The organism is Streptomyces sp. NPDC032126 (assembly GCF_055580085.1).
In genome coordinates this window covers 504,138-729,775 of the sequence record NZ_JBVIMA010000003.1, presented here as the reverse complement: position 1 = coordinate 729,775, position 225,638 = coordinate 504,138, and the positions used below count along the sequence as shown (strand labels likewise).

The following is a 225,638-nucleotide window of genomic DNA, read 5'->3' as shown; positions in this document are numbered from 1 at the left end:
GGGCACGAAGCACGGCTGGATCTCCGAGGACGACGAGGGTTCCCGCCAGACGCGCCCGTACAAGGGCTCGTGCATCTTCCAGAACCGCCCCGGGTTCGCCGGCGGCGCGGGCTGCTCGCTTCACATCCTCGCCCTCAAGGAGGGCCGCGAGCCCCTGGAGACCAAGCCGGACGTCTGCTGGCAGCTGCCGATCCGGCGGACGTACGACTGGATCGACCGGCCCGACGACACGCGCGTGCTCCAGGTGTCGATCGGCGAGTACGACCGCCGCGGCTGGGGCCCGGGCGGCCACGACCTGCACTGGTGGTGCACCTCGGCGACCTCGGCGCACGGCGCGGGCGACCCGGTGTACGTCTCCTACCGCCCGGAGCTGACCGAGCTGATGGGCAAGGCCGGTTACGACCGTCTGGTCGAGCTGTGCGAGGAGCGCCTGGCGTCGCAGTTGCCCCTGCTGGCCCCGCACCCGGCGGACCCGGTCAACGGCTGATCCAGAGTGATCCAGGGGGCCTCCCTCGCCCGGCCCCGCGCGCCGTTACGACGACGGCCCGGACGGGTTCTGGCCGGGATCCCCGCCGTCGCCGGGCGGGGTCGACGGGTCCCCCGGGGCGGGAGGGGACGACTCGCCGGACGTGGGCTGCGGGTCGGGCGACGACGGTGGATCGCTCTGCGGGGGATCGGTGGGCGCGGAGTCGGTCGGTGTCGGGTCCGGGTCGGGCGACGCCGGCGGGGATCCGGGACCGCCGGGGCCGGGGTCCGAGGGGTCCGGGTCGCCCGGGACGGGCGCGGTGCCGTATCCGGCGATCGACACGAGCGAGCCCGCCGGAGCGATCGCCACGCGCGCGTTCCAGTACCCGGCGGGTTCGCGCAGCGGGTCGACGTACACCTTGAGGGTCACCGACTCGCCGGGCGCGAGGGTGCCCGTGGAACGGCTCAGGTAGAGCCAGGCGGCGCCGGTGGTCGCGGACCAGTGGACGGGACCGCCGCCGTCCTTCGCCGCGGTCAGGGTGATCAGCGTGGTGTCGCCGCTGCTCCCGGCGGTCACCGTGAGCCGCCCGGCGCCCTTGCCGCCCGCGCCGATGACGCTGATGACCTCCACGGACACGTCCGCCCCGTGGCCGCCGTCGAGGCCCGCGCCGGGGCGCGTACTGGCGTTCCCGGCGTTCTCGTAGCCGCCCGCCGCCTCTCCGTCGAGGCCGTCGGGGCCCCGCGCCTCGCTGGCGCTGGCGGCGCGGCCGTCGACGCCGTCGGCGGTCGGGGTGCCTCGGTAGGCGGCCCACACGGCGAGGACGGGCGCGGCGACGACGGTGGCGACGACGGTCGTCGTGACGGCACGCGCGCGCAGGCGGTCCCGGCGGGCCGCGCGGTCCTTCGGGTCCATCGGGAAGCCGCGCCGGTCGAAGCGGGGCGTGGCGGCCCCCCGCGCGCGGGGGACGTGCGCCATGGCGGCGTGCAGGGCCGCGCGGGGGGCTTCCAGGACGGGCAGCTCGGCGGGTGTGACCGTGTCGCCGGGCCACCGGCCGGGGACGGCGCGCTCGGCGGCGCGGCGGCAGCGCGGGCAGTCGTCGACGTGCCGGACGAGCTCGCGGCGCAGGGCGGCGCTGAGCACCAGCTGCTGATCTCCGGTGAGGCGGGCCACGCCGGGACAGCCGCCGGTCTCGACGACGGCGAGCGCCGCGCGCGTGCGCTCGACCTCGCAGGCGGCGGAGGCGAGGAGTTCGCGGGCGGCGGCGAGGTCCATGCCGAGGACGGCGGCGACCTCGTGGGCGGCGAGCCGGTGGCGCACGGCGAGTTCGAGCGCCTCGCGCTGCTCCGGGGTGGTGCCGGCCGCCTCCGGCCAGGCGAGCAGGGCGAGTTCGCGGCGGCGCCGCTCCCGGGTCTCCTCGGAGACGGGCGGGGCGGCGGGCTGCGGGGCGGACGGGCGGTGGGTGCCGGGGCGGCCGGCCGCGTGCGTGCCCTGACGTTTCTGCTTGGCCTCGGCCAGCTTGCGCAGGCACGCCCAGCGGGCCAGCGCGTACAGCCAGGCCCTGCGCTCCCCGCCGGCCTCGGGGACACGCTGTCCCCGCCTCTCGGCGAGCGCGAGGACGTCCCCCAGCGCGGTGGTGGCCGCGTCGTGGTCGCACAGCACCGACAGGCAGTAGGTGAACAGGCCGTCCAGGTAGGGCTCGTAGCGTGCGGGCGGGCGCTGGGCCAGCGTGCGCGCCGCGGCGCGATCGCGCGCCTCCCGTTGCGCCCGGTGTGCGCCGGTCGTGCGGGTCGAGGTCTCCGGACTGCTGCTCATCACCCGTGCGACCGTAGGCGGCCCGGAACGGCCTCCTCCCGCGCCTTGAGCCGTTTTCCTCCGTACGGGTGAAACGATCCCTCATATGGGCACGGGAACCTCTCGTTCCGGGGCTCGTTCGGGGCGGGTGTGACCGATTTGCGGCGGGTGCTGACGGTTTGGGGCGGGTGGGGCGCGGCGCGGCCGCGAGCGGCGCACAGGACGGTGTCCGTCCACAGCCGCGCCGCGTTGTCAGACCCGCCGGTTACGGTTTCCCCATGGCTGCCCGTACCAAGACCACCAAGGACCGGCCCTCCTACCGCTGCACGGAATGCGGCTGGCAGACGGCCAAGTGGCTCGGCCGCTGCCCCGAATGCCAGGCATGGGGCACGGTCGAGGAGTACGGCGCGCCGGCGGTCCGTACGACGGCGCCCGGCCGCGTCACCTCCTCCGCCCTGCCCATCGGCCAGGTCGACGGTCGCCGCGCCACCGCCCGCTCCACCGGCGTGCCGGAGCTGGACCGCGTCCTGGGCGGCGGCCTCGTCCCCGGCGCCGTCGTGCTGCTCGCGGGCGAACCCGGCGTCGGCAAGTCCACCCTCCTGCTGGACGTGGCGGCCAAGTCAGCGAGCGACGAGCACCGCACGCTCTATGTGACGGGCGAGGAGTCCGCGAGCCAGGTCCGGCTGCGCGCCGACCGCATCGGCGCCCTCGACGACCACCTGTATCTGGCCGCCGAGACCGATCTCGCGGCCGTTCTCGGCCATTTGGACGCCGTGAAGCCGTCGCTGCTGATCCTCGACTCGGTGCAGACGGTCGCCTCCCCGGAGATCGACGGCGCGCCCGGCGGCATGGCCCAGGTCCGCGAGGTGGCGGGCGCCCTGATCCGCGCCTCCAAGGAGCGCGGGATGTCCACGCTCCTCGTGGGCCACGTCACCAAGGACGGCGCGATCGCCGGCCCGCGCCTGCTGGAGCACCTCGTCGACGTCGTCCTGCACTTCGAGGGCGACCGGCACGCGCGCCTGCGCCTCGTGCGCGGCGTCAAGAACCGCTACGGCGCGACGGACGAGGTCGGCTGCTTCGAACTGCACGACGAGGGCATCACGGGCCTCGCCGACCCGAGCGGCCTCTTCCTGACCCGACGTGACGAACCGGTCCCCGGCACCTGCCTGACGGTCACGCTGGAGGGCCGCCGTCCCCTGGTCGCCGAGGTGCAGGCGCTCACCGTCGATTCGCAGATCCCGTCCCCGCGCCGTACGACCTCCGGCCTGGAGACCTCGCGCGTGTCCATGATGCTGGCCGTCCTGGAGCAGCGCGGCCGCATCAGCGCGCTCGGCAAGCGGGACATCTACTCGGCGACGGTCGGCGGGGTGAAGCTCTCGGAGCCCGCCGCCGACCTCGCGATCGCGCTCGCGCTGGCCTCCGCCGCGAGCGACACTCCGCTGCCCAAGAACCTCGTCGCGATCGGCGAGGTGGGCCTCGCGGGCGAGGTCAGACGGGTGACGGGCGTGCAGCGCCGGCTCGCGGAGGCGCACCGCCTGGGCTTCACGCACGCCCTCGTGCCGGGCGATCCGGGCAGGGTCCCGGCCGGTATGAAGGTGCTGGAAGTCGCCGACATAGGGGACGCCCTGCGGGTCCTGCCGCGGTCGCGTCGCCGAGAGGCCCCACAGGAGGCGGAGGACCGCCGGTAGACTTTGCCCTGGTCTCGCCCGTCCGTACGAACCGAGTGCGCGAAACGGGAGCACCCCAGAACCTGCGACCGGAGGAGTGCAGTGGCAGCCAACGACCGGGCAGCGGCTCCCGGAAAGTCCGGTGGGAGTGCCGGTTCCGATGGCCTGATGCGCGCCTCGCTGAGCGCCGTGGCACCCGGCACAGCCCTGCGGGACGGCCTTGAGCGCGTCCTGCGCGGCAACACCGGCGGTCTCATCGTGCTGGGCTCCGACAAGACCGTCGAGGCGATGTGCACGGGCGGCTTCGTGCTGGACGTGGAGTTCTCCGCGACCCGGCTGCGCGAGCTGTGCAAGCTGGACGGCGGCATCGTTGTCTCCTCGGACCTGTCGAAGATCCTGCGCGCGGGCGTGCAGCTGGTGCCGGACCCGACGATCCCCACGGAGGAGACGGGCACCCGGCACCGTACGGCGGACCGGGTCTCCAAGCAGGTCGGCTTCCCGGTCGTCTCGGTCTCCCAGTCGATGCGGCTGATCGCCCTGTACGTCGACGGCCAGCGCCGGGTCCTGGAGGACTCGGCGGCGATCCTGTCCCGCGCGAACCAGGCGCTGGCGACCCTGGAGCGCTACAAGCTCCGCCTGGACGAGGTCGCGGGAACGCTGTCCGCGCTGGAGATCGAGGACCTGGTGACGGTCCGCGACGTGTCGGCGGTCGCACAGCGTCTGGAGATGGTCCGCCGGATCGCCACCGAGATCGCCGAGTACGTGGTGGAGCTGGGCACGGACGGACGCCTCCTCGCCCTCCAGCTCGACGAGCTGATCGCGGGCGTGGAGCCGGAGCGCGAGCTGGTCGTCCGGGACTACGTGCCCGAGCCGACGGCCAAGCGCTCCCGCACGGTCGACGAGGCCCTCTCCGAGCTCGACGCGCTCACGCACGCGGAGCTTCTCGAACTGTCCACGGTGGCCCGCGCGTTGGGCTACACCGGTTCCCCCGAGGCGCTCGACTCGGCGGTCTCCCCGCGCGGGTTCCGTCTGCTGGCCAAGGTGCCGCGCCTGCCCGGCGCGATCATCGACCGCCTGGTGGAGCACTTCGGCGGCCTCCAGAAGCTGCTCGCGGCCAGCGTGGACGACCTCCAGACGGTGGACGGCGTGGGCGAGGCCCGCGCCCGCAGCGTCCGCGAGGGCCTGTCCCGCCTGGCGGAGTCGTCGATCCTGGAGCGCTACGTCTAGGGCGGTCGCCCTCAGTCGTCCTCCAGGACGAATGACGTCTGGGTCTTGGTGAAGCCCGGTGCCTTGGCCTCCACCAGGTAGGTCGCGGCCTTGGCCACCCCCGCCGGAGGCGTCGCGCACTCCGGCGCGCTCGGCTTGCGGTCCCACTTCACGGTGTACGTGAAACCGCCCCCGGCCGGCACCCGGTACAGCAGGCTGCCGGAGACCTTGGGGCAGTCGGCCGACGACCAGTAGCTCTCGCTCGCCCCGGTCCGAGTGATCGTCAACACGGCGTTCTTCGGCCCGAGATCGATCTTGCAGTCGTTCGCGGAGCTGTTCTTCGCGACGAGTTGGAAGGTGGGCGTCTGATCGGGCGAGTACGTGTTGCGCACGCTGCGCAGGGTCAACGTCACCACGCTGGGCGTGCAGTTGGGCAGTGTCGTCCCCGCGGGCAGCGTCGTACCCGTACCGCCGCCCCCGGCCGATCCGTCGACGGAACCGGCGGAACCGGACGTGTCGCCGTTGCCGTCGTCGCCGCCACCGGCCTCACCGGACCCCGTACCGGCGGAACCGCCGCTGCCGCCGGTGTCCGCACCGGTCGACTCGTCGCGCCCGCCGGGGTGTTGACTGATCGCCGGCCCCGAGCCGGACGGCCCCGGGGTGATCGAGGAGGCGGGATTCTTGCCGTTGGCCCCGCCGGCGTTGTTCTTGCCGCCCCCGCCGCCCGGGCCCACGATCCACGCGATCAGCAGCGCCAACAGGGCGACCACGGACAGCAGTACGACCCTCCGTCGCCAGTAGATGGAGGAGGGAAGCGGCCCGACCGGATTGCGCAGAGATCCCACGGCGCAAACTGTACGAGAGATCGCGGCGTTCGCCGTCCCCACCCGCCGCCGGGATCGACAACTTTTCCGGATCATCATCCCGGCCCCGGCCTCCCCACTCCCCTCTTCCGTCCCGCGCCGCGGCCCGGTGATCGCGGTCGGTGACGGCCTCGGTGTCTCGCCCACGGACCGTGATCACACCCCGTTGTTCGCGATCGCGCCCTTGCAGCTCTGGCCAAGGGATCGGCGCGACGGGCGCTCCCACCCCGTCGGGTGACGGTACGCACGCATGCGCCCCCGTACATGGCAGGATCGGAAGGCCATGACTGCGCCCACGAAGCTCCCGCACAGCACCTCCGCCGACGCCGTCCCCGGCCCGGCCTCCGCCGAGGCGTCGTCCTCCGGCGCGCACCTGCACTCCCCCGTCATCGACTGGTTCCAGGAGAACGCCCGCGACCTGCCCTGGCGGCGCCCCGACGCGGGCGCGTGGGGCGTGATGGTCAGCGAGTTCATGCTCCAGCAGACACCGGTCAGCCGCGTCCTGCCGGTCTACGAGCAGTGGCTGGCCCGCTGGCCCCGCCCCGCCGACCTGGCCGCCGAGGCCCCCGGCGAGGCCGTACGCGCGTGGGGGCGGCTCGGCTACCCGCGCCGCGCCCTGCGGCTGCACGGCGCCGCGGTGGCCATAACGGAGCGGCACGGCGGCGACGTACCGTCGGACCACGCGCAGCTGCTGGCGCTGCCCGGCATCGGCGAGTACACGGCCGCGGCGGTCGCCTCCTTCGCGTACGGGCAGCGGCACGCGGTCCTCGACACCAATGTGCGCCGGGTCTTCGCGCGCGCGGTGACCGGTGTGCAGTACCCGCCGAACGCGACCACGGCCGCGGAGCGCAAGCTCGCCCGCGCGCTGCTGCCCGAGGAGGAGCGGACGGCCGCCCGCTGGGCCGCCGCCTCCATGGAGCTGGGCGCGCTGGTGTGCACGGCGAAGAACGAGACCTGTCACCGCTGCCCGATCGCCGCCCAGTGCGCGTGGCGGCTGGCCGGCAAGCCGGAGCACGAGGGGCCGCCGCGCAAGGGACAGACGTACGCGGGCACGGACCGTCAGGTGCGCGGCAAGCTGCTCGCCGTACTGCGCGACGCGCACGCGCCCGTGCCGCAGGCCGCGCTGGACCAGGTGTGGCACGAGCCGGTGCAGCGCGCCCGTGCGCTGGACGGTCTCGTCGCGGACGGTCTGGTGGAGCCGCTGCCGGGCGGGCTGTACCGACTGCCGCTCACCTGACACACCGTCACATCACAGAAATCGCCCCCACATCACAGGAACACGGCCCACTGTCACATTCACTCGGGGCCTCAAATCGCCCCATACCGGACTCAATCGGCTCACGCCCTTACCCCGTTCCGGCTTTCGTTACACAACCGACGGACAGCTGAGCGCTGGCCGCAGGCTGCCCCGCACAGCCCCGTGACAACTCCTCCGTAGCTTCTCTTCCGTGCCCAGCAGGGCCACAGACCACAGGCAGGACACCGGCACGGGGACGACGAGCCGGCACGGGGACTCACGGGGAATCGGAGGCGGTTGATCATGGCGCAGGGAGAGGTGCTCGAGTTCGAGGAGTACGTCCGCACCCGGCAGGACGCGCTGCTGCGCAGCGCCCGCCGCCTCGTTCCGGACCCGGTCGACGCGCAGGACCTGCTGCAGACCGCGCTGGCGCGGACGTACGGCCGCTGGGAGGGCATAGCGGACAAGCGGCTCGCCGACGCCTACCTGCGCCGCGTCATGATCAACACGCGGACCGAGTGGTGGCGCGCGCGGAAGCTGGAGGAGGTCCCGACCGAGCAGCTCCCGGACGCTCAGGTCGACGACTCCACCGAACAGCACGCGGACCGCGCTCTGTTGATGGACGCCATGAAGGTGCTCGCTCCGAAACAGCGCAGTGTCGTCGTGCTGCGACACTGGGAGCAGATGTCCACGGAGGAGACGGCCGCCGCCCTCGGCATGTCGGCCGGAACGGTCAAGAGCACGCTGCACCGGGCGCTCGCCCGGCTCCGCGAGGAGCTGGAGGCCCGCGATCTGGACGCACGCGCGCTGGAGCGTGAGGAGCGGGAGCGTTGCGCGGCGGCCTGACCGAGGCTGGGCCCACACCGGCCCGAGCGAGTGCGCAGGCGGCGTTCACGGCGGTGGTCGTGCTCGCCGCCCTCGCCCTTTTCGTTTCCGCGTGCGCCACCGGCGGCACCGGCACCCGTGACGAGGGACCGGCCCACGCCGACTCGGTCACCGGCGCCGGAGCGTCGGTCCCGGCCGCCCCCTTCAGCGCGCTCGACCGCGTGGACGCGGTACAGCTCGTCAAGGACGACCCCGAGGTCTCGGCCGAGGTCAAACGCGGGCTGAAGCCCTGCGTCGCCGACGACTACCCGGTCGACGTCTCCTACGGCAAACTGACCGGCGGTTCCGCCAACGACGTCGTCGTCAACGTGCTGACCTGCTCGGACGCCGTCGGCCTCGGTTCGTACGTCTACCGCGAGAAGAACGGCCGCTACGAGAACGTGTTCAAGTCCGAGGAACCCCCGGTCTACGCCGAGATAGACCGCGGCGACCTCGTGGTCACCAAACAGGTGTACGACAAGGGCGACCCGGTCTCCAGCCCGTCCGGGGAGAACGTGATCACCTATCGCTGGGCGGAGGCCGGCTTCATCCAGGAGTACACCTGGCACAACGACTACAGCAGTGTCGTCGGCGAGGACCAGACCCCGGCGCCCGAGGACGGCTGAGCATCGGCTTTCCTGTGAGCGGGGGAAGATTTTCCTGTGGGCGTGAACCGATCGGGCCACTCGGACCGATGAAGCGGTGAACGGACCACACGCTGCGGACGTCCCCGTGTAGGGGGGCGCGCGCAGCAGGCGCCCGCGCCGTACGACCGACACTGATCACTAGGACTGAGAGCACCGGGATGGCAGACCAGACCCACGTCCTGTTCGTCGAGGACGACGACGTCATCCGCGAGGCCACCCAGCTCGCCCTGGAGCGGGACGGCTTCGCGGTCACCGCCATGCCCGACGGTCTGTCGGGCCTGGAGGCGTTCCGGGCGAACCGGCCCGACATCGCCCTGCTGGACGTGATGGTGCCGGGGCTGGACGGGGTCAGCCTGTGCCGTCGCATCCGCGACGAGTCGACCGTACCGGTGATCATGCTCTCCGCGCGCGCCGACTCCATCGATGTCGTCCTGGGCCTGGAGGCCGGCGCCGACGACTATGTGACCAAGCCGTTCGACGGTGCCGTGCTGGTCGCCCGCATCCGCGCGGTGCTGCGCCGCTTCGGGCACGCGGGCGGCGGAGGCGGCGCCGAGCCCGACACCGCCGCCACGGGCGGGGTGCTGACCTTCGGCGATCTGGAGGTCGACACCGAGGGCATGGAGGTGCGCAGGTCCGGGCAGCCCGTGGCGCTGACGCCGACCGAGATGCGGCTGCTGCTGGAGTTCTCCTCGGCCCCGGGCACCGTGCTCTCCCGCGACAAGCTCCTGGAGCGGGTCTGGGACTACGGCTGGGGTGGCGACACCCGTGTCGTCGACGTCCATGTCCAGCGGCTGCGGACGAAGATCGGTCAGGACCGCATCGAGACGGTCCGCGGCTTCGGCTACAAACTGAAGGCCTGAGCGGGGCGGGGATATGCGGGGGATGATCAGGCATCTGGTTCCGGCCCGGGTGGAGCGCTCGGGCCTCCGCACCGGCCTGCGGTGGAAGCTCAGCGCGGCGATCGCGCTGGTCGGCGCCCTGGTGGCGATCGCGCTCAGCCTGGTCGTGCACAACGCGGCCCGGGTGTCCATGCTGGACAACGCGCGCGATCTGGCCGCCGAGCGGGTCTTCATCGCCCAGCGCAACTACGAGTCGTCCGGCCGGCCGAACTTCCCGAGCATCAAACTCGACGACCCGGCGCTGCCGGCGCAGCTGCGGGCCAAGGTCCAGGACGGCCGCCGGGCCACGTTCGTCTCCGACCGGGCGGGCGGGGTGCCGGACATATGGGCCGCCGTGCCGGTCAAGGACGGCCATGTGCTGTCGTTGCACACCGGCTTCACCGACCGCAGCATCAACATCCTCAAGGACCTCGACCAGGCGCTGGTGATCGGCTCCATCGCGGTCGTCCTCGGCGGCAGCGCGCTGGGCGTGCTCATCGGCGGTCAGCTGTCGCGCCGGCTGCGCAAGGCGGCGGCCGCGGCGAACCAGGTCGCCAACGGCGAGCCGGACGTCCGTGTGCGGGACGCGATCGGCGGGGTCGTGCGGGACGAGACCGACGACCTGGCCAGCGCGGTGGACGCCATGGCGGACGCCCTGCAACAGCGGCTGGACGCCGAGCGCCGGGTCACCGCCGACATCGCCCACGAGTTGCGCACGCCGGTGACCGGCCTGCTCACGGCGGCCGAGCTGCTGCCGCCCGGCCGACCCACCGAGCTGGTCCTTGACCGCGCGCAGGCGATGCGCACCCTCGTCGAGGACGTCCTGGAAGTGGCCCGCCTCGACGGCGCCTCCGAGCGGGCCGAGCTCCAGGACATCCTGCTGGGCGAGTTCGTCACCCGGCGGATCGCCGCGAAGGACCCGGAGGTCGAGGTGCGGGTGGTGCACGAGTCGGAGGTCACCACCGACCCGCGTCGGCTGGAGCGCGTCCTGTTCAACCTCCTGGCCAACGCCGCCCGGCACGGCAAGCCGCCGATCCAGGTCACCGTCGAGGGCAGGGTCATCCGGGTCCGCGACCACGGCCCCGGCTTCCCCGAGAACCTCCTCGCGGAGGGCCCGAGCCGCTTCCGCACGGGCAGCAGCGACCGCTCCGGCCACGGCCACGGCCTCGGCCTGACCATCGCCGCCGGCCAGGCCCGCGTCATGGGCGCCCGGCTGACCTTCCGCAACGTACGCCCCGCCGGGGCGCCGGACCACATACCGGCCGAGGGCGCGGTGGCCGTCCTCTGGCTCCCGGAGCACGCGCCTACGAACACGGGGAGCTATCCGATGCTGCCGTAGGGGGCGGCGGCCGTCTCCCGGCGAGTTCACGGAGTCGCCCAGTTGAAGATCCCGCCAGCCCGGAGGGGCCCGTACGCGGAAGGCCCCGTACGAGGAAGGCCCCCGGGCGGGGTTCCGCCGGGGGCCGACTCACTGCGGTCGCTGGGGGCGTACCGCTCAGACCGCCTCGACGACCGGGGCGTGGGCCACCGCGTCCTGGGGGTCGCCGTCCTGCTGGTCGCCGTCCGCCGCGTCGTCCTGCTTCGGCCCCGCCCCCTTGAGCGGCACCTCCTTGACGAACAGGGCCGCCACCAGCGCGCCCACGGCCACGATCGCGCCGAGGAGGAAGGCCGCGTGCGTGCCGTCGGAGACGGCGTACTGGTAGGCCTCCCGCGCCTGCTCCGGCAGCTTCGCCAGGCTCGCGGCGTCCAGCTGCGCGGACTGCTCGGTGATCTTCGAGCCCAGCGAACCGGCCCGCTCGGCCATGACGTCCTGGACGCGGTTGTTGAAGAGCGCGCCCATGATCGCGACACCGAAGGAGGAGCCGAGCGTACGGAAGAGGGTGGTCGAGGAGGAGGCGACGCCCATGTCCTTCATCTGGACGCTGTTCTGCGCGACCAGCATGGTGATCTGCATCAGGCAGCCCATGCCCAGACCGAGGACGGCCATGAAGACACCGGAGGTGAAGCGCGAGGTGCCGGTGTCCATCGTGGACAGCAGGTACAGCCCGACGATCAGCAGCACACCGCCGATGATCGGGAAGACCTTGTAGCGCCCGCTGTTGGTGGTGATCCGCCCGGCGACCATCGAGGTCACGAGCATCGCGCCGAGCATCGGCAGGAGCAGCAGCCCGGAGTTGGTCGCGGAGGCGCCCTGCACGGACTGCTGGTACAGCGGTAGGAAGAGGGTCGCGCCGAACATCACGAAGCCGGTGATGAAGCCGATGATCGACATGAGGGTGAAGTTGCGGCTGCGGAAGATGTGCAGCGGCACGACCGGCTCGGCGGCCTTGGTCTGCCAGAACACGAACCCGACGAGCGCGACCACACCGAGGAAGATCAGCTCCATGATCCGCGCGGAGCTCCAGGCGTACTCCGAGCCGCCCCAGGTGGTGACCAGCACGATCGAGGTGATGCCGACGGTGAGCAGGGCGGCGCCCAGGTAGTCGATGCGCGCCTCGGACCGCTTCTTCGGCAGGTGCAGCACGGCGCTGATCGCGGCGAGGGCGACGACGCCGAGCGGCAGGTTGATGTAGAAGGACCAGCGCCAGCCCCAGTTGTCGGTGATGGTGCCGCCGACCAGCGGGCCGCCGATCATCGCCAGCGCCATGACGCCGGCCATCATGCCCTGGTACTTGCCGCGCTCCCGGGGCGGGATCAGGTCGCCGATGATCGCCATGACGCCGACCATCAGACCGCCGGCGCCCAGGCCCTGCACGGCGCGGAAGCCGATCAGCTCGCCCATGTTCTGGGCCATGCCGCTGAGCGCGGAGCCGACCAGGAAGATCACGATGGACGTCATGAACGAGCCTTTGCGCCCGTACATGTCGCCGAGCTTGCCCCACAGCGGCGTGGCGGCGGCGGTCGCGAGGGTGTACGCGGTCACCACCCAGGAGAGGTGTTCGAGGCCGCCGAGTTCACCCACGATCGTCGGCATCGCCGTGCCCACGATCATGTTGTCGAGCATCGCCAGCATCATCGTGATCATGAGCGCGAGCAGCACGACGCGCACGCTCTTGGGTTGCTTGTCGGGTTCTTCCTCGACCATGTCCGTCGTCTGCGTGTCCGCCATCGTTCCCACTCCCCTGGGCCCCGCACCCCGGCGACTACTTACTTGCCGCCCGGCTAGTTCACTACACTGGGAAGGTAGACCCGCAACTAGCCGGGCGTCAAGTAAGTTCTTCGGGGGTGCGAGGATGGGTGGCACGATGGACGGCACCAGGCAGCAGCGCCGCGGCGACACCCGCCAGCGCATCCAGGACGTGGCACTCGAGCTCTTCGCCGAGCAGGGCTACGAGAAGACGTCGTTGCGTGAGATCGCCGAGCGTCTCGGCGTCACCAAGGCGGCGCTCTACTACCACTTCAAGACCAAGGAAGAGATCCTCGTCAGCATCTTCGACGATCTGACGCAGCCGATCCTCGACCTGATCGAGTGGGGCAGGGAGCAGCCGCACACACTGGAGGTCAAGCAGGAGATCGTCCGCCGTTACAGCGAGGTGCTGGAGGGCGCGGCCCCGCTGTTCCGCTTCATGCAGGAGAACCAGGCGACGGTGCGGGAGCTGCGCGTCGGCGAGACGTTCAAGGAACGCATGCAGGGACTGCGGGAGATCTTCGTCGACCCCGACGCGGACCTGATCGACCAGGTCCGCTGTGTCAGCGCGATCTTCACCCTGCACGCGGGCATGTTCTTCCTCCAGGATCTGGAGGCGGACCCCGAGAAGAAGCGCGAGGCGGTCATGAAGGTCGCCACGGACCTGGTCACCCAGGCACACCAGAACAGCCGGGACTGATCAGGGGGGGCGCAGGTCGGGTTTATGCAGGCCGGGGCGACCGCAGCTCGGGCCACCCCCGGCCAGGTCGGCCGCGACCAAGTCAGCCGCGGCTCACCGGGCGGCGAGTCAGCCGACCACGGCTCAGACCGTCACGCCCTTCGAGCGCAGGAAGGCGACGGGGTCGATCGCGGAACCGTAGTTCGGGGTCGTGCGGATCTCGAAGTGCAGGTGCGGGCCGCTGGAGTTGCCGGTGTTGCCGGAGCGGGCGATGGCCTGACCGGTCTTCACGATCTGACCGACCCTCACCTGGACCTTCGACAGGTGGGCGTACTGCGAGTACACGCCGTTGGAGTGCTTGATCACGATGGCGTTGCCGTAGGCGGAGCCGTCACCGGCGCCGTTGCCGCCGGCCTTGACGACCGTGCCGCCGTGCGCGGCCACGACCTTGGTGCCGCTCGGCACGGCGAAGTCCTGGCCGCTGTGCTTGTGCGACCACATGGTGCCGGACTGGGCGAAGGACGCGGACAGCGTGTACTTCTTCACCGGGTCGACCCAGCGGGCGGCCGAAGCGGCCTTGGCCGTGGTCGCCTTGGCGGTGGTCGCCGTGACGGCGGTCGCCTCGGCGGCGGACGCCATGCCGCCGCCCAGCACGACCGCGGCGGCACCCAGAGCGGCGGCGCCGACGGCCACGCGGGTGCGGAGCAGCGACGTACGGGAAGAGCGGTTCATGGCGCGGGACATCGAATACCTCGGGGGTTCGGGGACATGAGAACCACCCGGCACAGGGACTACGCCGGATGGGCTCACCCTTGGTACCCCCGGACCCCATCAGCACCCAAACGTGTGATCTACGACCGAAACTAGTACTTCACCGCAAAACTTAACGTCATACGACCTACGCCCCATCACGGATAAATCACCCCTGACGGCTAAATCACCCGCCAGGTTCGGGAGAGAAGTCCCTTTTTGGGGTGATCTCCCCCTCCACTAATCCCCCTAGTAAGTGACGTAGCTCCTGTGCGGCACATCACCGGCCGCACGGATCACCGGGCACCGCGATGTGACCCCGGCTACGCCGTCGCGCCACCCTCACGGCACAGCGCCACCCAACGCGCCCCCGCATCAATGTGACGCAGACCCCTAGCCACTTACCCTCCAGTAACCCTACGGTTCCTCCCGCGCCACCCTCACCGACGAGCATGCACGCGACAACGCAGCGTTGACGAAATGTGAGAGGAACCCCCACATGACCAACAGACGTGCCTGGCTGCGCAACGCCACGGTGACCGTCGTCTCCGCGGCCGCACTCGTCGCCGTGGCCGCCCCGGCCGACGCCGCCCCGGCCTCCGCGGCCGCCGCGAACGTCGACTACGCGACCTGGCAGCACGACTGCCAGACCGTCATGGACCAGGCGCTGCCGTACCTGAAGCAGCGCATCGCCGCCGCCAAGCCCGGTGAGAAGCAGGCGATCGTCTTCGACATCGACAACACCACCCTGGAGACCGACTTCGGCTTCAGCTACCCGCAGCCGGCCAACAAGCCGGTCCTGAACGTCGCCGAGTACGCCCAGGAGCACGGCGTCGACCTCTTCTTCGTCACCGCCCGCCCCGGCATCATCTACTGGCCCACCGAGTACAACCTCGAACACGACGGCTACGAGGTCTCCGGACTCTACGTCCGCGGCCTGTTCGACCTGTTCAAGGATGTCGCCGCCTACAAGACGGCCCAGCGCGTCGACATCGAGAACAAGGGCTACACGATCATCGCGAACATCGGCAACAGCGCCACCGACCTCTCGGGCGGCCACGCCGAGAAGACGTTCAAGCTGCCGGACTACGGCGGTCAGCTGTCCTGACCCGACCGCTGCCGCACGCCGGTCGGCTCCCCTGACCCGAGCGGTCGGCGCTCGATACCCTCACCCCTGTTGGCTCGGTCACGGGGGTGAGGCATGGAGCCGGTCGTACTCGGCGGAAAACTGGCGTCCAGCGCGATCGCACCGCTGGTGCGGAAGCTGTTCGTCACCGATGGACCCGGCGCGGGGCTGGTCGACAGGCCGGTGCGGCTGAGCGGGCTGGTGTCCTTCCGGGGGGAGAAACGCACCCTGGGCGACAAGGACGTCCACCGGCTCGCCGAACGACTCGTCGAACGGGCGATCGACTCGCCGGGAGAGGCGCCCTTCCCGGCCGACGAGCGGACCGCCGTGGCCGACGCCCTGGCCCGGCGCCTGCTCGCCCTCGGCGACCTGGACATGGACGACGTACAGGCCGTCCGCCTCGGCCACCGCGAGCTCGCCAAGAAGCTGACGTACGCCGGTCCCGGCACCAGCGTCCTCTCGGCCGACGCCTGCTACTTCCTGGACAACGCGACGGAATGGGCCTGCCTCCAGATCCTGGAGTTCTTCACCCGCCGTTCCTCCTTCGTCGCCCGCACCCTCGTCGAACAGACCCGCGCCCAGGCCGACCTGATCGCCCGTGTCGACGAGCTGATCACCCGGCTCCCCCGGCCCGACGCCCGCGACACCGCATTCGAACGCCGCTATCTGCCGTACGCCGCCCAACGGCACGACCACATCACCATCTACGGCATCGACCTGCGCGACTCCCCCGACCGCTGGCCCCTCGAAGTGGCCTACCTGAGCCTGGAGACGACCTACACAGAGGACCCGCCGATGGACGCGGTTCCGGGCGAGGCACGGGGCGCGTCGCCGGGTGAAGCACGGGACGCGTCGTCGGGTGCGCGGGGCGAGGAGGCGGGCGAGGCACGGGGCGATGGCCCGGGTGCGGCACGGCGCCGTACATCGGGTGCGGCGCCGGCCGGAGCCCTGGGTGACCTGCTGGGCGAGCGTTCGCTCGGCACCCCGGGTCGACTGCCCGCGGAGGAGGCGCTGCTGGCGCACGCGCGCGTGCTGCTGCGGGGCGAGGCGGGCTCCGGGAAGACGACCCTGGTGCAGTGGCTGGCGGTCACGGCGGCCCGTACGGGAGAACACGTCCCCTTCGTCCTCCCCCTGCGCACCCTCGTCCGCACCGGGGCCCTCCCGGCGCCCGCCGACTTCCTGACGGCCCTGAGCTGCCCGATGACCCCGCCGGAGGGCTGGGCCGAGCGCGTCCTCGCGACGGGCCGCGGGCTGATCCTGGTCGACGGCCTCGACGAGATCCCGGCCGCCGACCGCCACCGCACCCGCGACTGGCTGCGCGCCCTGCTCGCGGCCTACCCCGGCAACCGCTGGCTGTTGACGTCCCGCCCCACCGCCGTACGCCCCGACTGGCTCGCCCAGGAGGGCTTCCGCGAACTGGCGCTGGCCCCGATGCGCCGCTCCGAGGTCACCACGTTCGTACGCCGCTGGCACCGGGCGGCGCGCGCGCCGGAGTACGAGGGCCCGCTCCTGGACGCCCTGCGCACCAAGCGGGACCTGGCCCGGCTGGCCACCAACCCTCTGATGTGCGGCCTGATCTGCGCCCTGCACCGCGAGCGGCGCGGCTATCTCCCCACCGGCCGCAAGGAGTTGTACGACGCCGCCCTCACGATGCTGCTCGCCCGCCGCGACCGGGAGCGGGGCATGAGCGTCCCGGAGCTCGGCGAGGAAGCGCAGCTGGAACTGCTGCAACGTCTGGCGTACGCGCTGGTGCTGAGCGGCCGCACGGAGATGGAACTCGACGCGGCCGAGGCCATCGTGGACCGTTCTCTGCCGGCGATCGCCTCGGTGGCCGGCCAGGGCGACGCCCCCGCCGTCCTGCGGACGCTGCTGCTGCGGAGCGGCCTGCTGCGCCAACCCGCCGAGGGCGTGGTCGACTTCGTCCACCGCACGTTCCAGGACTACCTGGGCGCGCGCTACGCCGTCGAGGAGGGCCACCTCGACGTCCTGACCAGCAACGCCGGCGACACCCAGTGGGAGGACGTCATCCGCATGGCGATCGCCCACGCCCGCCCTCGCGAACGCGCCTGGGTGCTACGTCAGTTGCTGGCCGCGGACACGCCTCGGCTCACCCTGCTGGCGCTGGCCTGCCTGGAGCACGCGGCGGCCCTGGAGCCGGGGGTGCGGGCTGAGGTGGAGGCCCGGGCGGCCGCGCTGATCCCGCCGCGTACGACGGAGGACGCCCGCGCTCTGGCGGAGGCGGGACCGATCGTGCTGGAGCTGCTGCCGGGGCCGGAGGGGCTGACGGACGCCGAGGCCCATGGCGTCACGATCACCGCGTCCCTCCTCGGCACGGAGGAACCGGAGGGCGCCCTCGCGGTGCTGCGCCGGTTCCGGGAGCACCCGAGTCTCGGTGTGCGGCGGCAGTTGGTGGGGACGTGGGGGCGGTTCGACGCGGCGGAGTACGCGGCGGAGGTGCTGGATCATCTTGATCGGGACGATCTCCAACTGACCTGCGAGTCGGACGAGCAGCGAGCGGCGCTGAGGTCGATGCGGCCCTGGGACAGCCTGTCCTTCAAGGGTGCGTACCGGATCGAGGACATCCTGGCCGCCGTACCGGCCGCCGACGCGGTGACGGCTCTCGTCCTGCGGGACAATCCTCATGTCGGCGACCTCGGCGCCCTGTTGCCGTTCAGCTCCCTGCGGAAGCTGTGGCTGGACGAGTGTCCGCGGGCCGGTGGTGTCGAACGTCTCGCCGCGCTGCCGCTCGTCCTGGTCGGCTGCTCCGGCATCGCCGACATGACGGGCCTACGGTCCCTGAGGTCTCTCAGGACGATCACCGTGAGCCAGGAACTGCCGGGCGCCGACCTCACCGAGATCCTCCCGCTCGGCGCGCCGCTGGAGTTCGTCTTCTTCGGCGGTCACAGCACGGACAGCACGGGGCTGCGCGGGCTTCAGCGCTGGCCAGGTCTGAAGACGCTCAGCATCGGACCGCTGACCACGGAACTGACCGTCGCCGACTGGCAGGCGATCGCCGAACTGCCCGAACTGACCCACCTGTATCTGAACGCGCGGGTCATCCGGGACTTCCCGCAGTCCATCGAGGTGATGCCGCAACTGCCGGGCGTCGAGGCCCTGTGGGTCCCGGAGATGCACGGCGCCGAGGACCTCTCCCCGCTGGTGCCCCGACTGCCGGGCCTTCGATCCTTGATCGTCCCCGACCCGTCTCTGCGCGCCCGGTTCGAGGGCCTCTTCCCCGGCGTCGACGTGGTGCCGGACGTGAACTGAGACGCCGAAGGGGCCGGTGCCCGAAAGCACCGGCCCCTTCACGTGGCCCGTCGCCGGACGCTTACGCGTCCTTGCTCAGGTTCGGCCCGGCTCCGCCGGCCGCCTGCTCGATCGGCGGAACGTCCGGCAGCGCCGACTTCTCCTCACCCCGGAAGGTGAAGGTCTGGGTCTCGCCCTCGCCCTCGGTGTCCACGACCACGATCTGACCGGGGCGCACCTCGCCGAAGAGGATCTTCTCCGACAGCGTGTCCTCGATCTCGCGCTGGATCGTGCGGCGCAGCGGCCGCGCGCCCATCACCGGGTCGTAGCCCTTCTTGGACAGCAGCTCCTTGGCGGCCTGGGAGAGCTCGATGCCCATGTCCCGGTCCTTGAGGCGCTCGTCCACCTTGCTGATCATCAGGTCGACGATCCGCAGGATGTCCTGCTGCGTGAGCTGCGGGAAGACGACGACGTCGTCGACACGGTTGAGGAACTCGGGCCGGAAGTGCTGCTTGAGCTCGTCCGAGACCTTGTTCTTCATGCGCTCGTAGTTGCTCTTCGTGTCGCCCTGGGCGGCGAAGCCCAGGTTGAAGCCCTTGGAGATGTCCCGGGTGCCGAGGTTGGTCGTCATGATGATGACCGTGTTCTTGAAGTCCACGACCCGGCCCTGGGAGTCGGTCAGTCGACCGTCCTCCAGGATCTGCAGCAGCGAGTTGAAGATGTCCGGGTGGGCCTTCTCGACCTCGTCGAAGAGGACGACGGAGAACGGCTTGCGGCGGACCTTCTCGGTCAGCTGGCCGCCCTCCTCGTAGCCCACGTAGCCGGGGGGCGAACCGAAGAGACGCGACACCGTGTGCTTCTCGCTGAACTCCGACATGTCGAGGGAGATCAGCGCGTCCTCGTCACCGAAGAGGAACTCGGCGAGCGCCTTGGACAGCTCGGTCTTACCGACACCGGACGGACCGGCGAAGATGAACGAACCACCGGGACGCTTCGGGTCCTTCAGTCCGGCGCGCGTACGGCGGATCGCCTTCGACAGCGCCTTGACGGCGTCGTCCTGGCCGATGACCCGCTTGTGCAGCTCGTCCTCCATGCGGAGCAGACGGCTGGACTCCTCCTCGGTCAGCTTGAAGACCGGGATGCCGGTGGCCGTGGCAAGGACCTCGGCGATCAGCTCACCGTCGACCTCGGCGACGACGTCCATGTCGCCGGCCTTCCACTCCTTCTCCCGCTTGGCCTTGGCGGCCAGGAGCTGCTTCTCCTTGTCGCGCAGGGAGGCGGCCTTCTCGAAGTCCTGCGAGTCGATCGCGGACTCCTTGTCCCGGCGGACGGCGGCGATCTTCTCGTCGAACTCGCGCAGGTCCGGCGGAGCGGTCATCCGGCGGATGCGCATCCGGGAACCGGCCTCGTCGATCAGGTCGATCGCCTTGTCCGGCAGGAAGCGGTCCGAGATGTACCGGTCGGCCAGGGTGGCCGCCTGGACCAGCGCCTCGTCGGTGATGGAGACGCGGTGGTGCGCCTCGTACCGGTCGCGCAGGCCCTTGAGGATCTCGATCGTGTGCGGGAGGGACGGCTCCGCGACCTGGATGGGCTGGAAGCGCCGCTCCAGGGCCGCGTCCTTCTCCAGGTGCTTGCGGTACTCGTCGAGGGTCGTCGCACCGATGGTCTGCAGCTCACCGCGGGCCAGCATCGGCTTCAGGATCGAAGCGGCGTCGATGGCGCCCTCGGCGGCACCCGCACCGACCAGCGTGTGCAGCTCGTCGATGAACAGGATGATGTCGCCGCGGGTGCGGATCTCCTTGAGCACCTTCTTCAGGCGCTCCTCGAAGTCACCGCGGTAGCGGGAGCCGGCGACCAGGGCGCCGAGGTCGAGGGTGTAGAGGTGCTTGTCCTTGAGGGTCTCGGGCACCTCGCCCTTGACGATGGCCTGGGCAAGGCCCTCGACGACGGCGGTCTTGCCGACGCCGGGCTCACCGATCAGAACCGGGTTGTTCTTGGTACGGCGGGACAGCACCTGCATGACCCGCTCGATCTCCTTCTCGCGCCCGATGACCGGGTCGAGCTTGGACTCACGAGCGGCCTGGGTGAGGTTCCGGCCGAACTGGTCGAGGACCAGGGACGTCGAGGGGGTGCCCTCGGCAGGCCCGCCGGCGGTGGCGGTCTCCTTGCCCTGGTAGCCGGAGAGCAGCTGGATGACCTGCTGCCGCACCCGGTTGAGATCAGCGCCCAGCTTGACCAGGACCTGGGCGGCGACGCCCTCGCCCTCACGGATCAGGCCGAGCAGGATGTGCTCCGTGCCGATGTAGTTGTGGCCGAGCTGAAGGGCCTCGCGGAGCGACAGCTCCAGGACCTTCTTGGCACGGGGGGTGAAGGGGATGTGCCCGGACGGGGCCTGCTGGCCCTGGCCGATGATCTCCTCCACCTGCTGGCGGACCGCCTCGAGCGAAATCCCGAGGCTCTCAAGGGCCTTGGCGGCGACACCCTCACCCTCGTGGATCAGGCCCAGGAGGATGTGCTCGGTGCCGATGTAGTTGTGGTTGAGCATCCGGGCTTCTTCCTGAGCCAGGACGACAACCCGCCGCGCGCGGTCGGTGAACCTCTCGAACATCGTTAATCGCTCCTCAGAGCGGTCAGGCAGGTAGGGGAACTTCCCCTCCCTGTCCTTCCGCAGCTTAGTCCCGCAAGCGGGGACCGCTCATTCCAACTGCCGACACCGTCGATGGCCTCCTGACCCCGAACGCCGACATCTGCTCCAACCCGATGGTGCGAGACGATGTTCCCGCAGGCCAGGCAGTTACCCCAGTCGCCACTACGCCGATGGCGAACGTGAGACGGCCTTTCCCGCGCGTCGCCCCCTCCCACTAGGGATGTCTTACCCGCCCGCACGGACACTCCATGCCGGGCGCCCCGCTTCCCTCCGCTATGGGCGAACAACCTTGCGCCTCACCAGTCCCCCGTTCGAACACTCCCTGCACCCATGACGCCACCCAGCGTAACCCGGGGGGCCTCGCGAAGGTTGCAGTTGACATGCCAACGGACCCAGCCCGGACAGGCCCCGTCGAACCGTCCCGGGACGCCGACACCGTCGCTCCGCTCAGGACCGCAACCGTCACTCCGCTCACCACCGACCACCTCGTCCCGCTCCCCCGTCGGCCACTCACTCCTGACAGTCCCCGCACCCACGGCCACCGGAGCGGCTCCGTCGCCCCGGACCGCTGGTTGCGCGGCTGGTACGAGAACGAGCTGGGGTGGGAGACAGTGCCCGGGGAGCCGGTACGACTTTTCACCGGGCGGCGGTTCGACGTACTGGACGTGCCGGCCGAGGTGGGGCTCGCCGCGCTGGGGCGGCTGAGGCCGGGTTCGCCGGTCGCTCTGCGCGGGGACCGCGTGTGGCTGCTGGTGGCCGCGGGCGGCGCCGAGGAGGTGCCGGGCATCCTGGCGTGGCTGGAGTGGGGCACGCTGCCACTGGATCTCGTGACGATCGGCGCGGGCGGGACCGTCGAGGCCCCGCTGCTCCCCGGTGCGAGCGGCGCGGAAGCCGGTGCGAACACGGCTACGGCCGGTGCGAGCGGCGCGGGGGCAGATGTGCAGGGGGCCGCCGTATGGCTGCGGCCCCCCGTGGCCGGGCACGAGGTCGAAGCCTCGCTGCCGGCGATGCCGAGCCTGTCGGCGGTGCCGGCGCCCGGGGGCGGTGGGGGCGCCCCCGATCTCGTACGACTGGTGGACACGGTGGCGACGTGGTGTCACCGTGTCCGGCTGCGGCGCGCGTCCGCTCAGCCCATGGCCTTCTCGTAAGCCTCACGAATGGTCGCGGGAACACGGCCACGGTCATTGACCTCGTAACCGTTCTCCTTCGCCCACGCGCGGATCTGTGCGGTGTCCTGGCCGCCGCCGGAAGCGGCACGCGCCTTTCCACGCCCACCCGCGGCACGGCCTCCGGTACGACGACCGCCCTTCACATAGGGCTCGAGAAGCCCGCGAAGCTTGTCGGCATTGGAAGTCGTGAGATCGATCTCGTACGTCTTGCCGTCCAGCGCGAACGTCACCGTCTCGTCCGCCTCGCCGCCGTCGAGGTCGTCGACAAGAAGGACCTGAACCTTCTGTGCCACCGGATTTCCTTTCATCGATAACGTGAGGGCTGGGGGTCTGCGGCGTCCGCCGTTTCGCCGCCCCCTGTTATATGCAGTACTGCAGTACGTCGGAAAGCAAACCGCTTTTGCCGGAAAAACACAAACCCCTGGCAGAGGCCGACGACCCCGCCCCGGCCCGGAAACATGCGCGTTTCGGACGATCCCGACGCGACGATCACAGGTGCAGAAGCATCCGGCTGTTGCCCAAGGTGTTCGGTTTCACTCGTTCGAGTCCGAGGAACTCCGCGACGCCCTCGTCATAGGAACGCAGCAGCTCCGCGTAGACATCGGTGTCGACCGGCGTCTCACCGATCTCCACGAAGCCGTGCTTGCCGAAGAAGTCCACTTCGAAGGTCAGGCAGAAAACCCGCCGAACCCCGAGCCAGCGCGCGGTGTGCAGCAACTTCTCCAACAACTGATGGCCGACGCCCGCGCCCTTCAGGCCCGGCTTCACCGCGAGAGTGCGGACTTCCGCCAGGTCTTCCCACATCACGTGCAGCGCGCCGCAGCCGACGACCTCGGCGTTGTCGTCGCGTTCCGCCACCCAGAACTCCTGGATGTCCTCGTAAAGCGTCACCATCGCTTTGTCGAGCAGGATGCGCTCGCGGACGTACGCGTCAAGGAGACGACGCACGGCCGGGACATCGCTCGTCCGGGCCCGCCGGACGGTGATGGCATTAGCGGTGACTTCGGGACTCTCTGCTGACATGTGCGGACGCTATCGCCCATGCCCCTAGGGCGCCGAGCCGGGGTTCTCCGCGGCGGTCTCCCGGGCATCCGGTGGATCGGTGGATTCCGGCCCCTGCACGATCCGTACGGCATCCCGCAGCGCCTGTCGCTGTTCGTCGCTCATCATGCCGAAGAAGGCGACGAGAGCGGCGGCGGGGTTGTCGCTCTGCGACCAGGCGTCGTTCATCAGAGCGGCGGCGTAGGCGGCGCGGGTGGAGACCGCCTCATATCGATAGGCCCGGCCTTCCGCTTCGCGGCGCACCCAGCCCTTCTGATGGAGATTGTCCAAAACGGTCATCACCGTGGTGTAGGCGATGGACCGTTCCTGTTGAAGGTCTTCCAGGACTTCTCGAACGGTCACCGGGCGGTTCCACTTCCACACCCGCGTCATGACCGCGTCTTCGAGTTCTCCCAATGGGCGAGGCACAGCTCAGAACAATAGTGGGAGATCTCGCCAATGGCGTGCCGGACGGGCACTTACAACGTCAAACGGGAACAAAAAGGGCGTACGGCTCGGAAAGCGCGGGTACGCGCGCGTGGAGCCGTACGCCGAGAGCCGTACGTGGTGAGGCGGAGCCTCAGAGGTCGCCGTCGGCGGAGGAGGTCGCCTGACGGGCCCCCTCCGCACGCGCGAGTGCCGCGTCGACCGCGGCGTCCTCCTTGGCCTTGTTGGCCCCGCCCTGGGTCTTCACGATCACCCTGATCAGGCCGATGAAGAACACGGCCATGACGACGGGGGGCACGAGCGCGGAGACGTAGTCCATGGATCCAGGGTAGCCATGGAGGAATCGGACATCCGGGCGGGGTGACGAGCGCGGTATACGCCCTGGTGAGGGCCCGACCGGGGGACGCCCGGCCGGGCCGTGCCGGGCCCTGCCGTCAGCCGACGGCGAGCCGCCGCTGCTCCGGGTCGGCGGGCGGCGGTGTGGGCTTGCGGCGCGGGAAGACCTCACCGGGGGTGGGAACGGGCCGCCGGGCGGGGGGCGTGGAGGGTTCACCGGGCGCCGGCTCGCGACGGGGAGAAGGCCCGGGGGCGGGCGCGGAAGGCCCGGGGGCGGGCGCGGCCGGCTTCTCGGCGGGCTTCTTCTCCTTGCCCCGCTCGGACTCGCCGGCGTCCTCGCACCGGCCGCCGGGAAGCGGGATGAGCCGGCCCCGCGAGGCGGGAACGGCCGGGACGGACGGGGCGGTGCCCTGCCGTGGGGTGCGCCGGGCGAGACGCGCCCGCACGTCCTGCTCGGCGAGGATCTGGCAGCGGTCCAGGAGGGCGGCCGCCACCGGATTGCCGCGCAGCGCGCGCAGGGCGGCGAGGTCGTCCGGGACGGGACGGTAGCCCGCGCCCAGGACCTCCTCCAGAAGCGTCAGATAGCCGGCCGCGGTCCCCGGGAGGGCGGCGCGGTAGCGGGCGAGGTCGGTCACGAGAAAGGCCCGCAGCCGGGCGCCCTCGCGCATCGCCTCGTCGAGGGTCTCGGCAAGCCGGTGGCAGTCCTGGACGTCCTCGGCAGAGGCGGGGCCGGGGTGAAGGGCGAGGGCGAGAGCGCGGCGGAGCACACGCAGCTCCTCCACGCCGAACGCCATGCCGCCGCGGGATCCGTATGGCGTGGGCATGCGGCGACAGTACGCGCTAATCAGACAAATTCGACATAGACGCGGCGCGTGGCGCGCCCATTTCCACCGGTCAGCCCCACGGCCCTGCGGGGCTTGGGCGCCCCCTTCAGGCCTGACGGGTCACGGCGACGCGCCCGTCCGCGCCTCACATGCGTGCCACGTTCCGCTCGTACACCAGGCGCAGGCCGATCAGCGTGAGCCAGGGTTCGTGTTCATCGATCACCGACGACTCCCCCAGGACCATCGGCGCCAGCCCACCCGTCGCGATGACGGTCACCTCGTCGGGATCGTCCGCCAGCTCCCGCGCCATCCGCTGCACGACCCCGTCGACCTGTCCGGCGAAGCCGTACACGATGCCCGACTGCATCGCCTCGACCGTGTTCTTCCCGATCACGTGTCTCGGCCGCGCCACCTCGATCTTCCGCAGCTGCGCGCCCTTGACGCCCAGCGCCTCCACCGAGATCTCGATGCCGGGCGCGATGACCCCGCCGACGTACTCCCCGCGCGCGCTGACCGCGTCGAACGTCGTCGCCGTACCGAAGTCGACGACGATCGCCGGGCCGCCGTACAGCTCGACCGCCGCGACCGCGTTGATGATGCGGTCCGCGCCGACCTCCTTGGGGTTGTCGGTGAGGATCGGCACGCCGGTCTTCACCCCGGGCTCCACGAGAACGGCCGGCACGTCGCCGTAGTAGCGCCGCGTCACCTCACGCAGCTCGTGCAGCACCGACGGGACGGTCGCGCAGATCGCGATCCCGTCGATGCCGTCCCCCAGCTCCTCCCCGAGCAGCGGATGCATCCCCATCAGCCCCTGAAGGAGCACCGCCAGCTCGTCCGCCGTGCGGCGGGCGTCGGTCGAGATCCGCCAGTGCTCGACGATCTCCTCGCCGTCGAACAGCCCGAGCACGGTGTGCGTGTTGCCCACATCGATCGTCAGCAGCATGGCCGGATCCCGTTCCCTACTCCGCCGCTCGCAGATCCAGGCCGATGTCGAGGATCGGCGAGGAGTGCGTGAGGGCCCCCACGGCGAGGAAGTCGACGCCCGTGTCGGCGTACGCCTTGGCGTTGCCCAGGGTCAGCCGCCCCGACGCCTCCAGCAGCGCCCGCCCGCCGACGATCCCGACGGCCTCCGCGCACTCACCGGGCGTGAAGTTGTCCAGCAGGACCAGGTCCGCGCCCGCCTCGACGACCTCGCGCAGCTGGTGCAGGGTGTCGACCTCGACCTCGATCGGCACGTCCGGGAAGGTCTCCCGTACGGCCTTGAAGGCCTGGGCGACGCCCCCGGCGGCGACGACGTGGTTGTCCTTGACCAGCGCCGCGTCGGACAGCGACATGCGGTGGTTGACGCCGCCGCCGCAGCGCACCGCGAACTTCTCCAGCGAACGCAGCCCGGGCGTCGTCTTGCGGGTGTCCCGCACGCGTGCCTTGCTGCCCTCCAGGGCGTCCGCCCACGCGCGCGTGGCGGTCGCGATGCCGGACAGGCGGCACAGGATGTTGAGCGCGCTGCGCTCGGCGGTCAGCAGGTCACGCGTGCGCGTGGTGACCGACAGCAGCTTCTGCCCGGCCTCGACGCGCTCGCCGTCCTCGACGTGCCGCTCGACCTCGAACTCGTCCGTGCAGACGACCGAGACGACCGCCTCGGCGACCCTGAGGCCCGCGACGACGCCCGCCTCGCGCGCGACGAAGTCGGCGGTGGCGACGGCGTCCTCCGGGATGGTCGCGACGGTCGTCACGTCCACCCCGTGGTCCAGGTCCTCCTGGATGGCGACGTTGGCGATGTCCTCGACCTCGACGGGGTCGAGCCCGGCGTCGGCCAGGAGCTGCGCGAGCGCGGGGTCGAGCCCGCACTCCATGAATTCCTCGTCGACGTCCGCGTCGGCTCCGCAGCCGCAGCCGTCGCCGCAGCCGCCGCTCTGTGCGAGGGGAAGGTCGTTGCTCACTTCTGTCACTGCTCCTGGGGACGCTGGGTCGGGGGGAAGTCTGCGGTGTCCGTGGTGTGTACGGCCAGCGTCCGGTCGGGATTCAGCCGTACGACGATGTGCCGGCGCCAGCCCTCGTCGTCGCGCCCGGCGTGGTCCTCGCGCCAGTGGCAGCCGCGCGTCTCCTCGCGCAGCCGGGCGGCGGCGACCAGGACGCGGGCCACGCACAGCAGGTTGGTCGCCTCCCAGGTGTCGACGCCGGGCTCGGCGGTCTTGCCGTTCTCGTCGAGCGCGTCGCGCGCCTCGGTGTGCAGGCGCTGGAGCTGGTCGGCGGCCTTCTCCAGGGAGTCCGCCGAGCGCAGCACGCCCGCGCCGTCGGACATGATCCGCTGGATGAGGAACCGCGCCTCGGGCGCCAGCAGCGGGTGCGCGGGCGTCTCGGGGAAGGGGACGGGCTGCGGCACACGCGCGTGGAGGGAGTTCCCGGCGTTGCTCGCGACGATGTCGGCGGCGATGCGCTCGGCGTAGACGAGCCCCTCGAGGAGCGAGTTGGAGGCGAGCCGGTTCGCGCCGTGCACGCCGGTGCAGGCGACCTCGCCGCACGCGTACAGGCCCGGCACGGTCGTCCGGCCGCGGGAGTCGGTGCGCACGCCGCCGGAGGCGTAGTGGGCGGCCGGGGCGATCGGGATGGGCGCGTGGACCGGGTCGATGCCGTGGGCGCGGCAGGCGGCGAGGATCGTCGGGAAGCGGTGCTCCCACATCTCGGCGCCGAAGTGCCGGGCGTCGAGGAACATGTGCTCGGCGTCCTGCTCCAGCATGCGGCGCATGATGCCCTTGGCGACGATGTCCCGGGGCGCCAGCTCGGCCAGCTCGTGCTGTCCGACCATGAAGCGCACGCCGTCGGCGTCGATCAGGTGGGCGCCCTCGCCCCGCACGGCCTCGGAGACGAGCGGCTGCTGGCCCTCCGCGTCCGGGCCGAGGAACAGCACGGTCGGGTGGAACTGGACGAATTCGAGGTCGCTGACCTCCGCGCCCGCGCGCAGGGCGAGCGCCACGCCGTCGCCGGTCGACACGGACGGGTTGGTGGTCGCGGCGAACACCTGGCCCATGCCACCGGTCGCGAGGACCACCGCGGGGGCGTGCACGGCGCCCACGCCGTCGTGCTGGCCCTCGCCCATCACGTGCAGCGTCACGCCCGCGGTGCGGCCGTCGGCGTCCGTGAGCAGGTCCAGCACGAGCGCGTTCTCGATCGTGCGCAGCCCGCGCGCGCGTGCCGCCTCGACGAGCGCCCGGGAGACCTCCGCGCCGGTGGCGTCGCCGCCCGCGTGCACGATACGGCGGCGGTGGTGGCCTCCCTCGCGGGTGAGCTCCAGGCCGCCTTCCTCGGACTCGTCGAAGTGCGCGCCGGTGGCGATCAGCCGCCGTACGGCGCCGGGTCCCTCGGTGACGAGGAGCCGTACGGCCTCCTCGTCGCACAGGCCCGCGCCCGCGACCAGCGTGTCGTCCAGGTGCTGTTCGGGCGTGTCCCCCTCGCCGAGGGCCGCGGCGATGCCGCCCTGGGCCCAGCGGGTGGAGCCGTCGTCCAGGCGGGCCTTGGTGACGACGACGGTGCTCAGGCCGGCGGCCTGGCAGCGCAGGGCCGCGGTCAGACCGGCCACGCCGGAGCCGACGACGATCACGTCCGCGTCGATGGACCACCCGGGTGCGGGCGCGTGCAGTCGTATGCCTGTGCTGGTCACGAGGCGGCTCCGAAGGTGAGAGGGAGATTGTCGATCAGCCGGGTCGTGCCGACCCGGGCGGCGACGGCGAGGACGGCCTCGCCGGTGAAGTCGTCGCCGATCTCCGTGAAGTCCGACGGGTCGACGAGCGCGAGGTAGTCCAGCTTGAGCGGCGGCTCCATGCGCAGCGCCTCGTCCAGGACGAGACGGGCGGCCGCGCGGACGGCCGAGGCGGCGCCGGGTACGGCCTTGGCGACGGCGTGCGCGTCGGCGGCGGCGCGGGACTCCCCGATGGCGCTGAGCGCCTCGGCACGCGCGTGCGTGGCGGGTACCTCACGCGCGCGTGCGCGCAGCGCCTCCTGGGCGGCGTGCCGGTCGCGGCCGGCGAACAGCGCGCGCGAGAGGGCGAGCGCGGTGCGCCGCTCCGCGGTCGACAGGTACCGGTTGCGGCTGGACAGGGCGAGCCCGTCGTCCTCGCGCACGGTGGGTACGGCGACGATCTCGACGCCGAAGTTCAGATCGCGCACCATCCGGCGGATCAGGGCGAGCTGCTGGGCGTCCTTCTGGCCGAACAGGGCGGCGTCGGGCCGGGTGAGGTGCAGCAGCTTGGCGACGACGGTGAGCATGCCGTCGAAGTGCCCGGGGCGCGAGGCGCCCTCCAGGCGCTCCCCCATGGGGCCCGCGGAGATCCGCACCTGGGGCTCGCCGCCGGGGTAGACCTCGTCCACGGAGGGGGCGAACACGACGTCCGCGCCGGCCTGTTCGGCGATCTTGAGGTCGGCCTCCAGGGTGCGCGGGTAGCGGTCGAGGTCCTCGCCCTGGCCGAACTGCAGCGGATTGACGAACACGGTGACGACGACCTCGCCGTCCGGCCCGGCGAGTCCGCGCGCGGTGCGGATCAGCGTGGCGTGCCCCTCGTGCAGGGCGCCCATCGTCATCACGACGGCCCGGCGGCCGTCGCGCACGCGCGCGTGCAGTTCGGCGGCGGTGCGCAGCAGGGTGGTGGTCATCCGGCGGCTCCTTCGGTGCCGTGGGTGCCGTGCGCGAGTACCCCGAGGAGGTCCTCGGCGAGTTCCGGCTTGAGCAGGCCGTGCGCGAGCGCGCGGTCGGCGGTGGCGCGGGCCATCGCCAGATAGCCGGCGACGGTCTGCGGGGCGTGCCGGCGCAGCTCGGCGACGTGCGCGGCGACCGTGCCGGCGTCCCCGCGCGCGACGGGGCCGGTGAGCGCCGCGTCGCCGGAGCGCAGCGCGTTGTCCAGGGCGGCGCCCAGCAGGGGGCCGAGCATCCGGTCGGGCGCCTCGACGCCGGCCGCGCGCAGCAGCTCCATGGACTGGGCGACCAGCGTCACGAGGTGGTTGGCGCCGAGGGCGAGGGCCGCGTGGTAGAGCGGGCGGCTCTCCTCGGCGATCCACTCCGGCTCGCCGCCCATCTCGATCACGAGCGCCTCGGCGGCCAGGCGCAGCTCGTCGGGAGCGGTGACGCCGAAGGAGCAGCCGGCCAGCCGCTGGACGTCAACGGGCGTGCCGGTGAACGTCATCGCGGGGTGCAGCGCGAGCGGCAGCGCGCCCGCGCGCAGGGCGGGGTCGAGGACCTTCGCGCCGTACCGCCCGGAGGTGTGCACGAGCAGCTGGCCGGGGCGCACGGCGCCGGTCTCGGCGAGACCCTCGACGAGACCGGGCAGGGCGTCGTCGGGGACGGTCAGCAGGACGAGATCGGCGCGCTGGAGGACCTCGGCGGGCGGCACGAGCGGTACGTCGGGCAGCAGCAGGGCCGCCCGCCGCCGGGAGGCGTCGGAGACCCCGGAGACAGCCACCGGCCGGTGCCCGGCGAGCTGGAGGGACGCGGCGAGGGCGGGGCCCACACGGCCGGCGCCGACGACACCGACGGTGAGCCGCGCGGGGCGGTCCTTGGGATCTGGTTGTTGGCTTGTACTCACGCGAGGGCGGCCTTCCCGTTCCAGTCCGCTCTGGGTACCGGACGATTTCTCGTCATGTTAACGCGATCGGTTCGACGAGCGTCCGGCCATCCACAGGCTGTGGGTATCCGGGCGGCCGAAATGGCATGGCTCCCCGGCTCCGCGCGCGCCATGATCCAGGTCATGACCGATACGGCGGAACACACCCCACAGGAGTCCGGGCTACCGACGGACGAGGAGCGGCTCAAGCAGCGCAGACAGCGGCGCGGGAGCGCGCTCCGGAGCGCCCAGCGCGTCCTCGCGCGCCCCGGCTTCCAGGCGCCGCTGCGCGACCGCCTGGCGGTCCTCGACACCGCCGGCGAGGTGTACGACCTGGACGAGCCGGCGGACATCTACGGCAACGGCGTCGTCGAGGCCCTGGAGGACAAGGTCGCCGCCCTGCTCGGCAAGGAGGCGGCGGCCTTCTTCCCGACGGGCACCATGGCGCAGCAGGTCGCGCTGCGCTGCTGGGCCGCCCGCACCGGCGACCAGGGCGTCGCCCTGCACGGGCTGTCGCACCCCGAGATGCACGAACGCCATGCGTTCAGCCAGGTCAGCGGATTGCGCCCGATCCGGCTGACGAGCGAGCTCCGGCAGCCGACCGCCGACGAGGTGCGCGACGCCCCGGAGCCCTTCGGCGCGCTGATGGTCGAACTGCCCCTGAGGGACGCCGGTTTCCTGCTGCCGACCTGGGAGGAGCTCACCGGGCTCGTCGAGGCCGCGCGCGAACGCGACGCGGTGGTGCACTTCGACGGCGCGCGCCTGTGGGAGTGCACCGTCCACTTCGGCCGCCCCCTGGACGAGATCGCCGGCCTGGCCGACAGCGTCTACGTGTCGCTGTACAAGTCGCTCGCCGGCTTCGGCGGCGCGGTGCTCGCGGGCCCGAGGACGCTGGTGGAGGACGCCAAGACCTGGCGCCACCGCTACGGCGGGATGATCTTCCAGCAGTTCCCGACGGCGTTGGCGGCCCTGATCGGCCTGGAGCGCGAACTTCCGCGCCTGCCGGAGTACGTGCGCCACGCGCGCGTGGTCGCCGCCGCCCTGCGCGAGGGCCTCGCCGCCTCCGGAGTGCCCTGGTCGCGCGTCCACCCGGAGGTGCCGCACACCAACGAGTTCCAGGTGTGGCTGCCCTACGACGCCGACACGGTCGCCGACGCGGCGATCCGTACGGCCGAGGAGACCAAGACCATGCTGTTCTGCCGCCCCTGGGACGCCCCCGGACCGGGCCTCGCCATGACGGAGGTCGACGTACGCGCCCCCGCCCTGGAGTGGACCGACCAGGACGTGCGGGCGGCGGTCGCCGATTTCGTGGCCCGGCTCCAGGAGGAACTCGCGCGGCGGACGGGCGCGGAGGCCGACGCGCGGTAGAGACGGGGGCGCGGACGCCGACGGGCGCAGGGCGTCACAAAAGCCCACGGGCGTAAGGCCGGTGTCCGCCTCGATTGACGGGGCCCGTCAATCGAGGCGGGGTTGTCAGTGGCGGAGTGCACCATGGGGGCATGAGCGTGGTCATCGACGTCACGGAGCTGCGGCCGGAGCAGGTCGTCGTCGTGCCCTCCCCCCTGTCCGAGCTGGGTATGGCCCTGCACGCGCTCAGCGAGCCCGGCCACCACCCGGGGCTCCAGGGCTGGGCGACGGCGGTCTCCTCGCGCCTGGACCCCGGCCTCGCGGACCGCCTGTGCGAGGCGGACTTCCTGTGGCGCACGACGTTCTCGGACGTCTTCGCGCCCTTCGCGGGTCTCCCCGACCGCCAGGCGCGCCCGGGAGCGACGCTCGGCGAGGAACTGGACCTGCTCGACAAGCTCTCCGACGAGCAGTTCGTCCACGCGGCCCTGGAGTTCACCTGCCAGATCAGCTACGACAGCGGCGGACCGGGCGCGCTGGACGACGAGGACGTGCGCCGGCGCGCGCTCGAACTGGCCGCGGCGCGCGGCAGCGTGCAGGAGCAGTTCACCCGGCGGCTGCTGTCGGATCCACCGGCCGTGCGCGCGTGGTTCCGGCAGCTGGTGCGGGACTGCGACGAGGCGTTCTTCGCCGACATCTGGGCGCGCGTGCAACCCCAACTGGCCGCGGACGCCCGGCACAAGACCGAGCTGCTGCGCCGCAAGGGCCTGGCGGAGGCCCTGACCGCGATGTCCGGCGCCGTGACGCTGGACGAGACGGGCCGCACCATCACGGTCGACAAGCTCATCGAGGGCCGCAGCACCACGGGCGAGGGCGGCCTGGTCCTTGTCCCGACGAGCCTGGGCTGGCCGCACGTCCTGGTGCTGCACCGGCACGGATGGCAGCCCACGATCACGTATCCGGTCAGCGGCCCGGGCCCCCAGGCGCCGTCCGTCGAGCAGCTCACGCGCCGCCTGGAAGCGCTGGCGCACCCGGTGCGCATGCGCCTGTGCCGCCATCTGGCCCGCGCCCCGCACAGCACGAGCGAGCTGGCCGACGCGCACGGCATGTCGGCACCGGAGATATCCCGGCACCTGGGGGTGCTGAAGAAGGCCGGGCTGATCACCACCCGCCGCCGTGGCCGGTACGTCCTGCATCAGCTGGACCTGTCGGCGGTGGCCCGCCTGGGGAGCGACTTCATCGAGGGCGTCCTGCGCTGACCCGCGCGGAAGCCGCGCGGTCAGTCGAACCGGATGTGCCGGATGCCCACGCGCGCCTGCCGCAGCCGTGTGCGCAGCGCGCCCTCGGTGTTGGGCCGCAGGGTGAGGCCGGCGAGGACGGCGATGCGGTCGGCCGTCTTCGGGACGGTCGCGTGGTCCGTCCACAGGTGCTCGGCGAACTCCGGCTCGCGCAGCCGCTCCAGGCAGTGGTCGAGCTGCTCCACGGCCCAGCTCTCCCTGCGCAGCCCGGCGTTCTTCCCCGAGACGAACCGAAGGAGGTGCCCGAAGCCGCGTTCGCGCAGACGTCGCAGCACGGTCTCGCGTTCGGCGAGGAGCGTGAAGTGGCGCACGTCGTGGCCGAGTTCGCGCAGCCGGCCGACGGTCTCGTCGAAGTAGCCGGGATCGGTGACCGTCATCGGCGCGATCACCACCCCGTCGTGCCGGGTGAGCGCCAGGTCGAGGACCTCGACGACGCCCTGCCGCCAGGACACCAGGTCCTGGAAGTTCCCGCGCAGCTCCGGCGGCAGCATGCGGCGCAACCCGAAGCCGGGGTGTTCGGGGTCGCAGATCACGCTGCCGGGCAGCCGGCGCTGTATCTCGTGTGCGGTCTGTGTCTTGCCGCCCCCGAAGGGGCCGTTGATCCACAGGAGCATGCGCCGACCCTAGTGGTCGCGGGTCGCACGCGGGCCACGTTCCCCGGTGATCCGATCTGCGGCCACCGGCCCGGCCAAGGCGTCGTCGAGGCGTCGTAGGAGCGTCGAGGCGTCGTAGGAGCGCCGTCAGCCGTGGCCGCCGCCGGCCCGCACCAGCCCTGTCTCGTAGGCCAGGACCACCACCTGCACGCGGTCCCTGAGGCCCAGCTTGGTCAGGATGCGGCCCACGTGTGTCTTGACGGTCGCCTCGGAGAGCACCAGCAGGGCCGCGATCTCCCCGTTGGACAGTCCCTGCGCGACCAGCACCATGACCTCACGCTCGCGCTCGGTGAGCCGCTCCAGCTCCTTGTGCTGGGGTTCCTTGCCGGTGCTCGGCAGCATCGGCGCGAACCGGTCGAGCAGCCGGCGCGTGGTGGACGGGGCGACCACGGCGTCGCCGCTGTGCACGGACCGGATCGCGGCCAGGAGCTCGCCGGGCGGCACGTCCTTGAGCATGAAGCCGGACGCGCCCGCCTTCAGCGCGGAGAACGCGTACTCGTCGAGGTCGAAGGTGGTCAGGATCAGCACCTTCGGCGGATTCGGCTCGGCGCAGATCCGCCGGGTGGCCTCCACCCCGTCCAGCTTGGGCATGCGCACGTCCATCAGCACCACGTCGACCGCCGTCGCCCGCACCGTCTGAAGGGCCTCGACGCCGTCACCCGCCTCCGCGACGACCTCCATGTCCGGCTGGGCGGCGAGCACCATCCGGAACCCGGTGCGCAGCAGCACCTGGTCGTCGACGAGCATCACGCGGATCGTCATCGGGTCCTCTTCCGTGGGTCGTTGCGGTATAGGGGCGTGACAGGTGTCAACAGGGGCGCGCCGGTGTCAGTGCGCCGGTTTGAGCGGGAGCAGGGCGCTGATGCGGAATCCTCCGCCGGGGCGCGGCCCCGCGTCCAGGGTCCCGCCGACCATGCCGACCCGCTCGCGCATCCCGATCAGGCCGTGGCCCTGACCGTCGACGCCGCCCTCCTCGTACAGCTCGTGCGGGGCGCCCTTGCCGTCGTCCTCGACGAGCAGGCCGAGCCCGTCGTCGAAGTAGACCAGCCGCACGCTCGCGCCCGCGTTGGGCCCGCCGTGCTTGCGGGTGTTGGTCAGCGCCTCCTGCACGATGCGGTACGCGGTCAGCTCGACCCCGCTGGGCAGCGGGCGCGGGGTCCCCTCGATCTTGAAGTCGACGGGCAGGCCCGAGCCCCGGCACTGCTCGACGAGGTCCTCGATCTGCTCCACGTCGGGCTGCGGCACGTACTCCCCGCCCTCCCGATGCTCGCCGGTGCGCAGCACGCCCAGCAGGCGGCGCATCTCGGCGAGCGCCTGCCGGCCGGTGGACGAGATCGTCTCCAGCGCCTTCTTCGCCTGGTCGGGCGCCGCGTCGAGGACGTAGGCCGCGCCGTCGGCCTGCACCACCATCACGGACACGTTGTGCGCCACGACGTCGTGCAGCTCGCGCGCGATACGGGCGCGCTCGGCGGCGACCGCGACCTTCGCCTGCGCCTCGCGCTCCTTCTCCAGACGCGCGGCGCGCTCCTCCAGCTGCGCGAAGTACGCGCGCCGGGTGCGCATGGAGTCACCGAGCACCCAGGCGAGCGCGAACGGGACCGTCTGGAAGACGACGATCACGATGTTGCCCGCGATGCTGGCTTCCTCATGGGGCCAGCGCAGCTGCGCCAGTGACGCGGCGACGAGGCCCACCCCGAGCGCGAGCCGCGACGCCCAGCGCGCGCCGGACACCGCGACCGTGTAGACGATCACCAGCAGCGCGAAGTCGGCGACCGACGTCTGCACGTCGAGCACCAGCTGCACGCATCCCAGCGCGCCCGCCAGCAGCAGCATCGTCTCCGGCATGCGCCGGCGCAGCGCGATCACCAAGCACAGCAGCAGATAGACCGGGATGATCAACGCCGGCGCGTCGGTGCCCGTCGCCTCCTGGCGCGTCGCCTCCGCCATGAGCGAGATCCCGAAGAGGACGAGGGCCCAGAAGCCGTCGACCCCGGTCGGGTGCCTGCGGAGGAAGTCGTAGAGGCGCTGCACGTAACCCAGAGTAGGGAAGTGACCAGTGTGCAGGGGTCAACCGGAGGGCCGATCCGGGCCTCACGCGCGTACTCCCCAAGGTGGAGGCAGTGATCACCTGTGCGCCTAATCTGGCCCGATGGTGCGGGGGACGGCCGGGAGGAGAGAACAGGCGTGACGAACGAGGGCGGCGCGTGGCGCGGCTGGCGGGCGGCCGCACAGGACGCCCTGTACGGCCCGCACGGCTTCTACCGGCGTCCCGAGGGCCCGGCCGGGCACTTCCGTACGTCCGTCCACGCGTCGCCGCTCTTCGCCGAGGCCGTGGCCCGGCTGCTCTGCCGCGTCGACGAGGCGCTGGGTCGGCCGGACACACTGGACTTCGTCGACATGGCCGCGGGACGCGGCGAACTGGTCACCGGCGTCCTCGCCGCGCTCCCCGCCGAGGTCGCCGCCCGCACGCGCGCGTACGCCGTCGAACTCGCCGACCGCCCACCCGGCCTCCCCCGCCGCGTCACCTGGCTACCGGAGCCCCCGGCCGGGATCACCGGTCTGCTGTTCGCCAACGAGTGGCTGGACAACGTCCCCCTCGACATCGCCGAGGTCGCCCCCTCGGGCACCCCCCGCCTGGTCCTCGTCCGCGCCGACGGGGTGGAACGCCTCGGTGAGCCGGTCTCCGGCGCGGACGCCCAATGGCTGGCCCGCTGGTGGCCGGTTCCCTCCATCGAGGGAGCGCGCGCCGAGATCGGGCGCCACCGGGACGCGGCCTGGTCCGCGGCGGTGGCGCGCGTCACGCGCGGGCTCGCGGTCGCGGTGGACTACGCCCACACCACCGACACCCGCCCCCCGTTCGGCACCCTCACCGGCTTCCGAGACGGCCGCGAGACCCCTCCGGTACCGGACGGCTCATGCGACATCACGGCGCATGTGGCACTGGACGCGTGCGCGGAGGCGTGCGCCGCATCGCCCGCGCGCCTTCTCACGCAACGCGCCGCCCTGCGCGCCCTGCATCTCGCGGGCGCACGCCCCCCGCTCGCGCTGGCCTCCACCGACCCCACGGCCTACGTACGCGCCCTCGCCAAGGCGGGTGAGGCCGCCGAGCTCACCGCGGTGGGCGGCCTCGGCGACTTCGGCTGGCTGCTGTGCCCCGTGGGAATCCCCGATCCGCTGTCTGCGGATTCCGGAGCGGATTCCGGACCGGTGTGACCGGCCGCCCGGACCTACGTGCCGGACCGATGTGCCGAACCGATGTGCCGGACCTATTTGTCGATGTCGCCGACGACGAAGAACATCGAGCCGAGGATCGCCACCATGTCGGCGACCAGCGTGCCCGGCAGCAGTTCGGTGAGGGCCTGGATGTTGTTGTACGAGGCGGAGCGCAGCTTGAGGCGGTACGGGGTCTTCTCGCCCTTGCTGACCAGGTAGTAGCCGTTGATGCCGAGCGGGTTCTCGGTCCACGCGTACGTGTGCCCCTCGGGCGCCTTCAGCACCTTGGGGAGGCGCTGGTTGATCGGCCCCGGCTCCAGCTCGGCGAGGCGGTCCAGGCAGGCGTCGGCGAGGTCGAGGGCGTTGTGGGTCTGCTCCAGCAGGCACTCGAAGCGGGCGAGGCAGTCGCCCTCCTGCCGCGTGACGACCTTCAGCGTGTCCTGGAGCTCCCCGTAGGCGAGATACGGCTCGTCCCGGCGCAGGTCGAAGTCGACGCCCGAGGCGCGCGCGATGGGGCCGCTCACGCCGTACGCGTGCACGGCCTCCGGCGCGAGGACACCCACATCCCGCGTGCGCCCCCGGAAGATCTCGTTGCCCAGCACCAGGTCGTCGAAGACGTCCATGCGCGAGCGGACATCGGCGACGGCGGCACGCGCGCGGGAGGCCCAGCCGGCCGGCAGGTCCTCCTTGAGGCCGCCGACGCGGTTGAACATGTAGTGCATGCGCCCGCCGGAGACCTCCTCCATGACGTTCTGGAGGACCTCGCGCTCACGGAACGCGTAGAAGACCGGCGTGATGCCGCCGAGCTCCAGCGGGTACGAGCCGAGGAACATCAGGTGGTTGAGCACCCGGTTCAGCTCGGCGAGCAGCGTCCGGGTCCACACCGCGCGCGCGGGCACCTCCATGCCGAGCATGCGCTCCACGGCGAGGACCACGCCCAGCTCGTTGGAGAACGCCGACAGCCAGTCGTGGCGGTTGGCCAGCATGATGATCTGGCGGTAGTCGCGCGCCTCGAAGAGCTTCTCGGCACCCCGGTGCATGTAGCCGATCACGGGCTCCGCGCGCGTGATGCGCTCGCCGTCCAGCAGGAGCCGCAGCCGCAGCACGCCGTGCGTGGAGGGGTGCTGCGGTCCGATGTTGAGCACCATGTCGGTGCTCTCCGCGGCGCCGCCGATCCCGACCGTGGTCTCCGTCGTAGGAGTCATGGACACAGTCTCCCCTACGTACGCTGGCCGTATGGAGACGGGGAGCTCTGAAGACACGGGGGCGACGCGGGCAACGGGGGCGGCTGAGTCCGCGGGGACCGCGGAGGCCGAACCAACGGCGTGGAACGGTCTGCCGCCTGGCCTGCTGCGGATGCGGCGGCTGTTGCTGGTGGTGTGGCTGGGGACCGCCGCCCTCGGCATCGGACTGCTGCTGGGGCTGCTCGTCGGGCCGGTGTGGGCCGGCTTCGCGCTGCTGCCGTCGGCGGCGATCGCCTGGGGCTGGGTGCTGCTCGGCCGCAACTGGCGCTCCTGGCGGTACGCCGAGCGCGCTGACGACCTGCTGATCAGCCGGGGCGTGCTGTGGCGCGAGGAGACGGTCGTACCGTACGGGCGCATGCAGCTGGTGGAGGTCACGTCCGGGCCCGTCGAGCGCTGGTTCGGCCTGGCCGGCGTCCAGCTGCACACCGCCGCCGCGGCGACCGACGCGCGCATCCCGGGCCTCTCCCCGGCCGAGGCGGAACGGCTGCGCGACCGGCTCACCCGGCTCGGCGAGGCCCGATCGGCGGGTCTGTGACCGCGCCGGGCGTCGACGACGCCGTACGCCCCGGCGGTTCGGCCGTCCAGGAGCACCGGCTGCACCCCGTGACGCCGTTCCGGCGGGCGTGGGCGCCCGTCGCGGTGCTCGCCGGATGGGCCGTGCACGACCCGAACCAGGCGCAGGAGCAGCTGACCCGGGTGACCACCGGCACCCTGCTGCTCGCCCTCGCCGTGATCGTCCCGGCGGCGTCCCTGTACGGCTTCGTGAGCTGGTGGTTCACCCACTTCTCGGTGACCGACAGCGAACTGCGCATCCGTACCGGCCTGTTGTTCCGGCGCACCGCGCACATCCGGCTGGAGCGCATCCAGGCGATCGACGTCACCCAGCCGCTCCTCGCGCGCGTGGCGGGAGTGGCGAAGCTCCGGCTCGACGTGGTCGGCGCCGACAAGAAGGACGAACTGGCCTTCCTGGGCGAGGAGGAGGCGCGCGCCCTGCGCGCGGAACTGCTCGCGCGCGCGGCGGGCTTCGCGCCCGAGACGGCGCGCGAAGTCGGCGAGGCACCGGCGCACGAACTGCTGCGCGTGCCCCCTCGCGCGCTCGCCCTCTCCCTCGCGCTCACGGGCGCCACCTGGGGCGCTCTGGCCGCCGCCCTCGTCGTACCGCCGATCCTCTGGCTGGCCACCCACAGCCTGTGGACGGTCCTCGCCACGGGCCTGCCGCTGCTCGGCGCGGCGGGCGCGCGCAGCGCGGGCCGGTTCGTCGGCGAGTACGACTGGACGATCGGCGACTCCCCGGACGGGCTGCGCATCGACCACGGGCTGCTGGACCGCACGCACGAGACGGTGCCGCCGGGGCGCGTGCAGACCGTACGCGTCGTGCAGCCCGTGCTGTGGCGGCGACGCGACTGGGTGCGCGTGGAACTGGACGTGGCCGGCTCGGCCAATTCGCTGCTCGTCCCGGTCGCCCCGCGCGCGGCGGCCGAGGCCGTCATCGCGCGCGTCCTGCCGGGGGTGGCCGTACCGGCGGCCGCCGCGCTGTCGCGGCCTCCGCGCCGGGCCGGGCGGTGCGTTCCGCTCCGGTGGCGCGGCTACGGCATCGCGGTCACGGACACGGTGTTCGCCGCCCGGCACGGCCTGCTGCGCCGCGAGCTGGCCCTCGTACCGCACGCCAAGGTCCAGAGTGTGCGGCTCTCCCAGGGCCCCTGGCAGCGGCTGTGGCGCCTCGCCGACCTCCACGTGGACACGGGGGCCGGAAAGACCGTCACGGCCCGGCTGCGGGACGCCCGGGAGGCCGCGGAGTTGCTCAGGGGCCAGGCGGAACGGTCCCGGACGGGGCGCAGGGACGCACGGCCCGACCGCTGGATGACGGAGACCGCCTGATCGCGGTGCGGTCAGGCGGTCCGGGCGGCCGACGGGCCGGGGGTCAGGGCGGCTTCAGCCGGCTCACACGCTCAGGAGACGGCGCTGCGCAGTCCCTGGAGGTCGATCTGCTCGGTCTCGTCGTGCGCGGTCAGGTCGATCACCTGGCCGACCCCGCGCGCGTGCTCGTCGATCGGCTTGAACCCGGCCTCGGTCTCGGCCTTGTGCAGGGCGAGCGCCTCCTGCCCGACGACATCGGCGAGGTCCTCGTTCTGCACGGCCTCCAGGGCGTCGGGCGACGCGGGCGTCTTCGTTCCGAAGAAGTCGAACCCGCCCTCGGAGGTGGGCCGGCGCACCGGCTGCGTCGCCGGTACGACGGCCACGGCGGTCGGCACGGTGAAGTGCCCGGCGGGCCGCTGCACGGGGGCGGCGGGTCGGGGCACGATGTCGGTGGAGACGGCAGTGGTGACAGCGACCTGAGCGGAAAGCTCGGGCTCCATGTGACCCGGACCCTCCGCACGGCCGGCGGGCGGCCCTGCGGGCTCCACGGGGTCGGTGGCCTCCGCGTGCTCGACGGGCTCGTCCGAAGAAGCCGTCACAGCCGAAGTGTCACGCCGCTCGGCGTCCCCGGCGTCCCCGGTGTCTCCGGCTTCCGCGGCGTCATGGGCGTCTTGGGTGTCCTGGGCGTCCACGCCGCCTTCGGCACCGTCAGCGTCCTGAGTGGCCTCGGCCGCCTCAGCGCTGTCCGCGCCCCCTCTGCCCTCGCCGTCCGGGTGCGTGGCGGCCGCGCGCGTGTGCTCGTCGACCGCCTCGGACTGCCCCTCCGCCTCGTCCTCCTGCGCGGCCTCCGCCTCGCCGGAGCCGATACCTGAGCCGGTACCGGACTCGGCCACCGAAGCCGTCCGCCCGTCCGCGTCCTTCGCGACCTCGCTGTCGAGCCGGCTCAGCGCCACCTTGGCCCGCAGGAACAGCTGGGACCCCTCCGGCGAGAAGACCGCCGGCGTCTCCGGCTTCCCCTCGGCGTGGGTATCGGCATCGACGTCGGCACCGACCTCGACACCGACCTTGCCCTCGGCCTCGCCGCTCTCGTCCCGGGCCTCACGCGACGCGTCCGCCGGAGCGGGCGGCAGCTCTCGTACCGGGGCCGTGGTCTCTATCTCCAGCAGACGGCGGCCCTCCAGGGCGCTCGCCCGCTCGGTCTCCGCCGTGGCGTACCGGCGCAGCAGAGCCGCGTGCTCGTTGCGCAGGCCGGCCAGCTCCGCGCGCTTGGCGCGCAGCCGCTGCTCCAACTTGGCGCGCAGCTCGCGCGACTCCTCCAGATCCGTCTCCAGTTCGGCGACGCGTTCCTCGAAACGCCACTCGTCGCTCACCCGCGCGCGCGTGAGGTCGGCGACGTGCTTGCCGGCCTGCGTGTCCCAGCGGCGCATGACGGCCGCGCCGACGACCGCCGTGGCCGCCGCGATCGCGGCGACGACGCGCAGCACGGCGGTGTCCGAGAACACCCACGGGCCGAAAGCGCAGATGAGGGAGACGCCGGCGATCGCCGAAGGAGGCAGCATCCTGTGCAAGGGCGGTGAATGGCGGTGACGTCCACGTGGCATGGCCAGAAACTTACCGCGCGTAGGCGAGCGTTGGCGCCCCGCCCCGTAAAAAGACAGCCATCCCGCAGCCTTCAGGAGACATCGGAAATCACCTCCGCCGAAGAACCGCCACAGAGCCACCGAAGTACCGCCGGAGAGCCGCCCAAGAAGCGGCGAGGAGCCGGCGGAGAACCACGGGCGAATTCGACAAGAACCAAGATCATTTCTGGTCGGACCCTCCATGGAGGCGAAAGCGGGCGCCGCCACGCGCGCGTGACTCAGCCGCCCCCGAGCCGCCCGCTGATCCATTGCAGGGTCGGCGGGATCTCGCGGCGCCAGGTGTTGAAGTTGTGTCCGCCGCTGTCGAGGACGATCGACGAGATATGCGTCCGGCCGTTCGCCTTCACCTCGTCGATGAGCTTCAGCGTCGCCTTGTAGTTGGATTCCCCCACTTTGCTGCTGGTGACGAGCAGTGAGGTGGCGGGCGCCGGCATGTGCTTGATGAACCAATGCAGGTCGGCTTGATTGCGCAGCGTCTGGTTCCCGTGGAACAGATCGCCCGTGGTCGGGTCGGACGGCGCCTTGTAGTACGCCGACAGGCCCGCGGCCGCCGCGTAGACGTCCGGGTGGTGCATGGCGAGCTTCAGAGCGCAGTAGCCGCCCGTGGAGTCGCCGATGATGCCCCAACTGCCGGGCTTCTTGCCCACCCGGTAGTGGCTCGTCACGGCGTCGGGCAGGTCCTTCGCGAAGAATGTCTCGGTCTGCGGCCCGCCAGGGATGTCCACGCACTCCGTGTCGCGCGGCGGCGCGACCGTCGGTCTCAGCATCACCAGGATCATCGGCTGCATATGGCCGTCCTTGGCGAGGCTGCGCGCGGTGCGCGGGTAGTGCAGCTTGTCGACGAGCGCCTCGGCGGTACCGGGATACCCCGTAAGGACGACGGCCGCGGGGAACGTACGGGTGCGGTACTGGGGTTGGAAGTACTCCGGCGGGAGGTACACGTACGCCGGTGAGGTGATGTGCGACGTACCTCCCTGCAGGGCCACCTTCTCGATCTGCCCGGCGAGTTGCGGCCGGCCGCCGCCCGGCCCCTCGACCCGGCGCGTCTCGAGCACCTGGAGGGGCCCGCCGCCACCGCTCGCGTGGTCGACGACCACGCCCTGTTCGGTCTCCCTGCCGAGCAGGTCCGCCCAGCTGGCGTAGAACCCGAAGGCCTGGTTGGCGGCGAGGCCCACCGACGCGAAGAGCGTCAGCTGGGTGCCGAGCAACAGCCCGACCCGGCCGCCGACCGCCCGCCAGCTGCGGCGGGCGAGCCGCGGCCACAGCCACACCGTGCCGACGAAGAGCGATACCGCGAACAGCACCGCCAGCAGCAGCACTGTGTTGCTCGTGAGACCCATGGGGTGTTCCCGCCTGCGCTTCCCGTCCGGTTTTGCCGCACTGTCGTGCGAGCTTGTCCCGGACTTTCCTTGGCCTTTGAAGGAGCTTTGGGGAGACGAGTGAACCTCTCTCCCCGAGACACCGTCCTAGAGGGCGCAATGTCGCCGGATGCCCGGTCGGGCCCGGATTCAAAGATCTCTCGCGGAACTGTGGGATGCGATGTCTGTCAGGGAAGATGGCGAAATGTCGGGCGGGGTTCCGAACCGATCAAGCCGGGTGCGGAGTGTGCTGCGGGGTCCGCGACCCGAGTCCGTTCCCGTGTTCATCGGCAGGGCCTGTGCCCTCGTCGGCCTGCTGGACGTCGCCGCGGGCGTTTTCCCGCGGTTCCGGCACAGCCGTATGCACGCTCTCGCCGAGGTGCTGCCCGGCTCGTTCGGGCCGTTCGCGGCCGCGCTCTCGCTGAGCGCGGGCGTTCTGCTGCTGCTCCTCGCGCACGGCCTCAAGCGGGGCAAGCGACGGGCCTGGCGCGCCGCCGTCGCCCTGCTGCCGGCCGGCGCGGTCGCGCAGTTCATCTACCGGCACTCGATCATCGGCGCGCTGCTCTCGGTCGCGCTCCTGGTGCCGCTGCTGCGGCACCGCGACCAGTTCGCGGCGCTGCCCGACCCGCGCAGCCGCTGGCGCGCGCTCGCCAACTTCGTCCTCATGGGCGCCGCTTCCCTCGGGCTCGGACTGGTCATCGTCAACGCCCACCCCGGGACCCTGGTCGGCGACCCGAGCCTGGCCGACCGCATCACCCACGTGCTGTACGGCCTGTTCGGCTTCGAGGGACCGGTCGAGTACGACGGCAACACCTCGTGGACCGTGGCCTTCTCCCTGGGCGCCCTCGGCTGGATCACGGCGGTCACCACGATCTACCTCGCCTTCCGGCCCGAACACCCCGCCGCCCGCCTCACCGAGGAGGACGAGACACGCCTGCGTGCCCTCCTGGAGAAGCACGGCCGGCGTGACTCCCTCGGCCACTTCGCGCTGCGCCGCGACAAGGCCGTCGTGTTCTCCCCCAGCGGCAAGGCCGCGGTGACGTACCGCGTCGTCTCCGGCGTGATGCTCGCCAGCGGCGACCCCATCGGCGACGTCGAGGCCTGGCCGGGCGCCATCGAGCGGTTCATGGACGAGGCACGCGCGCACTCCTGGACGCCCGCCGTCATGGGCTGCTCGGAGACGGGCGGCGAGGTGTGGACCCGCGAGACCGGCCTGGACGCCCTCGAACTGGGCGACGAGGCGGTGGTGGACGTCGCGGATTTCTCCCTCGCCGGCCGCGCGATGCGCAACGTCCGGCAGATGGTCAAGCGCATCGAACGCGCCGGTTACGAAACCCGGGTCCGTCGTGTCCGTGACCTCGGCGAGACCGAGCTGGAACGCATCCGGCAGGCCGCCGAGGACTGGCGCGGCACCGACACCGAGCGCGGCTTCTCCATGGCGCTGGGCCGTATCGGCGACGCGACCGACGGCGACTGCCTCATCGCCACCGCGCACAAGGCCGACGCCGAACCGGGTCCGTACGGCGATCTGAAGGCGATCCTGCACTTCGTCCCCTGGGGCCCCGACGGCGCCTCCCTCGACCTGATGCGCCGCGACCGCTCGGCCGACCCCGGCATGAACGAGCTGCTGATCGTCGCCGCCCTCCAGGCCGCGCCGAAGTTCGGCATCGCGCGCGTGTCGCTGAACTTCGCGATGTTCCGCTCGGCTCTGGCACGCGGCGAGAAGATCGGCGCGGGACCGGTGCTGCGCGCCTGGCGCGGGCTCCTGGTGTTCCTCTCGCGCTGGTTCCAGATCGAGTCGCTGTACAAGTTCAACGCGAAGTTCCAGCCCCGCTGGGAGCCGCGGTTCGTCGTCTACCGCAACTCGGCCGACCTGCCCCGCATCGGCTTCGCCGCCATGCAGGCGGAGGGCTTCGTGAATCTCGCCCTGCCGCTGCCGCGCTTCCTGCGCCGGCGCAGGCAGGTCGCGCGCCCCTGCGCCCACACGCTGGCGGAGCACGACATGCGCGCCGCCTGACCGGATGGCGGGCCCACCCGAGACCGGCCCGAGCGGACGTCCTGCCCCCCTCCAGCCCTGGGGCGTCCGCTCGGGCCGCCGCGCTTTCGGCGCCCCGCCCGGGGCCTACGCTGAACATATGAGCAAGCAGAGCGGACGCGCGCGCGTCGTCGGCCTTCCGGAATGGGACCGCTGCGCGGTCATGGGCGTCGTCAACGTGACGCCCGACTCCTTCTCCGACGGCGGCCGCTGGTTCGACACGACGGCCGCCGTCAAGCACGGCCTCGCGCTGGTCGCCGAGGGCGCGGACCTCGTCGACGTCGGCGGCGAGTCCACCCGCCCAGGCGCCACCCGCGTCGACGAGGCGGAGGAACTGCGCCGGGTCATCCCCGTCGTGCGCGGCCTCGCCTCCGAGGGCGCCGTGGTCTCCGTCGACACCATGCGCGCCTCGGTCGCCGCGCAGTCCCTCGCGGCGGGCGCCGCCCTCGTCAACGACGTCAGCGGCGGCCTCGCCGACCCCGCGATGATCCCCGTCGTCGCGGCCGCCGGCGCGCCGTTCGTCGTCATGCACTGGCGCGGCTTCCTGGAAGGCGGCAACGTCAAGGGCGTCTACGACGACGTGGTCACCGAAGTCGTCGACGAACTGCGCGCGCGGGTGGACGCCGTCCTCGCCGGCGGCATCGCCCCCGACCGCATCGTCGTCGACCCGGGCCTCGGCTTCTCCAAGGACGCCGAACACGACCTCGCCCTCCTCGCCCACCTCGACCGCCTGCACACGCTCGGCCACCCCCTCCTGGTCGCCGCCTCCCGCAAGCGCTTCCTCGGCCGCGTCCTGGCCGGTCCCGACGCCGCCCCGCCCCCCGCGCGCGAGCGCGACGCCGCCACGGCCGCCGTCTCCGCCCTCGCCGCGCAGGCCGGCGCGTGGGCGGTCCGCGTCCACGAGGTCCACGCCACGGCGGACGCGGTGCGGGTCGCCCGGGCCGTGGAGGGAGCGCGGGCGGACGGCCATGCGCGGGGCACGGGTGAGTCGCGCGGGGCGCAAGGACGGAGTCACGCGCCGGGCGCTGGGCACGGGCGCGGGGCGCATGGCCGAGCTGAAGCGCCCGGCGCGGAGTCGGCGCGCGGGGCGCGGAACGAGCAGCCTGCGCCTGGCGTGGGCGATCACGACAGCGCCCCCTCCGTGGGTCGCGCGCCGTCCTCCGACGATGTGCACGGCGCAGAGGGAGACCGGTGAGCGCCCCCCACACCGACGTCGAGCAGGTCGAGGCCGCCAACACCGCCTTCTACGAGGCGATGGAGCGAGGCGACTTCGAGGCGCTGTCGTCGTTCTGGCTCACGCCGTCCGACCTGGGCGTCGACGAGGAGTACCACGACCCCGCCGACGCGGGCGTCGTCTCCTGCGTGCACCCCGGCTGGCCGGTGCTCACAGGTCGGGGCGAGGTACTGCGGTCGTACGCGCTGATCATGGCGAACACCGACTACATCCAGTTCATCCTGACCGACGTGCACGTCTCGGTCACCGGCGACACCGCCCTTGTGACCTGCACGGAGAACATCCTCAGCGGCGGCCCCGCGCCCGCGGCGGGCGAGGAGCTGGGTCCGCTGGTCGGTCAGCTGGTGGTCGCCACGAACGTGTTCCGCCGCACGGCGGGCGGCTGGAAGATCTGGTCGCACCACGCCTCCCCGGTCCTGGCCGAAAACGACGGTGACGAGGACGGCGAGACACCCGCCTGAGTGGGTAGACGCCCGGTGAAGCCCCCCGCAAGGACCAAGAAGTGGTTGGAATCACGAACCCGCGGGTAGGGGCGGCTACCGACCCGTGAGCCACCGGGTTCCCCAGGGGAAACGCGCGGTGAATCCTCCTGGACCCGGCACGGGCCGGCGCCCACGGCCCGGTCCTGTCAGTGCCCGCAGGTAGATTCGTTCGAGGCCGGAGTGCCGCCCGCACGCGGCGACGACCGGCCGACACCGACGATTGCAGGAGTGATTCGCGTGGATCGTGTCGCGCTGCGCGGCCTGAAGGCCCGCGGGTACCACGGAGTGTTCCCCAAGGAGCGCGAGGAGGGTCAGACCTTCATCGTGGACCTCGTCCTGGGCCTGGACACCCGTCCGGCCGCGGCCGACGACGACCTGGCGAAGACCGTGCACTACGGCATCGTGGCGGAGGAGGTCGTGGCCGTCGTGGAGGGCGAGCCGGTGAACCTCATCGAGACGCTCGCCGAGCGCATCGCCCAGGCCTGTCTGAAGCACGAGGGGGTGGAGGAGATCGAGGTGCGCGTCCACAAACCGGACGCGCCGATCACGGTCCCCTTCGACGACGTGACCGTCACGATCACCCGGAGCCGAGTATGACCGCGTCCTTCACGGGTGGTCCGAGCGACCCGACCGTGCAGCCCGTGCCCGCCTCCGTCGTTCGGCAGGTCGACGCCGCCGACACCACCCTCCACAACCCGAAGCGGGCCGTGATCTCCCTCGGCTCGAACCTGGGTAACCGCCTGGAGACCCTCCAGGGCGCCATCGACGCCCTGGAGGACACCCCGGGCGTGCGGGTGAAGGCCGTGTCGCCGGTGTACGAGACGGAGCCGTGGGGCGTGGCGCCCGGCAGCCAGCCGTCGTACTTCAACGCGGTCGTCGTCCTGAAGACCACGCTGCCCCCGTCCTCCCTCCTGGAGCGGGCGCACGCCGTCGAGGAGGCCTTCCACCGGGTGCGCGAGGAGCGCTGGGGCGCGCGCACGCTGGACGTCGACATCGTGGCCTACGCCGATGTCGTCTCCGACGACCCGCAGCTCACCCTGCCGCATCCGCGCGCGCACGAGCGGGCCTTCGTCCTCGCCCCCTGGTACGACGTGGAGCCCGGCGCCCTGCTCCCCGGTCGCGGCGCGGTCGCCGAGCTGCTCGACACGCTCACCCGGGACGGAGTGGCTCCCCGCAAGGACCTGGAACTCCGGCTGCCCGAGTAGTCGTTAAGGTCAACACGACCGCAAGTACGCCGGGCCCAGTCGGGGGAGCTGAAGGAACACCGTGAGAGAGCTGCGCATCAGGGTGCTGGCCGCCGTCTTCGTCGTGGCCGGGGTGCTGTCCTGGGCGGGCGCCCGCCTGTGGAACGCGGTGGGGACCCTCCCCAGCGTCCCCCTGGCCGCCCCCATCGTCCTGGCCCTGATCGCCGTAGTGCTCCTCGCCACGGCGCTCTCGCTCCGCGCCCGCCTCAAGGCCCAGCGCGAGCGCCGCCCGGGTGCCAAGGGCGTCGATCCGCTGATGGCGGCCCGCGCGGTCGTCTTCGGTCAGGCCAGCGCCCTGGTGGCGGCCCTCGTCGCCGGTATGTACGGCGGCACGGGGGTCTTTCTCCTGGAGTCCCTCGACATCCCGGCCCGTCGCGATCAGGCCATCTACGCCGGTTTCTCGGTCGTCGCGGGGATCGGTGTCATAGCGGCGGCCATCTTCCTGGAGCGGGTGTGCAAGCTCCCGGAGGACGACGACCGCAACTCGGGAGCCGCCTCACCGGCGTGACGTGCCCTGCGGTCAGCGCGCCATGATCAGGCTCATCGCCTCGTTGCGCGTGGCCGCGTCCCGCAGCTGCCCGCGCACCGCCGACGTGATCGTCTTGGCGCCGGGCTTGCGGATGCCCCGCATCGACATGCACATGTGCTCGCACTCGACGACCACGATGACCCCGCGCGGCTCCAGGATCTCCATCAGGGAGTCCGCGATCTGCGTGGTGAGACGTTCCTGCACCTGCGGCCGACGGGCGAAGACATCGACCAGCCGGGCCAGCTTCGACAGTCCCGTGATCTTGCCGCTGGTGGCCGGAATGTAGCCCACGTGTGCCACGCCCCGGAACGGCACCAGGTGGTGCTCACAGGTCGAGAACACCTCGATGTCCTTCACCAGCACCATCTCGTCGTGGCCCAGGTCGAAGGTGGTCGTCAGCACGTCCTCGGGCTTCTGCCACAGCCCCGCGAATATCTCCCGGTACGCCCGCGCCACGCGCCCCGGCGTCTCCTTCAAGCCCTCGCGGTCCGGGTCCTCACCGACCGCGATCAGGAGTTCGCGGACGGCGTTCTCGGCGCGCTTCTCGTCGAACTCGCCGATGATGCCCTCGCCGTCCAGCGTCACGGGGTCGGTCATTCTGCAGCCTCGTTCCTCGGTGTCCTGCCTGCACGGCCGAAAAATGCCGCGCCCCCCAGGCTAGAACCTGGGGGGCGCGGCATCCATTCCGGGCCTGGTGAGGCGGCCGGTTCAGCTCTCCGAGCGGTCGTCCGGGGCCGACTCCACCGCGGGGGCGGGGTCGACGACGGTGGACTTGGCCGTGCTGATCGCGGGCGTCGCGCCGTTGGCGCCGTTCGTCAGGGCGAGCTCCTTCGGGGAGAGCACCGGCGGACGGGTGGACGGCGTGCGCCGCGAGGAGCCGGTCCAGGCGGGCCGCGGCGGGCGCTTGACGATGGGGGCGAAGATCTCGGCGATCTCCTCCTTGCCCAGCGTCTCCTTCTCCAGCAGCTGGAGCACCAGGTTGTCGAGGACGTCGCGGTTCTCGACCAGGATCTCCCAGGCCTCGTTGTGCGCGTTCTCGATGAGCTTCTTGACTTCCTCGTCCACCAGGGCGGCGACCTCTTCCGAGTAGTCGCGCTGGTGGGCCATCTCCCGTCCGAGGAACGGCTCGGTGTTGTCGCCGCCGAACTTGATGGCGCCCAGACGCTCGGTCATGCCGTACTGGGTGACCATCGCGCGGGCCGTGGCCGTGGCCTTCTCGATGTCGTTCGCCGCGCCCGTGGTCGGGTCGTGGAAGACGAGCTCCTCGGCCGCCCGGCCGCCCAGCATGTAGGCGAGCTGGTCGAGCATCTCGTTGCGCGTGGTCGAGTACTTGTCCTCGTCCGGCAGCACCATCGTGTAGCCGAGGGCGCGGCCGCGCGACAGGATCGTGATCTTGTGGACCGGGTCGGAGTTCGGCGAGGCCGCCGCGACCAGGGCGTGACCGCCCTCGTGGTACGCGGTGATCTTCTTCTCCTTGTCCGACATGATCCGGGTCCGCTTCTGCGGGCCGGCGACCACACGGTCGATGGCCTCGTCGAGCATGCCGTTGTCGATGAGCTTCTTGTCGCTGCGGGCGGTGAGCAGCGCGGCCTCGTTGAGGACGTTGCTCAGGTCCGCGCCGGTGAAGCCCGGCGTACGGCGGGCGACCGCGGCGAGGTCGACGTCGGGCGCGACCGGCTTGCCCTTCTGGTGGACCTTGAGGATCTCCAGACGGCCCTGCAGGTCCGGCGGGTCGACGGCGATCTGCCGGTCGAAGCGGCCGGGACGCAGAAGCGCCGGGTCGAGGATGTCGGGCCGGTTCGTCGCGGCGATGAGGATCACGCCGCCCTTGACGTCGAAGCCGTCCATCTCGACGAGCAGCTGGTTCAGCGTCTGCTCGCGCTCGTCGTGACCGCCGCCGAGGCCGGCGCCGCGGTGGCGGCCGACCGCGTCGATCTCGTCGACGAAGACGATCGCCGGGGCGTTCGCCTTGGCCTGCTCGAACAGGTCACGGACACGGGAGGCACCGACACCGACGAACATCTCGACGAAGTCGGAACCCGAGATCGAGTAGAAGGGCACCCCGGCCTCGCCGGCGACGGCACGCGCGAGGAGCGTCTTGCCGGTACCGGGACGGCCGTAGAGGAGCACGCCCTTGGGGATCTTGGCGCCGACGGCCTGGAACTTCGCCGGCTCCTGGAGGAACTCCTTGATCTCCTGGAGCTCCTCGACGGCCTCGTCACAGCCCGCGACGTCGGAGAACGTCGTCTTCGGGGTGTCCTTGGTGATGAGCTTGGCCTTGGACTTGCCGAAGTTCATCACTCGGGAGCCGCCGCCCTGCATCTGATTCATCAGGAACAGGAACACGACGACGATGAGGACGAAGGGGAGCAGGGAGAGCAGGATCCCGACGAAGGCGTTCTGCTTCGTCGGCGAGACGGTGTAGCCGTCGGGGATCTGCTTGTCCTGGTACTTGGTCTGCAGCGTGTTGGCGATGGTCACGCCCTGGTCGCCGATGTAGCTCGCCTGGATCTTCGAGCTGCCCTCGACCTTTTCGCCGTCCTTCAGCGTGACCTTGATGGTCTGCTCGTCACCTGTGGTGAGCTTGGCCGACTCGACCTTGTTGTCGTTGATCGCTGCCACGACCTGGCCGGTGTCCACCGTCTTGTAGCCGCCGGACGAGCCGACGACCTGCATCAACACGACCACGGCAAGGACGGCCAGCACGATCCACATGACCGGCCCACGGAAGTATCGCTTCACGTCCATCCATACGGAGCGGTGCCGCCCCGTCCCTCCTGCCATAGTGAGTTTGATAAGACAGTTCTTCTGACGGTACCCCAGCATTGTGGCCCGAAGCCGCACGGTGGAGCTGGCAATGCCGTCTGCATGCTCCAACGGCGCGAAACCCGCTGGGGTTCCCGATCGTCTTACAAGACTGGCCCGTCCGGCTCAGTGTCCGGACGGGATGGCCCAGCCCCGGGAGACGCCGCTCGGCTCAGCCGCCGTAGACGTGGGGCGCGAGCGTACCGACGAACGGGAGGTTGCGGTACTTCTCGGCGTAGTCCAGACCGTAGCCGACGACGAACTCGTTGGGGATGTCGAAGCCGACCCACTCCACGTCGATGGCGACCTTCGCGGCGTCCGGCTTGCGCAGCAGGGTGCACACCTTCAGGGAGGCGGGCTCCCGGGAGCCGAGGTTGTTGATCAGCCACGACAGGGTCAGGCCGGAGTCGATGATGTCCTCGACGATGAGGACGTGCCTGCCCTTGATGTCGGTGTCGAGGTCCTTGAGGATCCGCACCACACCGGAGGACTGGGTGCCCGCGCCGTAGGAGGACACGGCCATCCAGTCCATGGTGACGGGCGTGGACAGCGCCCGGGCCAGGTCGGCCATGACCATCACCGCGCCCTTGAGAACGCCGACGATGAGCAGGTCCTTGCCCTCATACTCCGCGTCGATCTTCGCGGCCAGCTCGACCAGCTTCGCGTCGATCTCTTCCTTGGTGATGAGCACCTGCTTGAGGTCGGCACCCATGTCTTTCGCGTCCACCCGCATCACTTTCGGTCGTCCCACCGGCTGTCCGCCCCCGTCGGGGGTCGGGATTCAGCCTTGCCGAATCACCAGTCTGCCACCCTGGCGCTGAGCGACGACTTTGCCGGGGAGATTGATGGCTCCCTGACCGCGCCAGCCGGTGATCAGCCGGTCGATCTCCTCGATGTGACGGGCGAACAGGGAACCGGCCGGCGCGCCTGCCTCGATGACGGCGCGGCGCAGGATCCGGCGGCGTACGGCGGGCGGCAGGGCGTACAGCTTGGCGCACTCCAGGAGGCCCGCTGCGTCCCGCACGGTGGACTCGGCCTGGCTGGCCCAGGCGTCGAGGGCGTCGGCGTCGTCACGGGAGAGCTGGGCCGTACGGGCGAGGGCCTCGACGACGCCCTTGCCGAGGGCCTTCTCCAGAGCGGGCAGTCCCTCGTGGCGCAGGCGCGAGCGCGTGTAGGCGGGGTCGGCGTTGTGGGGGTCGTCCCAGACCGGCAGGGACTGGACCATGCAGGCCTTGCGGGCGGTCTGCCGGTCGAGCTGGAGGAAGGGGCGCCGGTAGCGGCCGTCGGCCCCCGAGACCGCGGCCATACCGGACAGGGAGCGGATGCCGGAGCCGCGGGCGAGGCCGAGCAGGACGGTCTCGGCCTGGTCGTCGCGGGTGTGGCCCAGGAGGATCGCGCTGGCGCCGTGGCGTTCGGCGGCCGCGTCGAGCGCCGCGTAGCGCGCGTCGCGGGCGGCGGCCTCGGGGCCGCCCTCACGGCCGACCGTGACCGCGGTGGCCTCCACGGGGTCCAGGCCGAGTTCGCGCAGGCGCAGGGCGACTTCTTCGGCGCGCAGGTCGGAGCCCGCCTGGAGGCCGTGGTCGACGGTGATGCCGCCGGCGCGGATGCCGAGCTTGGGAGCTTCGAAGGCGAGGGCGGAGGCGAGCGCCATGGAGTCGGCGCCACCGGAGCACGCCACGAGCACGAGCGGCGACGGCGGGCGCTCGTGCGGGAGGTCCTGGGAGGCGAGAGCCCCTGCGGAGGCCGGTACGGAGATCTGGGCCGAGGTCTGCGCCGGGGTCTGCGCCGAGATGAGGGCCGAGTGCTGGACCGAGATCCGCGCGGCGCGCTGTTCGGAGGACGACTCGGAAGACTGTCCGGAGATCTGCTCGGGGGTCTGCTGGGAGGTCTGTTCGGTGAGGAGGTCGTGGAGGACGCGGCGGACCGCCAGGCGTATCGCCGCGACCGCAGGATGGGGACCCATGTCCGGTTCCCTTCATGATGTTTTCGAGGGCGAGCCCGAGATCGGTCACTCAGAGTGTGTAGATGGTGACAGAACCGGGCCGTTCCCCGAGCATTGCACGCCTGCCCAGGGCTTACGGTCCCTCGGACGGGTGATTGGAGGCGCATTCGCCTGCCGACGGCCGAATCCGGTTCACGACCGTCCCGCCGCCCTCACGACTCGGCCTTGCGGTGCACCCGTGCGACCCAGTCCGCCGGTTTGGCGATCTCGGCCTTCGTGGGGAGCGTGTTGGGGGAGGTCCACACCCGGTTGAAGCCGTCCATGCCGACCTGGTCGACGACGGCCCGTACGAAGCGTTCGCCGTCGCGGTACTGGCGGAGCTTGGCGTCCAGGCCGAGCAGCTTGCGCAGGGCCATGTCCAGGCGGGAGGCGCCCCGCGCGCGGCGCTGCTGGAACTTCTCGCGGATCTCGGCGACGGTCGGTACGACCTCCGGTCCGACTCCGTCCATCACGAAGTCGGCGTGTCCCTCCAGGAGCGACATCACGGCGGTGAGACGGCCGAGGATCTCCCGCTGGGCCGGCGACTGCACCAGCTCGACCAGGGAGTGTCCGCCGTCGTCCTCCTCGCTCTCGGGGCGCCCGCCGGCGAGCGACTGGGCGGCCTCGCGGACCCGCTCCAGGAAGGTCATGGGGTCGACGTCGGTCTCCGCCAAGAACGACTGGATTTCGCCCTCCATGTGGTCGCGCAGCCAGGGCACGGCGGAGAACTGCGTGCGGTGCGTCTCCTCGTGCAGGCACACCCAGAGGCGGAAGTCGTGGGGCTCCACGTCGAGTTCGCGCTCCACGTGGACGATGTTCGGCGCAACCAGGAGGAGACGGCCGCCGCCGTTCTCCCCGGCGGGCAGATCGCGGGTGGCGGGGGCGAAGGTCTCGTACTGGCCGAGGACGCGGGAGGCCAGGAAGGACAGCAGCATGCCCAGCTCGACACCGGTGACCTTGCCGCCGACGGCGCCGAGGACCGCGCCGCCGGTCGTGTTGCCGCGCCGCTCCTGCATCTTGTCGAGCAGCGGCTTGAGGATCTCCCGGAAGCCGGCGACATTGGCCCGAACCCATCCGGGGCGGTCGACGACGAGGACCGGGGTGTCGTGGGTCTCGTCGGTGCCCATCCGGGTGAAGCCCCGGACGTGCTCCTCGGACGCCTTGGCGTGTCGGCGCAGCTCCGCGACGACGGCCCTCGCCTCGTCGCGGCTCACCTCGGGGCCCGGCCGTACGAGCCGGGTCGCGGTCGCCACCGCGAGATTCCAGTCGACCATCTCCGCACCACCGATGCTCGTCATGTGTCAACCGTACGTGAGCGCTGCCCCCAGGGGCAGGCCGCGCGGAACCCCGAGCGACGCCAATGCCTCTGCCTCACCACGCGTACGCGTACGCGTGGTGCACTCGCCGACCGCCACGCGTACGCGCGAGGCGCACGCGCGCGTGGGCGCGGCCGCTCATCGGCACCCGCAGGCCGCCAGGGCCGTCGCCGTCCGGTCCAGCGCCGACTGGGCCGCCGTGGAGCTGCTCGTGTCCGAGGCGAGGAAGGCGAAGGCCAGGAGGCGGCCGTCCGCGTCGACCACCGTGCCGGCCAGGGTGTTCACACCGGTCAGGGTGCCCGTCTTCGCTCGTACGATGCCGGCCGCGCCGTCGGCGTAGCGGCCGGACAGCGTGCCCGTGAAGCCGGCCACGGGAAGGCCGGTGAGGGCCGGGCGCAGCTCGGGGCGGGCCGGGTCGGCGGCCTTGACCAGGAGGGCGGTCAGAAGGCGCGCCGTCAGCCTGTCGTCGCGGTTGAGGCCGCTGCCGTCGTTGAAGTCGGCGCCGGCCAGTGGCAGTCCGAGCTTCTTCAGCTGGGCGCGCAGGGCCCGGCCGGCGCCCGCGAAGTCGGCGTGCTCGCCGGTGGCGAGGGCGGTCTGGCGGGCGAGGGCCTCGGCGATGTCGTTGTCGCTGTTGGTCAGCATCCGCTCGACCAGCGCGGACAGGGGCGGCGAGGAGACGGTGGCCAGGGTCTGAGCGCGGGCGGTGGCCTTGGAGGGGCCCGGTGACGTGGTCCTGATGCCCTGCGCGCGCAGGAAGTCCGCGAACTTGGTGGTCGCGTCCGCCGCGGGGTCGGCGACCCGTCCCACCGGGCCGCTCGTCGAGTCGTCCGTGCGCCCCTCGTCCGCGCTCAGGGAGGTGACGGGGGCCAGGTTGGGGTTGACCCCGATGGGGTGAAGCGGGGAGCCGGCGTACAGGGTGGTGTCGTAGGACAGGGTCACGGTCGTGATGCCGCGCTTCTTCAGCGCTGCCGCCGTCCCCGTCGCGAGGGTGCGCAGGCTCGCCCAGCCGTCCGCGTCCGCGCGCGCGGACAGCGTGGGGTCGCCGCCGCCGACCAGGACGAGCTCCTTGGTGTCGGGTTCGAGGGCGGCACGCGTGCTGATGCGGTGGTCGGGGCCCATCGCGGAGAGCGCGGCGACAGCGGTGGCGATCTTGGTCGTGGAGGCGGGCGTCAGGGCCTGGTCGGCGCCGGCGCCGTACAGGAGTTTGCCGCTGGTGACGTCGACGACCGCGGCGGTGTGCCGGCCACCGAGCGCCGGATCGCCCAGGAGGGGGCCCAGGACGGCCGTGAGGGCCGTGGGGTCGGGAAGGGTGCCGGGGGCCGCCTTCACGGCGCTGGTGGCGCCCGAGAGGCCCGTGAGGACGCCGGCGGCGCTGGGGGCGGGGCGCGGTCCCGGGGCGGCCGTGTCCGATGTGTCGGACGTACGGCCGTGATCTGCACCACCCGTGTGCCCGAGGGCGGTGGCCCGCTCGCGCTCGGCCGTACGCTGGCCGGTGGAGTCCCAGGGACCGGCGGCGGTGACCGCGCCGGCGGCCAGCGCCAGTCCGGCGGTGACCGCGCCCGCGGTGTACTGCCAGGTCCTGACGGCCTGCGGCCTCGTGATCCCCGCGAGGTGCGGCGTCGCGGCTCGCGTCACGCGCGCGAGGCGCGGTTTCGCGGCCCGTGCGAGCTGCGCGACCCGCGGCCCCACGGCTCCGCCCACGCGCGCCAGACGCGGTCGTACGGCGGCGGCGACCCGCACCACGTGCGGTCTCGCGGCCCGCCAAGGCCTCAGTTCTGGCACGACCACCAGCCCCTTTCGCGATCACACACCTGCGTGAGGGACACTTAATCACCCGAAGTATGCGCTGATCATGGAGGAGCCACCGGTGGAGTTCGACGTCACGATCGAGATCCCGAAGGGTTCGCGGAACAAGTACGAGGTGGACCACGAGACCGGTCGGATCCGCCTGGACCGTCGACTCTTCACCTCGACCGCCTACCCGACCGACTACGGCTTCGTCGAGAACACCCTCGGCGAGGACGGCGACCCGCTGGACGCGCTGGTCATCCTGGACGAGCCGACGTTCCCGGGCTGCCTCATCAAGTGCCGCGCCATCGGCATGTTCCGGATGACGGACGAGGCCGGCGGCGACGACAAGCTGCTGTGCGTCCCGGCGACGGACCCGCGCGTGGAGCACCTGCGCGACATCCACCACGTCTCCGAGTTCGACCGCCTGGAGATCCAGCACTTCTTCGAGGTCTACAAGGACCTGGAGCCCGGCAAGTCCGTCGAGGGCGCCGACTGGGTGGGCCGTACCGAGGCCGAGGCCGAGATCGAGCGGTCCTACAAGCGCTTCAAGGACCAGGGCGGCCACTGAGCCTGCCCGCGCCTGATGGCATGACAAGGGGCCGCACGCACACGCGTGCGGCCCCTGTCGCTGTCTGTGCGCATACTGAGGCCCCACGGAAGGTGTCGTTCAGGGAGCTTGCTCAGTGACGGAGGCGAAGGACCGCAAGCCGCAGTCGGACGAGGCGCACAGCGCCTTCGACGGGGAAGTCACCTCGGAATTCGCGATTCCGGCAGGGCTGGCCGTTCCCCGGCCCGGCGGCGACGAGTCGGAGACCACCTCGGAGTTCGCCGTCCCGGAGGGCCTGGCCGTTCCGCAGCCGCCCTCGGCCGCGCCGGAGGGATCGGCGTTCAGCCTTCCCAGCACCTACAGCGCCCGCAACGCCCCGGCCGCCTTCACCCCGCCCGATGGGATCCCGGCGGTCAGCCTGGCCAAGGACGTGCCCTGGCAGGACCGGATGCGCACCATGCTGCGCATGCCGGTCACCGAGCGGCCCGCTCCCGAACCGGTGCAGAAGGCGGAGGAGGGCGGTCCGGCCGTCCCGCGCGTGCTCGACCTCACCCTGCGCATCGGCGAGCTGCTCCTCGCCGGCGGCGAGGGCGCGGAGGACGTCGAGGCCGCGATGTTCGCGGTCTGCCGCTCGTACGGGCTGGACCGCTGCGAGCCGAACGTCACCTTCACCCTGTTGTCGATCTCCTACCAGCCGTCCCTGGTGGAGGACCCGGTCTCGGCGTCCCGCACGGTGCGCCGCCGGGGCACCGACTACACGCGTCTGGCGGCCGTCTACCGGCTCGTGGACGACGTCAGCGACCCGGAGACCCACATCTCCCTGGAGGAGGCCTACCGGCGCCTCGTGGAGATACGCCGCAACCGGCACCCGTACCCCACCTGGGTGCTGACCGCGGCGAGCGGGCTGCTCGCGGGCGCGGCCTCGGTGCTCGTCGGCGGTGACGCGGTGGTCTTCGTGGCGGCGGCGCTCGGCGCGATGCTGGGCGACCGGCTGGCGTGGCTGTGCGCGGGGCGCGGGCTGCCGGAGTTCTACCAGTTCCTGGTGGCCGCGATGCCGCCGGCCGCGATCGGGGTCGCGCTGACGCTCGCCCGGGTCGACGTGGGGGCCTCCGCGGTCATCACCGGCGGGCTGTTCGCCCTGCTGCCCGGGCGGGCGCTCGTGGCGGGCGTGCAGGACGGTCTGACGGGCTTCTACATCACCGCGGCCGCCCGCCTGCTGGAGGTCATGTACTTCTTCGTGGGCATCGTCGTCGGCGTGCTCGTGGTGCTCTATCTCGGGGTCAACCTGGGGGCCCACCTCAACCCCGACGCGGCGCTCGGTATCGCCGAACGGCCGCTGCTGCAGATCGGCGCGTCGATGCTGCTGTCGCTGACCTTCGCGGTGCTGCTCCAGCAGGAACGATCCACCGTGGTCGCGGTGACCCTCAGCGGAGGCGTCGCCTGGTCGGTGTACGGCGCCCTGCGCTACGCCGGCGACATGTCCCCCGTCGCCTCCACGGCCGCGGCCGCGGGCCTGGTGGGCCTGTTCGGCCAGCTGCTGGCCCGCTACCGCTTCGCGTCCGCGCTGCCGTACACCACGGCCGCGATCGGGCCCCTCCTGCCCGGTTCCGCGACCTACTTCGGGCTGCTGTCCATCGCGCAGAACGAGGTCGACAAGGGGTTTGCCTCGCTGACCAAGGCGGCGGCGCTGGCGATGGCCATCGCGATCGGGGTCAACCTCGGCTCGGAGATGTCCCGGATGTTCCTGCGCGTCTCGGTGGAGAAGCGGCGGGCCGCCAAGCGCACGCGCGGGTTCTGAGCGCCGACGGTCCCGCCGGCTCAGCCCTGGGGATAGCCGTTCTGCGAGTAGCCGTTCTGGTCGTACGGGTACTGGCCGTTGTTCTGCTGGTAGTAGCCGCCCTGCTGGGCGCCGTACGGCTGCTGCTGGGGGTACTGCTCGCCGTAGTACTGGTCCTGGTTCTGGTCGTAGCCCTGGTTGTCGTAGCCCTGGTTGTCGTACGGCTGCTGCGGGTGCTGGTGGTTCTGGGGGGCGGGGTCCGACGGGATGCGGCGCAGCTGGGTGGTGGCGTCGTCCATGACCTGGTGCGCCTGCTGCTGCGGTGGCTCGGGCCGGGCCCCCGGCGTCTCGGCCTGCGCGCGCTTCTTCTTCGACTTCTCGCGCAGGTACTCGATGATGATCGGCACCACCGACACCAGGACGATCAGGACGAGGATCGCCTCGACGTTCTTCTTGATGACGTCGATCTGGCCCAGCCAGTACCCCGCGAGGGTGACGCCCGTGCCCCAGGCCGCACCACCGATGATGTTGTACGTCAGGAACGTGCGGTACTTCATCCGGCCGGCGCCCGCCACGATCGGGGCGAAGGTGCGCACGATGGGCACGAAGCGGGCCAGCACGATGGCCTTGGGGCCGAACTTCTCCATGAACTCGTGCGCCTTCTCCAGGTTCTCCTGCTTGAAGAGCTTGGAGTTGGGGCGGCTGAAGAGCTTCGGGCCGAAGAACTTGCCGATCATGTAGCCCACTTGGTCGCCGATGACGGCGGCGAGCACGATCAGCAGGCACACCAGCCACAGGGGCTGGCTGATGAAGTCGCCCTCGGCCACGAACAGACCCGCGGTGAACAGCAGGGAGTCGCCCGGCAGGAAGGCGAAGAGACCGGACTCGGCGAAGACGATCAGCAGGATGCCGGGCAGACTGAAGGTCTCGATCAGATAGTCCGGGCTGAGCCACTCGGGGCCGAGCGCAAGCGTGGTCACGGGTCTGTGGCTCCTGCGGTGGGATGCGGGCGGGGGCGGGCGGCTCCAACGTATCAACGCAGCCGTCGCGCCCCAGGTTCCATGGGCGCTCCCAGGATGCACTGTGCGCCTGCCGGGACAAAGCTGTGGGCATGGGCATCGAGGACTTCGGCGGCGGCCAGGGGCCGCAGCCCGACGTATTGGTCGTCACCACGAACGACGTACCCGGATTCAAGGTGAAGGAGGTCATCGGCGAGGTCTTCGGACTGACCGTCCGCTCCCGGCACCTCGGCAGCCAGATCGGCGCCGGGCTGAAGTCGATGATCGGCGGTGAGCTCAAGGGGCTGACCAAGACCCTGGTGCAGACCCGCAACCAGGCCATGGAACGGCTCGTGGAGCAGGCACGCGCGCGTGGGGCGAACGCGGTCCTCATGTTCCGCTTCGACGTGACGGAGGCGGCGGACGTCGGCACCGAGGTGTGCGCCTACGGGACGGCGGTGGTCCTGGCCCGGGAGTGACACCGGGCCAGGCGCCTCACGCGGCGTGCCGGGCCGCGTTCGCGTCGATCGCCGCCTTGAGGTGCTCGGCCAGGCCCGGGCGCATGGCGTCGTAGAACGCCTTGAAGCGCTCGTCCGAGACGTACATCTCGGCCAGGCCCTGGTGCGTCTTCACATGGCACTCGAAGAACCACTTGGTGATGTGCTGCCGGTGTGCCTCGGCGAGGTCCATCGCCCGTCCGGAGGTGGGGGCGTCGCCGGCCTCCATGAGGGCGGCGTAGGACTCGCCCCAGGCGGCGACCTCGTCCTGGATCCGCTGCCAGTCGTCCTTGGTGTAGCGGGCGACACGGCGCTGCGACTCCTCATAGCTGTACGTGCCGCCCCAGCGGCGCTCCGCCTCCTCCGCGTACTGCTCGGGGTCCTTGTCCCCGAAGACCTCGAACTTCTCCTCGGGCGTGAGATTGATGCCCATCTTGCGTGCCTCCATGGCGTGCTCCACGGCCGCCGCCATCTTCCTCAGCTTCTCGATCCGGGCGGTCAGCAACTCGTGCTGGCGGCGCAGATGCGCGCGCGGATCCGCGTCCGGGTCGTCGAGCAGGACGGCGACCTCGTCGAGGGGGAAGCCGAGCTCCCGGTAGAACAGGATCTGCTGCAGCCGGTCGAGGTCGGCGTCGCTGTAGCGCCGGTGGCCCGCGTGGCTGCGTTCGCTCGGGACGAGCAGGCCGATGTCGTCGTAGTGGTGCAGGGTGCGCACCGTGACCGCGGCGAAGCCGGCGACTTGTCCGACGGAGTAGCCGTGCCCGGCGGCGCCCACGGTGTTGCCCCGTTCGGCGGAGCCGCCCTGTTCGGCGGAGTAGCTCACTTCCGCTCCCTTCTCGGTACGCACTCCACGATGGGTCCTCACGTCGCGTGAGGTGCAAGCCCGTTCCACACCGGACGCGGCGCCCGTTTTGCCCACTTATGGTGAGTTCGTGGCTCAAGACACCGCGCGCCAGGCATCCCCCGCTACGACGGCCCCGGCGCGCACGCTGCTGCTGTTGACCCTGCCCGCGCTGGTCGTGGGCATCGGAGCCAGCCTCCTCTTCCTCGCGGTGAGCGGACTCGCCGAGCAGTTGCAGGACGTGCTGTGGCAGAACCTGCCGGACGCACTGGGCGTGGGCCGGTACTCGGTGCTGTGGATGATGGTCATGCTCACCTCGACGGGCGTGGTGGTGGGTCTGGTGGTGTGGAAGGTGCCAGGTCACGCCGGGCCCGATCCGGCGACGATGAGCCTGAATGCCCCCGTCCTGCCGCCCGTCGTGCTGCCGGGGTTGCTGCTGGCGACCGCGCTGATGCTGGCGGGCGGACCGAGCCTGGGCCCGGAGAACCCCATCATCGCGGTGAACGTGGGCCTGACGTTCTGGCTGGGCAACCGGCTGCTGCCCCGGGCGCCGGGCGTCCTGTGGCCTGCTCTGGCGGAGGCGGCGACGATCGGCGCTCTGTTCGGGACACCCGTGGCCGCGGCGCTCGTGATCTCCGAGGCGCTGGCCGGGCGGCAGACGCGGGGGGCACTGTGGGACAACGTCTTCGCACCGCTCGCCGCGGCCGCCGCCGGCTCCATGACGGCCACCCTGCTGGCCCACCCGAGTCTCGATCTGCACCTGCCCCCCATGGGCAAACCCGGCTGGGACGATCTGCTGGCGGCATTGGTGATCGCGCCCGCGGCGGCGCTGCTGGGGCTGTGCGGCGCGTACCTGTTTCCGTACGTCCACGGCGCCTTCCAACGGCTGCGTCATCCGATGCTGATGCTTCCGGCGGGCGGGCTGATCCTGGGACTGCTGGGGGCGCTGGGCGGCCATCTGACGCTGTTCAAGGGGCTGGACGAGGTCGACCAGCTGGCTGCGGATCCGGACGGCTGGACGGCCGGGGAGTTCGCCACGATGACGGTCGTGAAACTGGCCGCCCTGGTCGTGTCCGCGTGCTGCGGATTCCGGGGCGGACGAATCTTCCCGGCGGTCTTCATCGGTACCGCGTTCGGCCTGATGGCCCATGCCCTCGTGCCCGACGTGCATCCGGCCGTGGGCGTGGCGACGGGCGTGCTGGGCGTCCTACTCGCCATCACCCGGCAGGGTTGGGTGAGCCTGTTCACGGCGGCCGTCCTCGTCGCCTCACCCACCCTCCTCGCCCTGCTGTGCTTCGCCTCCCTGCCGGCCTGGCTGGTGGTGACCGGACGGCCGCAGATGCAGGTGCGGGAGGACGGGACGGCGGTGCGGTGAGCGGAATGGGGCATTCGAGTGAATCCATGGATCCGTGAACCGATCGCGAACAGATCGCGAACCGATCGCGAGCTTTGAACCGATGAGGGAATAGGACCGGCACGGCGGGACACCAGACCGCAGCCCCACGTGTCCGGACCACCGCAGGCACGACAGGAAGCAGCCCGAGAAGCAACCGACCATCAGCACAGGCAGAACGCAGAGTTGGGAGACCCATCCATGCCCCTCCACCAAGGCCCCGCGAAGTCCGCCGAGCGCCCGCTGTCCGTGAATCCCATCTATGGAGAGGCGAATCCCGCCGCCGGCATGGTCGAGGCCCCGCCCAAGCACCGCATGCCCGACTCCCCCATGTCCCCGTCGACGGCGTATCAACTCGTCCACGACGAACTGATGCTGGACGGCAACTCCCGGCTGAATCTGGCCACGTTCGTCACGACCTGGATGGAGCCACAGGCCAGCGTGCTGATGGCCGAGTGCCGGGACAAGAACATGATCGACAAGGATGAGTATCCGCGCACCGCCGAGCTGGAGCGGCGCTGTGTGGCGATGCTCGCCGATCTGTGGCACGCGCCCGACCCGTCCACGGCGGTCGGCTGTTCCACCACGGGCTCCAGCGAGGCGTGCATGCTCGCCGGCCTGGCGTTGAAGCGGCGCTGGACGACCCGCAACGCCCACCGCTACCCCTCCGCCGACGCTCGCCCGAATCTCGTGATGGGCGTCAACGTCCAGGTCTGCTGGGAGAAGTTCTGCAATTTCTGGGAGGTCGAGGCCCGTCTGGTCCCCATGGAGGGCGACCGCTTCCACCTCGACCCCCAGGCCGCGGCCGAGCTGTGCGACGAGAACACGATCGGCGTCGTCGGCATCCTCGGCTCCACCTTCGACGGGTCCTACGAGCCGATCGCCGACCTGTGCGCGGCCCTCGACGACCTCCAGGAGCGCACCGGCCTCGACATCCCGGTGCATGTCGACGGAGCGTCCGGCGCCATGATCGCCCCCTTCGTCGACGAGGACCTGGTCTGGGACTTCCGCCTGCCGAGGGTTGCGTCCATCAACACCTCGGGGCACAAGTACGGGCTCGTGTATCCGGGCGTCGGCTGGGCCGTGTGGCGCGACAGGGAGGTACTGCCCGAGGAACTGGTCTTCCGGGTGAACTACCTGGGCGGTGACATGCCCACCTTCGCGCTCAACTTCTCCCGGCCGGGCGCCCAGGTCGTCGCGCAGTACTACACCCTGCTGCGGCTCGGCCGGGACGGCTTCCGGGCCGTGCAGCAGTCCACACGGAACGTGGCCCGGAGCGTCGCCGAACGCGTGGAGGCCCTCGGCGACTTCCGGCTCCTGACCCGGGGCGACGAGCTGCCGGTGTTCGCGTTCACGACGGCGCCCGATGTGACGGCGTACGACGTCTTCGACGTCTCACGGCGGTTGCGCGAGAGAGGCTGGCTGGTGCCGGCCTACACATTCCCGCCGAACCGGGAGGACCTGTCGGTACTGCGGGTCGTGTGCCGCAACGGCTTCTCGGCGGACCTCGCCGACCTGTTCGTGGACGACCTCACCCGTCTGCTTCCGGAGCTGCGCCGGCAGCCGCACCCGCTGACGGGGGACAAGGAGGCGGCCACGGGATTCCACCACTGAGAGGGTGAACGCCCCTGAGGGCGTGCACGCCCTCAGGGGAATGAACGCCGGGCACGGTCACCGCCCCAGGCGGGCGAACCTCCGCACCGCCAGCGGAAGGAACACCACGAGCAGTCCCCCCGACCATCCGACCGACGCCCACACATGGCCCGCGTCCACCCCGGTTCCGCCCAGCAGCTCGCGTGCGGCGGTGGCCGTCCTGGACAGGGGATTCCACTCGACGGCCGTGCCCAGCCAGGCGGGCATGGAGTCGGGAGTGGCGAAGGCGTTGGAGAGGAAGCCGACCGGCCACACCAGGATCTGGACGGCCTGGACCATCTCCGGCTTCCCCGCCACCAGCCCCAGATGGATGCCGATCCAGAGCATCGCGAAACGGAAGAGAAGGAGGAGACCCACGGCGCCCAGGAAGGCCCCGGGCCCACCCTCAGCCCGCCAACCGAGGAGATAGGCGACAGCCGTCATCAGGGCCAGCCCCAGCAGCGACTGAATCATGTCGGCGACCGCCCGGCCCACCAGTACGGCCCCGTCGGCCATCGGCAGCGAGCGGAAGCGGTCGATGACGCCCTTGTTGAGGTCCTGGGTGACGGCGAGCATCGTGCTCTCCAGGCCGAAGGCCATGGTGAGGGCGAGCATGCCGGGGACGAGGTAGTCGAGGTAGTCGCCCTCGACACCACGACCGCCGCCGATGAGATAGCCGAACATCAGCAGCAGCATCACGGAGAAGAGCAGTCCGACGACAACGCGGACCGGCTGACGGGCCCAGTGCGCGAGCTCACGCCGGGTCATGGTCCAGCAGTCGGTCAGGGCGTAGAGGGTGAGGGTGGAGGGGGTGTAGGTGCTCATACGGCCGTCTCCTTCTCGCCGCCGCCCCACACGCCCTGCTCACAGGCACCCTCGGCGCCCGGCCCCGTATCCAACTCCGCCGCGACACAAGCACCCTGTGCCTCGGGCCCCGCGTCCCTACCCCACCCCTCCCCCATCGCACCCTCACTCCGTCCCGTCAGTCGCAGGAACACCTCGTCCAGTGTCGGGCGGCGCAGGGCGATGTCCTCTGCCTCGATGGCGGCCTCGTGGAAGGCGTGTATGGCGGCGGAGAGGGCGGTCATGCGGTCGGTGACGGGGGCGCTGAGGAGGCGGCGGTCGGGGTCGACGGTGATGGTGTCCTTCGGTACCGGGAGCAGGGCCACCGCCGCACCGAGGTGGCCGGCGTCGCGCAGGACGATGTCGATGCGGTCGCCGCCGGTCAGGGCCTTCAGCTCGTCGGCCGTGCCGTCGGCGACGACCCGGCCGGCGTCGACGACCGAGATGCGGTCGGCGAGCTGATCGGCCTCCTCCAGGTACTGGGTGGTGAGCAGGACCGTCGTACCGCCGTCGACCAGGGACCGGACCGAGGACCAGACCTCGGCGCGGCCACGGGGGTCGAGGCCGGTGGTGGGTTCGTCGAGGAAGAGCACGAGGGGATCGGTGATGAGGGAGGTGGCGAGGTCGAGGCGGCGTCGCATGCCGCCGCTGTAGGCGCGGACCGGTTTGCTGCCGGTGTCGGTGAGGCCGAAGCGGTCCAGGAGTTCGTCGGCGCGCGCACGGGCGGGGCGGGCGCCCAGGTGGTGGAGGCGGCCGAACATCTCCAGGTTCTGGCGGCCGCTCAGTTCCTCGTCGAGGGCGGCGTGCTGGCCGAGGAGGCCGATGCGGCGGCGCACCGCACGGGCCTCGGTCACCACGTCGTGTCCGGCCACCTGGATCCGGCCCGCGTCCGGCCGCAGCAGGGTGGCCAGGATCCGGACGAGGGTCGTCTTGCCCGCGCCGTTGGGGCCGAGGATCCCGTGCACCGTGCCTCGCGTGACGGTGAGGTCCAGACCGTCCAGTGCCCACGTGCCGCCGCCCCCGCGACCACTCCGACCACCCTTCCCGCCGTACCGCTTGCGTGCTCCCTCGACGGTGATCGCCGCGTCCGCCACTGCCACTGTCGGCCACCCTTCGCTAGTCAAACTTGACTACCACCTCGAAAAGCTAACTCCCTCGACCTCATTGGTCAAACTTGATCAGCGATCGTCCCCGGGATGCCGCTCCCCCGTCGCGTAGGGGTTCTCCTGGTCCTCGGTGAGGATGCCGACGAAGGGTTCGCCCTCGTCGGCGAAGGTGTAGGCGCCGCTCTCGATGCGGCGGACGAGGCCCTGGGTCCACTCGGCCTCGGCGTCGGCCGTGTGGATCCAGAGGTTCATGATCTCCCCGATGTGCCCGAGTTGTTCGGGGCCGTCCTCGGGGACGTAGTGCTCGGTGACGGCCGAGCGCCATTCCTCGATCCGCCGGATCCGCTCCTTGAGCAGCGCCGTCGCCTCGTCGCGCGGCAGGTCGACCATGAAGCCGATGGCCGCCGACTTGATGTCCATCTTCTGGTCGTAGGAGACCAGCGACTCGCGCAGCAGCCGCAGGAACTCCTCGGTGCCGGCGTCCGTGATCTCGTACTCGACGCGGGGCGGGCCGCCGGCCGTGGACGGGGCGATCTCGTGCGCGTGCAGGAGTCCCTGCTTCGCCATCTGCTTCAGGGCGTGGTAGATCGAGCCGGGCTTGGCGTTGGACCACTCATGGGCGCCCCAGTATTCGAGGTCGTTGCGCACCTGGTAACCGTGGGCCCGCCCGTGCTGGCGGACGGCGCCCAGCACGAGGAGACGGATCGCTGACATGCGGTCCAGGTTATGAGTTTTGACTTCGGCCGCGCGGCGTGCCCTCGGGTTCAGGGGCGCGTGCGCCCTCGGGTTCGCTGATGCGCGCGCCCTCGGAGGCGGGGCTCGCGCCCTCCGACATGGGGCTCGTGCCTCAGCCTTGGGCCAGGTCGGCGAGTTCGAAGGCCGTCCTGCCGTCCAGGGACTCGCGGATGATGTCGGCGTGGCCGGCGTGCCGGGCGGTCTCGCGGATCAGGTGGAGGGCGAGCCAGCGCATCGAGACGCGCCCCTCCGGCGGGAACCAGGGCTGGTCGGGGAGCGCGAAGGTGTCGTCGAGGCTGGGCACCGAGCGGATGAACGCCTCCGTCTCGGCGGCGACCTTCTCCCAGTAGTCGAGCTGCGAGGCGACGCTCTCCCCGTCGACCAGGACGAAACACTCGTGCCAGTTCGACTGGTCGCGCTGGACGGCCGGGGGCTCGCCCTTGGCGAGGGCCACCCAGAACTGTTCGACCTCGGCCACATGCTTGACCAGGCCGGCGAGCGACAGTTCGCTGGCGCTGGGCCTGCTGACGGCCTGCTCGTCGGTCAGCCCGAGCACCGCCCGCCGGATGCCGCCGCGCTGCTCCGCCAGGAACGAGAGCAGGGCTCCGCGCTCGTCACCGTGCGCCTCCGCGGGAACGTGAGTGACCATGACCGACGCCTTTCGTCGAGATCGGTGGGGCTCTCCCCCCGACACAGACGACGTTAGGCGGCCTTTCGGTCAGATCCTGTCCTCAAGGGCGGACGACTCAGAACGGAAACCGGCTCCGCCCGTGCTGCACCGAGATCCACTTCAGAGTGGTGAAGGCGTCCAGGGTGGTCTCGCCGTTCAGCCGACCGATCCCCGAGTGCTTCTCGCCGCCGAAGGGGACCAGCGGCTCGTCGTGGATCGTGCCGTCGTTGACGTGGAACATCCCGGTGTCGACGCGCTTGGCGAAGGCCACGCCCCGCTCCACGTCGGCGGTGTGGACGGCGCCGCTGAGTCCGTAGGGCGTGTCGTTGACGATGCGGATGGCCTCCTCCTCGCCGTCGAAGGGGACGAGGAGGGCGACGGGGCCGAAGATCTCCTTGTGCAGGAGGGCCGAGTCGGCGGGCACGTCGGTGAGCACGGACGGCTCGACCAGGTTGTCGGTGGTCGAGCCGCGCACCAGCACCGTGGCGCCCTCCGCCACCGCCTGGTCGACGGCGGCCGAGACGGCGTTGGCCTGGAGGGAGTTGATCACCGGGCCGATCACCGTCTGCGGATCGCTCGGGTCGCCGGTCTTCAGCGTCCTGACCTTGGCGACGAACTTCTCGGTGAACTCGTCGGCCACCGTCCGGTCCACCAGCACCCGGTTCGCGGCCATACAGACCTGGCCCTGGTCGACGTATCTGCTGAAGACGGCCGCGTCCACGGCGTAGTCGATGTCGGCGTCGTCGAGGACCACCAGCGCGCTGTTGCCGCCGAGTTCGAGGACGGTCCGCTTGAGCTGGGCCGCGCAGACGGTCGCGATGTGGCGGCCGACCTTGTCGGAGCCGGTGAAGGAGATGACCTTGGGCACCGGGTGCTCGATGAAGGCGTCGCCTATCTCGGCTATGTCGGTCAGGACGACGTTCAGCAGGCCGGTCGGCAGGCCGGCGTCCTCGAAGAGCTTGGCGATGAGGGTGCCGCCGACGATCGGGGTGTCCTGGTGCGGCTTGAGGACGACGCCGTTGCCGAGGGCGAGCGCGGAGGCGACCGGCTTGATCGACAGCAGGAAGGGGAAGTTGAAGGGGCTGATCACCCCGACGACACCGACCGGCTCACGGTAGAGCCGGTTCTCCTTGCCCTCGATCGGCGAGGGCAGCAGCCGCCCCTCGGAGCGCAGCGTCAACTGGGCGGCCTCGCGCAGGAATTCCTTGGCCAGACCGATCTCGAAGCCGGCCTTGAGATGCGTGCCGCCGAGCTCGGCGATGATGGCCTCGGTGATCTCCGGCTCGCGCTCCTCGACCAGCCGCAGGGCGCGCTCGAAGATGTCGCGCCGGGTGTAGGGGTTGGTCGCCGCCCAGGTGCGCTGGGCGCGCTGGGCCGCGCGGTAGGCCTGGTCGACCTCGTCGATGGTGGCGATGGTGATCGAGGCGAGCTTGGTGCCGTCGTACGGGTTGACGTCGATGATGTCCCAGCAGCCCGTACCGGGCCGCCACTCACCGTCGATGTACTGCAGGGCCAGGTCCGTGAAGCAGGACGACATGCGATCCCTCAATCCCTTGCCGTCGGAGCGCTCGCGCTCTGATCACACGTCATCGTACTTACGTTTTACGTCAGTTGGCGTGCACGTCTCAGAAACGCACCGGTAAGCAAAGGCGAATCGAGGGTTATCCCTATGAGGCGTCGGCCGGCCTTCTACGACAGTTGCAGCAGCCCGCGCAGCAGGTCCCGGCTCTCGTCCGGCCCCGGGCTGTCCTGCTGGAGTTCCTTGAGCGCCTGCTCGTACTGGGTGACGTCCTCGCGCTTGTCCAGGTACAGCGCGCTGGTGAGCTGTTCCAGATAGACGACGTCCGAGAGGTCGGACTCGGGGAAGCTGAGGATCGTGAAGGCGCCGGACTCGCCGGAGTGGCCGCCGAGGCTGAACGGCACGACCTGCAGTCGTACGTTGGGGCGCTCGGAGATCTCGATCAGATGCTGGAGCTGACCGCGCATCACCTCGCGGTCGCCGTAGGGGCGACGCAGCGCGGCCTCGTCGAGGACGATGTGGACGTCGGGCGCGTTCTCGGAGACGAGGTACTTCTGGCGCTCCAGGCGCAGCGCCACGCGCCGGTCGATGTCGGCCGCGCCGGCGCCCTTCATGCCCCGGCTGACGACGGCGTGCGCGTACGCCTCGGTCTGGAGCAGGCCGTGCACGAACTGCACCTCGTAGGCGCGGATCAGTGAGGCCGCGCCCTCCAGGCCCACATAAGTGGGGAACCAGCTCGGCAGGACGTCGGAGTAGCTGTGCCACCACCCGGCCACGTTGGCCTCGCGGGCGAGTCCGACGAGCGCGGCGCGCTCCTGCTCGTCCGTGATCCCGTACAGCGTCAGCAGGTCTTCCACATCGCGTGTTTTGAAGCTCACCCGGCCCAGCTCCATCCGGCTGATCTTCGACTCGGAGGCGCGGATGGAGTACCCCGCGGCCTCACGCGTGATGCCCCGTGACTCACGCAGTCGCCTGAGTTGCGAGCCGAGCAGCATGCGTCGCACCACCGATCCGGGCTCTCCCGCGCTCACGTTCGCCAGCCTCCCCAACCGTCTTCAGGGGCCGAAGTCTGCCACTAAAACACTCCGAGCAGTACTCACCCGATTACAGAGATGGAAAGAAGCCATTGGCAAGGCGTAGACCTCTGCAAGGAGAGGGTCGAAAGAGTGCAAAGAGAAGGCGCTGAACGGCGAGAAGATGGCGGAAAAAATGGCCAAGAAGCGGTACGGGCAGGTCCAATTCGGTCACGTGCACGTGCATCTGCCCTTGCATCTGCTGTACGCATCCGAAACCATGGTCCCGCGCCACCGCTGCATCGCAACGACCGCGAATCCCGGGAGTGCCTCGCATGGGGACGAATGGATCGACCATGCTCGAGCCGTTACGGCAGGGCCTTCCGCCGCTGGATCCCGCGGCCGTGTCCAACGCCGCCTCCTGTGCCCTGCCCGCCCGCTTCGAAGCGGTGCGCGAAGCCCGGCAGTTCACCCGCAGAACCCTCGGCCAGTGGGACGTCGGTGATCGCTTCGACGACATCTGTCTGGTCGTCTCCGAGCTCGTCACCAACGCCCTGCGGCACGGACTGGCGGCCGGCGACGTCGGCGTCGCGGGCGAGCAGAACCCGCCCGTGCGGCTGCACTTGATGCGGTGGACCGAGCGGCTGGTGTGCGCGGTGCGCGACCCCAGTCATGACAGCCCCGTCGCGGGCGAGGCGGACGACTTCTCGGCGGAGTCGGGCCGGGGCCTGTTCCTCGTCGACTCCTTCGCCGACGGCTGGGGCTGGCATCCGCTGGCCGGCACGCTCGGCGGCAAGGTGGTCTGGGCGCTGTTCCGGCTGTCCACCGCCGCCGAATGACGAGACGCGGCGCCGCCCCGCGCCGCGTTTCTACGCGCGTCACCACCGCTTTCGCAGCCTACGTACGGTTTCCCGGCGACGGTGTGGTCCTCAGCCCGCGATCAGGTGATCGAACTCGCCGTCCTTGACGCCGAGCAGCATCGCCTCGATCTCGGCGCGTGTGTAGACCAGCGCGGGACCGTCCGGGAAGCGCGAGTTGCGCACCGCCACGTCACCGCCCGGCAGCCGGGCGAACTCCACGCACGAACCCTGCGAGTTGCTGTGCCTGCTCTTCTGCCAGGCAACCCCGTGCAGCTGTGTGGCCGTCATGCCGTTGTACACGTCGCGTCCCCCGTCAACGTCGTGGTCCACAGGTCGCTCCCTGATGGTGCACTGGCTGGTGTGGCCATTGGTGCGGTGGTCAACTGTCCCGGATCATAACTCCGTTCATGTGCGGATGCATGAGCAGATGCACGTGCACGCGGGGTGGTCCCGCGGTTACAGCTTTGACGCTCGCTTTACCGAAAGTGTTCGACGTCGCGGCGGTGTCACCGCAGCCCGTCGAGCGCCTCCCGAAGAGCGGGCATCACATGCGATCTCCAGCCCCCGCCCATGATCCGGCGCGCCATCGACTGCGCCGGATCGTCCGGATCGAATCCCTCGTGCACTAGGAAGAGACGCGTACCCCGCCCTTCCTGTTCCAGGGTCCAGGTGATGGTCCAGTCCGCGGGGTTGGCCGGATCGGCGTCGGTCCACCGGACGGAAAGCATCCGTTCCGTGTCGTAGGCGAGCACTTCCGCGTCCACGACCCCCGAGAAACCGGTGTTCGGGCGGGGCACCGAGGTCATCCGGTACCGGTGTCCCACCTGGAGACGGAACCCCTCGGCACCGGGCATCTGCCAGCGCGCGAGCAGCTCGGGCTCGGTCAGGGCCCGCCAGACCTTGGCGGGAGGGTGCGGGAAGTACTGGTCCACCCGGACGACGGTCAGGTCGTCCTCGGGTACCGGACCGGACCGGTCACGCGGCGGGAGGCTCATGTCGGCTCATCGTCGGGCATGCGGTCGAGCAGATCGCCGAGCCCCCTCAGACGCGCGCGCCAGAACCGCTCGTACGGATGGAGCCAGTCCTGTACGTCGGCGAGCGGGGCCGCCTCCAGTCGATAGATGCGCTGTCGGCCGGAGCGCTGCTCGGAGACGAGACCGGCGTCGCGCAGCACCTTCAAGTGTTCGGAGAGGCTGGGCCGGCGCATGGCGAAGTGGTCGGCCAGGGCCTGGACGGGCTGGGGCCCGCCGTCGCGCAGCAGCCGCAGCACCTCGCGGCGGGTGGCGTTGGCGAGGGCGGCGAAGACGCGGTCGGCGGCGGAGGCGCTGTCCGCGCCGGCGACGGAGGCGCTGTCCGTGCCGGCGGCGGAGGCACTGTCCGCGCCGGTGGCGGAGGCACTGTCCGCGCCGGTGGCGGTGCCCGTCCCGGTCCCGGTGGTCATGGCGGGGTCAGAAGCCTTCCTTCTCCGTCAGCAGCATCAGGCCGTTGCCGTCGGGGTCCGCGAAGGAGGCCATCCGGCCCCAGGGGAACTCGTCCGGGCCCTGGACGGGGATCCCGGCCTCGGCGAGGCGGGCGCGGTCCGCGTCGACATCGGTCGTCACCAACATGATCCCCCGCGCGGAACCCGGCACGAAATCGCCCATGCCCGGCCCGGAGAGCGTGAAGACCGTCTGGGCGCCGGCCGGGGCGACCTGGAGCCAGCGGCCCTGGGGCATCGCGCGGTCGGCGGTGACCTCGAAGCCGAGGACGTCCGTGTAGAAGCGCAGCGCGCGGTCCTGGTCGGAGACGGGAAGGGTGACGAAAGAGGCGTGAGTGATGCTCATACCGCGAGAATAGGTAGGGGATCTCCTACGAGTCAACCGTAGGAGATCCCCTACCCATACCGCCTCACCTGCTGGAGTACGGCAACAACGCCATCTCGCGCGCGTTCTTGATGGCGCGGGCGACCTGCCGCTGCTGCTGAGCGGTCACGCGCGTGACGCGACGGCCGCGGATCTTGCCGCGGTCGGAGATGAACTTCCGCAGCAGATCGGTGTCCTTGTAGTCGATGTAGGTGATCCCCCCCTGGTCCAGCGGGTTGGGCCGGCTCTTGGCGGGCTTGCGGTCGGGCTTGCGGGGCATGGCGGGGTCAGACCTCCAGAAGGGTGTCGAAGGCGGGCGGCAGCCGCTTCCAGGCGGCGCCCCCCCGGCGTACTCGGCGTCGGTGAGCAGGCAGGACTCCAGCAGCCGGGTGAGTCCGTCCCGGTCCAGGCCGGGCGAGGTGAAGACCAGGTGCTGGCAGCGGTCGCCGTGCTCGGGGTGCCAGTCCAGCGCCGCGGCGGCGCGGCGGACCGGCGGCACCATGTCCCAGGCCGCGTCGGGCAGCGAGGCGAGCCAGGGGCCGGCGCTCTCCACGCACAGCGCCCCGCCCGCGGCGTCCCAGTGCAGCAGGGTGTCGGGCCGGTCGGCGAGCCAGAACCGTCCCCGACTGCGGGCAGCGGCGCAGGTCAGGTCCTCCAGGGCGTCGTACAGACGCCCGGGGTGGAAGGGCCGCCGCCGACGCCACACGAGCGTGCCCACGCCGTGCGCGTCGCCCTCGGCGGGCAGCAGGGCGCAGGCGGGGTGCTGGGCGGCGGCCGCCGCGTCCACGTCGAATCCGGCGAGGGCGGCGGCGGCCAAAGGGGAGGCGGCGCTCAGGGATGCATGTGCAGCGGAGGGTGCGGATGCCGGTGCGTCGCCGTCCGACGGCGGCGTCCGGTCGGCGGCGTCGTCGTCCGGGTGAGGCAGCCCGATGCGGTGAGCCGTCGAATGGAGCTGGTTGAGGAGTTCATGGTCCCCCTCGTCCGCCTCCGGGGAGGCCAGGACGGCGAGCACGGGGGCGTACTCCAGCTGTCGGGCGAAGGTGTCGGCGACGGTGCGCTGGTCCGTCGCCGCCGCCGCGAGGCCCGCGTCGGCGAGGTCGTCGCCGTTGCCGAGGCAGGACAGCAGCAGCGCCGGGTCCACGGCCGTGATGACACCGGTGACGGTGATGCCGCCCGCGACGACGACCTCCGCCATCGCCTTGGGTTCGACCGAGTCCCACAACTCGACGATCGCGAGCCGGATGAGCCCCGCGTCGGCGAGCCGGCGCAGCTCGGGCACCAGGTCCTCGCGCAGCGCACAGCACGCGCAGTCGTTGACCAGCGGCGTCTCGCCGACGGACAGCAGGCCGTCCGCGTCCCGGACGGTCCGTACGACCGTCCCGGCGGCGGCCGTCGACAGGTCGTGGTGGAGTACGACGCTGCCGGGCACGTCGGCGAGCAGCTGGGCCACCGTCGCCCTGCGGGCGTCGGCGTGCAGCCCGCCGACGATCACGACCGGCAGGCTCACGCCCCGCCCCGCTTCCCGTACCGCCGCTCGAAGCGCTCGACGCGGCCGGCGGTGTCCAGGACGCGGGCGGTGCCGGTGTAGAAGGGGTGGCTGACGTTCGAGATCTCGATGTCGACGACCGGGTAGGTGTTGCCGTCCTCCCACTCGATCGTCTTCTCGCTCGTCATGGTCGAGCGGGTGAGGAAGGCGTGGTGCGCGGCGCGGTCCCGGAAGACGACGGGGCCGTAGGGCGGGTGGATTCCGTTGCGCATGGCGGTGGTCAGCGCTCCTCTCGGAAGTCGACGTGACGCCCGGCGACCGGGTCGTACTTGCGCAGGGTCATGCGGTCCGGGTCGTTGCGGCGGTTCTTGCGGGTCACGTAGGTGTAGCCGGTCCCCGCGGTGGACCGGAGCTTGACGACCGGGCGGAGTTCGTTGCGTGCCATGCTGCTATGTTACTGAAAATGAATTCCATTAGCACTACTGCTTGAAGAGAGGTACGTCACCCGTGTCCGCGCACTGCATGCTGACCGGCGCTCAGCCCGGCTTCGGCAACCGCGTCTCCCACTCCCACCGGCGCACCGCGCGCCGCTTCGACCCCAACATCCAGTCCAAGCGCTACTGGCTGCCGAGCGAGGGCCGGTACGTCCGGCTGCGGCTGAGCGCGAAGGGGATCAAGACCGTCGACGCGATCGGCGTCGAGGCCGCCGTGGCGCGCATCCGCGCGCGGGGGGTGCGGGTCTGATGGCGAAGAAGAGCAAGATCGCGAAGAACGAGCGGCGGCGGGAGATCGTCGCCCGGTACGCCGCACGGCGGGCCGAGCTGAAGGAGGTCCTGCGGCGGCCGTCGTCGACCGAGAAGGAACGTCTCGCCGCCCAGCGCGAGCTGCGGCGGCAGCCTCGGGACGCGAGCGCCACGCGCGTGCGTAACCGGGATTCCGTGGACGGGCGGCCCCGGGGGTACTTCCGGAACTTCGGGCTGTCGCGGGTGAGTCTGCGGGGGCAGGCTCATGCCGGGTATCTGCCGGGGGTGCGGAAGAGCTCCTGGTAGTTCTTCGAGGTGGGCAGCCTCACGCCTGCGTCATGGGCTTCCCCGGTGCTGGTGCTGGTAGCTTGCTGCGGACTTTTCGGTCGGACGGTCCGGCCGGCGGCTACAGCTTGGGAGCCAGCAGTGACCTCGGTGACGTACTCGCGCCCCGCACGTCGTACCACCCGCCGGTGCGTGTGGGCCGCGGCCGCCGCACTGGCGGGCGCGCTCACGCTGACGGCGTGCGGTGCCGGGGACGGATCCGACGACAACTCCCCCGTCACGCCGACCGCGACGCGGAGCGCCGACACCGGCGGCGGCACGGGCGGTACGGCCCCCGCCCCGTCCGGTTCCGGCGGGCCCCTGGAGGGCAGCTGGCTGGGCTCGGGCGACGGTGAGGCGGTCGTCCTGATGGTCACCGGCAAGGCGGCCTCCCTCTACGCGACCGGCGGGACCGTGTGCAACGGGACCGCGGCCGAGGAGTCGGGGATGCGGATGATCCATCTGACCTGCGCGAGCGGCAAGAAGAACCGCACCACCGGCATGGTCGACTCCGTCAATGGCTCCACCCTCAAGGTCACCTGGGAGGGCTCCGTCGGCACGGAGACCTACACCAAGGCCGGGAACGGCACCTGGCCGTCCGGGCTGCCCTCGGCGTCGTAATCCCCTCGCTTATCCCGGGGGCGGGGCGCGCGCACGCGCGCGTGTGCGTGATGATCCTCCGAGCACTGTCACGACCCCAAGGGACACATCCATGCGCGCCGTTCCGCTCACCGTCACCGCCCTCGCCGCCGCCCTTCTGCTGACCGCCTGCGACAGCGGCGGTGACGACGGCGCGGGCAGCGGCGGGAAGACCGACGCGGCCCCGTCCGCCGCCTCCTCCGCTGCCTCCTCCTCCGCCTGCGCGGCCGACAAGCTCACCTCCGAGGTCGGCCCCGTCAGCGAGGCTCCGGCCGCCGGCGACAGCGGCACGGTGACCGTCACGCTCACCAACACGGGCGCCGAGTGCGTCCTGAAGGGCTTCCCCAAGGTCGAACTGCACGCCGGGGACACCACCGTCACCGTGCCCGAGGACACCGGTGCCGGGGCGCAGGAGCTGACCCTCCCCGGGCAGGGCACCGCCTCCTTCACGGTCACCTACGCGCGCGGGCGGAAGGGCGGCGCGCAGAGCCTGGCCGCCGACAAGGCGACGTTCTCCCTGCCCGGGGCCTCCGCCGGCACGGACTTCCCTTGGTCGTACGGCGAGGTCGCGCTCAAGGGTGAGAGCCGCCCGGACGCCTCGGTGAGCGCCTTCCAGCAGGCGGGCGACTGACGTCGGTCACGGGTCGACCCGATCGGCGTCGGCGTCGGCGTCGGTCAGGGGTCATGGCGGGGACAGCCGTCGGTGTGGCTCCACGCGTGCGTGGTCCGCTGCCGCGGCGCCCTCCGTCCAGCCCGCGGCGTCGCTGACGCCGCGCAGACGGGTCGTCACCGTCTCCGGGAAGAGCCGGTCCGTGGCCGCCGTGACCGCGACCTCGCGCGAGGCGAGAACGGGCAGCAGGTCGTCGCTGACCTGTGTCTCGGCGGCGGCGGTGAGCCGGGCGCCGACGCGGTGGGCGTAGGCGGCGAGGAAGGACTGCCGGAAGGTCTTGGTCCGCTTGCGGCCGCCCGCGCGCTGGGCGGCCTCCGCCTTCGTCATCGCGTGCGTGGCCTGCACGAGCAGCGAGGTGTAGAGCAGCTCCACCACCTCCAGGTCGGCCTCGAAACCGACGACCGTGGAGAACGCGAAGGGCTCGTTCCACACGGCCCGGCAGTGGTTCGCCGCGGCGACCGCGTCCAGCAGCACCGCCTTGGCCTGCTCGTAGGGCGGTTCGACCCCGATCCGGCAGGCGCCGGGCGCGTCCGGGGCGGGCGCGGCGGCGTCGAGCAGCGCCTCGTCGACGCTGTGCCGGGCCATCAGCTCCTGCGCCTTCGCGGTCAGCGCCTCCGCCTCGTCCGGATAGCCGGTCGCCTCCGCCTTCGCGAGCAGCGCGCGGATACGGCCGAGCATGCGCGAGCCCGTGCCGGGATGGTGCCGGGCGGGCTCCTGGAGGGGCTCCAGGGCGGGCAGGCGCAGCAGCAGGCGGTACAGCTCCAGGACGACGGTCGCGTGCGTGAAGCGGTCCGCGCGGGGCGGGTCGCCGTCGGGCAGTTCGTCGAGCTGGGCGGCCCAGCGCCGGCCGCGCGCGGTGTCGTGGGGTGCCTGGGCGCGGATCAGGTGGGCGAGCAGACGTACGTGCGCGTCGTCCAGGTCGCGCCGCGCGAGCCGTACGACGTCGGCGGGCTGCCAGCCGCGTCGCCAGGCCGCCGCGATGAACTCCGCCCCGCGCGCGGCCAGTTCGGCGTCCGCCGACGGGTCGGCGGCGAGGAGGGAGGCGCCGGTGTCGAGGGAGGCGTCGCCGGTGTCGTAGAGGGCGGCCTGGAAGGCGCGCTCGACGGTGCCGGGGCTGTCGCTGCTGCTCACGAGGCGATGGTCTCAGACGGACGGGATCTCCCTGTCAACCAAGGGTTGACGTTCGCAGCCTGTCAACCTACGGTTGACACATGTCGACGAACCCTGGAATCACCTCATCCGTACGTCTCGACGACCTCATCGCGGCCATCAAGCAGGTCCACCACGAACCCCTCGACCAGCTCCAGGACGCGGTCATGGCCGCGGACCACCTGGGCGATGTGGCCGACCACCTCATCGGGCACTTCGTGGACCAGGCGCGGCGCTCCGGAGCCTCCTGGACGGACATCGGCAGGAGCATGGGCGTCACCCGGCAGGCCGCGCAGAAGCGGTTCGTGCCGAAGGAGTCGGCCGACCTCGACCCCAGCCAGGGGTTCGGCCGGTACACCCCGCGCGCCCGCAACGTGGTGATGGCGGCCCACAACGAGGCCGTCGCCGCCCGCAACCCCGAGGGCCGCCCCGAGCACCTGGTCCTCGGGCTGCTGGCCGAGCCGGAGGGCCTGGCCGCCAAGGCGATCGTCGCGCAGGACGTCCTCCTCGACACCGTGCGCCAGGCCGCCGCCGCGGCCCTTCCGGACGCCGCCGAGGAGGTGCCGGAACTGATCCCGTACGGCTCCGACGCCAAGAAGGTCCTGGAGCTCACCTTCCGCGAGGCGCTGCGCCTCGGCCACAACTACGTCGGCACCGAGCACATCCTGCTGGCCCTCCTCGAATTCGAGCACGGGGAAGGTGTCCTCAGCGGCCTCGGCATCGACAAGGCGCGGACCGAGGCGTACCTCGCGAAGGCACTCGCCCTGCTGACGCAGCCGCCGCAGGAGCAGCGGGACAACGGCTGAGGGGGCGTTGTCAGACCCCCCTGCCACACTCGCAGCATGGCCGATCGATGGGCAGTCGCTCCGGCCGAGGACGGTGGCGTGGACGTCGCCCCCCTCGGTCCCGGAGGGCTGCCCGCCGGACCGGTCGTGCGGGAGCCGGACCTCGTCGCCGCCGTGCGGGGGCGGCCCGAGGTGACCCGGTGGGTCTGGCGTTCGACGGCCGAGGTGTATCCGCGTCTGCTCACCGCGGGGGTGCGAGTAGACCGGTGCTACGACGTCGAGGACGCCGAGACCCTCCTCCTGGGCCACGAGGGACGGTCCGGCGAACCGCGGTCGGCGGCCGCCGCGCTGGCAAGGCTGCGCGGCGGCCCCGTACCCGCCGATCCGCCCCTGCGCTCGGCCGAACCGGGCGCGCAGTCCCCGCTGTTCGAACCGCAGGCCACCGCCCGCCTGCCGCTGACCGACCTCCTCGCGGTCTACGCCGAACAGCAGCGGCGGCACGACCTGGCCGAGCACCCCGACCGCATGCGGCTGCTGACCGCGGCCGAGTCGGCGGGGATGCTGGTGGCCGCCGAGATGAACCGCGCGGGACTGCCGTGGAGCGCCGACACGCACCGCGCGGTCCTGCACGACCTGCTCGGCGAGCGCTACGCGGGCGGCGGCGAACCACGCCGGCTCGCCGAACTCGCGGACGAGGTGTCGGCCGCCTTCGGCCGCCGGGTGCGGCCCGATCTGCCCGCCGACGTGATCAAGGCGTTCGCGCAGGCCGGCATCAGGATCCGCTCCACGCGCCGCTGGGAGATCGAGTCGCTCGACCACCCCGCCGTGAAACCCCTCGTCGAATACAAGAAGCTGTACCGCATCTGGGTGGCCCACGGCTGGACCTGGCTGCAGGACTGGGTGCGGGACGGGCGGTTCCGGCCCGAGTTCCTCGCGGGCGGCACCGTCACCGGCCGCTGGGTGACCAATGGCGGGGGTGCCCTCCAGATCCCCAAGGTCATCCGGCGCGCGGTGGTCGCCGACCCCGGCTGGCGGCTGGTCGTCGCGGACGCCGACCAGATGGAACCCCGCGTGCTCGCGGCGATCTCCCGCGACCCCGGGCTGATGGAGGTCGCCGGCCGGGAGACCGACCTCTACCAGTCCGTGTCCGACCGCGCCTTCTCCGGCGACCGCGACCAGGCCAAGATCGCGGTCCTCGGCGCGGTCTACGGCCAGACCTCCGGCGACGGCCTGAAGAACCTCGCCGCGCTCCGCCGCCGCTTCCCGCGCGCGGTGGCGTACGTCGACGAGGCCGCGCGGGCCGGCGAGGAGGGGCGGCTGGTGCGAACCTGGCTGGGCCGCACCTGCCCGCCCGCGGCCACGGCGGGCGAGGACCCCTCGGAGGAGGCGGGCATCCCCGCCGGCGAGGACGACTCCGACGACCGCCAGCAGTGGGTTCCGGGCTACGCCTCCACCAACGCCCGCGCGCGGGGCCGCTTCGCCCGCAACTTCGTCGTCCAGGGCAGCGCCGCCGACTGGGCGCTGCTGCTGCTCGCCGCACTGCGCCGCAGCTGCGCGGACCTGGCGGCCGAGCTGGTCTTCTTCCAGCACGACGAGGTGATCGTGCACTGCCCGGCCGAGGAGGCGGAGACGGTCGTGGCGGCGATCCGGGAGGCGGCGGAGCTGGCGGGACGGCTGACGTTCGGGGAGACGCCGGTGCGGTTCCCCTTCACGACTGCGGTGGTGGAGTGCTATGCCGACGCGAAGTGATCAACGGCTGCGGTCGGGGGCGTGGGCGGTCAGCAGCGCGTGCAGCTCTCCGACCACCGCCCGCTCGTCCGTTCCGTCCAGCGCGTCGAGAGCCGCGCGCCACCGCTCGTGCGCCTCCTCCGTACGGCCCTCCTCGCGCAGCAGGAGCCCCTGCTGGTGCCGGGCCAGACCGCCGACATAGCGGTCGGCGCGGGCGTCGGCGCGGCGCAGCAGCTCCGCGCACTCCCGGGCGGCCGGTTCCGCGCGGCCCAGCAGCCGCAGCGCGCGGACCAGTCCGAGCCGGGTCTGGGACTCGCCGTGCCAGTCGCCGTGGCCGCCGAGGATGCGCAGGCTCTCCTCGAAGTGCGGGAGGGCGGCGGCCGGTTCGCCGAGGGTGAGATGGGCGTAGCCGATGTTGCAGTGCGCCGAGAGCTGCACGATGACGGAACCGATCCGCTCCCCGATCGCCAGCGAGCGGCGGTGCTGTTCGATGGCGGCGCGGGGGTCGGTGTGCTCGTAGAGATTGCCGAGGTGGCTGTGGGTGACGGCCTCGCCGTGCGGATCGCCCAGCTGCCGGGAGTGCTCCAGGCTCTGCCGCAGCGCCTCCTCGGACTCCGCGTACCGGCCCAGGCCCTCCAGCAGGAGGCCTCGGTTGTTCAGGCAGCGCCGGATCCAGGACAGCCGGTCGAGCCGCCGCCAGATCGCGAGCGCGCCGTCGGTGAGGGCGAGCGCGTCCTTCTGGCGGCCGGTCAGGTAGTGCAGCCCGGAGAGGTCGTTCAGCGCGTAGGCCTCGGCGGCCGCGTCCCCGAGCCGGCGCGCGACGCGCAGCGCGACCTGCCCCAGCACCTCCATCTCGGCGACGTGGCCGCTGCGTTGGAGATAGGGGAAGAGCAGCCGGAGGAGCGTGGAGAGCAGGGGCGGCTCGGCGCCGTCGTCCTCCTCCGCGCCGGCCGCCAGGGCGACGATGTTCTCCAGCTCCTGGTCACCCCAGGCGAAGGCGGCTTCGGCGTCCGCGAAGGGAGGTACGGCGGCCACGCGCGCGGCGTGCGCGGCCGGCTGGGCGGCGGTGGGCTGCCGCCGATCGTCCTGGTCGGGCCCCGGCGGGACGATGGCGGTCAGCACGCGCTCGGCTACGGCGGCGTACCAGGCCAGGGCGGCGTGGGTGAGGTTGCCACCGTCGGCCCCGCCACCCCGCTTCGTATCACCGTCGCCCCCCGCACCCCCCTCCGAGCCACCGCCACTCCTCCCCCGACCGCTCGTTTCACGGCTGCCCTCGTCGGTGTTGATGTCGGCGCCGTCGGTGGCGGAGTTGTCGCCCGCCAGTTCCCGGGCGAAGTCCCGGACCAGGTCGTGCGGGGCGTATCGGCCGTACGCCGTCTCCTCCAGCAGGGCCACGTCGACGAGGCGGTCGAGGGCGGCCTCGGCGCGGCGTTCGTCGGTGTCGGCGAGGCGGGCCAGGAGGGGGGCGCCGTACGAGGGCAGATCGAGGGCGCCGATCGTGCGCAGCGCCCTTGCCGCGTCCCGGTCGGCCTCCCGCTCGGACGCGGCGAGCGCGTCGTGGGCGACGGCGAGGGAACGCCGTACGCTCAGGTCGTCGTATTCGAGATGGTGCAACCGCCCGTCCGTGGCGGCGAGTTGACCGGCCAGGACGTCCGGGGTGAGGGCTTGGCGCGCGGCGAGCCGGGCCGCGACGATCCGCAGCGCGAGCGGGAGCCGGCCGGTGAGTCCGACGAGCGGATGGTCCGCGTCCAGCCCGTTCCGCCCGGAGACGGCGCGCAGCAGCGCCGCGCTGTCCTCGGTGGACAGCGGGCCGAGCGGGAAACGGTGGGCGCCGTCGAGCGCGGTCAGCGGAGAGCGACTGGTGACGAGCACCGCGCAGCCGGGCCCGGCCGGCAGCAGCGGCCGTACCTGCGCGGCGTGCGCGGCGTCGTCCAGCACGATGAGCGTGCGGGTCGGCGCGAGCAGGGTGCGCAGCAACGCCGCTTTGGCGTCAGGGTGTTCCGGGATGCGGCGGGGTTCGGCGCCGAGGTCGCGCAGCAGGGCGGCGAGCGCCTGGCCGACGGGGAGCGGGGTCATGCCGGGCGTGGCGCCGTGCAGGTTGATGTAGAGCTGACCGTCAGGGAAACGTTCCCTCAGGGCATGGGCGACCTGGAGCGCGAGCGCGCTCTTGCCGACGCCGGCCATGCCGCTGACGACGGCGACCCGGGGCCCGCCGCCCGCCTCTCCGGCGGCGAGCGTCCGCAGGAGGCGGCGGAGGGAGCGGTCGCGGCCGGTGAAGTGGGCCGGCGGCGGCGGGAGTTGGGCGGGGACGTGCGAGGGCGCCGCGACCGGGGGCTTGGACGCGGGGGGCCCGTCCCCGCCCGCGCCGGCGTCGTCCGGCGCCGGGTCCGGCATGCCGGGCGCCCGGAGCGGCTCCGCGCCGGTCTCCGTCGCCGTAGGGCCGTCGTGGCCGCCGCCGCCCGGCTCGCGCAGCAGCTCCGCGTGGGCCTCGCGCACCGCCGGTCCCGGTTCGATGCCGAGTTCCTCGATGAGGCGGGTGCGCAGATCGCGGTGGACGGCGAGGGCCTCGGCCTGCCGGCCGGAGCGGTGCAGGGCCAGCATGAGCTGGCGGTGGTACGTCTCGCGCAGCGGGTACTCGGCGGCGAGCGCCGCCAGCTCCGGGAGGACCCGGCCGAGCCGGGCACCGCCGAGGGCGAGTTCGGCGTCGTAGCGCCACTCCAGCAGGAGCAGTCGCGCCTCCTGGAAACGCTGGACGAAGGCGTACCCGCCCAGTTCGGCGGGCAGCCCGCTCAGCGGCGCGCCCCGCCACAGCGCGAGGGCGCCGGCGCACTCGCACAGGACGCGCTCCCAGTTGCGCGCGCCGTGCGCGCCCCGCGCGGCGGCGACATGGCGCTCGAAGGCGTGAATGTCCAACTCGCCCTGCTCGACGCGGAGGAGATAGCCGGGCGGCACGGCCCGCAGGCGCTCCGGGTCGTCGAGCAGGCGGCGCAGCCGGGCGACGTGGTTGTGCAGCGAGGCCCGCGCCGAGGCGGGCGGCGCCCCGCCCCACAGGGCCTCTTCGAGCGACTCGACCGGAACGACCCGCCCCGCTTCCAGGAGCAGGGCGGCGAGGAGGGTACGGACCTTGCGGCTGCCGATGCTCCGGACGGGGAGGGGGCTGTCGTGGGCTATGGCGGCGCCTGCGGGTTCGCCCTCGGCGCCGGTGGCGTCGCCCGCCTCGCGGGCATCGCACGCGTCGTACAGAACCGGCGGTCCCAGCAGTCCGAACCGCAGCTCGTACCGCCGCATCACGCCGACCCATGCCTTCCCGCGCGCCCGCGTCGGGTCGCGCCGCACGGCGGCCAGCCCGTCGCGATGGCGCGTTTCCGCCCTCGATACGGCGGCTTTCCGCCACCTGTCCCTGACGGTTCCCGGCGTCGTAGGCCGTCGTTCCGGGCACTCGCCGCGCCCGTCCGGCGACTTCGCGCCATCCGCCTCACGGCGATGCGGAGAACCGTTGGCCACATGTTAGCGATCCGTTGGAGCGATTTGATGTGATCACTCCATCGGATCTGGCCCGACGGCGCGCGCGGATGACGCGAACTCGGGGGAGTGTCGCCGCCGCGGCCGGGTCCGGGGCCAGCAGGGGCCCCGGTCGGCGGAGGTGAACGACCGGGGCCCTCGCTCTTGCGCACACCGGGACGACGCCCGGGTAAACGGGGCGCACGCCCTGGAATGAGCGGGGCGCGCGCCCTGAACAAACAACCGGCCCTAGATGATCGGCGGCCGACCCAGCTTGGTGAGGCGCCACACGGTCCCCCACCGCATGGGCCGCCGATGCCCGGCCGACGCGCGCAGCCCCTCCATGAAACCGCCGAACCACGCCCGCAGCCCGGGGACCGACCGCGTCCGCAGCAACGTCACGGCGATCCACACACCGAGGTGGACCGGGATGAGCGGCAGGGGGAGGTTGCGCCGGACCAGCCAGACGCGGTTGCGGGCGGTGACGCGGTAGTAGATGGCGTGCCGGGCGGGCGAGGTCTTGGGGTGCTGGAGCAGCAGCTCGGGCGCGTAGAGGATGCGCCAGCCGGCGTCCGTGGCCCGCCACGCCAGGTCGGTCTCCTCGTGCGCGAAGAAGAACTCGGCGGGCCAGTCGCCGGTCTGTTCCAGCATCGCCATGCTGAGGGCGTGGCCGCCGCCGAGGAAGCCGGTGACGTATCCGCCGCGCATCGGGTCGGACGCGCCGACTCTCGGCACGTGCCGCCGCTGCGTCTCCCCGGTCTCGTCGGCGATCCGGAAGCCGACGATGCCCAGGCGCGGGTCGGCGGCATAGAGATCCCGGACGCGGCGGAGCACATCCGGGTCGACGAGCAGACCGTCGTCGTCGAGTTCCACGACGACGTCGATGTCGCCGTACTCGCGCAGCTGGGCGAGGGCCACGTTGCGGCCGCCGGGGCAGCCGAGGTTCTCGTCGGTCTCGATCGGGGTGACCTCGCCGGGCAGGGAGAGCCGCCGGGCGAACTCGGGCAGCCGGCAGCCGTTGCCGACGATCACGATGCGGGCCGGGGCGAGGTCCTGCTTGGCCACGGACTCCAGCAGGGCGTCCACCTCCACGGGCCGGTTGCCCATGGTCACGACGGAAACGGCGATTCTCGGCGCCATCACGTCCTTCACCACCACGTCCTTCACCTCATACGGCCGTGACGGCGCCCGCGTCCCGTCCGCGCGGCGCCCGTCGTTCACCAAGATGTTGCCTCAGTGGAGGCCGTGGTCCCGACGCGGCGCTGCTCTGCTTCCTTTTTGCGCCGGTTTCCGGAAGGTGGCACGACGAAGGCTTCCCGGAAGCCACCCGGAAAACGCGGGTCACCGACGCCGGCTCACCCTTCCCCGCACGTCATCGGCGGCGGTTCACTTTCCGCCGTACGAACTTCAGCCCCGACCAGTCCTCTCCGAGCGCCGCGACCTTCACATCGACGAGGCCGAGAGGGAGGAACAGATCGCGCAGGTCGTTCTCGGCGATGTCGCTGACGTGACCGGCGGCCTTGCGGGGCCAGGCGATCCAGAGCATGGCATCGTCGGCGAGGTCACGGGCGAGCGCGCCCGCCTCGGCGGCCAGATCGCCGCGGGCACGGTAGAAGGCGAGGACCACGTCGGCGCCGCGCGGACCACCGGGGGCGAGGTCGCAGCCATCGGGCAGATCCGGAATGCCCCAGCCACCCGGGGCGTGCCGCAACCGCACCCGATGGCCGGCCTTGATGCCGATCTTCTTGACGAGAGGCGTACCGGAATACCCGGCCCCGACAGAGGCACCCACGCCCCCACGGTAGGCCCACACCCCCGACTCCGCCCGCCACACCCTGGGGACGACAAAAACCCCAGGTCAGATTGGATCTGACCTGGGGTCCCAGTGGAGCCGCCTTCGGGATTCGAACCCGAGACCTACGCATTAAGAGTTGTCCGGTCTTGGTCCGGCGATGTCCATGGATATCCGCGAGGCGGGCTCCGTTGCTGGTCAAGTGGTTCGTTGGATCCCCATGGACCATCCCGGAATCTTGCACTAGCGAGACCGCAATTGAGACCGCAGGGCTGACGTTGCCCCACGAGTCGCAGCGCCCACACCCAAACGGACCATCGAACTCGTCACTCGATCGGACGCGGTCAGGTAGCAATTGAAACGAGAGACACCGAAGATTTTGGCACCGAGTTTTCTCCCTAACTCGACTTCCGGAGTCCCGTAATGGAAGAACACCAAGCAGGAGAAATCAGCTCCCTGCGGGGTGCGCGCTGGCGTGCCGTATCTGCAGCACGAGCACGCTGGATACGTGCAGCCGCGTCGAACGCGATAACCACACAAGGCGGCGAAATCGACGAAGCGGGATTCCCGCGAAATCCAGCACTTCAAGCACTCTATGAAGGAGTTATATTCCACACCGGCAAGGCAGAGAAATACTCCTCACCAATGCGCTGGCAAAGACTCAAAGGGCACGCAGAACTTGTAGTAAGTCATCTTGCTGCAGCCGACGTCCATTACGTCGCGCTACTAACGCCGGTTCAGCTACAGGGTGAGCTACCTCGTATTGCCGGTATCATTCGCGACTACCTGCCCGCCAAAGATCCCAGACGTAAGTGGTTTGACGACTGCATAGGAAGAATCGCGGATCACTGCGTCAGGGACGAAAGAGAAACAGGAGAGGAACTCACCCTTGAAGCCCGAGAGCGCATATTGACAGCCTTGCGCGGAGCGTATCTCATGTTCAGCGTGCAGCGGGGAAGGCTCCGAACCTTCAAGAGCCTACTCTTTGCCGTAACGCTGGTACTGGTTATGTTCCTAGCTCTACTGGCACTTCTCGGTTGGAAATCGCCGGAAACGGTTCGAATGTGCTTCATGCAGGCCCCGAACAGCTCGTCACCTGAGGAGTTCGTATGTCTGGACGGAAACTATCCGAAGTCCAGCGATATCGCAATCGTCATACTCATCGGAATCGGCGCAGCAACTCTTGCCGCCGTAGTGTCCCTGTCGCGCCATTCCGCCGTATTTGACCCCTACTCTGATCATTTGGTCCAAGTATTCTCAAAAATGGCAATAGGCGGAGCCACTGCCGTACTTGGTGTCGTATTGCTTTCCTCGACTGAGAAATTCTACCCGGCCAGCTCGGCGGAAGTAATCGTCATAGCGGCCATTTTTGGGTATGCTCAGGAATTGTTCACGCGACTCATCGACGCCAAGGGGGACGCCCTACGTCAGGCTGCGATGCCAGGCAAATCAGGGGGGAATGACAATGAAAATGAGTAACGCCGCGACAAGGTGGCTGCTTTTTACCGAGTACATGGAGCCTGACCTTGAAGTAGTGCTGATAAATGAGGGTGAGATGTTCTTGCAACATCCCGCCCTTCTTTGGTTCAGGCCACCCCAGAAGGTGGTGAGGGTGCCTCACGCTCCAGGGCGGGCGGCAACATCTCCCGGCAGAAGTCGTCCGGTGAAACCCTCGACGCACAGACGCTCATAGGCGGCCGCGACGGCGTCCGATACGTCCCGCTCGATGGCCAGACCCCACCCCGGGAAGACCAGCACTCGTTGCAGGGCGCCCACGATCATGTCGATCACCATGCGAGCGTTGCCGATGGAGTCGGCGTATCCTCCAAGCCCATCGGCGTGGAGGCGCACACCACTTCGACCTCGGGCCATAGCTTCCGCATCATGGCGTACGAGCGCCGCTCTTCGTACGGCTTGCTCACGAGCAGGACGGACGAGACCTTGACGTCGGCCCCTGCCAGCACCGCTTTCGAGAACTCGATGTTCTCGCCGGTGTTCGTGGCGCGCGGTTCCAGGAGTACGACGGATTCGGGCACCCCGAGCTGCAACGCCCGCTCTCGGTAGTGGACAGCCTCACCGCGCGGCATGCGCGCTCGGGTCGTGGGACTGGTGGCTCCCATGAAGACGACGACCGGCGCCATGCCCTAGTGGTACAGCTCCGCGGTCACGGCATCGCCCATGGAGCGCAAGGGGGGGCGGTCTCTGCTTCACCCGCCCCAGGACCAAGATGAGCCGGAACGCCGTGCCGATCCCGCCGGTCTTCATCCCGTTTCTGGCCGACCACAAGGCCCGTCAGAAGGCGATGCGGACTGCGGCCGGGGAGCTGCGGGGAGGAACACCACGTCGTCTTCTCGCGGCCGGACGGGCGTCCGCTTGACCCCCGGCAGGACTGTGAGGAGTTCAAGGAGCTGCTCGCCGAGGCCGGGATCGACGACCGCCGTCTGTACGACGGGAGCCGCCACACGGCCGGCACGATCCTGAATGAGTTGGGCGTCGACATGCCCACGATCATGGAGATCCTTCGGCACACGCAGATCAGCCAGACCCGGCGGTACGTGAAGGGCAGATCACACCTGTCGAAGGATGCGATGCGGCGCATGGGCGAGTTCTTCGTGCCCGCTCCCCCGGCGCCCGATGCGGGCCCCACTGAGACCAGGATTGAGACCCCTGACAGCCGCGCGGCTCGCTCCCGCCGCCGTCGGCGCATCCGCTGAACGAGAAAACCCCAGGTCAGAATGGATCTGACCTGGGGTCCCAGTGGAGCCGCCTTCGGGATTCGAACCCGAGACCTACGCATTACGAGTGCGTTGCTCTGGCCATCTGAGCTAAGGCGGCGCGCTGTCCGCACTATGGTGCGATCAGCAACGTCGGTAAGTCTACACAGTTTCCGGGGGTGCTCCGACCACACCCCGGAGGGGCTGCTTCCGGGTGGGTTCGGCGTGGCTATGTGCAGCGTTTGCCGTCCGTCGGTGGGGTCCCGCGCAGCAGGTACGCGTCGATCGTGGAGTCCACGCAGGTGCTGCCGCGACCGTACGCGGTGTGGCCGTCGCCGTCGTAGGTGAGCAGGCGCCCCGAGGAGAGCTGGCGGGCGAGCGACTGGGCCCAGAAGTACGGGGTCGCCGGGTCGCGGGTGGTGCCGACCACCACGATCGGGGCCGCGCCCTCGGCCTTGATGCGATGCGGCTCGCCCGTGGCCCTCACCGGCCAGTACGCGCAGTTCAGGGCGGACCAGGCCAGGCTCTCACCGAAGACCGGCGACGCCTTCGCGAAGGTGGGCAGGGACTTCTCGACCTGTTCGGGGCCGGTGAAGGCGGGCGGCAGGTCGAGGCAGTTCACCGCCGCGTTGGCGAACATCAGGTTGGCGTAGGTGCCGTCGGCGTCCCGTTCGTAGTAGTTGTCGGCGAGGATGAGGAGCCCGGCGCCGTCGTTCTCCTTCATCGCCGCGGTCAGTGCGTCGCGCAGCTGCTCCCAGCTGCTCTCGTCGTACATCGCGGTGATCACGCCGGTCGTGCCGAGGGCCTCGCCGAGTCTGCGGCCGTCGGCGTCGCCGGTGGGGATGGGGTGGGCGTCGAGGCGGCGGAAGAAGGCGCTCAGGTTCGCGCCGACCTTGGCGGGGCTCGTGCCGGGGCCGCCGAGGGGGCAGTCGGGATGCCGTACGCAGTCCTTCGCGAAGGACTGGAACGCCGTCTCGAAGCCCTTCGCCTGGTCCAGGCCGAGCCTGCGCGCGGACAGCGAGGGGTCCATCGCGCCGTCCAGGACGAGCCGCCCGACCCGGTCCGGGAACAGCCCGGCGTACGTCGCCCCGAGGAACGTGCCGTACGACGCCCCCACGTACTGCAGTTTCCGGTCCCCCAGAATCGCCCGCAGGATGTCCATGTCCCGGGCCGCCTCGACGGTGGACACATGCCGCAGCAGCTTGGGCGAGTCGGCGCCGCAGCCCTCCGCGAACTTCTTGTACGCCCCGACGAGCAGCCCGGTCTCCCGCTGGTCGTCGGGGGTGACGTCGGTCTGCGTGTACGCGTCCATCTGGCGTCCGTCGAGGCATTCGACGGGCTCGCTGCGGGCCACGCCGCGTGGGTCGACGGCGACCATGTCGTAGCGGGCGCGGACCTCGGCCGGGTAGCCGATGCCGGCGTACTGCTGGAGGTAGTCGACCGCCGAGCCGCCCGGGCCGCCCGGGTTGACCAGCAGCGAGCCCAGCCGCTTGCCGGGCCCGGTGGCCTTCTTGCGGGCGACCGCGAGCCGTACGTCGCCGGCGTCCGGCCTGCCGTAGTCCAGCGGCGCCTTCATCGTGGCGCACTGGAAGCCGGGGACACCGCAGCTGCGCCAGTGCAGCGTCTGCGCGTAGTACGGCGAGAGGGCGGCCGGGGTTTCCTGCGGCAGGGCGGCCAGCGCGGCCTGCGCGGCGGAACTCGCGGAACCGGCGGAGCTCCCGGACGAACAGGCGGAGATCAGCAGCGCGGCCGAGGCGAGGAGAGTGAGAGGGAGGGCAAGGGCGACACGGGGCGAGCGGCCTCTGGGGCCGACCTGGCGAGGGGCCCCGGAATCCGCCGCGTGGCGGGCGTGGGGGTCGGCCCGGTGCGGAGCCTTGGTGTGGGGGAAGCGCCTGACGTGCATCGACTGAGCCTAACTGTCCGCGACCGACTGGATGCTCTGTGTGCGCGAACTGCCACGGACGAGTGACTCGCCCGGGCCGGGTTGCCCCGGCCGCGCTCAGCCCGCTCTCAGCGCCATCGTCATCGCCTCCACCGCCAGCAGCGGAGCGACATTGCGGTCCAGGGCCTCACGGCAGGCCGCGATCGCCTCGATACGGCGCAGGGTGGACTCAGGGGTGCTCGCCCGGGCCAGCCGCGCCAGGGCGTCCTCGGCGTCGGTGTTGGCGAGGGCGACGCGGGAACCGAGCTGGAGGGCGAGGACATCGCGGTAGAAGCCGGTGAGGTCGGTGAGGGCGAGGTCGAGGCTGTCGCGCTGGGTGCGCGTGCGGCGCCGCTTCTGCTTGTCCTCCAGGTCCTTGATCACCCCGGCCGTGCCGCGCGGCAGCCGGCCGCCCTGGGCCGCGCCCAGCGCCGCCTTCAGCTCCTCGGTCTCCTTCGCGTCGACCTCCTCGGCGAGCACCTTGGCGTCCTCGGCGGCCGCGTCGACGAGTTCCTGCGCGGCCTTGAGCGCGCCGCCGACGTCCTCCACCCGCAGGGGCAGCTTCAGCACGGCGGCGCGGCGCTCGCGCGCGGCCGGGTCGGTGGCCAGGCGCCGGGCGCGGTCGACATGGCCCTGTGTGGCGCGGGCGGCGGCCGCGGCGACGGGCGGCTCGATGCCCTCACGGCGTACGAGCATGTCGGCGACGGCGTCGACGGACGGGGTGCGCAGATTGAGGTGCCGGCAGCGGGAACGGATCGTGGGGAGGACGTCTTCCAGCGACGGGGCGCAGAGCAGCCAGACCGTGCGGGGGGCGGGCTCCTCCACGGCCTTGAGGACGGCGTTCGCCGATTTCTCGTTCAGCCGCTCGGCGTCCTCGACGAGGATGATCTGCCAGCGGCCGTTCGCCGGGGAGGTGAAGGACTTGCGGACGGTGTCGCGCATGTCCTCGGCGAGGATCTGGGTGCCTACGGCGGCGACGGTCGTGACGTCGGCGTGGGTGCCGATGAGGGCCGTGTGACAGCCGTCGCAGAATCCGCAGCCCGGGGCGCCGCCGAGCGCGCGGTCGGGGCTCACGCACTGCAGCGCCGCGGCGAAGGCCCGCGCGGCCTGGGTACGGCCCGCTCCGGGCGGGCCGGTGAACAGCCAGGCGTGGGTCATCCGGGAGCCGGACGCCGGTGGCGGAGGGGCGCCCGCGGCGGCCGCGGTGACGATCGCGTCGGCGTCCCGGGCAGCCGCGACCAGCTGCTCGGCCAGCTTCTCCTGCCCGACGAGGTCGTCCCACACGGTCATGGATCACGCCGCCCTTTCGAGGTGGTTCGTACTGCGGCTTCCATTGTGCGGGGCAGCACTGACAACGCGGGCCGTGCCCGGTCGTCGGTCCCGTGCCCAGGGTGCCCTCGCCGGGGGCCGGTGCCCTCACCGATGCCGACACCGGCGCCCTTGGGCAAGTGCAAGTCCCCTCGCGTCGGCCGTGGAAGCGCACCCCGCCCCTCCGCGGCCGACCTCATCCGCCGGCAGACCTCAGCGGCGCCGGCCCCAGCGCCCCCCGCGGCCGTCGTCCGCCTCGTCGTCGTCCCGGTGCGGGCCCAGCAGCTCGTCCGCCAGGGTCGGCAGATCGTCCAGCGGGGTCTCCTCCGCCCAGTCCGGCCGAGGGCGCCCGCGCGGGGTGCCGTCCTCGTCCAGCTGCGGCAGCTCCCGCGTGCGGTCCTCGTCCCGGAAGAACCCCGGCGGCACCCGGTCCGCCGGCGCCTCGTCCCGTACGGGAGGCAGGACGGCCGTCTCGTCGGCGGCACCCTGAGGAGCGACCGGCGGCAGGACCGCCGTCTCATCGGCCGCACCAGCCGGGGGAGCCGGAGGAACCGGGGGAGCCGGAGGAGCCGGAGGAGCCGGGGGCTGCGGCAGTTCAGCCGTCACCTCCGCGTCGGGGCCGGTCTCCCCGGCGGCCTCCGCGTCCTTGGTCGTCCGCACCGGAGGCAGCACGGCCGTCTCGTCGGCCGCGCCCTGGGGCGTCACCACCGGAGTGGGCACGGTCGCCGCGTCCGGCGTCGCCGCTCGCGTCGTCGGCGCCGGGGGCTTCGGTCCCGCCTGGGCCGCCGCGGCGGCCTGCTCGGCCGCCCGTCGGGCCTCCTCCGCGCGCAGCAGCGCCTCCTCGGCCTTGCGCTGCTTCTCCAGCCGCTGCGCCTCGGCCTCGGCGCGCAGCCGCGCCTCCTCCTCGGCCTGCCGGCGTCGCCGCTCCTCCTCCGCCTTGCGGCGGGCCTCCTCCTCCGCGCGTGCCTTCTCCTCGGCGAGCAGTCGCGCCCGCTCCTCCTCGGCACGCCTGCGTGCTTCCTCGGCCCGCTGCCGGGCCTCCTCCGCCTGCCGCTCGGCCTCGCGCCGCTGAGCCTCCTCCAGCTCGCGCCGCTTGCGCTCCTCCTCCTCGGCGCGCAGCTTGGCGAGCTGCGCCTCGCGCTCCCGCTCCAGGCGCTCCTCCTCGGCCTTGCGGGCGGCCTCTTCCTCGGCCTTGCGGCGGGCCTCCTCCTCGGCCTTGCGCCGTGCCTCCTCCTGGGCCTCGATCTCGGCCTCGGACAGGGGCAGCACGGTGTCGAGCCGGCGCCGGATCACGGTGGTGACGGCCTCGGGCTCCTGGCCCGCGTCCACGACGAGATAGCGCCCGGGGTCGGCGGCGGCCAGCGTCAGGAAACCGGCCCGCACGCGCGCGTGGAACTCCGCCGGCTCCGACTCCAGCCGGTCCGGCGCCTCGGTGAACCGCTCGCGCGCGGTCTCCGGCGGCACGTCCAGCAGCACGGTCAGGTGGGGTACGAGCCCGTGGGTCGCCCAGCGGTTGATCCGCGCGACCTCGACCGGCGAGAGGTCCCGTCCCGCGCCCTGGTAGGCCACCGACGAGTCGATGTAGCGGTCGGAGATCACCACCGCGCCCCGCTCCAGGGCGGGCCGTACGACGGTGTCGACGTGCTCGGCGCGGTCGGCGGCGTACAGCAGTGCCTCCGCGCGGTGCGACAGTCCGGCCGACGACACGTCGAGCAGGATGGAGCGCAGCCGCTTGCCGACGGGCGTGGCCCCCGGCTCGCGGGTGAGGACGACCTCGTGGCCCTTGGCGCGGATCCACTCGGCGAGCGCCTCGGCCTGGGTGGACTTGCCGGCGCCGTCGCCGCCCTCCAGGGCGATGAAGAAGCCGGTCGCGGCGGGCGCCTGCACGGGGTCGTCGCCGCCGAGCAGCGCGTCGCGCAGGTCCTGCCGCAGCGGCACGCCGGAGCGGTCGTCGACCTTGGCGAGCACCAGCACGGCCACCGGGAGCAGGAGCGCGCCGATGAGCATCAGGGTGAAGGCGGCACCGCCGTGCGCGAAGACGAACTTGCCGTTCTCCAGCCGGTGCGGGCCGATCAGCGCCGCGACCAGCGGGGCGATCACCGCACCGAGCGCCACGAACACCCGTACGACCGCGTGCAGGTGTTCAGTCGTACGCGTGCGGCGGTGGTCCTCGGTCTCCTGGTCCAGCAGCGCGTGCCCGGTGTTGGCGGACACGCCCGCGCCGACACCGGCGAGGGCCAGGATCAGCAGCACGGTCGTGTCGTCCGGAACCAGTCCGGCGGCCAGCAACGCGATCCCGGTGAAGGCGATCGCCAGCGCCAGCAGCCTGCGCCGCGACAGGGCGGGCAGCAGCGAGGGCGCCGTACGCACCCCGGCCGCGACGCCGCCGGTCAGGGCGAGGGCCAGCAGCCCGTAGAGCACCGGGCCGCCGCCCAGGTCCTTGGCGTGCAGCACGGCGACGGACACGGCGGCGGAGATCGCCCCGGCGACGGGCGCGCAGGCGAGGACCAGCAGCGGGATGGCGCCCGTACGACCGGAGTCGACGCCGTCGGCCGTACGCGGCCGGCGCAGGCCCTCCAGCGGCGACCGCGCGCGCGGGGTACGCGCGTCGGGCAGCTCCAGCAGGACGACGACGGACAGCGAGGCGGCGAACAGACCGGCCGCCACATACGAGCCGAGGGCCGCCTGATGCTGGGCGAACCACTCACTTCCCGCGCCCAGCAGATTGTTGATCAGCCCGGCGACCACGAGAGCGGCCGCGCCGAGCGGGATCGCCACGAAGCCCGTACGCAGCGAAAGGCGGCGCAGGGCGTCCAGGTGGTCCGGCAGGGGGCGCACCGTCGCGCCCTCGGGCGGCGGTGCGGGCAGCAGGGCGGGCGCGGCGCTCTCGCGCGCTATCGTCCAGAATCGCTCGGCCACCCCGGTGAGGAACACGGTGACGAGCAGGTAGGCCAGGGCGTCGGACGGGGTCCAATCGATCCACAGCGGGGCGACGATCAGCAGCGCGGCGCGCACGCCGTCCGCGCCGACCATCGTCCAGCGGCGGTCCAGGGGACCGTCCTTGGCGGTGAGCGTGGTCAGCGGTCCGAGGAGGACCGCGCCGAAGAGCACGGTCGACAGGACGCGCACCGCGAAGACGATCGCCACTGCGAACGCCACGCCTCGGTAGCCGCCCCCGAAGGAGCCCTGGGCGATGGCCGCCTGAAGGGCCAGCAGGACGAGCACGAAGAGCGCGAGGGCGTCGCCGACGCCTCCCACCAACTGCGCGCTCCACAACCGCTTCAACTGCGGCTGGCGCAGCAGGGAGCGGACGGCGCGCTCGCGCGAGTCCGCCACCAGGGCGTCGTCCGGTACCGGTGTGGGGGCCGTTGGCTGCTCGGCTGGGGTCATGCTTTCAGCCTATCGGGCGCGACTGACACCACGCGGCGCCCGTCCGAACGCGCGGACGCCCCGACACCGAAGTGTTGCCGGGGCGTTCGCTATGTGAACTCGGGTGGCCGGAATCCGCCGGACGCTCAGTCCTCCGACGCGCTCTCCGCCGTCGCCGTCTTCTTCGCGGCCGCCGTCTTCGCGGCCGCGGTCTTCGCGGTCGCCGTCTTCTTCGCGGTCGTGGTCTTCTTGGCCGCCGTCTTCGTCGCCGTCGCCTTCTTGGCCGGGGCCTTCTTCGCGGGCGCCTTCTTCGCCGTCTTCTTGGCGGGGCCCTTCGCGCGCTTCTCCGCGAGCAGCTCGAAGCCGCGCTCCGGGGTGATCGTCTCGACACTGTCGCCGGAGCGCAGGGTCGCGTTGGTCTCCCCGTCGGTGACGTACGGACCGAAGCGGCCGTCCTTCACCACGACCGGCTTCCCGCTGACCGGGTCCTCGCCCAGTTCCTTCAGCGGCGGCTTGGCGGCCGCGCGACCGCGCTGCTTGGGCTGGGAGTAGATCTCCAGCGCCTCTTCGAGCGTGATCGTGAAGAGCTGGTCCTCGGACTGCAGCGAGCGCGAGTCCGTGCCCTTCTTCAGATACGGGCCGTAGCGGCCGTTCTGCGCGGTGATCTCCTGGCCCTCGGCGTCCGTGCCGACGACCCTCGGCAGCGACATCAGCCGCAGCGCGTCGTCGAGCGTCACCGTGTCCAGGGACATCGACTTGAACAGCGACGCCGTGCGCGGCTTGACCGCGTTCTTGCCGGTCTTCGGGGTGCCCTCGGGGAGCACCTCGGTGACGTACGGGCCGTATCGGCCGGCCTTGGCGACGATCTGATGGCCGGTGGCCGGGTCGGTGCCCAGCTCGAAGTCGCCGCTCGGCTTGGCGAGCAGCTCCTCCGCGAGCTCGACGGAGAGCTCGTCCGGCGCGAGGTCGTCGGGGATGTCCGCGCGCTGGTGCTGCTCGGAGTCCTTCTCGCCGCGCTCGATGTACGGGCCGTAGCGGCCGACGCGCAGCACGATGTCGTTGCCCACGGGGAACGTCGACACCTCGCGCGCGTCGATCGCGCCCAGGTCGGTCACCAGCTCCTTGAGGCCACCGAGGTGGTCCCCGTCGCCGTTGCCCGCCTCGGCCGCGCCGCCGATGCCGTTGGCCTCGCCGAAGTAGAAGCGCTTCAGCCACGGCACGGCCTGCGCCTCGCCACGGGCGATGCGGTCGAGGTCGTCCTCCATCTTGGCGGTGAAGTCGTAGTCGACGAGCCGCCCGAAGTGCTTCTCCAGAAGGTTGACCACGGCGAAGGACAGGAAGGACGGCACGAGGGCCGTGCCCTTCTTGAAGACGTAGCCGCGGTCGAGGATCGTGCCGATGATCGACGCGTACGTCGACGGGCGGCCGATCTCGCGCTCTTCCAGCTCCTTGACCAGCGACGCCTCGGTGTAGCGGGCCGGGGGCTTGGTGGCGTGCCCGTCGACCGTGATCTCCTCGGCGCTCAGCGCGTCGCCCTCGCCGACCTGGGGGAGCCGGCGCTCGCGGTCGTCCAGCTCGGCGTTCGGGTCGTCGGCGCCCTCGACGTAGGCCTTCAGGAAGCCGTGGAAGGTGATCGTCTTGCCGGAGGCGCTGAACTCGACGTCCCGTCCGTCGGCGGCGGTGCCGCCGATCTTCACGGTCACGCTGTTGCCGGTCGCGTCCTTCATCTGGGAGGCGACGGTCCGCTTCCAGATCAGCTCGTAGAGCTTGAACTGGTCGCCGGTCAGGCCGGTCTCGGCGGGCGTGCGGAAGCGGTCACCGGAGGGGCGGATCGCCTCGTGCGCCTCCTGGGCGTTCTTCACCTTGCCGGCGTACGTACGGGGCTGCGCCGGGAGGTAGTCGGCGCCGTACAGCTGCGTGACCTGGGCGCGGGCGGCCGTGACCGCGGTGTCGCTCAGGGTCGTGGAGTCCGTACGCATGTACGTGATGTAGCCGTTCTCGTACAGCTTCTGCGCGACCTGCATCGTGGCCTTCGCGCCGAAGCCGAGCTTGCGGCTCGCCTCCTGCTGCAGCGTGGTCGTACGGAACGGGGCGTACGGCGAGCGGCGGTACGGCTTGGACTCGACGGAGCGGACCGAGAACCGCGTGTTCTCCAGGGCGGCGGCGAGGGCGCGGGCGGTCGCCTCGTCGAGGTGGAGGGTGTTCGCGCTCTTCAGTTGTCCCAGGGAGTCGAAGTCGCGGCCCTGCGCGACCCGCCTGCCGTCGACGGTCTGCAGGCGGGCGATCAGCGACGACGGGTCCGACGGATCCCCCGCGCGGCCGGTCGCGAAGGTGCCCGTCAGGTCCCAGTACTCAGCAGAACGAAACGCGATGCGCTCGCGTTCCCGCTCCACGACGAGTCGTGTGGCGACCGACTGCACACGGCCCGCGGACAGCCGCGGCATGACCTTCTTCCACAGGACCGGCGAGACCTCGTAGCCGTAGAGGCGGTCGAGGATGCGGCGGGTCTCCTGGGCGTCGACGAGCTTCTGGTTGAGGTCGCGCGGGTTGGCGACGGCCTCGCGGATCGCGTCCTTGGTGATCTCGTGGAACACCATGCGCTTGACGGGGATCTTCGGCTTGAGGACCTCCTGGAGGTGCCAGGCGATCGCCTCGCCCTCCCGGTCCTCATCGGTGGCGAGGAAAAGCTCGTCGGATTCCTTCAGCAGATCCTTGAGCTTCTTGACCTGTGCCTTCTTGTCGGCGTTGATCACATAGATCGGCTGGAAGTCGTGTTCGACGTCCACACCGAGACGGCGGACCTCGCCGGTGTACTTCTCGGGCACCTCCGCGGCGCCGTTGGGAAGGTCACGGATGTGCCCGACACTGGCCTCGACGACATATCCGGGGCCGAGGTAGCCCTTGATCGTCTTCGCCTTGGCAGGCGACTCGACGATGACGAGTCGGCGGCCGCCCTTCGCGGTCTCGCTGGTCGGGGACAACTTCGCTCTTCTCTCCGGTCGACGCAGGGGTCTCTCTCCCCAAGCGGGGTTCGCTCATGGTGACGCTGCGGAGTGTGACGGTACATCCCGCCCCCGTGTCAAACGGGAAAAGCCCGCAACGGCCACTCGAACGGTAACCCGACTCCCGCCATTCCTGCCGCCCGGAGTGCCGACCGGCGCTTTTGCGTCTGTCCGGAGCGGCGCCTCTCAATTGGCCCCGAAAGCGCTCTTACGCCGTTCTCACGGGTGTTCCCGCATGATCGTCGGAGGGGGGCTCAGAGGCCGGCGAAGCACCATGCGCCGAGGGCCAGCGCGATCACGGCGGCGACAAGGGCGAGGGTCGCCGATGCGACGGGGTTCACATGGTGGGCCACGGGCTCGCGCTGCCGGACGCGGACCGCGGTCCACACCAGCAGGGCGCCCCCGAACAGGGCGAACACCATTCCCGCGAAGATCGCCGGTCCGCTCTCCATGACCGTCCGTGCCCCTTTTCTCCCGGCCCTGAGTGCCCAGCCCCGGGAGACTGACACGCGCGGACGGCGCCGGGGCGAACCGGAGGTGAACGGCGGGCCGACGGGGCTGTGCGCGGCCAGGGAATCCCGGCCGCGCGACGTGGAGCCGACGCCGTCGCACAGCCGCCCCGCGGCCTGATCCGGCCCCGGTCCGCGGTCGCGTCCGGCAGCGCTCGGCGGTCGCACCCGCCGCCCGAAACATGTTGGCCGGTTTCCCCTCCCGACTCGGGATGTTTACACGCGGCGCGGACGAACCGGGCTGGGGGGGCGGGGGCGGGCGACTGGGGAGGGGGCCGGCCTAGGTGACCGGGACGGGCGAGTGGCGCGAGCGATTGACTCTGGTGCCGGGCGCGGGTGACCGGCGCTGGTCACGGGCGCGGGTGACCGGCGCTGGTCACGGGCGCGGGTGACCGGCGCTGGTCACGGGCGCGGGTGATCGGGCTCGGGTGATCGGGCGCGGGTGATCGGGCTCGGGTGATCGGGCGCGGACGACCGGCTCGGGTGACCGGGGCGGGACGACCGGCTCGGTCGGCGTCGTCGAGTTGTCGTCGGCTACAGCACGTCCAGGGTCGCTCGTCGTCTGCTGCCCGTCTCGAACACGCGTAGCAGCAGGATCGCGAGCAGCAGGTACCCCGCGCCGACCGCGAGCTCGGCGCCCAGCTGGCCCGTGTCCAGGCCCCGCCCGGCCGCCGCGCTCCGAGCGGCGGTGGCCGCGTGGGTGAGCGGCAGCGCCTCGCCGGCGACGCGCATCCAGTGCGGCAGCGTCTCGCGCGGCACATTCGCCCCGGTCAGCAGGAGCAGCACCGAGCCGGCCACGTTCGACACCAGGAACACGTCCCGGAAGCGCAGCCCCAGCGCGCCCAGGGCGAGCCCGAAGGCGGAGCAGGCGGCCGCCGCCGCGACCAGGACGACGGCGAGGCCCGGCACACTGCCCGCCGGCAGCGGCAGCCCCAGCACCAGCGCCGAGACGGCGAGCGTGAACCCGCTGACGACGAGTCCGTTGAGGACGTACGGCAGGGCCCGCCCGAACCACAGCGGCCCCCGGCGGCGCGGACTGAGCAGAACGGCGCCCAGCGTGCCGTAGCGGCGCTCGTTGGAGACGGCCATCGTGCCGCCGTAGACACAGGCCGTGGAGGAGGCGAGGACCGCGTTGCCGAGCAGGTAGAAGCGGTCGTCGGCGACGCCGAGCTGACGCCCGAGGAAGACGAAGAAGAGGAGCTGGAGCACCGGACCGACGAGCAGGGTGCCGATGAACATCGAGGGCGTGGTCCAGTTGAACAGCGCCCGGTAGGAGATGCCGCCGCCGATGACGACGAGGCGCGCGGTACGGACGAGGTGACGCATGGCGGGGTCCTTGGAGGTCAGCGGGCCGTCGGAGAGCCGTCGGCGGTCAGGCGAGGGCGAGGGTCGCGGCCGCACGCGCGCGTGCCTCGACCCGGCCGAGTACGGCGACCGCGAGCAGCGCGTAGAGCGCGCCCAGGCCGAGCGCGAGGCCGAGCGGCGCGGCCACGGCCCCACCGGACGTCGCCGCGTGCACGGCACGGGCACCCCACGTGGTGGGCAGCGCCCAGGACAGCGGACGGGTCCAGGCGGGCAGCACGGTGACCGGCACGAGCATCCCGGACAGCAGCCATACGGGCGCGTCCAGCGGGTTGGCCAGGGCGTTGGCGTTGCGCAGCAGGACGAACGTGGCGGCCAGCAGCAGCCCCATCGCGCCAAGGGCGAGGACGCAGCCCGGGACCGCGAGCAGGAAGAGCCCGGGGTGCGCGAAGTGCAGCGGCACGCCGAACAGCAGCCGCCCCCAGACGACCGTCGCGACCATCGAGTACGTCCCGACGAAGGCCGTGGACAAGGTGATCGGCAGCAGCACCAGCGGCAACCGGGTCGGCGCGACGACCAGGCACTCCAGGGTGCCCAGCCAGCGCTGGTTCTGCACCGCCCCGCCCGATCCGAACAGCACCGACGACCAGATGCCCATCAGCCCCGCGCCGACGGAGGCGGTGAGCAGCCGGTCCGGGTCGCCGGCGGCGCGGAAGAGGTAGACGGCGAGGGTGGCGTAGACGAGCGGGACGAGCACCGCGAAGGTGATCTCCAGGGGTGAGCGCGACATGTAGGTGACGTGCGTGCGCATGCCGACGGCGATGAGGCGCGACCAGCGCTTCGGGCGCGTCAGGCGCTTCGGGGCGCTCATGCGGGGACCGCCGTCGGCTCGGCCAGGTCCTGGGTCTTGCGTTCCGCTTCCGCGACGATCGCGACGTAGGCGTCCTCCAGGGTCGGCTCGCGGGTCGTCACGCGTCCCACGCGCACTCCGTCGAGTGCGGCCAGCACGCGCGCGTGGAGCTCGGTTCCGCGCTCGCTCTGTACGGTCAGCAGCTGTACGGCGCCGCGTTCGTCCACGGCCGCGTCCCGTACGCCGGTCAGCCGCCGTACCCGCTCCAGCTCGGCCTCGGCGATGCCGTGCACCTCGACCTCCAGGACGTCGCGTTCCTGGACGCGGGACTTCAACGCGTCCGGTGTACCGAGGGCGCGGATCTCGCCGCCCGCGATGACGGCGATGCGGTCGCACAGTTCGTCGGCCTCGGCCATGTAGTGCGTGGTGAGGACGACCGTGGTGCCGGCCGCCGACAGATCGGCGACGGTGCGGCGCAGATCGCGGGCGGCGACCGGGTCGACGCCGATCGACGGCTCGTCCAGGAAGAGCACGTCGGGCCGGTGGAGCAGCCCGCGCGCGATGTGCAGCCGCTGCCGCATGCCGCGCGAGTAGCCCTCCACGCGCTCCCGCTCGCGCCCGTCCAGGCCGACGAGTTCCAGCAGTTCGGCGATACGGCGGCGCTGCTCGCGCGGTTCGACCTCGTACAGCTCCGCGAAGTAGCGCAGGTTGTCCAGGGCGGACAGCCGGTCGTACAGGCCCCGGTCGCCGCCGAAGACGTAGCCGATCCTGCGGCGTACGGCGACCGGCTCGTGGACCACGTCGTGCCCGAACACGCGTGCCGTGCCCGAGGTGGGCAGCAGCAGGGTGTTGAGCATCTTGATGGTCGTCGTCTTGCCCGCGCCGTTGGGGCCGAGCAGTCCGAACAGCTCCCCCGGCGCCACCTCGAAGCTGACCCCTCGTACAGCTTCGGTGGCGGTGCGCCGGGGCCGCAGCCAGCCCGTGCGTGATGTGTAGGTGCGGCGCAACCCGTGCGCCTCGATGGCAAGCATGTGCGGGACGCTAGGCGCGCGCCCCGGGCCCGGTCGACGAATTCGGCGCCTCCCGAATCGTCGGGCACGCGCGGGTGACGCGCGCGAGTGTGCGAGGGCAACCCACGCGCGCGTGCCGCAAGCAGCCACACGCCTCGGCTCGCCGGCCGCGCCGGCCCGCCACCCCCGTCAGCCCACCGCCCGAAGCACGCCCTCCCCCGACAGGAGCGCGAGCAGGGAGCGGCCGGTGTCGGTGAGTTGGTAGTACACGCTGCGGCCGACGCGGTGCCGGGTGACGACCCCCGACTCGGCCAGCACGGACAGGTGTTCGGAGACGGTGCTGGGGGCGAGGCCGAGCCGGTCGGCGAGGCCGGCCGTGGTGAGCGGTCCGCCCAGCTCCCGCAGGACGGCGGCCCGCCCGCGCCCGAGCAGCAGCCCGAGCCGGTCCTCCGCGGCCGTCTCCTGCCGCTCGCGCAGCGCCGCCGCGCCCCGGGCCTGGAAGGAGACGGTGAGCACCTCGGGATCGTCGGTCGAGTACAGCCGGCACCCCTCGGCGAACACCAGCGGGACGAGCAGCAGCCGCCGTTCCCCCGCCCGGTACTCGGCGTCGATGTGCTTGGTCAGCTCCAGGACGGGCGGTGTCCACTTCGCCCGCGCCTCCAGCCCGGCGAACAGCGCGTCGACGCCCTCCGTGGCGAACGTCCGCGCGCGGACCAGGACTTCGTCCTCGACGAGCCGCCGCATGACCGGCCACAGGTCGGCCAGGGCGCCCTCCCAGTACGCCGCGTAGGCGTCCGCGAGCGCCGCGCAGGCGGCCTCGGAGTCCGTCAGGTACGGCCGTACGAGGGGGTGGTCGTCCATGCCGGGGTAGTGCTCGGCCATCTGGGCCCGCACCACGTCCGCCGGTGTGCCGCGCAGGATCTCCAGTTCGTGCTCGACCGAGGTCGTGCCGATCGGCTGCGGAAGCATGAAGTCGGGGAAGTTCAGCGGGCCCCGCATGAGCGCGCGCAGCGGGGCGATCCGGTCGTCGCCGTCGATCACCTCACGCGCGCGTGCCACCCACTTCTGGTACGGCCAGGAGGGGGTGCGGTGCGGCATGGCCAGGTGCAGGCTGCAGAACGCCTCCCACAGCGGGCTGACGGCGATCCGGGTGGCCCCCAGGGACGCCTCGTCGAGCTCGATACGGATCACCACCGGGGCCGCCCCCGGCCAACGCCCTCCACCACGGTCGTCACTCCCCCGCCGGTTCCAGGAAACCCTGCTCCACGAGCAGCCGGATCTGCGCCGGCGTGCGGTCGCGCAGCACCACGGGGTCCTCGCCCATCAGCTGGGCGATGGCGTCCAGGATGCGGCCGGCGCTGAGCGTGCCGTCGCACACGCCCGCGAAGCCCGCGCCGACCGTGTCCACCTTGGTGGCCCGCCGCATGCCGCGGTGCTGACGCAGCACGACGTGCTCCGGGTCCTCGGCGCCGGGCAGCCCGACCTGCTCCTGGACGACCTCGGCGGCCAGCCGGAAGTGCCCGGCGAGCAGCGCCGCGTCGTCGTGCGCGCGCAGGTAGTCGAGCCGCTCGAAGTGGGCCCGGATCGTCTCGCCGAGCGGCTGCTCGACCGGGTGCGGCCACTCCTCGACCGTGATCACCGGGTCGGCCGCCGCCGTCCGGCGCAGGGTGATCCAGCCGAATCCGACCGCCCGCACCTTGCGCGCCTCGAACTCGTCCAGCCAGGCGTCGTAGCGCGCCTCGTACGCGGCCGGGTCCTCGCGGTGGTCGCCGGCGTCCCTGAGCCACAGTTCGGCGTACTGCGTGATGTCCTGCACCTCGCGCTGCACGATCCACGCGTCGCAGCCGCGCGGCACCCATGCCCTGAGTCGGTCCTGCCAGTCCTCCCCTTCGACGTGCTGCCAGTTGGCGAGGAACTGCGCGAACCCGCCCTCGTTCAGCCGTTCCCCCGCTCCCTGAACGAGCGAGCGGCACAGATCGTCCCCGCCCATCCCGCCGTCGCGGTACGTCAGCCGGGCGCCCGGCGAGATCACGAACGGCGGGTTGGAGACGATCAGGTCGTACGTCGCGTCGTCGTCCAGCGGCTCGAACAGGGAGCCCTCGCGCAGGTCGGCCGCGGGGGCGCCGGACAGGGCGAGGGTGAGCGCGGTGATGTGCAGCGCGCGCGGGTTGAGGTCGGTCGCCGTCACGCGCGTGGCGTGGCGGGAGGCGTGCAGCGCCTGGATCCCGGAGCCGGTGCCGAGGTCGAGGGCGGAGGAGACGGGCGTACGGACGGTGATGCCGGCCAGGGTCGTGGAGGCACCGCCGACGCCCAGCACGACGTCCTCGTCTCGGCTGCGGATGCCGCCGGCTCCGCCGACCGCGCAGCCCAGGTCGGACACGATGAACCAGTCCTCGCCGTCGGGCCCGCCGTACGGCCGTACGTCCACGGTCGCCGCGATCTCGTCGTCGCCGACGCGCACCAGCCAGCCGCTGTCCACGCACGCGTGCACGGGGAGTACGTCCGCTACGCGCGCGTGCGGCACGGGCTGCTGGAGCAGGAAGAGCCGGGCGAGCGTCTCCAGCGGCGCGTCCCCGCGCGTCGCGCGCAGGGCGGGCACGGTCTCGCTGCGCGCGAGCGCGGCGTACGCGGGGGCGCCGAGCAGGTCGAGCAGGCCGTCGGCGGTGAAGGAGGCCGCGAGCAGCGCCTCACGCAGGCCGGCGGTGACCTCGGGACGGCCGAGGGAGGGCAGGGGGGACTGGGTGCCGTTACTCACGCCCCCATTGTGGCCCGCGGAACCCGGCGGGGGCTCGACCACCCGGCCCCGCCGGCCACACCCGGCCACACCTAGGCGCAGCCGCCCCGCCCCGCTCAGCTCCCGGTGGCCCCCGACGTCGCCGCGATCTTCTTGCAGCCGTCCTGCTGGGCGACCGCGTCCTTGACGTCGCCCTCCTCCAGGCTCTGCACCGCGTCGACCGCGCTCTTGTACTGCGTGGACACGGACTTCATCTTCTCCGAGACGTCGTCCAGACCGGCGGCGAACTTCCCCTGGTCCTTGGTGTTCAGCGCGTCCACCTGCTTCTTCAGGGAGGCGTAGGACCCGGACAGGGCGGTGAGCTTGGCGACGGCGTCCTGCTGCTTCTTCCCGCCGTCCTCGACGCCCGGCGGCGGCCCGGCCTTCTCGATGGCCGTCGCGCGCGCCTTGAAGCCGTCGGAGAGGTCCTGGAAGGCCTGCGAGTCGGTCTTCTGGAGCTCCTCCGGCGCGCCGTCCTTGTCGGCCTTGCCGAGGGCCTCGAAGGCGGCGGTGATCTTCGTCTGCTGGGTGGGCACGGTGGCGCAGACCTGCTGGGCCCACGCGTCCAGTTCCTTGTTGTCCTTCTCGCCGCTGCCGCATCCCGTCAGCGCCACTGCCAGTACCGCACCGCCGGACAGCGCGGCCGCGAGCTTCTTGTTCACCGGATTGGTCCCTTCCATGGCTCTCGGCCCCGGAACATACACGCCGACCCGGCCACCACTCCAAGTGGAATGCCCGCTTTGTCAATGTATTCAGCTATATACACCATGCGAGAGAAGGCTCACGACGAGACGCGGCCCACAGATCACCGGCACCCCTCGCGAAGGCGGGCGGCCGGCGCGTCAACTCGCGCCGTCCGCCCGCCCCTTGATCTCCTTCCGCCCGCCCCCTGCGCGGGCCGCCAGAGTCCGGTTCTACGAAACCACCGCGGGATCGGGCGACTTGGCGGATTCCTCGGCGTCGTCCGCGTCCCCCATGGCGATGCCGCGCCGCTTGGAGACGTACACCGCTCCGACGATCACGGCGAGCGCGAGAACCGCGATCAGTACCCGTACCCCCACGCTCTTGTCCTCGCCGTAGGAGAATTTGATGACCGCCGGCGCGATGAGCAGCGACACCAGGTTCATGACCTTCAGCAGCGGGTTGATCGCAGGTCCCGCGGTGTCCTTGAAGGGGTCGCCGACCGTGTCGCCGATCACCGTCGCCGCGTGGGCCTCGCTGCCCTTGCCGCCGTGATGACCGTCCTCGACGAGCTTCTTGGCGTTGTCCCAGGCACCGCCGGAGTTGGCGAGGAACACCGCCATCAGCGTGCCCGTGCCGATCGCGCCCGCGAGATACGCGCCGAGCGCGCCGACGCCGAGCGTGAACCCGACGAAGATCGGTGCCATGACGGCGAGCAGACCGGGCGTGGCCAGCTCGCGCAAGGCGTCCCTGGTGCAGATGTCGACGACCTTGCCGTACTCCGGTGTCTCGCTGAAGTCCATGATCCCGGGCTTCTCGCGGAACTGCCGGCGCACCTCGAAGACCACCGAACCCGCCGACCGCGACACGGCGTTGATCGCCAGTCCCGAGAAGAGGAAGACGACCGCGGCGCCCGCGATGAGCCCGACGAGGTTGTTGGGCTGCGAGATGTCCATCATCAGGCTCATCGGCGCGCCCTCGCCGCTGAGCTTCTCGCCGACGTCGCGCGCGCCCGTCGTGATGGCGTCGCGGTACGACCCGAAGAGCGCCGACGCCGCCAGAACGGCCGTGGCGATGGCGATGCCCTTCGTGATGGCCTTGGTGGTGTTGCCGACGGCGTCGAGGTTGGTGAGCACCTGCGCGCCCGCGCCCTCGACGTCCCCGGACATCTCGGCGATGCCCTGCGCGTTGTCGGAGACCGGTCCGAAGGTGTCCATCGCGACGATCACACCGACCGTGGTGAGCAGGCCGGTGCCGGCCAGCGCCACCGCGAACAGCGCGAGCATGATCGACGTACCGCCGAGCAGGAACGCCCCGTACACGCCGAGGCCGATCAACAGGGCGGTGTAGACGGCCGATTCGAGGCCGACGGAGACGCCGGCGAGGACGACGGTGGCGGGGCCCGTCAGCGACGTCTTGCCGATGTCCCGGACCGGCCGCCGGTTGGTCTCGGTGAAGTAGCCGGTCAGCTGCTGGATGACGGCGGCCAGCAGGATGCCGATCGCCACCGCGACGAGCGCCAGGACCCGCGGGTCGCCGTCCTTGCCGCTGATCGCCGCGTCGGTGACGCCGTCGAGGTCGGAGTACTTGCCCGGCAGGTAGACGAAGACGGCGACCGCGACCAGCACCAGCGAGATCACCGCGGAGACGAAGAAGCCCCGGTTGATCGCGGTCATGCCGCTGCGGTCGGCGCGGCGCGGGGCGACCGCGAAGATGCCGATCATCGCCGTGATCACTCCGATGGCGGGCACCAAAAGGGGGAACGCCAGCCCCGAGTCGCCGAAGGCCGCCTTGCCGAGGATCAGCGCGGCGACCAGGGTCACGGCGTACGACTCGAAGAGGTCGGCCGCCATGCCCGCGCAGTCGCCGACGTTGTCGCCCACGTTGTCGGCGATGGTCGCGGCATTGCGCGGGTCGTCCTCCGGAATGCCCTGCTCCACCTTGCCGACCAGGTCGGCGCCGACGTCGGCGGCCTTGGTGAAGATGCCGCCGCCGACCCTCATGAACATCGCGATGAGCGCCGCGCCGAGACCGAAGCCCTCCAGGACCTTCGGCGCGTCGGCCGCGTACACCAGCACCACGCAGGAGGCGCCGAGCAGCCCGAGCCCCACCGTGAACATGCCGACGACGCCACCCGTGCGGAAAGCGATCTTCATGGCTTTGTGCGAGACCTCGGTGAGATCCTTTTCCGGCTCGCCTTCCGCCGGAGTCGCTTCCCGGGCCGCCGCGGCGACGCGCACATTACTGCGTACGGCGAGCCACATGCCGATATAGCCGGTCGCCGCCGAGAACGCGGCACCGATCAGGAAGAAGAGCGATCGACCGGCACGCTGATTCCAGTCGTCCGCGGGCAGCAGCATGAGCAGGAAGAAGACCACGACGGCGAATACGCCGAGCGTGCGCAGCTGCCGTGCCAGATAGGCGTTCGCGCCTTCCTGGACCGCGGCGGCGATCTTCTTCATGCTGTCGGTGCCCTCGCCGGCCGTGAGCACCTGCCGCAGCAGCACCCACGCGACCACTAGGGCGGCCAGGGCCACGAGCCCGATGACCATCACGAGAACACGGTTGCCGTCGGTCAGGACCGCGGCCGCGAACGTTGTGGAGTCGACCGAGCGATGAGGGAGAGAAAGCTCCGCCATTCGTCCTCCTTGACGCTTGGGCTGAGCTCAAGATGTGGACGGATTGTAGGTACCGGAACCTGATCAAAACAGTGCGCGGCAAATGGAATTCGCCCGCGCACCGGGTAATGCTTCAAGGCCATTGATCGTGAAATTCTTCACGATATTCAAGGCCATGATTCACTCGTTCGTCAGAGCCATGATTCACACGTCCGGGTCCGGCCGTCCAAGATTCACTTCGCGGAACCACTGTAAGCACGAGTACCCCGGTGCGCACATGGCAAAGGGCCCTACGAGGTAGGGCCCTTCGGTCACCGAAACCGGTGAGAACGCTCGAGAACGCTCAGGACAGCGTGGCCGCCGCCGGGGTGGTCGGCCAGGTCATGCGGATCAGACCGCCGTGCTCCCCGGTGCTGACCTCCACGTCGTCGACGAGGCCGCTGATGACCGCGAGGCCCATCTCGTCCTCCTCGACCTCCGTGTCGGGGTCGGGGCCGGCCGACGCCTCCCCGGGCACCGCGTGCGGTGCCTCGTCGCCGACCTCGATGGAGAACTGCTTCTCCTCCTCGATCAGCGCCACCTTCACGGGCGCGGTGACACCGCTGCTCTGATGCAGTCCCACCGCCCGGCTGCACGCCTCGCCGACGGCGAGGCGCACCTCGTCGAGGACGGCCTCGTCCACTCCGGCCCTGCGCGCCACCGCTGCCGCCACCAGTCGGGCGGTCCTGACGTGCTCGGGCAGCGCGCTGAAGCGGAGTTCAACGGTGGCCATGCATCCCCCTCGGAACTTCGGGCGTGCGGTTGGGGGGCCGGGCGCCGAAAGCCCGGTCCCCCGGTGTTCACCTGTGCCGCCCCGGGCGCGACTCCTGTGCGCGCCCGGGAGCGGCGGGTCAGTCGGTGGCCGCCACCGCTTCGTCGACCGAGGTGTGGATCGGGAACACCTTGGTCAGACCGGTGATGCGGAAGATCTTCAGAATGCGCTCCTGGTTGCACACCAGGCGCAGCGAGCCCTCATGGGCACGCACTCGCTTCAGGCCGCCGACCAGCACGCCGAGCCCGGTGGAGTCGAGGAAGTCCACGCCCTCCATGTCGACGACGAGGTGGAAATTCCCGTCGTTCACCAGCTCGACCAGCTGCTCGCGCAGCTTGGGCGCGGTATATACGTCGATTTCGCCACCGACCTCGACGACCGTACGATCGCCGACGGTACGGGTCGACAGGGACAGGTCCACGGATCCTCCAGCACCTTGCTATCGAGCGGTCGTCCCTCGGGACACCTCGGCTTGAAGCCCCCAGGACGGTTCGCCAGCCGCGATGGCATTCAATCACTTACCGGCAGGCGTGCACGACGCCTTGGCCCCATTGTCCGTCACGCCAGTGACACACTCGGTGCCGATGGCCAAGAATCACCGATCCGATCGACCCTCGGCGAAACCCGTGCCCCGACCGTCGCCGGCCACTGTCCTGGACAGGCTCGCCTCGGGACCGAGCCGGGCGTCGCGCATCACTCATACGGAGCACTTGCCCCCGCGGGAGGGCCGCCATGCCGTCTGGCCTGACCGGATTCGCGCGGAGGTGATCGCCGCCGTCCGGAGAGCGGGCATCGAGCACCCCTGGGCCCACCAGGCACTGGCCGCCGAGCACGCCCTCGACGGCGACTCGGTGGTCGTCGCCACGGGCACCGCGTCCGGGAAATCCCTGGCGTATCTCGTCCCCGTACTCTCCACTCTCCTGGGGGGTTCCGAGGCTCCGAACGGCCGAGGCACCACCACCCTCTACCTCGCCCCCACGAAGGCGCTCGCCGCGGACCAGTGCCGCTCCGTGAAGGAACTTTCACAGCCGCTCGGCACGGCCGTGCGCCCCGCGGTGTACGACGGCGACACGCCGGTCGAGGAACGCGAATGGATCCGCCAGTACGCCAATTACGTCCTGACCAACCCGGACATGCTGCACCGCGGCATCCTGCCTTCCCACCCCCGCTGGTCCTCCTTCCTGAAGGCGCTGAAGTACGTCGTCATCGACGAGTGCCACACCTACCGCGGCGTGTTCGGCTCCCACGTCGCCCAGGTCCTGCGCCGGCTGCGCCGTCTGTGCGCCCGCTACGGCGCCTCCCCGGTCTTCCTGCTCGCCTCGGCCACGGCGGCCGATCCGGCGGTGGCCGCCCGCCGCCTGACCGGCCTCCCCGTCGTGGAGATCGCCGACGACGCCTCCCCGCGCGGTGAACTGGTGTTCGCCCTCTGGGAGCCCCCGCTCACCGAGATGCAGGGCGAGAAGGGCGCCCCCGTTCGGCGTACCGCCACCGCCGAGACCGCCGACCTGCTCACCGACCTCGCCGTCCAGGGCATCCGCACGGTCGCCTTCGTACGGTCCCGGCGCGGCGCCGAGCTGATCTCGGTGATCGCGCAGGAGCGCCTCGCCGAAGTGGACCGCTCGCTGGCCCGGCGTGTCGCGGCCTACCGCGGCGGCTACCTCCCCGAGGAACGGCGCGCCCTGGAGCAGGCCCTCCATTCGGGCGAGCTGCTCGGCCTCGCCGCCACCACCGCTCTGGAGCTCGGCATCGACGTCTCGGGCCTGGACGCGGTCCTGATCGCCGGCTACCCGGGCACGCGCGCGTCCCTGTGGCAGCAGGCCGGCCGGGCGGGTCGCGCCGGCCAGGGCGCCCTCGCCGTCCTCGTCGCCCGCGACGACCCGCTGGACACCTTCCTCGTCCACCATCCGGAGGCCCTGTTCGACCAGCCCGTGGAGTCCACGGTCCTCGACCCCGACAACCCCTACGTCCTCGCCCCGCACCTGTGCGCGGCGGCCGCGGAACTCCCGCTGGTGGAGGAGGACCTGGAACTCTTCGGCCCCGCCGGCGCCGAGCTGCTGCCGCAGCTGGAGGCCGCGAAACTGCTGCGCCGCCGCACCAAGGCCTGGCACTGGACGCGCCGTGAGCGGGCCGCCGACCTCACCGACATCCGCGGGGAGGGCGGCCGGCCGGTGCAGATCGTCGAGACCGGCACGGGCCGGCTGCTCGGCACGGTCGACGCGGGCGCCGCCCACGCGACCGTCCACGAGGGCGCGGTCCATCTCCACCAGGGCCGCACCTACCTCGTCCGCTCCCTCGATCTCGACGACTCGGTCGCCCTGGTCGAGGAGGCCAACCCGCCCTACTCGACGGTCGCCCGCGACACGACCGCCATCTCCGTCCTGGAGACCGACGTCGAAATCCCCTGGGGCGAAGGCCGGTTGTGCTACGGCTCGGTCGAAGTCACCAACCAGGTCGTCTCCTTCCTGCGTCGTCGGCTCATCACGGGTGAGGTCCTCGGCGAGTCGAAACTCGACCTCCCTCCTCGTACGCTGCGCACCCGCGCGGTGTGGTGGACGGTCACCGAGGACCAGCTGGACGCGGCCCGCATCCACCCCGAGATCCTTGGCGGCGCCCTCCACGCCGCCGAGCACGCCTCCATCGGCATGCTGCCCCTCTTCGCGACCTGCGACCGCTGGGACATCGGCGGGGTCTCGGTCCCCCTGCACCCCGACACGCTCCTGCCCACGGTCTTCGTCTACGACGGCCACCCGGGCGGCGCGGGATTCGCGGAGCGCGCCTTCCACACCGCCCGGGCCTGGCTGACCGCCACCCGCCAGGCGATCGCCTCCTGCGAGTGCGACGCCGGCTGCCCGTCCTGCATCCAGTCCCCCAAGTGCGGCAACGGCAACGACCCACTGCACAAGAGGGGCGCGGTACGCCTGCTCACGGAGCTGCTGCGGGGGGCGCCGGACGAGGAGAAGCGGGAGGAGCCGGAGGGGGAGGAGACGGACCTGGAGGCTCCGGCGTCGCCTCCGCGGGGCCCGCTCTCGCCCTGACCTCCGCCGTGAAGGGTCCTCCACCCGAGGCCGCCGTCACGTCCGACACCTCCCCCACGACCGCGCACCGCACCAGCCGCGCCCCCTGCGCCCGGGCCACCCGATCGGCCCGGGCGCAGGCCGCCTCCGCACCGTCCACCCAGTGGTCCGCCGCCGCGAGCGCCGCGAGATCCGCGCCACCGGCGGCCCGATGCCGGACGACCACGGCGTGCCCCAGCGCCAGCACGACGCCGAACACCACGCAGAGCACCGCGATCATCCCCAGGCTCCACACGGTCGCGGACCCCTGGTCCCCTCCCGCACGGATGCCTCGCGCCCTTCTCCCCCAGGCCGGCCGGCCCCTCACGGCCCCACCTCCACGTCCTCGGCCATCGCGACCGCCTCCTCCCGTACCTCGAACGGCAAACCCCGCAGCAACGGCGGCCTCGCCACGACCACCACGTGCACTTCGTCGCCCTCCCGGCCGACCGTCACCCGCGCGCCCTTCGGTGCCGCCGCGCGGGTCAGTCCGACGACCGCGCCGGGCGGATCCTGACGGGCCGCCGCCCGTGCACCGGTCCTGGCCGCGTCCACACACTGGATCTGGGCGGCGATCACCAACAACCCCCACACCAACGCCATCGCGAACGCCACCAGCACCGGCAGCACCACCGCCGACTCCGCCGTCACGAACCCCCCGTCCGAACGCAGCCCGCGCTCAGCCCCCTTCACTGAGCGCTCGCTTCACCATGCCCTGGAGCAGGGCGGCCACCTCCGGACTCGTCACCACCTTGTAGAGGAGCACGGCGAACGCCACCGCCGCGACGATCCCCATCGCGTACTCGGAGGTGACCATGCCCCCATCCCTGCGCACCGTCGACACCCCGCCGCACACCAGGGCACGCAGCCGCGCCCTCACCACACATACCGTCTTGTACATCTCAACCCCCGTACGATTCCGTCCCGTTGAAAGCCGAGTTCGCTCGACTCATGGATGCGACCCACACACACGCCGACTTGCGGCTTCGACCTCTTGATCCGTCCCTGTTCGTCCTCACCCGCTCATCGGCCGCCCCCTCCCAGCGCCCCGCTCGCCAGCCCGATCACCACGGGCAGCACCCCGACCGCGATGAACGCGGGCAGAAAGCACAGCCCCACCGGTGCCGTGACCAATGCGGCCGCCCGGCGCGCGCGTGCCGTCGCCGCACGCACCCGCTCCGCGCGGGCATCGGCGGCGAGGGAGGCGACCGGCCCGGCCGCCGGAAGCCCGGACTCGTCGGCCCGCTCCAGCAGCCGTGCCAACGCCGCCGCGCCCGGCGCCGACGCCAACCCACGCCACGCGGCACCCGGTTCACCACCTAGCCGCACCTCCGCCGCCCCGCGCGCCAGCCCGTCCCCGACGGGACCGCCCAGCGCCTCGCCCACGGCCTGCGCGGCGACGACCGGCCCCGCCCCCGCCGCGATGCAGGCGGCCAGCAGATCGGCGGCCAAGGGGAGTTGACGGGCCGCAGCAGTGGCGATCCGCCCCTCGGCCTCCTTCGCCGCACCGGCCGGCCCCTCCCCCTTCCGGCGCCACCACCACAGCCCCACCGCGCCGGCTGCCCCGGCCATGACCCCGGCGACACCGCCGATCAGCAGCAACCCGATGCCGACCACCCCCACTTCGGGCAACCACCGCCGCACGGCATCCCGAACCACGTGACGCGGCGCCTCACCCACCGTCCCGGCCGCCGTCACCGGCCTCACCGCCAGCAACTCGGCCAGCCGTCGCCGCGCCCGCCGCCGGTGCCGGACGCCGCGCGCCCACCGCACCAACGGCCCGAGAGCCAGCGCGATCCCCATGACCGCCCCCAGCCTGTGGACAACTTCCCCACTCACTTCGCCTCCCGTTTCCCCGTCCTCACGCCGCCTGCCTCAGGCGCCCCTGCCTCAGGAGCCCACGCCCCAAGCACCCCCACCACCCCCGCCGACACCTCACCCCGTCTCGGCCCCCCGCACGATCCGCATCGCCCACCACATCCCCGCGCCCTCCAGGGCACCCCCGGCGACCAGACAGCCCAGCCCCGCCCCGGTGTGCAGCAGGACGTGGAGCGGATCGGCACCGAGGGCCGCGCCCAGCAGAAGCCCCAGAACCGGCAGACCGGCCAGCATCACCGCTGTCGTACGCGGGCCCGCCAACTGCGCTCGCAGATCCGCCCGTTGGTCCCGCTCCGCACGCAACGCCCCTTCGAGACGGCCGAGCCCGTCCGCCAGGCCCGCGCCCTGGTCCACGGCCACGCGCCAGCACGCGGCCAGACCCAGCAACCCCTCGGCCCCCGGCTGCCGCGCGGCGACCGTGAGCGCACCGGGCACGTCTCCACCGAACCGCGCCGCCGCCACGACAGCCGCCTGTGCCGGGCCCAGCCCTCCGGAGTCGCGCGCGGCCCGCAGCAGCGCTTCGCCGGGCTGACGTCCTGCCCGTACCTCCCCGGCGAGCGCCGAGCACAGGGCGATCACCTCGTCCCCTCGCCGCTCCCGCGCCCGCCGCTCCGCACCGGCCCGGCGCACCCGCCGCAGCAGCGGCACCCCGGCCGCCCCCGCGACGACCGGCAGCACCGAGGCCCCCAGCAGGGCCAGCGCCAGCCCGGCGACCAGCGACCACCACTCGGGCCGCCACCGCCGCCGAAACCGCCGCACCTCCTCCCCCCACTGCCGCCACGACGGCGGCCCGACCCCGACCACTCCACCGCCCGCCAGCAGCAACTGCGCGCGCCGGGCCCCGGAATGCCACCCGTTCATCACCCACAGGGCCGCCCCGGCGCACACCGCGGCCGCCACCATCGCCGTGTCCCGCATCCCACTCACCACTCGACTCCCTCCACGTCACATCCCGCCCTCATGCCATCCGCCCGCGCCCGACACACGCGCGTTCCCGCAGCCCATCCCCGCCCTCGTCCTCGCCCCAAGTAGCCGACCCCGACCGTCTGGCCCACACCCCACGCACCCCACACCTCACCCCCACGCCTCGCCCAACACCCCCCGCAACCGCCCCCACCCCGCCTCCTCCACAAAGGCCCCCGCCCCCCACCGCAGCGCCGGCACCGTCCGCACCAGTCCGTCCGCGTCGCGCTCCAGCACCCGCACCTCCGCGATGCGCCGCCTGCCTCTCCGGTCCCGGACGAGATGCAGTACCACCGACAGCGCCGCCGCCAACTGGCTGTGCAGTGCGGCCCGGTCGACCCCCGCCGCCGTGCCCAGCGCCTCCAGGCGGGCCGGTACGTCCGCCGCCGCGTTGGCGTGGACCGTCCCGCAGCCGCCCTCGTGGCCGGTGTTGAGCGCGGCCAGCAGATGGACGACCTCGGCTCCGCGCACCTCGCCGACGACCAGCCGGTCCGGCCGCATCCGCAGCGCCTGCCGCACGAGGTCCTCCAGCGTGACGAGCCCGGCGCCCTCCTGGTTGGCGGGCCGGGTCTCCAGCCGGACCACGTGCGGGTGGTTCGGGCGTAGCTCCGCTGAGTCCTCGGCGAGCACGATCCGCTCCCCCGGCCCGACCAGTCCGAGCAGCGCGCTCAGCAGCGTCGTCTTGCCGCTGCCGGTGCCCCCGCTGACCAGGAAGGACAACCGCGCGTCCATGAGCGCCCGCAGTACCCGGTCCCCGCCGGGCGGGACCGTGCCCGCGGCGACCAGTTCGTCGAGGGTGAAGGCCCGGGGCCGTACGACCCGCAGCGACAGGCAGGTGCCGCCGACGGCGACCGGGGGAAGCACCGCGTGCAGCCGGGTTCCGTCGGGCAGGCGGGCGTCCACCCAGGGCCGGGCGTCGTCCAGGCGCCGCCCGGCCACCGCGGCCAGCCGCTGCGCGAGCCGTCGTACGGCCGCCGCGTCCGGGAAGGACACGGAGGTCAGCTCCAGGCCGCCGCCCCGGTCCACCCAGACCCGGTCGGGCGCCGACACGAGCACATCGGTCACCGAGGGGTCCGCGAGCAGGGGTTCCAGCGGCCCGCTGCCGACCAGCTCGGACCGCAACTGCTCGGCCGCTCCGAGCACTTCCGCGTCGCCGAGCACCCGTCCCTGTTCACGCAGGGCCTGCGCCACGCGCGCGGGGGTCGGCTCGGCGCCGCTGCGGGCCAGCCACTGCCGCACCCCGTCGAGCAGGGCCCGCCCCTCGCTCCCCGCCAGTACCCCGCTCATGCGCCACCCGCCTCAACCAACGCCCGCTCCCAGAACCCCTCGCAGAACCCGGCCAGCGGGCCCCGCCCCTCGCTCCCCGCCAGTACCCCGCTCATGCGCCACCCGCCTCAGCCAACGCCCGCTCCCAGAACCCCTTGCAGAACCGGGCCAGCGGGCCCCGTGCGCTCGCCCCGGGTGGTGTCCCGCCGCCGTCCGGGCGCAGCAGGCCCGACTCCACGGGCACCTCGCCGGCCAGCGGAAGGGAGAGCAGCCGCGCCACCTCACGGTCGTCGAGCCCTGGCGCGTACGGCCCCCGTACCGCCACGCGCAGGTCCCGCAGGACCATGCCGACCGCGGAGGCGACCCGGCCGGCCGCCGCGACCGCGCGCAGCTCGGCGGGGACCACGAGGAGTCCGACGTCGAGCTGGGCGAGGACCTCGGCGACGCCGTCGTCGACGCGGCGCGGCAGGTCGACGACGACCGTGCCGCCGCGCCGGCGGGCGGCGGCGAGGACCGCGCGGACGGCCTGGGACGGGATGGCGACGCAGTCGCCGCGGTCCCAGCTGAGCACCCGCAGCGAGTGCAGCTCGGGCAGCGACTCCTCCAGCGCGCCGCCGCCGACGCGCCCGCGCGAGGCGGCGAACGCCGGCCAGCGCAGGCCCTCGGCGGTCTCCCCGCCCAGGAGTACGTCGAGTCCGCCACCGAGGGGATCGGCGTCCACCAGAAGGGTGCGCAGTCCCTCACGCGCGGAGGTGACGGCGAGGGCGCACGCGAGCGTGGACGCTCCGGCCCCGCCCCGGCCGCCGATGACGCCGACGGTGAGCGCGGGCCGGCCGACGCCCTCGGCGACGTCGGCGATGCGGTCGACGAGCCACTGCTCGCCGTCGGGCAGCAGCAGGACGTGGTCGGCGCCGATCTCGACGGCCCGGCGCCACACCCCGGAGTCGTCCTGGTCGCGTCCGACGAGCACCACCCCGCGTCGGCGCAGGGTGCCGCGCACGCGTCGGGCGGCGTCGTCGCCGACCAGGACGAGCGGCGCGGAATCCCAGCCGCCCCTTCCTTCCGGAAGGGAGTGATGGACCTCCGGTGTGGCTCCCGCGGCGGCGCACAGCCGCAGGAGGTCGTCGAGGAGTTCGGCGTCCTCTGTGACGATCAGCGGCCCGCTCTGCCGTCCCGAGGCGGCGGGCGGCGGGTCGTGTGTGACGGCTCCGGCCACGGTTTTCATCCCCCTTCGCTGCGGGTCGCCGGGCCCCTGTGGCCCCGCGATTCCCAAACGTGTGAAGAACCGGCAAGCGGTCTCCATATGAACGGCCGGCGGGAACACCCGAAGGAAACCGGCCGGGCGCGCCCGGCAAACGGAACGAGTCATGAACTCGGCCCGAGCGGAGGCGCCGGAATCACGGTGCAACGAAGCTCGAAATCGTGTGGATCTTGGTCGATATCTGTGGACGAGTCAGGGCTTGTGAATATCGCCGTCACCCAAACCGGTGAGTCCCGCACCACCTCGTGTGCGACTTCCGCAGAGCAGTCCGATGACTACGCACCGTGACGACCCCGGGGCATGCGGAAGGGACGGCCTCGGCCGCCTCGACACGGCGGTCCAGCCGTGGACAGAAGGGAAAACCCGCCCGGACATGCGACGACCCCCGCCGGGGGGGAGAGCGGGGGTCGTCTCCACGGCCGACTCGGGGGGGGGAGGAGTCGGACCGGGTTAGCACGGTCGCGAACGATCCGTGACTTCCATGGTGTACCCGAGAGCCCTCTCAGGCAAACCCACGCGCCCACCTTACGCCGAATGGGCTGCCCCTATGCTCAAGGGCGTGGAAAACCACTCCTTGCCCCGCACAGCCGCCTTCTTTGACCTGGACAAGACGGTCATTGCGAAGTCGAGCACGCTCACCTTCAGCAAGTCCTTCTACCAAGGCGGGCTGATCAACCGCAGGGCCGCCTTGCGCACCGCGTACGCCCAGTTCGTCTTCCTCGTGGGCGGTATGGACCACGACCAGATGGAACGGACCCGGGAGTACCTCTCCGGGATGGTGCGCGGCTGGAACGTCCGACAGGTGAAGGAAATCGTCGCCGAGACCCTTCACGACCTGATCGATCCGATCATCTACGACGAGGCCGCCTCCCTCATCGAGGAGCACCACACCGCCGGCCGCGACGTCGTGATCGTGTCCACGTCCGGCGCCGAGGTCGTGGAGCCGATCGGCGAACTGCTCGGCGCCGACCGGGTCGTGGCCACCCGCATGGTGGTGGGCGACGACGGCTGCTACACCGGCGACGTGGAGTACTACGCCTACGGCCCGACGAAAGCGGAAGCGATCAAGGAGCTGGCGGAGTCGGAGGGCTACGACCTCTCCCGCTGCTACGCCTACAGCGACTCGGCCACCGATGTGCCCATGCTGGAGGCGGTGGGCCATCCGCACGCCGTGAACCCGGACCGCGCGCTGCGCCGCGAGGCCCTCGCGCGCGGGTGGCCGATTCTCGACTTCCACCGACCGGTGCGGCTCAAGCAGCGCGTCCGCGGTTTCTCCGTGCCGCCCCGCCCGGCGCTCGTCGCGGCCGCGGCCATAGGAGCGGCGGCGGCCACGGCGGGCATCGTCTGGTACACGACCCGGCGACGCGCCCGTTTGGCACCCCTTTGAGAGTGAAAGTAAAGAACGGCAGGTAGGGCTTCCGCTTGTCCGGATCCTGCGTTACAAAGGATTCAACGGCCCGCGAGACCAAGGACATCCGAGAGGATCACCTTCTAACGCATTTGGCCCCACGGACCGCGCATGGACACCGGGCACCCACGCGACGTCGACCCGTCGATTACGGGCCAGCCGCACCAGGTGACGGGCAAAGATCCCGACCTGATGGGCAGATATCGAGGACGCTTGGTACCCCGGTGGACATGCCAGCGGCGGTACGAGGATTCGTACCGCCGCAACCAAACGCCTCCCTCCGGGGAGGCGTTTCGTCGTTATGCCGCGCCGCGCTGCAGTGCCTCGCACACGGCCGTGGACTCACGCGCGCCCAGCTCGACCGCGCGGCCGCAGTGGGCGATCCAGGCCGCCATGCCCTCCGGGGTGCCGGAGACATAGCCGTCGAGGGCCGCCAGATAGGCGGCGCGCCCCAGCTCGGCGTGGCCCACCTCGGCCGGGCAGACCGACTTGGGGTCCAGACCGCTGCCGATCAGCACGACGCGCTCGGCCGCGCGCGCGACCAGGCCGTTGTGCGAGGTGAAGGGCCGCAGCGCGAGCAGCTCGCCGTGCACCACGGCCGCGGTGACCAGGGCGGGCGCGGAACTGCCCGTCACGATCAGCTCGGCCAGGCCCTCCAGCCGCCCGGACACCTCGGCCGCGCCCGGCAGCGGCAGCTCGATCAGGGGCTCGTCGACGCTCTCGCCGGCCTGACGAGGACGCCCGACCTGCTCGCCCTGGTCGGCGCCCGCCACCAGGTGCAGCCGGGCCAGCACGCGCAGCGGGGACTGCCGCCAGATGGACAGCAGCTGGCCCGCCTCGGCCGACAGCCGCAGGGCGGCGCCCATCACGCGTGCCTCGTCGTCGGCACCGAAGTCGGTGCGCCGGCGCACCTCTTCCAGGGCCCAGTCCGCACCGGAGAGCGCCGCCGAGCCACGCGCGCCGCGCAGCGCGGCCTCGGAGGTGATCTCGGTACTGCGACGCCGCATGATGCGGTGCCCGTAGACCCGGTCCACGGCCTTGCGGACGGACTCCACGGATTCGGCCACGCCGGGCAGGGAGCCCAGGGCCGCGAGCGGGTCGGCGGTCGCGCCTGTCGTACTCATGAGTACGACCCTACGCATCCGTCGCCCGCGCCCCACTATGGAGTGGTCTTCTTCACGCGTGCGCGACACCGACAGCTATCATCCGACTACGCTTGGTGAACATGAAAATTGCTTTCGTCGGGAAGGGCGGCAGCGGCAAGACCACGCTCTCCTCCCTGTTCATCCGCCACCTCGCGGCCACCGGCGCGCCCGTGATCGCCGTCGACGCGGACATCAACCAGCATCTGGGCGCCGCACTCGGGCTGGACGAGGCGGAGGCCGCCGCGCTGCCCGCCATGGGCGACCGGCTGCCGCTGATCAAGGACTATCTGCGGGGCGCCAACCCGCGCATCGCCTCGGCCGAGACGATGATCAAGACGACCCCGCCCGGCGAGGGCTCCCGCCTGCTGCGCGTGCGCGAGGACAACCCGGTCTACGACGCCTGCGCCCGCCCGGTGGAACTCGACGGCGGCGCCGCCCGTTTGATGGTCACCGGCCCCTTCACCGACGCCGACCTGGGGGTCGCCTGCTACCACTCCAAGACGGGAGCGGTGGAGCTGTGCCTGAACCACCTGGTGGACGGCCGTGACGAGTATGTCGTGGTCGACATGACGGCCGGCTCGGACTCCTTCGCCTCCGGCATGTTCACCCGTTTCGACATCACGTTCCTCGTCGCCGAGCCGACCCGGAAGGGGGTCTCCGTCTACCGCCAGTACAAGGAGTACGCACGCGACTTCGGCGTCGAGCTGAAGGCCGTCGGCAACAAGGTGCAGGGACAGGACGACCTCGACTTCCTGCGCGCCGAGGTCGGGGACGACCTGCTCGTGACGGTCGGGCACTCGGACTGGGTGCGCGCCATGGAGAAGGGCCGCCCGCCCCGGTTCGAGCTCCTGGAGGAGACCAACCACGAGGCCCTGCGCCGTCTGCGCTCGGCCGCCGACGCGACGTACGAGCGGCGCGACTGGGAGCGCTACACCCGCCAGATGGTCCACTTCCATCTGAAGAACGCCGAGTCGTGGGGGAACGAGCGCACGGGGGCCGACCTGGCGGCCCAGGTCGACCCCGCGTTCGTCCTGCGCGAGGGGGCCGTGGCCGCTCCCGCGTGACGGGCCCTACGACCGTGAGGTGATCGCCGGCGCCCCGGGCACCCCCTTCGGGGCCGGGGCGGGGCGGTCCGACAGGAAGGCCTCCCAGCCCTCCTTCGGCGCCTCGCCGACGTCGAGGGTGCGCAGCTTGGCGAGCACCTTCGGGTCCTGGGCGTCCAGCCAGTCGGCCAGCTGGCGGAAGGACACACAGCGCACATCGGGCTTGGTGCAGACGGTCTCGACGACCTCCTCGACGGCGCGCATGTAGGTGCCGCCGTTCCAGGACTCGAAGTGGTTTCCGATGATCAGGGGCGCGCGGTTGCCGTCGTAGGCGCGTTGGAAGCCCTTGAGCAAGCCGTCACGCATCTGGTCGCCCCAGAAGCCGTACTTGGCGGGGTTGCCCTGGGTCCTGGTGCCCGACTGGTTGACCATGAAGTTGTAGTCCATGGTGAGCTGCTCGTAGGAGTGGCCGGGGAAGGGCACGAGCTGCATGGACAGGTCCCACAGCCCTTCCCTCTTGCGGGGCCAGACCTGGTTGTCGACGCCGCTGGTGTCATAGCGGAAGCCCAGCTCGCTCGCGGCCTTCATGAAGTTCCGCTGACCCTCCAGGCAGGGGGTGCGGGCGCCGATGAGCTCCTTGTCGTAGTCGAAGGGCAAGGGGGCCGCGTTCGTCATCCCGGTGTTGGTCTTCCAGGTCTTGACGAACTGCTTGGCCTGGGCGATCTCGTCCTTCCACTCCTCGACGGACCACTGGCCGACACCGCCGTTCCTGCCGCAGAAGTGGCCGTTGAAGTGGGTGCCGATCTCGTTGCCCTCCAGCCACGCCAGACGCAGCTGCTTGACGGTGTCGGCGATGCCCTGCTGGTCGTTGAAGCCGATGTCGGAGCGGCCCGGTGAGTGCTGCGGCGGCTTGTACAGGTCACGCTTGTCCTCCGGCAGCATGTACACGCCGCTGAGGAAGTACGTCATGGTCGCGTTGTTCGCCTTGGAGACCTCGCGGAAGTGGGAGAACAGCTTCTGGCTGTCCTCGCCGGCGCCGTCCCAGGAGAACACCACGAACTGCGGGGGCTTCTGGCCGGGCCCGAGCCGCTCGGGCCGCGGCAGGTGCGGCTGGGCTCCGGTGTACGCGGTGGACCCGTCGCCGATCAGCCGGAACACGCTCCTGGGCGCGGGGGCGGCCTTCGCCCTCTGCGGTCCGGAGGCCCCGTGCCGGTCCGGTTCGGTGCCGGTCGCGCAACCGGCGAGCGATGCGGCGCAGACCGCGGCCAGCACGGTGCCCGCGGCGATCCTGGGGGTGGCGGCCATGTTCGGCCCACCTTCTTCCTTCTCTCGGGTGCCGACAGCGCCGCCAAGGTCGCATGGAGCCGAGAAGGAATTAATACGACAAGCCGATGAAATGCCCACTTCACCCCACTGGGTGAATTACTGCCCCATTTGCCACAAAATTCCATGCCCGGCCTTTACTCTGCATTACGATCCATTTACCGAGCGTTGATTCATCCCGCCGCTGCACGCCGTGACCCACGGCCGCGACGCCTCCGCCATCGACGGAGGCCCTACCTGTTCCGCGACCGCGCTGCCCCGGAGGAGACGGGAACATGTCCGCCTGCGCCCCCACCCGTGCGTCCCAGCCGACCGACTCGGCCCCGGCCGAGCGCATCCACCAGCCCCACAGCCCCCCACCGGCCCCGCGCCGCCGTTTCCGGCTCGCGAGCGCCGATGTGTCCGCCTCGATCGCTGTCTTCCTGATCGCCCTGCCCCTGTCCCTCGGCATCGCCCTCGCCACCGGCGCGCCCCTTCAGGCCGGCCTGGTCGCCGCGGCCGCGGGCGGCCTCGTCGCCGGCCGGCTCGGCGGCTCCCCGTTGCAGGTCAGCGGCCCGGCCGCGGGACTCACCGTGGTCACCGCCGACCTCATCCACCGCTACGGCTGGCGGACGACCTGCGCCGTCACCGTCCTCGCCGGGCTCGCCCAGCTCGCCCTCGGCTGTCTGCGGGTGGCGCGCACCGCCCTCGCCGTCAGCCCGGCCATCGTGCACGGCATGCTCGCCGGCATCGGCGTCACCATCGCGGTCGCCCAGCTGCACATCGTCCTCGGGGGCAGTCCACAGAGCTCCGTCCTGGACAATCTGCGCGCCCTGCCCGCCCAGTTGGCCGACCTGCACCCCGCCGCCGTGGTGGTCAGCGCCCTGACACTCGCCCTGCTGCTGCTCTGGCCGCGGCTGCCCGGCCGCGCGGGCCGGTGGCTGCGCGGCATCCCGGCCGCGCTCGTCGCCGTCACCGGGGCCAGCGCCACCGCCGCGCTCACCGGCCTCACCCTGCCCCGGGTCGATCTGCCGTCCTGGAGCAGCCACGCCCTGGCCGGATTGCCCGACGGGCCGGTGCTAGGGCTGGCCGCCGCCGTGCTCACCACCACGCTGGTGTGCAGCGTGCAGTCACTGCTCGGCGCGGTCGCCGTGGACAAGCTGGCCGCCTCGCGCACCGGCCCGTCCCTCCAGGTCGTCCGTTCCGATCTGAACCGCGAACTGCTCGGCCAGGGTGCCGCCAATGTGGTCTCCGGCGCGCTCGGCGGACTGCCCGTGGCCGGAGTGGCGGTGAGGAGTTCGGCGAATGTGCGAGCGGGTGCGGTGAGCCGGAACTCCACGATGCTGCACGGCGTTCTCGTAGTAGTCGCCGCGCTGCTGATGGTTCCGATCCTGGAGTTCATCCCGCTCGCCTCGCTCGCCGCCCTGGTGATGGCCGTCGGCATCCAGATGGTGTCCCTGCACCACATCCGCACGGTGACCCGCCACCGAGAGGTCCTGGTGTACGCCGTCACCACCCTCGGGGTGGTGGTCCTCGGCGTCCTGGAGGGCGTGGGGCTCGGCATCGCCGTCGCCGTGGCCACCGCCCTGCACCGCCTCACCCGCACCCGCATCACGCATCACGAACAGGAAGGAGTCCATCACGTCCATGTAAGAGGCCAGTTGACGTTCCTCGCGGTCCCGCGGCTCAGCCGGGCCCTGCATCTCGTACCCCAAGGCGCCCACGCCGTCGTGGAGTTGGACGGTTCGTTCATGGACCACGCGGCGTACGAGTCCCTGCAGGACTGGCAGCGCACGCACACCGCTCAGGGCGGCACCGCAGAGCTCACGGGCCGCCGGGGCGGAGTGCGCATCGCCGAGCCGACGGGTCCGACCGCTCCACCGAGAGCCGCGAGCGACTGCCACTGCGGCCCCTGGACGCCCTGGCGCAACCACCAGTGCGACCAGCCCCGCCTTCCCTCCGACGGCGGCGGCGGCGACAGCGACGGGACGAACGAGGACGCGACCGCGACATGGGCCCAGACCTCCTCCCCGCCGCCCCCGGCCCCAAGACCGACTCCCGCTCCCGCTCCCGCTGCCGTCGCCCCCACCGGCCCAGCCGCCCCCGATGCCCCCGTCTCCGCCCCCGGCAGTCACCAACTCGCCCGTGGCATCAGCGCGTTCCACCGGAACACGGCCCCGCTGGTGCGGGGGGAGTTGGCTCGGCTGGCGCGGGAGGGGCAGCGGCCGTCGCAGTTGTTCCTCACCTGTGCCGACTCGCGGCTGGTGACCTCGATGATCACCTCCAGTGGTCCGGGCGACCTGTTCGTGGTGCGCAATGTGGGCAACCTGGTGCCGTTGCCCGGGGAGGAGAGCGGGGACGACTCGGTGGCCGCGGCGATCGAGTACGCGGTGGACGTGCTGGAGGTGCGGTCCATCACGGTGTGCGGGCACTCCGGGTGCGGAGCCATGCAGGCCCTGCTCAGCTCCGAACCCGGCGGTGCGCGGACCCCGTTGAAGCGGTGGCTGCGGCACGGCTTGCCGAGCCTGGAGCGGATGGCCGACGACGGCCGCCCCTGGGCCCGGCTCGCCGGGCGGGCGCCGGCCGACGCGGTCGAGCAGCTGTGCCTGACCAACGTGGTGCAGCAGTTGGACCATCTGCGCGCCCATGAGTCGGTGGCCCGGGCGCTGCGGGCCGGGGCGCTTGAGCTGCACGGGATGTACTTCCACGTGGGCGAGGCTCAGGCGTATCTGCTCACCGAGGCCCTGGAGGGCCAGCTGTTCGACCACGTCCGGGTGACCGACCTGTCGGCCTGATCACGGTGCCGGTGCGCGCGTCAGTGGCTCACCGGCACACAGGGCGACACCTTGCCCTTGTACGCCGTTATGTGCGCCATCATCTTCCCGAGGTGCTGTTCCTTGGGGATGTCGGAGTTCTCGATGGCCAGAGTGTCGCCGCGGTGGAGGACGACCGTCCAGTTCCACAGTTCCGAGGGGTGCCCGGAGTCGGCCGGGCTCGATGAGAAGTAGTGGGGCTGGTTGCGCAAGGGCGCGCCTCGCCCCCACGCACACTGCTGGCCGTAAGGGAGCTCCGCGATGTCGACCATCACGCCCTCCGCGCGCAGGCGTTCGGCGAGCTTGCGCTGGAGGTCGCGGTCCGGCACCTTCGCCTTGACGGTCACGGTCACCGTGCCGTCCCCGTTGCGCTCGACGGCATACGCGGGCGAACCGGCGGGGGAGCCCGGAGCCAGTGTGATCGCGAGCGCCGCGACCGCGCACGCGCCGGCGGCGAGGGCGAACCGGCGGGTGGTGACCGCGCGGCGCCAGGGCGCGGGCCGCGTCTTCGGCGCCCGTCCCTCGGCCGAGGACACGCGCCTCTCGACCTCCTGCCGCAGTTCGGACAGCAGCCGGTCCTCGAACGTGGTCTGTGTGGTCATGCCTCTCCCCTTGCTCCTTCGATGACGTATGACGGTGCGGAACCCTGCGGCTCGGTGGGCGGTTCGGGTTCCGTGTGGGCCCGTAGCACCTTGCGCGCCCGGTGCAGCCGCACGCGGGCGGTCACCTGGCGGATGCCCAGCGCGGCCGCCGCCTCGCCGACCGTGAGCTGGTCGACGGCGATCAGCTCCAGCACCGCGCGCTCGCCCTCCGGCAGCCGGGTCAGCGCGGCGAGGGCGCGGCGGCCGGGGGACTCGGCGTCGAGCTTGTCCTCCAGGCGGGCGATGTCGTCCGGTTCCAGCAGCCGCCGCCCCGAGATGCGCTGGTCGCGGGCCGTTTCGCGGGCCCTCCTGCGGTACTCCCCCGCGACGACGTTGCGAGCGACCCCGTACAGCCAGGCCGTCTCGCTGCCCGCGCCCGGGCGGTAGGTGTGGGCGGAGTCCAGGACCGCCAGGAAGATCTCGGCGGTCAGGTCGGCGACGGTGTGGGGGTCGGCGACACGCCGGGCGACGAAAGATGTCACCGCGTCGACGTGCCGCCGGTAGAACTCCTCGAAGAGTCGCGGATCCCGTACCGCCGCGGCCGGACCGCCGCGTATCGCCTCCACCGGGTCCATGCGGGCTCCTTTCTCGTAGGTGTCGTCTCACCCGTACTTGGGCGGGCGGGCGAAAGGCGTTACACGGGCTGAACTCCCTCCGGCCGGCGGCCGTGGGTAGGGATGACCGCGGCCGCCCGGCCGGCCACCGGAACACCCGCCGAGACAGAGCCCATAGGTCTAAACCAATTTTCCGTCGCCCCTTGTCACCGGGCCCCCGGGTCTGATGAGCTGTGGCCTGGGACACAACGGACACCCTTCGAGAGGGAGATGTCGTGAGCAACGAATCCTTGGCCAACCTGCTCAAGGAAGAGCGCAGGTTCGCGCCGCCCGCCGACCTGGCAGCGAACGCCAATGTCACGGCGGAGGCGTACGAACAGGCCAAGGCGGACAGGCTGGGCTTCTGGGCCGAGCAGGCCCGTCGGCTGACCTGGGCCAAGGAGCCGACGGAGACGCTGGACTGGTCGAACCCGCCGTTCGCCAAGTGGTTCAAGGACGGCGAGCTCAACGTCGCGTACAACTGCGTGGACCGGCATGTCGAGGCGGGGCACGGCGACCGGGTCGCGATCCACTTCGAGGGCGAGCCGGGCGACAGCCGCGCCATCACGTACGCCGAGCTCAAGGACGAGGTGTCCCGGGCCGCGAACGCCCTGCTGGAGCTGGGTGTTCAGAAGGGCGACCGGGTTGCCGTCTACATGCCGATGATCCCCGAGACGGCGATCGCGATGCTCGCCTGCGCCCGCATCGGCGCCGCGCACTCGGTCGTCTTCGGCGGCTTCTCGGCGGACGCGCTCGCCACGCGCATCCAGGACGCCGACGCCAAGGTCGTCATCACCTCCGACGGCGGCTACCGGCGCGGCAAGCCGTCCGCGCTCAAGCCGGCCGTCGACGAGGCGATCGCCCGCGTCGACAACGTCGAACACGTGCTCGTCGTCCGGCGGACCGGGCAGGAGGTCGCCTGGGACGACAGCCGTGACGTGTGGTGGCACGAGGCCGTGGAGCGGCAGTCCACCGAGCACACGCCGGAGGCGTTCGAGGCCGAGCACCCGCTGTTCATCCTCTACACGTCCGGCACGACGGGTAAGCCGAAGGGCATCCTGCACACCTCCGGCGGCTATCTCACCCAGGCCGCGTACACCCACCACGCGGTCTTCGACCTGAAGCCGGAGACGGACGTGTACTGGTGCACGGCCGACGTCGGCTGGGTCACCGGGCACTCGTACATCGTGTACGGGCCGCTCGCGAACGGCGCCACCCAGGTCATGTACGAGGGCACGCCCGACACCCCGCACCAGGGCCGCTTCTGGGAGATCGTGCAGAAGTACGGGGTCACCATCCTGTACACGGCGCCGACCGCCATCCGTACGTTCATGAAGTGGGGCGACGACATCCCCGCGAAGTTCGACCTGTCCTCCCTCCGCGTCCTCGGCTCGGTGGGCGAGCCCATCAACCCCGAGGCGTGGATCTGGTACCGCAAGCACATCGGCGCGGACCGCACCCCGATCGTCGACACCTGGTGGCAGACCGAGACCGGCGCGATGATGATCTCGCCGCTGCCGGGCGTCACCGAGACCAAGCCCGGCTCCGCGCAGACGCCGCTGCCCGGCATCTCCGCGACGGTCGTCGACGACGAGGCGAACGAGGTGCCGAACGGCGGTGGCGGCTACCTGGTCCTGACCGAGCCGTGGCCGTCGATGCTGCGCACCATCTGGGGTGACGACCAGCGGTTCCTCGACACGTACTGGTCGCGCTTCGAGGGCAAGTACTTCGCCGGTGACGGCGCGAAGAAGGACGACGACGGCGACATCTGGCTGCTGGGCCGGGTCGACGACGTGATGCTCGTGTCCGGTCACAACATCTCCACGACGGAGGTGGAGTCGGCGCTCGTCTCGCACCCGTCGGTCGCCGAGGCGGCCGTCGTCGGTGCCGCCGACGAGACCACCGGGCAGGCGATCGTCGCCTTCGTGATCCTGCGCGGCACGGCGGACGCCGAGGACGAGAACCTCATCGCCGACCTGCGCAACCACGTCGGCACCACGCTGGGCCCGATCGCCAAGCCCAAGCGGATCCTGCCGGTCGCCGAGCTCCCGAAGACCCGCTCCGGCAAGATCATGCGCCGTCTGCTCCGGGACGTGGCGGAGAACCGCCAGCTCGGCGACGTGACGACGCTGACGGACTCGACGGTGATGGACCTGATCCAGGCGAAGCTCCCCGCGGCGCCGAGCGAGGACTGAGCCTCCGGCACTCGAAGGGGGCGCCCGGCGTGAAAGCGCGCCGGGCGCCCTTTTTAGGTAAAGTAAACAAAACAACGTGATCCTCAAGGTGTGCCGGGAAGTCTGGTCGGCGTGTGCTCCGCCCTGCCCGCCACCCGGAGGTCCCCCCGTGACCGCGCCCCGCACCGCCACCCCCGCCCGTAGGTTCCTCGGCCGGCTCTCGCTGCCCGAGCGGACCTTCGTCGGGGACGCCCTGCGGACCGAGACCGTCGGTGGCGTACTGCTCCTCATCGCCGCCGTCACCGCCCTGGTCTGGGCGAACATCCCCGCGCTGCGCGACAGTTACGAGAGCGTCAGCCACTTCCACCTGGGCCCCGAGGCCCTCGGCCTCGACCTCTCCATCGAGCACTGGGCCGCCGACGGCCTCCTCGCGATCTTCTTCTTCGTCGCCGGCATCGAACTCAAGCGCGAGCTGGTCGCCGGAGACCTGCGCGATCCCAGGGCGGCCGTGCTGCCCGTGATCGCGGCCGTGTGCGGCATGGCCGTACCGGCGCTCGTGTACACGCTCACCGCGCTCACCGGGGACGGCGCGACCAGCGGCTGGGCCGTGCCCACCGCCACCGACATCGCCTTCGCGCTCGCCGTCCTCGCCGTCATCGGCACCTCCCTGCCGAGCGCCCTGCGCGCCTTCCTTCTCACCCTCGCCGTCGTCGACGACCTCTTCGCGATCCTGATCATCGCCGTCTTCTTCACCGACACCATCGACTTCGCGGCCCTCGCGGGCGCGGTCGTCGGCCTCGGCGTGTTCTGGCTGCTGCTGCGCCAGGGGGTGCGCGGCTGGTACGTCTACGTCCCCCTCGCCCTCGTCATCTGGGCGCTGATGTACAACAGCGGCATCCACGCCACCATCGCCGGCGTCGCCATGGGCCTCATGCTGCGCTGCACCCCGCACGCCGACGAGGAGCACTCCCCCGGCGAGCACATCGAGCACCTCGTACGACCCCTGTCGGCGGGCCTCGCCGTGCCCCTGTTCGCGCTGTTCAGCGCCGGTGTCACCCTGACGGGCGGAGCCCTCGCGGACGTCTTCACCCGGCCCGAGACCCTCGGCGTGGCGCTCGGTCTGGTCGTCGGCAAGACCGTCGGCATCTTCGGCGGCACCTGGCTCACCGCCCGCTTCACCCGCGCCTCCCTCAGCGAGGACCTCGCCTGGGCGGACGTCTTCGCCGTCGCCTCCCTGGCCGGCATCGGCTTCACCGTCTCCCTCCTCATCGGCGAGCTCGCCTTCGAGGGCGACGCGGCGCTCACCGACGAGATCAAGGCGTCCGTGCTGATCGGCTCCCTGACGGCCGCCGTCCTCGCGACCGTCCTGCTGAAGCTGCGCAACGCCAGATACCGCCGCATCACCGAGGCGGAGGAGCGCGACGAGGACCAGGACGGCATCCCGGACATCTACGAGGAGGACGATCCGGAGTACCACCTGCGGATGGCGGCCATCCACGACCGCAAGGCCGCCGAGCACCGCCGGATCGCCGCGGAGAAGGCCGCGGCGCGCCACGGCCTCGCCGAAGTGCCGGGCGGGACGGGCGAGGACGACGAGCGTCCGGCATGATCTGACGGGACGGTACAAAAGAAGCAGCCGCGCAGAAGATGCGGAAGCAGCAGAAGAGGGAGACCGCGATGAGCGCACCCGACGGCAGCCCGGTCGGCGCCGAACGCAGCATCGGCCAGCTGTTCGCCTCCGCGACGACCGAGATGTCCGCGCTGGTGCACGACGAGATCGCCCTGGCGAAGGCGCAGCTGAAGCAGGACGTCAAGCGCGGGGCGGCGAGCGGCGGGGCGTTCTCGCTGGCCGGGGCCGTGCTGGTCTTCTCCCTGCCGATGCTGAACTTCGCCCTGGCGTACGGCATCCGCACGTGGAGCGACTGGAACCTGGCGATCTGCTTCCTGCTGTCCTTCGCGGCGAACGTCCTCGTCGCCCTCGTCCTCACCCTGATCGGCGTGGCCCTCGCGAAGAAGGCCAAGAAGGGCAAGGGGCCGCAGAAGGTCGCCGCGTCGGTCAAGGAGACGGCGGGCGTCCTGCAGAAGGCCAAGCCGCACCCGCGCCCGGAGCTCCCGCAGGACCGGGCTCCGGAGGCCATCGAGGCTGTGGCACGCTCACAGTCATGACGGACCCGGCCACGCCTTCGGCGCATCATCCCGCTTCGGTCGTACGCCCGGACGGCCCCTGGAACCACCGCGACGTCGCCGCCAACGGCGCCCGCTTCCACATCGCCGAGCTGGGCGACGGGCCGCTGGTCCTGCTGGTGCACGGTTTCCCGCAGTTCTGGTGGACCTGGCGGCACCAGCTGACCGCGCTCGCCGACGCCGGTTTCCGCGCGGTCGCGATGGACCTGCGCGGCGTCGGCGGCAGCGACCGCACCCCCCGCGGCTACGACCCGGCCAACCTCGCCCTCGACATCACGGGTGTGATCCGCTCCCTCGGCGAGCCGGACGCGGCGCTGGTCGGCCACGACCTGGGCGGCTATCTGGCGTGGACGGCCGCCGTGATGCGCCCCAAGCTGGTACGACGGCTCGCGGTCGCCTCGATGCCGCACCCCCGCCGCTGGCGCTCGTCGATGCTCACCGACGCCCGTCAGACCAGCGCTGGCTCCCACATCTGGGGGTTCCAGCGGCCGTGGATCCCCGAGCGGCAGCTCATGGCGGACGACGGCGCACTGGTCGGCGAGCTGATCCGGGACTGGTCCGGCCCGCGCACCCCGGAGGAGGAGGTCCTGGAGACGTACCGGCGTGCGATGTGCATCCCCTCCACGGCGCACTGCTCGATCGAGCCGTACCGCTGGCTGGTGCGCTCCCTGGCCCGCCCCGACGGCATCCAGTTCTACCGCCGGATGAAGCGGCCCCTGCGGGTGCCGACGCTGCATCTGCACGGTTCCCTCGATCCGGTGACCCGCACCCGCAGCGCGGCCGGCTCCGGCGAGTACGTGGAGGCCCCCTACCGCTGGCGCCTCTTCGACGGCCTCGGCCACTTCCCGCACGAGGAGGACCCGGCCGCCTTCTCCACCGAGCTGGTCAACTGGCTGAAAGATCCCGAACCCGATCGGTGATCGCGCCGATGCGCCCGGTATCCGGACCGGAACGCTTGTCCTACGAACAGCCAATTGCCTGGCGCATAGGCCAATTGGCCGGGCCGAGGGCGGTTATCGACCTTGGGGCAGGGGCAGACGTCGGGGTATGGGCTGGACGCACGACTACAGTGACGTAGCACGCAACCGCCGCTCGGCCGCTGGGCTGAGCCCCCACCAGCGAGGATCCGCCCCGCAAGCGGGCAGTGACCTCCGGGTGGGCATTCCGCGCATCCTGCGCCGCCGGGCCCGCTGGGTCTCGGTGCGCCTACGTCACCCGCGAGGCTGACGCCTCGCCCTCTCACAGGGCGCAGTTGTCGCTGTCCACCTGCTGGCTCGCGGTGCGGCCCGCGGTGATGTCCTGCTCGATCTCGTCCGCGGTGAGCGCGTAGCCGGTCCGGGCGTCGTCGAGGGACTTCGCGAAGACCACGCCGTACACCTTGCCCTCGGGCGTGAGCAGCGGGCCGCCGGAGTTGCCCTGGCGGACGGTCGTGTACAGCGAGTACACGTCGCGGCGCACGGTGCCGCGGTGGTAGATGTCCGGGCCGTTGGCCGTGATGCGCCCGCGCACGCGCGCGGCACGGACGTCGTACGAGCCGTTCTCCGGGAAGCCGGCGACGATCGCTCCGTCGCCGCTGGCCGCGTCGTCGTCCGTGAACCGCAGGACGGGCGCGTTCAGGTTGGGCACGTCCAGGACCGCGATGTCGCGCTTCCAGTCGTAGAGGACGACCTTCGCGTCGTACTTGCGGCCCTCGCCGCCTATCTGGACGGTCGGCTCGTCGACGCCGCCCACGACGTGCGCGTTGGTCATGACGCGGCGCTCGCCGAAGACGAAGCCGGTGCCCTCCAGGACCTTGCCGCAGCTCTCGGCGGTGCCCATGACCTTGACGATGGAGCGCTGCGCGCGCGTGGCCACTGGGCTGGCGGCGAGCGCCGGGTCGGGCGGCCGCACGTCGGTGATCGGCTCGTTGGCGAAGGGGCTGAAGACCTGCGGGAAGCCGTTCTGCGCGAGGACCGAGGAGAAGTCGGCGAACCAGGTGTCGGCCTGGTCGGGCAGTGCCCGTGACACGCCGAGCAGCACCTTTGAGTTGCGGACCTCCTTGCCGAGGGTCGGCAGGGTCGTCCCGGCGAGGGCGGAGCCGATGAGCCACGCCACGAGGAGCATCGCGACCACGTTGACCAGCGCGCCGCCGGTGGCGTCCAGGGCGCGGACCGGGCTCCAGGTGAGGTACCGGCGCAGGTTGTTGCCGAGGTGGGTGGTCAGGGCCTGGCCGACCGAGGCGCAGACGATCACGATGACCACCGCCACGACGGCGGCGGTCGTGCTCACCTCGGAGTTGTCCGTCAGCGCGTCCCAGGCCACGGGCAGCAGATAGACCGCGACGAGACCGCCGCCCAGGAAACCGATCACCGACAGGATGCCGACGACGAAGCCCTGGCGGTAGCCGACGACGGCGAACCACACGGCGGCCACCAGCAGCAGGATGTCCAGCACATTCACACCGGACACCCTGTCATGACCGCCAGTCGAGCGGGACCTGCTTCTCCCGGTCCCAGGGGCGCTCCCAGCCCGCGTAGTGCAGCAGGCGGTCGATCAGGCCGGCCGTGAATCCCCAGACGAGGGCCGATTCGACCAGGAATGCCGGACCTCGGTGGCCGCTGGGATGGACGGTGGTGGCGCGGTTGGCGGGGTCCGTGAGATCCGCCACGGGGACCGTGAAGACCCTCGCCGTCTCGTTCGGATCCACCGCCCACACCGGGCTCGGTTCCCGCCACCAGCCCAGCACCGGCGTCACCACGAAGCCGCTGACCGGGATGTACAGCTTGGGCAGCACGCCGAAGAGCTGGACGCCGGCGGGATCCAGACCGGTCTCCTCCTCGGCCTCGCGCAAGGCGGCCCGCAGCGGCCCGTCGGCCCCCGGATCGCCGTCCTCCGGATCGAGGGAGCCGCCCGGGAAGGACGGCTGCCCCGCGTGCGAGCGCAGTGAGCTGGACCGCTCCATCAGCAGCAGCTCGGGCCCGCGCTCCCCCTCGCCGAACAGGACCAGGACCGCCGACTGCCGACCCGCTCCGTCCTTGGGCGGCAGAAACCGGCTCAGCTGCAGCGGCTCCACGGTCTCCACGGCCCTCACCACCGGGTCCAGCCAGTCCGGCAGCCCCTCCTTGCTGAGCGTCACGCCCTGGATGTCACTCGCCCGCGCCATCACAGCACCCCCCGTCCGACCTGCTCAACGCCTGGGACCCCCGAGATCGTTCCGTCATCCGGCCCCCAGGGGCGGGGCCGGCTTCCCGCCCGCGTCCAGATACGCCTGCGGCGGCTTGAGCCGCTGCCCCGGGAAGCCGCCCTTCTCGTACTTCAGGAGCTTCTTCGCCTTCTCCGCGTCCGTCTCGCCCTCGCCGTACGCCGGGCAGAGCGGGGCGATGGGGCAGGCGCCGCAGGCCGGTTTGCGGGCGTGGCAGATACGGCGGCCGTGCCAGATCACATGGTGGGAGAGGTCGGTCCAGTCACTCTTGGGGAAGAGCGCGCCGATCGCGGCCTCGATCTTGTCCGGGTCGGTCTCGTCGGTCCACTGCCAGCGCCGCACCAGCCGCTGGAAGTGCGTGTCCACGGTGATCCCGGGGCGCCCGAAGGCGTTGCCGAGCACCACGAAGGCGGTCTTGCGGCCGACTCCGGGCAGCTGGACGAGCTGCTCCAGTGTGCCGGGGACCTCGCCGCCGAAGTCCTCCACGAGCGCCTTGGACAGGCCCATGACCGACTTGGTCTTCATCCGGAAGAACCCACAGGGCCGCAGGATCTCCTCGACCTCCTCCGGGCTGGCGGCGGCCAGGTCCTCGGGGGTGGGGTACTTGGCGAAGAGCGCGGGGGTCGTCTGGTTGACGCGCAGGTCGGTGGTCTGGGCGGACAGGACCGTGGCGACCAGCAGCTGGAAGGGGCTGTCGAAGTCCAGCTCCGGGTGGGCGTAGGGGTAGACCTCGGCGAGTTCGCGGTTGATACGGCGGGCGCGGCGCACCAGGGCCGTACGGGACTCGCCGCTCGGCGGGCGCACGGCGACCGTCTTCGCGGGCCCGGCCTTCCTCACCCCGGCGGCGGCCTTCGCGGGCGCGGCCACCTTGGCGGCCGCCTTCACCTTCTTGGCGGCGGCCTTCTTGACCGGGGTGGCCTTCTTGCCAGGGGTCGCCTTCTTGGTCGGGGTCTCACCCGAGGCCACCTTCACCGCCTTCGCCGCTTTCGCGGCATTTGTACCCTTTTGGCCTTGCGCGGCCTTCGCGGCTTTCACCGGCTTTCCGGAACCACCGGGGCCCTGTTCGCCCACAGCGGAATCGCGACGTACAACCACCCGCCCAGCCCCCTTGGCCTGTGCTCTCACCGGCGATTTGGACACCCGGCCAGCCTAAAGCCCGACACCGACAATCGCCCCGGACCCGGAAGATCAGCCCCCGATTGGACCCCTGCCGCTTACCGCGGGACAGGTGTGCGGCATCCTTGTGACAGATCACACTGTTTGGACCGTCCGGCAAAATGGGGAGCACGGTCCCCTGGTAACAAGGGGGAGCAAGATCCCCTGAGCAGGTCGACAAGGAGAGAACTCGTGGACGACGTCCTGCGACGCAACCCGCTCTTCGCGGCTCTCGACGACGAGCAGGCCGCGGAGCTGCGCGCCTCCATGAGTGAGGTGACCCTCGCCCGTGGCGACTCCCTGTTCCATGAGGGAGACCCGGGCGACCGGCTCTATGTCGTCACCGAGGGCAAGGTCAAGCTTCACCGCACGTCCCCCGACGGCCGGGAGAACATGCTGGCCGTGGTGGGCCCCGGCGAGCTCATCGGCGAACTGTCGCTGTTCGACCCGGGCCCGCGTACGGCGACGGCGACCGCCCTCACCGAGGTCAAGCTGCTGGGCCTCGGCCACGGCGACCTCCAGCCCTGGCTGAACGCGCGCCCGGAGGTGGCCGCCGCGCTCCTGCGCGCCGTCGCCCGCCGCCTGCGCAAGACCAACGACGCCATGTCCGACCTGGTCTTCTCGGACGTCCCGGGCCGTGTCGCGCGCGCCCTGCTGGACCTCTCCCGCCGCTTCGGCGTGCAGTCCGAGGAGGGCATCCACGTCGTCCACGACCTCACCCAGGAGGAGCTGGCCCAGCTGGTGGGCGCCTCCCGCGAGACCGTGAACAAGGCGCTGGCCGACTTCGCCCAGCGCGGGTGGCTGCGCCTTGAGGCGCGCGCGGTGATCCTGCTGGACGTGGAGCGACTGGCCAAGCGCTCGCGCTGACCTCCGGCCCCGCGGTACGACACACACCGCTGTACGACACGCACGGCCCGCCCCGCATCGCGAGGCGGGCCCACGCGCGTGTGGGCGCGGGTGCGGCCTCGGAAGGCCGGTCCTCAGATGGGGCCGGCCTCAGATGAGGCCGTGCTCGGACAGATACTCCAGCTGGGCCCGCACCGACAGTTCCGCCGCCGGCCACAGGGAGCGGTCGACGTCCGCGTACACATGGGCGACGACCTCGGCGGGCGTGCGGTAGCCGTTCTCCACGGCCGTCTCGACCTGGGCGAGCCGGTGCGCGCGATGGGCGAGGTAGAACTCGACGGCGCCCTGCGCGTCCTCCAGCACCGGCCCATGGCCCGGCAGGACCGTGTGGACGCCGTCGTCGACGGTGAGGGACCTCAGCCGCCGCAGCGAGTCCAGATAGTCGCCCAGACGGCCGTCGGGGTGCGCCACGACCGTCGTACCGCGCCCCAGGATCGTGTCGCCGGTCAGGACGGCACGGTCGGCCGGCAGATGGAAGCTCAGGGAGTCCGCGGTGTGCCCGGGGGTCGGTACGACCCTCAGCTCCAGGCCGCCCACCTCGATCACACTCCCCGCCGCCAGGCCCTCGTCGCCCAGCCGTAGCGCCGGGTCCAGGGCCCGTACCTTCGTGCCGGTCAGCCCGGCGAAACGGGCGGCGCCCTCGGCGTGGTCGGGGTGGCCGTGAGTGAGCAGCGTCAGGGCGATCCGCTTGCCGGCCCGTTCGGCGGTGTCGATCACCGCGCGCAGATGGGCGTCGTCCAGGGGACCGGGATCGACGACGACCGCCTGCTCGGAGTCCGGCTCGGCGAGGATCCAGGTGTTCGTGCCGTCCAGTGTCATCGCCGACGGATTCGGCGCGAGCACGTTGACCGCGCGCGGGGTGGCGGGCCCCGACAGGACCCCGCCGCGCGGCTGACCGGGAAGAGCGCTTGCGTCGGTCATGCCTCAGGCTCCCCCGGTCGGAATGTGCTTGGTGAACTCGTCGTGGCCCGGCCAGCTCAGCACGACCTCGCCATCCTCCAGGCGGGCCTGGGCGAGCACGGGCGTCAGATCGCGGCCCGGGGCCTGTGCGAGGGCCTCGGCGGCCGTGGCGTACGGCGCCAGCTGGCGCAGGGTCGCGATCGTGGGCGGCATCATCAGCAGCTCGCCCTTGTCGTACGAGGCCGCCGCGTCCGCCGGACGGATCCACACCGTGCGGTCGGCCTCCGTGGAGGCGTTGCGGGTGCGCTGGCCCCGCGGGAGGGCGGCCACGAAGAACCAGGTGTCGTAGCGGCGGGACTCGAACTCCGGCGTGATCCAGCGCGTCCAGGCGCCCAGCAGGTCCGAGCGCAGCACCAGCCCCCTGCGCTCCAGGAACTCCGCGAAGGACAGCTCACGGGCCACCAGGGCCGCCCGGTCGGCCTCCCACTCGGCGCCGGTCGTGTCGCCGACCACCGAGTCGGCGGTCGGCCCGGCGAGCAGGACGCCGGCCTCCTCGTACGTCTCCCGTACGGCCGCGCAGACGATCGCCTGGGCCGCCGTCTCGTCGACGCCGAGCCGCCCGGCCCACCACGCGCGCGTGGGGCCGGCCCAGCCGACGTGCCGCTCGTCGTCGCGCGGGTCGACCCCGCCCCCGGGGTACGCGTACGCGCCTCCGGCGAAGGCCATGGAGGCGCGTCTGCGCAGCATATGGACGGCCGGCCCGCCGTCGGCGGTGTCCTTCAGCAGCATGACGGTGGCCGCGCGCTTCGGAACGACCGGCTCCAGCGTGCCCTGCGCGAGCGCGCGGATGCGCTCCGGCCAGTCCGGGGGGAACCACTGCCCATTCGCCTGCCCATTCGCCATGGCCGGAGGCTATCCCGTGGTGAGCGAATGTTCGAGGGGCGCCAGGGGGTGCGGGGGCGAGCGTCACCCGGTGTTCACCGGGCGAGGGCCGTACGGCGTTCCCGCGAGCCGGGCGAGTCCGTGGCGGCCCGCCCGGGGCACGGCTACGCCTCGGTGAGTTCCACCTGGATCTCGACCTCGACCGGCGCGTCGAGGGGCAGCACCGCGACGCCCACCGCGCTGCGCGCGTGCACGCCCTTGTCGCCGAGGACCTCGCCGAGCAGCTCGCTCGCGCCGTTGATCACGGCCGGCTGGCCGGTGAAGTCCGACGCCGAGGCGACGAACCCGACGACCTTCACCACGCGCGCGACGCGGTCCAGATCGCCGGCGACCGACTTCACGGCGGCCAGGGCGTTCAGCGCGCAGGTGCGGGCCAGGTCCTTGGCCTCCTCGGGGGTGACCTCGGCGCCGACCTTCCCGGTGACCGGCAGCTTGCCGTCCACCATGGGCAGCTGACCGGAGGTGTACACGTACGCGCCGGACCGCACGGCCGGCTGGTAGGCCGCGAGCGGCGGCACGACCGCGGGCAGGGTCAGACCGAGTTCGGCGAGCTTCGCCTCGACGGCGCTCATGCCTTCGCCCGCTTCAGGTAGGCGACGAGCTGCTCGGGGTTGTTCGGCCCGGGCACGACCTGGACGAGCTCCCAGCCGTCCTCGCCCCAGGTGTCCAGAATCTGCTTCGTGGCATGGACGAGCAGCGGCACGGTTGCGTATTCCCACTTGGTCATGGGGCCGACTGTATCCGCTGCCGCCGACCGGGCCGCAGCGTGCCGTGCGCGCTCCCGCCCATTGTCGTACCGGGCCCCTCGTCGCACCGGGCCAGGGTCGTCCACGGCCTGCCGATTGTCGTACCGGACCGCGGTTATCCACAGCCTGCTGATTGGTGTGCGCGTGGAGTGGTTACGCTCGAAGACGTGAGCAGGCTCCAGGTCGTCAGCGGCAAGGGCGGGACCGGAAAGACGACGGTCGCCGCGGCCCTAGCGCTGGCCCTGGCCACGGAGGGGAAGCGGACGCTCCTCATCGAGGTCGAGGGTCGGCAGGGCATCGCACAGCTCTTCGAGACGGAGGCGCTTCCCTACGAGGAACGCAAGATCGCCGTCGCGCCCGGGGGCGGGGAGGTGTTCGCCCTGGCCATCGACCCCGAACTGGCCCTTCTGGACTACCTCCAGATGTTCTACAAGCTGGGCGGTGCGGGCCGAGCGCTGAAGAAACTCGGCGCCATCGACTTCGCGACCACCATCGCGCCCGGCGTACGGGACGTCCTGCTCACCGGCAAGGCGTGCGAGGCGGTCCGCCGCAAGGACAAGCAAGGCCGTTTCGTCTACGACTACGTGGTGATGGACGCCCCGCCGACGGGCCGCATCACCCGCTTCCTGAATGTGAACGACGAGGTGGCGGGCCTCGCCAAGATCGGCCCGATACACAATCAGGCGCAGGCCGTGATGCGGGTGCTGAAGTCGGCGGAGACGGCCGTGCACCTGGTGACGCTCCTGGAGGAGATGCCGGTCCAGGAGACCGCCGACGGCATCGCCGAACTGCGCGCGGCCAAGCTGCCGGTGGGCCGGGTCATCGTCAACATGGTGCGCCCGGAGGTGTTGGACGCCACCGAGCTGGAACTCGTCCGGGGCACCCCGCGCACGGCCATCGCCCGCTCCCTGTCCGCCGCCGGCCTGGGCGGGGCGCGCCGCGGCGGCCACGCGGAGAAGCTGGTCGACCCCCTCCTCGCGCAGGCCGAGGAGTACGCCGAGCGGTACGCGCTGGAGCATGAGCAGCGGGCCGTCCTGGCCGACCTGGGGCTGCCGCTGCACGAACTGCCACTGCTCCCCGAGGGGCTGGACCTGGCGGGTCTGTACGAACTGGCCACCGAGCTGCGGAAGCAGGGGATCTCATGAGTCCGGAAGCGGCCGAGCGCAGGAGCCCGGACCCGGCCCCCGCCCAGGAGCGCCGACTTCACCCCGCGCGCGTGCTCGACATCGACCCTCTGCTCGACGACCCGACGACCCGCATCGTGGTGTGCTGCGGTTCGGGCGGCGTCGGCAAGACGACGACCGCGGCGGCGCTGGGCCTGCGGGCCGCCGAGCGCGGCCGCAAGGTGGTCGTGCTCACCATCGACCCGGCGCGCCGGCTGGCCCAGTCCATGGGCATCGACTCCCTCGACAACACCCCGCGCCGGGTGAAGGGCGTCGAGGGGCCGGGCGAACTGCACGCGATGATGCTGGACATGAAGCGCACCTTCGACGAGATCGTCGAGGCGCACGCGGATCCGGAGCGGGCCGCCGCGATCCTGGGCAACCCGTTCTATCAGTCGCTCTCGGCGGGCTTCGCGGGCACGCAGGAGTACATGGCGATGGAGAAGCTGGGCCAGCTGCGCGCGAAGGACGAGTGGGACCTCATCGTCGTCGACACGCCGCCGTCGCGTTCGGCGCTGGACTTCCTGGACGCGCCGAAGCGCCTCGGGTCCTTCCTGGACGGCAAGCTGATCCGGCTGCTGCTCGCCCCGGCGAAGGTCGGCGGCCGCGCGGGGATGAAGTTCCTGAACGTCGGCATGTCGATGATGACGGGCGTGCTCGGCAAGCTGCTGGGGGGTCCGCTGCTGAAGGACGTCCAGACGTTCGTCGCGGCGATGGACTCCATGTTCGGCGGGTTCCGCACGCGCGCGGACGCGACGTACCGGCTGCTCCAGGCGCCCGGGACGGCGTTCCTGGTGGTGGCGGCGCCCGAGCGGGACGCGCTGCGGGAGGCCGCGTACTTCGTCGAGCGGCTGGCCGCGGAGGAGATGCCGCTGGCCGGGCTGGTGCTCAACCGGGTCCATGGCAGCGGCGCCGCCCAGCTCTCCGCCGAGCGGGCGCTCGCCGCCGCGGAAAATCTTGAAGAGCCCGGCATTGTCGATCAGGACGGCGGGAAAGCTGGACTTCGTAACTCTCCCGACACGTACGGCAGTTCAGAATTTCCCGCGCCCGGCACACCGGCTTCCGACGGCGGCTCCCCCACCGACCGCGACGAGGACCGTTCCGTGGGTCGACTCACCGCGGGCCTGCTGAGGTTGCACGCCGACCGTATGCATCTGCTCTTCCGCGAGCAGCGCACGCGTGACCGCTTCACCGCGCGCCACCCTGAGGTGGCGGTGACCGAAGTGGCCGCGCTGCCCGGCGATGTGCACGACCTCGCGGGCCTGCGCGACATCGGAACCCGCCTGGCGACCAATAGGCCGGAGCTGCCCGAAAGCTGAGACCGGACCGCCAAAGGCCCAGGCCGGACCGTCACAAGCGGTCGGACCGCCGGGGGCCGGAGCCGCGTCGGCGGTGACCTGACGTCAGCCCACCGCCGCGTAGTTCTCGTACACCTGGTCGTCGTCGAGCGGCACGATGCCCACGCCGCGCTCGTACTCCGTGCGCGCCGTCTCGAGGAGCCGGCGCCACGAGGTGACGGTCGGCCGCCGGCGCAGCAGTGCGCGGCGCTCACGCTCCGTCATGCCTCCCCACACGCCGAACTCGACACGGTTGTCGAGCGCGTCGGCCAGGCATTCGGTGCGTACCGGACATCCGGTGCACACCGCCTTGGCCCTGTTCTGCGCTGCTCCCTGCACGAACAGTTCATCCGGATCGGTAGTGCGGCAGGCAGCCTGCGCACTCCAGTCGGTTACCCAGCCCATACCGGCGCCGTCCTCTCCCGAATCGAGGCTCCCCCACGGCGGCAAGCGGCATATTCACCGCCGCCAGTTGAGGACGTTACGGAAGGTGGGCACAGCGCAACACCCCCTTCGGGCCCAATCTTGAATGGCCCGAACGGACTATGGGTAAGCGGCAGATCACCCGGGGGAGTGAGCCCGCGACATGTGTGATCATCCCGGCAAACCGGGGCAGTTTCCTTGCGTCACAACGGACGACACATGACACACAGGGTGGATTCGGACACGCCCCCACCAAAAAAAGCGGGGAACCTCCGGAACGATTCGGGGTCGCCGGACGTATTGATACGTAGCCCTGCTGCCGTGACAGTCGAGAGCAGCTTAGGCCAAGGCATATACGCGTGTCCGGCGAATGAGAACGTAGGCTGCCCTCATGCCAAAGAAGCGCTCGGGCGGCGGTCTGACAGCCACGCAGCAGGCCGCCAAGTTCCTCGGTGTCAGCGTGCTCGCGGGAGCGGTGCTGGCCGGCATCGCGCTGCCCGCGGTGGGCGCGCTGGGCCTGGCCGCCAAGGGATCGGTGGAGTCCTTCGACGAACTCCCCGCCAACCTGAAGACACCACCCCTGAGCCAGCGCACCTCGATCCTCGACGCGCAGGGCAACCAGATCGCCTCGGTCTACTCCCGCGACCGCACGGTCGTCGACCTGAAGAGCGTCTCGCCGTACATGCAGAAGGCGATCGTCGCGATCGAGGACTCCCGCTTCTACGAGCACGGCGCCGTCGACCTCAAGGGCGTCCTGCGCGCCCTGAACAAGAACGCCGTGAGCGGCGGTGTCTCCCAGGGCGCCTCCACGCTCACCCAGCAGTACGTGAAGAACGTCTTCATCGAGGAGGCCGGCGACGACCCCACCAAGGTCGCCCAGGCCACCCAGCAGACCATCGGCCGCAAGATCCGCGAACTGAAGTACGCGATCCAGGTCGAGGAGGAGCTGGGCAAGAAGAAGATCCTGGAGAACTACCTCAACATCACGTTCTTCGGCGAGCAGGCCTACGGCGTCGAGGCGGCCTCCCAGCGCTACTTCTCCAAGCACGCCAAGGACCTGAAGCTCCCGGAGGCGGCGCTGCTCGCGGGCATCGTCCAGTCCCCCACGATCTACGACCCGATCAACGACCCCAAGCAGGCCACCCTGCGCCGCAACACGGTCCTGGAGCGGATGGCCGAGCTCGGGGACGTCTCGCAGGCGGAGGCCGACGCGGCGAAGCAGGCCCCGCTGGGCCTGAAGGTCACCCAGCCGAAGAACGGCTGCATCACCGCCACCAAGGGCGCCAGCTTCTTCTGCAAGTACGTCGAGAAGATCTTCCTCAGCGACCCGGTCTTCGGCCGGTCCAAGGAGGAGCGCGCCAAGATCTGGAACCAGGGCGGCCTGACCATCCAGACCACGCTCGACCCGCAGGCCCAGGAGTCCGTCCAGGCCTCACTCAAGGAGCACGTCTACAAGTCCGACAAGGTCGCCGCGGCCGTCACCCTGGTCCAGCCGGGCACCGGCAAGATCCTCGGCATGGGCCAGTCCAAGCCGTACGGCTACGGGAAGAACGAGACCGAGATCAACTACTCGGTCAACCATGTGATGGGCGGCTCCAACTACGGCTTCCCGACCGGTTCGACGTTCAAGCCGTTCCTCGCCGCCGCCGCGCTGGAGGAGGGCCGCCCTCCAACGCAGACCTACTCGGCGCCGTACTCCATGCCCTACCCGGAGACGGTCCAGGCGTGCGACGGCAAGGTCTGGCACAACGACGGGGACTACAAGCTGGAGAACGAGAGCGAGACCGAGCACGGCCCCTACGCGCTCCAGGACGCCATGGCCAAGTCGGTCAACACGTACTTCGTGCAGATGCTCCAGGACATCGGCATGTGCCCCGTCGTGAACATGACCGACAAGCTGGGCGTGGTCCAGGGCAACGGCGACAAGGTCCCCGTCGTCCCGTCCTCGATGACCCTCGGCTCGACCGGCCTCTCCCCGCTGACCATGGCCAGCGCCTACGCCGCCTTCGCCAACCGCGGCATGTACTGCACGCCGATCGCCATCGAGTCGATCACCCAGACCGTGGCCGGCGTCAAGAAGTCGCTGGAGGTGCCGAAGTCGACCTGCTCGCGCGCCATGAGCGAGAAGACCGCGGACACCATCAACACCCTGCTCAGCGGCGTGATCGACTCCGGCACCGGCCGGGCGGCCGGCCTGAAGGACCGCGACAACGCCGGTAAGACCGGCACCACCGACTCCCGCAAGAACGCCTGGTTCGTCGGCTACACGCCGAACCTCTCGGGCGCGGTGTGGGTGGGCAGCGCCACCCAGAAGGTCAAGATGACCAACATCTGGATCGGCGGTGAGTTCCACGACCAGGTCTACGGCGGCGACACCCCCGGCCCGATCTGGAAGGACGCCATGACCGGCGCCCTGTCCGGCAAGGAGCCCCTGCCCTTCACCATGGTCGACATCCCCAAGCCCAACCAGGACAGGGACAAGAACAAGGACAAGAACAAGGGGAACGGCGACGGGAACAACGGTGACGACTTCATCGGCGGCCTCCTGACCGGCGGCACGACGAACGGCGGCAACACCGGCCTCCCGGACGGCTTGTTCCAGGGCCAGACCGGAGGGAACGGCAACGCCAACGGCGGCCGCCGCTGACCCACCGGCCGCCCCCGCGTCCCTCCCGACGCCGGGTGAGCGCGGAAACGGCCCCCACCCTGATGGGCGGGGGCCGTCGTCGTACCGCTCTCATGCCACCGAGGGATCTCAGCCCCGAGGGGCCCTGCTCAGCCCGCGAGGAGCTTCTTGACCGCGGCGGCGACGCGGCCGCCCTCGGCCTGGCCGGCCACCTTCGGGTTCACGATCTTCATGACCGCGCCCATGGCCCGCGGCCCCTCCGCACCGGCGGCCTTCGCCTCCGTCACGGCCTGGGCGACGATCTGCTCCAGCTCCTCGTCGGACAGCTGCTTGGGCAGGTACGCGGCGAGCACCTCGCCCTCCGCGGTCTCCCGCTGGGCCTGCTCGGCCCGACCACCCTGGGCGAACGCGTCCGCGGCCTCGCGGCGCTTCTTCGCCTCCTTGGTGATCACCTTCAGCACCTCGTCGTCGGAGAGCTCGCGCTTCTCCTTGCCCGCGACCTCCTCCTTGGTGATCGCGGCGAGCGTCAGCCGGAGCGTCGAGGAGCGGAGCTCGTCGCGCTCCTTGATCGCGGCGTTGAGGTCTTCCTGCAGCTTCGACTTGAGCGTGGTCATGGCTCTGATTGTCGCAGCTGCGGGAGGCACGGCGCCCGCACATTTAGCGGCGGCGGGCGGCGTCCCGGGAGGGAGCGGGCGCGGGGGCCGAGGCGCTCGGCCGTACCCGGCACCGGTCTGACACGATGGACCCATGCGCGCGCGATACAAAGTCCCCCTGGGAATCACGGCGGTTGGCGCCGCCGGCCTGTGGTACGCGGCGGGCTTCGAGGCCCGCTCGTTCCGGCTGCGGAGGGTGACGGTCCCGGTCCTCCCCTCGGGCATGCGCCCCCTGCGCGTCCTCCAGGTCTCCGACATCCACATGGTCGGCGGGCAGCGCAAGAAGCAGCGCTGGCTGCGTTCGCTGGCGGGCCTGCGCCCCGACTTCGTGATCAACACCGGCGACAACCTGTCCGACCCGGAGGGCGTCCCGGAGGCGCTGGACGCGCTGGGCCCGCTGATGGAGTTCCCGGGGGCGTACGTCTTCGGCTCGAACGACTACTACGGCCCCACGCTGCGCAACCCGGCCCGCTACCTGCTGGAGAAGGTGAACGGCCGGCACGGCCTGAACGGCAACCCGCCGGCAGTGGGAGTGGTCCACAACCCGTGGGAGGACCTGCGGGACGCCTTCGACGCGGCGGGCTGGCTGAACCTGACGAACACCCGGGGCGTCCTGAAGGTCGACGGCGTGTCGGTGGAGCTCACGGGCGTGGACGATCCACACATCAAGCGGGACCGGTACGAGCGGGTCTCCGGCGGTCCGTCGGGTTCGGCGGACTTCTCGATGGGCGTGGTGCACGCGCCGTACCTGCGGGTCCTGGACGCGTTCACGGCCGACGACTACCCCTTGGTCCTCGCCGGCCACACCCACGGCGGCCAGCTGTGCATCCCCTTCTACGGCGCGCTGGTGACCAACTGCGACCTGGACACGGACCGCGTGAAGGGCCTGTCGACGCACACGGCGGAGGGCAGGACGTCGTACCTGCATGTCTCCGCGGGGTGCGGGACGAGCAGGTACACCCCGGTGCGCTTCGCCTGCCCGCCGGAGGCGACGCTGCTGACGTTGGTGGGACGGGAGTAGGGGCGGGAACCGCCGGCGCAGCGCGGGAGGGGCGACGCGCTGCGCCCCCTCACCCACTCGGGCCACCCACATCGCCCCCCATGCCCCCTTTGCCTAGTTTGAGGGCATGACCGCCCCGATACCCAGGGACATCCCGGACCTGCCGGCGATCCCGCGCACGCACGCGCTCCTCCCCTCCGCCGTCCCCGCCTCGGCGGTGGTGGCCCCCGTTCGCCGCCCGCTGGCGGCAGCCCTGCGCCTGCTGATCGCCACGACGGCGGCGGCAGGCGCGGCCCTCGCCCTGACGCTGGGCAGCCCGCTCCAGGTGCTGAGCCACTACTCGGTGCAGAGCAGCATCCTGCTGGCGCTGGTGACGGCGGTGTCGGCGAGGAGGGCATGGTCGGCCCGCAGACCACTCCCGTCGGGGCTGACGGGCGCGGCCCTGCTCTACGCGGTGATCACGGCGCTGGTGTACCACCTGCTGCTGGCGGAGACGACGCCGGCGTTCTCGGTGACGGCGCCGGGAGTGGCGCCCACGGGCTGGCACAAGGTGGCGAACGTACTGCTGCACACGGTGATCCCCCTGGCGGCGGTGCTGGACTGGCTGCTCCTGACGCCACCGGGCCGCCTCCGTCTGCGCCAGGCGGCGACGTGGCTCCTCTATCCCCTCGCGTACCTGGCGTTCACCTTCACCCGGGCGGAACTGCTGCTCGGCGCCGGCTCCCCGGGCCGCTACCTCTACCCCTTCCTGGACGCCGGCGCCCACGGCTACAAGCACACCTTGGCCAACGCCCTCCTCCTGGGCCTCGCCTTCTACGCCCTGGCAGTGCTCCTGATCGCCCTGGACCACGCCCGCCCGAACCCCACCCGCCACCGCTCGAAAACCGGATTTCGTCTCCAGCCTCCGGTGGGCTAAAGTAAACGACGTCGCCGGGACAAGCGGTGACATCGGGGTGTAGCGCAGCTTGGCAGCGCGCTTCGTTCGGGACGAAGAGGTCGTGGGTTCAAATCCCGCCACCCCGACAGTGAAGTACCAGGTCAGGGGCCTGATCCGCAGCGCGGGTCAGGCCCCTGAGTGGTTCCTGGAGATCGCTTGGGAGAGATCTGGGAGAAGAACTTGGTCGGCTTCTCCCAGGAGCAGTCTCCAGTGCCGCAGGAAGAGTGGCGCCTACGCGCCCTCGGACCTGCGCCTTCGCGAATCCAGGGCTCGTAGCTGACCAGGAACACCGCGGCGGGCCGCCCCAACGGTCGTTAGGAACACCGTACATGGCAGGTCATCGCTCAGCGCCTCCCCACGACCCCGCCCGTGCGCTCGCCCAGCGGGTACGTGCGTTGCGGGAGGACCGCGGGTGGACGCGGGAACGCCTGGCCAAGGAAGCAGGCGTCGCCCTCGGGACGCTGAGCCGTCTGGAGAGCGAGGGAGCGATCCAGCCAGGTTTCCTCACCGTCGGCGCGGTGGCCGAGGCGCTCAATGTCTCCCTCGACGATCTGTTCCGGGCGACGCGGCTCCCGCCCGTTGCGCCCGGTCTCTGGTCAGCGGGATACGAAGGGCGGGACATCGACTCATTCGTCGCCTCGCTCGTCGACAGCCGCATCAGCGTCGTAGCGGACGTACGGCTCACCCCGATCAGCCGCAAGAAGGGCTTCAGCAAGACCCGCCTCGGGGAAGCCCTGGCCGAGGCCGACATCGAGTACACCCATCTGCGTGGCCTGGGCAATCCGAAGGACAATCGCGAGCCCTTCTGGGACGGCCGCGTCGAAGTGGGCCGGGCGCGCTTCCGTGGCCTGCTGCAGTCCGAGGAGGCGCAGTCCGACCTCGACCGCCTCTCGGAGCACGCCAGGTCGTCGCGGGTCGCAGTGCTGTGTTTCGAGAAGGACGAGAGCCGCTGTCACCGGCAGGTCGTCCTGGAGACGGTCCGCAGCCGGATCTCAGTGCCGGTGACTCCCTTGGCCTGACTTCACCCCCGGTGCTCGCACGCGCCCTTGCCCGGCGGTGCATGCCTCTCCTCCAATCAGATCGGGGAGATCGATGGAGGGGGCAACCATGGGATCGGGGAATTGGCAGCGCGCACGGATCATGATCACGGTCAAGACCTATCCGGAACTGTCCGCGAAGTACCACGAGACGAGCTGCGTGGCCGGCATACGGCTCGACCAGGGGGCGCCCCAGCATGTGCGGCTCTTCCCGGTTCCATTCCGGTTGTTGGATGAAGAGAGCCAGTTCGCCAAGTACTCCATCGTCGAGGTCGATGTGCAGCGCCATCATGGGGACCGCCGTCCCGAGAGCCTGCGTCCCAATCTGCAGACCCTCAAGGTCATCGAGCGCCTTGGGACAGCGGACGGCTGGCGCGAACGCTTCTCGCATGTTCGGCCTCTCGTGGCGCCGTCCCTGTGCTCCATCAAGCGGGATCAGGAGGCCCGGGGCACATCGCTCGGGATATTCCGTCCAGCGGAGTTCACTGGCTTCCGCTTCGCTCCTGCCGAGCCCTGGCCCGCTTCGAAGGCGGCCTTGGCCGATCAGTTGGATCTACTCTCGCAGGACCTTCGCCAGCTGGAATGGGTGCCGCTTGAGTTCCGGTACAGCTTCCGATGTGCGGATCAGGGGTGCGGCGGCCACGATATGGGGCTGAGGGACTGGGAGGCGGGCGAGTCGTACCGCAAGTTCCTTCGCCAGTACGGGAAGGACGATGTGGAGGAGCGGCTCCGCGAGCGCTGGTTCGACCGGATGGTCTCTCCGGAGAAGGCCGTGCACTGCTTCGTCGGAAACGTCGCGGCCCGCCCCAAGACGTTTCTGCTGTTGGGCCTGTTCTATCCGCGACGGGATGTCGTCGAGAACTTCCAGGAGAGCTTGTTCGACCTATGAGGACGAGTACGCAAGGCGGGGTCTCCGAGGTCGGCCACGAACCCACATCACTGCGCCGCCTCCTCTGGTTCGTCCGCCGCTGACGGATGGACGTACCTGCCCTCGTTGAACGGAGTGAACCACGCCTTGAACGCCATCGGTGCGACGCCGAGAGCCGCTCCGACGGCGCTCTCGTCGATACCGTCCATGGAGTCGTCGTAGAGCCACTCGTGATCCATGTCCTCGTAGACGTTGTCGGCGAACGAGTCGAGCGCGGTCGAGACGCCGTCGTCGAGCAGCCCGAAAGTCTCCAGGGTCACATTCGTCTTATTCAGCAGCAGCTTCAGCGCGAGTTCCTCGGCGACGCAGCTCAGCTGCTGGAAGCTGCCGTCCGTGAAGCGGGTGGTCATGGCGATCACCGTCACCAGGAAGCGGCGGGCGAAACGGGCGTCGTACTGGAGGGCGTATCGCTCGGGAAGGTCCTCGAAGTGCCACAGGGGACCGTCGCATTCGGCAGCGGTGGTGTCCTCCTCCGTCAGGGTCTGCACGTCTTCGAACAGCTCGTCCACCAAGATGTCCGTCGCGTACACCAAGGCACCGGCGGCGAGTTTGGCGTCCTCCGGCGAGACGGCGAACTCGCTGTCATTGTCTCCTTCTTCGCGGTCTTCGTCGTCGAGGACGCCGAACATCACGGGTGGGAAGGAGCGCAGTTCATCTGCCAGCGCCAGCATCTGACCGCGTACCGCCCGAGCTGCAGCCTCGGCGTCGTAGCCCTCGCTGTCGTCGTCGGGCGTGGGACGCTCGGTATGCCGGGCCTTACGGTCAGCCGGATCATCGGGCGGGGCATCGGGCCCGTGGGCGGCGTCGAGGCTCTCCTGGGCGAGCTCCGGGTGCAGTTCGACCTCGCATCGCTCGATCTGCCAGTCAGCCAACACTTCGGACCGTTCCAGCAGTTCACTCACGACCGACCGCACAGCCTCCTCGGCGAATTCCAGAGCCGGGGCATCCACGAACACTTTCAGAAGCGCTCCACCCGGGTAGACGGCGACGATGCTGTCGAGGAGATCGACTTCCATGCCGTCGGGTCCCTCGATGGCCTCGACCGAGTCGAAGCCGTCCTCGATGAACGCCACGGCGCCGGCCCGTTGAAGTGGGTCCATCTCGGGAGTGCCCTCCGGGATGTGGGCATCCACCGTCACTACGTACGTCACGCGTCCGATCCTGGCAGGGAAACGCCAGGCGACGGGGAGGAATCCGCTCAATCAGCTCAGCGGGCGGGAAGGCGGGCTGCTGCTGTCAGGCCTGCCAGGGCTGTTGCGCAGAGGGTGAGCATGGAGGCTGCGTAGGCGCTTCTTGTCAGGTCGGCGACCAGGATCGTGCCCGCTATGGCGGTGCCCAGGGAGGAGCCCAGGTTGGAGATGCTGCGGGAGAGGCCGGAGATCTCTCCCTGGCGGGACTCCGGGAAGCTCGACTGCACCACGTTGACCGACGGGGTCAGCATGATGCCCAGGGCCAGGCCGATCAGCAGGAGGCCGGGGACGAAGGCCCACGCCGAGTCGTAGGCGGCGGCCAGGGTGATCAGGACCACCGTGCCGGCGACGCAGCCGGCGAAGCCCGTCATGATCAGGGTGCGCGGGGAGCGGCGTACGGCGAGTCGTTCGGCGGAGAGGGAGGACGCCAGCAGGCCCAGCGTCGCCGCGGTGAAGACGACCCCGGTCTCGATCGCGTCGTAGTGGCGTACCACCTGGAGGTAGGCCGCCACTGTGAAGGACGTGCCCATCAGGATCAGCCACTGGATGTGCTGGGTGATGAGGCCGAGGTTGGAGGTGCGGTCGCGGAACAGGCTGAGGGAGATCAGTGGTTCCTCGCCGGACGCCTCTTTGGCGCGGATCCAGCGGAAGAAGCCGACCAGGACGAGTACGCCCACGGCCAGCAGGGCGATCATGAGCCACAGGTTGTTGTCCGCCGCCAGGATGCCCATGACGACGAGGACCAGGCCGGTGGCGGAGAGGATCGCTCCCACGGTGTCGAACGAGCGCGTCGGGTCGGCCGGCAGCGGGTCCTCGATGCCCCGGCTGAGGGCGACGATCACGGCGATGACCAGCGCCTGGAACACGAAGGCCGCACGCCAGCTGATGGCCGTGGTGATGAGTCCGCCGATGAGCGGTCCGGCGGCGGCGCCGACCCCGCCCAGAGCCATGATGGTCCCGAAGGCGCGGGCGCGGGACGTCGCGTCGGGAAACAGCAGCGTGGTGAGGATGTAGACGGGCGGGATCAGCAGCGCCGTACCGATGCCTTCGAGGATCGAGTTGCCCAGGATCAGGACGCCCAGGCCCGGGGCCGCCGCGCTCAGCAGGGCGCCGATCGCGTAGACGACCAGGCCCGTCATGAAGCAGCGCTTGCGGCCGTAACGGTCCGTCAGCTTGCCGCCGGGGATCATCAGCGCCGCCATCACCAGCAGGAAGACCGTGATCGCCACCTGCACGCCCTGGACGGTCGTGTCGAGGTCCGCGCTGATGTCGTTGATCATCACGTTCATGTTGGAGCCGGCGAAGCTGCAGATGAACTGCGCCAGAGCGACAGCGGCCAGCGCGCGGCGGTGCCCTGTGGGCTCCCGCCGCGCCGCCGTGCCGGTCCCGCCGGTCCCTTGTCCCGCCCTCCGTATCGGCATACGGGCCGCCGCCGATTACAGGCTTCCGGGCGGTGCGTGGTCGAAGGGGTCGCTGAAGTCCTCCTTCTTGGCCACGCACAGGGCCCAGATGATGAAGCCGGACATCGCGATCATGATGACCGACCACACCGGGTAGTACGGCAGGGAGAGGAAGTTGGCGATGATGATCAGGGCCGCGATGGCCACGCCCGCGACGCGTGCCCACAGTGCCGCCTGGAACAGGCCGAAGCCGATGACGACCGCGATGACGCCCAGGACGAGATGGATCCAGCCCCAGCTGGTGAGGTCGAACTTGAAGACGTAGTTGCGGGTGTTGACGAAGACGTCGTCCTCGGCGATCGCCATGATGCCGCGGAGGACGTCGAGGATGCCGACGATCACGAGCATGACGGCGGCGAAGACCATCAGGCCCGCCGCCCACGCGTACTTCGCCGTGTGGGGCCGCGGTGCGTGCGTAGCGGTCATCGTTCTGCCTCGTTTCCTTGTGCTTGCTCAGGATCGGCTGTTCACGGCCGGCTGTTCACGGCCGCGGGGCGGCGGTGCCGGTCAGGACGAGTTCCTTCGCTCGCTGGAACTCCTCGTCCGTGATGTCGCCCCGGGTGCGCAGCTCGGACAGCTTGGTGAGCTCGTCGGCGCTGGTGGGGCGGCCGGTCTCGGCGGCCGTGTCGCGGATGTAGTCGTCGAACTGCTGCTGCTGCGCCCGGGCGTGCGCGACCTCGCGGCGGCCCATGTCCTTGCCCCGGGCGATGAGGTAGACGAACACGCCGAGGAACGGCAGCAGGATCACGAAGACCAGCCAGCCGGTCTTGCCCCAGCCGCCCAGGCTGTCGTCGCGGAAGATGTCGCCGATGATCCGGAAGAGCAGGACGAACCACATGATCCACAGGAAGAACCACAGCATGGTCCAGAACATGCTCAGGAGCGGATAGTCGTAGGCGAGGTACACGTGATCGGTCATCGTTTTCCTCTTCCTCTTCCTCGGTCCCGGGCGGGGGGCGCGGCTGCCGGTCCCGCTCTTCTCAGCATGTGCACGCTCGCCCGGCGCGGCCTCACCCAGGGCGGGTGAAGTCCCCGGAACCACGTGGACGCGGCGATCCACTGACCCAGCGCCAGGCCCGCCACGGCGACCAGGAAGACCCCGATCAGCCAGGACTGAAGCGTGAACACCGGGCCCAGGGCGCCGAACTCCTCCAGGCTGCGCCGCATGGCCGTGGGCATCGCCAGCGCGCCGATCCTGCTCAGCGCGACGCCGCCCGCGCCCGCCAGCACCGCGCCCGGCAGCAGGTCGTACCAGCCGACCCGGCCGCCGAGGAGCAGGTGCTGGGTCCACCACCACAGCAGCGTGGCCGAGAGCAGGGACAGCACCAGGCCGGACACCACACCGGTGCCGAAACCCTCACGCAGCGGTGCCTGTACGAGGAGGACGCCCAGCCAGACGACGAGCCAGAGCAGCCAGCGCCAGGCCGCCGCGCGGACGCGGGCCTTGGGCAGGGACCAGCAGCGTTCGCACACCGCTTGCAGCGCCCGGCTGAACGCCGTCGCGGAGAAGAGCGTGAGGAGGACGCCGACCGCGCCCACCGAGTCCCGGGTGGTGCCGGCGGCGTCGAAGGTGGCGCTCGCTTCCGCGAGCGTGTTCTCGGGTACGCCCAGGACCGCCGCCAAGGAGTCGGCGAGCAGGTTCTGTACGCCGGACGGGGCGAAGGCCGCCACCGTCATCAGCAGCGGCAACGCCGTGAGGAAGGCCTGCGCCGCCAGCCGGAAGGCCCCCTCCACGACATTCAGCGCCGTCAGCCTGGGCAGCAACTCTGCTATGGCGGGGCGCAGTTGGGCTACTGCCGTTGTTCGGAGAGTGGCCCGCCGGGTGGGGCGGGGGTGCGGGGCGGTGTCCGCGTCGTCGGCGGGGTGGTGGGGAGGGGTGCTCGCTTCATCTGCCGGACGGTCGGGAGGGGTGCTCGCTTCGTCTGCCCGGTGGTCCGGATGGGCGGTGCCCGCCTCGTCCGGTGGGTGGTTCGGAGGAGGGGCGCCCCCATTCACGGGACGGTCGCGAGGCGCGTTCGCGTCACCCTCCTGGTGCTCCGCCGGGGTGTCCGCGTGGTCTGCCATGGCTCATGGGCCCGACCGGCCCGGACCGTCACCCGTCGTGGGCGGAGACTGCTGATCGGTCGGCGGCGGAGGGGTCCGGCCACCTGCCGGAGGAGGAGTCCGACCCTCTGTCGGCGGCGGAGTCCGACCCTCTGTCGGCGGGGAAGGCCGGTCCGCCGCTGCCGTAGGGGCCCCGCCCGGCGTCGTAGGAGACCCGCCCGGCGTCGTAGGAGACCCGCCCGGTGCCGTAGGAGACCCGCCCGGTGCCGTAGGAGACCCGCCCGGTGCCGTAGGAGACCCGCCCGGCGGCGTGGGAGGCCCGCCCGGCGTCGTAGGAGACCCGCCCGGCGTCGTAGGAGTCACGCCCGCCGTTGCCGGGGCGGGTTGAGGCGCCGGCCGGTTCGTCGCTGCTGCCGCCAGGATCGCCAGGATGACCATGACCACGATCACCAGGCCGACGACCAGGGCCACCACCCCGACCGTCGGGTAGTTCCACAGCAGCAGCGCCACCGCCCCGGCGGCGATGACGACGCCGGTGGTCCACGATCGGTGGGTGTCCAGCCAGCGTCCGGTCGCGCCGGTGCGCAGGCCGGCGTCCCGCAGCGCGCGTCCCCCGGCGTCCGTGCCGCGTCCCGCCAGCGAGCGCACCCAGCGGGCCGGTCGTCCCGGACCGTACAGGTACGCCACCAGCGCGGTGATCACCGCGACGACCAGCAGGGTGCGCGTGCTGTTGCGCAGGAAGCGGACGAAGGTGTCGTAGACCGCCGCGGCGGCGTCGGCCGGCAGGACGGACGTGGGTACGGAGTCGAGGTAGATCCGGCGGGCGACGGCCAGTCCGACGAGCAGGACGACCATCATCACGGCGACGCCCGAGGCGGTGATCAGGAGCATCATGCGGTGGGCCGGAGCGGTCCACACGGCGAGGGCGGCGAGCACGATGGTGAGCACGGGCAGCCAGACGCCCATGATGTCCAGCAGGCGCAGGGCGTCCTGGGCGTCGGACAGTTTGTCCGTCTCGAACAGGGTGATCTGCCGGTCCGTGCTGGGGATCGCGGCGGCCTTCTCGAAACCCCGGTCGACGAGGCGCTGCTTGACCTCGTCGACGACCGTGCCGATGTCCAGGGTGATCGTGTCGCCCTTGGCGCTCACGGCCTTGCTCTCGTCGCCGGTGAGCATGCCCACCACCGCCGAGTGGGCCCGCCGGTTGGCGCCCTCCCAGGCCTGCTGGAAGGCGTCGCCGGTGACCACGCGCTGCACGATGCCGTGCACGACGTTCGTCGTGGCGGCGCGCAGCGGTCCGGCGAGCGCCTGGGACTTCGCCACGACCGCGGGCGATGCCCCGGCGTCCGCCAGCGCCTTGCTCAGCGAGTCCGTCACCGCATCGATGTCCAGGTTGGCCACGACGCGCGCGGTCAGCTTGTCGGTGACGACCGCCTGCACGGCGGGCTTCGAGGCGAGCGGGGCGACGGTGCTGACGTAGCGGTCGGTGTCGGTGACCGTGTCGTCCACCCAGGCGGCGACCACGGCGAGCGGGGCCAGCAGCAGCGTGATCAGGAGCAGGACCGACGCGCCGGCGTAGCGGGTCTTTCGGTGGCGTACGGCGGCGGCCCGCTGAAGCCGTACGTACTGGGCGTGCTCCTCGGAGGTCAGCACCGTCCGCTGCTCCGCGCCGTCGCCGGGGCCCGACGGTGCGGAGGGCGTCTTCGGAGCCATGGGGTCTCCTCGGTCTGGAGTCGTCGGTGCCGGACCTCGTGCGTGCCGGAGTGCCGGTGCGCCGGGTCAGCCCCCCGCGGGTGCGGCCGGTGCCGTGCTCGTCGTGCCGCGTGCCGCCTTGTGGAGGGCGGAGCGCAGGGCGAAGGCGAGCCCCAGTTCGGTGAGTCCGAGCAGCAGCAGCCACAGGCCGAGCAGCCGGGTGAGGGCGAGCGCGGACTCGGTGGGCAGGACCAGGACCACGATGCCCGCGACGATGCCGAGGGCTGCGGCGGCGAGGACGAAGCCGCGGTGGGGCAGGCGTTCGGTGGCGAGGGCCGTCCAGGCGGTGAGCATGCCGGTGACGACCCAGACGGCGCCGACGATCAGCGACAGGCCGGCGATCGTCTGCATCGGATGCCGCATGACCAGCAGCCCGGCGAGCACGTAGAGGGCCGCTACGAGCAGCGCGGTGTGCCGGTCGCCGTGAGCCCGGGCGAACGCGGCGACGAACCGGAAGCCGCCGGTCACCAGCAGGTACAGCCCGATCAGCACGGCGAGGACGTGCAGGGTCTCGTCCGGCCAGGCCAGGGCCAGGATGCCCGGCACCAGGGTGGCGACCGCGGAGCCCAGCAGCCAGGTCCAAGAGCCCCCGAGGTCGGCGAGGGCCCGTGAGGGGTCGCCGTCCAGGGGCCGCCCGGTCCCGTAGGGATCGTCGTAGACCGTCCGGCCGGAGCCGTAGGGGTCGTCGTACGCGCCAGGTGTCCCGTCGGTCGAGGGTCGGGGGCCGCCCTCTGGGGCAGGCGTCCCGCCTGTCGGGGGTTCGGGTCCGGTACGCGGTGCCGGATCACGCGACACGGTCATGGCTCCTCCTCGCGTGACGCGGCCGCCCGTCACCGGGCCGCCGACGGGACGGTGTGCGCGGCCCGCACGGACCGCACCCGTCGAGCGTCCCGCCCGCCCCCGCGCGGCGGATCACCCAGGGCGGGTGATCTCCACGGGTCGCCGTGGCGGGTCAGTCGGGCATCTGCCGCATTTCCAGGACCCGCAGGCCGAGCGACTGGCAGCGGGCGAGCAGTCCGTAGAGCTGGGCCTCGTCGACGATCGGACCGTAGAGCACCGTCTGACCCGACATCACGACGCTCTCGAGTTCCGGAAACACCTTGGTCAGGGTCTCCGACACGTGTCCCTCGACGCGGATCTCGTAGCGCATCTGCTGTGCTCCCGCCGACAGCCCTTCGCGGTCCTGCTCAGGTCAACCCTCCGCCCCGGGAAGCGCCCGCACCTCACCCGGCGCAGGTGACCTGCGGGGTCCTCAGTGCGTCAGGGCGATCTTGACGGAGATGATCAGCAGGCCGAGGACCAGGTTCACCGCGGCGGTGAGGACCATCAGACGCCGTGGGGCGCCGGCCCGCCGGGCCGCGGCCAGCGACCAGCCCACCTGTCCGACGACGGCCACCGCGAGGGCGAGCCACCCGGCCCCCGCCACGTCCATCCCGAGGAGCGGGCTGACGGCCACGGCCACCGCGGGCGGTACCGCCGCCTTGACGATCGGCCACTCGTCCCGGCACACATGCAGCACGATCCGGCGGTCCAGGGCCTGCTGGGCCAGCCGGGCGCCGAACAGCTGGGCGTGCACATGGGCCACCCAGAAGACCAGGCCGGTGAGCAACAGCAGCAGGACCAGTTCGGCGCGGGGGAAGGAACCCAGCGAGCCGGCGCCGATCACCACGGAGGCGGCGAGCAGGGAGCCGTAGACGCCGCCGGTGTAGTCGGCGTGGGCCCGGCGCTCGGCCCGGCGTTCCTGCCGCGCCCGATGACTCGCCAGGCGCTCCCGTCGCGCCCGCCGCTCCCGTACGGATGGCGAGCCGGTCCTGGGCATGGGGGGCTCTCGCCGTCAGCCCACCGGGCCGAGGACGTCGGCCTCGCCGCCCGGGGCGGGGTACGCGGGGCGTTCCTGCCGTCCGGTGGGCAGATGGCGGGTCACCAGGAAGCCGGCCAGGGTGAAGCCGCCGGTGACGAGGATCGCCGCCTTCAGGCCGTCGAGCTGCGCCGAGGCGTACGAGTCGGTGAGCGCCGTGACCTCGGAAGGCGGCAGCCCGGCCTGCTCCGCCGCCGTACGCACCTGATCGGTGGGGACGAAGGAGATGCCCGCCTCCAGGGCGACGCCGGTCTCCTGGCGGGTCTGCTCCGACAGCCGCGGGTTGTCCTCCACCTGGGTGGTGAAGGCCTGGGTCAGGGCGCCGATGAGCAGCGATCCGATGAGCGCGGTCCCGAGCGCGGAGCCCAGGTTCTGGGCGGTGAACTGAAGGCCGCCGACCTCGCTGCGCTCCTCCTCGCCGACGCTGGACTGCACGACGTTGCCCAGCTGGGAGGCGAGCAGTCCCATGCCGACGCCCAGCAGGCCCATGGCGCAGGCGAACTGGGTGTCGTCGATGACGGGGTCGATCGTGGCCAGCAGCCACACGATGGCGGCCGTCAGCACCAGCAGGGCGAGCCGGACCACGCGGCGCGGCCCCGCCACCCGGCCCAGCCGGGCGGCGCACATGGACGTGACGAGCATCGTGACGGACACGGGCAGCAGCCGCAGTCCCGTCTCGAACGCGTCGAAGCCCTGCACCACCTGGAGGTAGAGGGGGATGGCGAAGAACAGGCCGAGCAGGATGAGGTTCTGGTTCAGCAGGGTCAGCAGGCCGGACCGCAGCGCCGGTACGCGCAGCAGCGACAGGTGGACGAGAGGCTCCTCCCCTCGGGCCTCCCGCCGGTGCTGCCAGCGCACGAAGAGGGCCAGGACACCCACGCCGGCGCCGATGACGAACAGGGTCGGCGCGAAGCCCAGCACGGTGAAGGGGGCGTTGCGCGGCCGCACCCAGCCCCAGGAGCTGCTCTGCAGGACGCCGAGGACGCCGAGGGCGAGCCCGGTCGCCGAGAGCGCGGCGCCCACGAGGTCCAGTCGGGGGCGCGGCCCGGTGCGGGGCGACTCGGTGATCACCCGGTTGCAGGCCAGCACGGCGAGGACCACCACGACCTCGCCGGCGAAGACCAGACGCCACGTCAGGTACGTCGTCACCCAGCCGCCGAGGAGGGGGCCGACCGCGATGCCGGCGCCCGCGAGGCCGCCGATGACGCCGTAGGCGACCGCACGGTCGCGCCCCCGGTAGGACGCCGCGACCAGGGCCGCCATGGAGGGCAGCACCATCGCGGCGCCGAGCCCCTCGATGACCGACCAGCCCACGGCGAGCACCGCCACCGTGGGGGCGACGGCGGTCAGGGCCGAGCCGGTGCCATAGACGACCATGCCGAGGAGGAACACGCGTCGGCGTCCCAGCAGGTCGCCGACCCTACCGCCGACGATCATGAAGGCGGCCATGACCAGGGCGTACAGCGTGATGACCGCCTGGATCGTGGTGACCTCGGTGTCGAAGTCCTCGACGAGCTGGCTGATGGAGACGTTCATGACGGCCGTGTCCAGCACCATCAGGAACTGGGCCGCTCCCAGCACGATCAGAGCCCACCAGTGCCGCACGGCGTCACCTCACCGGGATCGGTCCGGGCCGCCTTTCACGGGGCCCGGGCGGCGGCAGCGCACCGCCACCGCTCCCATCACAGACGAAACCCCCGCCCCCCGCCTCACCCGCCACGGGCGAGCGGGAGCCCGCATCGCCGGCGGCCCGGCGTCAGAGCGCCCCGCTCACAGCAGCCCCAGCTCGCGGGCCCGGCGTACGGCCTCGTTGCGGCGGTTCACCGCCAGCTTCCGGTAGACGCTCTTGAGGTGCGTCTTCACGGTGTTGACGGACACGTACAGGTCGGCGGCGATGTCCTCGGTCGACATCATCTGGGCGAGCCGTCGCAGCACGTCGAGCTCGCGTCCGCTGAGCTGCTCCACGAGCAGAGGCGCGGGCTCGCCGGACGCCCCGGGCGCCGGTCCCGGCACCAGCCAGCCCGCGGCCAGGTGTCTGAGCGGTCCCTCGCCCAGGTACGGCCCGAGCCACGCGCCCGTCTCCAGGAAGGGGCGGCGCAGCAGCTCGCGCCGGGCCTGCGTGAGCGACCGGGCGAGGAGCCCGCGGGCGGTCGCGGTGTCTCCCGCCGTGTGCGCGGCCTGGGCGCGCAGCAGCGTGGCGCGGACCAGCACGGCGGGGCCGGCGTCGTCGTCGGCGATGGCGTCGAGCAGTTGGAAGGCCGCGTCGCGGTCGCCCGCCGCGAGGTGGATCCGCGCCGCGCCCACCACGCTGGCGGGCTGCTCGTCGGCCAACCGCTGAAGCACCTCCTCCGCCGCCTCCGGTCGGCCCTCGGCGAGGTGGGCGGCGGCGACGACGAGCGCGGCGTGGCTCTGCGCCCACGGGGAGACGACGTCGGCGGTCACGGCCGGTTCCGCCGCCGCCAGAGCGGCCCGCGCCTTGCCCCTGGCCAGCAGCAGCCGTGCCGTCGCGATGGACCGGCCCGCGGCCGTCACCGGGTCCCGGGGCGCGTGGTCGGGGGTCTCGTCGAGGAGCGCCTGGGCCTCGGCGAGTTCGTTGCGGTCCACGGCGACGGCGGCCCGCACCAGCCGGCCGAGCCCGCAGCCGGCCGCCTGGGGCAGGCTGAACCGCTCGGTCTCGGTCATCGCCTCGACCGCCTTGTGCTCCGCCCTGCTGGGCCACCCGTCGAGGTAGTCGATGAGCGCCAGATGCTCCAGGGACTCCTCCCGGGGCAGCGCCGTCGGGGCGCCCGCGGTGCTGTCGGCCACGGTGGTGAGCGCGTCGCGCGCCTCCTCGAAACGCCCGGCCCACAGCCGCGTCGAGCCCAGGTGGGTCAGCAGCAGGGCGGGCAGTTCCGGATGCTTGTCGAGGAGGTGGGCGGGGACCTCCTGCTCCAGCTCGCGGGCCACGCGCATGGCCTGTTCCGCCCGTCCGGGGGAGCCGGCCAGCCGGGCCGCGAGTACCTCCAGCAGCGCGCAGCTCAGCTGGGTGGCGGCGGCGCCGGACGTGTCGTCGCCGGTCAGGTGCTCCTCGGCGCGCTGGAGATGGGCCAGGCCGTGGTCGAGGTCGGACCGGGACAGGTCGCGGGCCGCGCGGACGAGGTCCGCCGCCGGGCTCGTCGTCTCGGGCCCCATGCCGGAGAACAGCTCGACGAGGTCGTCGGAGCGCAGACCGGTGAAGAGCTGCCCGATCGCCAGGTCCTCGACGAGGGCGCGGGCGGTGAAGTCCCAGTGTCCGGCGGCGGCGCCGTGCACCAGCATCTCGGGGACGGCCCCCGACCGGCGCAGCCATCGCGCGGCCCGCAGATGCAGTTCGGGCTCCAGGCCGGGGGAGCGTTCCGTCAGGTGGGCCCGGAGTATCTCCCGGAACAGCGGGTGGAGGCGGTACCAGGCGTGCCCCAGGTCCTCGACGAACGCGTTCTGCCGGTGCAGGCCGGCGAGGATGGGCTCGGCGTCGGTCCGCCCGGTCAGCGCGTCCGCGAGGTCGGCGCAGAACCGCTCCAGGACGCTGACCCGCAGCAGGAGGTCCTGGGTGGACGGCGGCTGCCGCTTGAGGACCTCCGCCAGCAGGAAGTCGGCGACCGTGCTGTGCCCGGCCTCGAACTCCTTCAGATACGCCTGCGGGTCCGGGTGTTCGCGCGCGGCCAGGGCGCACAGCCGCAGACCGGCCGCCCAGCCCCGGGTGCGCTCCACCAGATCACCGGCCGCCGGTCCGGTCAGGTGGAGTCCGTGCAGCTCCAGCAGCGCGACCGTCTCCTCGGGGGTGAAGGCCAGCTCGGCGTCGCGGATCTCCGTCATCGCGCCGGCCGCGCGGTAGCGGTGCAGCGGCAGCGGGGGCTCGGTGCGGGTGACGATGACCAGGCGCAGGCCGGGGCCGGCGTGGTGCAGTACGAACTCCAGCTGCTCGGAGATCTCCGGGGAGCTCACCCGGTCGTACTCGTCGAGGACGGCGGTCACGGTGTGCTCGCCGCCGCCGAGGCACGCGGCGAGCCGGGTCAGCAGGGCGGGGTTCACACGGCTCGCGTCGGCCGGGGAATCGATGTCGTCGGCGATCGGTGCGCCGCCGGCGCGCAGGGCCTGGAGGACATGGGCCCAGAACATGCCGGGGCTCTGGATGGCGGCGTCGACGGTGAGCCAGGCGACCGGCTGGTCGAGACCGGCGGCCCAGTCGGCGACCAGGAGGGTCTTGCCGGCTCCGGCGGCGCCGTTGACCATCGTGAGGGGGGTCAGCAGGGCCTGGTCGAGGTGCCGGACGAGGCGTTCGCGCCGGAGGAAGGTGCCGGGTCGGGCGGGGAGGGCGAACCGGGTCCGCAGAAACGGGTCGCCCAGCGGATCGACGCGGGAATCGGCCGGTCCGTGCGGAGTCGCTGCGCTCGCTGCCACCACGTTCGCCGCCTGGGGGGTTCGGGGACACCCCCCTGTCGCCTGGACAGGCTCTCCCCGCATCAACCATCACAGACCCTCCGCCTTCCCGCACGCCAGGGCCGAACGGCCCCTACGGGGGTGACCTTCAGGTCGCCGCGTCCATCTTCTGGTCCAGGGTGAGGGCCGCCCTGATCAGGGCCAGGTGGGTGAAGGCCTGGGGGAAGTTGCCCAGTTGCTCTCCCGTGGGGCCGATCTCCTCCGCGAAGAGGCCCGCGTGGTTGGCGTAGGTGAGCATCTTGTCGAACGCGTAGCGGGCCTGCCCGAGCCGGCCGGCCTGCGCCAGCGCGTCGACGTAGAAGAAGCTGCACAGCGAGAACGTGCCCTCGCTGCCGCGCAGGCCGTCGGGCGACGCCTGCGGGTCGTAGCGGTAGACGAGGCTGTCCGACACCAGCTCCTCCTCCATCGCCTCCAGCGTGGCCGTCCAGCGCGGGTCCCCCGCCGAGATGAAGCCCACGGTCGGCATGAGCAGCAGGGACGCGTCCAGCGTGGTGTCCTCGTAGTGCTGGACGAACGCCGAGCGCCGCCCGCTCCAGCCGCGTTCCATCACCTGGCGCAGGATGTCGTCCCGGGCCGCCTCCCACTGGGGGAGGTCCGCGGGCCTGGCGTACGTACGGGCCATCCGGACCCCCCGGTCGAAGGCGGCCCAGCACATCAGCCGGCTGTAGGTGAAGTCCTTCTGGCCGCCCCGGGTCTCCCAGATGCCCTCGTCCGGCCGGTCCCACGCCTTGACCAGCCAGTCCAGCACTCCGGACAGCGCCTGCCAGCCCTCGTACGGCGGAACCTCACGGAGTTCGTCGACGCCCTGGGACAGCGCCAGCGCGGCCTCGCCGTAGATGTCGAGCTGGAGCTGGCCCGCCGCGCCGTTGCCGACGCGCACCGGCGCCGAGCCGCGGTAGCCCTCCCAGTGGTCGAGGACCTCCTCCGACAGCTCGGGATCCCCGTCGACGCGGTACATGATCTGCAGGGGCTCGCCGCTCACCGTGCGCTGCGCCCTGAGCCGGTCGCCGAGCCAGCGGCGGAACGCCTGCACCTCCTCGACGTACCCGAGCCCCAGCAGGGCGCCGACCGACAGGGAGCCGTCGCGCACCCAGGTGTAGCGGTAGTCCCAGTTGCGGCCGCCGCCGATCTGCTCCGGCAGGCCCATGGTGGCCGCCGCGACCGGTGCGCCGGTGGGCGCGTAGGTGAGCAGCTTGAGGGTGATCGCCGACCGGTTCACCATGTCCTGCCAGCGGCCGTGGTACCGGCTGCGGCGCACCCAGGCGTGCCAGAAGTCCCGGGTCTCGTCGAACATCTCCCGCACCAGCTCCCGTGTCACCGGGGGCGGGGCGTCGTCGGCCGGGTCGCCCACCGTCAGGACGATCGCCGCCGTCTCCCCGTGCGTCAGCACCACGTCGGCCCGTACGTCGTCGTCCTCGCGGATCCACCGCACCGGCCCCGCCGCCTGCAGCACGGCCCGCGCACCGGGTGCGTCGAACCGTACGGCGTCCTCGCCCACGTCGAGCCGGTGCCGGGCGCGGCCGTAGTCGAAACGGGGCCGGCACTCCACGCGGAAGCGGACCCGGCCGCGCGTCACGCGCAGCACCCGCACCAGCCGGTGCCGCGACGACGCCCGCTCCGGGCGCTCCACCGGCATGAAGTCCACGACCTCGCCCACGCCCTCCTCGGCCAGGAAGCGGGTCACCAGCACGGCCGTGTCCTGGAGATACAGCTGCACCGGGGGGCGCCCGGTGTCGGCGGTGACGGTGAAGTACCCGCCGCGGGCCTCGTCGAGGAGCGAGGCGAACACGCTCGGGGAGTCGAATCGGGGCGCGCACAGCCAGTCGACCGTGCCGTCGCCGGAGACCAGTGCCGCCGTCTGGAGGTCTCCGACCATTCCGTGGTTCGCGATCGGGGGGTAGCCGCCCATGACCGGTGCTCCTTCGTCCGTCGGTGCGGCTCCCACCCGACCAGGCGCGCCGGGGCCGTGCCTCCCCCGCCACGGGTGAGTCGAAATGCGCTGGCCGGAAAACCCGCGCCGGGAGGCGCCTCGCGTCCGCGTGGTCCCGGAGGAAAACAGGCGTCCGCCCGCTGGGGCACGCCTCGTTGACCGATGATGGGCGGGACATGACCATGCCCCACCCGTCGTCGCGCCCCGCGCCGCGTCCCGCACGAACTCCGCTCCCCGCCCCGCGGCGGCCGCTGCCCGTCCCACGGGCCGCGGTCTTCGCGCTCGTGGGGAGCGTGCTGGGGCTGACCGCGCACCGGCTCGCCGACGACGGCGGCGGCACGGTGTGGTGGCGGGGCGCGGTCGGTGCCGTCGTCCTCTTCGGCATCGGGCTCGTGGGAGCGCGGCGGCCCCGGTCCCTGGGCTTCGTGATGCTCGTGTGCGGGGGCGCGCAGGCCGGGTTGCACGTGTGGCTGGAGGGGGCGGGTCCTGGCGGCGGTTCCGCACCGGCGACGCCGGCCTCGATGGCTGCCTCCATGCCTGGCTCGATGTCTGGCTCTACGGCGGGGCACCTGCACCGGCTCGGGGTCCATGGCCCGGTGGGCTGGGAGCAGCATCTGCCCATGGCCTGTCTGCACGCCGTCGCCGCTCTCCTCGTCGCGGTCCTGCTGCACCGCGCGGACGCCGTCTGCTGGTCGCTCGCCCGGGGGCTGACCGGGGCGGTCGACGCCCTGCGGGCCGGGCTGGCCCTGGTGACCGCGGCGCTCGGCGGCGAGCCGGTCGCCGACCGCTGCCGCGCCGGTGTTCCGACCAGCGGCCGGGACACGCTCCTGTCCGGGGTCGTCCTGGCGGATGTCGTGGTGCGCAGGGGGCCTCCTCTCCGGGCTGGGTTCAGCCGCTTCGACTGACCTGCCGGGCGGCCCCTTCGGCCCTCCCGCGCCCTTCCACGCCTGGAGAACCTCTCTCATGCACCCCACCAGAAACATCAGCACCATCAAGAACACCCGCACCACGAGCCGTATCGCCCTGGTGTCGGCCACCGCCGCCACGGCCCTCCTCCTCACCGCCGGCCCCGCCGCCGCCCACGTCGAGGTCGAGTCCGCGCGGGCCCAGGCCCTCGCCCAGAACGTCGAGGTTCGCTTCGACGCCGAGGCCGAGTCCGACTCCGCCGGCATCACCAAGGTGCGCGTCGTCCTGCCCGAGGGCATCGCGCCCGCCGACGTGACCTACGGCGAGGGCCCCGCCGGGTGGAGGTTCACCCCGGCCGGCGACGGCTACACCGTCGAGGGGACCGCGTTGAAGAGGGGCCAGAACGCCGAGTACTCCGTCGTCGTCAGGCAGCTCCCCAACGCCAAGGAGCTGGTCTTCAAGACGCTCGTCAGCTACGGCGACGGCCGCACCGACCGCTGGATCGAGCTCGACGAGAACGGGGAGAATCCGGCGCCCGTACTGAAGTTGAAGGCCGCCGCGCCCGGCGCCGCCCCGGTCGCCCCGTCGTCGCCTTCCGCCTCACCGTCCCCCACCTCCCCCTCCTCCCCCGCGTCCGCCTCGCCGACGGGCACGGCGGCGCCGGCCGACGACAAGAGCGAGGCCAAGGACGACGACGGCGGTCTGTCCGGCGGAGCATGGGCGGGGATCGCCGTCGCCGTACTCGCCGTGGCGGGCGCGGCCGCCGGCTATCTCGTACGGCGTCGGCGGGCCGCGTCGGAGTGAGGCGACGCCCGGCCGCCTCGCGTTCCGGGGCGGCCGGGAACCCGTGTCAGGTGTTCCAGCTCTCGTCGTACGGGTCGTGCGGCACCGGTACCGGTATCGCCCGGGTGACCTGGAGGTACGGGATGGGGCCGCCGTTCACCGGGTCCTTCGTGCGGCGGGGCGAGTAGGTCCCCGTCACCGTCAGCCAGGTGTCCGGCTGAAGCACCGGGGGGATGCTCCCGGTCAGCGCGATCTTCACCGGCTGGGCGTCCGCCGCACAGCAGTTGAGGGCCATCCGCACCAGGTACGGGGTGCCGTCGGCGTCCAGGGCCACGAAGCCGGTGATCTCGATGGTGCGGCCGGTCAGGGTGCGGCCGTGGTCGTAGACCGCCCGTCCCGCGTAGTCCACCACGCTGAGGCGGAGGGGGCCGGTGGCCGGGAGGGCGGGGTAGGCGATCGGCTCCTGGAGAGCGGTGCCCGTGCGGGTCGCGCTGTAGGAGCCGAGGGCCGGCGGGGCGACGAGGATCAGCGCGAGGAGGGGGAGGACCAGCAGCCAGGAGACCCGGGGGTTGTGCCCGGAGTGCTCGGCGTGAGCTTCGTGGCCGGCGTGCGCGGCTTCGGCGTGGGCCTCCTCGGCGCCGGAAGCCTCGCGCCGCTTCCTGCCGTACCACATCGACGCCAGCGCCGCCCCGATCAGCACCGCCCCCGCCGCCAGCAGCAGCGGCCGCAGCCCCGCCTTGACGTACCGCAGATACAGATCCGTCGTCCCCGCGTGCAGCAGGGACGCGCCGAGCAGGAACAGCACCGCCGTCTGCGACTGCCGGTTCACAGCAGGACCACCCCCACCACCACCGAGACCGCGATCGCCAGCACGAACGTCAGCGGGGCGAAGCGCAGCGCGAACGCCCGGCCGAAGGTGCCCGTCTGCATCGCGAACAGCTTCAGGTCGATCATCGGCCCCACGACCAGGAACGCCAGCTTCGCCGTCGGCGAGAACTGCGTCAGCGACGCCGCGACGAACGCGTCCGCCTCCGAGCAGATCGACAGCACGACCGCGAGGACCGCCAGCGCCAGGACGGCGACGACGGGGTTGTCCGCCGCCGTGCGCAGCCAGCTCGCCGGCGCGACCGCCTTGAGCGTGGCCGCCGCCATCGCGCCGAGCACCAGGAAGCCGCCCGCGTGCATCACGTCGTGCCGCACCGAGTCCCAGAAGGTCTCGCCCTTCGTCCGCCCCTCGTGCCCGCCGTGCTCACGCGGGCGCAGCAGGTCGGTGCGGCCCAGGCGGTGCCAGAGCCAGCCCATCGCGCACGCCGTCAGCAGTCCCGCGACGAGTCGGGCCACGACCATCTCGGGGTGGCGCGGGAAGGCCACCGCGGTCGCGGTCAGCACCACCGGGTTGATCGCCGGGGCCGACAGCAGGAAGGCCAGCGCCGCCGCCGGGGTCACCCCTCGCCGTACCAGCGCGCCCGCCACCGGCACCGACGCGCACTCGCAGCCCGGCAGCACCGCCCCCGCCATCCCGGCCACCGGGACCGCCAGCGCGGGCCGGGACGGCAGGGCGCGGGCGAAGAACGACGGCGGCACGTACACCGCGATCGCCGCCGACAGCAGCACCCCCAGCACCAGGAACGGCAGCGCCTGGACGACCACGGCCACGAACACCGTCGTCCAGCTCTGCATCACCGGAGCGGACAGCGCCCGCCGGACCGGCCCCTGGAACAGCACGAGGAGGAGCAACAGGAGGGTCAGGGCCAGGGGGGAGCCGACGCGCCGCTGCTCGGGCTGCCGAGCACCGGTCGCGGTGCGCTCCTCGGGGGGCGCCTTCGTGATGGACACCGTCGCGGCTCCTCCGGATCGCCTGTCCTGCCTCCCCTCCCATACGGCCGTACGCGCGCGTGTGTTCATGCGTTTCTGGAACCTCCTGTCCCGGTGGGGCAGTCTTCTCCCTCGTGGGGAGCGTTCCGAATCAGAGTGCGCGGCAGGGTGCGCCGGGCGACGCCGGCGCACACATGGTGGTGTGCGGCGACGACGGGCTCGCACACCGGCTCGCCGCCGAACTCCGGGGTGTCTACGGCGAACAGGTCACCCTCGTCGTACCGCCCGCGGAGCGCACCGCCCGGCAGCCGGTCGTCGGGCGGGCCCGTGCGGTGTCGGCGGCGCTGTTCGACCGGGTGGTGAGCGCGGCGGTCGGCCGGCCCGCCAACGGCAACGGCGCCCCGCCCCCGGCGAGTCCCGAATCCGGGGGACAGCAGCGGACGTTGGAGGCCGTCGAGGCGTCCGAGGCGGTGCTGTCCGACGCGGGGGTGGAGCGGGCCGCGGCTCTCGCCCTCGTCTACGACGACGACGAGACGAACATCCGCGCCGCCCTCATCGCGCGCCGGCTCAATCCCCGGCTGCGGCTCGTACTGCGGCTGTACAACCGGCGGTTGGGGGGTTACGTCGAGGAACTCCTCGACCAGGCCGCCGCGTTGGCCTCGGCGGCCGGGGACGCGGTGGGCGGTGACGGGGAGGCGCCGACCACCACCGTGCTGTCCGACGCCGACACCGCGGCGCCCGCGCTCGCCGCGAGCGCGGTCGCCGGTACCACCAAGGTCGTGCAGCTGGGCGGCCTGATGCTGCGCGCGGTCGAGCGGCCACCGGACGAGACCGGGACGGGGGCCGGGTCGGGGGCCGGTCAGGGAGGCTCGGGAGACGGGCCGGCGGCCGTGCTCGCGCTGTTGTCCGTGACGGGTGGCGATCCGGCCGGGGCGGACGGTTCGGAGAGCGGGGACCAGGGGCCGCAGTTGCTGCCCGACGCGGCGACGGTACGGGACGCGCGCGGGCGCGGGACCATGGTGCTGGAGCAGGTGTCCTACGCCGCCGACGCCGGGGCCGCGCTGTCCGCCGGGCGGGGTACGGGGGTGGTGTCGCCGTTCGCCTCGCTGTTCTCGCCGCGGTTGCGGTGGTCGCTGGCCGGGCTCGTGGCGTGCGTGGTGGCGCTGGCCGTGGCGTTGTGGCTGGCCACCGGGATCCATCCGCTGGGCGCGGTGTACCTCACGCTGCTCGATCTGTTCGCCATCAACGATCCGGCGATCGGGGCGAGTACACAGCGGCAGGTGCTGCAACTGCTGTCCGGGCTCGTGGGGTTGTTGCTGCTGCCGGTGCTGCTGGCCGCGGTGCTGGAGGCGCTGGGGACCTTCCGGGGCGCCGGTGCGCTGCGGCGGCCGCCGCGGGGCATGGGCGGGCATGTCGTGCTGCTCGGGCTGGGGAAGATCGGGACGCGGGTGCTGACCCGGCTGCGGGAGCTGAACATTCCCGTCGTGTGCGTCGAGTCGGGGCCCGAGGCGCGGGGGCTCGCCGTGGCGCGGCGGCTGCGGGTGCCGGTCGTGCTCGGGGATGTCACCCAGGAGGGCGTGCTGGAGGCGGCGAAGATCCATCGGGCGCACGCGCTGCTGGCGGTGACCAGCTCCGACACGACGAATCTGGAGGCCGTGCTGTACGCGCGGTCCGTGCGGCCCGATCTGCGGGTGGTGCTGCGGCTGTACGACGACGACTTCGCGACCGCCGTGTACCGCACCCTGCGGGCCGCGCATCCGGGGGCGCAGACGCGGAGCCGGAGTGTGTCGCATCTGGCGGCTCCTTCCTTCGCGGGGGCCATGATGGGGCGGCAGATGCTGGGGGCGATCTCGGTGGAGCGGAGGGTGTTGCTGTTCGCCGCGCTGGAGGTGGGTGGGCACGCCCCGTTGGAGGGGCGGACGGTGGGGGAGGCGTTTCGGGCGGGGTACTGGAAGGTGCTGGCGCTGGACACGGGGGTTGAGGGGGCGGGGTTGGTGTGGGATCTGGCGGAGGACCGGGTGCTGCTGGCGTCGGACAGGGTGGTGCTCGCGGCTACCCGCCGGGGGCTGGCCACCCTGCTCCGCCGCCGCCCCCTCCAGCGCCCCGAGCCGTAGGGGCTCCGCCCCCTGAACCCCCTGTGCCCACCCACCACCCGACGGGGGCGGATGGGCGTGAACGCGTCGGCAGGGCGTCAGGCCAGGTGCCTGTTCGCGAACTGGAGTTCCAGGCGGACCTGCTTGATGCGTTCGTCCACCACCAGGGAGCCGTGGCCCGCGTCGTAGCGGTAGACCTCGTGCTCCGCTCCCCTCGCCTCCAGCCGCTTGACGTAGTTGTCGATCTGGCGGATCGGGCAGCGGGGGTCGTTGACGCCCGCGGAGATGTAGACGGGGGCCTTGACCTGGTCCACGTACGTCAGCGGTGAGGACGCCTCGAAGCGGTCCGGGACCTCCTCGGGGGTGCCGCCGAGCAGCGTGCGGTCCATCGCCTTCAGCGCCTCCATCTCGTCGTGGTACGCCGTGACGTAGTCCGCGACCGGTACCGCCGCGATGCCCAGCGTCCACGCCTCCGGCTGGGTGCCGAGGCCGAGGAGGGTGAGGTAGCCGCCCCAGGAGCCGCCGGTGAGGACGAGGCGGTTCGGGTCGGCGAGCCCCGAGCTCACCGCCCACTCGCGCACCGCCGCGATGTCCTCCAGCTCGATCAGGCCCACCCGCACCTTCAGCGCGTCCGTCCACGCGCGGCCGTACCCCGTCGAGCCGCGGTAGTTGACCCGGATGACCGCATACCCGTGGTCGACCCAGGCCGCCGGTCCCGCCGCGAACGCGTCGCTGTCGTGCCAGGTCGGGCCGCCGTGGATCTCGAAGACCGTCGGGAGGGGTCCCTGCGCTCCCTGGGGGCGCTGGAGCAGCGCGTGGATGCGGCCGCCCGGCCCGTCCACCCAGACGTCCTCCACCGGCACCGAGCCGGGCGAGCGCATGCCCGGCGGGTCCAGGACCACCCCGCCCGCCGTCGAGCGGACGACCGGCGGCTGCGCGGCCGACGACCACAGGTACTCCACGCTGCCGTCGGGGCGGGCCGTCGCCCCGGACACCGTGCCCCGCGGGGTGGGGACGGGCTCCAGCGCGCGGGTCGCCAGGTCGTACCGGAACAGTTCGCTGCGGGCCTCGAAGCTGTGGGCGATCAGCAGCCCGCTGCCGTCCACGTACCACTCGGCGCTCACGTCGCCGGGCAGGTCCAGCGCGAGGTCGCTCTGCTCGCCGGTCGCCACGTCCCACACCAGCGGCTCCCAGCGGCCGCGCCGCTGATGCCCGATGAGCAGCCGGGTGTCGCCGTCGACCGGGGCGAAGCCGAGCACCTCCAGGCCGAGTTCCTTCGTGCCGCCCTCGGTGTCGTCCAGTTCGGCGACCGTGGTGCCGTCGAGGCGCAGGACGCGCAGCGCGGAGTGCATGGCGTCGCCGTGCTCGGTGTGCTCGATGACCAGGAGCGAGCCGTCGTGGGAGAGGTCGCCGACGCCGGCCGACTCGCGGTGGCGGTAGATCTCCACCGGTGACTCGCCGGTGCGGGCCACATGGATCGTCGTACCGTCCTCGTCGGTGGAGCGGCCGACCACCGCCGTGCGGCCGTCGCGGCTCAGGGCGAGGCCCGCCGGGTAGGACGGGTCGAGGCCGGGCGTGGCCAGCTCGTCCTCGCCGCCCGTGAAGGGCTGGCGGCGCCAGACGCCGAACTCGTCGCCGTCCTTGTCGTCGAACCACCAGATCCACTGGCCGTCCGGGGAGAGCACGCCGTCCGTCGTGCCGTTCGCTCTGTTGGTCGCCTGACGCTGCTCGCCGGTGAGACGGTCCCAGGCGTACAGCTCGTACGTCCCTGTCGCGTTCGACACGAACAGGGAGCGGTGCGGGGCGTCCTCCGCCCAGTCGGGCAGCGACACCCTCGGCGCCCGGAAGCGCTTCTCCCAGTCCGGCATCTCCTCGTCCCGCTCAGGCGCGGACGACCCGTTGCTCTCAGTCATGGCCCCATAGTGCCCGCTGCGGCCGACGAGTGAAGGACGAGCTCCCCAGCCTGTGGACAACCGGGCCCCGGACGCCCCTCCCTGTGGACAACCCCGTCACTCCCGCCACCCCGCGCACCACCGCCCCGCCACCCGGCGTTCCCCCCGCCCCGCCGCCCGTCCGCCCGCGCCGCCCCCGTACCGTTGGAGGCGTGTACCGGTTCCTGCTCACCCCCCGATGGTGGGGAATCAACGTCTTCGTGCTGCTGGCGATCCCCTTCTGCGTCTTCATGGGGTCCTGGCAGCTGAGCCGGTTCGAGTCGCGGGTCGACGACCATCGCGCCGCCGCGTCGCAGGTCGCGGAGAACCGTACGGAGGCCCCGCGTCCGCTCACCGAGCTGCTGCCGGTGGACAAGGCGACCTCCGGCAAGCAGGTCACCGTGACCGGCCGGTACGCACAGCAGCTGCTCGTCCCGGACCGGACGCTGGACGACCGCGCCGGCTTCTACGTCCTGACGCTGCTGCGCACCGACTCCGGCAAGGCGCTCCCGGTGGTCCGGGGCTGGCTGCCCGGCAAGGCCGACCCGTCAAGGGCCCCCGCACCGCCGGCCGGCCGGGTGACCGTCAAGGGCGCCCTCCAGGCCTCGGAGACGCCCGGGGACAACGGCGTCAGCGCCCGCGGCGGCCTGCCGGCCGGACAGACCGCGGCGATCAGCGCGGCCTCCCTGGTCAACCTGGTCTCCTACGACCTGTACGACGCCTGGGTCACCCTCGACACCGCCGACCCGGGCATGACGGCGGTCCCGGCGACCGCGCCCGGTGGTACGGGCCTGGATCTGAAGGCGTTCCAGAACCTCGGCTACACCGGTGAGTGGTTCGTCTTCGCCGGGTTCGTGGTGTTCATGTGGTTCCGGCTGTTCCGGCGCGAGGTCGAGTTCGCCCGGGACGCCGAGCTGGGCATCGTCGCGGACGACCGCGCCGAGCCGGGCGACGAGCCGCGGGAGCGGCCCGCCTACGACGACGCCAGCACGCCCGTCCGGTAGATCGTCCCCGCGCAGGCGTTCGGCACGGTCACCGTGACCGTCGGCGCGCCCTCGTCCGCGGTGTACGTGACCACGACGCTGCCGTCGGCCGTGCCGTCCGCCCGCATCAGCTGGGGGGAGGTGCCGGTCGTACCGGTCGTGGTGGTGCCGTCCGTGGTGCCGGTCTGCTCGCTCGGGCTCGGGCTGGGGCTCGGCGACGAGGTTCCTCCCGAGTCCCCGCCGCTGCCGGAGCCGCTGCCGCCGGTGGTGGGGCAGGTCGCCGAGGGCACCCAGGCGAACTTGACGTCGTAGGCCGAGCCGGGCGCGAGGACCAGCCGGGAGACGTAGAGCGACGGGTCGGACAGGCCGGCCGCCGCGTCGCCGGAGGTGTGCTCGGTGATGCTGATCTTGGCGGGGTCGGCGGCGCCCTGCGGGGTGGGCGTCAGGGCGACCTTGCCGCTGACCGCGCAGCTCTGGGAGGAGACGTTGACGACCCGGAAGGTGCCGTAGACGATCCCCGCGGAGTCCGCGCCCTGCACGCTGCCGGTCGCGGAGCCCAGCTGGGCCGCCGTGCAGGCGGGGGCGTCCGCCGGGGACGCGGGGGACGGGCCGGCGCCGCCGGCCGCGCCCGCCGTCTTGCCCTCGCCGGTGCCGCTGCTGCCCCTGACCGTCTCACCGCTCTGCCCGTTGCCCCCGACCCGGCCGGCTGAGCCACCGTCGGGCCCCTTCGCGTCGCCGGCCCCGCCATGGGCTTCGGAGGCCTGGCCGGCGATGGAAGGGTTGGCGTCGGAACCCCCGGAGTTCGACACGTGCAGGACCGCCGGGACGGCGGTGCCGATGAAGAGGGCCGCGGCGGCCATGCCGACGGCGGCCTGCCGCTTGCGGGCCCGGCGGGCGGGGACGGCGCGGCGCAGATGGTCGAGGGTGCCGTCCCGCGGCTCGATCTCGTCGACCGCCTGGTGCAGCATCCGGCGCAGTGCCAGCTCGTCCGAGTCGAGCCCGTGGGGGCCCTGGTCGTCGAGGTGGTGGTTCACGGTTCCGTTCCCAGCGTGCGATTGGTTCGGCTCTTGCTTGTCCTGGGCGCCGTACGGGTGCGTCGGCTCCCGGTGATCCCGGCCCGGCTCTTCCCCGCTCACGTCGACGCCCCCATCGCGGTGCGCAGGGCGGCGATGCCGCGCGAGCCGTAGGCCTTCACGGAGCCCAGGGAGATGCCGAGGGTCTCGGCGACCTGGGCCTCGGTCATGTCGGCGAAGTAGCGCAGGACGAGGACCTCGCGCTGGCGGCGCTGGAGGCCCTTCATCGCCTTGATGAGGGAGTCGCGCTCCAGCTGGTCGTACGCCCCTTCCTCGGCGCTCGCCATGTCCGGCATCGGCTTGGACAGCAGCTTCAGGCCGAGGATGCGGCGGCGCAGGGCCGAGCGGGAGAGGTTGACGACGGTCTGGCGCAGATAGGCCAGGGTCTTCTCGGGGTCGCGGACGCGCTTGCGCGCGGAGTGGACGCGGATGAACGCCTCCTGCACGACGTCCTCGCAGGAGGCGGTGTCGTCGAGGAGGAGCGCGGCGAGGCCGAGGAGCGAGCGGTAGTGCGCTCGGTAGGTCTCGGTGAGGTGGTCGACGGTGGTGCCGGCGGCCACGACCTCCTCGGCGCCGTCGCGCTGACCGGGGATGCGGGTGGGCCGCGCTGCTGGCATGGGCGCGATCACCGGCATGCCGCCGGGTGCCCCGGCAGCGCGGGGCCGGACGATCCGGGTCGGCACGAAGGCCGTACCGCGGGTCGTCGCACGGAAGTCGAGTACCTCAGCCACGCCAGTTGGACACGCGCACCCCGGTCGGGGTTGTACGCGGGCCGCGCTTTTCTGACGCCGGCAAGGGTGCTGCCCGACGTCCCACTTCTCCTCATAGGTCCCGCTCTTCCCCTATGTACCGAACGAACAGGCGTCCCCACGCCTGGGACCACGGCGTCCCCGGCACACCGTGATCAGTCGCCTCCGCAACCCCGGTCGAGGGTGACCGCAAAGACGCTCCCCGCAGTCCGCGCGGTTGCGGATTGCGGGGAGGAAAGCCATCAGTGCGCAAATCCTACAAACGTTTTCGGCCCTGGCCAGGCGTTTCTTTCGCCACAGCGCTTCACGACCACGCAGCCGCAGGGCTTCACGCCCCTCGGCCACAGGGCCTTACGGCCCTCGGCCGCACGGCGTCACGACCGTTCGGCCGCGACGAGTTCCGCGATCTGGGCGGTGTTCAGGGCCGCCCCCTTGCGCAGGTTGTCCCCGCACACGAAGAGCTCCAGGGCGGTCGGATCGTCCAGCGCGCGGCGCACCCGGCCCACCCAGGTGGGGTCGGTGCCGACCACATCGGCGGGGGTCGGGAACTCACCCGCCTCCGGGTCGTCGGACAGCACGACGCCGGGCGCGGTGGCGAGGATCTCACGGGCCCGCCCGACGGTGACCTCGTCCTGGAAGCGGGCGTGGACGGTGAGGGAGTGCACGGTGATCACCGGCACCCGTACGCAGGTCACGGCGACGGGCAGGTGCGGCAGCCCGAGGATCTTGCGGGACTCGTCCCGCACCTTCATCTCCTCCGACGACCAGCCGTCCGCTCGCGCCGACCCGACCCACGGCACGACGTTCAGCGCGACCGGCTCCGGGAAGGGCCCGGTGTCGTCGCCGACGGCCCGGCGCACATCGCCCGGGCCGGTGCCCAGTTCGGTGCCGGCGACCAGGGACAGCTGGCGGCGCAGCGTCTCGACGCCGGCCCGGCCGGCCCCGCTGACCGCCTGGTACGACGACACCACCAGCTCGCGCAGCCCGAAGGCGGCGTGCAGCGCGCCCAGGGCGACGATCATCGTCAGGGTCGCGCAGCCGGGGTTGGCGATGATGCCGCGCGGCCGGACGCGCGCCGCGTGCGGATTGACCTCGGGCACCACGAGCGGCACGTCCGGGTCCATGCGGAAGGCGCCGGAGTTGTCCACGACGACGGCGCCGCGCGCGACGGCGATCGGGGCCCACTGGGCCGCGACCTCGTCGGGCACGTCGAACAGGGCGATGTCGACCCCGTCGAAGACCTCCTCCGACAGGGCCACCACCTCGACCTCCTCGCCGCGCACGGCCAGCTTGCGGCCGGCCGAGCGCGGCGAGGCGACGAGACGGATCTCGCCCCAGATGTCCGCCCGGTGGGACAGGATCTGGAGCATGACCGAGCCGACGGCCCCGGTCGCCCCCACGACCGCGAGCGTCGGCCGCGCGGTGGCGGCCATCAGCGGCCGGTGCCTCCGTAGACGACGGCCTCGTCGCTGTCGGAGTCCAGCCCGAAAGCGGTGTGCACGGCGCGCACGGCCTCGTTGACGTCGTCGGCGCGGGTGACGACCGAGATGCGGATCTCGGAGGTCGAGATCAGCTCGATGTTCACTCCCGCGTCGGACAGCGCGGTGAAGAAGTCGGCCGTCACACCCGGGTTGGTCTTCATGCCGGCGCCGACCAGGGAGATCTTGCCGATCTGGTCGTCGTAGCGCAGGGAGTCGAAGCCGATGCCGGCCTTGTTCTTCTCCAGCGCGTCGATGGCCTTGCGGCCCTCGGCCTTGGGGAGCGTGAAGGAGATGTCGGTCAGTCCGGTCGACGCGGCCGACACGTTCTGCACGATCATGTCGATGTTGATCTCGGCGTCGGAGATCGTCCGGAAGATCGCGGCGGCCTCGCCCGGCTTGTCCGGCACGCCGACGACCGTGATCTTGGCCTCGGAGGTGTCGTGCGCGACACCGGAGATGATGGCCTGCTCCACCTTCTGGTCCCCAATCGGCTCACTGCTGACCCAGGTGCCCTGAAGTCCGCTGAAGGACGACCGGACGTGGATCGGGATGTTGTAGCGGCGGGCGTACTCCACACAGCGGTGGAGCAGCACCTTGGAGCCGGAGGCCGCGAGCTCCAGCATGTCCTCGAAGGCGATCCAGTCGATCTTCTTCGCCTTCTTCACCACGCGCGGGTCGGCGGTGAACACGCCGTCGACGTCGGTGTAGATCTCGCAGACCTCGGCGTCGAGGGCGGCGGCCAGCGCGACGGCCGTCGTGTCGGAACCACCGCGCCCGAGCGTGGTGATGTCCTTCTTGTCCTGGCTGACGCCCTGGAAGCCCGCGACGATGGCGATGTTGCCCTTGTCCAGGGACTCCCGGATGCGGCCCGGCGTGACATCGATGATCCGCGCTTTGTTGTGGACCGAGTCGGTGATGACACCTGCCTGGCTGCCGGTGAAGGACTGGGCCTCGTGGCCCAGGTTTTTGATCGCCATGGCCAGCAGGGCCATGGAGATCCGCTCCCCGGCGGTCAGCAGCATGTCGAACTCACGGCCGGCCGGCATCGGGGATACCTGCTCGGCGAGATCGATCAGCTCGTCCGTCGTGTCGCCCATCGCGGAAACGACGACGACCACCTGGTGGCCGTTCTTCTTCGCTTCCACGATCCGCTTGGCGACGCGCTTGATGCCCTCGGCATCGGCTACGGAGGAGCCTCCGTACTTCTGCACGACAAGGCCCACGTGCGCTCCTCGCTCAGTTTGTCTCTATCCGCACATACGCCCTTGTACTGCGGGTCGGCTCAGTCTATCGAGCGTCCGAAATTCCCCTCCGGGATACCGCATGGTGAGACCTGCGGCCGACGCCCGGGAAGGACCCTGCCCACTGTCACCCGAGAGATGGCTGTGCATTAAATTTCAAGCACTGAGGCCGTGCGCGTGCGGCCGGCGGAAGAGGCTACTTCTGCGCCGGGTCCAACCCCAGCGGGCCGCCGATCTCCTCCTCCATCACCCTGCCCGCCTCGAACTCCAGGGTCTCGTCGCCCATGGCCGCCTGGTCCGTGTCCAGGCCGTCCAGTTCCTCCAGGGGCTGGTTCAGGCGGATGTGGGCCAGGACCGAGTGCAGGGCGCGCAGGGTCGCCGACGCGGTGGTCCCCCAGTTGGAGAAGTAGGAGAACTGCCACCACCACAGGGCCTCCGTGGTGCGGCCGGCCCGGTAGTGGGCCATGCCGTGGCGCAGGTCGGCGATGACATCGGCCAGGTCGTCGGAGATCCGGGCCGGGACCGGCGCCTTGCGGGGCTCGTAGGGGTCGAAGACCTCGGAGTAGACGTCGATCGGGTCCAGCAGCCGCGCGAGGTTCTCGCGGAGTTCGTCGACGTCGATGTCGGGGCCCGCGTCGGGCTCGTAGCGCTCGTCGGGGACGATGTCCTCGTGCGCGCCGAGCCGGCCGCCGGCCAGGAGGAGCTGCGAGACCTCCAGGAGGAGGAAGGGGACCGCCAAGTCCGGCTCGTTCCCCTTCGCGACCTCCGTGACGGCCACCAGGAAGCTCTCCACCTGGTCCGCGATCTGGACCGCGAAGTCGTCCGGGTTCTGGCCGGTCGCGTGCAGCGTGGCGTCAGACATCTAGGAGTCGTCTCCCCTCGAAGGCGCGGCCGAGGGTCACCTCGTCCGCGTATTCCAGGTCGCCACCCACCGGGAGGCCGCTGGCCAGGCGGGTGACCTTCAGGCCCATGGGCTTGATCATGCGGGCGAGGTACGTGGCCGTCGCCTCGCCTTCCAGATTCGGGTCCGTGGCCAGGATCAGCTCTGTGACCGTCCCGTCGGCCAACCGCGCGAGAAGTTCTCGTATACGCAGGTCGTCGGGGCCGACGCCCTCGATCGGGCTGATCGCCCCGCCCAGGACGTGATAGCGGCCGCGGAACTCACGGGTGCGCTCGATGGCGACCACGTCCTTCGGCTCCTCCACCACGCAGATCACCGAGGGATCGCGGCGGGCGTCGCGGCAGATGCCGCACAGCTCCTCCTGCGCCACGTTCCCGCAGGTCGCGCAGAAGCGGACCTTCGCCTTCACTTCGAGCAGCGCGTGAGCGAGGCGCCGTACGTCCGTCGGTTCGGCTTGCAGGATGTGGAAGGCGATCCGCTGCGCGCTCTTGGGACCGACGCCGGGCAGCCGCCCCAGCTCGTCGATGAGGTCCTGGACCACGCCTTCGTACAACGGACTGCCGTCCTTCCTGGATGTCGTTCAGTACGTACGGTAGATGGCCGAGGCCGGTCTGAGAAAGGTCAGAACGGCAGGCCGGGAATGCCACCGCCCAGGCCCTGGGCGAGCGGGCCGAGCTTCTGCTGCTGGAGCGTCTGCGCGTTCTGGTTGGCCGCCTGGACGGCCGCGACGACCAGGTCGGCGAGGGTCTCCGTGTCCTCCGGGTCCACCGCCTTCGGGTCGATACGCAGGGCGCGCAGCTCGCCGGCGCCGGTCACGGTGGCCCTGACCAGGCCGCCGCCGGCCTGGCCGTCGACCTCCGTGTTCGCCAGCTCCTCCTGGGCCCTGGCCAGGTCCTGCTGCATCTTCTGGGCCTGCTGGAGCAGCTGCTGCATATTGGGCTGGCCACCACCGGGGATCACGATCAGCTCCTGTCTGCTTTTCGGTTCTGCCATGAGCCTACGTGCTCCCCGAGGGCGTCGCCCCGCCACTCTTTCGAGTGAGTCGCGACCACGGTCTATACCTGATCAAGGGCCTCTTCCGGGCGGAAAGAGAGCGAAAGCGTCCCCTTCGCCACCCATTGGGCGGTAGGAAGGGTCCGGCACATCAGCATCAGTCGTCACGCTCAGTCACACGCCGAGTCACATGCCGCTGAGTCGCATGCCGACAGCCATTCACGCCTAGTCATCAGGGAGTGCCGGGTGGGTCAGCCGGAGATGCAGCCCGAGGGTGCGCCCCACGACGGGCGGGGCGAGGGCCCGGCCGGGCTGCGGCCGGGCGACCTGACCGGGCGGGCCTTTCCGCTCGGGGACTGGGGCGAGCCCGCGCAGCGGCTGGACGAGCTGTACCGGTGGGTGGAGCGCGGGGCGCTGCAGACGGCGGCCTGGTATCTCGCCGACCGGGTGTGGAAGCGGCGGGGCGCGCGGGCACTGCGGGCCGGGGCGGCGCTGGGCGCGGTCATCGGGGCCGGGCTGCCGCTGCTGGATCTGACCGGGGTGACGGGCGGGGCGGCGGCGTGGGGCTATCCGGCGCTGCTGCTGGCGGTGGCGTGCGTGGGCGTGGACCGGTTCTTCGGGGTGACGTCCGGGTGGATAAGGGACGTGGCCACGGCGCAGGCGGTGCAGCGCCGGCTTCAGGTGCTCCAGTTCGACTGGGCGTCGGAGAGCGTCCGTGAGGTGCTGGGTCCCGCGGAGGGCACGGCGAGCGAGGCGGCCGAGCGGTGCCTGGGGGTGCTGCGGCGCTTCTCGGAGGACGTGACGGAGCTGGTGCGCACGGAGACGGCCGACTGGATGGTGGAGTTCCGCACCGGGTCGGCGCCGCTCGGCATCCAGACGGCGATGGCGGGCTCGGGACGGGGCCAGGAGGCGGGGGGCGTCCCCGGCCGTTTCCCGACCCAGTCCAACGGCACCCGCCCGAACATGCCCCGCCAACGCCCCCCGGAGCCGAGGTGAACAGGCGCGGCTAGCGCGAGTACGTCAGCTTCTCGCCCGTCGCCGGGTTGGTGCGCTGGAGGGTGCCGTCGGGTAGGAGGGTGACCTCCGTGGCGCCGCCCGGGGTGCAGGCGGAGAGGGGCTTGCCGGTGGTGACCGTGGACGGGCCGATCTCCAGCGGGCCGTCCCCACCAGGATCGCGGGACAGCTTCGCGGCGAACTCGCAGTGGTAGTCCGCCCCGTCGGCGATCAGCGTGAGCACCGGGTCGCCGGCCTCCCCCTGCCGCAGGGTCAGTCGCCGTTTGTTGGAGCCGGTCGCGTTGTCGATGGTCGTGGACCAGGTGCCGAGGTACGCCTCCGGGATCGCGCCCTTCTCCGACGCGCTGGGGCTGGGTGACGCCGGCTCCGACTCCGTGGGGGACGCCTCGGTGGGGCTCGGGGCCGCCGAGGTGCGCGTGGGGGTCGGCCCGGCCTGGTTGTCGCCGTCGCCGCCGTTCAGGTAGGCGTAGACCGCGCCGCCCGCCGCCAGCGCCACGACGAGGGCGATGACCAGGAGCAGCGTGGTCGTCCGCCCGTCGCGGCGCGGCACGTCCGGGTCCTGCGGGTCGGGGGCGCCGCCGTGGTCGTAGGGCGGCGGCGTGCCGTACGGCTGCGGCGGCACCGTGGGCCCGCCGTACGGTCCGGCGGCGTACGGGTTGTGCGGGGCCGGGGCGCCCGCCCAGCCGCCGGAACCGGGCTGCGTCGGCTGCTGCTGCGGATAGCCGTACGCCGGCTGCGGGTGCTGCTGGGGTGCCCCGTACGCCGGGTGCGGGGCCGGGATCGCCGGGGCCGTCGGCTGCTGGGCGAGCAGCGTCGGCTGTTCCTCCCGTACGGGCTCGTGGCCCTGCCGGCCGGTGTGCTCGGGGTCCTCCGCGTCCAGCAGCCGCACCGCGTGCCGCCCCAGCTGGGCCACCAGCGCGCCGGGCAGCCACGGCTCCCGGGAGCGGCCCTCGAAGACGGTGTCCTCGGCGCCCGTGTGCTCCAGGATCCACGCGAGCGAGGGCCGGGTCGCCGGGTCCTTGCGCAGGCAGGCGCGGACCAGGTCGGCTATGCCCTCGGGCAGGCCCGTCAGGTCCGGTTCCTCCTCGGCGATGCGGAACATCAGCGCGTGCGCCCCGCTGTCGGCGGAGCCGAAGGGGAGGGCGCCGGTGGCCGCGTAGGCGAGGACGGAGCCGAGGCAGAAGATGTCGCAGGCGGGCGTGATCGGCTCGCCGCGCACCTGCTCGGGGGCCATGAAGCCGGGTGAGCCGATCACGGCGCCGGTCTGTGTCAGCCCGCCGGGGCCGCTGTCGGCCACCGACTCCAGGGCCCGCGCGACCCCGAAGTCGATGACCCGGGGCCCTTCGATGGTGACCATCACATTGGACGGCTTGAGGTCGCGGTGGACGATGCCGGCCGCGTGGATGTTGGTGAGGGCGTGCGCGAGGCCGGCGCCGAGGATGCGCACCGAGCGTTCGGGCAGCGGGCCGTGATCGCGGCCGACGACCTGCTGGAGGCTCGGCCCGGCGACATAGCCGGTCGCCACCCAGGGCACGGCGGCCTCGGTGTCGGCGTCGAGGACGGGCGCGGTCCAGTAGCCGCCGACCCGCTGGGCGTTGCGCACCTCGTGCCGGAAGCGGGCCCGGAACTCGTCACGGGCGGCCAGGTCGGGCCGCACCAGCTTGACGGCGACCATCCGGCCCCGGTCGGACCGGGCGAGGTAGACCCGGCCCATGCCGCCGGCACCCAGCCGCCCGAGCAGCCGGTAGCCGCCGATGCTCTGCGGATCCCCGGGCTCCAGGTTCTCCATGGCCGCCCCACCTTCCCCCCACATATGTGATCGGCCCGAGGATAATCCGGCCATTCGGGAAGTCGTGCGGCGCGATGTCTACGGTTCCGTAACGGGGTGCGGCGACGGCGCGAGGCTGTCGAGTTCCTCCAACACCTTCGACAGCCGTTCGAGAGTCTCCACGGCCGCCGCCAGCTCCGCCTCGCCGCTGTACGCCTCGGCCAGCCGGTCGGCGAACTCCGCGTGGCCGGGGCCGATTCGGCCGATCGCGGCGCGGCCCTCCGCCGTGGGGGCGAGGAGCTTGGCGCGGCGGTGGGCCGGATTGGGCCGGTACTCGGCCAGCCCGCGCTCGACCAGCAGGTCGGCGATCCGCTGCACGCTCTGCCGAGTGATCCCCATCACCCGGGCGATCCCGGCGACCGGCAGCGGCTCCCCCAGCACCGCGCCCAGCACCTGCCACCACGCGGCGGTGATCCCGGCGGGCCGCGCCAGTTCCTCGGCGACGGCGAGGAACTGTCCGTTCAGCCGGAACACCCCGAGGGCGCCACGGCTGAGCAGTTCCTGACGCTCACGGCTCACGCGGCGCCCGCCCTCTGCAGCACGAAGTACGCCTCGGCGTCGGAGTCGTGGAACAGCCGGTACCAGGCGTCCAGCACCTCGCCCTCGTACACCCCGAGCAGCCGGAAGACCTCCCGGGCGAAGGCGACGGGCTCGGTGGGTCCGGCGGTGATCAGGTTCCGGTCGGTGACCGCGTCGGTGTCGACGTACCGCCCGGCTCCGGCGTAGTCGGTGGCGGCCAGGTAGTACGGGCTCGCGCTGGTGTGGTCGCGGTCGTCGAGCAGCCCCTCGGCGGCGAGCCCGGCGGTGGCCCCGCAGATCGCGGCGACGGGGACACCGGCCCGCAGGAACTCCCGCGCCGTGCGGGCGAAGGGGGCCAGGTCGTCCGTGGCGTCCCAGAGGTCCGCGCCCGGCAGGATCAGCAGGGAGCTGTCCTCGGGGCGTACGGCGTCCAGGGCCAGGTCGGGGCGGATGCGCAGTCCGCCGATGCTCGTGACGGGCTCGGGCGTGAGGCCGATCGTCGGCACCTCGTACCCGGCGCGGGCGAGATACGCGGTCGTGTGCCCGGTCTCCCAGTCGGCGAGGCTGTCGTACACGGCGTGATGCACGGGCTTGCGGTTCATGACGCCTCCCGGAGCGGAATGCCCCTAACGCTTATGACAGCATACTGGCACATTGACAGCACACTGTCGATAGCATCACGCCCCCACCCTCACGGCTGGACCGTCTGCGTCGGCGAGCACTCCATCTCCTTCTGCACGGGGATCGCCCCGCAGATCGTCACGGTCTCGGCCGGGGCCTCGGCGGTGACGGCCAGCATCTTCGTGTAGGTGTCCCGGTCGATGCGGATCCGCGCCTCCTGCTCCAGCTCCGTGCGGTCCTTGATCTTGACGGTGTCCCCCACCGCGCCGTTCTCGATCCGGCCCCACACCGACTGGCACGCCTCGCTGTAGCGGAGCTCGATGTGCATGCCGCGCAGCACGGTCTGGCGGGCCGTGATGGCGTCCCACTGGCAGTCCATCGCCTGGGGGTCGCGTCCGATGCAGGTGTCGGACCGGCATCCCACGTGGACCTCGCCGGCGGCCGCCACGGTCCCACCCCCCGTCTCGGTGGCCGTGGGGCCGGCGACGCCGGTGCCGGTCTCGGACACGCCGGCCTCGAAGACCAGACCGGTGGCGAGGGAACCCATCAGGGCCCCGCCCGCTATGTAGCCGAGTACGGTGAGCCGGTGCCGCCAGTGGCGGGCGAGGGGCTGCGGGACGTCCCCGGGCAGGTCGGCCTCGGGCTCGGACGCCTCGACGACCGCATCGGAAGCCGGGCCGGAAACGGGGCCGGAAGTCACCGTGGGCGCGCCGGCCTCCGCCAGCAGCGCCAGCAACGGCTCCGCGTCCTCCCCGGCGACGGCGGCCAGCTGCTCCACGGCGGCCGGGGTGGGCAGCTGCTTGCCGTTGAGGAAGCGTTCCCACGACGAGCGGCTGTAGTGCGTCCGGTCGGCCAGCCGCCCGAAGCTGAGCCGCGACGCCTCCTTCAGCCGGCGCAGCTCCGCCACCAGCTCGGCCTTCGCGCGCTCTCCCGCGCTCCCGGCTCGCTCGGCTCTCTTGCCTTCCGCCACGTGACGTCCCCCTGGGTTCCCTGTGCGACGCGTCCTCCCGGTCGCCGTGGCGCATTTTAAGCGGCCGGAAGGCCGATCTCCTTATGTCTCTGATGCCATGTCATGTACGGCATGCCGACCTCACCGACCCCGGGACGTCCCAGGGATGGTGACGGGACGTCCGGTGCCACCTCCACCGGCGCCTCCCGGGATGCCGCACCCCCTCTGGGACGGCCCCTCACCAGGTGACGATGACTCCCGCACCGCTCACCCGTTCGACCCGAGGAGACCCGTCATGCGCCGTCCCCGTACGCCCCGCACCCTCGCCGCGCTCGCCCTCGCGGCGGCCGCAGCCGGCACCCTGCTCACCGCCGCGCCCGCCCAGGCCGGCAGCTACCTGTCCTCCTGCATCAACACGGTCGGCTCGCGGACCTCGCCGAACGGCGTCTGGACCATCCCGGCGCGGAACTTCTCCTACGGATCGTCGGGCGTCTGCGTCAGGGAGATCCAGTCCGACGTCGCCTCGATCATCGGCGTCGACGAGGCCGACTGGCACAACGGCGGCTTCGTCGACGGCCAGTGGGGCCCGACGACCGACAAGTACGTGCGCCGCTTCCAGAGCGCGGCCGGCCTGTCGGCGGACGGCGTCGTCGGCCCGCAGACCTGGCAGGCCCTGGTCTCCCGCACGACGGACTGACCTCCTCCCCCCTCCCCGCACAACCCCTCCAACCGATACAGGTGACCATCCCCATGAGAATCCCCGCCGTCGCCGCCAAGGCCCTCACCGTCGGTGCCGCCTCCGCCGCCCTGGTCGTCGGACTGACCGGCAGCGCGAGCGCCGCCGCCTACGACTACGCGGACCCGATCTCCTCCGGCTGCTCCAGCAGCGCCATCACCGCCAAGTCGAACGCGATCTACGTCGGCAGCACGCGCGTCGGCACGATCGAGCTGCGTTACAGCACGAGCTGCCGGACCGTCTGGGCCCGCGTGCAGTCCTCGGGCCCCTACGGCGACGCGTCCATCACCCGCACGTCGGACTGGGAGTGGGACGTCTGCGACAGCCTGTCGTGGAGCCCCTCCCTGGGCCAGTACAGCTGCTACACGCGCATGCTGAACGACGCGGGCGTCCAGTCGTACGCGCGCGGCGGCGCCTCGCTCTCCAACGGCTACCGCTCGGACGAGGTCGAGACCGGCCGCTACTGATCCCCCACGGATCCACCGGCACACGTACGCCGGCCCGCGCGGCCACGGGGGCCGCGCGGGCCGGAACGGACGGTGACGGAAGGCGGCGGAGACGGCGGAAGACGGCCGGGGCCGGATGGGGCCGGGCCGGATCGGGCCGGGCCGGATCGGGCCGTGCCCGGATCGGGCGGGGCTGGATCGGGCGGGGCTGGATCGGGCGGGGCCAGATCGGGCCGTGCCCGGATCGGACGGGGCCAGATCGGGCCGTGCCCGGACGGGGCTGTGCCCGGACGGGGCTGTGCCCGGATCCGGCGGGGGCCGGAAGGGGCCGTGCCCGGACGGGGCTGTGCCCGGATCCGGCGGGGGCCGGAAGGGGCCGTGCCCGGACGGGGCTGTGCCCGGATCGGGCGGGGCCAGATGGGGCCGTGCCCGGATCGGGGCGTGCCCGGATCCGGCGGGGGCCGGATCGGGCCGTGCCCGGACGGGGCTGTGCCCGGATCCGGCGGGGGCCGGATCGGGCCGTGGTCGGACCAGGCCGTGGCCATATCCGCCCGTGGCCGGATCGGGCCGTGTCCGGTGACACAGTGTCGAGCCCCGCTCCCCGCCTGCGTGCACGATGCCGATACCGCTTCCGCATCGCGGACATTTACCCTCACCGGCATGACCCCTCAGACCGATCCCCAGGCCGGCGCGGCCGTGAAGGCCGCGGACCGTGCGCACGTCTTCCACTCCTGGTCCGCGCAGGAGCTCATCGACCCGCTCGCCGTCGCCGGCGCGGAGGGGTCGTACTTCTGGGACTACGACGGCAACCGCTACCTCGACTTCACCAGCGGCCTCGTCTACACCAACATCGGCTACCAGCACCCCAAGGTCGTCGCCGCGATCCAGGAGCAGGCGGCGAAGATGACGACCTTCGCGCCCGCCTTCGCGGTGGAGGCGCGGTCCGAGGCGGCACGGCTGATCGCCGAGCGCACCCCCGGCGACCTCGACAAGATCTTCTTCACCAACGGCGGCGCGGACGCCGTCGAGCACGCGGTGCGCATGGCCCGGCTGCACACGGGCCGCCCGAAGGTCCTGTCGACGTACCGCTCGTACCACGGCGGCACCCAGCAGGCCGTGAACATCACCGGCGACCCCCGCCGCTGGGCCAACGACAGCGCCTCCAACGGGGTCGTGCACTTCTGGGCGCCCTACCTCTACCGCACCCGCTTCTACGCCGAGACCGAGGAGCAGGAGTGCGCCCGCGCCCTTGAGCACCTGGAGACGACGATCGCCTTCGAGGGGCCGGGGACCATCGCCGCGATCATCCTGGAGACCATTCCGGGCACCGCCGGCATCATGATCCCGCCGCCCGGCTATCTCGCCGGGGTGCGCGAGCTGTGCGACAAGTACGGGATCGTCTTCATCCTCGACGAGGTCATGGCCGGGTTCGGGCGGACCGGCGAGTGGTTCGCGGCCGACCTGTTCGACGTCGTGCCCGACCTGATGACCTTCGCCAAGGGCGTGAACAGCGGATACGTCCCGCTGGGCGGTGTCGCCATCTCCGGCGCGATCGCCGAGACCTTCGCCAAGCGGCCGTACCCGGGCGGTCTGACGTACTCCGGGCATCCGCTGGCCTGCGCCGCCGCCGTCGCGACGATCGGCGTGATGGCGGAGGAGGGCGTCGTGGAGAACGCGAAGAACCTCGGCGCGAAGGTCCTCGGTCCGGCCCTGCGCGAGCTGGCCGAGCGGCACCCGAGCGTCGGCGAGGTGCGCGGCACCGGCATGTTCTGGGCGATCGAGCTGGTCCGCGACCGGGAGACCCGCGAGCCGCTCGTGCCGTACAACGCGGCGGGCGAGGCCAACGCCCCGATGGCGGCCTTCGCGGCGGCCGCCAAGAAGAACGGCATCTGGCCCTTCGTGAACATGAACCGCACCCATGTCGTCCCGCCCTGCAACGTCTCCGAGTCCGAGCTGAAGGAGGGCTTGGCGGCCCTGGACGCGGCGCTCACGGTGGCGGACGAGCACACCGCGTAAGGAGCCCGAACAGGTAGGGCCTCTCCCGAATCGAACGCGTAAGGTGACGTGCTCGTAGATAGGTGTACGAGCACGCCACCGGCCGTATCCCGGCCCCGTCGACGAGGGAGACGCCCCGACCATGCCCCGCAGCAGCGGCAACGGCGCCGTCACCCGTAGCACCCTGCGGCAGCAGATCGCCGACGCGCTCCGCGACGAGGTACTGGCGGGACGGCTCCAGCCGGGGCAGGAGTTCACCGTCAAGGAGATAGCCGACCAGTACGGCGTCTCCGCGACCCCGGTCCGCGAGGCGCTCGTCGACCTGTCCGCGCAGGGCCTGCTGGAGGCCGACCAGCACCGGGGCTTCCGGGTGCACGAGTACTCCGTCGCCGACTACCGGGGCATGATCCAGGCCCGCACCCTGGTCACCGAGGGCATGTTCCTCGCCCTGGAGGACGGCCGCCAGGGCTACGGCGACCTCGGCGACCCGCGCGTCGCGGCCGCGGTCGCGGTCGCGGGCGTGCGGCGGCGCGGCGAGGAGGCCGAGCGCGCCGCCTCCGCCGGCGACCTGAACGTCCTCATCGGCTACGACCTGCGTTTCTGGCGCGAGCTGAGCGCCCTGTTCGGCAACGCCTACCTCGTCGACTTCCTGCACCGGCTGCGGGTGCAGTCCTGGGTGTGCGCGGTGCAGCATCTGCGCCGGCTCACCGATCTGCGCGGCCTCCTGTGGTCCGGCCACACCGAGCTGGTCGACGCCCTGTATGCCCGCGACATCCCCAGGGCCCGTGCGATCCTCGCCGCGTACAACGAGCACGCCGTCGCGCTGATCGAGCGGCTGGCGGCGGAATGAGCGTCGACCTCTCGGTCGTCGTCCCCGCCTTCAACGAAGAGCACCGCCTCGGCTCCACGCTCGACGCCATCACCTCCTACCTCCGCGCCACCGGGGCCCGCTGGGGCGGCTGGGAGGTCGTCGTCGCCGACGACGGCTCCACCGACGCCACCCGCGACCTCGTCGCCGGCCGCCCCGGCGTCCGTCTCGTCACGGACGGCCGGCATCGCGGCAAGGGGCACGCCCTGCGCCTGGGGGTGGCCGCCAGCACCGGCCGTCTCGTCCTGCTCACCGACGCCGATCTCGCCTCCCCCATCGAGGAGTTGGAGAAGCTCGACAAGGCCCTGACGGACGGTCATGAGGCGGCCATCGGCTCCCGCGCCGTGCCGGGCGCCGAACTCGGCCGCCGCCAGCACCGCGCCCGCGAACTCATCGGCGCGGCGGGCAACCTGCTGATACGCGCCACGGCGGTCGTACCCGGCGTCCGCGACACCCAGTGCGGCTTCAAGCTGCTCGACGGCGACAAGGCCCGCGCCGCCTTCGCCGCCTCCCGGACCGACGGCTGGGCGATCGACGTGGAGGTCCTGCGGCACTTCCGCCGCGCGGGCTGGCCGGTGACCGAGGTGCCGGTGCGCTGGTCGCATCAACCCGGCTCGAAGGTACGGCCGTTGGACTACCTCCGGGTCCTGCGCGATCTGGCCCGGCTCGGCATCCGGCGCGCCGACGTCCTCTTCCTCGCCCTCGCGCTCGCCCTGTCCGTCGCCCTCTACTCCGGCCGCTTCTTCGACCCGGACCACCGCTATCTGACCGACTCCCTCCAGGACCAGAACCAGTGGGAGTGGTTCTTCGCGGTGACCGCCGACCACATCGCCCACCTGCGCAACCCGTTCCTCACCGACCTCCAGGGCTACCCCGACGGCGTCAATCTCATGGCCAACACGGTCATGCCCGGCCTGTCCGTCCCGCTGACACCGCTCACCCTGCTCCTCGGGCCGGCCATCACGCTCAGCCTGGTGATGACGTTCGGGCTCGCCGCGACCGCGCACGCCTGGTACCGGCTGATCCTGCGGCGCCTCACCCCGGGCCGTCCGGGCGCCGCCGGGACCGGCGCCCTCGTCGCGGCGTTCGCCCCGCCGATGGTCAGCCACGCCAACGCGCACCCCAACTTCACGGTCCTCTTCATGATCCCGCCGATCGTCGAACGCGCCCTGCGGCTGTGCGAGGGCCGGCGGGTCGGCCGGGACGCGGTGATCCTCGGCGCGATGGCGGCGTACCAGATCCTGCTGGGCGAGGAGGCGCTGCTGCTGACGGCCATGGGGCTGTTCGTCTTCGCCGCCGCCTACGCCGTCGTCGATCCCGGGACGGCCCGGCGGGCCTGGCGTCCGCTGCTGCGGGGGCTCACCGTCGCCGCGTCCGTCTGTCTGCCGCTCGTCGTGTATCCGCTGGTGTGGCAGTTCCAGGGACCCCAGAGCTACGACGGCATCCGGCACGGTCCGGAGGCGGCGAACAGTGTGCGGGCGTTCGTCGACAGCGGGCTGGCGATGAATCCGACCGAGCGGAACGGGTTCTACGGGTGGCCGCTGCTCACGCTGTCCGCGGTGATCGTGGTGGTGCTGTGGCGGGCGCGGGTGGTGGTGCGGGCGCTGGCCGTGACGGGGGTCGTGGCCGCGGTGCTGTCACTTGGGGCGCCGGGTCCCTGGGCTCTGGTGGGAGATCTGCCGCTGCTGGAGTCGGTCATCGTGGGACGGGTCGCGATGATCTGCGCGCCTGTGCTGGGCATGATCGTGGCACTGGGCCTGTGCGAAGGGCCGCCGGCCGGACGCGCGGTCCCCCGCGCCCCCTTCCTGCTGCTCGTCGCCGGCCTGGCCCTGATCCCCCTCGTTCCCGCGCCGCTGAGATCCGAGCCCCGCGCCGAGGTGCCCGCCTTCTTCACCTCCGGGGCCTGGCGGTCGTACGTCCGGCCCGGTGAGACGCTCGTCCCGGTGCCGTTGCCCGACCCGGTCCACGCCGAGGCGCTGCACTGGCAGGTCGTGGCCGGGCTGGGTTTCCGTATGCCCGGGGGCTACTTCAACGGGCCCTACGGTGACGGCGACCGCACCGGGGTCTACGGCGTGCCCCTGCGCTACACCGCGAGCGTGCTGGCCGATGTGCGGGATTTCGGGATGCTGCCCGTGATCGACGACGCCGGGCGGGCCCGGGCGCGGCAGGACTTCGCGTACTGGCGGGCCGGGGCGCTCGTGCTGGCGCCGCAGCCCCGCGACGGGCGGCTGCGGGACGCCGTGGACAAGCTGGTGGGCCGGGCCGGGAGACGGGTGGGCGGGGTGTGGGTATGGGACCTGCACGAGGGGGCGCCGAGCCCTGTCGCACCGACTACGCTGCACTGACCGTGCCCCTGCACTGAGTGAGGAGCTCTCTTTGGCCTGCGACCTGTGGCTGGTACCGCTCGTCGACGTGTTGTGCCACACCCCGGACAACCCGTTCGCCGAGGAACTCGCGCAGTACAACAAGGTGCTCGCCGAGAGCGGGCTCCCGCCGGTACCGGTGTACCAGTACATGCCCGGCCTGTCCGGCGAGGTCGCCCCGGTGGCCGGCTTCGACTACGACGCCCTGCACTTCCTGCGCCGCGCCTATCTGCTCCAGGTGTGCGGGCTGCCGGTGACGCCGGTGGACGAGCTCGGCGGGGACTACGAGCAGCTCCTGGAGATGTTCGAGGCGACCGCTCAGCAGTCGCACCTCGTGTGGCACTACGACCACGCGGGCGCCTATGTGCCGGTGGACTTCGCCGCGCCGCTGTCGAACGAGGAACTGCTCGCCGGGGGCGGCCCGTTGGGGTCGTCCCAGTCGCTGCTGCGGGAGCTGGAGTTCGTGGCGCAGTCGATCGGCATCGACCCGGCGAACCCGCCCGCCGCGCCGCAACCGCCCGCCGCTCCCACGGAGTTGGAGGAGCCGGCCGTCCCGGCCCCGTACGATCCCAGCCCCTTCGCCCGTGAGCGGCACGTCTGGCTCGGCCTGCACGCGGCGGCGACGCGGAGTCTGGCGCAGGGCTCGATGATCGTGTTCAGCTGAGGGTCCGGGTCACCTCAGGGCGGACAGGCCCTTCTGCACGTCCTCAAGGTTCATGATCGGCGTATAGGAGATCTTGGCGCCCAGGTTGAGGAAGAACGGCTCGCTGATCGCCGGCATCTGGGAGACGTCCTCCAGGTCGAAGACCAGGAAGGCGGTGCGGCAGCCGTCGTCGGCGGTGAAGTAGGCCGCCTCGGGCTTGACCTGCTCGACCGACTCCTGGATCAGTTTGCCCAGGGTGCCGTTGCGGATGGCCTCGTTCGACTTCTCGGTGTCCAGGTTCGCCTTGAGCAGTACGCGCATCGCACTCACCTTCTTCTGGCCGAAGCGCGCGGGGTACGGCTGTACCGCTTCAGGATATGCCCGGTATGTGCGGTCTCGCGGCCTGAGCGGAGGTGCCCCGGGGGCCGCCGGGGCACCGGCCTGCGTCAGAAGCCGCCCGCGTTGAGCTGTTCGTTTTCAGCCATGAGTCTGCTGGGCGAGGGGGTGCGTGTCGTTGGCGTGGGGCGCACTGTTCCTTGTGGGTGAGCGCACCCAGACGGTGCTCACGCGAAAGCCGGTCGGCGTGATCCCGTACGCCGCGCGGAAGGCCCGGCTGAACTCGGCGGCCTGGGTGAAGCCCCAGCGGGCGGCGATGGAGCGGACGGGCAGATGGCGCAGGCGGGGGTCACCGAGGTCGCTGCGGCAGCGCTCCAGCCGCTGGGCCTTGATCCAGGCGGAGACGGTGAGTTCCTGCCGCTTGAAGAGGCGGTGCAGATAGCGGGTGGAGATGTGGTGCGCGGCGGCGACGCGGTCGGGGGTCAGCCGGGGTCGCCGAGGTGGTCGAGGACGTAGGAGCGGATGCGGGGCAGGAGGTCGTCGTCGGGTGCGCACGGCGCGCTGTCCCGGACCAGCCCGGCCATGAACTGCCCGGCGGCACGGGTGCATGCTCGACGCCACCGCGCCCGTCGTCGTGGAGACCGGCCGCGGTCCGGGCGGGCCCGCAGGCGCCCAGGTCGTCCATGTCCCCGGTCGGACCGACCGGCCGCCCGCCGATCCGGCCCAGGTCACCGCCGCCCTGCGGGCGAACCCCGGCACCCGCCGCTTCTACGGCACCGCCGAGGCACAGGTCACCGCGTACGGCGTCACCGGCCGGACCACCGTCGTCGCGTACGAGGGCGACGCGTCCTGGGCCGCGCCCCAGCTGGTGTCGGGCCACTGGCTCACCGGCCCCGGGCAGGCGGTCGTCACGGACCGCTTCCTGGACGCCGCAGGCATCGAGGTCGGCGACACGGTCACCCTGGCCGACAAGGGCCGCCGCACCTCCGTACGGATCGTCGGCGAAGTCTTCTTCACCGAGAGCGACGGCATGACCCTGCTGACCCCGGCCTCCACCCTCACCGCCCTGGGCATCGCCGCCGAGCCGTCCCGGTTCCACGCGCAGCCCGGCCCGGGGACGTCCCCGTCGGCGTACGCGACCTCGCTCAACACGGCCCTCGACGCGCTGGGCGCCTACGCCCACCCGAACGGCGACAACTCCTCCAGCGTGATCGCCGCCATGGACGCGCTGATCGGCCTGCTCACCGCGCTGCTCGTCGCCGTCGCGGGGCTGGGTGTGCTCAACGCGGTCGTCCTCGACACCCGGGACCGCGTCCACGACCTCGGCGTCTTCAAGGCGCTCGGCATGACACCCCGGCAGACCGTCGCCATGGTCCTCACGTCGGTCGCCGGCCTGGGCCTGGTCGCCTCCGTCGCCGGCATCCCGGCGGGAGTGGCCCTGCACCACCGGGTCACGCGGCTGATGGGCGACGCGGTGGGCATGCACCTCCCCGCCGCCGACATCGACGTCTACGGCCCGCTCGCCCTGGTGCTCCTCGCCCTGGGCGGCGTGACGATCGCGGTGACGGGCGCGCTGCTCCCGGCGGGCTGGGCGGCCAGGACGGACACGGCGAGGGCGCTGAGGTCGGAATGAGACGGCCGAGAGGGGCGCCCCGCACGGGGACGCCCCTCTCTTCCTGAAGCCGTGGCCTAGCCGTGGCCTAGCCGTGGCCTACAGGAACGAGTTGATCTCGATCGTCTCGTCGCGGCCCGGGCCCACGCCGATCGCGGAGATCGGGGCGCCGGACATCTCCTCCAGCGCCTTGACGTAGTTCTGGGCGTTCTTGGGGAGGTCCGCGAAGGTCTTGGCCTTCGTGATGTCCTCCGACCAGCCCGGCAGGGTCTCGTAGACCGGCTTCGCGTGGTGGAAGTCGGACTGCGAGTACGGAAGCTCCTCGACGCGCTTGCCGTCGATCTCGTAGGCCACGCAGACCGGGATCTGCTCCCAGCCGGTGAGGACGTCGAGCTTGGTGAGGAAGAAGTCCGTCAGGCCGTTCACGCGGGTCGCGTAGCGGGCGATCACGGCGTCGAACCAGCCGCAGCGGCGGTCACGGCCGGTGGTCACGCCCCGCTCGCCACCGATGCGGCGCAGCGCCTCGCCGTCCTCGTCGAAGAGCTCGGTGGGGAAGGGGCCCGCGCCGACACGGGTCGTGTACGCCTTGAGGATGCCGATGACCCGGCTGATCTTCGTCGGGCCCACGCCGGTGCCGGTGCAGGCGCCGCCCGCGGTCGGGTTCGACGAGGTGACGAAGGGGTACGTGCCGTGGTCGATGTCGAGCAGCGTGCCCTGGCCGCCCTCGAACAGGACGACCTTGTCGTTCTCCAGGGCCTGGTTCAGGACCAGGACCGTGTCGGCGACATACGGCTCGATCTGCGCGGCGTAGCCCAGCAGCTCCTCGACGACCTGGTCGACGGCGATCGCGCGCCGGTTGTAGAGCTTGGTGAGGATCTGGTTCTTGGCGTCGAGGGCCGCTTCGACCTTCTGGGTGAGGATCGACTCGTCGTAGAGGTCCTGGACGCGGATGCCGACGCGGTTGATCTTGTCGGCGTAGGTCGGGCCGATGCCGCGGCCGGTCGTGCCGATCTTGCGCTTGCCGAGGAAGCGCTCGGTCACCTTGTCGACGGTCACGTTGTACGGCGTGATGATGTGAGCGTTCGCGCTGATCAGGAGCTTGGACGTGTCGACGCCGCGCTCGTTCAGACCGCTCAGCTCGGAGAGCAGGACCGAGGGGTCGACGACGACACCGTTGCCGATGACGGGGGTGCACCCCGGGGACAGGATTCCGGAAGGGAGCAGGTGCAGGGCGTACTTCTGATCGCCCACGACCACCGTATGGCCGGCGTTGTTGCCGCCCTGGTAGCGCACCACATAGTCGACTGACCCGCCGAGCAGGTCGGTCGCCTTTCCCTTGCCTTCGTCACCCCACTGAGCACCGAGCAGCACAAGTGCGGGCACGCGCGTACACCCCTTCCGGGCGGGGCATGTCCAAGGTCAGGGGCGCAGGCGTAAGGTTCACCGCCGCGACCATCGCGACCGTCGTTGGCCGCACAACCCGTCGGACCGGATGCCCCGGAATAGACGAAGCCCCTGGCGCAATAGCGCAAGGGGCTCTTGCACAAAGATGCTACCCGAGGAAGCGAGGCAGGACCGAGGTGGCGACTTTCGCGACGTCCGATCAGCTGCTGGTGGTCATCGATCCGGTTGCCCGGCAGCTGGACGGGGAGTCGGTTCGGATCGCGAAAGACGTGCTCAGCGCGGGTGCGGCGACCAAGGTGTGCCTGCCGGAGGACGGTGAGGAGTTCGCCCGCGCGCTGTCCCGCAGGGGCTCGCGCCGCCCTGTGGTGGTGGGCGACGACCGGGCCCTGGTGCGCGCGGTGTCCCTGCTGCACCGCCGGCGGGAGCTGGCCGAATGCGTGCTGTCGATGGTGCCGGTCGGGGGCATGCTGTCGCTGGCCGGTTCGCTGGGCATCCCGACGGGCGCGGTGGCGGCGGCGCGGGCGGTGCTGGACGGGGTGGAGAGCCGGCTGGACGTGCTGGTGGACGACAGCGACGGGGTGGTGCTGGGGACGCTGCGCATCCCGGCGGTGCCGCTGCGGGAGGTGCCGCAGTCGGGCGCGTCGCCGCTGGACGGCACCCGCCCCTGGGTGCGCACCTGCCGGTCCCTGGTCCGCACCCTGGTCCCCTCGCGCGGCGCCCCGGACGCGCCGCTTCCGCCCGCCGGTCCGGCCCATCTGCGCATCGAGCTCGACGGCACGACGCTGATCGATCTGGACCAGCCCGTGGACACGGTGTCGGTGGCCCCGTCCCCCACGGCCGGCCTCGCCGCCGTGGAGATCCGCCCGTCGTCGGTGGGCGCGGAGGCGACCCCCCTGCGGGCGACGGGCCACCGGGTGACGGTCTCGGGCCCGGACTTCCGCTACCGGGCGGACGCGGGCGTCCTGGGCCCCGTACGCCGCCGAACCTGGACGGTCTGGGAGTCGGCACTGGGGCTGACGCTGCCGGTGCGGTAGGGCGGTCTGCTGCGGCGCGGGATGCCTCGCCAGGAGGTCAGGCCACGGGCCGGCCGTCGGCGTCCTTCTCCGGGCCTGGAAGCCGACGGTGTCTAGTCACGGTAGCCGCTCGGTCACCGAGGCGTGATCGCTTTCGTCCTTCAGGCCGACCCCCGTGACTCCCCCCTCCCGTGCCCTCTCCATCAGCCCCGCCAGCTTCCCCGCCGCGCCCGCGTACGACAGCCCCAGCGGGGGTCTGATGTTGGACAGGCAGTTGCGGTCGGCGTCGGTCGTCAGCCCCGGCTTCGGGTCGTACGTCAGATACGCGCCCAGCGAGTCCGCGGCCGACATGCCCGGCCGTTCGCCGATCAGGACGACGACCATCGCCGCGCCCATGGCGGCCGCCACCGCGTCCCCCAGTGCCACCCGCGCCTGCTCGGCCAGCACGACCGGGGCGATGCGCCAGCCCGGCAGTCGCGTCGCCGTCTCCGTCACCACCGTCGCCGCGTGCTCGTGCACCGCCCGGCTGGACAGCCCGTCCGCGACGACGAACACCGCGTCCCACTCCCCCACCGGCAGATGCGCCCGGTCGGCGGCGTCCAACCGCCGCCCCAGGTCGGGACGTTGGAGATACGTCAGCCGGTCACCGGCCGCGCTGCGCACCCGTATCGTCGGCATGCCCGGCAGCCCCGCCGCGACCCGGTCCGGTTCGAACGGCGAGTGCACCGCGTCCCGGGCGGCGGCGTGCGCGGCCTGGAGTTCCAGCCGGTGCCGGGTGGGCAGGCCCGAACCGGCCCGGCCGAGGCCGATGCGGGCCTGGGTGCGGAGGCGCAGGGTCGCCCACAACTCCCCTTCACTGACTATCAGTTGCGTCATGCCGCGATCTCCGTCAAGGGGTGGGCGCCGACCTCGCGGATGCCGCCGTGCTCGTCCAGCAGACCGGCCGAGGCGAGCCACGCCTCGAACTCCGGTGCCGGGCGCAGCCCGAGGACCTCACGGAGGTACAACGCGTCGTGGTAGGAGGCGGATTGGTAGTTGAGCATGATGTCGTCGCCGCCCGGCGTGCAGATCACGAAGGACGCGCCCGCGACGCCGAGCATGGTGAGCATGGTCGCGATGTCGTCGTCATCGGCGTCGGCGTGGTTGGTGTAGCAGATGTCCAGGCCCATGGGCAGGCCGAGCAGCTTGCCGCAGAAGTGGTCCTCCAGGGCCGCCCGGAGGATCTGGCGGCCGTCGTACAGGTACTCCGGGCCGATGAAGCCCACCACCGTGTTCACCAGCAGCGGGTCATAGCGTCGCGCCACCGCGTAGGCCCGTGCCTCCACCGTCTGCTGGTCCACCCCGTGGTGCGCGTCGGCCGACAGGGCGCTGCCCTGCCCGGTCTCGAAGTACATGACGTTCTGCCCGACCGTGCCGCGCTCCAGCTTGAGCGCCGCCTCGTACGCCTCGTCGAGCAGGGCGAGCGTCACACCGAAGGAGGCGTTCGCGGCCTGGGTGCCGGCGATGGACTGGAAGACCAGGTCGACGGGGGCGCCGCGTTCCATCAGGTCCACGCTCGTCGTGACGTGGCAGAGGACGCAGGACTGGGTGGGGATGCCGTACCGCTGGATGACCCCGTCGAGGAGGTCGAGCAGGTCCCGTACCGCCTTCGGGCTGTCCGTCGCCGGGTTGATGCCGATGACCGCGTCGCCGGAGCCGAGCAGCAGCCCGTCCAGCAGGGCGGCGGCGACCCCGGCCGGGTCGTCGGTGGGGTGGTTGGGCTGGAGACGGGTGGCGAGGCGTCCGGGCAGGCCGATCGTCGAGCGGAAGGCGGTGACGACCCGCACCTTGCGCGCGACCGCCACCAGGTCGGCGTTGCCCATCAGTTTGGAGACGGCCGCCACCATCTCCGGGGTCAGCCCGGCGGCCACGGCGGTCAGGGCCTCGCCGTCGGCGGCCAGCAGCCACTCCCGCAGCTCTCCCACCGTCATCCCCGCCACCGGCGCGAAGGCCGCCGCGTCATGCGTGTCCAGGATCAGCCGGGTGACGTCGTCGCTCTCGTACGGAATCAGCGGCTCGGTCAGAAAGGTGGTCAGCGGCACGTCCGCCAACGCCCAGCGCGCCGCGACCCGTTGACGTGCCGACTCGGCGGCGAGCCCGGCGAGACGGTCGCCGGACCGCTCCGGGCTCGCGGCGGCCAGCAGCCGGGCGAGGGAGGCGAAGCGGTGGCGCTCGCCGCCGAGGGTGGAGGTGTAGACGCTCATGGCGGCGACCGTACGAGCCGTGTGTTGCGAGCGGATTTCCGCGGAGCACCTCCGACTTTTAAAGGTCTGGTTGACAAACATTTAACGCCCCGAGACTCTTGGCCGACTCATTCGGCCGACAGAGTCCAGCCCGGTACACCAGCGCGTCAGCAGGAGAGGGGCCAACCCGATGGCAGTGGACGAGGGAGTCGCCCCAGCGGCGAAGACGGACGAGACAGGCACGGTTCACCGACTCAAGCCCAACGCCGTGGGCCTGCTGGGCGTGGTCTTCATGGCCGTCGCGACCGCCGCGCCGATCACCGCGATGACGGGCAACGTGCCCTTCATGGTGTCGGCGGGCAACGGCATCGGCGCCCCGGCGAGCTATCTCGTCGCAATGGTCGTACTGGCAACCTTTTCCGTCGGCTTCACGTCGATGGCGAAGCACATCACGTCCACCGGCGCCTTCTACGGCTTCATCTCCTACGGCCTCGGCCGCACCGTCGGCCTCGCCTCCGGACTGCTCGCCACCTTCGCGTACGTCGTCTTCGAACCGGCCCTGATCGGCATCTTCTCGACCTTCGCGACGGAGACGCTGAAGGACCAGACGGGCGCCGACATCCCCTGGTGGGCGTTCGCGATCCTGATGCTGGCGATCAATGCCACCGGCACCTGGTTCGGCGTCTCGGTCGCCGAGAAGCTGCTGGTCGTGCTGCTCGCCACCGAGGTCACGATCCTCGCCGCGATGGCGATCTCGGTCGCCTTCCACGGCGGCGGCCCGGACGGCTTCAGCATCGACCCCGTCAACCCGGTCAACGCCTTCAAGGGGACCAGCGCGGGCCTCGGTCTCTTCTTCGCCTTCTGGTCCTGGGTCGGCTTCGAGTCGACGGCGATGTACGGCGAGGAGTCCCGCAACCCGAAGAGGATCATCCCCAAGGCGACGATGATCTCGGTCCTCGGCGTCGGCGTCTTCTACGTCTTCGTCTCCTGGATGGCCATCACCGGCACCGGCCAGTCCGACGCGGTGAAGGTCGCCACCGGCAGCCCGCTGGACCTCTTCTTCAACCCCACCGAGCAGTACGTGGGCCACTGGGCGGTCGTCGTCATGCAGTGGCTGATGATCACCGGTTCGCTCGCCTGCGGCATGGCCTTCCACAACTGCGCCGCCCGCTACATGTACGCGCTGGGCCGCGAGGGCGTCCTGCCCTCCCTGAAGAACACCGTCGGCCGCACCCACGCCCGGCACGGCTCCCCGCACATCGCGGGCCTGGTCCAGACGATCGTGACCGCGCTGCTCCTGCTGGCCTTCGCGGCCGCCGGGAAGGACCCGTACACCGGCACGTACGTCCTGCTCGCGATCCTCGGCACCATGGCGATCCTGGTCGTACAGGCGGTGTGCTCCTTCGCGGTACTGGTCTACTTCCGTCGCAACCATCCCGAGAGCCGGCACTGGTTCAAGACCCTCACCGCCCCGCTGCTCGGCGGCGTCGCGATGCTCGGGGTGGTGGCGCTGCTGGTGACCAACATGGGCGCGGCGGCCGGTACGGAGTCCGGCTCGCTGGTGCTGAAGGCGACCCCGTGGCTGGTGGCGCTGGTCGCGGGCACGGGCATCGGCTACGCGCAGTACCTCAAGCGCCGGGACCCGGCCCGCTACCAACTCCTCGGCCGGACGGTCCTGGAGGAGACCAAGGAACGCTAACTGTCTCCGAAGAGCTCAGCGCGGCGGACCTGCCAGCGTTCCATCATCTCGGCGAGGTCCTTCTCGATGAACTCGAAGAAGGCGAGCGTCTCGGCCAGTCTGCGGCCGGCCGGAGTCCCGGCCCCCAGGCTGGCCACACCTTCGCGCAGGGCGTCCTCCCAGCGCTTGATGACCGCCTCGCGGTTGGTGACGGCCTGGTACCACTGGTCGCTGTGGACCCGGTACCGCTCGCGGCGGGAGCCGGGCTCCCGCTCCCGCGACAGCATGTGCACCTGGGACAGATAGCGCACGGCGCCCGAGACCCCGGCCGGGCTGACCTGGAGCTGTTCGCCCAGCTCGGCGGAGGTGAGGGCGCCGCTGTCGGAGGCGAGCAGCGCGGCGAAGACCCGGGCCGGCATGCGCGCCATCCCCGCCTCGACGAGCTGCGCCGCGAACCGCTCCACGAATCTGGACACCGCTTCGGGGTCCCGACCTGCCACGTCAGTCATCCCCTCACCCTAACCGGCGTTCACGGTGTTCCTTAACTTCACAAATTTCTGAAAGAACCGTACGTTCTGAAGCATGACGAAGGCAATCAGCGTCTCCGGCCTCCACAAGGCCTTCGGCAGGACGCAAGCGCTCGACGGGCTGGACCTCACGGTCGAGACCGGCGAGGTGCACGGCTTCCTCGGCCCCAACGGCGCCGGCAAGTCCACCACCATCCGCGTCCTGCTCGGCCTGCTGCGCGCCGACTCCGGCGCCGCCCAGGTCCTCGGCCGCGACCCGTGGGCGGACGCCGTCGAGGTGCACCGACGGATCGCCTACGTCCCCGGCGACGTCACCCTGTGGCGCAACCTCTCCGGCGGCGAGGTCATCGACCTGTACGGCCGTCTGCGCGGCGGCCTCGACCCGGCCCGGCGCGCCGAACTCATCGACCGCTTCGAGCTGGACCCCACCAAGAAGGGCCGCGCCTACTCGAAGGGCAACCGCCAGAAGGTCGCCCTGGTCGCCGCGTTCGCCTCGGACGTGGACCTGCTGATCCTGGACGAGCCGACCTCGGGCCTCGACCCCCTGATGGAGGAGGTCTTCCAGCGCTGTGTGACCGAGGAGCGCGAGCGCGGCCGGACGATCCTGCTCTCCTCCCACATCCTCAGCGAGGTCGAGGAGTTGTGCGACCGGGTGAGCATCGTCCGGCGCGGCCGCACCGTCGAGACCGGCTCGCTCGCCGACCTGCGCCATCTGACCCGGACCAGCGTCTCGGCCGAACTGGCCGGTCCGGCCAACGGCTTGGCCCGGCTGCCCGGCGTCCACGACCTCGACGTCCAGGGCCGCCGCGTCCGCCTCCAGGTCGACACCGACCGACTCGACGCCGTCCTGCGGTCGTTGACCGACGCGGGCGTACGGTCCCTGACGTCGACCCCGCCGACGCTGGAGGAGCTGTTCCTGCGCCACTACCAGGACGAGGAGGCGGCGCGATGACCTCCCTCGCCGGCACGGGCGTGCTGCTGCGCTTCAACCTCCGCCGCGACCGGGTGCTGATCCCGGTGTGGGTGGCGGTGAACGCCCTCATGGTCCTCTCCATGCCGAACACCCTGAAGGGCCTGTACGGCACCGAGGCCGAGCGCGCCGACCTGCTGCACCAGGTCGCCACCAACTCCTCCTTCCGCGCGCTGATCGGCCCGGTCTTCGACGACTCCCTCGGCGCCCTGACCGTCTGGCGCGTCGGCGTGTACGCGGGCGCCCTCGCCGCCGTCACCAGCCTCCTCGTCGTCGTACGCCACACCCGCGACGAGGAGGAGAGCGGGCGGCAGGAACTGATCGCCTCCGGCGCGGTGGGCCGGCGGGCCTCCCTCACGGCCGCGCTGCTCGCGGCGGGCGTGGCGGGCGGCGTCCTCGCGCTGCTGGTGACGGCCGGCCTGGCCGGTCAAGGCGCCGCCGGGGCGCTGGCGTTCGGTCTGGGCCTCGCGGCCGTGGGCATGCTCTTCGCCACCATGGCCGCGATCGTCGCGCAGCTCACGCAGAGCGCGCGGCTGGCACGGGGCCTGACGGCGGCGGTCCTGGGCGCGGCCTTCGCCCTGCGGGCGGCGGGCGACGCGGCGTCGAACGACGGCTCGTCGGTCCTGACCTGGCTGTCCCCGCTGGGCTGGCTGTCGAATCTACGACCGTACGCGGACACCCGGTGGTGGGTGCTGGGGCTGTTCGCGGCGGCGATCGCCCTCCAGGGCGCGGGCGCGTACGTCCTGACGGCCCGCCGTGACGTGGGCCTGGGCTTCCTGCCCACCCTCCCCGGCCCGGCCACCGGCCGGCTGGGCTCCGCCGGCGCCCTGGCCTGGCGGCTCCAGCGGGGCGCCGTGCTCGGCTGGAGCATCGGCTTCTTCCTGGCCGGGGTGGTCTACGGCGGTCTGGCGGACGGCGTGGCGGACCTGGTCGGCGACAACGAGGGCGCCCGGGAGATCGTCGAGCGGATGGGCGGCCGGAGCGGCATCACGGACGCGTTCCTCGCCTCGATGACCGGCATGCTCGGCCTCGTCGCCGCGCTGTACATCGTCGCGTCGGTCCTGCGGCTGCACGGCGAGGAGACCTCGGGCCGAGCGGAACCGCTGCTGGCCCACCCCGTCGGCCGCCTGACCTGGGCGGCCGGCCACCTGGTGATCGCCTACGCGGGCGCCGCCCTGATCATGCTCCTGGCGGCGCTGGGCTTCGCGGCGGGCTACGGCCAGCGGACCGGCCCCCTCCTCGCCGCCTGCCTGGTGCAGCTCCCGGCGATCTGGACGATCGGCGGCCTCGCGGTCCTCCTGTACGGCCTCACCCCCCGCCTGGCCCCGACGGCCTGGGCCGTGGCGGGCGCGGCCCTCCTGATCGGCTGGGTGGGACCGGCCCTGGACGCCCCGCGACTCGTCCTGGACCTCTCCCCGTTCGGCCACCTGCCGAAGCTGCCGGGGGGAGAGATGCGGTGGACGCCGGTGCTGGCCCTGCTGGGCTTGGCGGGAGCGCTGACGGCGGCGGGGCTGGCGGGGCTGCGCAGGCGGGATGTCACGGCCGGTTGAGTCAGCCCACCGCGACCCGCAATCCCTCAAGCCCCCGAATGACGAAGTTCGGCTTCCGCTCGGGTGCGGCGCCCAGCTCGAGTGACGGCGCCCGCGTGAGCAACGCGCTCATCGACGCGGCCAGCTCCATACGGGCCAGCGGCGCCCCGATGCAGTAGTGGATCCCCGCGCTGAAGGAGATGTGCGGATTGTCCTTACGGGCGAGGTCGAGCCGCTCGGGATCCTTGAAGACCTCGGGGTCGTGGTTGGCGGAACCGAAGAGCATGGCGATCTCCGCGCCGCGCGGAATCACCGTCCCGTCGATCTCGATCTCGTCCAGCACCCAGCGTTCGAAGAGCTGGAGCGGGGTGTCGTACCGCATCAACTCCTCGATCGCGGACGGGATCAGGGAGTGATCGGCGCGCAGCAGGGCCAGCTGCTCGGGATGGCGGAACAGGGCGTACCAGCCATTCACCGTGGCGTTGACGGTCGCCTCGTGCCCCGCGTTGAGCAGCAGCACGACCGTGGAGATCATCTCCTGCTCGGTCAGCCGCTCCCCCTCGTCGTACGCCGCGATGAGCCCGGAGATCAGGTCCTCGCCGGGCTCCGCGCGCCGCTCGGCGATCAGCTCCCGCAGGTACTCCGAGAACTCGACGGAGGCGCGGACCGCCTTCGCCGCCGCCTCCTCGGACGGGTTCAGCTCGTACATCCCGCAGATGTCCGCCGACCAGGGCCGCAGCAGGGGCCGGTCCGCCTCGGGGATGCCGAGCATCTCGGCGATCACGGCGACGGGCAGCGGCTCGGCGACGTCGGTGAGCAGATCGCCCCCGCCGGCGTCGACGAGGCCGGCCACCAGTTCGCCGGCGAGCTGCCGCACATAGGGCTGGAGCCGCTCCACGGTCCGGGGGGTGAACGCCTTCGACACGAGGCGCCGGATCCGGGTGTGGTCCGGGGGTTCCAGGTCGAGCATGCCGTGGTCGTTGAGCGTGTGGAACGGTTCGTGCTCGGCGGGCGGGGCCGTCCGCCCGAAGTCCTCGTGCGTGAACCGGTGCTGGTACGTCCGCCCGAGCCGCCGCTCGCGCAGCAGCGCCGACACGTCGGCGTGGTGCGGGACGAGCCACTGGTTCGTGGGTTCGTAATAGACCGCCCGGCCCTGGGCGCGCAGCTCGGCGTAGGCGGGGTACGGGTCGGCGAGGAAGGCCGGGTCCCAGGGATCGAAGGCTGTCATGGACGGACGCTAGCCCGGGGACAGGCGGTCTGACCAGGGGCGCCGCCCGGTTTCCTGGCGCCCCTCGGCTGCTGTCAGGTGCCTTCCCGGAGGGCCCGCTGTGCCTCGTGGAAGACCGCCCAGGCGTCCGCCACGGGGCCCACATGGGCCAGCTTGTCGGGGTTCAGGACCGTGCGGATCGCCTGGACGTGACCGTCGAGGATGTCCAGCGTCCAGGTGTTGAGGATCCTGCCCTCCCGGTCGCGGAAGAGCGCGCCCGGCTGGCCGTTGAGCTCGTGCGGCTCCATCGTGACGCCGACGTGGGCCAGCATCGGCAGGAACGTGGTGAGCACGCGCAGCACGTTGTCGCTGCCGGCGACGCCCTTGCCCCAGCTCGGCGCCTTGCCGCCGCTGTCGCCGACCATGTGGACGTCGGCGGCGAGCAGCTCCCGCAGCGCCTCGACGTCCCCTTCCCGGAAGGCGTCGAAGAAGCGGTCGGCGAGTTCCGCGCGCTCCTTGCGGTCCGCCTCGAAGCGGGGCCGGCCCGCGTCCATGTGCCGGCGCGCCCGCACCGCGAGCTGACGGCACGCCGCCTCCGAGCGGTCCACGGCCGAGGCGATCTCCGGGAAGCCGAAGCCGAACACCTCCCGCAGCACGAACACCGCGCGCTCCAGCGGGGTCAGCCGCTCCAGCAGCAGCAGCGCCGCCATCGACAGCGAGTCGGCCAGCTCCGCCGAGCGCTCCGGGTCCTGGTAGGGGTCGGCGAGCAGCGGCTCCGGGAACCATGTGCCGACGTACTCCTCGCGCCGCACCCGGGCCGAGCGCAGGACGTCGATGGAGATCCGGGTGATCACGGCCGACAGGAACGCCTTCGGTGAGTTCGGCCGGGTCGGGGTCGCCTCGTAGCGCAGCCAGGTCTCCTGGACCGCGTCCTCGGCCTCGCTGACACTGCCGAGGATGCGATAGGCGATCGAGAACAGCAGCGGCCGCAGCTCCTCGAACTCCTCGGTCCGCGTCACGCCAGCTCCTCCTTGATGCCCTGGCGCCACGAGGGATAGCGCAGCTCCCAGCCCAGTTCGCGCTTGGCCTTGGCGTTGGAGAAGCCGCGGCCCTCGGTCATCATCACCACCGCCTGGTCCCCCGCCAGCAGCCGGGCCAGCCACTTCGGCACCCGCATCGGCCGCTTGGCGCCCGCGCACTCGGCGAGATACGGCAGCCACTCGCGCGACGGGGCCGGCTCGTCGTCGACGATGTTGAACACGCCCCGCGCCTTCTGCTCCACCGCGAGGACGGTGGCGCTCGCCGCGTCGTCGAGGTGGATCCACGAGCTGTACCCGCCGCCGTCCCCGACCAGCGGGAACTGCCGCTTGCGGATCAGCTCGACCTGGTCGTCGATGGCCCCCGGCCCGTAGAACGCGCCGTAGCGCAGCAGCGCGCCGCCGGCCCCGACGACCGCCTCCTCGACGTGCCGCATCGCGTCCGCCAGCGGCTCCGCCGCCATCCCCCGCAGCGGGTCCAGCGGGTCGTCCTCGGTCTTCACCCAGCCGCCTTCGCGGATGCCGTTCCAGCTGGCGTAGCCCTGGGCGACGACATGGGGGACGCCGGTCGCCTCGGCGGCGGCCAGCAGATGGTCCGTCCCCTCGGTGCGCAGCCGGTTCGTCAGGGCGAACCAGCGGTCAGGATGCCTCAGATCGGGCTTGCCGGCGTGCGTCAGGGAGATCGCCGTCATCTGGTGCACGATCACGTCCGGGCGGGCCGCGGCCACCGCCTCGCCGACGGACGCCGCGTCCAGCCCGTCCATCACCACGCCCTCGGCACCCAGCCGCTCGGCCAGGCCCAGCTTGGTCGCGCTGGTCGTCGTAGCGGTCACCTCATGCCCCCGTGCGACCAGCTGCGGCACCAGCCGACGTCCCAGTACTCCCGTCCCGCCCGCCACGAACACGCGCATGACCCTCACCTTCCGACCCATCGGGGTGTCTCTGTCACCGTCTCTCGACCCTGAGACGTGTCAGCCCGCGGATCTGTGACATGGCCGGTCCGGCGCATGCCGCTACCCCGGTGTCACCAGCCGGGCCTCGTAGGCGAAGACGGCCGCCTGGGTGCGGTCGCGCAGGCCCAGTTTCACCAGGATGCGGCTCACATGGGTCTTGATCGTCGACTCGGCCACGACGAGGTGCTCGGCCATCTCCAGGTTCGACAGGCCCTGGGCTATCAGGATCAGCACCTCGGTCTCGCGTTCCGTCAGGTCGCCGTACGGAGCCTGGGGTGTGCGCACGAGGCGCGGCGGCTCCGTCAGCTTGGCGAACTCCGTGATCAGGCGTTTGGTGACCGACGGGGCCAGCAGGGCCTCGCCCGCCGCCACCACCCGTACGCCGTCCGCGAGCCGGCGCGCCGAGGCGTCCTTCAGCAGGAAGCCCGAGGCGCCCGCCCGCAGGGCCTGGTACACGTACTCGTCGAGGTCGAACGTCGTCAGGACCAGGACCTTGGCCGAACCGTCCGCCGCGACGATCTCCCTGGTCGCCTCGATGCCGTTCATCTCCGGCATGCGGATGTCCATCAGGACGACGTCCGGGGCCAGGTCGCGGACCTTGTCCACCGCGTCCCGGCCGTTCACCGCCTCGCCGACCACCTCGATGTCCGGCATCGCGTTCAGCAGGACCGAGAAGCCCTCGCGGACCATCATCTGGTCGTCGGCGATCAGCACGCGGATCGTCATGTGCCGTCCTCACCCGTGGCCGGCATCGGCACCGGCAGGAACACCGTCACCTCGTAACCACCCTCGTCCGTCGGGCCGGCCGTCATCTCGCCGTTCAGCATGGACACCCGCTCCCGCATGCCCGTGAGGCCATGGCCCGCTCCCGGTGACGGTTTCCCGAGGGACGGCCGCGGCGGGGCGCTGTTGACGATCCGGAGCCCCAGGCCGCCCAGGACGTAGGCGATCTCCACCCCGGCGCGTGCGCCCGGCGCGTGGCGCAGGGTGTTGCTCAGAGCCTCCTGGACCATCCGGTACGCCGACAGCTCCACGCCCGGCGGCAGCTCCCGCACCGCTCCCGTGACCGTCTTCTCCGTCTCCAGGCCGGCCTCCCGCACGTTCGCCAGGAGGGCGTCCAGATCGGCGAGGGTGGGCTGCGGGGCGTCCGGCGCCTCGTAGTCCTCGGCGCGGACCACGCCCAGCACCCGGCGCAATTCGGTGAGGGCCGCGACGGCGTTCTCGCGGATCGTGGCGAACGCCTGCTCCAGCTCCGGCGGCGGGTTCTCCACCCGGTAGGGCGCGGCCTCCGCCTGGATGGCGACCACCGACATGTGGTGGGCCACCACGTCGTGCAGCTCGCGGGCGATCGTGGTGCGCTCCTCCAGCAGGGTGCGGCGGGAGCGCTCGTGCTCGGTCACCGTCTGCTGCGCGGTCACCTCCTCCGCCGCCTCCCGGCGGATGTTCCGCACGGTGACGACGAGCAGGATCAGCGCGGAGAGGATCAGCATGGGCGAGGTGTTGGTGGACCAGTGGCCGGCGCCGAAGAACGCCTCGGCGACGAGGCCGTAGGCCGCCGTGATCAGCCACATCCAGGCCGCCGTGCGCGGCCGGGTGCGGATCGCCACCACCGTCAGGACCACCAGGTGGGAGGCGAAGCTGCCGGGCAGCCACGGCCAGTCGCTCCAGCTGGTGCCGAGCAGGGCCACCGCGGTGGTCGACAGCAGCGACGCCCAGAACGCGGCCGCCGGGCGGACCAGGGTCAGCAGCACCGGCGCGAGCGCCAGCAGGCCGCAGCCCAGGGCCGGCGATCCGGCCGTGCCGCCCTGCCACGCGATCAGCAGCGACAGCACGCCGAGCGCCGTCACCACGGCGTGGGGTGTCCAGGCCGCGTACTCCCGCAGGCGGCCGGGGAGCCGGCGGGTGAGCGGGCCGTCCACGCTCATGGGCGGCAGCGGGCGGTAGGCGAACGCGCGGTCGTGCAGCAGGTCCTGCCGCAGGCCGCGCAGTGCGTCCATCGCCGCCCGGAACTCCGGGCTGCGCGGCCGGTACGCGGCATGCGGGCCCTCGGGGGGCCTCGCCCCCGGCTGTCCCGTCTGGTTCTGGGTCGTCTCGGTCACACCCGAAACGGTAGGCGCGGGCCGGGCCGGGGTCGTCACCAGTGAGAGGGGTTCCTGGGCGTCCCTCTCAAGTACTACGCGCCCCCGGGCTCACCACGCCAGTTGGGCGAGTTCCTCCGCCACCACCGCGCACGCGTCCGCCGCCGGGTCGATCAGCGGGAAGTGGCCGACGTCCTCCAGCAGGGTCAGGCCCACCACCTCCCCGGCCTTGGCCGCCGCGTCCGCGTACGCCTCCGCCACGGCCTGCGGGACCACGTCGTCCGTGCGGCCCTGGACGAGAGTCGTCGCGATGCCGGTCGGCAGCAGCAGTGCCGGGTCGGCGTACGGTCGGCGCTCGGCGAAATGGTCCTCGCCGCCGAGGAGTTGCAGGGATGCGCCCCCGCAGACGTCCAGCTTCTCCGCGACCGCGAAGTCGGCGATCGGGGCGAGCGCGACCACGCCGCGCAGCGGGGCCGGGCCGCCCGTGCGCCACGGGGCGTCTGCGGGCAGGACGTGCCGTGCGGCGGCCCACAGGGCGAGGTGGCCGCCGGCGGAGTGCCCGGTGAGGACCGTGCGGCGGGCGTCCGCCTGCGGAAGGGCCTCCCGTACGAGCGCGGGCAGCGCGTCCAGCGCGGCGGCGACGTCGTCGAAGGTCTCCGGCCAGCGGCCCGCGACCGGCGCACCGCCGGAACTCCCGCCGCCCCGCCGGTACTCGACATTGGCCACCGCGAAACCGCGCCGCGCCAGGTAGTCCGCGAACGGGGTGACATGCCGCCGGTCGTACGGTGCCCGCCAGGCGCCCCCGTGCAGGACGGCGACGAGCGGGGCGGGGGAGCCGGGGATCATCTCCGTGCGCGGGGCGTAGAAGTCGATGACCTGGTCGGGGTGGTCGCCGTAGGCGGCGGTGGCGTCCGGGTCGACGGGCGGGTGCGAGAAGGCCGACTGCTCCTCGGCGGCGGCCCGGGCTGCGGCGGCGTCGTCCGGCATGCTCCAACCTCTCAGCGGCGAAATGGGATTGGCGGACCAGGGGGAACGGAACCGGTGGGAATTCGGCCGTTTGCGGGGACGGTACCAGGCCCGTGACGTGCGCGGACACGGGGATGTCACGCTCGGTGAGGGTTAAACGGTTCTGCAGTTTCGTTACGCTGAACGGGTGCGTCACTGTGTTACCTGCCGGCGCCCCGCGCGCGTGCCGCACGTGCACCAAGGAGGCCGTTATGTCCGCCGACCCCGGCACGGTGCGTCCCGGAGGGCGTACCGCGCGTGTCCGTGCGGCCGTGCTGCGGGTGGCCGGTGACGTCCTCGCCCAGGAGGGCCTGCACCGCCTCGATCTCGCCGAGGTCGCCCGGCGGGCGGAGGTCGGCAAGACCACGGTGTACCGCCGCTGGGGCTCGGTCCCGGGCCTGGTCGCCGACCTGCTCACGGACCTGCTCGCGGACCTCGCCGAACAGCCGCCGCGCCGCAGGGAGAACGGCCGGGGGAGCGGTTCCGTCCTGGGCGATCTGCGGGCCCTCGCGGCGCAGGTGCGGGGCGAGTTGGCCGATCCCCGCCACAGCGCCCTGCTCCGGGCCGCGATCGCGGCGGCCGCCCACGACGAGCGGACGGCCGGCGCGCTGCGGCGGCTGCGCGAGACCCGCGTGAGCGAGTGGGCCCCATACGTCGAACAGGCCGTGCGGCGCGGGGAGTTGCCGCCCGGCACGGACGCGTCGGCGGTCGTACGGGCGGTGGCGGCGCCCCTGTACGACGAGGCCCTGTCCACCGGAGCGGCACCGGCCCCCGCCACCGCCGAACGAGCCGCCCGCGCGGCCCACGCGGCGGCGGTGGCGGGGGTGTACCGCCAGGCCGGCACCCCCGGCGAGCGGCGCTAACGAACGACCTCGCCCAGCACCCGCGCCGCCCGCTCCACATCCGCGAAGCCCACGTACAGCGGGGTGAAGCCGAAGCGGAGGACGTCCGGTCGGCGGAAGTCGCCCACGACGCCCCGGTCGATGAGCCGCCGCATGACCGTGCCGGCGTCGTCGCACCGCAGCGCGACCTGGCTGCCCCGCTCGGCGTGCGCGGCCGGCGTCAGGGACTCCACGCGCGCGGGCGGGACGTACTGCGCCACGCACTCCAGGAAGAAGTCGGTCAGCGCCAGGGACTTGCGCCGGACCGCCTCGATGGAGACGCCGTCCCAGACGTCCAGCGCCGCTTCCAGCGCCAGCATCGAGAGGATGTCCGGGGTGCCCACCCGCCCGCGCGGCGCACCGGACGCCGGAGCGTACGCCGGGTGCATGCCGAAGGGTTCGGCGTGGGAGTTCCAGCCGGGCAGCGGGGAGTCGAAGTCCGCCTGGAGATCGCCGCGCACATACAGATAGGCCGGTGAACCCGGTCCGCCGTTCAGATACTTGTACGTGCAGCCGACCGCCAGGTCCACGCCGTGCTCGTCCAGGCCGACCGGCAGCGCGCCCGCGCTGTGGCACAGGTCCCAGATCGCGAGCGCGCCCGACGCGTGGATCGCGGCCGTGAGCGACGGCAGGTCGTGCAGGCGGCCGGAGCGGTAGTCGACGTGGTTCAGCAGCACCGCCGCCGTACGGTCGCTCAGCGCCCCGGGCACCTGCGAGGGCGTCACCGCGCGCAGGGTGCGGCCGGTCATCCGGGCCGCCGACTCGGCGATGTAGCCGTCGGTGGGGAACGTCGTCGCGTCGACGAGGATCTCGTCGCGCTCCTCGCCCGCCATCCGGACCGCCGCCACAAGTGCCTTGAAGACATTGACACTTGTCGAGTCGCCCACGACGATCTGCCCCGCCGCCGCGCCCACCAGCGGGGCGATGCGATCGCCGATCCGCTCGGGCGCGGTCCACCAGCCGCTCTCGTCCCAGGACCGGATGCGCATCTCGCCCCACTGCCGGCGGACGACGTCCTCCACCCGGCCCGGCACGCCCGCGGGCAGCGCGCCCAGGGAGTTGCCGTCCAGGTACACCACCTCGTCGAGCACGAACTCCGCGCGCTTGGCGGCCAGTTCGTCCGCCCCGTCCAGCTTCTCCGCGCGCAGCAGCAGCTCAGACATGGGACCTCGCCGTCCACAGCTCGGGGAAGACGTTCTTCTGCGCGCGCTTCTCCAGCCACGCCACGCCCGCCGAGCCACCGGTGCCGGCCTTCGCACCCATCGCGCGCCGCGTGGCGACCAGGTGGTCGTTGCGCCAGCGCCACACCAGTTCCGCCACGTCCGTCAACGCCTCGCCCAGCCGGGCCAGTTCGTCGGACTCGTCGCCCGCGTAGACCGCCGTCCAGGCCGCCTCGACCTCGGGCGACGGCTCGTAGCGGCGCGAGACGTCCCGCCGCAGGACCGCGTCGGGGATCGCGTGGCCGCGCCGCGCGAGCAGCCGGACGACCTCGTCGTAGAGGCTCGGCTCCTCCAGGGCCTTCTCCAGCTCCGCGTGCACCCGGGGCGCGCCGCGGTGCGGTACGAGCATCGACGCGGACTTCTCGCCGAGCAGGAACTCCATCCGCCGGTACATGGCCGACTGGAAGCCGGAGCCCTCGCCCAGCGCGCTGCGGTACGCGTTGAACTGGGCCGGGGTGAGCTGGCCGAGCGGCTTCCAGGAGGCGTTCAGCGCCTCCAGTTCCCGGACGGAACGCTTCAGCGCGGCGATCGCCGTGGATATGTCATCCTTGCGCAGCGCGTGCGCCGCGGTCTCCCACTCGTGGACGATGACCGTGAACCACAGCTCCATCACCTGGGTCGTGACCAGGAAGACCATCTCTCCGGGATCGTCGGAGAGGGTGTGCTGGAGGTGGGTGAGCACGTCCGCCTTGACGTAGTCCTCGTACGGCGTCGTACCGGCGAAGTCGAGATGCGGGGTCTCGGGCTCCGAAGCCTCGTGGGGCTGAGCCTGGTGGGACATCGCTGTCTCCTGTGTTACTCCGGGTAGCGGTCCGCCCCTGCCGATTCCGGCACGGGGGCCCCGGTCCCCACCCGCATCCTCCGCAATCACGCCCGTCCCCCGCAAGCTCTGTCCTGGCACACTTCAGCCATGACGACCCACACGAATCTGCTCGGCGGACCCGACCCCACGTATCTGCCCGAGGACACGGAGGCCTACCGGCTGCTGGACGAGGAGTCCCTGCCGCCCGCCGAGGTCGCCGCGAAGCATCCGACCTTCTCGCTGGCCTGGGGGCTGCTGGCGGAGGAGGCGTTCGCCGGGGGGCGGGTGATCGAGTCGTACGCGTATGCGCGCACGGGCTATCACCGGGGGCTGGACGCTCTGCGGCGGAACGGGTGGAAGGGGCATGGGCCGGTGCCGTTCAGTCATCGGGCCAATCAGGGGTTCCTGCGGTGCCTCGCCGCGTTGGCGCGGGCCGCTGACTCCATCGGGGAGACCGAGGAGGCTGAGCGGTGTGCGCAGTTCTTGAAGGACAGTGATCAGGCCGCCTACGAGGAGTTGCTCGGGCGGTAGTCGGGCGGCTGCGGGTGCGGGGGGCTGGTCGCGCTCACGCGGCGGAGCCGCATATCGATACAGCCCCGCGCCCCTTTCAGGGTGGGACCAGTCACGCCTCTAGGACGCCTGGCCGGGGTGCTCCCTCCAAAGGGGGCGCCGTGACCGAGCCGTGTGTGCGGCATTCTGGGCGTTTGCAGTCCGGGGGTGGGCGGCGGACCGTTGTGAAAGCCACCGCCGAGCCCAGGATCAGCACCCCCGCGCACACCACCATCGCCCGGCCGAAGGCCTCGTCGAACGCCGACGGGGTGCGGTACGCCTCCGGGCCCATCCCCGTCACCAGGGGCAGGGCCGCCACCGCCACCAGGCCCGCCGCCCTCGCCGCCGCGTTGTTGATGCCGCTGGCCAGGCCCGCGCGGGCCACGTCCACCGAGGCCAGCACCGTCGCCGTCAGCGGGGCCACCAGGGTCACCATGCCGAGCCCCAGCACCAGCACCGCCGGCAGCACATCGGCGGCGTACGAGGCGTCCGGGCCCACCCGCAGCATGAGCAGCATGCCGGCCGCGCACAGCAGCGGGCCCACCGTCAGCGGGATCCTCGGCCCGATCCGCTCCCCCAGCTCGCCGGAGCGCGCGGACAGCAGCAGCATGAGCACGGTCGTCGGGAGGAGGGCCGTTCCCGCGCCGAGCGCCGAATAGCCGGCCACCACCTGAAGCTGCACCGCCGTGAGGAAGAAGAAGCCGCCGAAGGCCGCGTACACGCACAGCGTCACCAGGTTCACCGCGGTGAACTGACGGGAGGCGAAGATCGCCGGCGGCATCATCGGGTCCGGCCGCCGCCGCTCCACCAGCACGAAGGCGACCCCGCAGGCCAGCCCCGCGACCGCCGCCACCACGACCAGCGGCGACCCGCCACGCGCCTCGATCAGCGCGTACGTCACCAGGGCGAGCGCGAGGGCGCCCAGCGTCGCGCCGAGCACGTCGAAGCGGCCGTGCTTGCGTCCGTCCCCCGACTCGGGCACGTGCCGCAGCGCGACCGGCACGCACACCAGCGCCAGCGGCACGTTCAGCAGGAACACCCACCGCCAGCCCGGCCCGTCCACCAGCCAGCCGCCCACGAACGGCCCCACGGCCGCCCCCACGCCCCCGAAACCGGACCACAGGCCGACCGCCCGGCCCCGGTCGTCGGGGTGGAAGGACGCCTGGATCAGGGCCAGCGATCCCGGTGTGAGCAGCGCGCCGCCGACCCCCTGGAGGGCCCGCGCGGCGATCAGCACGCCGGCGTTCGGCGCCAGCCCGCACAGCAGCGAGGCCACCGCGAACCACGCCACGCCCAGCACGAAGATCTTCCGCCGGCCGTAGCGGTCGCCCAGCGAACCGCCCAGCAGGATCAGCCCGGCCAGCGTCAGCATGTACGCGTTGACCGTCCACTGCAGGGCCGCGAGGTCGGCGCCGAGGTCGCGGCCGATCCTCGGCAGCGCGACATTGACGACCGTCGAGTCCAGCAGAGCCATCGTGGAGCCCAGGACGGTCGTGAACAGGATCCACTTGCCCTGGGAGTCGGCGAGCCGCACGTTCGGCATGCCCCCAGGTATACAGCGAGCCCGGCGCCGTGGCACCGGGCTCGCTGGAGACGCGGGGTCTTACTTGATCTTCGTGCCCGCCGAACGCAGGTTGCGCGTGGCCTCGACGACGCGCGCGGCCATGCTCGCCTCGGCCAGCTTGCCCCAGGTGCGCGGGTCGTAGGTCTTCTTGTTGCCGACCTCGCCGTCGACCTTCAGGACGCCGTCGTAGTTGCGGAACATGTGGTCGGCGACGGGACGCGTGAAGGCGTACTGCGTGTCCGTGTCGATGTTCATCTTGACCACGCCGTTCTCCAGCGCGGTCGCGATCTCCTGCTCGGTGGAGCCGGAGCCGCCGTGGAAGACGAAGTCGAACGGCGACTGCTTGCCGTACTTCGCGGCCACGCCGTCGTTCAGCTCCTTCAGCAGCTCGGGGCGGAGCACGACGTTGCCCGGCTTGTACACGCCGTGGACGTTGCCGAAGGACGCGGCGAGCAGGTAGCGGCCCTTCTCGCCCAGGCCCAGCGCCTCCACCGTGCGGATCGCGTCGTCGACCGTGGTGTAGAGGGAGTCGTTGATCTCGTGCGAGACGCCGTCCTCCTCGCCGCCGGTCGGGGTGATCTCCACCTCAAGGATGATCTTCGCGGCGGCGGCGCGGGCCAGCAGCTCCTGCGCGATCTCCAGGTTGTCGGCGAGGGTCTCGGCGGAGCCGTCCCACATGTGCGACTGGAAGAGCGGGTTGCGGCCGGCCTTCACCCGCTCCTCGGAGATCGCGAGCAGCGGACGTACGTACCCGTCGAGCTTGTCCTTCGGACAGTGGTCGGTGTGCAGCGCGACGGTGACCGGGTACTTCTCGGCGACGATGTGCGCGAACTCGGCGAGGGCGACCGCGCCCGTCACCATGTCCTTGCTGTACTGACCGCCCAGGAACTCGGCGCCACCCGTCGAGATCTGGATGATGCCGTCGCTCTCCGCCTCGGCGAAGCCGCGCAGCGCCGCGTGCAGGGTCTGGGTCGAGGTGACGTTGATGGCCGGGTAGGCGAACTTGCCTGCCTTCGCCCGGTCGAGCATCTCGTTGTAGACCTCGGGGGTTGCGATGGGCATCTGTCCGCTCCTTGGGTGTGCGGGTTGACGTAGCAGGCAGCTGCTACTGCGTTGTTCTTACGGCCCTGACCTAGACCTTGGGTGCGACCTCATCGTCGTCCCCATCTTTCCAGACATGCGCGGATGGTCCACGCGCCGAAAAGTCCGCCGACCAGTTCAGGGCACCCGGGGCCGTCAGTCCAGACCCAGTTCATCCTTCGAGAAGGCGAACAGATAGGGCACACCGGCCCCTTCCTGGATCTTCTCGGCGGCACCGGTCGCCCGGTCCACGATCGTGGCGACCGCGACGACCTCGGCACCGGCCTCCCGCACGGCCTCGACGGCGGCCAGCGGAGACCCGCCGGTGGTGGACGTGTCCTCGACGACCAGCACGCGGCGGCCGCTGATCTCGGGGCCCTCGACCCGCCGCTGCAGCCCATGCGCCTTGGCCGCCTTGCGGACGACGAAGGCGTCCAGCCGCTTGCCGCGGGCGGCGGCCGCGTGCAGCATCGCGGCGGCGACGGGGTCGGCGCCCATGGTGAGGCCGCCGACGGCGTCGAAGTCCAGGTCGGCCGTCAGATCGAGCAGCACCTGCCCGACCAGGGGCGCGGCCTCGCCGTCCAGGGTGATGCGGCGCAGGTCGACGTAGTAGTCGGCCTCCAGACCCGAGGAGAGGGTCACCTTGCCGTGCACCACGGCCTTGTCCTTGATCTGCTGCAGCAGTGCGCCACGTACGTCCGTCATGCCGCCCAGCTTAAAGGCGGCGCCAGCTCCAGGTCGTGGTGGCCTCCAGCGGTTCCAGGGGCGTGACCAGCCGGGGAGCGGTGTTCAGCCCGTCCGGCGGGCCGGTCTGCGGCTCCACGCACACGGCCGCCTCCTGCTCGTCGTACACGACGACCCACTCCTCGGGGCTGGTCACCTTCAGCTCCAGCGCTCCGGGCCAGGTGAGGGTGACGTCGACGCCGCCGGGCATGCCGAAGCAGTCGTCCCAGGGGCCCGGCTTCGGATCGATCCGGTTCCCGGTGGGGAGGTGGTCGTCGCCGCGCTCCTCCTGCCAGGCGGGCGCGAAGTCGAGCGTCACGTCCTGGCCGCCGAGGGTGCGGTTGAACCAGGGGTGCCAGCCGATCTGCGCCGGGAAGGAGGAGTCGTACGTCTCGATGGCCATGGTCAGGGTGAGGCTCTGCTCGCTCAGCGCGATCGCCTGGGTGACCCGGCCGGAGTAGGGCCACGGCTCGACCAGGTCGTACGTCATGACGGCCTCGTCGGCGGTGTGGCGGGCCACCCTCCAGGCGCCGTCGCGGACGGTGCCGTGGATGGCGTGCGGCGCGGCGTTGAGCGGCATCTGGTGCACGACGGCCCCGTCCCGGAACCGTCCGTCCCGGATCCGCCCGCACCAGGGCACCATCGGGAAGCAGCCGAAGCGCTCCCCCTGCCGCAGCAGCTCGACCCCATCGACCCGCAGCCCACCGACCCGCCCGCCGTTCCCGGGCTGCACGACCACTTCCGCGTCACCCGCGGCCAACGTGATGTCCTCGTAGCTCACGGGATTGAATCTACTGGGCCGATCAAGGGGCGGACACCGGCCAGGGCCCGACGCCCGGAGCCGACCTGATCCGCCGGTCCGGCCCTAACGGCGTCTGCGCAGGGCCCGGCCCACCACGATCACCGACGCCACCACCAGCGCCGCCGCCGGGGCCGCCCAGCGCAGGGTGCTGTTCGGGGCGATGGTCTGCGGGGCCGGGACGGGGGCGTAGCGGCCCCTCGGGGGTGCGTGGTCGACCTCCTCCGCGCTCCGGCCGATCATCGTCCGGCGGGCGTGCGCGGCCTCCGCGGGCGGTTCGCCCGAGGCCGTGAAGTCGTCGTCCTCCAACGGATCGAGCGAGGGCGCCGGCACCTCCGCCTCGAACACCGCCCCCCTCTCCTCGCTCACCTCGGACACACCTTCCCCGTCCCCGCCGTCGGGCCCACCGACCTCCTCCGGCTCCCCCGTCTCCCCCGACTCCCCCAGCCCCTCCCCGAAGCGGTTCAGCAGGCGGGTCATCGTCGATCGCACGGTCTCCGGGGGCAGTTCCGCGATGCGGCCGTCCGCTGTCGCCGTGCCCGAGACCGTGAGCCGGGAGCCGTCTTCGGCCTCCGTCACCCGCAGGGTCAGGGCGAGCTTCACGGACCCGCTGCCCCGCGCCTCCGTGGCGTCGCCCTCCACCCCGTACGTGCCGTCGTCCTGCGCGGTGAGCCGTAGTTCGCCCCGGTAGGTGATCGTGTGGCCCCCGATCCGCACCTTCAGGCGCCCGGCGAGCGGCGCCCGTGCGCCGGCGTCCCGTTGGAGCCCGGGCACCGCACGGGCCACCCGGGCGGGATCGTCGAGTGCGGCCCTCAGCCGGTCGGCCGGGACCGGTACGAACACCTCTAGCTCCATGTCGACGGAGCCTACCCAGCGGGCCACGAAAAGCACCCGCGCGCTCACCTCTCAATACCTCGGGTGCACCAGCGTCGACACCCGGACCCCCTTGACCGGCCGCACCGCCTCCGCGCCGGCCCCGTCCGCCGTCAACTGGGCCTGCGTGAGGGTGCTGAGCGCCCGGCCCAGCCGCAGTGGCGGTCTCGATTCCGCGCCCGCCAGGACGAAGCCCCAGTCCTTCGGCGCCCGCGACGCCCCCGCCGTACGGTCGGGTCCGGCGGCGAACGCCGTGTCGTGGCCGCTCACCCGGTAGGGCGTGGTGTGCAGGCCGGCCGCCCGTATCGTCGCCTCCACCGTCCAGAAGGCTTTGGGCCGCGTCGCCATCGGACCCGCGTGCACGACGAGCCGGCCCCCGGGGGCGAGCGCGCGCCGGGCGAGGCCGTAGAACTCCTCGGAGTACAGCTTGGTGCTCGCGGTGATCCCGGGGTCGGGCAGGTCCGCGACGACGACGTCGTACGACCCCGCCGGCGTCGTCCGCAGCCGGCGGAACGCGTCGGCGATCGTCACATGGACGCGCCGGTCGTCGTAGGCGCGGCCGTTGAGGCGGGAGAGGGCGGGGTCGGTGCGGGCCAGCCGGACCACGTCCGGGTCGAGCTCCACGATGTCCACGCGCCGCACGTCCCGGTAGGCGAGGACCTCCCGGGCGGCGAGGCCGTCGCCGCCGCCGAGGATGAGCACGCGCGCGTGGGGGCCGCGCATCGCGGGGTGCACGAGGGCCTGGTGGTACCGCAGTTCGTCCTGGCCGCCGACGCGCAGGCGGCCGTCGAGGTAGAGGCCGAGGGGCCGGCCGTCGGTGCCGCCGGTGAGGACGATCTCCTGCACGGGGCTCTGCAGCGCGACCCGCACGTCGGCGCCGTAGACCGCCTGTCGCGCGGCCCGTTCGAAGTCGTCGACGAGGACGGCGGCGGAGGCCAGCACGCCGAGCGTGAGGAGGTTGGCGACGACGAGCAGCGCGCGGCCCCGGCCGGTGAGGTCGCGGCGGAACAGGCCGAGGACGAGCGCGCCGCCGGCGATCACATTGACGGTGCCGGTCAGCAGCGAGCTGGTCAGCTGGCCGAGGAAGGGCAGCAGGAGGAAGGGGAAGGCCAGGCCGCCGACGAGCGCGCCGACGTAGTCCGCGGCGAACAGGTCGGCCACCGCGCCGCCCGCGTCCTGGCGGCGGATGCGCTGGATGAGCTCCATCAGCAGCGGGACCTCGGCGCCGATGAGCAGGCCGATGGCGAGGGAGATGGCGACGAGCAGCAGGCGCGGCCCGTACGACCACAGGCCGCCCCAGGCGCCCGTCCAGGCGAACACCGCGTACAGCGCCATCGCGCCGCAGCCGCCGACGAGGGCGAGGACCGTCTCGATCGCGCCGAAGCCGGCCGCGGCGAACCGGCGCAGCCGTTTGGCGGCGAGCGAGCCGACGCCCATCGCGAAGACCATCACCGACAGCACGACGGACGCCTGGGTGACCGAATCGCCCATCAGATAGGAGGCGAGGGCGACCAGTTCGAGCTCGTAGACCAGACCGCAGGCGGCGCAGACGAAGACGCACACGAGGACCAGGAACCGCCCCGTGCCCGGCCGGACGGGCAGCCGTGCCGGGCCTCGCCAGGGGGGCGGGGCACCGGGTGGGGCGGGCGCGTGCTGTTCGATCACGACTGCGACGTTACGTCACGGGTGCGCAACGCTTTGTCACCCACACGTGTGATCCTGCGTGCTGATGAGGCACCGGATGTTTGTGTGGGCGTCGACGCGGTACGTGGCGGCCGCCTCACACGGCGGACGGGCGCAGTTCCGCGACCGGAACCCGCACGCCGACCTTCGTCCTCGTCGCCACCAACTGCCCGTCCTGCGGGTAGGCGTGCCAGGTCCGCCAGTGCACCTGGCCGCCCTGACGCTGCACCAGCAGCGCGGTGAACGCGTGCGGGCTGCCCGGGAAGACGCCCGCGAGGCCGTGGGGATGGTCGGAGACCAGGGCGAGCAGCTCCTGGGCGCGGCCCGCGAAGGAGTTGGGGGAGAGCACCTCGACGCGCGCGGCGAACTCGTACTCCCAGTCGCCCATCCGTTTGGCGACGCCGAGCGGGAGCGGGGTACTGCTGCCGGCGATGCAGGCGACGGTCTCCGAACAGACGCCCCGCTCCTCCTCCAGCAGCACCTGATGGGACGCGCCGAGCAGCCTCAACTGCACCTTTGCGCCGGACAGTTCGAGGTCGAGCGTGGCCAGGGCGGGGAGCGGTTCGCGCCCCAGCGCCCAGGCGAGGTCGGCTGCCCGCGTATCGGTGTAGGAGGTGGTCAGGGTCGTGAGCATGGATCGGCTCCGCAAGCACTCAAAGAGAAGAGTGGGGTAGGTCCGGCGCACCCCGGTCGGCACCGGGTGTTCGGCCCCCGGTCAGCCCGGTCCGGGGAGGGCGTCCGCCGCGGGACGTCCGTGGAATCCCTGGAATCCGAGGGGCTGCGTTGGTGATTTAGAGGGAATCATGAACGGTGGCGCCGCCACAGCGTTTTTACCCAACTTCGTAGGGTTTCCATCCCTCAGAGGGCTCCCCAGCTCAACTGTTCAACTACGGCGTACGCCGTGCGGCCCCGACGCGCGCGGGCGTGCGCGGCGCCCGCCGCGAGCGGTACGCGACGGGCGCCGGGCCTTCAATACGGCGTGCGTGCGGCTCAGCCGCCTGCGCCGCCTCCTCGCTACGGCATGCGTGCGGCTCAGGTGCCTCCGCCGCATCCGCCGCCCCCGCCGCAGGACGAACCGCCCCCGCAGGAGTGCCCGCCGCCGCAGGAGTGGTGTCCCCCGGAATGGCCGCCGGAGTGGCCGCCGTGGTGACCACCGCCGTCCGAGGATCCCCCGTCCCCCAACCAGCCGGCCCACCAGCTGTTGTTGCTGTCGCTGCCGCCGCTGCCGTTGTCGCTCCCGCGGCCGCCGGACGACCGCGCGGGCCGTCCGCGGCCGTACCCCCGGGCGGCCTTCTCCTGGCGCATACGGCCCAGCAGGGCCATGCCGACCAGTGCCGCGAACAACACGAGCAGGATGATGCCGACGGTCATGGACATGGCGTCACCCTCCTTCCGAATTCCCCCGAAGCGGCCCCCCGTGGGCTCAGGGCCTCGTGCCCTCGCTCGGTGCGTGCGAGGGAGATGCCCCGCCGTCTTCCGGGCGAAAGCACACTTGAGGAAGTCCAGAGCTTGGCCGCAGGATGGCCGCCATGACCTCCAGCACCCGCCCCGTCCTGAACCGCCGGCTCGCCGAGTTCGGTACGACGATCTTCGCCGAGATGTCGGCGCTGGCCCTGCGCACCGGCTCCATCAACCTGGGGCAGGGCTTCCCCGACACGGACGGCCCCGAGGAGGTCCGCGAGGCGGCGGTGCGGGCGCTGCGCGACGGGCGCGGAAACCAGTACCCGCCGGGCCCGGGCGTCCCCGAACTGCGGCACGCGGTGTCCGCGCACCAGCTCCGGCGCTACGGCCTGTCCTGCGACCCCGACACCGAGGTGCTGGTCACCGCGGGCGCGACGGAGGCGATCGCGGCGGCCCTGCTGGCGCTGCTGGAGCCGGACGACGAGGTGGTGGCCCTGGAGCCCTACTACGACTCGTACGCGGCCTGTATCGCGATGGCGGGCGCCCGCCGCGTCCCGGTGACCCTGCGCCCCGCGGACGGCCGCTTCCGCCTCGACCTCGACGAGCTGCGCGACGCGCTCACCGAGCGGACCCGGCTGCTGCTGATCAACACCCCGCACAATCCCACGGGGACCGTCCTCACCCGCGAGGAGCTGACCGCGATCGCGGAGCTGGCGGTGGAGCGGGATCTGCTGGTGGTGACCGACGAGGTGTACGAGCACCTGGTGTTCGACGAGGCCGAGCACATCCCGCTGGCGACGCTGCCCGGGATGCGGGAGCGGACGGTGACGATCGGTTCCGCCGGCAAGACCTTCTCCTTCACCGGCTGGAAGGTCGGCTGGGTGACGGCTCCGGCGCCGCTGGTGTCGGCGGTGCGCTCGGCGAAGCAGTTCCTGACGTACGTCGCGTCGGGGCCCTTCCAGTACGCGGTGGCGGAGGCGCTGGCGCTGCCGGACAGCTACTTCGACGGCTTCCGCGCGGACATGCTGGCCAAGCGGGACCTGCTGGCGGCGGGGCTCGGGGAGGCCGGCTTCGAGGTGTTCGTGCCGTCCGGCACGTACTTCATCACGACGGACATCCGCCCCCTCGGCGAGACCGACGGCTTCGCCTTCTGCCGCTCCCTCCCGGAACGAGCGGGCGTGGTGGCCATCCCGAACGCGGTCTTCTACGACCACAGAGAAGCAGGCGCCCCCTTCGTCCGCTTCGCGTTCTGCAAGCAGCGGGAGGTGCTGGAGGAGGCGTCGGCCCGCTTGAAGAGCTTGGCGGCTTGAGGCGGAGGCGCTTTTCGGCACATTCCCACCCACCGAGTCGGGTGGTGGGTGGGCATAGGTGGTGGGGGTCCAGGGGGCGGAGCCCCTTGGGTGGTCCGGTGCACCCACCTGGACCTCTCGGCTCGCGCCCGCCGCACGGGGACGTCACCGTGCGGATGTGACCCACGCCAGCACCCTCGCCCGACCCGCAGTCGCAACCCCCCGCACCCACACCCACCGCCACCTCTCCGGCCCCCTCCTCGCCCTCGCCCTCTTCACCGGCGCCCGCCTCACCTCCCTGACGGTCCTCGCCCTCACCGCCTGGGCGACCGGCCGTCACCCCCTGCGCCTGCTCGCCCACTCCTGGGACTCCGTCTGGTACCTCGGCATCGCCGCCCACGGCTACGGCCGCACCCTCCACCCCGGCCCCGGAGTCACGTACAGCGACCTCGCCTTCTTCCCGCTGTACCCCGCCCTCGTCCGCACCGTGACCACCCTCGCCCCCGTAGGCGGCGGCACGGCGGGCCTCCTGGTGTCCTGGACGGCGGCCGCGGTGGCCGCCTGCGGGATCTACGCGGTCGGCGCCCACCTGCACGGCCACGCCGTGGCCACCACCCTGGTGCTGCTGTGGGCGCTGCTCCCGCACTCGGTCGTCCTGTCGCTGGCGTACACCGAGCCCCTGCTCACCGCCCTCGCCGCCTGGTCCCTCTACGCCGTCCTGCGCGGGAACTGGGTGTGGGCGGGGTCCCTCGCCGCCCTGGCCGGCCTGTCCCGGCCCAACGGGTTCGCGGTCGCCGCCGCCGTCCTGAGCGCCGCGGCGGCCGCCCTGTGGCGTGCGCGCGGCCGGGTTTCCCACAGGCTGTGGACGGGCGCGGCGCTGGCCCCGCTCGGCTGGACGGCGTACGTCCTGTGGGTCGGCGCCCGCGAGGGCGACCCGCTGCACGGCTACTTCCGGGTCCAGCGCCGGTGGGGCTCCCGTTTCGACTTCGGCGCGGGCTCCCTGCGCTTCGTGCGGCATCTCCTGCTGCACGGCGACCGTCTCGTCTTCCCCCTGACGATGGTGATCGTCGCGGCGGCGGTCCTGCTGTACGCCCTGCTGCTGGCCGACCGCGCCCCGCTCCCCCTGCTGCTCTACTCCGCCGTCCTGCTGCTGATCGCCGTCGGCGGCTCCGGCTTCTTCGAGTCGAAGCCGCGTTTTCTGCTGCCCGCGTTCCCCCTGCTGCTGCCCCTCGCGAGGGCACTCGTACGGACGGCGAGAGCCCGGCCGGTGCACGCGACCGTGGTGATCGCGGCCCTGGCCGGGCTCTCCAGTGTGTACGGGGCCTATCTGGTGGCCTTCGCCGACACCCCGCTGTGACTAGGCGTCGCCTTCCTCGGGCTTGTCGGAGTCGTTGACGTCCTCCTCCAAGCCCAGCTGCTCCACGAGCCACTTGTCGAACTCGATGGCCGCGCGGACCCAGCTGACCGTGGAGGAGACGAAGAACTCGATGTTCACCCCGGCGCCGATCTGCATCTGCGCCTCACCGATCAGACGGACGGTGCCGTCGTCGTGGGTGTGGGTGTACACCTTGGGCCACAGCGTGCGGCGGTTCCAGTCGTCGATGGACTCCAGGAGCTGCGGCTTCTCGTCGATCTGGTGCGGCCGGTCGTAGAACGTCCGCACCGAGAAGATCGCCTGCTCCGCTTCGCCGCGGAACATGAAATAGGTGCGGAACTGCTCCCACGGCGCCGCGAGGTCTCCCTCCTCGTCGACGACGTACTTCAACTCCATCTGGTCGAGGAGCTGCTTCACGAGGTCCTGATTGGGGACGACGGGGCCCGCCGGTCCTTGGGGCTGCGGCTCGGGCTGGCCCCCGAAGTTCGGAATCGAGGACGGGTCGATGCTCACCGTGGTTTTCCCTTCGTACGGATTCCGCCATCCTCCCCCATCCGGGCCGGGGGGTGGCAACCCCCGCCCGTGAGGGTTCACCTCCGGTTGGCGGAATTCCGCTCAGAGCGTTTTTCCGGATTCCGCGGCGGACGCGTTTCCGGGTTCTGGTCAGAGGGTTTTTCCCGTGTCCTCCTTGGTCGCCGCGCCCACGATCAGCCCGTCGCCGAAGCGGTCGACGCGGACCGTGTCGCCGTCCTTGACCTCCCCGGCCAGGATCTCCTTGGCCAGCCGGTCGCCGATGGCCGTCTGCACGAGGCGGCGCAGCGGGCGGGCACCGTACGCCGGGTCGTTGCCCTTGTCGGCCAGCCAGGCCAGCGCCTCGGGGGTGACCGTCAGGCTGAGCCGGCGCTCGGCGAGCCGCCGGCCGAGCCGGTCGATCTGGAGCTGGGCGATCCGGCCGAGCTCGTCCCTGGTCAGCGCCGAGAAGACGACCAGGTCGTCGAGCCGGTTCAGGAACTCCGGCTTGAAGTGGTGCCGGACCACCTCCAGCACCTGTTCCCGCTTCTCCTCCTCGCCGGTGAGGGGGTCGACGAGATACTGGCTGCCCAGGTTGGACGTCAGGACGAGGATCGTGTTGCGGAAGTCGACCGTACGGCCCTGACCGTCCGTCAGGCGGCCGTCGTCCAGCACCTGGAGCAGGATGTCGAAGACCTCGGCGTGCGCCTTCTCCACCTCGTCCAGCAGCACCACGGAGTACGGCCGCCTGCGCACCGCCTCCGTCAGCTGGCCGCCCTCCTCGTACCCCACGTACCCGGGAGGCGCGCCGACCAGGCGGGCGACGCTGTGCTTCTCGCTGTACTCCGACATGTCGATGCGGACCATGGCCCGCTCGTCGTCGAAGAGGAAGTCGGCGAGGGCCTTGGCGAGTTCGGTCTTGCCGACGCCGGTCGGGCCGAGGAAGAGGAAGGACCCGGTCGGGCGGTCGGGGTCGGCGACACCGGCGCGGGAGCGGCGTACCGCGTCCGACACGGCCCGCACGGCCTCGCTCTGCCCGATGAGCCGCCGGCCCAGCTCGTCCTCCATGCGCAGCAGCTTCTGCGTCTCGCCCTCCAGCAGGCGGCCCGCGGGGATCCCGGTCCAGGAGGCGACGACGTCGGCGATGTCGTCGGAGCCGACCTCCTCCTTGACCATGGTGTCCTTCGCGGCCTCTTCTTCGGCCTCCGAGGCGGCCTCCAGGTCCCGCTCCAGGGCGGGGATCTCGCCGTAGAGCAGCTTGGAGGCGGTGTCGAAGTCGCCGTCGCGCTGGGCCCGTTCGGCCTGGCCGCGCAGTTCGTCGAGCTTCTCCTTCAGCTCGCCGACGCGGTTGAGGGACTGCTTCTCCTTCTCCCAGCGGGCGGTGAGGCCGCGCAGCTCCTCCTCCTTGTCGGCGAGGTCGCGGCGCAGCTTCTCCAGGCGCTCGCGCGAGGCGGCGTCGGTCTCCTTGCCGATCGCCAGCTCCTCCATCTTCAACCGGTCGACGGCGCGCTGGAGTTCGTCGATCTCGACGGGCGAGGAGTCGATCTCCATGCGCAGCCGGGAGGCCGCCTCGTCGACGAGGTCGATGGCCTTGTCGGGCAGGAAGCGGGAGGTGATGTACCGGTCGGAGAGGGTGGCGGCGGCGACCAGCGCGCTGTCCGCGATCTGCACCTTGTGGTGGGCCTCGTAGCGACCCTTGAGTCCGCGCAGGATGGCGATGGTGTCCTCGACGCTCGGCTCGGCGACCAGCACCTGCTGGAAGCGCCGCTCCAGCGCGGGGTCCTTCTCGATGCGCTCGCGGTACTCGTCGAGGGTGGTGGCGCCCACCATGCGCAGCTCACCGCGGGCGAGCATGGGCTTGAGCATGTTGCCGGCGTCCATCGCGGAGTCCCCGCCCGCGCCCGCGCCGACGACGGTGTGCAGCTCGTCGATGAAGGTGATGATCTGGCCGTCGCTCGCCTTGATCTCGGCGAGCACCGTCTTCAGCCGCTCCTCGAACTCGCCCCGGTACTTGGCGCCCGCGACCATCGCGCCGAGATCCAGCGCGACCAGCCGCTTGTTCTTGAGGGACTCGGGCACGTCGCCCTTGACGATGCGCTGGGCGAGCCCCTCGACGACGGCGGTCTTGCCGACGCCGGGCTCGCCGATGAGGACGGGGTTGTTCTTCGTACGGCGGGAGAGCACCTGGACGACCCGCCGGATCTCCTGGTCGCGTCCGATGACCGGGTCGAGCTTGCCCTCGCGGGCGGCGGCGGTGAAGTCGGTGCCGAACTTCTCCAGGGCCTTGTAGGAGCCCTCCGGGTCGGCGTTGGTCACCCGGCGGCCGCCGCGCGCCTTGCGGAACGCGTCGAGCAGCTTGCCGGCCGTGGCGCCCTGCCGCTCCAGCACCTCGCCGGCCGCTCCGCCCTTGGCGGCGATTCCGATGAGGAGGTGTTCGGTGGAGAGGTATTCGTCGCCGAGCTCACGTGCGCGTGACTGCGCGTCGGCGATCACGGCGAGCAGGTCGCGGTTGGGCTGCGGGGGCGCGACCGTGGCCCCGGTCACGCTGGGCAGCGAGCCGAGGACCTTCTCCGCGCCGGCCCGGACGGCGGCCTGGTCGGCGTCGACGGCGGCCAGCAGGTCGATGATGTTCTCGTTGTCCTGGCCCTGGAGCAGCGCCAGGAGCAGGTGCGCGGGGGTGAGGTCCGCGTGCCCCTCGGTCACGGCCCGTTGGCTGGCCGCGTTGATCGCGTCCCGGCTCCGGTTGGTCAGCTCGGCGTCCACGTTCGGCTTCTCCTCCTGTCAGCTCCCAGTACTGACTCCATCAGCGTACACAAAGTTGAGTCTATTCCGCTCAAGGTCGGCCTCGGAAGGGATCGAGGGTTAGATTCCGGTTCCATGGCCACGTACCCCCAGGATCCGGGCGCACCCGACGCGCCGTATCTCAGCTTCTGGCGCGAGCGGCACCTGTGCACGCTCACCACCCCCCGCCCGGACGGCAGCCCGCATGTCGTGCCCGTCGGAGTGACATACGACCCGGAGCACCGGCTCGCTCGGGTGATCGCCAACAAGACGAGCACGAAGGTGGGGAACGTCCTGGCGGCCGGCGCGGACGGCGCGCGCGTCGCGGTCTGCCAGGTGGACGGGCGCCGCTGGGCCACGCTGGAGGGCCGGGCGGTCGTCCGCACGGATCCGGAGCGGGTGGCGGAGGCGGAACGGCGCTACGCGGAGCGGTACGGGAGGACACCGAGCCCCAACCCGGCACGTGTGGTGATCGAAATCAACCTGACACGGGCAATGGGGCGGGGTTGACCTGATTCACACCGGCGCGTTCCGGCCACGGCGACCCCGGGGCCGTAAGGGCGGATGCCGGGACAAACGGCCCAAAACTGCAGCGGGGGGGGGGGGGGGGGGGGGGGGGGGGGGGGGTGGGGGGGGGGGGGGGGGGGGGGGTTTTTTTGGGGGGGGGGGGAGGG

The 225,638-nt window shown here is 71.9% G+C and carries 201 protein-coding genes, 2 tRNA genes and 6 pseudogenes (1 of these 209 only partly in view); 76 read left to right on the top strand and 133 right to left on the bottom strand.

Going from position 1 to position 225,638, the window contains the following annotated elements:
• Window positions 1–487, top strand: the 3' portion of a protein-coding gene (locus tag ACZ5NW_RS16290; RefSeq protein WP_468744510.1) for a DUF3109 family protein. Its footprint begins 287 nt before the window's first position; the window shows 487 of its 774 coding nt (coding positions 288–774); its start codon lies beyond the left edge, outside the window; it ends in the stop codon at window positions 485–487.
• Between the two features lie 45 nt (window positions 488–532).
• Here the strand turns inward: ACZ5NW_RS16290 and ACZ5NW_RS16285 are convergent, their stop codons facing one another.
• Window positions 533–2,278 (bottom strand): BACON domain-containing protein, encoded by a 1,746-nt coding sequence (locus ACZ5NW_RS16285; protein WP_468744457.1) that lies wholly within the window; start codon window positions 2,276–2,278, stop codon window positions 533–535.
• A 257-nt stretch (window positions 2,279–2,535) separates the two neighbouring features.
• On the opposite strand from ACZ5NW_RS16285, the gene radA reads away from it, so the two are divergent.
• Together radA and disA are read left to right on the top strand one after the other, a co-directional pair.
• Window positions 2,536–3,945, top strand: coding sequence for a DNA repair protein RadA (gene radA, locus ACZ5NW_RS16280; protein WP_468744456.1), 1,410 nt, complete (start codon window positions 2,536–2,538; stop codon window positions 3,943–3,945).
• A gap of 81 nt (window positions 3,946–4,026) precedes the next feature.
• Window positions 4,027–5,151: a DNA integrity scanning diadenylate cyclase DisA gene (disA, locus tag ACZ5NW_RS16275; protein ID WP_468744455.1), complete on the top strand. Its 1,125-nt coding sequence runs from the start codon at window positions 4,027–4,029 to the stop codon at window positions 5,149–5,151.
• An 11-nt stretch (window positions 5,152–5,162) separates the two neighbouring features.
• On the opposite strand, the gene ACZ5NW_RS16270 is transcribed toward disA, so the two are convergent.
• The gene (locus tag ACZ5NW_RS16270) at window positions 5,163–5,975 is read right to left on the bottom strand and encodes a hypothetical protein (protein WP_468744454.1); all 813 of its coding nucleotides are present in this window, start codon (window positions 5,973–5,975) and stop codon (window positions 5,163–5,165) included.
• 301 nt (window positions 5,976–6,276) lie between these two features.
• Between ACZ5NW_RS16270 and ACZ5NW_RS16265 the strand changes: the two genes are divergently transcribed.
• The 5 genes from ACZ5NW_RS16265 (at window position 6,277) to cseC (ending at window position 10,958) form a co-directional block, all read left to right on the top strand.
• Window positions 6,277–7,230, top strand: a complete 954-nt coding sequence (locus tag ACZ5NW_RS16265; protein ID WP_468744453.1) for an HhH-GPD family protein — start codon at window positions 6,277–6,279, stop codon at window positions 7,228–7,230.
• Between the two features lie 303 nt (window positions 7,231–7,533).
• Window positions 7,534–8,076 (top strand): SigE family RNA polymerase sigma factor, encoded by a 543-nt coding sequence (locus ACZ5NW_RS16260; RefSeq protein WP_468744452.1) that lies wholly within the window; start codon window positions 7,534–7,536, stop codon window positions 8,074–8,076.
• Complete coding sequence (locus ACZ5NW_RS16255; protein ID WP_468744451.1) at window positions 8,061–8,720, top strand: hypothetical protein; 660 nt, start codon at window positions 8,061–8,063, stop codon at window positions 8,718–8,720. Before ACZ5NW_RS16260 ends, ACZ5NW_RS16255 begins: the two co-directional genes overlap by 16 nt.
• Before the next feature lie 179 nt (window positions 8,721–8,899).
• The gene (gene cseB / locus ACZ5NW_RS16250; protein ID WP_468744450.1) at window positions 8,900–9,601 is read left to right on the top strand and encodes a two-component system response regulator CseB; all 702 of its coding nucleotides are present in this window, start codon (window positions 8,900–8,902) and stop codon (window positions 9,599–9,601) included.
• 13 nt (window positions 9,602–9,614) lie between these two features.
• Window positions 9,615–10,958 (top strand): two-component system sensor histidine kinase CseC, encoded by a 1,344-nt coding sequence (cseC, locus tag ACZ5NW_RS16245; protein WP_468744449.1) that lies wholly within the window; start codon window positions 9,615–9,617, stop codon window positions 10,956–10,958.
• A 156-nt stretch (window positions 10,959–11,114) separates the two neighbouring features.
• Here the strand turns inward: cseC and ACZ5NW_RS16240 are convergent, their stop codons facing one another.
• Window positions 11,115–12,728 (bottom strand): MDR family MFS transporter, encoded by a 1,614-nt coding sequence (locus ACZ5NW_RS16240; protein WP_468744448.1) that lies wholly within the window; start codon window positions 12,726–12,728, stop codon window positions 11,115–11,117.
• Window positions 12,729–12,852: 124 nt separating this feature from the next.
• On the opposite strand from ACZ5NW_RS16240, the gene ACZ5NW_RS16235 reads away from it, so the two are divergent.
• Window positions 12,853–13,446, top strand: coding sequence for a TetR/AcrR family transcriptional regulator (locus ACZ5NW_RS16235; protein WP_468744447.1), 594 nt, complete (start codon window positions 12,853–12,855; stop codon window positions 13,444–13,446).
• A gap of 123 nt (window positions 13,447–13,569) precedes the next feature.
• On the opposite strand, the gene ACZ5NW_RS16230 is transcribed toward ACZ5NW_RS16235, so the two are convergent.
• Window positions 13,570–14,157 (bottom strand): M23 family metallopeptidase, encoded by a 588-nt coding sequence (locus ACZ5NW_RS16230; RefSeq protein ID WP_468744446.1) that lies wholly within the window; start codon window positions 14,155–14,157, stop codon window positions 13,570–13,572.
• Between the two features lie 517 nt (window positions 14,158–14,674).
• On the opposite strand from ACZ5NW_RS16230, the gene ACZ5NW_RS16225 reads away from it, so the two are divergent.
• Together ACZ5NW_RS16225 and ACZ5NW_RS16220 are read left to right on the top strand one after the other, a co-directional pair.
• A complete protein-coding gene (locus ACZ5NW_RS16225) occupies window positions 14,675–15,283 on the top strand; it encodes an HAD family acid phosphatase (RefSeq protein ID WP_468744445.1) in 609 nt (202 codons plus the stop codon).
• A gap of 93 nt (window positions 15,284–15,376) precedes the next feature.
• A complete protein-coding gene (locus ACZ5NW_RS16220; protein WP_468744444.1) occupies window positions 15,377–18,568 on the top strand; it encodes an NACHT domain-containing protein in 3,192 nt (1,063 codons plus the stop codon).
• Between the two features lie 61 nt (window positions 18,569–18,629).
• On the opposite strand, the gene ACZ5NW_RS16215 is transcribed toward ACZ5NW_RS16220, so the two are convergent.
• The gene (locus tag ACZ5NW_RS16215) at window positions 18,630–21,155 is read right to left on the bottom strand and encodes an ATP-dependent Clp protease ATP-binding subunit (protein WP_468744443.1); all 2,526 of its coding nucleotides are present in this window, start codon (window positions 21,153–21,155) and stop codon (window positions 18,630–18,632) included.
• A gap of 419 nt (window positions 21,156–21,574) precedes the next feature.
• Between ACZ5NW_RS16215 and ACZ5NW_RS16210 the strand changes: the two genes are divergently transcribed.
• Window positions 21,575–22,342: an SCO3374 family protein gene (locus ACZ5NW_RS16210; protein WP_468744442.1), complete on the top strand. Its 768-nt coding sequence runs from the start codon at window positions 21,575–21,577 to the stop codon at window positions 22,340–22,342.
• Here the strand turns inward: ACZ5NW_RS16210 and ACZ5NW_RS16205 are convergent.
• The 10 genes from ACZ5NW_RS16205 to ACZ5NW_RS16160 form a co-directional block, all read right to left on the bottom strand.
• On the bottom strand, window positions 22,321–22,656 hold the full coding sequence (locus ACZ5NW_RS16205; RefSeq protein ID WP_468744441.1) for a histone-like nucleoid-structuring protein Lsr2: 336 nt from the start codon (window positions 22,654–22,656) through the stop codon (window positions 22,321–22,323). The genes ACZ5NW_RS16210 and ACZ5NW_RS16205 overlap by 22 nt on opposite strands.
• Before the next feature lie 196 nt (window positions 22,657–22,852).
• The gene (locus ACZ5NW_RS16200) at window positions 22,853–23,386 is read right to left on the bottom strand and encodes an amino-acid N-acetyltransferase (RefSeq protein WP_468744440.1); all 534 of its coding nucleotides are present in this window, start codon (window positions 23,384–23,386) and stop codon (window positions 22,853–22,855) included.
• Window positions 23,387–23,410: 24 nt separating this feature from the next.
• Entirely contained in the window at window positions 23,411–23,833 is a 423-nt protein-coding gene (locus tag ACZ5NW_RS16195; RefSeq protein ID WP_468744439.1) for a BlaI/MecI/CopY family transcriptional regulator, read from the bottom strand.
• A gap of 151 nt (window positions 23,834–23,984) precedes the next feature.
• On the bottom strand, window positions 23,985–24,170 hold the full coding sequence (locus ACZ5NW_RS16190; RefSeq protein ID WP_468744438.1) for a hypothetical protein: 186 nt from the start codon (window positions 24,168–24,170) through the stop codon (window positions 23,985–23,987).
• A 115-nt stretch (window positions 24,171–24,285) separates the two neighbouring features.
• Window positions 24,286–24,981: a hypothetical protein gene (locus tag ACZ5NW_RS16185; RefSeq protein ID WP_468744509.1), complete on the bottom strand. Its 696-nt coding sequence runs from the start codon at window positions 24,979–24,981 to the stop codon at window positions 24,286–24,288.
• 175 nt (window positions 24,982–25,156) lie between these two features.
• Entirely contained in the window at window positions 25,157–25,954 is a 798-nt protein-coding gene (locus tag ACZ5NW_RS16180; RefSeq protein ID WP_468744437.1) for a type III pantothenate kinase, read from the bottom strand.
• 16 nt (window positions 25,955–25,970) lie between these two features.
• On the bottom strand, window positions 25,971–26,960 hold the full coding sequence (gene nadC / locus ACZ5NW_RS16175) for a carboxylating nicotinate-nucleotide diphosphorylase (RefSeq protein WP_468744436.1): 990 nt from the start codon (window positions 26,958–26,960) through the stop codon (window positions 25,971–25,973).
• Window positions 26,957–28,669 carry an L-aspartate oxidase gene (locus ACZ5NW_RS16170; protein ID WP_468744435.1) on the bottom strand — a complete coding sequence of 571 codons (1,713 nt, stop codon included), beginning with the start codon at window positions 28,667–28,669 and terminating at the stop codon, window positions 26,957–26,959. Before ACZ5NW_RS16170 ends, nadC begins: the two co-directional genes overlap by 4 nt.
• The gene (gene panC / locus ACZ5NW_RS16165) at window positions 28,666–29,658 is read right to left on the bottom strand and encodes a pantoate--beta-alanine ligase (protein WP_468744434.1); all 993 of its coding nucleotides are present in this window, start codon (window positions 29,656–29,658) and stop codon (window positions 28,666–28,668) included. Before panC ends, ACZ5NW_RS16170 begins: the two co-directional genes overlap by 4 nt.
• On the bottom strand, window positions 29,655–30,584 hold the full coding sequence (locus ACZ5NW_RS16160; RefSeq protein WP_468744433.1) for a Rossmann-like and DUF2520 domain-containing protein: 930 nt from the start codon (window positions 30,582–30,584) through the stop codon (window positions 29,655–29,657). The genes panC and ACZ5NW_RS16160 overlap by 4 nt, the downstream gene beginning before the upstream one ends.
• A 162-nt stretch (window positions 30,585–30,746) precedes the next feature.
• On the opposite strand from ACZ5NW_RS16160, the gene ACZ5NW_RS16155 reads away from it, so the two are divergent.
• Together ACZ5NW_RS16155 and ACZ5NW_RS16150 are read left to right on the top strand one after the other, a co-directional pair.
• On the top strand, window positions 30,747–31,970 hold the full coding sequence (locus ACZ5NW_RS16155) for a threonine aldolase family protein (RefSeq protein ID WP_468744432.1): 1,224 nt from the start codon (window positions 30,747–30,749) through the stop codon (window positions 31,968–31,970).
• 131 nt (window positions 31,971–32,101) lie between these two features.
• Window positions 32,102–33,205 carry a DUF5937 family protein gene (locus tag ACZ5NW_RS16150; protein WP_468744431.1) on the top strand — a complete coding sequence of 368 codons (1,104 nt, stop codon included), beginning with the start codon at window positions 32,102–32,104 and terminating at the stop codon, window positions 33,203–33,205.
• Between the two features lie 20 nt (window positions 33,206–33,225).
• Here the strand turns inward: ACZ5NW_RS16150 and ACZ5NW_RS16145 are convergent, their stop codons facing one another.
• The 3 genes from ACZ5NW_RS16145 to ACZ5NW_RS16135 form a co-directional block, all read right to left on the bottom strand.
• A complete protein-coding gene (locus ACZ5NW_RS16145) occupies window positions 33,226–33,858 on the bottom strand; it encodes an AAA family ATPase (RefSeq protein WP_468744430.1) in 633 nt (210 codons plus the stop codon).
• Window positions 33,859–33,984: 126 nt separating this feature from the next.
• Window positions 33,985–34,659, bottom strand: coding sequence for a response regulator transcription factor (locus ACZ5NW_RS16140; RefSeq protein ID WP_468744429.1), 675 nt, complete (start codon window positions 34,657–34,659; stop codon window positions 33,985–33,987).
• 66 nt (window positions 34,660–34,725) lie between these two features.
• On the bottom strand, window positions 34,726–35,928 hold the full coding sequence (locus tag ACZ5NW_RS16135) for a sensor histidine kinase (protein ID WP_468744428.1): 1,203 nt from the start codon (window positions 35,926–35,928) through the stop codon (window positions 34,726–34,728).
• Between the two features lie 153 nt (window positions 35,929–36,081).
• Here ACZ5NW_RS16135 and ACZ5NW_RS16130 point away from each other — a divergent pair, with 153 nt between their 5' ends.
• Window positions 36,082–37,110, top strand: coding sequence for an SAM-dependent methyltransferase (locus ACZ5NW_RS16130; protein WP_468744427.1), 1,029 nt, complete (start codon window positions 36,082–36,084; stop codon window positions 37,108–37,110).
• A 53-nt stretch (window positions 37,111–37,163) separates the two neighbouring features.
• On the opposite strand, the gene ACZ5NW_RS16125 is transcribed toward ACZ5NW_RS16130, so the two are convergent.
• A complete protein-coding gene (locus ACZ5NW_RS16125) occupies window positions 37,164–38,315 on the bottom strand; it encodes an NADH-quinone oxidoreductase subunit D (RefSeq protein ID WP_468744426.1) in 1,152 nt (383 codons plus the stop codon).
• A 31-nt stretch (window positions 38,316–38,346) separates the two neighbouring features.
• Between ACZ5NW_RS16125 and ACZ5NW_RS16120 the strand changes: the two genes are divergently transcribed.
• Together ACZ5NW_RS16120 and ACZ5NW_RS16115 are read left to right on the top strand one after the other, a co-directional pair.
• Window positions 38,347–38,889 (top strand): PH domain-containing protein, encoded by a 543-nt coding sequence (locus tag ACZ5NW_RS16120; RefSeq protein ID WP_468744425.1) that lies wholly within the window; start codon window positions 38,347–38,349, stop codon window positions 38,887–38,889.
• A complete protein-coding gene (locus ACZ5NW_RS16115; protein ID WP_468744424.1) occupies window positions 38,886–40,232 on the top strand; it encodes a PH domain-containing protein in 1,347 nt (448 codons plus the stop codon). Before ACZ5NW_RS16120 ends, ACZ5NW_RS16115 begins: the two co-directional genes overlap by 4 nt.
• Before the next feature lie 71 nt (window positions 40,233–40,303).
• Here ACZ5NW_RS16115 and ACZ5NW_RS16110 read toward each other — a convergent pair whose 3' ends face one another.
• Together ACZ5NW_RS16110 and ACZ5NW_RS16105 are read right to left on the bottom strand one after the other, a co-directional pair.
• Window positions 40,304–41,770, bottom strand: a complete 1,467-nt coding sequence (locus ACZ5NW_RS16110; protein WP_468744423.1) for a hypothetical protein — start codon at window positions 41,768–41,770, stop codon at window positions 40,304–40,306.
• A 299-nt stretch (window positions 41,771–42,069) separates the two neighbouring features.
• A complete protein-coding gene (locus ACZ5NW_RS16105; protein WP_468744422.1) occupies window positions 42,070–43,191 on the bottom strand; it encodes an alpha/beta hydrolase in 1,122 nt (373 codons plus the stop codon).
• 223 nt (window positions 43,192–43,414) lie between these two features.
• On the opposite strand from ACZ5NW_RS16105, the gene ACZ5NW_RS16100 reads away from it, so the two are divergent.
• From ACZ5NW_RS16100 to ACZ5NW_RS16075, 6 genes and pseudogenes are all read left to right on the top strand, one after another.
• Entirely contained in the window at window positions 43,415–45,226 is a 1,812-nt protein-coding gene (locus ACZ5NW_RS16100; protein ID WP_468744421.1) for a phosphatidylglycerol lysyltransferase domain-containing protein, read from the top strand.
• Window positions 45,227–45,344: 118 nt separating this feature from the next.
• Window positions 45,345–46,247 (top strand): annotated as a pseudogene (gene folP, locus ACZ5NW_RS16095) (dihydropteroate synthase); the annotation flags it as partial.
• A gap of 188 nt (window positions 46,248–46,435) precedes the next feature.
• Window positions 46,436–46,939 (top strand): nuclear transport factor 2 family protein, encoded by a 504-nt coding sequence (locus ACZ5NW_RS16090; protein WP_468744420.1) that lies wholly within the window; start codon window positions 46,436–46,438, stop codon window positions 46,937–46,939.
• 258 nt (window positions 46,940–47,197) lie between these two features.
• Window positions 47,198–47,557, top strand: a complete 360-nt coding sequence (folB, locus tag ACZ5NW_RS16085; protein WP_468744419.1) for a dihydroneopterin aldolase — start codon at window positions 47,198–47,200, stop codon at window positions 47,555–47,557.
• On the top strand, window positions 47,554–48,165 hold the full coding sequence (gene folK, locus ACZ5NW_RS16080) for a 2-amino-4-hydroxy-6-hydroxymethyldihydropteridine diphosphokinase (protein ID WP_468744418.1): 612 nt from the start codon (window positions 47,554–47,556) through the stop codon (window positions 48,163–48,165). Before folB ends, folK begins: the two co-directional genes overlap by 4 nt.
• A 61-nt stretch (window positions 48,166–48,226) precedes the next feature.
• Window positions 48,227–48,712 carry a DUF3180 domain-containing protein gene (locus ACZ5NW_RS16075; RefSeq protein WP_468744417.1) on the top strand — a complete coding sequence of 162 codons (486 nt, stop codon included), beginning with the start codon at window positions 48,227–48,229 and terminating at the stop codon, window positions 48,710–48,712.
• Between the two features lie 12 nt (window positions 48,713–48,724).
• Here ACZ5NW_RS16075 and folE read toward each other — a convergent pair whose 3' ends face one another.
• The 6 genes from folE to dacB form a co-directional block, all read right to left on the bottom strand.
• The gene (gene folE / locus ACZ5NW_RS16070) at window positions 48,725–49,330 is read right to left on the bottom strand and encodes a GTP cyclohydrolase I FolE (protein WP_468744416.1); all 606 of its coding nucleotides are present in this window, start codon (window positions 49,328–49,330) and stop codon (window positions 48,725–48,727) included.
• A 111-nt stretch (window positions 49,331–49,441) separates the two neighbouring features.
• Complete coding sequence (gene ftsH, locus ACZ5NW_RS16065) at window positions 49,442–51,481, bottom strand: ATP-dependent zinc metalloprotease FtsH (protein WP_468744415.1); 2,040 nt, start codon at window positions 51,479–51,481, stop codon at window positions 49,442–49,444.
• A gap of 229 nt (window positions 51,482–51,710) precedes the next feature.
• The gene (gene hpt / locus ACZ5NW_RS16060) at window positions 51,711–52,271 is read right to left on the bottom strand and encodes a hypoxanthine phosphoribosyltransferase (protein ID WP_468744508.1); all 561 of its coding nucleotides are present in this window, start codon (window positions 52,269–52,271) and stop codon (window positions 51,711–51,713) included.
• A gap of 48 nt (window positions 52,272–52,319) precedes the next feature.
• Window positions 52,320–53,501: a tRNA lysidine(34) synthetase TilS gene (gene tilS, locus ACZ5NW_RS16055; protein ID WP_468744414.1), complete on the bottom strand. Its 1,182-nt coding sequence runs from the start codon at window positions 53,499–53,501 to the stop codon at window positions 52,320–52,322.
• Window positions 53,502–53,692: 191 nt separating this feature from the next.
• Complete coding sequence (locus ACZ5NW_RS16050; RefSeq protein WP_468744413.1) at window positions 53,693–54,817, bottom strand: zinc-dependent metalloprotease; 1,125 nt, start codon at window positions 54,815–54,817, stop codon at window positions 53,693–53,695.
• A 156-nt stretch (window positions 54,818–54,973) separates the two neighbouring features.
• Window positions 54,974–56,623: a D-alanyl-D-alanine carboxypeptidase/D-alanyl-D-alanine endopeptidase gene (gene dacB, locus ACZ5NW_RS16045; RefSeq protein ID WP_468744412.1), complete on the bottom strand. Its 1,650-nt coding sequence runs from the start codon at window positions 56,621–56,623 to the stop codon at window positions 54,974–54,976.
• A gap of 79 nt (window positions 56,624–56,702) precedes the next feature.
• Here dacB and ACZ5NW_RS16040 point away from each other — a divergent pair, with 79 nt between their 5' ends.
• A complete protein-coding gene (locus tag ACZ5NW_RS16040) occupies window positions 56,703–57,194 on the top strand; it encodes an inorganic diphosphatase (protein WP_031487466.1) in 492 nt (163 codons plus the stop codon).
• Window positions 57,195–57,309: 115 nt separating this feature from the next.
• Window positions 57,310–58,971, top strand: coding sequence for a threonine/serine exporter family protein (locus ACZ5NW_RS16035; protein WP_468744411.1), 1,662 nt, complete (start codon window positions 57,310–57,312; stop codon window positions 58,969–58,971).
• Window positions 58,972–58,991: 20 nt separating this feature from the next.
• Here ACZ5NW_RS16035 and ACZ5NW_RS16030 read toward each other — a convergent pair whose 3' ends face one another.
• Complete coding sequence (locus tag ACZ5NW_RS16030; protein ID WP_468744410.1) at window positions 58,992–59,930, bottom strand: DedA family protein; 939 nt, start codon at window positions 59,928–59,930, stop codon at window positions 58,992–58,994.
• A 131-nt stretch (window positions 59,931–60,061) separates the two neighbouring features.
• On the opposite strand from ACZ5NW_RS16030, the gene ACZ5NW_RS16025 reads away from it, so the two are divergent.
• Window positions 60,062–60,427, top strand: a complete 366-nt coding sequence (locus ACZ5NW_RS16025) for a YbjQ family protein (protein WP_468744409.1) — start codon at window positions 60,062–60,064, stop codon at window positions 60,425–60,427.
• A 16-nt stretch (window positions 60,428–60,443) separates the two neighbouring features.
• Here the strand turns inward: ACZ5NW_RS16025 and ACZ5NW_RS16020 are convergent, their stop codons facing one another.
• Window positions 60,444–61,220 (bottom strand): MerR family transcriptional regulator, encoded by a 777-nt coding sequence (locus tag ACZ5NW_RS16020; RefSeq protein WP_468744507.1) that lies wholly within the window; start codon window positions 61,218–61,220, stop codon window positions 60,444–60,446.
• 157 nt (window positions 61,221–61,377) lie between these two features.
• On the opposite strand from ACZ5NW_RS16020, the gene ACZ5NW_RS16015 reads away from it, so the two are divergent.
• On the top strand, window positions 61,378–62,661 hold the full coding sequence (locus ACZ5NW_RS16015; protein ID WP_468744408.1) for an ion channel protein: 1,284 nt from the start codon (window positions 61,378–61,380) through the stop codon (window positions 62,659–62,661).
• 219 nt (window positions 62,662–62,880) lie between these two features.
• The gene (locus ACZ5NW_RS16010) at window positions 62,881–64,293 is read left to right on the top strand and encodes a glutamate decarboxylase (protein ID WP_468744407.1); all 1,413 of its coding nucleotides are present in this window, start codon (window positions 62,881–62,883) and stop codon (window positions 64,291–64,293) included.
• A gap of 57 nt (window positions 64,294–64,350) precedes the next feature.
• Here ACZ5NW_RS16010 and ACZ5NW_RS16005 read toward each other — a convergent pair whose 3' ends face one another.
• The 6 genes from ACZ5NW_RS16005 to ACZ5NW_RS15980 form a co-directional block, all read right to left on the bottom strand.
• On the bottom strand, window positions 64,351–65,136 hold the full coding sequence (locus tag ACZ5NW_RS16005; RefSeq protein WP_468744406.1) for an ABC transporter permease: 786 nt from the start codon (window positions 65,134–65,136) through the stop codon (window positions 64,351–64,353).
• A complete protein-coding gene (locus ACZ5NW_RS16000; protein WP_468744506.1) occupies window positions 65,133–66,248 on the bottom strand; it encodes an ATP-binding cassette domain-containing protein in 1,116 nt (371 codons plus the stop codon). The genes ACZ5NW_RS16005 and ACZ5NW_RS16000 overlap by 4 nt, the downstream gene beginning before the upstream one ends.
• Window positions 66,249–66,332: 84 nt before the next feature.
• The gene (locus tag ACZ5NW_RS15995; protein WP_468744405.1) at window positions 66,333–66,974 is read right to left on the bottom strand and encodes a PadR family transcriptional regulator; all 642 of its coding nucleotides are present in this window, start codon (window positions 66,972–66,974) and stop codon (window positions 66,333–66,335) included.
• Window positions 66,975–67,107: 133 nt separating this feature from the next.
• Complete coding sequence (locus ACZ5NW_RS15990; protein ID WP_468744404.1) at window positions 67,108–67,644, bottom strand: DinB family protein; 537 nt, start codon at window positions 67,642–67,644, stop codon at window positions 67,108–67,110.
• Between the two features lie 97 nt (window positions 67,645–67,741).
• Window positions 67,742–69,202, bottom strand: a complete 1,461-nt coding sequence (locus tag ACZ5NW_RS15985; RefSeq protein WP_468744403.1) for an aldehyde dehydrogenase family protein — start codon at window positions 69,200–69,202, stop codon at window positions 67,742–67,744.
• Between the two features lie 152 nt (window positions 69,203–69,354).
• A complete protein-coding gene (locus ACZ5NW_RS15980; RefSeq protein WP_468744505.1) occupies window positions 69,355–70,179 on the bottom strand; it encodes a helix-turn-helix domain-containing protein in 825 nt (274 codons plus the stop codon).
• 374 nt (window positions 70,180–70,553) lie between these two features.
• Here ACZ5NW_RS15980 and ACZ5NW_RS15975 point away from each other — a divergent pair, with 374 nt between their 5' ends.
• Entirely contained in the window at window positions 70,554–71,036 is a 483-nt protein-coding gene (locus ACZ5NW_RS15975; protein WP_468744402.1) for an ATP-binding protein, read from the top strand.
• Window positions 71,037–71,126: 90 nt separating this feature from the next.
• On the opposite strand, the gene ACZ5NW_RS15970 is transcribed toward ACZ5NW_RS15975, so the two are convergent.
• The 8 genes and pseudogenes from ACZ5NW_RS15970 to rpmG form a co-directional block, all read right to left on the bottom strand.
• Window positions 71,127–71,387 (bottom strand): DUF397 domain-containing protein, encoded by a 261-nt coding sequence (locus ACZ5NW_RS15970; RefSeq protein ID WP_468744401.1) that lies wholly within the window; start codon window positions 71,385–71,387, stop codon window positions 71,127–71,129.
• Window positions 71,388–71,563: 176 nt separating this feature from the next.
• Entirely contained in the window at window positions 71,564–72,052 is a 489-nt protein-coding gene (locus tag ACZ5NW_RS15965) for an SRPBCC family protein (RefSeq protein ID WP_468744400.1), read from the bottom strand.
• Window positions 72,049–72,378 (bottom strand): annotated as a pseudogene (locus ACZ5NW_RS15960) (ArsR/SmtB family transcription factor); the annotation flags it as partial. The pseudogene ACZ5NW_RS15960 and the gene ACZ5NW_RS15965, both read right to left, overlap by 4 nt.
• 127 nt (window positions 72,379–72,505) lie before the next feature.
• Complete coding sequence (locus ACZ5NW_RS15955; protein WP_468744399.1) at window positions 72,506–72,880, bottom strand: VOC family protein; 375 nt, start codon at window positions 72,878–72,880, stop codon at window positions 72,506–72,508.
• Between the two features lie 64 nt (window positions 72,881–72,944).
• Window positions 72,945–73,178, bottom strand: coding sequence for a 30S ribosomal protein S18 (gene rpsR / locus ACZ5NW_RS15950; protein WP_468744398.1), 234 nt, complete (start codon window positions 73,176–73,178; stop codon window positions 72,945–72,947).
• A 7-nt stretch (window positions 73,179–73,185) separates the two neighbouring features.
• A pseudogene (locus ACZ5NW_RS15945) lies at window positions 73,186–74,405 on the bottom strand (CobW family GTP-binding protein).
• Window positions 74,402–74,656 (bottom strand): type B 50S ribosomal protein L31, encoded by a 255-nt coding sequence (locus tag ACZ5NW_RS15940; protein WP_468744397.1) that lies wholly within the window; start codon window positions 74,654–74,656, stop codon window positions 74,402–74,404. Before ACZ5NW_RS15940 ends, ACZ5NW_RS15945 begins: the two are co-directional and overlap by 4 nt.
• A gap of 8 nt (window positions 74,657–74,664) precedes the next feature.
• Entirely contained in the window at window positions 74,665–74,829 is a 165-nt protein-coding gene (rpmG, locus tag ACZ5NW_RS15935; RefSeq protein ID WP_055610751.1) for a 50S ribosomal protein L33, read from the bottom strand.
• 62 nt (window positions 74,830–74,891) lie between these two features.
• On the opposite strand from rpmG, the gene rpmB reads away from it, so the two are divergent.
• From rpmB to ACZ5NW_RS15915, 4 genes are all read left to right on the top strand, one after another.
• Entirely contained in the window at window positions 74,892–75,128 is a 237-nt protein-coding gene (rpmB, locus tag ACZ5NW_RS15930; protein ID WP_468744396.1) for a 50S ribosomal protein L28, read from the top strand.
• Window positions 75,128–75,433, top strand: coding sequence for a 30S ribosomal protein S14 (gene rpsN / locus ACZ5NW_RS15925; protein ID WP_468744395.1), 306 nt, complete (start codon window positions 75,128–75,130; stop codon window positions 75,431–75,433). Before rpmB ends, rpsN begins: the two co-directional genes overlap by 1 nt.
• 120 nt (window positions 75,434–75,553) lie before the next feature.
• Window positions 75,554–76,072 (top strand): hypothetical protein, encoded by a 519-nt coding sequence (locus tag ACZ5NW_RS15920; protein WP_468744394.1) that lies wholly within the window; start codon window positions 75,554–75,556, stop codon window positions 76,070–76,072.
• Between the two features lie 91 nt (window positions 76,073–76,163).
• Window positions 76,164–76,721 (top strand): DUF4232 domain-containing protein, encoded by a 558-nt coding sequence (locus ACZ5NW_RS15915; RefSeq protein WP_468744393.1) that lies wholly within the window; start codon window positions 76,164–76,166, stop codon window positions 76,719–76,721.
• A gap of 51 nt (window positions 76,722–76,772) precedes the next feature.
• Here ACZ5NW_RS15915 and ACZ5NW_RS15910 read toward each other — a convergent pair whose 3' ends face one another.
• Window positions 76,773–77,891, bottom strand: a complete 1,119-nt coding sequence (locus ACZ5NW_RS15910) for a DUF2786 domain-containing protein (RefSeq protein ID WP_468744392.1) — start codon at window positions 77,889–77,891, stop codon at window positions 76,773–76,775.
• Between the two features lie 80 nt (window positions 77,892–77,971).
• Here ACZ5NW_RS15910 and ACZ5NW_RS15905 point away from each other — a divergent pair, with 80 nt between their 5' ends.
• Window positions 77,972–78,715 (top strand): Clp protease N-terminal domain-containing protein, encoded by a 744-nt coding sequence (locus ACZ5NW_RS15905; protein WP_468744391.1) that lies wholly within the window; start codon window positions 77,972–77,974, stop codon window positions 78,713–78,715.
• Between the two features lie 36 nt (window positions 78,716–78,751).
• On the top strand, window positions 78,752–80,443 hold the full coding sequence (locus ACZ5NW_RS15900) for a bifunctional 3'-5' exonuclease/DNA polymerase (RefSeq protein WP_468744390.1): 1,692 nt from the start codon (window positions 78,752–78,754) through the stop codon (window positions 80,441–80,443).
• Here ACZ5NW_RS15900 and ACZ5NW_RS15895 read toward each other — a convergent pair whose 3' ends face one another.
• From ACZ5NW_RS15895 to ACZ5NW_RS15885, 3 genes are all read right to left on the bottom strand, one after another.
• Complete coding sequence (locus tag ACZ5NW_RS15895) at window positions 80,444–83,710, bottom strand: AfsR/SARP family transcriptional regulator (protein WP_468744504.1); 3,267 nt, start codon at window positions 83,708–83,710, stop codon at window positions 80,444–80,446. It abuts the gene before it with no gap.
• Window positions 83,711–84,172: 462 nt separating this feature from the next.
• Entirely contained in the window at window positions 84,173–85,066 is an 894-nt protein-coding gene (locus ACZ5NW_RS15890) for a glycosyltransferase family 2 protein (RefSeq protein WP_468744503.1), read from the bottom strand.
• 229 nt (window positions 85,067–85,295) lie between these two features.
• Entirely contained in the window at window positions 85,296–85,715 is a 420-nt protein-coding gene (locus ACZ5NW_RS15885; RefSeq protein WP_468744389.1) for a DUF3052 family protein, read from the bottom strand.
• A 423-nt stretch (window positions 85,716–86,138) separates the two neighbouring features.
• On the opposite strand from ACZ5NW_RS15885, the gene ACZ5NW_RS15880 reads away from it, so the two are divergent.
• Window positions 86,139–87,194 carry a hypothetical protein gene (locus tag ACZ5NW_RS15880; protein ID WP_468744388.1) on the top strand — a complete coding sequence of 352 codons (1,056 nt, stop codon included), beginning with the start codon at window positions 86,139–86,141 and terminating at the stop codon, window positions 87,192–87,194.
• A gap of 138 nt (window positions 87,195–87,332) precedes the next feature.
• Here ACZ5NW_RS15880 and ACZ5NW_RS15875 read toward each other — a convergent pair.
• Window positions 87,333–87,856: pseudogene (locus ACZ5NW_RS15875) on the bottom strand (YdcF family protein).
• On the opposite strand from ACZ5NW_RS15875, the pseudogene ACZ5NW_RS15870 reads away from it, so the two are divergent.
• Window positions 87,847–88,429 (top strand): annotated as a pseudogene (locus ACZ5NW_RS15870) (tyrosine-type recombinase/integrase); the annotation flags it as partial. The pseudogenes ACZ5NW_RS15875 and ACZ5NW_RS15870 sit on opposite strands and share 10 nt — an antisense overlap.
• A gap of 44 nt (window positions 88,430–88,473) precedes the next feature.
• On the opposite strand, the gene ACZ5NW_RS15865 reads toward ACZ5NW_RS15870, so the two are convergent.
• From ACZ5NW_RS15865 to bldG, 15 genes are all read right to left on the bottom strand, one after another.
• A tRNA-Thr gene (locus tag ACZ5NW_RS15865) sits at window positions 88,474–88,550 on the bottom strand.
• Between the two features lie 108 nt (window positions 88,551–88,658).
• The gene (locus ACZ5NW_RS15860; RefSeq protein WP_468744387.1) at window positions 88,659–90,332 is read right to left on the bottom strand and encodes an alpha/beta hydrolase; all 1,674 of its coding nucleotides are present in this window, start codon (window positions 90,330–90,332) and stop codon (window positions 88,659–88,661) included.
• 96 nt (window positions 90,333–90,428) lie between these two features.
• A complete protein-coding gene (locus ACZ5NW_RS15855) occupies window positions 90,429–91,640 on the bottom strand; it encodes a DNA polymerase III subunit delta' (protein ID WP_468744386.1) in 1,212 nt (403 codons plus the stop codon).
• 231 nt (window positions 91,641–91,871) lie between these two features.
• On the bottom strand, window positions 91,872–95,048 hold the full coding sequence (gene tmk / locus ACZ5NW_RS15850) for a dTMP kinase (RefSeq protein WP_468744385.1): 3,177 nt from the start codon (window positions 95,046–95,048) through the stop codon (window positions 91,872–91,874).
• Window positions 95,049–95,173: 125 nt separating this feature from the next.
• Complete coding sequence (gene topA / locus ACZ5NW_RS15845; RefSeq protein ID WP_468744384.1) at window positions 95,174–98,008, bottom strand: type I DNA topoisomerase; 2,835 nt, start codon at window positions 98,006–98,008, stop codon at window positions 95,174–95,176.
• Between the two features lie 275 nt (window positions 98,009–98,283).
• Window positions 98,284–98,481 (bottom strand): hypothetical protein, encoded by a 198-nt coding sequence (locus ACZ5NW_RS15840; RefSeq protein ID WP_468744383.1) that lies wholly within the window; start codon window positions 98,479–98,481, stop codon window positions 98,284–98,286.
• A 591-nt stretch (window positions 98,482–99,072) separates the two neighbouring features.
• Complete coding sequence (locus ACZ5NW_RS15835; protein WP_468744382.1) at window positions 99,073–99,864, bottom strand: ABC transporter permease; 792 nt, start codon at window positions 99,862–99,864, stop codon at window positions 99,073–99,075.
• 46 nt (window positions 99,865–99,910) lie between these two features.
• The gene (locus ACZ5NW_RS15830; RefSeq protein WP_468744381.1) at window positions 99,911–100,711 is read right to left on the bottom strand and encodes an ABC transporter permease; all 801 of its coding nucleotides are present in this window, start codon (window positions 100,709–100,711) and stop codon (window positions 99,911–99,913) included.
• Window positions 100,708–101,721, bottom strand: a complete 1,014-nt coding sequence (locus tag ACZ5NW_RS15825; RefSeq protein ID WP_468744380.1) for an ABC transporter ATP-binding protein — start codon at window positions 101,719–101,721, stop codon at window positions 100,708–100,710. Before ACZ5NW_RS15825 ends, ACZ5NW_RS15830 begins: the two co-directional genes overlap by 4 nt.
• Window positions 101,722–101,889: 168 nt before the next feature.
• Window positions 101,890–102,894 carry an ArsR/SmtB family transcription factor gene (locus ACZ5NW_RS15820; protein ID WP_468744379.1) on the bottom strand — a complete coding sequence of 335 codons (1,005 nt, stop codon included), beginning with the start codon at window positions 102,892–102,894 and terminating at the stop codon, window positions 101,890–101,892.
• 37 nt (window positions 102,895–102,931) lie between these two features.
• Window positions 102,932–104,455: a DUF7059 domain-containing protein gene (locus tag ACZ5NW_RS15815; protein ID WP_468744378.1), complete on the bottom strand. Its 1,524-nt coding sequence runs from the start codon at window positions 104,453–104,455 to the stop codon at window positions 102,932–102,934.
• 95 nt (window positions 104,456–104,550) lie between these two features.
• A complete protein-coding gene (locus ACZ5NW_RS15810; protein WP_468744377.1) occupies window positions 104,551–105,153 on the bottom strand; it encodes a small secreted protein in 603 nt (200 codons plus the stop codon).
• 234 nt (window positions 105,154–105,387) lie between these two features.
• Window positions 105,388–107,793, bottom strand: a complete 2,406-nt coding sequence (locus ACZ5NW_RS15805; protein ID WP_468744376.1) for a sodium-translocating pyrophosphatase — start codon at window positions 107,791–107,793, stop codon at window positions 105,388–105,390.
• 322 nt (window positions 107,794–108,115) lie between these two features.
• A complete protein-coding gene (locus ACZ5NW_RS15800) occupies window positions 108,116–108,544 on the bottom strand; it encodes an ATP-binding protein (protein ID WP_468744375.1) in 429 nt (142 codons plus the stop codon).
• Between the two features lie 118 nt (window positions 108,545–108,662).
• On the bottom strand, window positions 108,663–109,004 hold the full coding sequence (gene bldG, locus ACZ5NW_RS15795; protein ID WP_009189842.1) for an anti-sigma factor antagonist BldG: 342 nt from the start codon (window positions 109,002–109,004) through the stop codon (window positions 108,663–108,665).
• A gap of 82 nt (window positions 109,005–109,086) precedes the next feature.
• Between bldG and ACZ5NW_RS15790 the strand changes: the two genes are divergently transcribed.
• Window positions 109,087–111,618, top strand: coding sequence for a DEAD/DEAH box helicase (locus ACZ5NW_RS15790; RefSeq protein ID WP_468744374.1), 2,532 nt, complete (start codon window positions 109,087–109,089; stop codon window positions 111,616–111,618).
• Here the strand turns inward: ACZ5NW_RS15790 and ACZ5NW_RS15785 are convergent.
• From ACZ5NW_RS15785 to ssd, 7 genes are all read right to left on the bottom strand, one after another.
• Window positions 111,506–111,925, bottom strand: a complete 420-nt coding sequence (locus ACZ5NW_RS15785; protein ID WP_468744502.1) for an Rv3654c family TadE-like protein — start codon at window positions 111,923–111,925, stop codon at window positions 111,506–111,508. The genes ACZ5NW_RS15790 and ACZ5NW_RS15785 overlap by 113 nt on opposite strands.
• A 35-nt stretch (window positions 111,926–111,960) precedes the next feature.
• On the bottom strand, window positions 111,961–112,287 hold the full coding sequence (locus tag ACZ5NW_RS15780; protein ID WP_468744373.1) for a TadE family type IV pilus minor pilin: 327 nt from the start codon (window positions 112,285–112,287) through the stop codon (window positions 111,961–111,963).
• Window positions 112,288–112,315: 28 nt separating this feature from the next.
• Window positions 112,316–112,537, bottom strand: coding sequence for a DUF4244 domain-containing protein (locus ACZ5NW_RS15775; protein WP_468744372.1), 222 nt, complete (start codon window positions 112,535–112,537; stop codon window positions 112,316–112,318).
• Between the two features lie 122 nt (window positions 112,538–112,659).
• Complete coding sequence (locus tag ACZ5NW_RS15770; protein WP_468744371.1) at window positions 112,660–113,475, bottom strand: type II secretion system F family protein; 816 nt, start codon at window positions 113,473–113,475, stop codon at window positions 112,660–112,662.
• Between the two features lie 96 nt (window positions 113,476–113,571).
• Window positions 113,572–114,432 carry a type II secretion system F family protein gene (locus ACZ5NW_RS15765; RefSeq protein ID WP_468744501.1) on the bottom strand — a complete coding sequence of 287 codons (861 nt, stop codon included), beginning with the start codon at window positions 114,430–114,432 and terminating at the stop codon, window positions 113,572–113,574.
• A gap of 156 nt (window positions 114,433–114,588) precedes the next feature.
• Window positions 114,589–115,764: a TadA family conjugal transfer-associated ATPase gene (locus ACZ5NW_RS15760; RefSeq protein ID WP_468744370.1), complete on the bottom strand. Its 1,176-nt coding sequence runs from the start codon at window positions 115,762–115,764 to the stop codon at window positions 114,589–114,591.
• A gap of 91 nt (window positions 115,765–115,855) precedes the next feature.
• Window positions 115,856–116,959, bottom strand: a complete 1,104-nt coding sequence (gene ssd, locus ACZ5NW_RS15755) for a septum site-determining protein Ssd (RefSeq protein ID WP_468744369.1) — start codon at window positions 116,957–116,959, stop codon at window positions 115,856–115,858.
• 592 nt (window positions 116,960–117,551) lie between these two features.
• On the opposite strand from ssd, the gene ACZ5NW_RS15750 reads away from it, so the two are divergent.
• Window positions 117,552–118,391, top strand: coding sequence for an HAD family hydrolase (locus ACZ5NW_RS15750; protein ID WP_468744368.1), 840 nt, complete (start codon window positions 117,552–117,554; stop codon window positions 118,389–118,391).
• 320 nt (window positions 118,392–118,711) lie between these two features.
• Here ACZ5NW_RS15750 and ACZ5NW_RS15745 read toward each other — a convergent pair whose 3' ends face one another.
• Window positions 118,712–119,536 carry a Fic family protein gene (locus tag ACZ5NW_RS15745; RefSeq protein ID WP_468744367.1) on the bottom strand — a complete coding sequence of 275 codons (825 nt, stop codon included), beginning with the start codon at window positions 119,534–119,536 and terminating at the stop codon, window positions 118,712–118,714.
• A gap of 101 nt (window positions 119,537–119,637) precedes the next feature.
• On the opposite strand from ACZ5NW_RS15745, the gene ACZ5NW_RS15740 reads away from it, so the two are divergent.
• Window positions 119,638–120,621, top strand: coding sequence for an ATP-binding protein (locus tag ACZ5NW_RS15740; RefSeq protein ID WP_468744366.1), 984 nt, complete (start codon window positions 119,638–119,640; stop codon window positions 120,619–120,621).
• 6 nt (window positions 120,622–120,627) lie between these two features.
• Here the strand turns inward: ACZ5NW_RS15740 and ACZ5NW_RS15735 are convergent, their stop codons facing one another.
• Window positions 120,628–121,905, bottom strand: coding sequence for a polysaccharide deacetylase family protein (locus ACZ5NW_RS15735; RefSeq protein WP_468744365.1), 1,278 nt, complete (start codon window positions 121,903–121,905; stop codon window positions 120,628–120,630).
• A gap of 293 nt (window positions 121,906–122,198) precedes the next feature.
• On the opposite strand from ACZ5NW_RS15735, the gene ACZ5NW_RS15730 reads away from it, so the two are divergent.
• Window positions 122,199–124,697, top strand: coding sequence for a bifunctional SulP family inorganic anion transporter/carbonic anhydrase (locus ACZ5NW_RS15730; RefSeq protein ID WP_468744364.1), 2,499 nt, complete (start codon window positions 122,199–122,201; stop codon window positions 124,695–124,697).
• 20 nt (window positions 124,698–124,717) lie between these two features.
• On the opposite strand, the gene ACZ5NW_RS15725 is transcribed toward ACZ5NW_RS15730, so the two are convergent.
• The gene (locus ACZ5NW_RS15725) at window positions 124,718–125,317 is read right to left on the bottom strand and encodes a hypothetical protein (protein WP_468744363.1); all 600 of its coding nucleotides are present in this window, start codon (window positions 125,315–125,317) and stop codon (window positions 124,718–124,720) included.
• Complete coding sequence (locus tag ACZ5NW_RS15720) at window positions 125,314–125,931, bottom strand: RNA polymerase sigma factor (protein ID WP_468744362.1); 618 nt, start codon at window positions 125,929–125,931, stop codon at window positions 125,314–125,316. The genes ACZ5NW_RS15725 and ACZ5NW_RS15720 overlap by 4 nt, the downstream gene beginning before the upstream one ends.
• Before the next feature lie 254 nt (window positions 125,932–126,185).
• On the opposite strand from ACZ5NW_RS15720, the gene acs reads away from it, so the two are divergent.
• The 5 genes from acs to ACZ5NW_RS15695 all read left to right on the top strand — a co-directional run bounded on the left by acs (window position 126,186) and on the right by ACZ5NW_RS15695 (window position 131,534).
• Window positions 126,186–128,144 (top strand): acetate--CoA ligase, encoded by a 1,959-nt coding sequence (acs, locus tag ACZ5NW_RS15715; protein ID WP_468744361.1) that lies wholly within the window; start codon window positions 126,186–126,188, stop codon window positions 128,142–128,144.
• Between the two features lie 148 nt (window positions 128,145–128,292).
• Window positions 128,293–129,732 carry a Na+/H+ antiporter NhaA gene (gene nhaA / locus ACZ5NW_RS15710; RefSeq protein ID WP_468744360.1) on the top strand — a complete coding sequence of 480 codons (1,440 nt, stop codon included), beginning with the start codon at window positions 128,293–128,295 and terminating at the stop codon, window positions 129,730–129,732.
• Window positions 129,733–129,800: 68 nt separating this feature from the next.
• On the top strand, window positions 129,801–130,289 hold the full coding sequence (locus tag ACZ5NW_RS15705; RefSeq protein WP_468744359.1) for a phage holin family protein: 489 nt from the start codon (window positions 129,801–129,803) through the stop codon (window positions 130,287–130,289).
• Entirely contained in the window at window positions 130,286–131,227 is a 942-nt protein-coding gene (locus ACZ5NW_RS15700; protein ID WP_468744358.1) for an alpha/beta fold hydrolase, read from the top strand. Before ACZ5NW_RS15705 ends, ACZ5NW_RS15700 begins: the two co-directional genes overlap by 4 nt.
• A 127-nt stretch (window positions 131,228–131,354) precedes the next feature.
• Window positions 131,355–131,534, top strand: coding sequence for a hypothetical protein (locus ACZ5NW_RS15695; RefSeq protein WP_468744357.1), 180 nt, complete (start codon window positions 131,355–131,357; stop codon window positions 131,532–131,534).
• A gap of 12 nt (window positions 131,535–131,546) precedes the next feature.
• Here the strand turns inward: ACZ5NW_RS15695 and ACZ5NW_RS15690 are convergent, their stop codons facing one another.
• Genes ACZ5NW_RS15690 through nth form a run of 3 tightly spaced genes read right to left on the bottom strand, consistent with a single transcriptional unit; the run spans window position 131,547 to window position 134,523 of the window.
• Window positions 131,547–132,746, bottom strand: coding sequence for a MarP family serine protease (locus tag ACZ5NW_RS15690; protein ID WP_468744356.1), 1,200 nt, complete (start codon window positions 132,744–132,746; stop codon window positions 131,547–131,549).
• Window positions 132,747–132,759: 13 nt separating this feature from the next.
• Window positions 132,760–133,449 (bottom strand): NUDIX hydrolase, encoded by a 690-nt coding sequence (locus ACZ5NW_RS15685; RefSeq protein WP_468744355.1) that lies wholly within the window; start codon window positions 133,447–133,449, stop codon window positions 132,760–132,762.
• 54 nt (window positions 133,450–133,503) lie between these two features.
• Window positions 133,504–134,523 (bottom strand): endonuclease III, encoded by a 1,020-nt coding sequence (gene nth / locus ACZ5NW_RS15680; RefSeq protein ID WP_468744500.1) that lies wholly within the window; start codon window positions 134,521–134,523, stop codon window positions 133,504–133,506.
• A gap of 312 nt (window positions 134,524–134,835) precedes the next feature.
• Here nth and ACZ5NW_RS15675 point away from each other — a divergent pair, with 312 nt between their 5' ends.
• Window positions 134,836–135,510 (top strand): Crp/Fnr family transcriptional regulator, encoded by a 675-nt coding sequence (locus ACZ5NW_RS15675; RefSeq protein ID WP_029382547.1) that lies wholly within the window; start codon window positions 134,836–134,838, stop codon window positions 135,508–135,510.
• 129 nt (window positions 135,511–135,639) lie between these two features.
• On the opposite strand, the gene ACZ5NW_RS15670 is transcribed toward ACZ5NW_RS15675, so the two are convergent.
• From ACZ5NW_RS15670 to ACZ5NW_RS15655, 4 genes are all read right to left on the bottom strand, one after another.
• The gene (locus ACZ5NW_RS15670; protein ID WP_468744354.1) at window positions 135,640–136,470 is read right to left on the bottom strand and encodes an MBL fold metallo-hydrolase; all 831 of its coding nucleotides are present in this window, start codon (window positions 136,468–136,470) and stop codon (window positions 135,640–135,642) included.
• A gap of 3 nt (window positions 136,471–136,473) precedes the next feature.
• Window positions 136,474–137,352 (bottom strand): NUDIX hydrolase, encoded by an 879-nt coding sequence (locus ACZ5NW_RS15665; protein WP_468744353.1) that lies wholly within the window; start codon window positions 137,350–137,352, stop codon window positions 136,474–136,476.
• 143 nt (window positions 137,353–137,495) lie between these two features.
• Complete coding sequence (locus ACZ5NW_RS15660; protein WP_468744352.1) at window positions 137,496–137,963, bottom strand: RidA family protein; 468 nt, start codon at window positions 137,961–137,963, stop codon at window positions 137,496–137,498.
• Complete coding sequence (locus tag ACZ5NW_RS15655) at window positions 137,960–138,118, bottom strand: DUF4177 domain-containing protein (protein WP_020129281.1); 159 nt, start codon at window positions 138,116–138,118, stop codon at window positions 137,960–137,962. The genes ACZ5NW_RS15660 and ACZ5NW_RS15655 overlap by 4 nt, the downstream gene beginning before the upstream one ends.
• 186 nt (window positions 138,119–138,304) lie before the next feature.
• On the opposite strand from ACZ5NW_RS15655, the gene bagA reads away from it, so the two are divergent.
• Both bagA and bagB read left to right on the top strand, forming a co-directional pair.
• A complete protein-coding gene (bagA, locus tag ACZ5NW_RS15650) occupies window positions 138,305–139,282 on the top strand; it encodes an ATPase BagA (RefSeq protein ID WP_468744351.1) in 978 nt (325 codons plus the stop codon).
• Window positions 139,279–140,619: an ATPase BagB gene (bagB, locus tag ACZ5NW_RS15645; RefSeq protein ID WP_468744350.1), complete on the top strand. Its 1,341-nt coding sequence runs from the start codon at window positions 139,279–139,281 to the stop codon at window positions 140,617–140,619. Before bagA ends, bagB begins: the two co-directional genes overlap by 4 nt.
• A gap of 84 nt (window positions 140,620–140,703) precedes the next feature.
• Here bagB and wblA read toward each other — a convergent pair whose 3' ends face one another.
• Complete coding sequence (gene wblA / locus ACZ5NW_RS15640; RefSeq protein ID WP_137310897.1) at window positions 140,704–141,042, bottom strand: transcriptional regulator WblA; 339 nt, start codon at window positions 141,040–141,042, stop codon at window positions 140,704–140,706.
• A 409-nt stretch (window positions 141,043–141,451) separates the two neighbouring features.
• On the opposite strand from wblA, the gene ACZ5NW_RS15635 reads away from it, so the two are divergent.
• Window positions 141,452–143,707, top strand: a complete 2,256-nt coding sequence (locus tag ACZ5NW_RS15635; protein WP_468744349.1) for a transglycosylase domain-containing protein — start codon at window positions 141,452–141,454, stop codon at window positions 143,705–143,707.
• 128 nt (window positions 143,708–143,835) lie between these two features.
• On the opposite strand, the gene ACZ5NW_RS15630 is transcribed toward ACZ5NW_RS15635, so the two are convergent.
• Window positions 143,836–144,300, bottom strand: coding sequence for a GatB/YqeY domain-containing protein (locus ACZ5NW_RS15630; RefSeq protein ID WP_468744348.1), 465 nt, complete (start codon window positions 144,298–144,300; stop codon window positions 143,836–143,838).
• A 133-nt stretch (window positions 144,301–144,433) separates the two neighbouring features.
• Between ACZ5NW_RS15630 and ACZ5NW_RS15625 the strand changes: the two genes are divergently transcribed.
• The 5 genes from ACZ5NW_RS15625 (at window position 144,434) to ACZ5NW_RS15605 (ending at window position 148,202) form a co-directional block, all read left to right on the top strand.
• The gene (locus ACZ5NW_RS15625) at window positions 144,434–145,360 is read left to right on the top strand and encodes a metallophosphoesterase (RefSeq protein WP_468744347.1); all 927 of its coding nucleotides are present in this window, start codon (window positions 144,434–144,436) and stop codon (window positions 145,358–145,360) included.
• 106 nt (window positions 145,361–145,466) lie between these two features.
• Window positions 145,467–146,255, top strand: a complete 789-nt coding sequence (locus ACZ5NW_RS15620) for a Pr6Pr family membrane protein (protein WP_468744346.1) — start codon at window positions 145,467–145,469, stop codon at window positions 146,253–146,255.
• A gap of 33 nt (window positions 146,256–146,288) precedes the next feature.
• Window positions 146,289–146,362 (top strand) — tRNA-Pro (locus ACZ5NW_RS15615).
• A gap of 243 nt (window positions 146,363–146,605) precedes the next feature.
• Window positions 146,606–147,295, top strand: coding sequence for a DUF488 family protein, N3 subclade (locus ACZ5NW_RS15610; RefSeq protein WP_468744345.1), 690 nt, complete (start codon window positions 146,606–146,608; stop codon window positions 147,293–147,295).
• Window positions 147,296–147,416: 121 nt separating this feature from the next.
• A complete protein-coding gene (locus tag ACZ5NW_RS15605; protein ID WP_468744344.1) occupies window positions 147,417–148,202 on the top strand; it encodes a hypothetical protein in 786 nt (261 codons plus the stop codon).
• Between the two features lie 47 nt (window positions 148,203–148,249).
• Here ACZ5NW_RS15605 and ACZ5NW_RS15600 read toward each other — a convergent pair whose 3' ends face one another.
• From ACZ5NW_RS15600 to ACZ5NW_RS15545, 12 genes and pseudogenes are all read right to left on the bottom strand, one after another.
• On the bottom strand, window positions 148,250–149,392 hold the full coding sequence (locus ACZ5NW_RS15600) for a hypothetical protein (protein WP_468744343.1): 1,143 nt from the start codon (window positions 149,390–149,392) through the stop codon (window positions 148,250–148,252).
• Between the two features lie 56 nt (window positions 149,393–149,448).
• Window positions 149,449–150,852 (bottom strand): MFS transporter, encoded by a 1,404-nt coding sequence (locus tag ACZ5NW_RS15595; RefSeq protein ID WP_468744342.1) that lies wholly within the window; start codon window positions 150,850–150,852, stop codon window positions 149,449–149,451.
• A 15-nt stretch (window positions 150,853–150,867) separates the two neighbouring features.
• Window positions 150,868–151,317 (bottom strand): DUF7144 family membrane protein, encoded by a 450-nt coding sequence (locus ACZ5NW_RS15590; RefSeq protein ID WP_468744341.1) that lies wholly within the window; start codon window positions 151,315–151,317, stop codon window positions 150,868–150,870.
• Window positions 151,318–151,372: 55 nt separating this feature from the next.
• Window positions 151,373–151,810 carry an SHOCT domain-containing protein gene (locus ACZ5NW_RS15585; protein WP_468744340.1) on the bottom strand — a complete coding sequence of 146 codons (438 nt, stop codon included), beginning with the start codon at window positions 151,808–151,810 and terminating at the stop codon, window positions 151,373–151,375.
• Entirely contained in the window at window positions 151,807–152,655 is an 849-nt protein-coding gene (locus tag ACZ5NW_RS15580) for a ribonuclease BN (RefSeq protein WP_468744339.1), read from the bottom strand. The genes ACZ5NW_RS15585 and ACZ5NW_RS15580 overlap by 4 nt, the downstream gene beginning before the upstream one ends.
• 645 nt (window positions 152,656–153,300) lie before the next feature.
• Window positions 153,301–154,647: pseudogene (locus tag ACZ5NW_RS15575) on the bottom strand (hypothetical protein); the annotation flags it as partial.
• A 66-nt stretch (window positions 154,648–154,713) separates the two neighbouring features.
• Complete coding sequence (locus ACZ5NW_RS15570) at window positions 154,714–155,487, bottom strand: HdeD family acid-resistance protein (protein WP_468744338.1); 774 nt, start codon at window positions 155,485–155,487, stop codon at window positions 154,714–154,716.
• Between the two features lie 151 nt (window positions 155,488–155,638).
• The gene (locus ACZ5NW_RS15565) at window positions 155,639–155,836 is read right to left on the bottom strand and encodes a hypothetical protein (protein WP_468744337.1); all 198 of its coding nucleotides are present in this window, start codon (window positions 155,834–155,836) and stop codon (window positions 155,639–155,641) included.
• 102 nt (window positions 155,837–155,938) lie between these two features.
• Window positions 155,939–156,505, bottom strand: a complete 567-nt coding sequence (locus tag ACZ5NW_RS15560; protein ID WP_468744336.1) for a hypothetical protein — start codon at window positions 156,503–156,505, stop codon at window positions 155,939–155,941.
• 15 nt (window positions 156,506–156,520) lie between these two features.
• Window positions 156,521–158,149: an MFS transporter gene (locus tag ACZ5NW_RS15555; RefSeq protein ID WP_468744335.1), complete on the bottom strand. Its 1,629-nt coding sequence runs from the start codon at window positions 158,147–158,149 to the stop codon at window positions 156,521–156,523.
• A gap of 165 nt (window positions 158,150–158,314) precedes the next feature.
• Window positions 158,315–161,026 carry a winged helix-turn-helix domain-containing protein gene (locus tag ACZ5NW_RS15550; RefSeq protein ID WP_468744334.1) on the bottom strand — a complete coding sequence of 904 codons (2,712 nt, stop codon included), beginning with the start codon at window positions 161,024–161,026 and terminating at the stop codon, window positions 158,315–158,317.
• A gap of 64 nt (window positions 161,027–161,090) precedes the next feature.
• Window positions 161,091–162,911 (bottom strand): glycoside hydrolase family 15 protein, encoded by a 1,821-nt coding sequence (locus ACZ5NW_RS15545; RefSeq protein ID WP_468744333.1) that lies wholly within the window; start codon window positions 162,909–162,911, stop codon window positions 161,091–161,093.
• Between the two features lie 197 nt (window positions 162,912–163,108).
• Between ACZ5NW_RS15545 and ACZ5NW_RS15540 the strand changes: the two genes are divergently transcribed.
• Together ACZ5NW_RS15540 and ACZ5NW_RS15535 are read left to right on the top strand one after the other, a co-directional pair.
• Window positions 163,109–163,837 (top strand): hypothetical protein, encoded by a 729-nt coding sequence (locus tag ACZ5NW_RS15540; RefSeq protein WP_468744332.1) that lies wholly within the window; start codon window positions 163,109–163,111, stop codon window positions 163,835–163,837.
• A gap of 58 nt (window positions 163,838–163,895) precedes the next feature.
• Window positions 163,896–164,642: a DUF1775 domain-containing protein gene (locus ACZ5NW_RS15535; protein ID WP_468744331.1), complete on the top strand. Its 747-nt coding sequence runs from the start codon at window positions 163,896–163,898 to the stop codon at window positions 164,640–164,642.
• 46 nt (window positions 164,643–164,688) lie between these two features.
• On the opposite strand, the gene ACZ5NW_RS15530 is transcribed toward ACZ5NW_RS15535, so the two are convergent.
• A complete protein-coding gene (locus tag ACZ5NW_RS15530; protein WP_468744330.1) occupies window positions 164,689–165,450 on the bottom strand; it encodes a TIGR03943 family putative permease subunit in 762 nt (253 codons plus the stop codon).
• Complete coding sequence (locus tag ACZ5NW_RS15525) at window positions 165,447–166,457, bottom strand: permease (RefSeq protein ID WP_468744329.1); 1,011 nt, start codon at window positions 166,455–166,457, stop codon at window positions 165,447–165,449. The genes ACZ5NW_RS15530 and ACZ5NW_RS15525 overlap by 4 nt, the downstream gene beginning before the upstream one ends.
• A gap of 173 nt (window positions 166,458–166,630) precedes the next feature.
• Between ACZ5NW_RS15525 and ACZ5NW_RS15520 the strand changes: the two genes are divergently transcribed.
• The gene (locus ACZ5NW_RS15520) at window positions 166,631–168,550 is read left to right on the top strand and encodes an NAD-binding protein (RefSeq protein WP_468744499.1); all 1,920 of its coding nucleotides are present in this window, start codon (window positions 166,631–166,633) and stop codon (window positions 168,548–168,550) included.
• A gap of 77 nt (window positions 168,551–168,627) precedes the next feature.
• Here the strand turns inward: ACZ5NW_RS15520 and ACZ5NW_RS15515 are convergent, their stop codons facing one another.
• The gene (locus ACZ5NW_RS15515; RefSeq protein ID WP_468744328.1) at window positions 168,628–170,442 is read right to left on the bottom strand and encodes a S9 family peptidase; all 1,815 of its coding nucleotides are present in this window, start codon (window positions 170,440–170,442) and stop codon (window positions 168,628–168,630) included.
• Window positions 170,443–170,633: 191 nt separating this feature from the next.
• On the opposite strand from ACZ5NW_RS15515, the gene ACZ5NW_RS15510 reads away from it, so the two are divergent.
• Window positions 170,634–171,464 carry an SURF1 family protein gene (locus ACZ5NW_RS15510; protein ID WP_468744327.1) on the top strand — a complete coding sequence of 277 codons (831 nt, stop codon included), beginning with the start codon at window positions 170,634–170,636 and terminating at the stop codon, window positions 171,462–171,464.
• Here the strand turns inward: ACZ5NW_RS15510 and ACZ5NW_RS15505 are convergent.
• The 7 genes from ACZ5NW_RS15505 to ACZ5NW_RS15475 all read right to left on the bottom strand — a co-directional run bounded on the left by ACZ5NW_RS15505 (window position 171,434) and on the right by ACZ5NW_RS15475 (window position 177,848).
• On the bottom strand, window positions 171,434–172,477 hold the full coding sequence (locus ACZ5NW_RS15505) for a hypothetical protein (protein ID WP_468744326.1): 1,044 nt from the start codon (window positions 172,475–172,477) through the stop codon (window positions 171,434–171,436). The two genes, ACZ5NW_RS15510 and ACZ5NW_RS15505, sit on opposite strands and share 31 nt — an antisense overlap.
• A gap of 98 nt (window positions 172,478–172,575) precedes the next feature.
• Window positions 172,576–173,247, bottom strand: a complete 672-nt coding sequence (locus ACZ5NW_RS15500; RefSeq protein WP_468744325.1) for a SigE family RNA polymerase sigma factor — start codon at window positions 173,245–173,247, stop codon at window positions 172,576–172,578.
• Window positions 173,248–173,639: 392 nt separating this feature from the next.
• Window positions 173,640–174,698, bottom strand: a complete 1,059-nt coding sequence (locus tag ACZ5NW_RS15495) for an aspartate-semialdehyde dehydrogenase (protein ID WP_468744324.1) — start codon at window positions 174,696–174,698, stop codon at window positions 173,640–173,642.
• Window positions 174,698–175,969, bottom strand: coding sequence for an aspartate kinase (locus tag ACZ5NW_RS15490; RefSeq protein ID WP_403825795.1), 1,272 nt, complete (start codon window positions 175,967–175,969; stop codon window positions 174,698–174,700). The genes ACZ5NW_RS15495 and ACZ5NW_RS15490 overlap by 1 nt, the downstream gene beginning before the upstream one ends.
• A 214-nt stretch (window positions 175,970–176,183) precedes the next feature.
• Window positions 176,184–176,849, bottom strand: coding sequence for a DUF5063 domain-containing protein (locus tag ACZ5NW_RS15485; protein WP_468744323.1), 666 nt, complete (start codon window positions 176,847–176,849; stop codon window positions 176,184–176,186).
• On the bottom strand, window positions 176,842–177,441 hold the full coding sequence (recR, locus tag ACZ5NW_RS15480) for a recombination mediator RecR (RefSeq protein WP_468744322.1): 600 nt from the start codon (window positions 177,439–177,441) through the stop codon (window positions 176,842–176,844). Before recR ends, ACZ5NW_RS15485 begins: the two co-directional genes overlap by 8 nt.
• Window positions 177,442–177,509: 68 nt before the next feature.
• A complete protein-coding gene (locus ACZ5NW_RS15475) occupies window positions 177,510–177,848 on the bottom strand; it encodes a YbaB/EbfC family nucleoid-associated protein (RefSeq protein ID WP_468744498.1) in 339 nt (112 codons plus the stop codon).
• Window positions 177,849–178,127: 279 nt separating this feature from the next.
• Here ACZ5NW_RS15475 and ACZ5NW_RS15470 point away from each other — a divergent pair, with 279 nt between their 5' ends.
• A complete protein-coding gene (locus ACZ5NW_RS15470) occupies window positions 178,128–178,877 on the top strand; it encodes an SLATT domain-containing protein (RefSeq protein ID WP_468744321.1) in 750 nt (249 codons plus the stop codon).
• A gap of 10 nt (window positions 178,878–178,887) precedes the next feature.
• Here the strand turns inward: ACZ5NW_RS15470 and ACZ5NW_RS15465 are convergent, their stop codons facing one another.
• The 4 genes from ACZ5NW_RS15465 to ACZ5NW_RS15450 all read right to left on the bottom strand — a co-directional run bounded on the left by ACZ5NW_RS15465 (window position 178,888) and on the right by ACZ5NW_RS15450 (window position 182,833).
• Window positions 178,888–180,684 (bottom strand): serine/threonine-protein kinase, encoded by a 1,797-nt coding sequence (locus tag ACZ5NW_RS15465; protein WP_468744320.1) that lies wholly within the window; start codon window positions 180,682–180,684, stop codon window positions 178,888–178,890.
• A 78-nt stretch (window positions 180,685–180,762) separates the two neighbouring features.
• Window positions 180,763–181,242 carry a MarR family winged helix-turn-helix transcriptional regulator gene (locus ACZ5NW_RS15460; protein ID WP_468744319.1) on the bottom strand — a complete coding sequence of 160 codons (480 nt, stop codon included), beginning with the start codon at window positions 181,240–181,242 and terminating at the stop codon, window positions 180,763–180,765.
• Window positions 181,239–181,844, bottom strand: a complete 606-nt coding sequence (locus ACZ5NW_RS15455) for a type 1 glutamine amidotransferase family protein (RefSeq protein WP_468744318.1) — start codon at window positions 181,842–181,844, stop codon at window positions 181,239–181,241. The genes ACZ5NW_RS15460 and ACZ5NW_RS15455 overlap by 4 nt, the downstream gene beginning before the upstream one ends.
• Window positions 181,845–181,933: 89 nt before the next feature.
• Window positions 181,934–182,833 carry a helix-turn-helix domain-containing protein gene (locus tag ACZ5NW_RS15450; RefSeq protein ID WP_468744317.1) on the bottom strand — a complete coding sequence of 300 codons (900 nt, stop codon included), beginning with the start codon at window positions 182,831–182,833 and terminating at the stop codon, window positions 181,934–181,936.
• 274 nt (window positions 182,834–183,107) lie between these two features.
• On the opposite strand from ACZ5NW_RS15450, the gene ACZ5NW_RS15445 reads away from it, so the two are divergent.
• From ACZ5NW_RS15445 to ACZ5NW_RS15420, 6 genes are all read left to right on the top strand, one after another.
• Window positions 183,108–183,509, top strand: a complete 402-nt coding sequence (locus tag ACZ5NW_RS15445; RefSeq protein WP_468744316.1) for a peptidoglycan-binding domain-containing protein — start codon at window positions 183,108–183,110, stop codon at window positions 183,507–183,509.
• Window positions 183,510–183,562: 53 nt separating this feature from the next.
• Window positions 183,563–184,015, top strand: a complete 453-nt coding sequence (locus ACZ5NW_RS15440; protein WP_468744315.1) for a DUF2690 domain-containing protein — start codon at window positions 183,563–183,565, stop codon at window positions 184,013–184,015.
• Window positions 184,016–184,654: 639 nt separating this feature from the next.
• Window positions 184,655–186,010, top strand: a complete 1,356-nt coding sequence (locus ACZ5NW_RS15435; RefSeq protein ID WP_468744314.1) for an aminotransferase class III-fold pyridoxal phosphate-dependent enzyme — start codon at window positions 184,655–184,657, stop codon at window positions 186,008–186,010.
• A gap of 121 nt (window positions 186,011–186,131) precedes the next feature.
• Complete coding sequence (locus ACZ5NW_RS15430; RefSeq protein ID WP_468744313.1) at window positions 186,132–186,839, top strand: GntR family transcriptional regulator; 708 nt, start codon at window positions 186,132–186,134, stop codon at window positions 186,837–186,839.
• On the top strand, window positions 186,836–189,202 hold the full coding sequence (locus ACZ5NW_RS15425; RefSeq protein ID WP_468744312.1) for a glycosyltransferase: 2,367 nt from the start codon (window positions 186,836–186,838) through the stop codon (window positions 189,200–189,202). Before ACZ5NW_RS15430 ends, ACZ5NW_RS15425 begins: the two co-directional genes overlap by 4 nt.
• Before the next feature lie 31 nt (window positions 189,203–189,233).
• Complete coding sequence (locus ACZ5NW_RS15420; protein ID WP_468744311.1) at window positions 189,234–189,884, top strand: hypothetical protein; 651 nt, start codon at window positions 189,234–189,236, stop codon at window positions 189,882–189,884.
• A 9-nt stretch (window positions 189,885–189,893) separates the two neighbouring features.
• Here the strand turns inward: ACZ5NW_RS15420 and ACZ5NW_RS15415 are convergent, their stop codons facing one another.
• Together ACZ5NW_RS15415 and ACZ5NW_RS15410 are read right to left on the bottom strand one after the other, a co-directional pair.
• Window positions 189,894–190,184: a hypothetical protein gene (locus tag ACZ5NW_RS15415; RefSeq protein ID WP_468744310.1), complete on the bottom strand. Its 291-nt coding sequence runs from the start codon at window positions 190,182–190,184 to the stop codon at window positions 189,894–189,896.
• 156 nt (window positions 190,185–190,340) lie between these two features.
• Window positions 190,341–190,754, bottom strand: coding sequence for a helix-turn-helix transcriptional regulator (locus tag ACZ5NW_RS15410; protein WP_468744309.1), 414 nt, complete (start codon window positions 190,752–190,754; stop codon window positions 190,341–190,343).
• 52 nt (window positions 190,755–190,806) lie between these two features.
• Between ACZ5NW_RS15410 and ACZ5NW_RS15405 the strand changes: the two genes are divergently transcribed.
• The gene (locus tag ACZ5NW_RS15405) at window positions 190,807–191,832 is read left to right on the top strand and encodes an ABC transporter permease (RefSeq protein WP_468744308.1); all 1,026 of its coding nucleotides are present in this window, start codon (window positions 190,807–190,809) and stop codon (window positions 191,830–191,832) included.
• A gap of 78 nt (window positions 191,833–191,910) precedes the next feature.
• On the opposite strand, the gene ACZ5NW_RS15400 is transcribed toward ACZ5NW_RS15405, so the two are convergent.
• A complete protein-coding gene (locus tag ACZ5NW_RS15400; protein ID WP_468744307.1) occupies window positions 191,911–193,194 on the bottom strand; it encodes an adenylosuccinate synthase in 1,284 nt (427 codons plus the stop codon).
• 197 nt (window positions 193,195–193,391) lie between these two features.
• On the opposite strand from ACZ5NW_RS15400, the gene ACZ5NW_RS15395 reads away from it, so the two are divergent.
• The gene (locus ACZ5NW_RS15395; protein WP_468744306.1) at window positions 193,392–194,249 is read left to right on the top strand and encodes a diacylglycerol kinase family protein; all 858 of its coding nucleotides are present in this window, start codon (window positions 193,392–193,394) and stop codon (window positions 194,247–194,249) included.
• 96 nt (window positions 194,250–194,345) lie between these two features.
• Here the strand turns inward: ACZ5NW_RS15395 and eutC are convergent, their stop codons facing one another.
• Entirely contained in the window at window positions 194,346–195,104 is a 759-nt protein-coding gene (eutC, locus tag ACZ5NW_RS15390; protein WP_468744305.1) for an ethanolamine ammonia-lyase subunit EutC, read from the bottom strand.
• Complete coding sequence (locus ACZ5NW_RS15385; protein WP_468744304.1) at window positions 195,101–196,471, bottom strand: ethanolamine ammonia-lyase subunit EutB; 1,371 nt, start codon at window positions 196,469–196,471, stop codon at window positions 195,101–195,103. Before ACZ5NW_RS15385 ends, eutC begins: the two co-directional genes overlap by 4 nt.
• A gap of 169 nt (window positions 196,472–196,640) precedes the next feature.
• Between ACZ5NW_RS15385 and ACZ5NW_RS15380 the strand changes: the two genes are divergently transcribed.
• Window positions 196,641–198,149 (top strand): APC family permease, encoded by a 1,509-nt coding sequence (locus tag ACZ5NW_RS15380; RefSeq protein WP_468744303.1) that lies wholly within the window; start codon window positions 196,641–196,643, stop codon window positions 198,147–198,149.
• On the opposite strand, the gene ACZ5NW_RS15375 is transcribed toward ACZ5NW_RS15380, so the two are convergent.
• Window positions 198,146–198,637, bottom strand: a complete 492-nt coding sequence (locus ACZ5NW_RS15375; protein ID WP_468744302.1) for a GbsR/MarR family transcriptional regulator — start codon at window positions 198,635–198,637, stop codon at window positions 198,146–198,148. The genes ACZ5NW_RS15380 and ACZ5NW_RS15375 overlap by 4 nt on opposite strands.
• Before the next feature lie 73 nt (window positions 198,638–198,710).
• On the opposite strand from ACZ5NW_RS15375, the gene ACZ5NW_RS15370 reads away from it, so the two are divergent.
• A complete protein-coding gene (locus ACZ5NW_RS15370) occupies window positions 198,711–199,607 on the top strand; it encodes an ABC transporter ATP-binding protein (RefSeq protein ID WP_468744301.1) in 897 nt (298 codons plus the stop codon).
• Window positions 199,604–201,175, top strand: a complete 1,572-nt coding sequence (locus tag ACZ5NW_RS15365; RefSeq protein ID WP_468744300.1) for an ABC transporter permease — start codon at window positions 199,604–199,606, stop codon at window positions 201,173–201,175. The genes ACZ5NW_RS15370 and ACZ5NW_RS15365 overlap by 4 nt, the downstream gene beginning before the upstream one ends.
• Before the next feature lies 1 nt (window position 201,176).
• On the opposite strand, the gene ACZ5NW_RS15360 is transcribed toward ACZ5NW_RS15365, so the two are convergent.
• From ACZ5NW_RS15360 to ACZ5NW_RS15335, 6 genes are all read right to left on the bottom strand, one after another.
• Entirely contained in the window at window positions 201,177–202,382 is a 1,206-nt protein-coding gene (locus ACZ5NW_RS15360; RefSeq protein WP_468744299.1) for a cytochrome P450, read from the bottom strand.
• Between the two features lie 74 nt (window positions 202,383–202,456).
• The gene (locus ACZ5NW_RS15355; protein ID WP_468744298.1) at window positions 202,457–203,380 is read right to left on the bottom strand and encodes an RNA polymerase sigma-70 factor; all 924 of its coding nucleotides are present in this window, start codon (window positions 203,378–203,380) and stop codon (window positions 202,457–202,459) included.
• Window positions 203,377–204,309 carry an NAD-dependent epimerase/dehydratase family protein gene (locus ACZ5NW_RS15350; protein ID WP_468744297.1) on the bottom strand — a complete coding sequence of 311 codons (933 nt, stop codon included), beginning with the start codon at window positions 204,307–204,309 and terminating at the stop codon, window positions 203,377–203,379. The genes ACZ5NW_RS15355 and ACZ5NW_RS15350 overlap by 4 nt, the downstream gene beginning before the upstream one ends.
• A 102-nt stretch (window positions 204,310–204,411) precedes the next feature.
• Window positions 204,412–205,077, bottom strand: coding sequence for a response regulator (locus ACZ5NW_RS15345; RefSeq protein ID WP_468744296.1), 666 nt, complete (start codon window positions 205,075–205,077; stop codon window positions 204,412–204,414).
• Window positions 205,074–206,450: a sensor histidine kinase gene (locus tag ACZ5NW_RS15340; protein ID WP_468744295.1), complete on the bottom strand. Its 1,377-nt coding sequence runs from the start codon at window positions 206,448–206,450 to the stop codon at window positions 205,074–205,076. Before ACZ5NW_RS15340 ends, ACZ5NW_RS15345 begins: the two co-directional genes overlap by 4 nt.
• 90 nt (window positions 206,451–206,540) lie before the next feature.
• Entirely contained in the window at window positions 206,541–207,416 is an 876-nt protein-coding gene (locus tag ACZ5NW_RS15335) for an alpha/beta hydrolase (RefSeq protein ID WP_468744294.1), read from the bottom strand.
• Between the two features lie 230 nt (window positions 207,417–207,646).
• Here ACZ5NW_RS15335 and ACZ5NW_RS15330 point away from each other — a divergent pair, with 230 nt between their 5' ends.
• A complete protein-coding gene (locus tag ACZ5NW_RS15330; RefSeq protein ID WP_468744293.1) occupies window positions 207,647–208,297 on the top strand; it encodes a TetR/AcrR family transcriptional regulator in 651 nt (216 codons plus the stop codon).
• Here ACZ5NW_RS15330 and kynU read toward each other — a convergent pair.
• Together kynU and ACZ5NW_RS15320 are read right to left on the bottom strand one after the other, a co-directional pair.
• Window positions 208,294–209,478 (bottom strand): kynureninase, encoded by a 1,185-nt coding sequence (gene kynU, locus ACZ5NW_RS15325; protein WP_468744292.1) that lies wholly within the window; start codon window positions 209,476–209,478, stop codon window positions 208,294–208,296. The two genes, ACZ5NW_RS15330 and kynU, sit on opposite strands and share 4 nt — an antisense overlap.
• A complete protein-coding gene (locus ACZ5NW_RS15320) occupies window positions 209,471–210,316 on the bottom strand; it encodes a tryptophan 2,3-dioxygenase family protein (RefSeq protein ID WP_468744291.1) in 846 nt (281 codons plus the stop codon). The genes kynU and ACZ5NW_RS15320 overlap by 8 nt, the downstream gene beginning before the upstream one ends.
• A 129-nt stretch (window positions 210,317–210,445) precedes the next feature.
• Between ACZ5NW_RS15320 and ACZ5NW_RS15315 the strand changes: the two genes are divergently transcribed.
• Entirely contained in the window at window positions 210,446–210,868 is a 423-nt protein-coding gene (locus tag ACZ5NW_RS15315; protein WP_468744290.1) for a DUF3151 domain-containing protein, read from the top strand.
• A 91-nt stretch (window positions 210,869–210,959) separates the two neighbouring features.
• On the opposite strand, the gene ACZ5NW_RS15310 is transcribed toward ACZ5NW_RS15315, so the two are convergent.
• From ACZ5NW_RS15310 to ACZ5NW_RS15275, 8 genes are all read right to left on the bottom strand, one after another.
• Window positions 210,960–212,429 carry an MFS transporter gene (locus ACZ5NW_RS15310; RefSeq protein ID WP_468744289.1) on the bottom strand — a complete coding sequence of 490 codons (1,470 nt, stop codon included), beginning with the start codon at window positions 212,427–212,429 and terminating at the stop codon, window positions 210,960–210,962.
• A gap of 60 nt (window positions 212,430–212,489) precedes the next feature.
• Window positions 212,490–213,512, bottom strand: a complete 1,023-nt coding sequence (gene fbaA / locus ACZ5NW_RS15305; protein WP_468744288.1) for a class II fructose-bisphosphate aldolase — start codon at window positions 213,510–213,512, stop codon at window positions 212,490–212,492.
• Window positions 213,513–213,686: 174 nt separating this feature from the next.
• On the bottom strand, window positions 213,687–214,235 hold the full coding sequence (gene pyrE / locus ACZ5NW_RS15300; protein ID WP_468744287.1) for an orotate phosphoribosyltransferase: 549 nt from the start codon (window positions 214,233–214,235) through the stop codon (window positions 213,687–213,689).
• Window positions 214,236–214,245: 10 nt separating this feature from the next.
• A complete protein-coding gene (locus ACZ5NW_RS15295) occupies window positions 214,246–215,034 on the bottom strand; it encodes an aldose epimerase family protein (protein ID WP_468744286.1) in 789 nt (262 codons plus the stop codon).
• Window positions 215,035–215,118: 84 nt separating this feature from the next.
• Window positions 215,119–215,907 carry an SRPBCC family protein gene (locus ACZ5NW_RS15290; protein WP_468744285.1) on the bottom strand — a complete coding sequence of 263 codons (789 nt, stop codon included), beginning with the start codon at window positions 215,905–215,907 and terminating at the stop codon, window positions 215,119–215,121.
• A 51-nt stretch (window positions 215,908–215,958) separates the two neighbouring features.
• A complete protein-coding gene (locus ACZ5NW_RS15285) occupies window positions 215,959–217,590 on the bottom strand; it encodes a polyamine aminopropyltransferase (protein ID WP_468744284.1) in 1,632 nt (543 codons plus the stop codon).
• A 115-nt stretch (window positions 217,591–217,705) separates the two neighbouring features.
• A complete protein-coding gene (locus ACZ5NW_RS15280) occupies window positions 217,706–218,242 on the bottom strand; it encodes a DUF2617 family protein (RefSeq protein WP_468744283.1) in 537 nt (178 codons plus the stop codon).
• Between the two features lie 398 nt (window positions 218,243–218,640).
• Window positions 218,641–218,985, bottom strand: coding sequence for a hypothetical protein (locus ACZ5NW_RS15275; protein WP_468744282.1), 345 nt, complete (start codon window positions 218,983–218,985; stop codon window positions 218,641–218,643).
• Window positions 218,986–219,128: 143 nt separating this feature from the next.
• On the opposite strand from ACZ5NW_RS15275, the gene ACZ5NW_RS15270 reads away from it, so the two are divergent.
• Window positions 219,129–220,319, top strand: a complete 1,191-nt coding sequence (locus ACZ5NW_RS15270) for a pyridoxal phosphate-dependent aminotransferase (protein WP_468744281.1) — start codon at window positions 219,129–219,131, stop codon at window positions 220,317–220,319.
• Window positions 220,320–220,476: 157 nt separating this feature from the next.
• Window positions 220,477–221,655, top strand: a complete 1,179-nt coding sequence (locus ACZ5NW_RS15265; protein ID WP_468744280.1) for a hypothetical protein — start codon at window positions 220,477–220,479, stop codon at window positions 221,653–221,655.
• Here the strand turns inward: ACZ5NW_RS15265 and ACZ5NW_RS15260 are convergent, their stop codons facing one another.
• Together ACZ5NW_RS15260 and clpB are read right to left on the bottom strand one after the other, a co-directional pair.
• A complete protein-coding gene (locus ACZ5NW_RS15260) occupies window positions 221,656–222,186 on the bottom strand; it encodes a YbjN domain-containing protein (RefSeq protein WP_468744279.1) in 531 nt (176 codons plus the stop codon).
• A gap of 150 nt (window positions 222,187–222,336) precedes the next feature.
• Window positions 222,337–224,946 (bottom strand): ATP-dependent chaperone ClpB, encoded by a 2,610-nt coding sequence (gene clpB, locus ACZ5NW_RS15255; RefSeq protein ID WP_468744278.1) that lies wholly within the window; start codon window positions 224,944–224,946, stop codon window positions 222,337–222,339.
• A gap of 114 nt (window positions 224,947–225,060) precedes the next feature.
• Between clpB and ACZ5NW_RS15250 the strand changes: the two genes are divergently transcribed.
• On the top strand, window positions 225,061–225,474 hold the full coding sequence (locus ACZ5NW_RS15250; protein ID WP_468744277.1) for a pyridoxamine 5'-phosphate oxidase family protein: 414 nt from the start codon (window positions 225,061–225,063) through the stop codon (window positions 225,472–225,474).
• Window positions 225,475–225,638: the final 164 nt, after the last annotated feature.

Bases quoted from the DNA above. Each gene is read 5' to 3' on its own strand.
- ACZ5NW_RS16025 (WP_468744409.1), top strand. From the start codon at position 60,062: ATGGGCATCGAGGACTTCGGCGGCGGCCAGGGGCCGCAGCCCGACGTA.
- ACZ5NW_RS15980 (WP_468744505.1), bottom strand. From the start codon at position 70,179: ATGCTGCTCGGCTCGCAACTCAGGCGACTGCGTGAGTCACGGGGCATC.
- ACZ5NW_RS16010 (WP_468744407.1), top strand. From the start codon at position 62,881: ATGCCCCTCCACCAAGGCCCCGCGAAGTCCGCCGAGCGCCCGCTGTCC.
- ACZ5NW_RS16190 (WP_468744438.1), bottom strand. From the start codon at position 24,170: ATGGACTACGTCTCCGCGCTCGTGCCCCCCGTCGTCATGGCCGTGTTC.
- ACZ5NW_RS15605 (WP_468744344.1), top strand. From the start codon at position 147,417: ATGATCACGGTCAAGACCTATCCGGAACTGTCCGCGAAGTACCACGAG.
- ACZ5NW_RS15700 (WP_468744358.1), top strand. From the start codon at position 130,286: ATGACGGACCCGGCCACGCCTTCGGCGCATCATCCCGCTTCGGTCGTA.
- ACZ5NW_RS16140 (WP_468744429.1), bottom strand. From the start codon at position 34,659: ATGACGATCCGCGTGATGCTCGTCGACGACCAGGTGCTGCTGCGCACC.
- ACZ5NW_RS15485 (WP_468744323.1), bottom strand. From the start codon at position 176,849: ATGTCTGACGCCACGCTGCACGCGACCGGCCAGAACCCGGACGACTTC.
- ACZ5NW_RS15590 (WP_468744341.1), bottom strand. From the start codon at position 151,317: ATGACCGCTACGCACGCACCGCGGCCCCACACGGCGAAGTACGCGTGG.
- ACZ5NW_RS15810 (WP_468744377.1), bottom strand. From the start codon at position 105,153: ATGGAAGGGACCAATCCGGTGAACAAGAAGCTCGCGGCCGCGCTGTCC.
- ACZ5NW_RS16220 (WP_468744444.1), top strand. From the start codon at position 15,377: ATGGAGCCGGTCGTACTCGGCGGAAAACTGGCGTCCAGCGCGATCGCA.
- ACZ5NW_RS16120 (WP_468744425.1), top strand. From the start codon at position 38,347: ATGGAGACGGGGAGCTCTGAAGACACGGGGGCGACGCGGGCAACGGGG.
- ACZ5NW_RS15900 (WP_468744390.1), top strand. From the start codon at position 78,752: ATGGCCGATCGATGGGCAGTCGCTCCGGCCGAGGACGGTGGCGTGGAC.
- ACZ5NW_RS15620 (WP_468744346.1), top strand. From the start codon at position 145,467: ATGACCGCCCCGATACCCAGGGACATCCCGGACCTGCCGGCGATCCCG.
- ACZ5NW_RS16105 (WP_468744422.1), bottom strand. From the start codon at position 43,191: ATGGGTCTCACGAGCAACACAGTGCTGCTGCTGGCGGTGCTGTTCGCG.
- ACZ5NW_RS15660 (WP_468744352.1), bottom strand. From the start codon at position 137,963: ATGAGCGCCGTCGAGGCGAAGCTCGCCGAACTCGGTCTGACCCTGCCC.
- ACZ5NW_RS15800 (WP_468744375.1), bottom strand. From the start codon at position 108,544: ATGGCCACCGTTGAACTCCGCTTCAGCGCGCTGCCCGAGCACGTCAGG.
- ACZ5NW_RS15570 (WP_468744338.1), bottom strand. From the start codon at position 155,487: ATGACCGTGTCGCGTGATCCGGCACCGCGTACCGGACCCGAACCCCCG.
- ACZ5NW_RS15430 (WP_468744313.1), top strand. From the start codon at position 186,132: ATGCCCCGCAGCAGCGGCAACGGCGCCGTCACCCGTAGCACCCTGCGG.
- ACZ5NW_RS15320 (WP_468744291.1), bottom strand. From the start codon at position 210,316: ATGTCCCACCAGGCTCAGCCCCACGAGGCTTCGGAGCCCGAGACCCCG.
- ACZ5NW_RS15695 (WP_468744357.1), top strand. From the start codon at position 131,355: ATGGGCTGGACGCACGACTACAGTGACGTAGCACGCAACCGCCGCTCG.
- ACZ5NW_RS15725 (WP_468744363.1), bottom strand. From the start codon at position 125,317: ATGACCACACAGACCACGTTCGAGGACCGGCTGCTGTCCGAACTGCGG.
- cseB (WP_468744450.1), top strand. From the start codon at position 8,900: ATGGCAGACCAGACCCACGTCCTGTTCGTCGAGGACGACGACGTCATC.
- ACZ5NW_RS15830 (WP_468744381.1), bottom strand. From the start codon at position 100,711: ATGAGCGCCCCGAAGCGCCTGACGCGCCCGAAGCGCTGGTCGCGCCTC.
- ACZ5NW_RS15270 (WP_468744281.1), top strand. From the start codon at position 219,129: ATGGCCGCCATGACCTCCAGCACCCGCCCCGTCCTGAACCGCCGGCTC.
- ACZ5NW_RS15940 (WP_468744397.1), bottom strand. From the start codon at position 74,656: ATGCGCAACGGAATCCACCCGCCCTACGGCCCCGTCGTCTTCCGGGAC.
- ACZ5NW_RS15465 (WP_468744320.1), bottom strand. From the start codon at position 180,684: ATGGAGAACCTGGAGCCCGGGGATCCGCAGAGCATCGGCGGCTACCGG.
- ACZ5NW_RS16155 (WP_468744432.1), top strand. From the start codon at position 30,747: ATGACCGATACGGCGGAACACACCCCACAGGAGTCCGGGCTACCGACG.
- tilS (WP_468744414.1), bottom strand. From the start codon at position 53,501: ATGGGTCCCCATCCTGCGGTCGCGGCGATACGCCTGGCGGTCCGCCGC.
- ACZ5NW_RS15495 (WP_468744324.1), bottom strand. From the start codon at position 174,698: ATGGCCGCCACCGCGCGGCCGACGCTCGCGGTCGTGGGGGCGACCGGG.
- ACZ5NW_RS15730 (WP_468744364.1), top strand. From the start codon at position 122,199: ATGTCCGCCTGCGCCCCCACCCGTGCGTCCCAGCCGACCGACTCGGCC.
- hpt (WP_468744508.1), bottom strand. From the start codon at position 52,271: ATGCGGGTGGACGCGAAAGACATGGGTGCCGACCTCAAGCAGGTGCTC.
- ftsH (WP_468744415.1), bottom strand. From the start codon at position 51,481: ATGGACGTGAAGCGATACTTCCGTGGGCCGGTCATGTGGATCGTGCTG.
- folK (WP_468744418.1), top strand. From the start codon at position 47,554: ATGACCGCGTCCTTCACGGGTGGTCCGAGCGACCCGACCGTGCAGCCC.
- ACZ5NW_RS15330 (WP_468744293.1), top strand. From the start codon at position 207,647: ATGTCCGCCGACCCCGGCACGGTGCGTCCCGGAGGGCGTACCGCGCGT.
- ACZ5NW_RS15365 (WP_468744300.1), top strand. From the start codon at position 199,604: ATGACCTCCCTCGCCGGCACGGGCGTGCTGCTGCGCTTCAACCTCCGC.
- ACZ5NW_RS15435 (WP_468744314.1), top strand. From the start codon at position 184,655: ATGACCCCTCAGACCGATCCCCAGGCCGGCGCGGCCGTGAAGGCCGCG.
- ACZ5NW_RS15375 (WP_468744302.1), bottom strand. From the start codon at position 198,637: ATGACTGACGTGGCAGGTCGGGACCCCGAAGCGGTGTCCAGATTCGTG.
- ACZ5NW_RS16240 (WP_468744448.1), bottom strand. From the start codon at position 12,728: ATGGCGGACACGCAGACGACGGACATGGTCGAGGAAGAACCCGACAAG.
- kynU (WP_468744292.1), bottom strand. From the start codon at position 209,478: ATGTCTGAGCTGCTGCTGCGCGCGGAGAAGCTGGACGGGGCGGACGAA.
- ACZ5NW_RS15760 (WP_468744370.1), bottom strand. From the start codon at position 115,764: ATGAGCGGGGTACTGGCGGGGAGCGAGGGGCGGGCCCTGCTCGACGGG.
- rpsR (WP_468744398.1), bottom strand. From the start codon at position 73,178: ATGCCCCGCAAGCCCGACCGCAAGCCCGCCAAGAGCCGGCCCAACCCG.
- ACZ5NW_RS15585 (WP_468744340.1), bottom strand. From the start codon at position 151,810: ATGACCGATCACGTGTACCTCGCCTACGACTATCCGCTCCTGAGCATG.
- ACZ5NW_RS15595 (WP_468744342.1), bottom strand. From the start codon at position 150,852: ATGCCGATACGGAGGGCGGGACAAGGGACCGGCGGGACCGGCACGGCG.
- ACZ5NW_RS16265 (WP_468744453.1), top strand. From the start codon at position 6,277: ATGACTGCGCCCACGAAGCTCCCGCACAGCACCTCCGCCGACGCCGTC.
- ACZ5NW_RS15625 (WP_468744347.1), top strand. From the start codon at position 144,434: ATGCGCGCGCGATACAAAGTCCCCCTGGGAATCACGGCGGTTGGCGCC.
- ACZ5NW_RS15610 (WP_468744345.1), top strand. From the start codon at position 146,606: ATGGCAGGTCATCGCTCAGCGCCTCCCCACGACCCCGCCCGTGCGCTC.
- ACZ5NW_RS15750 (WP_468744368.1), top strand. From the start codon at position 117,552: ATGCTCAAGGGCGTGGAAAACCACTCCTTGCCCCGCACAGCCGCCTTC.
- ACZ5NW_RS15915 (WP_468744393.1), top strand. From the start codon at position 76,164: ATGCGCGCCGTTCCGCTCACCGTCACCGCCCTCGCCGCCGCCCTTCTG.
- ACZ5NW_RS15740 (WP_468744366.1), top strand. From the start codon at position 119,638: ATGAAAATTGCTTTCGTCGGGAAGGGCGGCAGCGGCAAGACCACGCTC.
- ACZ5NW_RS15560 (WP_468744336.1), bottom strand. From the start codon at position 156,505: ATGCCCAGGACCGGCTCGCCATCCGTACGGGAGCGGCGGGCGCGACGG.
- ACZ5NW_RS15315 (WP_468744290.1), top strand. From the start codon at position 210,446: ATGACGACCCACACGAATCTGCTCGGCGGACCCGACCCCACGTATCTG.
- ACZ5NW_RS15425 (WP_468744312.1), top strand. From the start codon at position 186,836: ATGAGCGTCGACCTCTCGGTCGTCGTCCCCGCCTTCAACGAAGAGCAC.
- ACZ5NW_RS15545 (WP_468744333.1), bottom strand. From the start codon at position 162,911: ATGGGCGGCTACCCCCCGATCGCGAACCACGGAATGGTCGGAGACCTC.
- ACZ5NW_RS15745 (WP_468744367.1), bottom strand. From the start codon at position 119,536: ATGAGTACGACAGGCGCGACCGCCGACCCGCTCGCGGCCCTGGGCTCC.
- ACZ5NW_RS15250 (WP_468744277.1), top strand. From the start codon at position 225,061: ATGGCCACGTACCCCCAGGATCCGGGCGCACCCGACGCGCCGTATCTC.
- ACZ5NW_RS16210 (WP_468744442.1), top strand. From the start codon at position 21,575: ATGCCAACGGACCCAGCCCGGACAGGCCCCGTCGAACCGTCCCGGGAC.
- ACZ5NW_RS15955 (WP_468744399.1), bottom strand. From the start codon at position 72,880: ATGAGCATCACTCACGCCTCTTTCGTCACCCTTCCCGTCTCCGACCAG.
- ACZ5NW_RS15825 (WP_468744380.1), bottom strand. From the start codon at position 101,721: ATGCTTGCCATCGAGGCGCACGGGTTGCGCCGCACCTACACATCACGC.
- ACZ5NW_RS16285 (WP_468744457.1), bottom strand. From the start codon at position 2,278: ATGAGCAGCAGTCCGGAGACCTCGACCCGCACGACCGGCGCACACCGG.
- ACZ5NW_RS15335 (WP_468744294.1), bottom strand. From the start codon at position 207,416: ATGCCGGACGACGCCGCCGCAGCCCGGGCCGCCGCCGAGGAGCAGTCG.
- eutC (WP_468744305.1), bottom strand. From the start codon at position 195,104: ATGACGCAACTGATAGTCAGTGAAGGGGAGTTGTGGGCGACCCTGCGC.
- ACZ5NW_RS15880 (WP_468744388.1), top strand. From the start codon at position 86,139: ATGGAAGAACACCAAGCAGGAGAAATCAGCTCCCTGCGGGGTGCGCGC.
- ACZ5NW_RS15565 (WP_468744337.1), bottom strand. From the start codon at position 155,836: ATGCGCTACGAGATCCGCGTCGAGGGACACGTGTCGGAGACCCTGACC.
- ACZ5NW_RS15685 (WP_468744355.1), bottom strand. From the start codon at position 133,449: ATGGCGCGGGCGAGTGACATCCAGGGCGTGACGCTCAGCAAGGAGGGG.
- cseC (WP_468744449.1), top strand. From the start codon at position 9,615: ATGCGGGGGATGATCAGGCATCTGGTTCCGGCCCGGGTGGAGCGCTCG.
- ACZ5NW_RS16235 (WP_468744447.1), top strand. From the start codon at position 12,853: ATGGGTGGCACGATGGACGGCACCAGGCAGCAGCGCCGCGGCGACACC.
- ACZ5NW_RS15310 (WP_468744289.1), bottom strand. From the start codon at position 212,429: ATGCCGAACGTGCGGCTCGCCGACTCCCAGGGCAAGTGGATCCTGTTC.
- ACZ5NW_RS16200 (WP_468744440.1), bottom strand. From the start codon at position 23,386: ATGTCAGCAGAGAGTCCCGAAGTCACCGCTAATGCCATCACCGTCCGG.
- folE (WP_468744416.1), bottom strand. From the start codon at position 49,330: ATGACCGACCCCGTGACGCTGGACGGCGAGGGCATCATCGGCGAGTTC.
- ACZ5NW_RS15840 (WP_468744383.1), bottom strand. From the start codon at position 98,481: ATGGAGAGCGGACCGGCGATCTTCGCGGGAATGGTGTTCGCCCTGTTC.
- ACZ5NW_RS15550 (WP_468744334.1), bottom strand. From the start codon at position 161,026: ATGCGGGGAGAGCCTGTCCAGGCGACAGGGGGGTGTCCCCGAACCCCC.
- panC (WP_468744434.1), bottom strand. From the start codon at position 29,658: ATGACCACCACCCTGCTGCGCACCGCCGCCGAACTGCACGCGCGCGTG.
- ACZ5NW_RS16215 (WP_468744443.1), bottom strand. From the start codon at position 21,155: ATGTTCGAGAGGTTCACCGACCGCGCGCGGCGGGTTGTCGTCCTGGCT.
- ACZ5NW_RS15665 (WP_468744353.1), bottom strand. From the start codon at position 137,352: ATGGCGAATGGGCAGGCGAATGGGCAGTGGTTCCCCCCGGACTGGCCG.
- ACZ5NW_RS15405 (WP_468744308.1), top strand. From the start codon at position 190,807: ATGCTCGACGCCACCGCGCCCGTCGTCGTGGAGACCGGCCGCGGTCCG.
- ACZ5NW_RS15905 (WP_468744391.1), top strand. From the start codon at position 77,972: ATGTCGACGAACCCTGGAATCACCTCATCCGTACGTCTCGACGACCTC.
- ACZ5NW_RS15835 (WP_468744382.1), bottom strand. From the start codon at position 99,864: ATGCGTCACCTCGTCCGTACCGCGCGCCTCGTCGTCATCGGCGGCGGC.
- ACZ5NW_RS15360 (WP_468744299.1), bottom strand. From the start codon at position 202,382: ATGACAGCCTTCGATCCCTGGGACCCGGCCTTCCTCGCCGACCCGTAC.
- pyrE (WP_468744287.1), bottom strand. From the start codon at position 214,235: ATGACGGACGTACGTGGCGCACTGCTGCAGCAGATCAAGGACAAGGCC.
- ACZ5NW_RS15790 (WP_468744374.1), top strand. From the start codon at position 109,087: ATGGCATTCAATCACTTACCGGCAGGCGTGCACGACGCCTTGGCCCCA.
- ACZ5NW_RS15515 (WP_468744328.1), bottom strand. From the start codon at position 170,442: ATGACTGAGAGCAACGGGTCGTCCGCGCCTGAGCGGGACGAGGAGATG.
- ACZ5NW_RS15415 (WP_468744310.1), bottom strand. From the start codon at position 190,184: ATGCGCGTACTGCTCAAGGCGAACCTGGACACCGAGAAGTCGAACGAG.
- ACZ5NW_RS16150 (WP_468744431.1), top strand. From the start codon at position 32,102: ATGAGCGTGGTCATCGACGTCACGGAGCTGCGGCCGGAGCAGGTCGTC.
- tmk (WP_468744385.1), bottom strand. From the start codon at position 95,048: ATGACCCCAGCCGAGCAGCCAACGGCCCCCACACCGGTACCGGACGAC.
- ACZ5NW_RS15860 (WP_468744387.1), bottom strand. From the start codon at position 90,332: ATGCACGTCAGGCGCTTCCCCCACACCAAGGCTCCGCACCGGGCCGAC.
- ACZ5NW_RS15735 (WP_468744365.1), bottom strand. From the start codon at position 121,905: ATGGCCGCCACCCCCAGGATCGCCGCGGGCACCGTGCTGGCCGCGGTC.
- ACZ5NW_RS15290 (WP_468744285.1), bottom strand. From the start codon at position 215,907: ATGGAGCTAGAGGTGTTCGTACCGGTCCCGGCCGACCGGCTGAGGGCC.
- rpmG (WP_055610751.1), bottom strand. From the start codon at position 74,829: ATGGCACGCAACGAACTCCGCCCGGTCGTCAAGCTCCGGTCCACCGCG.
- ACZ5NW_RS15995 (WP_468744405.1), bottom strand. From the start codon at position 66,974: ATGTCAGCGATCCGTCTCCTCGTGCTGGGCGCCGTCCGCCAGCACGGG.
- ACZ5NW_RS15455 (WP_468744318.1), bottom strand. From the start codon at position 181,844: ATGAACCGCAAGCCCGTGCATCACGCCGTGTACGACAGCCTCGCCGAC.
- ACZ5NW_RS15975 (WP_468744402.1), top strand. From the start codon at position 70,554: ATGCTCGAGCCGTTACGGCAGGGCCTTCCGCCGCTGGATCCCGCGGCC.
- ACZ5NW_RS16225 (WP_468744445.1), top strand. From the start codon at position 14,675: ATGACCAACAGACGTGCCTGGCTGCGCAACGCCACGGTGACCGTCGTC.
- ACZ5NW_RS16005 (WP_468744406.1), bottom strand. From the start codon at position 65,136: ATGAGCACCTACACCCCCTCCACCCTCACCCTCTACGCCCTGACCGAC.
- ACZ5NW_RS16125 (WP_468744426.1), bottom strand. From the start codon at position 38,315: ATGACTCCTACGACGGAGACCACGGTCGGGATCGGCGGCGCCGCGGAG.
- ACZ5NW_RS16230 (WP_468744446.1), bottom strand. From the start codon at position 14,157: ATGAACCGCTCTTCCCGTACGTCGCTGCTCCGCACCCGCGTGGCCGTC.
- ACZ5NW_RS15440 (WP_468744315.1), top strand. From the start codon at position 183,563: ATGAGAATCCCCGCCGTCGCCGCCAAGGCCCTCACCGTCGGTGCCGCC.
- wblA (WP_137310897.1), bottom strand. From the start codon at position 141,042: ATGGGCTGGGTAACCGACTGGAGTGCGCAGGCTGCCTGCCGCACTACC.
- rpsN (WP_468744395.1), top strand. From the start codon at position 75,128: ATGGCGAAGAAGAGCAAGATCGCGAAGAACGAGCGGCGGCGGGAGATC.
- ACZ5NW_RS16145 (WP_468744430.1), bottom strand. From the start codon at position 33,858: ATGCTCCTGTGGATCAACGGCCCCTTCGGGGGCGGCAAGACACAGACC.
- ACZ5NW_RS15380 (WP_468744303.1), top strand. From the start codon at position 196,641: ATGGCAGTGGACGAGGGAGTCGCCCCAGCGGCGAAGACGGACGAGACA.
- ACZ5NW_RS15765 (WP_468744501.1), bottom strand. From the start codon at position 114,432: ATGCGGGACACGGCGATGGTGGCGGCCGCGGTGTGCGCCGGGGCGGCC.
- ACZ5NW_RS15280 (WP_468744283.1), bottom strand. From the start codon at position 218,242: ATGCTCACGACCCTGACCACCTCCTACACCGATACGCGGGCAGCCGAC.
- ACZ5NW_RS15985 (WP_468744403.1), bottom strand. From the start codon at position 69,202: ATGTCGTCCTGCTTCACGGACCTGGCCCTGCAGTACATCGACGGTGAG.
- ACZ5NW_RS15345 (WP_468744296.1), bottom strand. From the start codon at position 205,077: ATGACGATCCGCGTGCTGATCGCCGACGACCAGATGATGGTCCGCGAG.
- ACZ5NW_RS16180 (WP_468744437.1), bottom strand. From the start codon at position 25,954: ATGCTGCTGACGATCGATGTGGGCAACACGCACACCGTGCTCGGGCTG.
- ACZ5NW_RS15805 (WP_468744376.1), bottom strand. From the start codon at position 107,793: ATGGCGGAGCTTTCTCTCCCTCATCGCTCGGTCGACTCCACAACGTTC.
- ACZ5NW_RS15775 (WP_468744372.1), bottom strand. From the start codon at position 112,537: ATGTACAAGACGGTATGTGTGGTGAGGGCGCGGCTGCGTGCCCTGGTG.
- ACZ5NW_RS15350 (WP_468744297.1), bottom strand. From the start codon at position 204,309: ATGCGCGTGTTCGTGGCGGGCGGGACGGGAGTACTGGGACGTCGGCTG.
- ACZ5NW_RS15445 (WP_468744316.1), top strand. From the start codon at position 183,108: ATGCGCCGTCCCCGTACGCCCCGCACCCTCGCCGCGCTCGCCCTCGCG.
- radA (WP_468744456.1), top strand. From the start codon at position 2,536: ATGGCTGCCCGTACCAAGACCACCAAGGACCGGCCCTCCTACCGCTGC.
- ACZ5NW_RS15655 (WP_020129281.1), bottom strand. From the start codon at position 138,118: ATGACCAAGTGGGAATACGCAACCGTGCCGCTGCTCGTCCATGCCACG.
- ACZ5NW_RS15520 (WP_468744499.1), top strand. From the start codon at position 166,631: ATGGTGGTGTGCGGCGACGACGGGCTCGCACACCGGCTCGCCGCCGAA.
- ACZ5NW_RS16100 (WP_468744421.1), top strand. From the start codon at position 43,415: ATGTCGGGCGGGGTTCCGAACCGATCAAGCCGGGTGCGGAGTGTGCTG.
- ACZ5NW_RS15370 (WP_468744301.1), top strand. From the start codon at position 198,711: ATGACGAAGGCAATCAGCGTCTCCGGCCTCCACAAGGCCTTCGGCAGG.
- ACZ5NW_RS15895 (WP_468744504.1), bottom strand. From the start codon at position 83,710: ATGCGGCGGTACGAGCTGCGGTTCGGACTGCTGGGACCGCCGGTTCTG.
- ACZ5NW_RS15720 (WP_468744362.1), bottom strand. From the start codon at position 125,931: ATGGACCCGGTGGAGGCGATACGCGGCGGTCCGGCCGCGGCGGTACGG.
- bagB (WP_468744350.1), top strand. From the start codon at position 139,279: ATGAGTCCGGAAGCGGCCGAGCGCAGGAGCCCGGACCCGGCCCCCGCC.
- ACZ5NW_RS15855 (WP_468744386.1), bottom strand. From the start codon at position 91,640: ATGACCGTGTGGGACGACCTCGTCGGGCAGGAGAAGCTGGCCGAGCAG.
- ACZ5NW_RS15385 (WP_468744304.1), bottom strand. From the start codon at position 196,471: ATGAGCGTCTACACCTCCACCCTCGGCGGCGAGCGCCACCGCTTCGCC.
- ACZ5NW_RS15990 (WP_468744404.1), bottom strand. From the start codon at position 67,644: ATGGTCACTCACGTTCCCGCGGAGGCGCACGGTGACGAGCGCGGAGCC.
- ACZ5NW_RS16050 (WP_468744413.1), bottom strand. From the start codon at position 54,817: ATGACGAGCATCGGTGGTGCGGAGATGGTCGACTGGAATCTCGCGGTG.
- ACZ5NW_RS16110 (WP_468744423.1), bottom strand. From the start codon at position 41,770: ATGCTGCCTCCTTCGGCGATCGCCGGCGTCTCCCTCATCTGCGCTTTC.
- ACZ5NW_RS15705 (WP_468744359.1), top strand. From the start codon at position 129,801: ATGAGCGCACCCGACGGCAGCCCGGTCGGCGCCGAACGCAGCATCGGC.
- ACZ5NW_RS15965 (WP_468744400.1), bottom strand. From the start codon at position 72,052: ATGAGCCTCCCGCCGCGTGACCGGTCCGGTCCGGTACCCGAGGACGAC.
- ACZ5NW_RS16185 (WP_468744509.1), bottom strand. From the start codon at position 24,981: ATGGCGTTCGGCGTGGAGGAGCTGCGTGTGCTCCGCCGCGCTCTCGCC.
- ACZ5NW_RS15275 (WP_468744282.1), bottom strand. From the start codon at position 218,985: ATGTCCATGACCGTCGGCATCATCCTGCTCGTGTTGTTCGCGGCACTG.
- ACZ5NW_RS15635 (WP_468744349.1), top strand. From the start codon at position 141,452: ATGCCAAAGAAGCGCTCGGGCGGCGGTCTGACAGCCACGCAGCAGGCC.
- ACZ5NW_RS16260 (WP_468744452.1), top strand. From the start codon at position 7,534: ATGGCGCAGGGAGAGGTGCTCGAGTTCGAGGAGTACGTCCGCACCCGG.
- ACZ5NW_RS15670 (WP_468744354.1), bottom strand. From the start codon at position 136,470: ATGACCGACGCAAGCGCTCTTCCCGGTCAGCCGCGCGGCGGGGTCCTG.
- ACZ5NW_RS15535 (WP_468744331.1), top strand. From the start codon at position 163,896: ATGCACCCCACCAGAAACATCAGCACCATCAAGAACACCCGCACCACG.
- ACZ5NW_RS15540 (WP_468744332.1), top strand. From the start codon at position 163,109: ATGACCATGCCCCACCCGTCGTCGCGCCCCGCGCCGCGTCCCGCACGA.
- ACZ5NW_RS15630 (WP_468744348.1), bottom strand. From the start codon at position 144,300: ATGACCACGCTCAAGTCGAAGCTGCAGGAAGACCTCAACGCCGCGATC.
- fbaA (WP_468744288.1), bottom strand. From the start codon at position 213,512: ATGCCCATCGCAACCCCCGAGGTCTACAACGAGATGCTCGACCGGGCG.